We start from the raw sequence: 230686 nt of genomic DNA on the forward strand, positions 1-230686 counted from the left end.
TTTCGACCTTCAATCACGATTTTCGTCGTCACTATGGAATGACCCCATCCGCCCTGCGCGCGGCCGTCCTCGGCGCTGGCTAGGTAAAGTCCTGATTCAAGCCTGCCTCTGGAGGAGAGGGAGGTCCGGTTAGCTCCAAAATTGGCGTTCCGGGAGCCTGTCGAAGCTGTTCCTGCCGGCAAAACGACGCTAGACATGCGCCGCGGATCGGCGGAGTTCAGAGGCTTTCGGCACGTGGATATGGACCAATTAAAGCGGCAGGCGGCGGCACAGGCGCTGGAGCATGTTCAGGATGGCATGAAGCTCGGGCTGGGCACCGGCTCGACCGCCAAGCATTTCGTCGACCTGCTCGGCCAGAGAGTTGCCGGCGGGTTACGCGTGGTGGGCGTGCCGACGTCGGAAGCAACCCGCGCCCAGGCCGAAGCGTGCAATATTCCGCTGACCACGCTCGATGAAGTCGATCGGCTCGATCTCACCGTCGACGGCGCCGACGAGATCGATGGCGCGCTGAACCTGATCAAGGGCGGCGGCGGCGCGCTGTTGCGGGAGAAGATCGTGGCGGCGGCCTCCGATCGCATGATCGTGATTGCCGACGATACCAAATGGGTCGATGTTCTCGGCCGTTTCCCCCTACCTGTAGAGGTAATTCCGTTCGGGCTCGCCGCCACCCAGCGGGCCATCGCCACGGCATTTGCCCAAAGCGGCGTTTCCGGGCAAATGAGGCTCCGCAAGGGCAAGGACGGCCACGTTTTTGTCACCGATGGCGGCCACTGGATTGTCGATGCCCATCTCGGGCGCATCACGGATGCACCGCGTCTGGCGGGCCTCTTGAGCCTGATCCCGGGTGTCGTCGAACACGGGTTGTTCATTGGCCTGGCCAGCACCGCCTTCCTGGCAGGTGCGAAGGGAATTCGCGTAGTTGAGCGGCGGCAACGCCGGTAATCGAGGAGAATTGGAATGAAGAGCCTTTCACGGATTTTGTCGGCGGCCGGCCTTGCGGTGGGGCTGGCCCTGACCGCCGTTCCGGCCGACGCGCAGCAGAAAAATGCGCCCGCCGCGACGGCGCCACTCAAGCCCGGCTCGCCGGCTGCCATCGCCGCCGCCAAGGAAATCCTGGCGATGAAGAACGCGAGCGCGATGTATGCCAACGCCGTTCCCAATCTCGTCGAGCAGACCAAGAACGTGCTGATGCAGAGCAATCTGAACTATCAGAAAGATCTCAACGAAGTCGCCGTGATCGTTGCCAAGAATCTCGCCGGCCGCGAGAAGGAAATCGGCGAGGGCATGGCACAGGTCTACGCCAACGAGTTCACCGAGCAGGAGCTGAAGGACCTCGTCACCTTCTACAAGTCGCCGCTCGGCCAGAAATTGCTCTCGAGCGAGCCCCGCGCCATCCAGTTCAGCATGTCCTACATGAACCAGTGGGCGCAGACGTTTGCCGAAACCATCAACGGCCAGTTCCGCGCCGAGATGAAGAAGCGCGGCAAGGATATCTGATCCGGTTTGCGTGAAGAAAGCGCGTCAAGGCAACGACAGGAAGCGATCTGACTTCGGGCGGGGTTAATATGGCTGAGTTCGACGTCGATCTGTTCGTCATCGGCGGGGGGTCGGGTGGCGTTCGCGCCGCCCGCATCGCCGCCGGCTACGGCGCCAAGGTCATGGTCGCCGAAGAATACCGGATGGGCGGCACCTGCGTGATCCGCGGCTGCGTGCCAAAAAAGCTGTTCGTGCTCGGCTCGCACGTCCGCCACGAGATCGAGGACGCAGCAGGTTTCGGCTGGACCATTCCCGAAGTCTCCTTCGACTGGCCGACGCTGGTCGCCAACAAGGACAAGGAGATCGCGCGTCTCGAAGGCATCTATGCCGCCAATGTCGAGAAATCAGGCGCGCGCATCGCAAAGACCCGCGCGATGCTGGAGGACGCCCACACGCTGCGGCTGATGACCGGCGAAAAGGTCACCGCGAAATACATCCTGATCGCAACCGGCGGCGCGCCCAACCACGGGCGCGAGATCCCCGGCATCGAGCACGTGATTTCCTCCAACGAGGCGTTTCATCTGACCGAATTGCCGAAGCGCATCGTGATCCAGGGCGGCGGCTATATCGCGCTGGAGTTCGCCGGCATCTTCGCCGGCTTCGGTTCCGATGTGACAGTGATCTATCGCGGCGACAACATTTTGCGCGGTTTCGACGAGGACGTTCGCAAGCACGTACGCGCCGAGATGGAGAAGCAGGGGATTACGATCATCACCGGCTGCACCATCGATAAAGTGGACAGGCACGGCAACGAATTGACGACCCATTTATCGAACGGTTCGAGCATCGCGTCTGATAAGGTGATGTTCGCGATCGGGCGGCACCCGAACGTCGCCAATCTCGGCCTCGAAAAGGCCGGCGTCGCCATCAACCCGGCCAATGGCGGGATTGCGGTCGATGAGTGGTCCAAAACCTCGGTCGACAACATCTATGCGATCGGTGACGTCACCCACCGCCTCAATTTGACGCCGGTCGCGATCCGCGAGGGCCATGCCTTCGCCGACACCGTGTTCGGCAAGCGTCCCGTCGAGGTCGACCACGCCACCATCCCGACTGCAGTGTTCTCGCAGCCCGAAGTCGGCACCGTGGGCCTGACCGAAGCGCAGGCGCGCGCGCAGGTGAGCCACGTCGACATCTACAAGGCCGATTTCCGTCCGATCAAGGCGACGATGTCCGGCCGCGACACCCGCGTGCTGATGAAGCTCGTGGTCGACGGCACGACGGATCGCGTGCTCGGCTGCCACATCGTCGGCGACACCGCCGCCGAAATCGTCCAGGCGGTCGCCATTGCCGTGAAGATGAAGGCGACGAAAGCCGATTTCGACGCCACGATCGCGCTGCATCCGACGGCCGCTGAAGAGCTGGTGACGATGCGGACACCGACGGCGCGGTATGTGAGGCAGGCAGCGGAGTAGGGCGGTAGGATGGATGGAGCGAAAGCGATACCCATCAAATCTCGTCCCAATCCTTAGCCGAATGAGCGGAGCGACATCCGGTCCGTCTCCCCGCATATCGCTAACGCTCATGCGGGCTAGCTGTCCGGAATTCTCTCCGGGCTACCGGCGGCCACGGCACTCTGATAACGGTGCAGGCAAACATTCAATAACGGAGTTATCCCCATGATCGAAACAATCGGCATCGTAGGCGCAGGCACGATGGGCAACGGCATCGCCCAGGTTTGTGCGGCGGCCGGTCTCCCCGTCGTCATGACCGACATATCCGATGCCGCGCTGACGCGTGGCATGTCCGTCGTGTCGAACAGCCTGGAACGCCTGGTCAACAAGCAGAAGATGACCGATGCCGACCGGCAGGCTGCGCTGGCGCGGATCACGACGACCACGGACACTGCGAAATTCTCCACCTGCGATCTCGTGATCGAGGCGGCGACCGAGAACGAGGATTTAAAGGTCAAGATCCTGAAAGATCTCTGCACAAAGCTGCAGCCACGGGCGCTACTCGCGACCAATACCTCCTCGATCTCGATCACCAAGCTCGCCGCCGCGACCGACCGGCCGGACCGTTTCATCGGCCTGCACTTTTTCAATCCGGTGCCGCTGATGGCGCTGTTGGAATTGATCCGCGGTTTGCAGACTTCGGACAACACGCATGCCGAGGCGGAAGCCTTTGCAAAGCGGATCGGCAAGGTATCCATCACGGCGAAGAACAGCCCGGGCTTTGCGGTTAACCGCATCCTCTGCCCGATGATCAATGAGGCGATCTTTGCGCTTCAGGAAGGCATCGCCACGGCGGAAGACCTCGATGCCGGCATGAAGCTCGGCTGCAACCACCCGATCGGCCCGCTGGCGCTGGCCGACATGATTGGTCTGGACACCATGCTGTCGGTGATGGAGGTCTTCTACGAAGGCTTCAACGACCCGAAATACCGCCCCGCGCCGCTACTGAAGGAAATGGTCGCCGCCGGCCATCTCGGCCGCAAGACCGGGCAGGGGTTTTATAGCTACGGCAAGTGAGGGCGGCGGAGAGCAGGGTGGACAAAGCGAAGCGTGCCTACCAATTCAATTAACGATCGGAGGGTAGATGGTGGGCACGGCGCGTTGCGCCTTCGCCCACCCTACGCAGCTATTTCGGATTGGGATCGGCAAGACCCTGCGCCGGATTCTCGAATTTGCCCGCACGCGCGAGCTTCACCGCATTGCCGAGCGCCCGGGCCGCGTTGATCGTCTCCTCGTGAAACTCCCGATCCTCATCCAGCGCCTGGTGCGAGGTGGCGTAGGGCTCCATATAGCCGACATAGCCCTCAGCTTCGGCGGTGCGGCCCGCCGAGATCAGCGCCATGTCAGTCAGCCAGTCCGCAAGCGAGCGGCGCAGCGTCTCTGTGCCCGCGCTGTCGCCGTGCACGACGAGCCCGAAATGCCGGCCGGCCAGATGGCGCGGATAGGGCCAACCTTTCAGCTCGAGCGCCTTGGCCTGGTCGGCGTGCTTGCCGTGTGTCGACGTCGGGTCCGGATTGCCGCCATCGGCGCAGACCAGCCGGTCCATCATCGCCTTCAGCGCGGTCGGGGCATGGTACCAGTTCACCGGCGCCACGATCAGGATGCCGTGGGCCGCGACCCACAGCGGATAGATCTCGTTCATCCAGTCGTCGGTCTGGCCGAGCGAATAGTTCGGATAGCAACTGCACGGCCAGTGACAGAGCGGCATCGCGGTCGCGACGCAGGATTTGCAGGGATGAATCTGCCGGCCGAATTCCGACGCCAGCCGCGACAGGTCGAGGATGTCGACCGCAAATCCCATCTCGACGAACACCGGCTCGGCAAGTTTGACCAGCCGCCACGTCTTCGACATCTCGCCGGGGCAGGTATGCTCGCTGCGCGCCGAGCCGTTAATGACGAGGATGCGCGGCTGAGCTGCCACATCGTCGTGGCGCCGCTGCGCTTCAAGAATCGCCTCGTGGGCGGCCAGCCAGTCCACCGAGATTTCGTATTCCGGATCGGCAAAGCCCGGCCCCGCCTTGCGCGTATGTGGGGCTTTTCGCGAATGGCTGTAAGCGTCCCACGCGGCCGCGACGATAGCGTCGAGCTCGCGCTGCAGCGGCCGGAAGGCCGGATCGACGAAGCGGCTGCGGTAGCGCTTTTCGAATTCGCCGCGCGGCAATTTGACGGGCGGCATTCCCTTGCGAATGTCCGGCTCCGCCATGGATCGATCCTCTCGTGCGATGACTGCAATAAAGTCAACGTCGGATATGCAGCGGCAGTTCCTCACCGCTGTCGGCGCGGCTAATCCGGATGCCACATCTCGAGCAGCTGCTCGGCGCTAACGAGATCGATCTGTTCGTGAAACCTGGTGCGATACATGGTCATCAGCGCATCGTGACCGGTGTCCGAGGAGCTGCACAGGGCGTCTTGCACGATCACAACGCGAAAACCGAGATCGACCGCGCCGAGCACGGTGGACAGCACGCAGACGTCGGTTTCCGCGCCTGACACCACCACCGTCCCGACGTGCCGCTCGACCAGCAGATGACCGAGCCGCGAGCCGAAGAACGCCGAATAGGCGGGCTTGTCGACGACGAGCGCCGGCGGCGAATAGCGCGCAAGCTCAGGCACGATATCGAGCGCGCGGGGTGCGAGATTGCTGCGCGTCGCGCGCTGCCATCTCGTGAAATAGGCCTGCCATTGACCGCGCCGGTTTTCGGGTTTTTCCGGCGTGACAAAGCGCGTGAAAATGGTGCGCTCCTTGTAGCGCGCGCAGATGTCCGCGATGACCGGCAATACCCGCTCCATCCATGGCGTTTCCCACACGCCGCCTCTGGCGAAAATGTTCTGCATATCGATGCACAGATGCGCCGCGTCGCGAATGCCTTCCATGGACGCCCTCTCACCTTGCTGGAAGGGCTAATTCGGCAAGCAGGAACTGGTTTCAACGGCGTTCAAGGCCGTCGGCGGCGCTCAATCTGCGGCGGACGAATGGCAGTCATGCCGGAACCATCCCGGACCAATCGCGGTTGGCGGCGCGCTTGTCCTTCCAGCCATCAGCGCTTGTGGAGCACCCCCATGTTGAAGCCTCTCGCGGCCGCCTCTGTTCTGCTGTTCGTCTTTTCCGTCGAAGCGAATGCGCGTCCTCACCATCGGCATCACGGTCATCGGGCGCACGGCTGGTGCGGCAGTTACTTAAGCAAATATCTCGGCAAGCCGGATCGCCGTCTGGCGCTTGCACGCTCCTGGGCGAGCGAAGGCATGAATGCGGGCGGCCCTGGAATCGGCGTGGTGGTGGTTTGGTCGCATCACGTCGGCATCATTACCGGGCAAACACCCGACGGCCAGTGGATCGTTCATAGCGGCAATGATGGTGGCGCGGTCCGCACGCGAGCCCGATCGCTGGCCCGAGCGATTGCATTCAGGCGTGTGTAGCGGACAGTGGACCTAGCCATATCCACCGTCGTTGCGAGCGCAGCGAAACAATCCACGTCTCCACTTGTGGCGCTATGGATTGCTTCGCTACGCTCGCAATGACGGCGCGGTTGTCGGCATATCGACTCCGCCACAACAGTGCATCTACACCCGGCCTCGATCCATTCCGCTGCGCCGCGCCATAGCGTATCGCGATGTTCGGGCTTGAAAAATCCCATGTGCCCGATCTTGGCGGCGCCGGTATCGGCGGGCGTCACCGTGACGATGTCAGGCTTGATCGAGGTAAATCCCGAGCACAGCAATTCGACCGCGGGCCGCGTCGCCCAGGGATCGTCGGACATGCAGAGCGCGCGCAACGCGCCCTTGTAGTTTGGGAAATTCTGCAAGGCTTCGAGGCTGGCGTCGTCGAACAGATAGCGCGGGCTCATCACCCAGCCGACCCATTGCAGGAATGCGTCCTTCGGCAGGTCCATGCCGAGGCCGGCCTTGCCCGGCATGTAACCGAGCGTGCGGGTGAGGGGGAGGCCGACGAAATTCAACAGGGCGTAGACGCGGTAGCGCTCCGGCGCCGTCATCAGTTTCCAGTAGCCGGCCTGGGCTGCAACGAACAGCGCGCGCGAAATCTCGGAATTGTTCGGCAACAGCCCGAGCGCCTGGCCGCCGAACGAATGTCCGACATAGGCAAACGGCAGCGCCTTGTAGCGCGCGCGCATCCAGGCGACGGCCGCGGTGATATCGTGAGAAGCCCAGTCCGACATCGAGGCCTTGAAGCCGACCAGCGATTTCGGCTGGTTGGTGCCGGTCAGCGCCTGCTGCCGGCTGTCGCCGGTGCCGCGATAGTCGTAGGTCAACACCGCGCAGCCGCGCTTGGCGAGATAGCCGGCAAAGCCCCGGTAGAGCTTGCGGGGGACCGCGGTCGCCGAATTGATCAGGACCGCATGACGCTTGGCCCCGCGGGGCAGAAACAGCGTCGCGGCAAGGGGGTATCCATCCGTTGCGGGGACCGTGATGTCGTCGCAAAATACGTCGTCCAGTCCCGGCTCGGCCACCGCGATCGCTCCCTGAGGTTTTGCGAGCGGCCATAACAAATGCGAATTCAGCTTTTGCCGCAAGAGCTTGTCGGGACTAGTGGAAATCTAACTGGCGGTTGGCCGAAGGCCTGTGTATAACCCGGCCCTTAACAATCGCCATTAAGTTGCGGTTTTTGCTCAGGAGTTAACGTCATGTCCGAGCGGTGGACGCCCGATAGCTGGCGCACCAAGCCGGTGCTGCAAGTGCCCGACTACCCCGATGCCAAGGCATTGGCCGACGTCGAGGCGCAACTGGCCACGTTCCCGCCGCTGGTGTTTGCCGGCGAAGCCCGCAACCTGAAGAAAGCGCTGGCTCGGGTCGCCGCGGGCGAAGCGTTCCTGCTGCAGGGCGGCGATTGCGCCGAGAGCTTTGCCGAGCATGGTGCCAACAACATCCGCGACTTTTTCCGTGTGCTGCTGCAGATGGCCGTGGTCCTGACCTATGCGGGCGCGCTGCCGGTGGTGAAGGTCGGCCGCATCGCCGGTCAGTTCGCAAAACCGCGCTCGTCGAACACGGAAAAGGTTGGCGGCGTCGAGCTGCCGAGCTACCGCGGCGACATCATCAACGACATCGCCTTCACGCCGGAAGCGCGCATTCCCGATCCGCAGCGCCAGATGATGGCGTACCGGCAATCCGCGGCGACGCTCAATCTGCTCCGCGCGTTCGCGACCGGCGGCTTTGCCAACCTCGGCAGCGTCCATCAGTGGATGCTCGGCTTCCTCAAGGATTCCCCGCAGTCGCGCCGCTACAAGGAGTTGGCCGACCGGATCTCGGACGCGCTGAATTTCATGCGCGCCTGCGGCCTCGACCTCGAAAGCCATCCCGAACTGCGCGCCACCGATTTCTACACCAGCCACGAGGCGCTGCTGCTCGGTTACGAGCAGGCCTTCACGCGCGTCGATTCCACGACCGGCGACTGGTACGCGACCTCGGGCCACATGATCTGGATCGGCGACCGCACCCGCCAGCTCGACCACGGCCATGTCGAGTATTTCCGCGGCATCAAGAACCCGATCGGCCTGAAATGCGGTCCCTCGCTGAAGCCGGATGAGCTGTTGAAGCTGATCGACATCCTCAATCCCGACAACGAGCCCGGCCGCCTGACGCTGATCAACCGCTTCGGCTCCGACAAGGTCGGCGATCACCTCGCGCCGCTGATCCGCGCCGTGCAGCGGGAAGGGCGCATCGTCGTCTGGTCCTGCGATCCCATGCACGGCAACACCATCACCTCGACCTCGGGCTACAAGACCCGCCCGTTCGACCGGGTGCTGTCGGAGGTGAAGTCGTTCTTCGCCATCCACGCGGCGGAGGGCACGCATGCCGGCGGCGTGCACCTGGAAATGACCGGGCAGGACGTCACCGAATGCATCGGCGGCGCGCGTGCCATCACCGACGAGGACCTCAACGACCGCTATCACACGGTCTGCGATCCCCGTCTCAACGCCGAACAATCGATCGACATGGCCTTCCTGATCGCCGAACTGCTCAAGCAGGAACGTGCGGGCAAGGAAAAGCCGATGCCGGCCGCAGCGGGACTCTGATTTGCTGCGACTTTGGCGGGCCACCATCAACACGCGTAACGGCCTCGCTTTTGCGATCCGCTCGGAGCAGGCCGTTCGCGAGGAAATTTTCGCGCTGGCGCTGTCGGTGCCGCTGGCCTGGCTGGTCGGCGTCACCATCATGCGTTGCGTGGAACTTGTCGCGGCCGTCGCCTTTGTCCTGGTGGTCGAGCTGCTCAACACCGCGATCGAGAAGCTCGCCGACCGCCTGACCACCGATCACGACCCAAAGATCGGCCAGGTCAAGGACATGGGGTCGGCGGCCGTCGGTGTCGCGCTGCTGATGGCCGGCCTGTTCTGGCTGTTCGCCCTCGCCGAACGCATGGGCGCAATCTAGATATGCGGTTCTGATCAGGATCAGAACCGCATATCTAAGTTTTGTTTTGACGCGTTTCTTCACGCGAACCGGTACCCACTTCGCTTGAAAACGCTTTAAAGCGAGCATTTGCAGTTTGCTCTTGTGCAAGGCACCATCGCTCCCATGACCGAACCAACCTTCAAGATCACGCTGGCGCAGTTGAACCCGACGGTCGGCGACGTCACGGGAAACGCCGCCAAGGCGCGCGCCGCGCGCGACAAAGCCAAGGCCGACGGCGCCGATCTCCTAGTGCTGCCCGAATTGTTCATCACCGGCTACCCGCCGGAAGACCTGGTGCTGAAGCCCGCCTTCCAGGCGGCCTGCCGCGCGGCGATCGAAGAACTGGCGCGTGAGACCGCAGGCGGCGGTCCGGCTGTCCTGATAGGCACGCCCTGGGTCGAGGACGATAAGCTCTATAATGCCTGCGCGCTGCTCGATCAGGGCCGCATCGCCGCCCTTCGCTTCAAGGCCAATCTGCCCAATTACGGCGTGTTCGACGAGAAGCGGCTATTCGCGCGCGGTCCGGCTGCGGGTCCGGTAACCGTCAAGGGCATCCGGATCGGCGTTCCCATCTGCGAGGACATCTGGCTCGAAGAATCAGAAGAATACGAGAACGTCGTCGAATGCCTCGCCGAGACCGGTGCGGAAATTCTGGTGGTGCCGAACGGCTCGCCTTACGCGCGCGACAAGAACGACCTGCGGCTGTCGATTGCGGTCGCCCGCGTCACCGAGAGCGGGCTGCCGCTGGTCTATCTCAACCAGATCGGGGGGCAGGACGAACTGGTGTTCGACGGCGCGTCGTTCGTGCTCAACGCCGATCTCTCGGTGGCGGCGCAGTTGCCGGCATTCGAAGAGAGCATCGTCACGCTGAACTGGGCCAGGAGCGCCGATGGCTGGCGCTGCTCGGGGCCGGTGGCGCCGCTCATCGAGGGCGACAAGGCCGACTACGCGGCGTGCGTGCTCGGCCTGCGCGATTACGTCCGCAAGAACGGATTTCCTGGTGTGCTGCTCGGCGTCTCCGGCGGCATCGATTCCGCGCTGTGCGCGGCGATCGCGGTCGACGCGCTCGGCGCCGACCGGGTTCGCGGCGTGATGCTGCCGTTCCGGTTCACCGCGCAGGTGTCGCTGGATGATGCGGCCAGGCTCGCACAAGCGCTCGGCATCCGCTACGAGGTGCTGCCGATAGCGGATGCCGTGAACGGCTTTGAAAAAATCCTCTCCGGTCCGTTCGCCAGCCTGCCGCGCGACATCACCGAAGAGAATTTGCAGGCACGCACCCGCGGCACGCTCTTGATGGCGATTTCCAACAAGACCGGCGCGATGGTGGTTACGACCGGCAACAAGTCGGAAATGTCGGTCGGCTATGCCACGCTCTACGGCGACATGAACGGCGGCTTCAATCCGATCAAGGACATCTACAAGACCGAAGTGTTTCGGCTCTCGAGCCTGCGCAACGAATGGAAGCCCGACGGTGCGCTCGGGCCTTCAGGCGAGGTCATTCCGGTCAACATCATCACGCGGCCGCCGACGGCAGAGTTGCGCGAGGACCAGACCGACCAGGATTCGCTGCCGCCTTACGAGATGCTGGACGGTATTCTCGAACGGCTGGTCGAGCGCGAGGACCCGCTCGCCACGATCATCGCCGCCGGCTTCCCGGCCGACGTCGTGACACGGATCGACCGGCTGCTCAACATCGCCGAATACAAGCGCCGGCAGGCGGCACCGGGCGTCAAGGTGACGGAAAAGAACTTTGGCCGCGACCGCCGTTATCCCATCACCAATCGTTTCCGCGACAATGGCAAGGCGTTGCCCGCGCCCGACGAAAAGCTGGTCGCCCGCGCTGGCCGCGCCTCGGCAGACGCGTTCGAGGGGTAGAGCGTTTTCGACCGGCGAGGCCGCGTCTACTGCTTCGGCGGGATGAAGGTTGGGCCCACCGTGCGGACCGGCTTGTCCTTGTCGTTAGCCGTGGCGGTCGTATCGGGCGGCGGCGGTGCTGTCGCCGGTGCGGCGGCGGTGCCAGCAGGTGCCGTGCCCTTCTTGGCGGTGGGCGGCGGTGCGCCCTTCTGTGCGCGCTGCTGCATCCGCCTCGCGCTCTCCTCGGTGACGATGATGTCGCCTTGTTCGACCCCGGCCCTGTCGTCGACGGACTTCAGCGCTTCGGACCAGGTCTGGCCGGCGGCCTTGCAGGCGCAGGAGGGATTGAACTCGGTGCGGAATTTGAACGCGTTCGGCAGCGACGAATAAGGCTGGCCGCTGATCGAGACCGCCTGGTTGATGTCCTCGCCGGGGTTGCGGTAGGTGAACAGCGTCGCTTCCGTCGCCGGGCAAAGCGACTTGCAGGTCTTTTCGTCGTCCTGGAAACGCGCCTGATAGGTGGCGAACGACACCGGGAAGTAGCCGCCGTCGCAGGTGCGGACGCAGACGGTGCGGAAGGTGCCGGACGGCGGGCCGAGTTCGGCGCTAGGCGGCGGCAGCGTATTGTTGTTGCCGAACAGACTGTCGATGAAGTTGCCGGGACCGCGCGCGGCAGCGGCATATTGCGGGCCGCAATTGTTCTGCGCGAGCGCCGTCAGCACCGAGCGGCGCTGGTTTTCGCGGTCGGCGCCGCCGATGCCGCCGCTGCGCAGGCGCTCCAGGCTGGTGGTGATCTGGTCGAGATTGGCGCGCATCTGCTGGATCTGGTTGTTGACCGGACCGCACTGGGCGGACCGGCCGTTGAACAGCGAGAAGAAGCCCGAGCTTTCGCAGCCCATGCGCTTGGCCTGCTGCGTGACCCGATCGAGTTCGCCCTGCTGCTTGGCCTGGGCTTCCTGATAGCGGCGGATCTGTTCATCCTTGGCCGGGTCGCCGGTGCCGGCGCCGCGGTCGATGGTCGCCAATTGTCCTTCGAGCCGGATACAGATCGGATTGGCCTGCGCGCCCTGCTGTGGTGGGCCGTCCTGGTTCATCTGCGCCATGGCGTCGTCGTTCGTTTGCGCCAAAGCGGGCGCGCCCGGGGCGGCGATACCGAGCAGGACGGCGCAAGCCAAAATCCGAAGGGAGAGGGCAGCGTTGCGAATTTCCAGCATATCCGGCCAATGAGAGCTGATCCGCGCGACTTGAAAGCCTTTATCGCGCGGCCAAGGCGGCATGTTGCAACCAAGGCCGCATCCAATACCTGCTTCTCGGGGCAGCGTCACGTCGTTTCCGGGGCGCAGGTGTGGCAAACCGGCCTCCGATATTCCGGTCTCCAGCTAGCGCTGGCAGGTAATCGCGACGTATTCGCCGCAGCCGTGGCCGGAGCATTTATCGCCGCCGCTGCTCGATACCGCGCCGGTGACTTCGTCGGGATCGACGCGGCGATAGGCGGTGGCCTGTGCAAATTCCCGTGACTGACAGTAGGAGCGGGCGGCATGGGCGCCGCATTTTTCGCCCCTGGCAAGGCATTCATCCACGCCATAACCGTCGGCCTGATTGGCAATGATGAAAACGCGGCTGTCGGCGGCAGCGGCCGAGGCGGCAAGCAGGAAGGCGCAGGCGAGGAGTGCAGAGGATCGCATGGAGGACACCGGCAGGGGATGAGGAACCACCTTCAGGAATAGGCCCAAAGTGGTTAATAATGATTAACCATGAGCCCGTGGGGCGGCAGCGAATGGCGGGGGCGGCGGCCTGATCGGCCCCAAATCGGGCACAAGCAAGGCCTTGACGGCGTCCCTCCGATACCGCAATGGTGGAACCATGAACGGTCTCCTCGCCATCTGCAGCATTTGCCGCGAGATTATTAGCTAGCGATTCGCTGGCTGAGGCCGTCTTTTCTCAAAAACTGAGATCACTGGACGCCCGGCCGGCAGCGCACCGGCTCTCGCATTCGCATGTTCTTGCGGCGAATGGGGTTGCGAATGCGAGAGCCGGTGCCTGCAAGAAACTAAAAGTTTAGTGCCGCCTGCGATTTGAAGTTCCTGATCGATCTCGCTGCTACCACTGCAGGAACTTCAAAATCGCCCTCGGCGCTGGGATGGGTTTCCATGGAATTACGCCTCTACGATACGTTGACGAAGGAGAAGCGGTCGTTCGTGCCGCTCGATGCCGATAACGTCCGCATGTATGCCTGCGGACCGACGGTCTACGACTTCGCCCATATCGGCAACGGCCGCGCGGCGATCGTGTTCGACGTGCTGTTCCGCGTGCTGCGCCATCGCTATGGCGCTGACCACGTGAAGTACGTCCGCAACATCACCGACGTCGACGACAAGATCAACGTGCGCGCCGCGCGCGACTATCCCGGCGTGCCGTTGAATGAGGCGATCCGCAAGGTCACCGAAGAGACCTATCGGCAGTATCAGGACGACGTCACTGCGCTGGGCTGCTTGGCGCCTACGGTGCAGCCGCGCGCGACCGAGCATATTCCGGAGATGCGGGCAATCATCGAGAAGCTGGTGGCCGGCGGCTTTGCCTATGTCGCCGAAGACCACGTGCTGTTCTCGCCGCAGGCGATGAATGCGGCAAATTCCGCGATGCCGCGCTACGGCGCGCTGTCGAAACGCTCGCTCGACGAGATGATCGCGGGCGCCCGCGTCGACGTCGCGCCCTACAAGCGCGACAACACCGACTTCGTGCTGTGGAAGCCGTCGAAGCCGGGCGAGCCGTCATGGCCTTCGCCGTCGGGCATCAAGGCGGAAGGCCGCCCCGGCTGGCACATCGAGTGCTCGGCGATGGCATGGAAGCATCTCGGCGAGAAGTTCGACATTCATGGCGGCGGCATCGACCTGGTGTTTCCGCACCATGAGAACGAACTCGCGCAGACCTGCTGCGCGTTTCATTCCGACCGCATGGCGAATGTCTGGATGCACAACGGCTTCCTGCAGCTCGAAAGCGAGAAGATGTCGAAATCGCTCGGCAACTTCTTCACGATCCGCGAGATGCTGGCCGATTGGCCAGGCGAGGTGCTGCGCTTGAGCATGCTCAAGACGCATTATCGATCGCCGCTTGACTGGACCACGAAGGGTGCGGAAGAAAGCGCAAAGACGCTCGACGACTGGTACGCGGTCGCAGCCGACGCCGCGAACGGTCAACCGTCGCCGGCCTTGGTTGATGCGCTCTATGACGACCTCAACACGGCGCAGGCCATGGCGGTCCTGCACGGCCTGCGGAACGCTGCTGCTGCCGGCGGCGAGCGCGAGCGCGGCGAGTTTGCGGCCTCGCTCCGGCTGCTCGGTTTCCTCTCGATGAGCGCCGCCGCGTGGAAGGGACGCAAGCAACAGGCCAGCGGCGTCGATCCGCAACAGGTCGATCGGCTGATTGCGGAGCGCACGGCGGCGCGCGCGCGAAAGGATTTCAAGGAGTCCGATCGTATTCGCGACGAGCTCGCCGCCATGGGTGTTGCCATCAAGGACGGCAAGGATGCCGATGGAAAACCCGTAACCACCTGGGAGATCGCGTGATGGACAAGCCCGATACCCCGTTCCCAAAGCACTGGCGCTATTACATCTTCATCAAATGGGCGCTGATCGTTGCCGCGGTCGTGCTGGCCTTGAGACTGTTCGGAGTGTTTTGACGCGATGGGACAGGCATTGCCCAAACCTGGCTTGCGGCCATATCTGCCGGCGGATGTCCCGATGCTGGCGGCGATCTTCGTTGCCGCCATCGAGGGACTGACCGGCGACGACTACAGCGAAGCGCAGCAGGAAGCCTGGGCTCAGGCTGCCGAGGACGAAGAAGCGTTCGGCAAGAAGCTTGCCGGCCAGTTGACGCTGATCGCGACCATCCAGAATGCGCCGGTCGGCTTCGCCTCGCTGAGGGGGGCCGATCACATCGACATGCTGTTCGTCCATCCGAGCGTCGCGGGGCAGGGGGTCGGCTCGATGCTTGTTGATGCGCTGGAGAAACTGGCCGGCGCGCGCGGGGCGAAAGCCCTGACGGTCGACGCCAGCGACACCGCGGAGCCGTTTTTCAGGAAGCGCGGTTATACCTCCAAACAGCGCAACACCGTCTCGCTCAACGGCGAATGGCTCGCCAACACCACGATGCAGAAGACGCTGGCCGACAGATCAACGCCGGGAGTTCCGACATGAGCCGCGAACGCCTTTATCTGTTCGACACCACGCTACGCGACGGCGCGCAGACCAACGGTGTCGATTTCACGCTGCATGACAAGCAGATCATCGCGCAGATGCTGGATGAACTCGGCGTCGACTATGTCGAGGGCGGCTATCCCGGCGCCAATCCGGCCGACACCGAATTCTTTTCGGACAAGCCGAAGTTCGAGAGTGCCAAATTCACCGCGTTCGGCATGACGCGCCGTCCGGGCCGTTCGGCCTCGAACGATCCCGGGCTTGCGGCACTGATCGAGGCCAAGGCCGATGCGATCTGCTTTGTCGCCAAATCCAGTGCCTATCAGGTGCGGGTGGCGCTGGAGACCACCAACGAGGAAAACCTCGCCTCGATCCGCGACAGCGTCGTTGCTGCGAAGGCCGCCGGACGCGAGGTGATGGTCGATTGCGAGCACTTCTTCGACGGCTACAAGGAAGACGCCGAATTCGCGCTGGCCTGCGCCAAGGCGGCCTATGAGTCCGGCGCGCGCTGGGTAGTGCTGTGCGACACCAATGGCGGCACCATGCCGCATGAGATCGAAACCATTGTAGGCGCCGTGACAACGCATATCCCGGGTAGCCATGTCGGCATCCATGCCCATAACGACACCGAGCAGGCGGTCGCCAATTCGCTGGCCGCCGTACGCGCCGGGGCGCGGCAGATCCAGGGCACGTTGAACGGGCTCGGCGAGCGCTGCGGCAACGCCAATCTCTGTTCCCTGATCCCGACGCTGCGGCTGAAGAACGAATTTTCCGACGCGTTCGAGATCGGCGTCACCGCGGAAAAGCTTGCGACGCTGATGAAGGTATCACGGACGCTCGACGACATGCTCAACCGCGCGCCGAACCGCCATGCGGCTTACGTCGGCGAGAGCGCGTTCGTCACCAAGGCCGGCATTCACGCCTCGGCGATGATGAAGGACCCGCATAGCTACGAGCACGTGCTGCCGGAATCCGTCGGCAACCATCGCAAGGTGCTGGTGTCAGATCAGGCCGGCCGCTCCAACGTGATGGCCGAACTCGACCGCGCCGGCATCACCTACGAGAAGACCGATCCCAAATTGGCGCGCCTCGTCGAGGAGTTGAAGGAGCGCGAGGCGGCGGGCTACGCCTATGAGTCCGCCAACGCCTCGTTTGATCTACTGGCGCGGCGCACGCTTGGCCGGGTGCCTGAATATTTCAAGGTCGAGCAGTTCGACGTCAATGTCGAGCAGCGTTACAACGCCAACGGCCAGCGCGTCACGGTGGCGCTGGCGGTGGTCAAGGTCGATGTCGCCGGCGAGCGGCTGATCTCGGCTGCGGAAGGCAACGGCCCGGTCAATGCGCTCGACGTCGCGCTGCGCAAGGACCTCGGCAAGTACCAGAAATACATCGAGGGCCTGAAGCTGATCGACTATCGCGTGCGTATCCTCAATGGCGGCACGGAAGCGGTGACGCGGGTCTTGATCGAGAGCGAGGACGAGAACGGCGATAGCTGGATCACGGTCGGCGTGTCGCCGAATATCATCGACGCCTCGTTCCAGGCGCTGATGGATTCGGTGGTCTACAAGCTGGTGAAGTCGGGCGCACCGGCGTGAGTTTGAAGATGTGGCCCGGATGGAGCGCAGCGCAATCGGGGACTCTCGCGCGTGGCTTGAGTGACGCCGGATTTCGCTGCGCTCCATCCGGGCTACAAGTGACGCGCAATGACGGGGAGAGAGGAGGGGACATTCGATGATCGACCACATCTCCGTCGGCGTCAGCGATCTCGAACGCGCCGCACGTTTCTATGAAGCAACGCTTGCAGCCCTCGGCCTCTCACGCCTCGTCACCCGTCCCGCCACCATCGGCTTCGGCAAGACCTACCCCGAATTCTGGATCAACCTGCGCGCCGGCATGGCGCCCGTGCCGCCCGAGAGCGGCACCCACATCTGCCTTCGCGCCAAGACAACCGGCGATGTCGATGCGTTTCATGCCGCAGCACTCGGTGCCGGCGGCCGTTCCGACGGCGCGCCGGGAATTCGGCCGCACGATCGCGTGAAATATTACGCCGCCTTCGTCATCGATCCCGACGGCAACCGCATCGAGGCCGTTACGTTTCCAAGTGAGTGAAAGCGTGGGGCCGATCACAGCTTTCGCGCCAGTTCCGGCGCCATTTCCTTGGTGCCTTCGGGCGCGCGGGCGGCGGCGGCGCGCAGGCGCGGCACGATGTCCTCGACCCGTTCAGCCTTGAGGATGTCGATGTCCAGCGGCGGGCGGATGAATTCGGTTTCGCGCATGTGCGCCAAAAGCGCGATCAGCGGCTCCCAGAAGCCGTCGATGTTGGCGAGCAGCACCGGCTTGGAGTGACGGCCGAGTTGCTGCCAGGTCATCTGTTCGACCAGTTCCTCCAGCGTGCCGATGCCGCCGGGCAGCGCCACGAAGGCGTCGGAGCGTTCGAACATCAGCCGCTTGCGTTCGTGCATGTCGGGCGTGACGATCATTTCCTGAACGTGTTTCAGCGCGTGTTCGCGCGACCGCAGAAAATCCGGGATGATCCCGGTGACCAGGCCGCCATGGTCCAGCGTGGATTTGGCGACCGCGCCCATCAGGCCAACCGATCCGCCGCCATAGACAAGCCGGATATTGTTCTCGGCAAAAGCCTTTCCCAGAGCGTGGGCAGCTTCGACAAAGCGGGGGCTGGAGCCGGCGCCGGAGCCGCAATAGACACAAACGGTTTTGATTAGTTCGGTTTTGATTTGATCCATGCAGATCATGTGGCACCGCACCCAGGAAAGCTCAAGTCTAGCTCACTTCGCTGATGCAGCAGAAATAGGCCCGAAATCAAACCAAACGGGGGAAAGATTTATCTTTCAAGGCTGTACGGGAGAGGTAAACGCTCTATATGACGGACATATGCAGATCATCAGAAACCATCTGACGGCGGCCGGTGCGCCATCTTGCGTTGGGCGCGACAGCGATGGCTGATCCTGATTCGCCTGACCACGCCGCCCAGCCTCCGGCCAGCAATTCTCCCGAGAAAGCGACCCTCATCGGGACGCTGGTGCATCTGTGGCCCTATATCTGGCCCGGCGACCGCGCTGACCTGAAGATGCGCGTGGTCTGGTCGATGGTGCTGTTGCTGCTGGCCAAGCTCGCGACATTGACGGTACCGTTTACCTTCAAATGGGCGATCGATGCGCTGAACGGCATGGGCACGGCACCGGTCGAGCCCTCGAACTGGATGCTGTGGCTGATCGCCTCGCCCTTGCTGATGACCGCGAGTTACGGCGCGGTGCGCGTGCTGATGGCGGTGCTGACGCAGTGGCGCGACGGCATCTTCGCCCGCGTCGCGATGCATGCGGTGCGCAAGCTCGCCTATATCACCTTCGTCCATATGCACGAATTGTCGCTGCGCTTTCACCTCGAGCGCAAGACCGGCGGCCTGACGCGCGTGCTGGAGCGCGGCCGCACCGGCATCGAGGTGATCGTGCGGATGGTGATCCTGCAGTTGATCCCGACCATCGTCGAGGTGTCGCTCTTGATGGCGGTACTGCTGTGGCAATTCGACTGGCGCTACGTGCTGGTCACCGCCATCACCGTCGTGATCTACATGTACTACACCTATCTTGCGACCGAATGGCGGATCGAAATCCGCCGCAAGATGAACGATTCCGACACGGAAGCAAACACCAAGGCGATCGACTCGCTGCTCAACTACGAGACGGTGAAATATTTCAGCGCCGAGACCCGCGAGGCTGAACGCTACGACCGTTCGATGGAGCGCTACGAGCACAACAGCGTCAAGACCTATACCTCGCTGGCGGTGCTCAACACCGGGCAGGCCGTCGTCTTCACCTTCGGCCTCACCGCGACCATGCTGATGTGCGCGCTCGGCGTCCGCAACGGCACCAATACGGTCGGCGACTTCGTCATGGTCAATGCCATGATGATCCAGCTCTACCAGCCGCTGAATTTCATGGGCATGGTCTATCGCGAGATCAAGCAGGCGATCATCGACATCGAGAAGATGTTCAACGTGCTGCAGCGCAATCCCGAGATCAAGGATATTCCGGGCGCGGCGCCGCTGGTGGTCAGCTCCGGCCATGTGCGTTTCGACGACGTGCGCTTTGCCTATGATCCGGAGCGGCCGATCCTCAAGGGACTCAGCTTCGAAGTGCCTGCCGGCAAGACGGTGGCGATCGTCGGTCCTTCGGGCGCCGGCAAGTCGACGATTTCGCGATTGCTGTTTCGTCTTTATGACGTCTCTGCAGGCAAGATCCTGATCGACGGCCAGGACATCCGGAACGTCACGCAGGCGAGCCTGCGCGCCTCGATCGGCATGGTGCCGCAGGATACCGTGCTGTTCAACGACACCATCCGCTACAACATCCGCTACGGCCGCTGGGGCGCCGGCGATGCTGAGGTGGAAGAGGCGGCGCAACTGGCGCAGATCGACAGCTTCATCCGGAATTCCCCGAGGGGATACGAAACCCAGGTCGGCGAACGCGGCCTGAAACTGTCCGGCGGCGAGAAGCAGCGTGTAGCGATTGCGCGCACTGTGCTGAAGGCGCCGCCGATCCTGGTGCTCGACGAAGCGACCTCGGCGCTCGACAGCCATACCGAGCATGAAATCCAGGAAGCGCTGGAGCGCGTCTCGCGCGGCCGCACCTCGCTGGTGATCGCGCACCGGCTGTCGACCATCGTCGGCGCCGATGAAATTATCGTGCTGGATCAAGGGCGCATCGCCGAGCGCGGCACCCATGCCAGGCTTTTGGCGGCTGACGGTCTCTATGCCAGCATGTGGAACAGGCAGCGCGAAGCCGAGGCGGCTCGGGAGAAGCTCGCACAGATTGGCGAGGGCAATGAAGCGCCGAACCGGGCCCCGCCGCCGGTCGACGATCCGCTCAATGAGCAGCCAAAGGACCAGCCCGCATCCAAAGATCCCTTGGCAACCGCCGCGGAATAATCCAAATACGGCGCTACTTTCCGAAACGGGAAGCTGGCCAGACAACCCAGACAACAGTGAGCCTCGATGTCGATTGCGAACTCCATCCGCGCGCAGATCCCGCCGATCCATCCGGAGGGCTATCCCTTCATCGGCGGCTTTGCGCTGGTCAGCCTGATCCTGTTCTGGATCTGGACGCCGCTTGGCTGGATCGGCACGCTTTTGACAGTCTGGTGCGCGCTGTTCTTCCGCGATCCCGTTCGCGTCACACCGGTGCGCGACGGCATCGTGGTGTCGCCGGCCGATGGCCGCGTTTCGATGATCGCGCAGGTGCTGCCGCCGGCCGAACTCGGTCTCGGCGACCGGCCGCTGCCGCGCGTCTCGATCTTCATGAGCGTGTTCAACTGTCACGTGAACCGTAGCCCGGTGGCGGGTCGCATCGATCGCATCGCCTACCGGCCCGGCACCTTCATCAATGCCGAGCTCGACAAGGCCAGCGAAGACAATGAGCGCAATTCGCTGGTCATCTCGACCACCAACGGCCGGATCGGCGTGGTCCAGATCGCCGGCCTGGTGGCGCGGCGGATTGTCTCATTCGTGCGGGAAGGCCAGTCGATCGGCGCCGGCGAGCGGTTCGGTCTGATCCGTTTCGGCTCGCGCCTGGACGTTTATCTGCCCGAAGGCACGCGATCGCTGGTTTCCGAGGGCCAGACCGCCGTGGCCGGCGAGACGATTTTGGCTGATTTCGGCTCGAGCGAGCAGGGCCGGACGTTTCGAGCCGATTAACCACCTTTGGATGCCTAAGTCCTTGGTCGCTAAATCCTTGGCCGCCTAAAGGGGTAGGCCGCCGCCAATGGTGAACCGGGCCCGCGCTTGCTATATAATGCCAGGCATGCTGATCCCCGATCCCAAATACCCTGAACTGCGCCGTCGCCGGTTTCGCCCGATCCCGGTGCGGATGCTGGTGCCCAACGTCATCACCTTGCTGGCGATCTGCGCCGGGCTGACGGCGATCCGCCTGTCGATCGAAGGGCGGATGGAACTCGCGGTCGCCGCCATCGTATTCGCGGCGGTGCTGGACGGGGTCGACGGCCGTGTCGCGCGCATGATCAAGGGCCAGTCGAAATTCGGCGCCGAACTCGACAGCCTCGCCGATTTCGTCAATTTCGGCGTCGCGCCCGGCCTGATGCTGTACTTCTGGCAACTGCAAGAATTGAACAATGGCGGCTGGATCGCGGCGATGGTGTTTGCCATCGCTGGCGGCCTGCGGCTGGCGCGCTTCAACGCCAGTATCGACGATCCGAACAAGCCTGCCTTTGCGGCGAATTACTTTACCGGCGTGCCGGCGCCGGCCGGCGCCATCCTTGCGATGCTGCCGTTCTATCTGGCGTTTCTCGGCGTCTCGAAGCCGCCGGCCGCGCTGACCATGGCCTATACGCTTCTCATCGCGTTCCTGATGGTGTCGCGTCTGCCGGTCTTTTCAGGCAAGACGGTGCGGATGCGCGTGCCGCCGGAAATGGTGCTGCCGGTTTTCGTCTCGGTGGTGTTCTTCGTCGCACTGCTGATCGGCTATCCCTGGCACATCCTGTCGATCGGCTCGGTGCTGTACCTTCTGAGCTTGCCCTGGGGGTGGAAGACCTATCGCGACCACGAGCGCAAGGCGGTCGCCACAGTGCAACCGGACGTCACGGGCGAGGCTGCCGCGCCGTCGACTCCGGCGGCGGCGTTTTCGCCCGCCCCTGATGATGCCGAGGGCGAAAGACCCGCGCGCCTGAACTGAGCGCTCCGCGCCACTTCCGATATAGCTGCCATGAGCCGCTGCCGAGTTGGGTTCGCGCCCAATCTCGGCTATACGGCATGCTGACGCGCGGCTTTCAAAAACAGCCGGCCACAAGAACAATCAGGAGAGAACGCCGTGAACAAAGCCGTTACCGCCCCGCTGCCTGCTTCCGTCCTCGAAGCGCTGGCGCGCTATGACACGCCAACGATCTGCAATGCGATGGAAATCGTCGCGCCCGAACGCCGCCTGATCGGCTACACCACCAAGCCGCTGGTCTGCCCGTTCCCCGATCTGCCGCCGATGGTCGGTTATGCCCGCACGGTGACGATCCGCTCGGTGCTCAAATCGACGCTTCCGGCCGACGAGCAGGCGAAGCGCCGCATCGCCTATTACGAATATGTCGGCACCGGTTTCGGCCCGCGCATCACCGTGATCCAGGATATCGACGGTGCCGATGTCGGCTATGGTGCGTTCTGGGGTGAGGTGCAGAGCAATGTGCACAAGGCGCTTGGCTGCCTCGGCGTCATCACCGACGGCTCGATCCGCGACATCCCGCAATGGGCGCCGGGCTTCCAGGCGCTGGCCGGTTCGGTCGGACCGTCGCATGCCTGGGTCCATGCTGAACACTGGGGCGGCGAAGTGCGCGTCGCCGGCATGACCGTGCACTCCGACGACCTCATCCACGCCGACCAGCACGGCGCCATCGTGATCCCCATCGACATCGCAGCGAAGATTCCGGAAGCCGCCGAACTCTGCGGCCGGCGCGAGACGCCGATCCTGGAGATCGCGCGCAGCCCGGATTTCACGCTGGAAAAGCTGAAAGCGGCGCTGAAGCGCTCGGCGGAGATTCACTGACGAAAAGTCAGGGTCCAACAAGCAGGGGGAAGCGTCATGAAGGGGTTCTGGGCGGCGCTGTCATTCTTGATCCTCTTCGGTGTCGCAGGCGCGCAGGCACAGACCTATCCCTCTCGCCCGATCACGCTGGTCGTGCCGTTCCCGCCGGGCGGATCGACCGATGCCGCCGCCCGGATCATGGCCGAGCGGATGCGTAGCCCCCTTGGCCAATCCGTCGTGATCGAAAATGTCGGCGGTGCTGGCGGCAGCATTGGTGTCGGGCGCGTCGCCCGCGCCGCGCCCGATGGTTACACCTTCGACATCGGGCAGTGGGATACCCATGTCGGCAGCATCATCTACAAGCTCGACTATGACCTCGAAAAAGACTTCGAGCCGATCGCGCTGGTTTCCAACAATCCCCAGCTCATGGTCGCCAAGAAAGACCTGCCGGCGAACACGCTGGCCGAGCTGGTCGCGTGGATGAAGGAAAATCCCGGCAAGATCAACTTCGTCAACCAGAACGCGGCGGCGAACGTCACCGGCGTGTTGTTCGAGAACCTGACCAAGCAGAAGGTGCAGTTCATTCCCTATCGCGGCGCAGGTCCCGCGATGACCGATCTGATCTCCGGCACGGTCGATCTGCTGGTGGTGCAGGGCGCGGTGGCGCTGCCGCAAATCCGCGCCGGCAAGATCAAGGCGCTCGCCAATCTCTCGGCTACGCGCTCGGCCTCGATGCCTGACATTCCGACCGCGGACGAAACCGGCGTGCCCGGCCTCTATATGTCGGGCTGGTTCGGATTCTGGGCGCCAAAGGGCACGCCGAAGGATGTCATCGCAAAGCTCAACGCGGCGACGGTGGAGGCGCTGGCTGACCCTGCGATCCAGAAGCGGTTTACCGAACTGGGCCTCGACGTAGCACCCCGCGTGCAACAGACGCCGGAAGGATTGGCCGCCTTTCAGAAGGCTGAGATCGAAAAATGGTGGCCGATCATCAAGGCCGCCGGCATCGGTGCGCAGGCGCAGTGAGCGCCGACCGCCATGGTTAGCGAAACCTTGCGATGATGCGGCCCGCGGTCCCGCAATTATACGATCCCTCGTTGAGTTTAACCTTTACGCCTCTTTAATTGCGCGGTCGTAGGGTGCGGCTTGCGCAGCTCCGGATGAGCCGCGCGACCGTCCAGGACGGCCGGTAGTTCGCGTACGCGTCGGAGTTCAGAATGGATATCACCACGCTTCTTGGCCTGGTCGTCGGCGGCATCGTCCTGTCGACGCTGATCTTGATGGGCGGTGACTTTCGGATGTTTTACGACATCCACGCGGTCATAATCATCTTCGGCGGGTCGTTCGCCGCGACCCTGATCCGGTTTCCGCTCAGCGCGATCCTGCACGGCATGCCGCTGGGTGCAAAATTCGCCTTCACCATGAGCCGTCTTTCGGCGCGCGATCTGGTCGACGAGCTGGCGCGGATTGCCGAAATCGCCCGCAAGCAGGGCCCGGTCGGGCTGGAAAAGGTCGAGACCGACGAGCCGTTTCTCGCCAAGGGCATCCGCTACGTCGCCGACGGTTACGATCTCGAATTCATCCGCGACAACATGGAGCGCGATCGCGATAACTTTCTGATGCACCTGAACGAGGGTTCGAAGATCTATCGCGCGATCGGCGACTGCGCGCCTGCGTTCGGCATGATCGGCACGCTGCTTGGCATGGTGCAGATGTTCTCGAACATGTCGGACCCTTCGAAACTCGGCCCCTTCATGGCGGTTGCTTTGTTGGCGACGCTTTACGGTGCGCTGGTGGCGAACCTGATCTGTCTGCCGATCGCCGACAAGCTGCACGGCAAGCTGATCGACGAGGAGACCAATCGCACGCTGATTATCGACGGCATCCTAATGATACGCGATTCCAAGAGCCCGGCGCTGGTTCGCGAAATGCTGCTGGCCTACCTGCCCGAGAAGCATCGCCACGAGGAAGGTGAACTGGCTCCGGCTTGATCGGTACCGGCATCCAGTCGCGGAAACAGAGAACATGGCCAAGAAAAAGCGCGAAGAGGCACATGGCGGTCACGGCTGGTTCGTGACCTTCGCCGACCTGATGGCACTGCTGCTGGCATTTTTCGTGATGCTGGTCGCGTTCTCCAGCCAGGACCAGCAGAAGCTCAAGATCGTCGCCGGCTCGATGCGGGAAGCGTTCGGCGTGCAGACCGAGTCCCGGTATTCGGGGATCGTTGAATCCGACGGCCTGCCGACCCGGCCGAAGCTGAAAAATGTCGAGCATATCTCGCCCGAGGATTCCTCCAATACGCCGACACCCGACGATAGGGACCGGCAGCGTGAAGCCGGCGCCCGCCTGAAGGTCGATCGCGAGTTCGCGCTCGCCTCGGCCTCGTTGCGCCAGGCGCTGCAGGACATGCCGGAACTGACCGAAATGTCCAGGCACATCATCTTCGAGGAGACCAGCCAGGGCCTCAATCTCGAAATCGTCGACCAGGACGGCCGTTCGATGTTTGCCGACGGCTCCAAGGTGCCCTACGACCGCACCCGGCGCCTGATCCAGAAACTGGCGGTGCCGCTCAAGGCGACGCCGCTGCGCGTCTCCATCGTCGGCCACACCTCGGCAGGATTCTTGCCGGCGCGAAGCGATTACGGCGCGTTCGATCTGTCGGCCGATCGCGCCAACGTGGTGCGCCAGATCCTCGAGCGCGAGGGGTTGCCGCTCTCCCACATCTTTGCCGTTTCCGGCAAGGCCGACAGCCAGCCGCTGTTTCCCGACGATCCCACGCTGCCGGCCAACCGTCGCGTCACCATCACATTGATGCGCGAAAATCCGCCGCTTCCGCCCAACCTGAAGCCGTAAGCGGAACTACCATATTACCATCTTGCCATTTTCCATGGAGTCTGCTTTGCGTGAGCTCCGCATCGCACGTGGTGCTATGCTTGTCCGAGATTGACAGGCAGCGCGGAAGCGTCGATAGCCGCCCGGATCAATTCAACGCCGAGAACGTTCCTCCTCCATCATGGCTGTCAGCGTCACATCTACCGGGGCCCATGAGGGGCATGCCACCTCAGGTTTTTGGGCCCTGACGCTGGGAAGTATCGGCGTGGTGTTCGGCGATATCGGTACCTCGCCGCTGTATGCGTTCCGCGAGGCCGTTACGCACGCGGCGAACGGCGCGCCCGTATCGCGCACCATCGTCCTCGGCGTGCTGTCGCTGATCCTGTGGTCGTTGTTCATCGTCGTCACCGCCAAATATGTGCTGCTACTGTTGCGCGCCGACAACAACGGCGAGGGCGGTACGCTGTCGCTGATGGCACTGGGCCAGCGGGCGTTGGGCCGGCGGAGCTGGCCGTTGCTGGCGCTAGGCGTGGTCGGCGCCTCGATGTTCATCGGCGATTCCATGATCACGCCGGCGATTTCGGTGCTGTCGGCGGTCGAAGGTCTCAAGCTGGTCACGCCGGCGCTCGAACATTATGTGGTGCCGCTGACGATCTTCATTCTCGTCGTGCTGTTCTCGGTGCAGAGCAGCGGCACCGCGCGCGTCGCCTCCGCCTTCGGGCCGGTCATGGTGGTGTGGTTCGCGACATTGTCGGTGTTGGGCCTCATCCACATCAGCGATGATCCCACGGTGCTCTACGCGATCAATCCCTGGTACGCGATCCAGTTCATGCTTTCCCACGGCACCATCGGGCTGGTGACGATGGGCCTGGTGTTTCTGGCCGTGACCGGCGGCGAGGCGCTTTATGCCGACCTCGGCCATTTCGGACGCAAGCCGATCCAGACCGGCTGGCTCTATTTCGTGATGCCGGCGCTTCTGATCAATTATTTCGGGCAGGGCGCGCTGGTGTTGTCGGATCCATCGGCGATCACCAGCTCGTTCTACAAGATGGTCCCGGAAATTCTGGTGTTGCCGCTCGTGGTATTGGCGACCGCAGCAACCGTGATCGCGAGCCAGGCGGTGATCACCGGCGCCTTTTCCTTGATCCGCCAGGCGGTTCAACTCGGCCTCTTGCCGCGGTTCGAGGTGCGGTACACGTCAGAGACGCATGCCGGTCAGATTTATCTGCCGCGCGTCAACCGGCTGCTGCTGATCGGGGTCGTGCTGCTGGTGCTCCTGTTCCGCACCTCGAGCGGTCTGGCGTCGGCCTATGGCATCGCTGTCTCCACGACCATGGTCGTGGACGGCATTATGGGCTTTGTCGTGATCTGGAAACTGTGGAATTGGCGCGCAGCGACGGCCGCGACCGTGATCGTGCCCCTCGTCGTCGTCGATATGAGCTTCTTCGCCGCGAACTTGCTGAAGCTGTTCGAAGGCGCCTGGGTGCCGCTGCTGTTCGGCGTTGCCGTGGCGGTGATGATCTGGACCTGGCGGCGCGGTGCGGCGATCCTGACCGCCAAGACGCGCCGCATTGAGGTGCCGCTGGCGGACCTGATCAAGAGCCTGGAAAAGCGTCCGCCGCACATCGTCAAGGGCACGGCGGTGTTTCTGACTTCCGATCCAAGCTTCGTGCCGACCGCGATGATGCACAATCTCAAGCACAATAAGGTGCTGCACGAGCACAATGTGATCCTGACAATCGAAACCGCCGAGACGCCGCGCGTCGATCTGTCCGAGCGCGTCAAGATGGAATCCATCAGCGAGAAGTTCTCGACCGTGCGGCTGCGGTTCGGCTTCATGGAATCGCCGAACGTGCCCAAGGCGCTGGTGATCGCGCGCAAGCTCGGCTGGCAGTTCGACATCATGGCGACGTCGTTCTTCGTGTCGCGGCGCTCGCTTAAACCCTCGGCGCAGTCGGGCATGCCGCTATGGCAGGACCACCTGTTCATTGCGATGAGCCGGTCGGCCAACGATGCGACCGACTATTTCCAGATCCCGACAGGTCGGGTGGTGGAAGTCGGAACTCAGGTAACTATCTGATGTTTCTATAATATTGTTCGCGGGGGCCAGTTCCGCGATCCATGCGGATGGCGCATACCGGAGGCCTGAATTCCGGCTAACCCATGCAGGCACGCCGGGAGTATAGGGCTGCCCTTCTGCATTTGTGCAGTGCGGCAAACGACCGAGGCCCCGTCTCATGTCAGTCCAGTTTGCGATCCCCGCGGCGGAAACGCCCGCGGCGAACGGTCATGGCGAAACGCATTCCACGGCTACCTTCAAGGCCCTGATGCTCGGCAGCATCGGCGTCGTGTACGGCGACATCGGCACCAGCCCCTTGTATGCGCTGCGCGAAGCGGTGGTTGCCGCCAGCGGGACCTCGGGCGCTGCCGCGCCGCAGGCCGTGCTCGGCGTGCTTTCACTGATCCTGTGGGCGCTGATCGTCGTGGTGACGCTGAAATATGTCGTCATCCTGCTGCGTGCCGACAATAATGGCGAGGGCGGAACGCTGGCGCTGATGGCGCTGGCGCAACGGGCGGTCACAAAGGGCGGCGGCGCGATCGTGCTGCTCGGCATCATCTCCGGCGCGTTGTTTTACGGCGATGCGGTGTTGACGCCGGCGCTGTCGGTATTGTCGGCGATCGAGGGCATCAAGCTCGTCACGGTAACCTTCGAACACTACGTCGTGCCACTGACATTGGTCATCCTGGTGGCGCTGTTTGCCGTCCAGTCCCGCGGCACCGCCCGCGTCGCGGCGTTCTTCGGGCCGATCATGTGTGTGTGGTTCGCCGTCATCGCGATTGCAGCCGTGCCGCAGATCATGCGCCATCCCGAGGTGCTTCTGGCGCTCAACCCGCTCCATGCGGTTTCCTTCATGCTCCATCACGGCATGATCGGCTTCATTACGCTCGGTGCGGTGTTTCTCGCCGTCACCGGCGCGGAGGCGCTTTATGCCGACCTCGGCCATTTCGGCAAGCGGCCGATCCAGACGGCGTGGCTCTTCATCGTACTGCCGGCGCTGGCGATAAATTATCTGGGGCAGGGTGCGCTCCTGATCGCCGATCCGAAGGCGATCGAGAATCCCTTCTTCCTGATGTTCCCGGACTGGGCGCTGATCCCGATGGTGGCACTGGCGGCGATGGCGACCGTGATCGCGAGCCAGGCCGTCATCACCGGCGCCTATTCGCTCACGCGTACGGCGATCCAGCTCGGCCTGATGCCGCGGTTCGAAATTCGTCATACGTCGGAAGCCCATTCCGGCCAGATCTACATTCCGCGCATCAACATGCTGCTGTTCGTGGCGGTGATGCTGCTGGTGGTCCTGTTCCGCTCGTCGAGCGCGCTGGCCGCGGCCTACGGAATTTCCGTGACCGGGACCATGGTGGTCACGGCTATGATGGGCTTTGTCGTGATCTGGCGGGTCTGGAGATGGTCACCGATCGCGGCCGCGGCCCTGATCGCCCCGTTCCTGTTTCTCGACCTCACCTTCCTTGCGGCAAACCTGCTGAAGGTGTTTGAGGGCGGCTGGGTGCCGCTGGCGCTCGGTGGCATCGTGATGTTGTTGATGTACACGTGGCGCCGCGGCAGCAAGCTGTTGTTCGAGAAGTCGCGCAAGCTGGAATTCCCGCTCGCCGACCTGGTGGCGATGCTGGAGAAGCGTCCGCCGCAGCGCGTGCCCGGCACCGCCGTGTTTCTGACCTCCGACCCCGAATGCGCGCCGACGGCGCTGATGCACAGCCTGAAGCACTACAAGGTGCTGCACGAAAAGAACGTCATCCTCACCATCGAGACCGCGCCGACGCCGCGGATCGATCCGGCCGAGCGGGTGCGGATGGAGCAGCTCAGCGAGACCTTCTCCAGGGTCACGCTGAAGTTCGGCTTCATGGAATCGCCCAACGTGCCGAAGACGCTGGCGATTGCCCGCAAGCTCGGCTGGCAGTTCGACATCATGTCGACGTCGTTCTTCCTGTCCCGCCGCGCGCTGAAGCCGGCCGCGCATTCGGGCATGCCGCGCTGGCAGGATTTGCTGTTCATCCGCCTCAGCCAGTCTGCCAACGACGCGACAGACTATTTTCAAATTCCGACCGGGCGGGTGGTCGAGGTGGGAACGCAGGTCACGATCTAGGGCGCAGCCATGAATTCCGGCCGATGTCCGCCTTGAAGCGCACGGGATCTTTATGACGTTCCTATATCGCCGGCCGGTTTGACCTCTCGATTTTATATACCGGCAGAACGATCTCTCTCGTGCGGTCGAAAAGCGCGACCGAACCGCATGGAGAGTGGATCATGTGTGCGCAGGTCGTTGTTCAGGAACGGCGCGCCCTTTTGGCGGATTGGATGTCGGGAAAAGCCATGCGCTTGGCCGCGCTGCTCGGCGTCCTTCTGACCGTTAGCGTCGCAGTCAACGCGATGATAATCTTCGCTGATGGCGCCAAGCCATACCCGTGAGGGCATGCACGGCTGCTCCACGCCTGCTTCTCCCGCGTTCCAGACGGGCTCGCGCGCCAATGAAACTGGTGCATGCTCGGTTCGCTCGTGTCCGAGCCGTGATCTCGTGTGGCTGGTGCTCTTCCGCCAACGTGTTGTCGCCCGAGTGTTAGACAGGAGTTCAAGCGATGGTCGATGCTGACTCGAAGCTGCAGCGGGACATCACACCGGCATCCGATGCCGATCCCCTTTTTGGCCCGGCAACTTCGGAGTTGATGCGTTACCTCGCTTCAATTGCAATGACCGTCGCCGCGACGGTCGTGGCCGTCGGTGTCGACACCAAGCTGACCATCCCCAACCTGTCCCTGGTGTTTGTCATTCCAGTGATTGTCGCAGGCCTTAGCCTCGGCCTAGGTCCGTCACTCTGTTCGGCGATGCTTGGCGCTCTGGCCTTCAATTTTTTCCTGACTGAGCCCCGCTACTCGCTGGCCGTCGACGACGCGGCGAACATCTGGGCGATTGGACTGCTGTTTGTCGTCGGTCTCATCGTGAGTGGCGTTGCCTTCACCTCGCGCCAGAGGGCGACCGAGGCGGCACGGTTGAGAGGGCAGACAACTGTGCTGCAAGGCTATGGCCGCGACGTCGTCGCGGCCGAGAATACGAAGGCGATCGTCTCAATCACGTCCCAAGCTCTTGCAGCGCTCTTCCAGGTTCCTGTCGTCGTGATGCTCGTTTCGGAAGGCACGGTGGTTTCCCTCGAGAGAGTCGGCGACGTAGAACCCCAAGAGGCCGAGTTAGAGGCAGCGCGATCGTCCCTGGCGACTGGAACTGTCATGCGCGGCGACGTTTACCCGAACCTGGCCTCGCGCTTTGACTTTTGGCCCGTGGAGACGGCCGAAGGCCCGAATGCCGTCATCGGACTAGCATTCGATCCGGACGAACGTCCTGCGGCACCGGATACGCTGGTCAACATCGTCGTGCGGGTCTTGGCCCTGGTGCTTGACCGCCAACACGCACGGGTTAGACGCGATGCTCGGCCCGCAAGTTGAACTCGGGGGCGCAGATGCAGGCGCTGCAAGACTGCAGCAAAAGGCCGGCGATCTGATAGTGCTAAGATGGTGCGTCCCGCTCAATAAGTTCGGAGGAAGCTCATCGTGAGCGTCGTGGCAGCCTACCTGTATCGGAGTGGCAAAAAAGCAAAAGCCGTTTCATTGGATGAGCCCATCGATTGCAGGGGCAAATCCGAGTTTGTCTGGATCGGATTGTTCGAACCTTCGAAACGAGAGCTTGAGCAGCTTGAGAAGAATTACGGGCTTCATCCTCTTGCGATTGAGGACGCATTCAAAGCGAACCAAATACCGAAGGTTGATGTCTATGGCGACCAACTGTTTGTAATGACGCGCACCGCTCATCTCGAGCACGATCGTATAGCCTACGGCGAAACCGCAATTTTTGTCGGGAAGAATTTCATCATTTCGGTCCGGCATGGCTCGGCACGGGCGCATAGCGAGCTCCGCGCGCAACTCGAAGCGGCGCCTAGCCTGCTGGGCCAAGGCCCGGACTACGTTCTCCACGCCATCCTCGACTTTATCGTTGATGGCTATCTTCCGGTTGTCGAAACGATCGAGGAACGCGTTCTCGCCATGGAGCAAAGCGCTCTCGACAGCTTCCTCAGCCGCGCAGAGGTCAAGCGAATCTTCGGCCTGCGCCAAGAACTGATCCGATTTAAGCGGATCATCGGCCCCATGACGGAGGTCTGCGGCCGGCTCGTACACCTCGATACGCCGTGCCTCGACGCCAACGCCCGTCCTTATTTCCAGGACGTCCTGGACCACGTGCGACGGGTCGATGCGATGGTAAGTTCCTTGCGGGACGTCCTGACTTCGGTTTTTGAGGTAAGCAATCTACTGGAGCAGCAGCGTCAGGGCGTGATCACGCGGCAGTTGGCCGCCTGGGCTGCGATCCTGGCCGTACCCACCGCGATTGCCGGGATTTATGGCATGAATTTCGAAAATATGCCCGAGTTGAAGACTCAATACGGCTACTTCGTCGTCGTTGGCATTATCGCTCTGCTTTGCACTGTGCTTTACCTGCGTTTCAAACGCGCGCGATGGCTCTGATAGCAGGGGCTCGCCGCTTTGTCGGGCTGGCAGAGTTCGTGTTTAAATTGTCGCAGGACGGCAACAGGTTCATTGTTTCTTGCGCGGAACAGAACATCTGACTCCACACGCATCCCGGTTTGGATCAGTCTCTTGGAAGCTGGGGGTCGGCGGATCGAAGTTTTTGCCCGGCTGGCCGCAGGGCGCCAATGCCCGCGGCATTTCATGTGGGACTGTGCTCGGAAGTCCAGGCTGAAGCCTTGAGAGGCAAAGATATTCCGATGTGGTGATGTGGCATTGTGAGGAGTAGCGCAAATGAGTTTCATCCGCGCGAACGACCATCCCAACCCCGATAGTCCGGACGATCCGCTGTACTACGCACCGCGCTCGGCGCGCGGCTTGGCGAACCCACGATCCAGCGCGACACCGCAGACGAGATCGGATCATTTGCCTCCCGCTCCCCCTTTGTCGCGCTTTGATGAAATGCGCGAGGAAGCCTTCGCCAAATCCACCCGTCCGTTGGAATCCCAATTTGTCTACGAACGCCGTCCACGACGCGGACTGCTCGCCACTGCGGGCGCAATTGCCGGAGCGATCGGTATCACTGTAATCCTGGCGCTCGTTTTGTTTAACGTGGTTCCAAGGTCAAAGAGTGATCCCTCGGAACTCGCCGTTTCCATTTCGACTCCAGCATTGGCTACGCCGTCCCAGGTGACGTCTGAAGACTCTCAAGGGCTGCTTGAAGGATTCAAGCAGTTTCAAAAGGTACAAGGAAACGAAAACCCGGAGCATGCTGCTTCTGAACCGGCCTTCGCTGGAACGGTTAAGGAAGGGCCCGAAAAATCTGAGGCTCTGCTTGGAAAATTCATTCAGTGGCAGCAAAGGAAATAGCGTCAAGAACAGAACATGCGGACTGGCGCTTCCCGCGAGCCGTAAGATTGGCCGGAGCTTGACATCCTAACTTGCCCCAATACCAGCCCTGTGCTCAAGGACCGTCAACGCGGTCAACCCCTGCGCCGAACGACTACCACGCCAGACGACCGGCCATTAGAAGCGACATAGAGCAGAAACAGTCCCCCAGAGACGCGCATCGGGGCGCGTCTTACGAAGTCCGCTGATCTCGACGATGGTGCGCACGCTGAACGTGACGCAACAATCCGTCGACACCATGCCTCACTGCGGAGGCCGCAGTTCGATGCCGTAGCGCGCATAGATCCGCGCGATGGTGCCGTCCGCCAGCAGGGCCTCGATCGCCGCATCGACACGCGCGCGCAGCTTGTCGTCGGGGCGAAGCAGCCCGGCCGCAATATTCCAGTTCAAATCCTGATCGTTGTCGAACGCCGGAATCAGGCGCAACGGCTTGTCGGCATGCTGCAGGTTGAACCAGCCGACCGTCATCGGTGTGACGGCGGCTGCCTCGATCTCGCGATTGGCCAACGCTGCAACAATATCGTCCTCGAACACGAACGGAGACGTGGCGGTGCCGCCCTTGGCGAGCGTCATGGAGACCACCGAGCCGACCGGTACCCCGACCCGCTGATCGGAACCGAGACTTGCCAGCGACGACGCCGGCGAATCGCCCCGCACCGCGAGCACGACGCCGCTGCGATGGTAAGGACGCGAAACCCGCACACCGCCCGCGGGCTGTGTATCCTTGCGGGCGATGACGTCGAGCACGAGGTCGCAATCGGCGCGGCGATACTGGATCGCACTGACCACCCACTCCCGCGTCAGCTTGACGCCAAGCTGCTGGGCTATTTTTTCGCCGAGTTCGACCTGGAATCCCGGAACCGGCCCGGCCTTGCTTGCAAACGGCAGCGCGTTGGGGCTGGCGCACAGCGTCAACGCGCCGCGCTCGATGACAGTTTCCAGCGAGCGGGCATCCGCCGAAGCGTTCCAGAGTACCAGCAGCGAGAGGCTTGCCGCGTATCGGGCGAGGCGGTATCGCGGTCTCCCTACCGCGGAAAACGCTCTAATCATCGAGCCCTCGAATGTAGGCCAGAATCGCAATGATCTGGCCGTCAGTGAACACCGACCCATAGGCGGGCATCGCGCCGGCCTTGCCCTTCTTGATGCGCTCGATGATGTATTCGTCGCTGCGTTCGGACTTCGAAAGTTTTGGACCTCTGCCCGCATGGCGGCCGCCATCCTGGTGACAGAAGCCGCAGGTGGTTGCGAACATCTTCCCGCCTTCGATGTCGTCCGGCGAGGCTTCGGCTTGCGGCAGCGGATTTGCAGCGCCCGCTGGCGCGGATTGTTGGGCAAACGAGGCGCTCGACAGCCATGGCCAGATGACGGCAAGGGAAGCAACAATCACAAACGGTATTCGCATTCCAGCATCCGTATTGACCGCAAGGGGCGGCAACGTATTGACCGCAAGAGCGGCAACGTATTGACCGGCAAGGGCGGCAGGGACAGATCGATCCCTGCCGCCCGCGCCATCGTCACTGTCTGAGCGCGAAGACAACCAGCGCGCCGGTATTCTTCGGCATGCTTTTGAAGGGCTCGCCGTAGAGCGCGACAAACTCGTCGGCCACCAGGCTGCCCCAGCCCGCGGGCACGGCGACGTACTGCTTGCCACCGGCCATGTAGCTGATGATGCCGGCATTATGTCCCATGCCGTTATTGCGCGACCACAGCTCTTGGCCGGTTTCCGCATTGTAGGCGTGCACGATGCCTTCGGAATCCGGCACGAATACCAGATTGCCGGCGGTGGCGAGTACACTGGCGAGCGGCGGCTGCTTGTAGGTGACCTCCCACTTCTTCTCGCCGGTGACCGGATCACGGCCACTGAGATGACCACGGGCCGGTCCGTCCGGAGGCGCGATAGCCTTGAACGTGGCGCCGAGGTTGAGCTGGGCCATCGGCTCCAGGATCGGCGTGGTCTTCTCGACGGTCAGCTCCATGCACCATTCCTGCCCGATCCGGTAGAACAGCCCGGTCTTGGGGCTGTAGGCGCCGGAGTTCCAGCTGATGCCGCCCATGATCGCCGGGCACAGTGGCGGGTCCACCTTGCCTTCCGAGAGGTCACGGCGACCGATCAGTTCGCCGGTCTTCGGATCGATGCTCTTGACGAAGTTGATGTTCTTTACCAGCGGCCAGACGTTCTCGATCTTGGCGTTGGAACGGTCATAGACGAAGATATATCCGCTCTTGTTGGCGTGCACGACGAGCTTCTTGCCGCCGCGCTCGATCATGACGAATTCGCCGACGGAAGAGTCGAAGTCCCAGGCATCGTGCGGCAGCTCCTGATGGTAGAATTTGAGCTTGCCGCTATCGGGATCGAGCGCGATGACCGACGTGGTGTAGAGATTTTCGCCCGGCCGCGGTCCGCTCTTCTTCCAGTCCGCGCCCCCCCAGTCATAAAGCGGCGCCGGGTTGGCAGTGCCCCACCACACCGTATTGGTTTCCGGGTCATAGGTTCCAGGCATCCAGCCGCCACCGCCGCCGGTCCGCCAGGAGTCACCACCCCAGGTCTTCATGGCCTCTTCAGTACCGGCCACCGTCAAGAATTCCCATTTCTTCGCGCCGCTCTTGCCTTCGACGCCGAAGATCGGCCCGCGATGGGGCCATTCGCCGCCCTGCGCGCCGATGATCACCTTGTCCTTCACCACCAGCGGCGCGCCGGTGAAGCCGACCGTCATCTTCTTGGAATCCAGCAGCTTGGTGTCCCATACCGGCTTGCCGGTCTTCAGATCGAGCGCGATCAGCCGGCCGTCGACGGTGCCGACATAGAGATTGCCGTGTCCGATGGCGATGCCGCGGTTATACGGCGAGTGCGTCTGCTTGGAGACCAGATCCTCATCGAGCTCCGGCGCATAGCTCCAGATCGTTCTGCCGGTCGCGCCGTCCAGCGCGTAGACGCGGCTGTAGGAGCCCGAATAATACAGCACGCCGTCGAGGGCCAGCGGCGTCGACTGAATGCCGCGGGTGGCGCGCTCCGGAAAATGCATCCACGCGACTTCGAGATTCTTGACGTTGCCGGTATTGATCTGGTCGAGGCCGCTGTAATGGTAGGACTTATAGGTGCCGTGATGGGTCGGCCAGTCGTTCTGGGCCGCCTCGGCATTCAGCGCCGCGTCTTGAGGCTGCGTCGGCGCTTGAGCGTGCGTCGGCGAGACGGTGACCAGGGTGGCCACCGCCAGCACAGCGCAGCCGGCAAGATATCGTCCATGGAAAGTCATCTGTATCCCTCCCTTTGTCGTTTGTTTGTTGGGCCGAATTTTCGTCCGCGACCCTTGGCAGGATGTTTTGGCAGGATGTTGTGGCGTCAAAGTCTCCCAGGGCCGGAAGTTCGAAATAGATGGCATGAATCGGTGGGACCGCCGTCTGGAGGCGGCAGCACTTCGTGTCGCTTGAGTGAGAAGCTGTTTTCGAGGAGGGCGCCATTCAGTGCACGGCGACACATGCGGTCACTGCCGGGGCTTGTCTGCCCCGTGCTTGTCCGCCCCGTGCTGCCCCCGGCGATGTCGGTGCGGTGCACCATGACATGTCCCTCGATGCGCGCGCCCATTAGTTGACCGGATTGTTGTTTTTTTGTGGAGCGCCGGTCGGCGTGGCAACCTTGAACTGAAGTTCGGTCATTCCCAGCCATGGCGCAAGAGGCCAGCGAGGGCGCTGTGCAGGCCTGCGAGCACAGCATCACCCCCCAGGGCAATGAGGTCGCGCTCGCTCCGGTAAGCCGCCGCCCGTAATGAGGGCAGCGTTCGGACAGTGTGACTGCCGGATTACATCGCTTGCGCCAATGGAAGTTTGAGCATTGAATTCAGCGATGATACGCCACTACCGCAAGTGGCATTTCAAGTGTGCCTGCGCTCTCGCGGTATGAAGCGATCAAGAGAGTAGCTTGGGCATGAGGCGCGTGTGATGGCTTCATCCGTAGCTCAACAGAGAGGTCGGCCTCGTTATTCTCCTGACTGATCGGGAGTGGCCAAACTCGCACCCTCATGCGCGCACTGACCAGCACAGTCGACGCCAAAAAGGGAGAAGAACAATGAGCACCTGGCTTAGTGAACGAGAACAGCGCCTTGTCGCGGGCGCCGAGGCGGCATCAGCGGCAACACCAATTCCCACTCAGATTGTTTCCAACGGCGAATATTTGCCGCCGCCGCAGAGCGCCACACAGAAAAAGGTCGAGGCGCGGATCAACGAGCTCGCCGACCTGAACGGCAAGCAGCTCGGCTTGAGCCGCAGGCAGTTTCTGCACACGAGCTGCGGCATGGCGGCGGCATTCCTCGCCATGAACGACATCTACGGCAATGTTTTCCAGGTCGCGCCTGCAGAGGCCCGCGAGCCCGAGCTAATGCTGGCCCGGGCGCAAGGCCTCGCCGGCCAGTTCATCTTCGACGTCCAGACCCATTTCGTGCGCGACGATTTCGACCACAAGGAGCTATTGGACCTGGCCGGGTTCGCGAGCCAGCACTGGAATCCGAAGATGAAGGAGGAGGGCGTCTCCTCGCTCGCCCGCTACAAGTTCCAGAACTATGTGAAAGAGATCTATTATGACAGCGACACCAACCTGGCACTCTTGAGCGGCGCGCCCTTCGACGATCCGAGCTGGTGGCTTCTGTCCAACGAGCAGATCGTCAAGGCGCGCGAACTCATCAATGACTTCGCGGGCTCGCGCCGCCTGCTGGCGCACAGCGTCATCACCCCCAAGCAGCCCGGCTGGATGGAGGAGGTCGACAAGGCAATCGAGGTCTACAAGCCGGATTCCTGGAAGTCCTACACGATCGGCGATCCGCTGGCACCCTCCAAATTCCCATGGCGGCTCGACGACGAGAAGGTGATGTATCCGTTCTACGACAAAGCGGTGAAGGCCGGCATCAACACGCTGTGCATCCACAAGGGGCTGCTGCCGCCCGACTACGAGAAGTCGTTCGCCGGCGTGTGGGAATATGCAACCGCATGGGACATCGGAAAGGCCGCGAAGGATTGGCCGCAGATGAACTTCGTGATCTATCACTCGGCGTTGCGGCCGTTCCTCGAGCTGCCGGACCAGGCGTGGGCGGAATTTGCGTCGACCGGCCGCATCCACTGGGCCACCGATCTTGCGGAAATCCCGCAGAAGTTCGGCGTCACCAACGTCTATGCCGAGCTCGGCACCTCCTTTGCCAACTCGGCGGTGGCGCATCCGAAGTTCTGCGCCGCGCTGGTCGGCACGCTGATCAAGGGCATGGGGGTGGACCACGTGATGTGGGGTACCGACTCGGTCTGGTACGGCTCACCGCAGTGGCAGATCGAGGCGCTGCGCCGGCTCGAAATTCCGGAGGACATGCAGAAGAAATACGGGTTTGCGCCGCTCGGCGACGCCAATAGCGCCACCAAGCAGCTCATCTTCGGCGGCAACGCCACCAAGTTCTATAAGATCAGGCTGAAAGCGGCTGACAATACCAGGATGCCGGCCTTTTCCGAGGACCGTCTCGCTTTGCTCAAGAACGAGTATGCGCTGGCGGCCAAGGAGCCCTCGAACCTGCGCTACGGCTACGTTCGCGCCGCCTGAGCGCCAGCGGCTGCGGCGGCCGGGGAGGGATTGTGAGGCGACGTGATTTCATCGCGCTGCTCGGCGGCGCGGCGGCAATGCGGCCACTTGGCGCGCGTGCGGAGCGTGCGCCGGAGCGCGTGCTCTATTTCGCATACTCGGCCGGCTACCGGCACGATGTCATACCGCTTTCAAAGGAAATCCTGACCCAGCTTGGCAGCAATTCACGTGTCTTTGAAGTCACGGCAACGGAAGACACGTCTGAATTTTCCAGCGAAAACCTCGCGCGCTACGCCGCGGTGATGTTCTACACGTCAGGCGAACTTCCGATGAGCGACGCGCAAAAGGCAGCTCTTCTCAGCTTTGTACGCTCGGGCCGCGGGTTCCTCGGCGTTCATTCGGCGACGGACACATTCTACACCTGGCCGGATTATCTCGATCTGGTCGGTGGCTACTTCAATGGTCATCCCTGGCATCAGGCCGTGACAATCCAGGTTGATCTCGGCGATCCCCTGGTGGCTTTTCTCGGCAATTCGTTGCAAGTCGAGGACGAGATCTACCAGATCAGCGACTTCGACTATCGTGGATCGCGCGTGCTCCTGCGCCTCGATCCAGGCTCGGTGGACCTTGGCAAGACCGGCGTGCATCAACGATTCTATGGTTGGCCTCTCGCATGGACGCGATACTACGGCGAGGGACGCGTATTCTATACGGCGCTGGGCCATGAGCCGTCAGTCTGGCAGGACGCCCGCTACCAGAAAATCCTCACGAACGCTATCCTCTGGTCTATGCGAAGGTCGCCCTAGCAAACGCGGTGGCTCTTCGCATTTGCGCCAGAAGCTACCCCTCACTCGCAGTCAGCTCGTGGTGTTTCTCCGTGCTCTCCGGGCCATTTTGCAGTAGGCTCGAGTACCTGGTGCTCGCAGATGCGAGCCGGGAGGAGCCGATGGACGTCGCGGCCTGGCTGTGTGGTCTGGGGCTGGGACAGTACGAACAGGCGTTCCGGGAGAACGACATCGACGCCGACGTCCTCATGGACCTCACGGCCGAGGATCTGATCGGGCTCGGCGTCGCTTCGATCGGCCATCGCCGTAAGCTGCTCGCCGCCATTGCCAACCTGCGCGCCGGGTCGATTTCGGCGACCACCCCTGCCACTGTCTCCGGGAAGGCCTTGCTTGTACCCGAGGCCGAGCGCCGCCAGCTCACCGTAATGTTTGTCGACCTGGTCGACTCGACCGCGCTCGCGGCGCGGCTTGATCCGGAGGAGATGGCCGAAGTCCTGCGGACCTATCAGAGCGCAGTGGCGGGCGCGATCGCGCGGTTCGAAGGGCACGTGGCGAAGTACATGGGGGATGGTGTGCTGGCCTATTTCGGCTATCCGCGCGCCCACGAGAATGAGGCCGAACGCGCGGTGCGGGCCGGTCTTGCCGCGGTCGCAGCAGTGCACAGCCTGGTATCGGTGCATGGCAAGATGCTGGCGTCCCGTGTCGGCATCGCGACCGGCCCGGTGGTTGTCGGCGAGTTGATCGGCGAAGGTGCGGCCCGCGAGGAGACCGTGGTCGGCGACACGCCCAACCTCGCGGCACGCCTGCAAACCCTGGCCGAGCCGGACACGGTCGCGATCTCCGCCCGCACCCGGGAGCTCATTGGCGGGCTGTTCGAGCTCGCCGAGCTCGGCCCGCAAATCTTGAAGGGATTTCCTGTTCCGGTGCGGGCGTGGCGCGTGGTCGGGGAAGGCGCCGCCGAGAGCCGGTTCGAGGCGTTGCATGGGGCCGACCTGACGCCGCTGGTCGGTCGCGAGAATGAGATCGGCCTGCTGCTCGAGCACTGGGAGCGGGCCAAGGAGGGTGAGGGCCAGGTGGTGCTGCTCGGGGGCGAGCCTGGCATCGGCAAGTCGCGCCTCGTGCGGGCGCTGCGCGGGCGACTTGAAAATGAGCCGCATACGCCCCTGAGCCACTACTGCTCACCGCACCATCAGACCAGCCCGCTTTATCCGGTGATCGGGCATTTGGAGCGGGCGGCGGGCTTCGCCGCGGACGATCCCGCCGCAACGAGGCTCGACAAGCTCGAGGCGCTGCTTGCGCTCTCGACTGATCATGTCGCCGCGGTAGCCCCACTGCTCGCGGCATTGCTGTCGGTCGAGACGGCCGCGCGCTACCCACCGCTCGACATGAGCTCGCATCGGCAGAAGGAGCGAACGCTCGAGGAGCTGGTCAATCAGGTGCTGGGCCTCGCCACGCGCCGGCCGGTCCTCGCCCTGTATGAGGACGTGCACTGGGCCGATCCCACCTCGCTCGAGCTGCTCGATCTCATGGTCGACCGGGTGCAAGGTGCCCCCGTGCTCGTCCTCATCACCTTCCGGCCCGAGTTCGAGCCGCCCTGGATGCGCTATGCCCATGTCACCGCGCTGACCCTCAGCCGGTTAAGCCGCCGGCAGGGTGCGGCCATGGTCGCGCGGCTGAGCGGCGGCAAGGCGCTACCTCCTGCGGTGCTCGACCAGATCGTCGCCAAGACGGACGGCGTGCCGCTGTTCGTCGAGGAGCTGACGCGGACCGTGCTGGAGGCCAATCTGCTCCGGGATGAAGGGGACCATTATGCGCTCGCGGGGCCGCTGCCGCCGATGGCGATCCCGACCACGCTCCAGGAGTCGCTGCTGGCCCGGCTCGACCGGCTGGCCCCCGCCCGTGAGGTGGCCCAGGTCGCGGCCGCGATTGGCCGGGAATTCTCGCACGAACTGCTTGCGATCACGGCGGCGCTGCCGGAGAGCGAACTGCACATGGCGTTAGACGACCTCGTCGGCTCGGGCTTGGTGTTCCGGCGCGGGACGCCGCCTCAGGCGACCTACAGTTTCAAACACGCGCTGGTGCAGGACGCGGCCTATGCGACCCTGGTGCGCGCGAAGCGGCAGCGCTTGCAGGCCCGGATCGCCGCCGCGATCGAGCAGCATTTTCCGGAGACCGTGCAGGCGCAGCCCGAGCTCCTGGCCCACCATTTCACTGCGGCCGGGCTGGCCGAACCGGCGATCGACTATTGGCTGAGGGCAGGACAGCGAGCCATCGCCCGCTCGGCTATGACCGAAGCGCTTGCACAGTTGCGGAGCGGCTTGGACCTGCTGGCGGGCCTGCCGGAGGCGGATCGGAAGCGGCGAGAACTCGACCTGCAGGTGGCGTTGGGCGTGGCGCTGATGGCTACGCAAGGCTGGTCGGCGCCCGACGCCGGACGGGCCAACGCGCGTGCTCGCGAGCTCTGTGAGCAGATCGGAGCCACCGCCCAGCTGTGGCCCCTACTCTACGGTCAATGGGTGTTCCACGGCGTGCGCGCCGAGCACAAAGCGGCACGCGAAGTGGCAGACGAGTTTTTGCGTCGGGCGCAGGACCATCAGGAAACTTCCGCAACCGTGATGGCCCACCGCGTCAGTGGGACCGGTGCCTTTTGGCGCGGCGAGGTGACGGCTGCCCGTATCCATCTGGAGCGGACGCTCGCCCTCTATGACCCGGAGCAGCATCGCTCGCTCGCCTTCCTCTACGTGCAGGATCCGCGGGTGGCGGCGCTGTCGGCGCTATCATGGACGTTGTTTGCGCTAGGCTGTCCGGAGCAGGCACGCGCACACAGCCAAGAGGCGCTCGGTGCCGCCCGCGAACTCGCTCACCTCAATACACTCGCATACGCCCTCTTGTATGCGTGTTTCTTCGAGCAATATCGCGGAGCGTGGCGCGAGGCAAAGGACCGAGCGGAGGCATTAGTGGAACTTTCGACGGACCAGGGCTTCCCGCATTTCCTCGCGCCGGCGATAGTGATCCGGGGCTGGGCTCTGACTCAGTCAGGAGAGGTGCAGACAGGGCTCACGCAGATTCGGCAGGGCATTCCCGCCTGGCGTGCTACCGGGGCCGGGCTCTACGAGCCGTATTTCCTTGGCCTGCAGGCCGAGGCGCACGGCCGTTCCGGCGCAACGGAGGAAGGTTTGGATCTGGTCGCAAAGGCGCTGGAGCGCGCGGAAGAAACCGCCGAGGGGTGGTTCGAGGCCGAACTCCATCGGATCATGGGTGAGCTGATGCTGCGGTTGCCGAAGCCCGATCCTGCCGCCGCGGAAGCACGATTCCGGCAAGCGGCGTCAGTTGCGCGACAGCAGGGCGCCAGGCTGTGGGAGTTGCGCGCGGCGACACGCCTTGCACGATTGTGGAGAGAACAGGGGCGGCGCGACGAGGCTCACGACCTGCTCAGCCCGCTCTATAGCCAATTCACAGAGGGCTTTGGGACACTGGATCTACAGGATGCCAGCGCAATACTTCGAGAGACCACTGCCAGCCAACATCATCAGCGTGACCAAGCGTCATAAAATCGCGTCGTCGTCGCTTGGCGCCTCGGAAGGAAACGCGTCACAATGAGTCGTAAATTGGACGGCATGGTCCCGAAAAGTGCCAACACGAGATCGCCCGCCGACTGAGGCGGCCTTACTGCTCTGAGAGCGAATGCTCAAGGAAAAAACGAAGCATTTCCCTTGTTGCGTCCGGTCCTCGCGGATCAGTGTAGGAGCCCGCAGGGCTGCCTCCGGACCATGCGTGTCCGGCTCCGTGGATATTCCAGTGCTCCAACATTCCGCGCCCACTCGCGTCGCTCAGGATCGTTCGGGTATAGGCATGCCCTCCGGGTACTTGCCCGCGATGCACCTTCTTTTGTGTGCTCATCATTCCCAAAGACTGCTCAAGAATCTGACCGCCGTTGTTTGGATGAACGGTAGTGTCGCGATCGCCGTGAAAAACAATGGTCGGGACAGGCGGCCGGTCACCTAACATTATCTTGTGATCGGACCCTCCTTGTCGCATCGCGACAAGCGCAGAGGGAAGGTCGGTAGCAACCCCGCACGCGAGGCCGGAATGTATACCGATTGCCGCGTACAGATCGTTGTATGTTGCTCCCATGATGGCAGCAGCGGCCGCGCCGGCCGACAACCCACCCACGTAGACGCGCTTTCGATCGACCAAATAGTCATCCATGATTTGGCGAGTGATGCCTGCTATAAGCGAGGGTTCGCCGCTGCCTCGCTGCTGATCGGCTGTGCGAAACCAGTTCCAGCATTTCGCCTGGTTTGCCTGGCTGGGCTGGGCGGGATAGGCCACGAAGCAATTTTGTTCTTCCGCGAGAAAGTTCATCCTCGTGCCGGCGGCGAAATCATCCGGCGACTGGGTACAGCCGTGAAGCATGACGACCAAGGGAAGCGGTTGCTCCTGATAGCGGCTCGGAATAAAGAGCCTGTAGGCGCGGCTTCCCGCCGGACTGCTGTACGTGCTTTCGATGAACCGCGCGCCCTCCGGTACGATGTCCGGTGTGGACAGCGGGGCGCGCTTCATCACACCTCGCAGTCCGATCCCAGAGCGCCCCTCTTTGCGATCCAGTAACGCGCGGAGCAAGCGCGGTTGTGCGGAGGGGGCTGGCTCTAACTTCGAAGGACTATCCGTCTTCTCCTCAACAGGATTGGCCTTCGCGTCAATGATGAGCGGTTCGCGTCCTGCGAGAGCGATGCGACCGCCGGTACACGATGGCGTGTCTGCCGCACTCTCACTGCGAAGCATGCGCTGAAGGAGCGCGGTGGCTTCAACGAGTTGGCCCGCGCGCGTGAGGCGTGTCGCCTCCCGAATCATGTCCTGGTTCAGCATCGCCTTCACCGTGTCCTGTCGGCGAGGGCGGCCCTGACCGCCGGACTGGCATGCAATGCGCCCAGCACGGAGACTGAGGCAATGGTGGCGCGAGCAAGCTCTGGCGTGACGTCTTGGGAGATGCTGGCAAGGCCCAGAACGTTGATGTGCAGCATCTCACCGGCGCGCTGCACCGCTTCGAGATCCTCGCGGCTGTAGTTTCGCAGTCCGAGGTCGAGCCTTTTTCGGGCCATGGACTGCTTTACGACGTCGGCGTGACGTTCGAGCTGGTTCCGGATCGCCGTCCGGATGAAATCGGTGCGGTTCGAGTAAAACCCCTCCTGAACCATGAGATCGACGTGACCAAGGTCGACATAGCCAAGGTTGATCGTGATTTTTTCTGTTTCGGGCGGCTTGGGTCGAAGTTCCCGGACATTGCTCGCCATAGTTTTCATCATCCATATAACATCTAAATGGATGGTATATGGATGTTCCAAGCGTGCGTTCAAGGTGCGCGAGCCGTTGGGAGGTGGGTTTTATTTCTGGCACCGCGGGAGAGCGTTTTCCGGCGAAAGACTGATCTCCGCTGACCAGACATTCGTTGGGACGGCGGCTGCCTTGCTTCCATGGGAGGAGCACGTCATGGCAGCTGGTGCTGCAGCAGCCGCGACTCGTGCAGGGGTGGGAACGGCTCTGCTATCCGCGGATCACCGCATTGGCCTTCGCGGCGGCATCGGTCATCGCAGTCTTCGCCGGTTTCGCTCCAGAGACCACTTCATTCACGCCGATCATGAACGCGTCCAGGATCGGTCTCGAGTGCGGATGGAAAAGGATCGCCTTGGCGCGGTCGACATCGGCATTCTGCAGATTGGTCAGCGCCGCCTCCGCGGCTTGGGCGCCGAACGCCTTCTTGAAGTCCTCACTCGACCAGGCCGACACGCGTGTCGTCGCCAGCCCCGCGGCGGCGGTCCGCATCGAGGTCGGCTTGCTTGTCGCCCACAGCAGAAACAAAAAAGCCGCCCGCTTGTTTCGCGACCTGGAATTGATGCACGCCTGCCAGTGCGACATGAAGGGCACGGACATGCGTCCGGCGACGTGCGGAAATGCGGCAAACACGGCCTGCCTGGCAACGAGGCTTCTTGCCGGATTGGAGATGTCGGTAGCGAAATTGCTGCTGTCGATCGCCATCGCCGTTCTGCGCTGAAGAAAGTCGTCCAACACATGGTACCATTCGTACCCGCTCACACCGCCAGGGCCGGCTTGACTGAGCAACTGACCATACATGTCGATGGCTGCGATTGCTTCGGGACTCCCGAAAGCGGCCTTGTTGTCGCTGACCATGGCCCCGCCATAGGAGAACACGAAGCTCATGGCCGGCACGGATGAGTTGCCACTGGCCTGGGCCCGCATGGCTATCCCGGACATCTCGTCGGTCTTCACTGCGTTCGCGGTCACCAGCAGCTCTTCGAAAGTCCGGGGAACCGGCAGGTTCTTGGCTGCCAGCGCATCGTCGTTGATGAACAGGGTCACCGCCTCGGAAGTAATTGGCATGGCGTAGCGTTCACCGCCCCGCCACAACGGAAAGGCGCGGGCGGTCTTGAGAAGGTCGTTCTCATCATACCAGCCGAGATCGGTCAGCGACTTGTCGGAATAATAGGCGTTCAGCGGCTCGAGCCATCCTGCCGAGATGCCCTGGCCGTAGGCCGTGAACATGAAGACATCCGGTGTGCTGTCGCCACGGTTGAGCTGGATCGGCAGCGCGCCCAGGTAGGTGGTCTCCAGTCGGAAGTCGGGAACGACGTTGATACCGGTGAGCTTGGTGAAGTCGGGCAAGAGCGGAGTGATCGCGTTTGACCAGGGATGGATCGCACCCGCGAGCGTGATCGTTTGCCCCGCAAATTGTTTCCAGCCTATCGCAGCGTTGGCATAGAGCGCGGTGACGTCCTCTGCGAAACCCCACCGCGGCAGCATGAAGAGGCCCGGCAAGGCCGCCCCGGCCGCGCCCAATCCCTTGACGAAGCTGCGCCGGCTGGCCGATCTGGAACTGCCCGGCAACTCTTCAAGCAACTTTTCACTTGGAGCTGACTTTTTTGGAGCCGAATCTTTTGGAGCCAAGTCTATTGGAGCCAAGTCTATTGGAGCCATGTCTATTGGAGCCATGCCGTCGCTCCTGCGGTTGCTCCGGCCGAGGGATCGGACTTCACAGCACGCACGGGACCTTCCCGTGACGTTCTGGCCCCTTGCGAGGGGACCGACGGGCTTCTAAGCCGTTACTATCTGCGCGGTTGAGCGTGCCGGTTCCCGCTCAGCTACGCGGACCATGGCTGTATTTGCAATATACTAGCAATACTCTGCGTCGGCATCAGAAAACGGCCGCGCATGCAGCATCGAAGACCAAGGCCAATGTCAGTCCCTCTGAGCCAGTCCTTTCGGTGGTTTGCTCGTCCGCTGGCGCTGGTGGTCGCGGCGCTTCTGGCGGTGGTTGTCGCGACCGGGTTTCTCGGCTTTCGATATTGGCAGGAGCGACAAGCGGCAAATCTTGCGCAGGAGCGCAATCGCGAGGTGCTTGAGACGCTGGATCGGCTGAAAACGGTCATCGCCGACGTGGAGGCCCAAAGGCGGGGCTATCTGCTGACTCTCGACCCGCACTATCTCAAGGCCTATGGCGTCTCTGACGACAGCGTGCGCCGGGACGCGCAGGCGCTCCAGGCCCTGGTTGCGAGCGATCCGTTGCAGAGCCATCGTGCCGGACATCTGGCGGTGACCGTTGCAGCAAAGCTGCGCGAGATCGATGAAATCGTCAAAGCGGTCCGCACCTACTCCGGGCCGGCTGCGCTTGCGATGATCCGCAGCCTCGATGAGATAAGGTCGCAGATCGACCAGATGGTGGACCACGAGCGCTTCCTGCGCGTGGATCAGGAGAAGCGCGCCGAGGCACTCGAACGACGCAAGGCCTGGCTGATCGCGACCGCTGTCGTCATTGTCGCAGTCCTGGCTGGAGTGGCGCTGGCGCTGGCACGGCACGAAGCGATCCGGCGGCGTAAAGCGATGGCAGAGAACATCGCGCTCCACGTCGATCTCCTGGCGCGCGACAAGAAGATCCGGCGCCTGGTCGACGCCAACATCGTCGGCATCATCATCTGGGAGCTCGATGGTCGCATTCTCGAAGCCAATGATGCGTTTCTCAATATGTTGGGTTACGACCAGGAGGATCTTGCCTCGGGTCGGCTGAACCGGACGGACCTGACGCCGCCGGAATGGCGCGACCGCGATGTGCGCACGGTGGAAGAGCTGAAGCGGATGGGGACCGTCCAGCCATACGAGAAGGAGTACTTCCGGAAAGACGGCAGCCGTGTGCCCGTGCTGCTCGGCGGGGTGATGTTCGAACAAAGCCCAAATCAAGGTGTCAGTTTTGTCCTCGATCTGACCGAGCGCAAGCGGGCGGTAGAAGCGCTGCGGCGGAGCGAGGAGCGCTTTCGCACCCTCGTGCAGTTCTCCTTTGACGTGTACTGGGAGACCGATGCGCGACACCGCTTTACTCACCAGGAGTTTGCGGAGAGCCTTGCCGATGCGCCGGCATTGGACTCCGAGATCGGCAAGACACGTTGGGAAGTGCCTTACCTGGAGCCTGATGAAGAGGCCTGGCGAAAGCACCGGGAGACGCTCGATGCCCACCTGCCGTTCCGTGATTTCGAGCTCGCGCGGCCTGCGCCCGACGGCAGCAAGCGTTACATCTCCGTCTCCGGGCTGCCTAGGTTTGACGATACGGGGCGCTTCGTCGGCTACCGCGGTGTGGGACGGCACATCACCGAACGCAGGCTTGCCGAGGAAGCCTTGCGCGCCATGCAGGCAGAGCTCGCGCACGTCAATCGCGTCACCACGATGGGGCAATTGTCTGCCTCGATCGCCCATGAGGTCAACCAGCCGATCGCCGCGACGGTTACCAACGCTCAGGCCGCCCTGCGCTGGCTGCGCGCTCAACCGCCCGATCTCGACGAGGTTCGCGCCTCGCTCGGCCGTATCGTCGAGGACGGCAAGCGCGCCGGCAATGTCATCGGCGGCATCCGGGCGCTCATCCATAAGGTCCCGACGCGGAGGGATTGGTTCGACTTTAACGAAGCCATCCTCGAAATGCTCGTGTTGACCCGAAGCGAAGCGCTCAAGCATGGCATCTCGCTGCAAACTCGGCTCGCGCCTGGTTTGCCTATGGTGCAAGGCGATCGCACTCAACTGCAGCAGGTGATCCTGAACCTGATCCTCAATGCTATCGAAGCCATGGACGACCTCGACGACGGGACGCGCGAGCTATGGATCGGCACCGAGACGGAGGCCGCCGACGGGGTACGCGTCACGGTTCGCGATTCCGGCCCGGGCCTGGCCCCGGTGGATGTGGAGCGCGTTTTCCAGGCCTTCTACACGACGAAGCCCAAGGGCATGGGCATGGGCCTCGCTATCTGCCGGTCGATGGTCGAGGCGCACGGGGGAAAGATGTGGGCGTGCGCGAATGAATCCGGGGGCGCGGTCTTTCAATTCACCCTGCCGCTGGAACGAGACGAGAGCATTCCAGCCCAGCACGTCCGGCCCAATCCAGCCTCGTGATTGCGGCTTGGCGGAGCGTCACGCTGCGTAACTCGCTAGAGGGCTTGTAAGCATAAACGCAATATCCGCTTTCTGCTGTCAGACGCGGGAGCGGACCTTCGGGACCATCAAACGCTTTTAATGTGGTTCTGGAGGCCATCGGATTGTGCCGGGCGAGTTCATGACGACAGTAGGGATGGAGCCGAAGCGGGAAACCTGCTCCGGAGAGCCCTCGGAGAGCCGGCCGCACGGTAGGACTCGCTGATGGCGCGACCTCGTAAGCCGGGATGCACTCACTTTTTCATGTTGTCCTGTTTTACGGGGGCCGGCGCGCCGTCTTTGTCCCTCTTGATATTGCCCTTGGTACTGCTCATGCCGGTGGTGTCCATCGAACCATCTGGCTTGGCACCATCAGTCGTTCCAGGTCTATCCATTCCGGTCTGCGGAGCGGGGCCGGTGTTCTGTGCGAAGGCTGCCCCGCACATGAGGGCGAACGCGGTGACCGCGATAAGCTTCTTCATGGATTCCTCCGTGCAACCTACAATAAACTCGTCACGTAGAGCGGCGTTCCACAGGCGGACGCCTGGCCGGGGAGGGTTATGACGCGGATTCCGCCCTGTAGGCGGCTACGAGTCCTTGGGCGTTCGGGATCCATGAGTGCGCGCCCTAGGCACTGCGGCCCGGCGGGAGGACGACGACGATCGCGCCCGGCTTCACACGGTTCACGAGATCGATGATGTCTTCGTTGGTCAGGCGGATGCAGCCGGACGAGATGGCCTGACCGATATATTCCGGCTGGTTGGTGCCGTGTATGCGGTACAGGGTGTCCTTGTTGCCTTCGTAAAGATAGATCGCCCGCGCGCCGAGTGGATTGGCCGGGCCTCCGGCAATGCGCTTCGGGTAGGGGCCGAGCCGGGCCTGGATCTCCGCCGTCGGGATCCAATCCGGCCATTCGGCGGTGCGGCCGACCGTAGCGACGCCGGACCAGGCCAGCGCTTCCTCTCCCACCGTCACGCCGTAGCGGATCGCCTTGCCTCCCGGCAGGACGTAATAGAGATAACGCGCGTTGGTATCGACCAGGATCGTGCCCGGCTGCTCCTTGCGCGTGTAGTCGACAATGTGTCGGCGATAAGTCTCTGGAATGCTCGCCTGCGCATAGGGCGGGTGAGCGAGCAACTGCCGGTCCCTTGGGGTCAAACTGGCATTCGATGACGGCGCAAGCGTCGCTTGCATGCAGCCGCCGAGCAGTCCCACCAGTAACAACGCGAGCCCACGCCCCATCATCGCGTGTCCTCCAAAACTTACATGTCGCAATTTGTTGCTCAAAAAGTGCAGAAATCAAGGCGTCGTGCGATTATTGCGTGTCTCGCGACAAGAAAACATTAGGGGCAGGTGCCTCAACGACCGGATCAGCCGAGTGCCATTCAATCCTGGTGCGCCGCTTCCCAATCCTTTGCAGCCTTCACCGACTCTTCGAAAGCTGCGCCGCTTTCGAGCAGCGCACGTTTGAGCGCGGGCTCGAGCGGCTGTTCGGCGCCGGTATCGTCGAGCGGCATCCTGTCTTCACGCACCGCTTTCACGATCCGGGCAATCTCGCCTGCCGCGTGGGCAGGTGTGTGCATCAGCAGCAGCCGGCGCATCGGCACCGGGTTGTTCGGCACGTGACAGTTATCGCATTGCGCGTCGCGCATCCGCAGCGCCAGCGTTCGATAGGTGGAGTCGAGCTTTGGCAGATAAGGATTGTCTTGCCGGAACAAGCCGTCGAAGAGCGTTACGCGCGGCTGGATGCGTCCGTCCTTGTCCATCCACATCCATTTGCCGTCGAACCTGGGCCATATCGGTTGCGTTGAGGCAACAGGGCTGTCGCTGCCCCGCTCGGTAAATTGCCCAACGACGATCTTCGCGGTCTTTGGATTGACCCAGAGCAGAACCGAATTTGTGGCCTGATAAACAGCCCACTTCGCCTCTTCGTGCCAGAACGGATACGGAAACTGCCCGGGCGGCAGCAGGTTGCGGAACCCTGCCTGCAGACGGATCAGGTACAATCGCTCGCGCTCGACGTACTCGATACTGTACTCGCCGCTGTACATGAACAGCGAGAGGTAGAGGCCGGCAATCACATCGGGCGCAAACTGGGTGAGATTGGTGTTCTGGAGCGCTGCCCCGGCGTCCTGATTCCGGCGGCCCCACAGGAGCCTCGGCGCGAGGCTGCGCCGCAGCACGGAGTCGCCGAACAGGCTGCGCCGGCATCGGTCGAAGGCTGCCTGGTCCGAGGGTGAAGCAGGCGGACAGACTTGCTGCAACTCCAATGCGACCTCGGAGGCCATCCGCCCGATCTGGTCAGTAAGGTCGGGCAGATCGTCGTCGATGTCAGCGGCATCAGCGGCGAGGAAGGCGGCAAGCAGCAGCGCGCCGCCGGTTACCAAGCGCCTTGAGACGGCGCCGAACATGGGCCTACCGCGCCGGCTTCATGTAATTTGCCAACAGATGGTCGGCGACCTTGCGACCCATCGCATCTCCGACCTCCAGCGAATTGCGGAAATGAATGCCGCCCCAGACGCGCACCTCTTTTTGCTCCTGGGCCATCTGCGCAAAGCTGGTGAATTTGCGTGAAAGGCGCGCGTCGGAAGTATCGGTCGCGACCAAGTCTTCCGTCCCGTTGCCGAAAACAGCTTCCAGAATGCTTCGCGCCGCACCCACGTTGATCCCCGCCTGCGACGGGTATTCCGGATGCATCGGAGTGGTGTTCAGAGGCTGCCAGCCTGCGTCGCGTTCAGTCGCATCGTTGCCGTCCTGGTCGCCGTTGCGGATCGCGGTGATCGGCCGCCAAAAATTGTATTGGAATTTGGCGTCCCAATCGAGGATGAAGCAATTGGCGAAAGCCATCGACATCAGTGCGAACACGCGCGCGCTTTCCGCCACGGCGAGGTTGTGACGAGCGGAAGCCTGCCTGGCCGCGTGGAACCATGCCGGCCCAAGGTTGGCTTGTGTCCAGAAGCGCACCGCGTCGGACTGGGCGTCGGTCCGCTTCGTACTTTTCACTCCGCCCATTTCCTTGGTTTCGTTGTAATCGCGCGCGTAAAGCGTGCTGTTGAGGGCCGGGGGCGGAGCCGGACGGAACTGACTGGCGCTGTCCATACCCCACGGTTTGGCCGTCGCATATTGAGGGAAGAGCGGCGACGTGGTCGGCACCCACACGCCAGCCGTGGTGAGCGGGCGATATGTGTCGGGCATGTTTGTCGCGTCGCTCTGACGTTCGGCGAAAATCGCGCCCGCAACTTTTTCGCCTAACTCAATTCCCGCAGCCCGTGAGGGGTTGTCCGGAATGGTTTGCATCGTCTCTGCGAAGGCTACGTCAATCCGCGCCTTCTGGCCGGGATACTGGCGCATGAGAATTTCCCGGGCAGCCGCCGCTGCGGCGGCCTCGGCCGAGGCGTCCGGGTTAATTGGAGCCTCCGTCATGTAGCGCGAATATCGGTTCTGCACCGAGTTGATCGCGTCGGACATAGACACGTTGACCATGGCCATGCTGCGCGTCCACGGATTACCGCCCACGTTGACCGCCTTCATCACGTCCATTGCGGTGTTGTTCCAGTCGGTGATGACGTCTGCGCGGACCAGTGTATTGGCTGAAATTAGGGTCAGGCCGACGATTGCAGCTTTCAATACGTTCATCGTTGCCTCCATCGAAAAATTGGATTTTCGAACTGCCAATGTGGTGTGAATGTACCTCCTTAATCATCTTGTCGTGCGCGCAGCCGCATCCGCGCCTCGTCACGCGAAAGTGTCGCCCAACTGCCAAGGGTCCATTACAATTTTCGCCAAGTAGTCCGACTGCGGCGGTACTTGGCGAAGGTCCAGCCTATCGCTCAGGCGTGTCCGTTGTCGAAGAAGACATTGCGGACCAGCGGTCGTCAAAACTCGCAGTCGGGAGCTCGTTCGCGTCGACCGTGAGGCCCTTCGACACAGTCGTGCCGGTGGAGACGACAATACCGTCGGGGGAGTGCGACCTCATGGTGACGGCGGTTGCGGCAACTGCGAGCAGAGCGACAGCCACGAACCCGGTAATCGTTCGATGCTTCGTCATCAGGACCTCCTACTGTGGTCCCCGAAAAAAAGCCCCTTAGCGTAGGTCACGGGAACTTCGCGAAGGTTCAACAGCAAAACGAGAAGTATGGATTGCGCAAATCCAAACTACTGCAAGGGAATAAGTTCAGTTGGTAGCGGTCTCTTGCCCTGGGGGCAGCCCGTTCGGCCCCTGAGGGACTGAATCGGAGCTGGAGGCTCGTTGGAATGGTTCGGATCAGATGCCGATGCCTCGGTTGCGCTCATAAATTCGGCCACGTTCGATGACCATTCCACGTAACTAACAACGGCGAACGCAAGTACGAGCAAGGTGAGAAGCACGACCGCCACCGTGGTGCCTATTCCCTGCCAATGGATTTGGCTATTGAATAATGGCATCGCTCGTCTCCCGAAACGGGGCTTGCGACGGCCTTAAATCAACTCGCGATTTTCAAATGTGAACTGCCTCACGTCTCACGGTCACTTGAGACAGAACGACGACGTCTTTCTGCTTGGGGCCGTCGCACAATGAGCAATCATTCGGGCGGACAAGCTTAATGACAATGCGGATCGCTTGTGCGCAGCCGGCTGACCGGACAGAGCAGCGTGGAAGACGTTTTCCAAAGCAACCGACAAGCTCGCTTGCAGAACATCCGCTTTGCGCCACTACCGTTCGGCCGCGAACAATCTGACGCTCTCTGTGAGGCCCTTCAGGGAATGACTACCTTCGTCATGAAACCTGATGTTCGATCCTGCGACAAGATCACGGACTGTATTCGACACCAGAACCTGCCCGGGCTTTGCCATCGTTGCGACACGCGCTGCAATGTGGACCGCAATGCCGCTCAGATCATCATCGGTCATTTCGACCTCGCCGGTATGAAGGCCGGCCCTTACCTGCAGCCCAAGAGCTTCAACGCCTTCATTGATCGCCAGAGCGCACCGGATTGATCGAGCCGGCCCGTCAAAGGTTGCCAGGAAGCCGTCTCCCATTGTCCTCACCTCGTGGCCTCTATGTCGCGAAATCTCCCGCCGCACGAGCGCGTTGTGCCGATCAAGCACGTCGTGCCATGCGCGATCTCCGATCGTCTCGGCACGCTTGGTTGAGTTCACAATGTCGGTGAACAGAACGGTAGCAAGCACGCGATCAGATTCGCTTGCGGACCGCGAGCCTGTCAGGAATTCTTCAACCTCATCCAGCACCCGTTCTGTTTCGCCAGTCCACAACATGTGATCACTGCCGGGCAGTTCGAGATATTTCGCGTTTGGGATTTGCCGGGCCATGAACCGGCCGGCTTCAACGTTGACGCGAACGTCCCCTTGTCGATGAATAATGAACGTCGGCACCCGTATCGACGGAAGGATTGGACGAACATCGATTTCGCTGTTCATTCGCATAAGCGCGACGACTGCGGAAGGGCTTGCACCTAGACGTTCAAAACGGGCCCATGACAGCTTGAACGTCTCATCTGATGCCACGCTGGGAGCGAACAAACGGAGGCTCTCGCCGGTCCCCCAATTTTTTTCCATGCGATCCAGGGCGGCATCCAGCCTGTCCCGGGGCACAACCCACGAGCTGAAGTGGCCATAGGTACCGTACAGGACCAACGCTCGGGTACGTTCTGGGTAGGTGGCCGCGAACAAGATTGACATCGCGCCGCCTTCGGAGATGCCGAACAGGGCAGCCTGTTGCGAGCCAACGGCATCCATCACCGCGCGAACATCGTCCATGCGATCTTCCAGGGTTGGCACACCAACCGTTCTGTCGGAAAGCCCGGTGCCGCGCTTGTCGAACATGATCAGGCGGGCGAAGGACGCCAATCGGGTCCAAACCCGCGCACGATAGGGCTCCTCCCAAGCGGCGTCGAGGTTGGAAATGAAACCAGGCACGAAGACGAGGTCGAAGGGCCCTTCGCCGACGACCTGATAGGCGATGCGAACATCACCGCTCTTTGCGTATTGGGTTTTCGGAACCATTGCACATCACTTCACGTAAAGTGCGTGGCGTGATCGGTGTCCTGGTGAGCAGCTTCGATGTGATCTTACCAGTTTGCTGCAGTACGCGGAAGCCAAAACCGCGTAAGCCTGGCCTCAGCATGCGGTAATCGGCTGCTTGCTCAACCAGCTGCTACACAAGCCAAAACAGGCGACGTTTGCAAAAAAAGAAATCGGCCAGACTCGTGCGGTGCATGGCTCTTGATTCATGCCTTCCGCTAGTCGTGCAACTGATGTAGCCTAGTCATGAGCTGCCGAGCGGGACGTGCCGAAGTCCCCTTTTTTCTTAGCCGCAGCGTCCGTGCCGTCGGCAGGCGTGCATCGAAATTCAACCGACGTCTGCGTGTGCGGCCTCCCGTGTGGCTCCGCAGGGACTCCGTATACCAGCAGTTTCGGAGGCCGCGATGAACGTTCCGCGCCGTCAATTCCTGCATCTGGCAGCGGCTGCTGCCACGCTTCCGGCATTATCCCATTTCGCTAGCGCGCAGAGCTACCCGACACGACCGGTGCACCTGCTCGAAGGCTTTGGCGCCGGCGGTGCACCCGACATCGTCGCGCGATTGATCGGTCAATCGCTATCGGAGCGCCTTGGACAGTCATTTGTTATCGAGAACCGCAGTGGCGCTACCGGCAACATCGCCACTGAGGCAGTCGTGCGGGCATCCCCGGACGGCTACACGCTGCTGTTGGTTGCCACGCCAAATGCGATAAATGCGACCCTGCTCAACCTCAGCTTCGACTTCATCCGTGATATCGCGCCGATCGCAGGTATCGTTCGCGTGCCCTTGGTCATGGAGGTCCATCCGTCGGTTCCCGCCAAGACAGTCGCGGAGTTCATCGCCTATGCGAAAGCCAATCCCGGCAAGGTCAATATGGCGTCAGCCGGGACCGGATCTACGACCCATTTGGCCGGCGAAATGTTCAAAACGATGGCCGGCGTCGATCTCTTTCACGTGCCTTATCGGGGCGCGCAGGTATTTCCTGCCCTTCTCACCGGCGAAGCGCATGTCTACTTTGGCCCGCTACTCTCATCGATCGAATATGTCAGGGCCGGCAATTTCCGCGCCTTGGCGGTAACGACGGTGGCGCGCTCGCCAATATTGCCGGACGTTCCAGCTCTGGGCGAAACGTTGCCCGGTTACGAGGTAAGTGCATGGTTCGGCATCGGCGGTCCAAAGCGCACGCCGGAAGAAGTCATCGAAAAGCTGAACAAGGAAGTCAACGTAAGCATCGCCGATCCGAAACTCCAAGCGCGGCTTGCCAATCTGGGCGGCATGGCCCTTGGCGGATCGCCCGCCGACTTCGCCAAACTGATCTCCGACGAGGTCAAGAAATGGAGCAGGGTGGTTTTGGCGGCTAATATGAAACGGTGATGAGCAGGGGGGAGCTGCCGAACTACGGATTCGGCCGGCCGATGTCCGCTTCGGGGTTCTCTCAATAGCGGACATTGGCTCGGCAGGTCCATTTGACTAGCTAGGGGCGCAGGTGACGATGGGGGCCGTTTACCGTCGAGCGATGGGCAAGGACGCCGGCGGTCTCTACGACATTCGACGACGGTCTATCCTTGAACTCGCGCCTCCAACGATGGCTGCGGCCGAGGCGCAGGGGTGGGCGGCGCGGCTTACGCTCTCCGGAATGGCGCGAAAGCTGCGTGAACTGGAAATATGGGTTGCCGAGCTGGACGGCGAGATCGTCGGATGGGGGGCCATTCGCGGCGACAGGTTGGAGGGCTTGTATGCGGCGCCTGAATTCGCCGGGCAGGGCGTAGGCGTCGGATTGCTCGCCATGCTCGAAGGGCTGATGCGCGACCGCGGGTTCCCGTCGGTGCACGCAGAGGCAAGCACGAACGCCCGCGACTTCTACCTTCGTCGCGGCTACCGGGCGACCGGTCCTCAAACGCCGAAAGGCGCCTGGCCCATCGCGAAAGAACTTCTCGCCTGAAAACAGGGGTCGCAGGAGAATAAGTGCGTCAGGCGGTGGCCAGTTTCGCTGCCCTTTAAGCCGTTCACGGCGCTTGATTTTCGTCGCGCCAGAGGCGACTTTGGCGCCCGCGCGGCGGGGCTGATCGGAGCCCTGCGCGGAACGGTTTCGGGAGGATATGTTGGCGGACCATCAGGTGCACGATTTGATGCCGGAAGACGTCTCCAAGGGGATAGCGGAAGGACGCTATCTTCTGGTCGACGTCCGCGAGCCCAATGAGGTGGCGGTGGAAGCCTACCCGGATGGCGTGGTCGTGCCGCTCCAAAGCTTCGATCCGGCGCAGATTCCGGATCCGCAGGGCAAGCAGGTGGTTTTCGCCTGCCGTTCAGGCAAGCGCTCGGTGACGGCGTCGCTGGCGGCCCAGGCGGCGGGCCTTCCCTATGACAAGCATCTGGCCGGCGGCATCATCGGGTGGAAGGCCGCAGGCTTGCCGACCAGAACCGGCGGCTGATCTCCACCATGACATCCATGAATAAGGTCTTTGCCGACCTTCCGGTCACCGTGTTCGAGGCCATGTCGCAGGCCGCGCGCGACAACAACGCCATCAATCTCGGCCAGGGCTTTCCCGACGATCCCGGGCCGGAGGACATCCGCCGCGCCGCGGCTGATGCCACGGTGAACGGCTACAACCAATACCCGTCGATGATGGGCATTCCCGAACTGCGGCAGGCGATCGCCGCCCATTACGGACGCTGGCACAAGCTCAGCCTCGATCCGATGACCGAAGTGATGGTGACCTCGGGCGGTACCGAGGCGCTGACCGCGTCCATCCTCGCCGTCGTCGAACCGGGCGACGAGGTCGTGGTGTTCCAGCCGGTCTATGACAGCTATCTGCCGATCATCCGCCAGGCTGGCGGCATTCCGCGCCTGCTGCGGCTCGAGCCGCCGGGCTGGCGGCTGACGGAGGAGATGCTGGCAAGCGTCTTCAATCCCAAGACCAAAGCGGTGCTGTTCAACAATCCGCTCAATCCGGCCGCCGTCGTCTATTCCCGCGAGGACCTCGAACTGCTGGCGCGGTTCTGCCAGAAGTTCGATACGATCGCGATCTGTGACGAGGTCTGGGAGCACGTGGTCTTCGACGGCCGCGAGCATATCCCGCTGATCACGGTCCCGGGCATGCGCGACCGAACCATCAAGGTCGGCAGTGCCGGCAAGATCTTTTCGCTGACGGGATGGAAGGTCGGCTTCGTCTGCGCCGCGCCGCCGCTGTTGCGCGTGGCTGCAAAAGTGCATCAGTTCCTGACCTTCACGACCGCGCCGAACCTGCAGGCCGCGGTCGCCTATGGCCTCGGCAAGCCTGACGAATATTTTTACGACATGCGCAAGGAACTGGCGCGGAGCAGGGACCGTTTGACGAAGGGATTGGAGAGCATCGGCTTTCCCGTGCTGAAGTCGCAGGGCACGTATTTTCTCACCGTCGACCTGTCGCCGCTCGGTCTCAACGAAACCGACGTCGAGTTCTGCAAGCGCATCGTGACCGATTATAAAGTCGCCGCGATCCCGGTGTCGGCGTTCTACGAACAGGACGCGGTGACGTCGGTGGTGCGGTTCTGTTTTTCCAAGAAGGACGAAACGCTGGATACCGCGCTGGAGCGCCTGTCGGACGCGGTGCGCGGCCGCCGCAAGAGGTAGCAGATGCGCGACCTTCTCCGACGTTCGCTTGGCCTGATCGGTGCAGCCGCCGTGGCGCTGTCGCTCTCGCCCGCGTGGGCGCAGGAGCGCACGGTGAACTTCTACAACTGGTCGAACTATATGGCACCGGGGGTGCTGGAAGACTTCACCAAGGAAACCGGCATCAAGGTGGTCTACGACACGTTCGACGCCAACGAGACGCTGGAGACGCGCCTGTTGGCAGGAAAGTCGGGCTACGACGTCGTGGTGCCAACAGGCTATTTCCTGCAGCGCCAGATCACGGCGAAAGTCTTCCTCAAGCTCGACAAGTCGAAGCTGCCGAACCTCGCCAACGCCTGGCCGGTGGTGACCAGCCAGCTCGCCACCTATGATCCCGGCAACAATTACGCCGCCAATTACATGTGGGGCACCACGGGCATCGGCTACAACGTCAAAACCGCGCAAAAAATTCTCGGGCCGGATGCGAAGATCGATAGCTGGGATATCGTCTTCAAGCCGGAGAACCTCGCCAAGTTCAGGGATTGCGGCATCCATATGCTGGACTCCGCCGACGACATTCTGCCCGCAGCGCTCGGCTATCTCGGGATCGATCCGAACTCGACCAAACAGGCCGATCTGGAAAAGGCCGCCGAGCTCGTCAGCAAGATCAGGCCCAATGTCCGCAAGTTTCATTCCTCGGAATATCTGGGCGCGCTGGCGTCGGGCGAAATCTGCTTCGTGGTCGGATGGTCGGGCGACGTGATGCAGGCGCGCAGCCGCGCGGCGGAAGCGAAAAACGGCATCGAGATCGGCTACACCATCCCGAAGGAGGGCGCGCAGATGTTCTTCGACAATCTGGCGATCCCGGCGGATGCGAAGAATGTCGCGGAAGCCTATGAGCTGATCAACTATCTATACCGCCCGGACGTTGCGGCGAAGAATTCGGACTTTTTGTCCTACGCCAACGGTAATCTGGCAAGCCAGAAGCTGGTCGATCCGAAGATCCTCAACGACAGGAATATCTACCCGGACGAGGCGACGCAGAAAAAACTGTTCGTCATCCAGGCCCGCGACCCGGCGACGCAGCGCATCATTAACCGGCTCTGGACCAGAGTGAAGACCGGGAGGTGACGGCGGGGCGGCGTCGGGCTCGCTTGCCACGTCGCTCCCAACAAACTTCTGTTGCCGAAACCCGACACAGAATCTATAGCTCCCTCCGGGAGCATCACATGACAACCATCCTCACGTTCTTTTCAACGCGCACGCTGCTGCAGATCATCTTCGTCCTGGGATCGGCTGTCGCGATGAAGGCGTGGAGCCTCGGCTTGCTGTTCGGCGGATAAGCTTTCCGTAGCCCGGGCGGAGCGAAGCGCAACCCGGGAATGCGAGACAGCGCGAAAATAGTCCCGGATTGCTACTCGCTCCACCCAGGCTACGCCCGCTTAACTACCGCCACCTTCTGTGCAGCCACAGCCACTGGTCCGGATATTCCCGCACCCAGCCTTCGACCACTGACGTCACCGCCTGCATCGTGCCCTGGATGTCGATCTGGCCTGAGGCGTCGCGCACCGGCTTGACCTCTTCGGACAATTCCGCGCGAAAACGGTGGTTGGGCAGGCGGACGATGCGGACGCCGTGCACGGGGCATTCGACCTGCCGCAACAGCCGCGCCAATGTCGGATTGGCCTTGGTCTTGCGGCCGAAGAACGTCACCTCGACGCCGTTGCCCATGTACTGATCGACCAGCATCGCGACATGCTGGCCGCGCTGCAGCGCCTCGGCGAGCTTGAGCGGCGCGTCGCGGCCGGCCGGCACCAGCGTGCCCATCTTGACGGCGCGGATCCGCTCGATGGCGCGGTCGACGGCCTCGATGTTGGGCCGGCGGAACAGGATCGCGCAATCGAGGCCGTGCGCGACGGCGCCGAGCGCCGGGATTTCCCAATTGCCGAGATGGCTCGCGAAGATGATCGCCGGTTTGCCGTCGTCGCGCAAAGAATCGAAGATTTCCTTGGTCCGCGGGGGGAACTCGATGCGGCTCGGCTTCTCCGGATGATCGAGGTCGTAGTCCCAGATGTGATCGAGATGGGCGAACTCGGCGCCGATGCGGCCGAGATTGTCCCACACGCCGGACAGAATGGTCTCGATCTCTTCCGCCGATTTCTCGGGGAAGGCGGCCTTGAGATTCTCGCGCCCGATGCGGTCCTCGCGCAGCCGCCGGCCAATGAAGCGGGTGGCGCGGCCGAAGAAATTGGCGGTTTTGTCCGGATCGAAATAGCGCGTGGTGCGCAGCAAGGCGATCGTCAGCGCGCCGACGGCCAATTCCGCCACCGGCTTGGCGGCGTCGCGCAGGCGCGCCTTGGTACGTAGGAGCAGGCGGTTCATGTCAGCGAAGCAGCTACCTACTACACCGGTTCGCGCGTCAGGATTAGCGAAGCATTTTGCCCGCCGAAACCGAACGAATTCGACATCACGGCGGTGACCTTGGCATCGCGCGCGGTGTTGCCGACGACGTCGAACAGGATTGCCGGATCCGGAACCTCGTAGTTGATGGTCGGCGGAATCCGCTGATGCTCCAGCGTCAAGAGCGAGAACACCGCTTCGACCGCGCCGGCCGCCGAGATCGTATGCCCGACCATCGACTTGTTCGACGACACCGGGATCTTCGGCAGATGCTCGCCGAACACGACGGCTGTGGTGTTGTACTCCATCTTATCGTTTTCCGGCGTCGCGGTGCCGTGCGCGTTGATGTGGTCGATCTGCTCCGGCTCGAGGCCGGCATCCGCCAGCGTCTTGCGCATGCAGCCGATGATCGGCTTGCCGTCCGGGCTGGAGCGGGTGCGGTGGAACGAGTCCGTCAGCTCGCCGCAGCCGGCGACCACGCCGAGGATTTTCGCGCCACGGGCGATAGCTGACTCATAGCTTTCCAGCACCATCGCGCCGGCGCCTTCCGCCATCACGAAACCGTCACGGTTCTTCGAGAACGGCTTTGAGGCGGCCTGCGGCGGATCGTTCTGCGTCGACAGCGCCGACAAGAGCGAGAACCGCACCAGGGCTTCCGTGTTGACCGAGCCGTCGGTCGCCACGCACAGCGCAGCATCCGCATCGCCGCGGCGGATCGCCTCGACGCCGAGCTGGATCGCGGTCGCGCCGGAGGCGCAGGCGGTGGAGAGCGAGATCGGCGAGCCCTTGGTGCCGAAGGCTTCGGCCAGATGGCTCGCCACCGAACCGAACATGAAGCGATGATGATATTTTGCGTACCGGCCGCCACCGCTGATGCGCAGCATGTCGTCATAGCCGAATTCGGTCTTGCCGATCGCGCGCCCGAGTTCGAGCCGTTGCGGCCATTCGACCTCGACCGGCGCTACCGCAAGAAACAGCGGTCCGGGAAAATCGGCCTTGGCGCCGATCGCGGCCTGTTCGAGCGCTTCTTCGGTGGCCATTTCAGCGAGCCGCTCGGTCAGTCCCGTCGAGGTGACGGGATCGACGGTGACGAAATCGACCGTGCCCGCCATGGTCGACTTCAAGCCGTCGATCGGAAAGCGCGTCACCGTCTTGATGCCTGATACACCCGCAGTCAGCTTGCGCCAATTGTCCTGCTTGCCGGCGCCGAGCGACGTCACCACGCCCATGCCGGTGACGACGACGATCGGCCTGCCGAATTTATCGCGTGGTGCTGACATGGTTCCCCCGATGTTGCGCCGTGACTGAATGCGCTCTACTTGACGGCCTCGACCAGGGCCATGCCTTCGCCTTGCCAGTGACCGGCCCCCACCACCACAATCTGGTTCGGGGCATCAGTCTTTTCAACCTCGAGCCCGGTCGGATCGTTGGGCGGAAACAGCGCGCCGCGCGAGAGCGAGAGCGCGGCCAGCGCCAGCCCCAGCGGAAACTGGGTTTCCAGCGTGTGGCCGAACATCGTTCCGGTGGCGCGCACCGCAAATCCCGGATGCTGGCGCAAGAACGCCTTTTCTTCCGAGGTCACCGGCTCGGCGCCGGTTGCGCCCGTGATCAGATTACCGCTGTCGCCGGCGACGCCGAGCTTCGGCCACAGCGCTTCCAGCGATCTGGTCACCGCGCCCGGCTGCTTGCGCTGGGCGAGGTCGGCCACCACCTTGGTCAGTTTTGCATACGGCTTGGCGCCGCGCGCTTCGGCATGCTCGCGCGATTCCAGCACCAGGAAACAGCCGGCGGAGCCGAGAGCAAAGCCGCTTCCAGCTTCGCGCTGCCAGACGGGGGCATACTTCTCTTTCAGATTGAAATCGCCGAATTCATAGAGGACCAGGAGGTCGGAGCGCTCGCCATTGTGGGCGGCGCCGACCAGCGCGATGTCGCTCTGCCCGGACTCGATACGCGCGAGTGCGATCCGCGCCGCGTCGATGGAGGCGGCTTCCTCGCCCATGAAGGTGCGCGACGTTCCGCACACGCCGTGGACAATGGCAATGTTGCCGGCGAGCAGGTTGGAGAGCTGAGCCAGAAACAGCGTCGGCCGCAGATCGTTCATCAGCCGTTCGTTGAGAAAGGCGGGGCTCGAATTGCCCTTGGCGTCGGCGGTCATGATGGCGAGGTCGACCGCGAGGTCGCGCTCGCCGCCGCCGGCGGCGATAATCATGTCCGTCCGGCCGAGAATTTCCTTGTTGCCCTTGATGCCGGCCGAATCCAGCGCCAGCCCCGCGGCATAGGTGCCGATGCGCTGCCACGCCTCCATCTGGCGCTGATCGCCCTTTTTCGGGATCTGGGCGTCGAAGGTAACCGGCGCCAGCGGATGCACGATGTAGGGCGCAAAGCGTTTGTCGTCGACGTTGATCTTCTTCTCGTTCAGCGCATCCCAATGCGCGTCCAGCCCTTCGCCGAGCGAGGAGACGATGCCGATGCCGGTGATCCAGACTTCCTTGGCGGCCGGGGACTTCTGATCAGTCATGCGTTATCGCCTGCAGTGGGAAGCCGATCTTGTTGGCCAACGCGTCCATGTGCACGCGCAAGGCCGGATCGGGGAAGGGGGCCAGGCCGAAGGTGAGCTCGGCGCTGCACTTCAATTCCTTGCCAACGCGCGCCTTTACCTTGGTGACGGCAAAACCGGAACCTTCATGCTCGAGCTTCGCCTCGATCGTCAGCAACTGGCCGGGACTGACGAAACCCCGCATCTTGGCTTCCTTCACGATGGCCAGGAACGGCATGCGCTCGAACTTCAGGGCGCCGAGTATCAGCCAGCCGGAACTTTGCGCCATCGCTTCGGTCAGCAGTACGCCGGGCATGATCGGGAAACCGGGAAAATGCCCTTCGAAGATGGTATGCGACGCCGGAACCTGGGCCTCGACCGTGATCTTCCTTTCGTCGAGATTGAGGTCGACGATGCGGTCGATCAGTAGGAAGTAATCAAGCTGCATGGCCGGCGACTAGGCGCCCGGCGCTGCATTCTTGGCGGCGACCAGTTCGTCGATGCGATCGGCGAGATTCTGCAGCACGAAATACTGCTCTGTCGTGGCCTTGCCGTCGTTGACCTCCTGGGTCCATTTTTCGAGCGGCATCTTGATCCCGAACGCCTTGTCGATGGCAAAGGCGATGTCGAGGAAGTCCAGGCTGTCGATTCCCAGATCGTCGATGGCGTGGCTCTCCGGCTTGATCGTGTCGCGCGGAATGTCGCAGGTCTCCGCGATAATGTTGGCGATCTGATCGAATGTGGAAGACATCATTAAGCCTTTGATATATTGGAGATAATCCGGAACGGCTTGAGGAGGCGGGTGAACGGCCCCGGAAGGCCCTGTTCCCTCGGCCGGAGTCGAGTGCCCGTATATCGGAGCGGGGCCCTGAGTTCAATGGACGCGGCCGTTCCCCTCACATTGGATTTGAGGGCAAACATGGCAGTTTCGGGGAGCGGGACCACCCCAGCGTTTTACCCCGCCCGCAGCATGAACCCGTCGAAGTAGGCCGCAAGCTCCGCGTAACCATCGAGCGGCAGCACGTGCGCGACATATTGGTCCGGCCGCACCACGACCATGCAGCCCTTATTCCGATCGATGCCGCGCATTGCAAAGATGTCGTGGCCGCCCCTGAGATCCGGGCAGAACATTTTTTCGTAGTCGCGAAGTCCGTAGCGGCCCTTTGGCGGGAGCAGGAGCGGGGGCATTGCCTCGATCGCGAGCTCGGGATGAGCCTGCTGGAATACGGCGCGGACGTCGATCACTGAATCGATATCGGTGCCCGCGGGCGTGTGTCTCCTCACGGGAGATTTTGGATTCTCGCTCAGGAAATCGCACAGCGAGCGAACAGGGGAGGTGGCGGCCGCGGGATCTTCAGCGCCGGCAAAGATGAAGAGCCGGAAGCGTCCGTCCGCCTTCGTGACGTGGCCGAGGTGAACCGGCTTGGCGTCCGAGAGGCGAACGACCGGCGCAGAGTGAAAACGCGTGCCGATCACAAAACCGTTGGCGAGATGCTGATGGTTTGGTTCGGCGGTGATGATGGACGGACGGTAGTGGGTCGCCGTTCCCGCGGTGTAGCGGCCGTGCCGGACGAAATAGTCCTGGGTTTTTGCGGCATCCGCGCCCTTGTTGTCGCCCTTGGCAGACGCCAGGATCGCGGCCCATTCGCGGTCGAAGTCGATCAACTCCTTCGCAACTGCCTGCCGTTCCGCCGAATAGCTATGCAAAAGATCCGGCGCGCTGCGCTGGCGCAGCACGGAAGCAAGTTTCCATCCGAGATTGAAGGCGTCCTGCATCGAGACGTTCATGCCCTGGCCAGCCTTAGGGCTGTGGGTGTGGCAGGCATCGCCCGCGATGAACACGCGGGGCAGGCGCGAGCCGACCTCTTCCGCCGGCACGTCGTCGAATTTGTCACACAACCGCTGGCCGATCTCATAGACCGACCACCAGGCGATCTCCTTCACATCGAGCGTATGCGGATTGAGAATCCGCCGCGCCTTCGCGATCAGATCGTCCGGCGTGATGTTGCGGCTGGCGACCCGCTCGCCGGCGTCGAGATTGGCGAGCTCGACATAGAGCCGGACGAGATAGCCGCCTTCGCGCGGGATCACGATGATGCTGCCGTCGCTGGCCGATTGGATCAGCACCTTGAAGCGGATGTCGGGGAAGTCGGTGACGGCAAGGATGTCCATCACGCCCCAGGCATGGTTGGCGGAATCGCCACGCAGCTCGCGCCCGATCGATTTGCGCACCGTGCTGCGCGCGCCGTCACAGCCCACGACGTAGCGGGCCCTGACGGTCTCGACCTCGCCCTCGTGCCCGGCATCGAGCCGCTCGAGGCTGACCGTGACCGCGTGGTCTGCCGCAGGCGAGGTCCGGACATCGATCAGGCGCCGCGCATAATATGGCTCGAGCTTGGCCTCCGATTTGCGCATGACGTCGAGATAGCAATCATGCACGCGCGCCTGGTTCAGAATGACATGCGGAAATTCCGACAGCCCGTCCTCGACGTCCTGGACCCGGCCGCTGCGGACGATGTTTTCAGCGTTGCCCTCATCCGGTTTCCAGAACGTCGTTTCATTGACCCAATACGCCTCCTTCAGCACGCGCTCACTGAAACCGAAGGCATGGAACATCTCCATGGTGCGGCAGGCGACGCCGTCGGCCTGGCCGCGTAACAGCCGGCTGGGTTTCTGCTCGACAATGCAGGTCTTGATATCCGGAAAGGTCGAAAGCTGCGCCGCCAGCGTCAAGCCCGCCGGTCCGCAGCCTATGATCAGGACGTCGACTTCCGCCGGAACCGGTCCTGACGTGCCCGAGGGCAAAACCCGCTCGACGGGATCGGTGATTTCGGGGTCGCCCGGCTCGAATCCGTTCAAATGAAACTGCATGAGACCTGCTCCTCCCGCTCCTGGCCCCAACGTGATTTTGACCGATAGGTTGCCGTTCATCGATGGCGCCGGTCGCCGGACAGGCGGTGGACGCGGGTACCAAAAGGCCCATCGGCGATATTGCTCAGCATGCTGATTATCAGTACACTTGTCAATTCCAGATCTGACTTCCAACCTGCCTTGGAGCGTTCGGTGAGAGACAACAACGAGATGCCTGGCCATCTGGCACGCCGCTTCCAACAGATCGCGGTGGCGGTGTTCTTGGCCGAGGTCGAGGAAGCAGGCTTCGACCTCACACCGGTTCAGTACGCAGCGCTGGCGGCGATCAAGCTCAACCCGGGGATCGATCAGGTGACGCTGGCCGGCCTGATCGCCTATGACCGAACCACCATCACCGGCGTGGTCGACCGCCTCGTGCAAAAAGGCTTGCTGGTGCGCCACGCCAGCAGCCGCGACCGCCGCGCCCGCGAGTTGCAGATAACCGACGCGGGAAAGCGAACGCTGCGCGTCATCACGCCGGCCGTCGAAGCGGCCCAGCGGACCATGTTGCGCGGTCTCACCGAAAAGGAGGGCGCGGAGTTGATGCGGCTGCTACGCAAGGCCATCGCCGCCGGCAACGAACTCAGCCGCGCGCCACTGCGGGATGCGGAGTTGCGGTGAGGAAGGAAGGACGCGAATGAAGCAGCCCGTAGGTAGAGCGCACCGAAACCCATCGTCGAAACGGCGGATTACGCTGTCGGCTAACGCCCGGTTCGATGTGATACAATGCCGATTGAAGAAGGGGCGAGGCCCTACGGGCGGGTGATCGAGGCTATTCGGGCGTGCGCGATGGGACGATTTTTCGTAACAACTTCAAGCTGATTTGCCCCGTCCAGCCTCGGTTGCAAAAATAATCCGCTTCGCCGTCACCCCAAATCAGTCCTACAAACCCGCCATCCCGTCCTGAACAAGAGGGGCGTTGGCCATCGTCACGAACGTTGGGATGGGATGCGGTGGACGCGGCAGCGTCAGGCGCGCAGAGGAAGTCGCAGGGCAAGTTTATCTTGTGAGCGAAATCCGGCGCGCAGGACGTACGGCGCTGAAGCGTACGGCAAAACCGTGTGGTCCTGACGCCCGTGGCTGGTGCCAAGCTGCCGGTGGCGAATTTGATCCAACCGGATCGATTGAGCCATCAAGCCGGCAGCGATGGAGGCAAGACGAATTCGTCTCCAGGGAGAGCGCGGCATAAGCCGTCAACCCATTGCGCAGGGAATGCCGGAGTGCTCCGGCTGTACCTGTATGCTCGTGTGCGCACTTCTACCTATATTGCACACGAGACCGCGGGTGCAGCAAGCACCCGGCATTCCCTGCTCCCTCTTAGGGAGGGACAAGGTTCATGCAAACCTCGGGCACAGTGTGTCGCGAGAATGCGAAACTGCATCAACGTCATTGCGAGCCAACGGGTCGGCGCGAAGCGCCGGCCGATGACAGGCTCTGCGAAGCAATCCATCTCACCACACGAAGGAAGAATGGATTGCTTCGCTTCGCTCGCAATGACGCGGATAGGCCGCGGCGTACTCGAAGGCGAGACCCGGTGGCGGATATGACGAGGTAATTTAGTGCGACGATCGTGCGCCGACTACCCCGGCGGCGTCACCGAAATCCGGGCGCAGTCGCGGCGGCCCATCAGGACGCAATCCTGGGTCTTGCGGAGATCAGCGATGCTCACGGCGAGCCAGATGCCGATCGCGGTCAACGCCACCGTGAAGGCGAGCGCGGCGATATTGGCGAGCATCCGATGACGGAAATCATCGCCCTCGTCACGCGGCCGCTCGTAGCGGGACAGATCGTTCGCTGCAGGCGGCGTGTTAGTGTTGGGTGTGTTGGTGTTGGGCGTCTTGGCGTTGGGCGTCTTGGCCGGATCGGATTCGTCCCGCCGGGTCGGCGGGTGAGCGGAGGTGCGCGGCCGGAACTTGAGCACGATGTGCTCATCGTCCGAAATGATGGGCCGCTGGGTTTTCACTGCTGCCGGTCCGCGAGAATTCCTGCGCCTTTCTTAGCACGACGGCAGCACTTCCAACATGAAATCTTGCCGCGGGGCAGCCATCCATCCGCGCAACGTCTGATGGAACCTGCTGTGCTCGGCGGCTACGTCGGGAGTTTGTCCGACGAGGAGCCAGCAGGCGGTTCCTGCTCGGTCTCGTCCTTGCCGCCAAGCTTCTTGTGTAACCACGGTTCAATTCGGCCGCCAACCGTCAGGACCGCGAAGGTCATGACCAACGCGATAATGACCAATCGCCATTGTCCGAGGCCGCAGACAATTCCGATGCAGGCTGCCAGCCAGGTGCAGGCGGCACTGGTGAGCCCGCGGACCCTGAAATGCCGTCCCGCATGGACAATGACTCCGGCGCCAAGAAAACCGATCCCGGTCAGGATTCCCTGCATCACCCGGCTGCCCGCGTCCGAAACGGTTCTGCTCTCGTCGGAATGGACCGGCACCAGGAGCATGGCGGTCGCCAGGCTGACGAGCGCGAGCGTCTTCAGCCCGATCGGCTTTCCCTGCAGATCGCGGTTGAGACCGATCAGGCCACCCGCCAGTGTGGCGACGCCAAGACGTACTATGATGTCGGTCCAGTCCAGCAACGCGAAAACCTCCGGCGTCGGCCTATTTCGGCAACCGCCCCATCATGTAGAACTCGTCGTTCGGGCGCATCGCGGTGACGTTGGCCAGCCGGTTCGACAGCGCAAAGAAGGCCGCGATCGCCGTGATGTCCCAGATGTCGTCGTCGCTGAAGCCGTGGCCGGCCATTTCCGCAAAATCCGCCTCCGAAACCGTGTTGGCTTCCTGGCTCACCTTCATGGCGAAGTCGAGCATGGCGCGCTGCCGCGGCGTGATGTCGGCCTTGCGGTAGTTAACCGCGATCTGGTCGGCGATCTGCGGGTTCTTGGCCCGGATGCGCAGGATCGCGCCATGCGCGATCACGCAGTAATGGCACTGGTTGGCGGCGGAGGTCGCGACCACGATCATCTCGCGCTCGGCCTTGGTCAGCCCGCCATCCTTCTCCATCAACGCGTCGTGATAGGCAAAGAAGGCACGGAATTCGTCGGGACGATAGGCGAGCGTCAGGAAGACGTTCGGGACGAAGCCGGATTTCTCCTGCACCGCGAGGATCCGGGTGCGGATATCCTCCGGCAGCTTGTCGATGGCGGGCGGCTGAAATCGTTGGGTGGCGGGCTTGGTCATGAAAGGTTCCGGCTTAAGGCTGCGCAAAGCGGCGTTGGCCGGAACCATATAGCGTTTTGGGCTGAGGTGGATACCGGCCCGCGCGAAGAAATCACGCGAGCCTCGCGGCTGCTAGCGCAGCGGCTTTTTCAGGAGCGAGAACCGGTCGGGATCCAGTCCCATCGAGGGCTGCAGCATCGGCGCTTCCACCGGCGTCATGATGCGGGCGGCAGGCCGGTCGCTGATCGAGGGATCGTTCGGCACGTCGCGATGCGAGGTGGCGCCGCGCCAGCGGTCCAGCACGGCGGAGACGAAATGCATGTCGTGGCCGGCGGTAACCGAGGGCACGGTCGCAATGGTGGCTTCGCTGCGCGGCAACTGATGGACCGGAACTTCCTTGAAGCGCAGGCGGGTCGGCAGCGCCACGCCTTCGCCGAAGGCCAGCACCTCGCGGGTGCCGAGCGAGGGCACGAACGACAGCAGGTTTGCAGCGGCGTCAGAGACCGCCGAGCGCAACAGCGCCTGGTCGCGGTCGTTGGCAAGGCGCATCGCAAACAGCGTGTTGCACTGGGAGATGATGGTGGCGTCGAGTTCGGCCGGACGCTGGGTGACGAGGCCGAGATAGACGCCGTATTTGCGGCCTTCCTTGGCGATGCGCGAGACCGCCTTGCGGGTCGGGCCGAAGCCGATGTTGCGATCGGCCGAGGCATAACGGTGCGCTTCCTCGCAGACGAACAACAGCGGCGATACGCCGTCGCTCCACAGGCCGAAATCGAACGCCATGCGGCACAACACCGACACCACGGAATCAACGACTTCGGCGGGGAAGCCGGCGAGCTGCATGATGGTCATCGGCCGGCCGTTGGCAGGCAGGCGGAACAGATGGCTGATGACTTCCGCCATAGTGTCGCCGCCGACATTGGCGTTGTCGAACATGAAGGTGTAGCGCGGATCGTTGCGCACGGTTTCGATGCGCGAAATCAGCTTGTGATAAATGATGCGCGAGGAGCGGTTCTCCAGCTTGCCCATCCGTTCGTCGATCAACGAGATCAGATCGACCAGCCGGTACGGCACCGGCGTATCGACGGTATAGACGCCGGACTTCGGGTCGATGCGCTTGAGCCCGAGCCGGTCGGAGTTCTGATACTGGGTGTAGATGCCCTTCGCCATCGGAATGACTTCGGCGAGGATGTCGAGCTCTTCGGGCACGCCCGGGCGGCCGCCGAACAGTACGTCGACGATTTCTTCGAAATTGAACAGCCAGAACGGCAGTTTCAGGTTGCGCGGGTTGAGCACCAGCGCGCGGTCGCCGAAGCAGCGGCCATACTCGTTGTGGACGTCGAGCAGGAAAATCCGCAGGTTCGGCCGCGCTTTGAGAATCTCGTTGAGCAGCAGCGACACGCTGGTCGATTTGCCGACGCCGGTGGAGCCGAGGACGGCGAAATGCTTGGAGAGCATTTCCTCAACGTCGACATAGGCGATCACCGACCGGTCCTGCTGCAGGGTGCCGACATTGATCTGGTCCGAGCCGCTCGGCGCGTAGACCGTGCGAAGGTCCTGGGCGGTGACGAGGTCGACGGCGTCGCCGATGGTCGGATAGTTGGTGACGCCACGCTGGAATTTAGGGCGCTCGCCGCCGGAAATTTCGCCGAGCAGATCGACCGACGCGCTCGCGATATAGCTGTCCAGGTTCGGCAGATCCTCGCACGACACTTCGGTGATCATCGCGATGATGGTGGAACCGGCGCAACGGATGCTGATGAAGCGGCCGACGGTGGCGCGCACTTCGGTGACGGGCATCGGGCCCGCGGCCAGAAGTCCGACCCGGGCGAGGGAGCCGCGCACGGAAATCACACGTCCGAAGGATGTCACGGTGTTGAACCTGGATCTCATGAATTGGGGTCTGACCTGCATTATGGTCGGCCGCAAATAGCGAAACGGTTAAACAGGGGCGGTTTCGCATCGGCTAAATCTGCGGCATCTCGGTCAGGATTCGTTTTTGCGAAAGAGTCCCGTCAGCACCGTCGAGCCTCAGTTGCGCTGAAAAATAAGGGCTTTCTTGCATTCCCGGCCGCGCGCTGTGCCGGCTTCGAATTAATCATTCGTTTACCACTTCGGACGAGAGGAGCCGCCCTGGGGCCCCGGCTCGGTAACCTCCGATTCCGGATCGCGGATTGGCGCCAATGCGTGTGCAAGGTAACCGATTGCTAACCGCAAGTTGTAACGCGCCTTCCATCAGTGTTGCGTAATACTACCACGGGACGCGCGATCAGCAGTCTTACATTCGTACCGGACCGTTGTCGCATTCTAAAGGCACGTCGGGTGAGCAACGAGGGTGGTCATCAAATATCGGGCGGTTCGGTCGGTTCTGCGCAAGGGGGCGGAACGGTCAAACTGCTTGCGGTGTGCGGGGGGCTGCTCGCGGCGATCGTTGCGGCCGACTTGGCGACATCGGCATGGAGTCTTCGCGAACGCGTGTTGCTTGCGATTGTCGCCGTGCTTGCCGTTGCCGCCGGACTGCTGCTGCGACGTGATCGATTGACCGACCGGCGGCTGGCGGCGGAGCGGCGCCAGCTCTCGATTGCCGTGAACAACATCCCGCAAGGTCTTGTTCTCTATGATGCATCGGCGCGGATCATCATTTGCAACCAACCCTATCTCGACATGTTCGGACTGTCGCCCGATGTGGCCAAGCCCGGCTGCACCATGCAGCGGCTGATCGCTCACCGGAAGGAAACCGGATCGTTCGATGGCGACGTCGATGAATTCTGCAACGCGATCATCCAGACGGTGTCGCTCGGCGAGGCAACGCGCCAGTTGACGGAAGCGCCGGGTGGCCGGGCGATCGAAATCATCAACCGGCCGCTGAAGGGCGGCGGATGGGTCGCGACCATCGAGGACATCACCGAGCGCCGCCGCGCGGACGAGAAGATCGAGCATCTGGCGCACTACGACGGCTTGACCGACCTGCCGAACCGGATCCAGTTCAGCGAGCGGCTGGAACGCGCGCTCAGGGCGATACGGCCGGGCGAGCAACTGGCGGTGCTCTACATCGACGTCGACGAGTTCAAAAGCATCAACGACGCGCTCGGCCATCCGATTGGCGACGAGTTGCTCAAGGGCGTCGCCGAGCGGCTGCGCGGTTGCCTCAAGGAAACCGATGTTGCGGCCCGGCTCGGCGGCGATGAGTTCGCCGTCATTCAAACCGCTATCAAGGACCGGTCGGAAACTACTCGGCTCGTTGATGAAATCCATTCGGCGATCAGGCAGCCCCTGGCGTGCATGGGGCATCTGATCACCACCGATGCCAGCATCGGAATAGCGCTTGCGCCCGGTGACGGGGTGGACCTCGACCAGTTGTTGAGGAATGCGGACCTCGCGCTCTACGGCGCCAAGGCCGACGGACGGCGCACCTACCGCTTCTTCGAGGCCGGCATGGATCAGCGCGCCAAAGCGCGGCGCAGCCTGGAGTTCGAGCTGCGTCAGGCGATCAACAACGGCGGCCTCGAGACCTACTATCAGCCGGTGGTCAACATCGAGGACGGCAAGATCTCATCCTGCGAGGCGCTGTTGCGGTGGCGGCATGCCGAACGCGGCATGATCTCGCCGGCGGAATTCATTCCGGTTGCGGAAGACAGCGGCCTGATCAATCAGCTCGGCCTGTGGGTGCTCAATACCGCCTGCGCGGAGGCGGCCACCTGGCCGGACCATGTCCGCGTCGCGGTCAACGTCTCGCCGGTGCAGTTCAGGAGCCCGTCGCTGGCATTGAACGTGGCGGCGGTGCTCGCGGCGTGCGGCCTTCCGGCAAGCCGGCTGGAGCTCGAGATCACCGAGGCCGTGCTCATTCGCGACGACGAGGCGGCGCTCGACATGCTGCACCAGTTGCGCAAGCTCGGCGTCCGGATCGCGCTGGACGATTTCGGCACCGGCTATTCATCGCTCAGCTACCTGCAGCGTTTTCCATTCGACAAGATCAAGATCGATCGCTCCTTCATTCGGGATATCGCCGGTCCGGGCGCGTCCTCGACCATCGTCCAGGCGGTGGTGAACATCGCGGCGGCCAGCGACATGACGACGACGGCGGAGGGCGTCGAAACCGAGCAGCAGATGAACCTGCTGTACATTCTCGGCTGCACCGAGATGCAGGGCTATTTGTTCAGCCCCGCGATACCGGCCGCCGAGGTGAGGCGGCTGTTGCACTCGCACCGCGGCAAGGCGATGTCGGCGGCTTGAAACGCCGGGCGCGGCTTGCTATCGACGGTGAGGCAAAAATAAGAACAGGGCAGGGTGGACCGCGATGAATCGCGACAACGCATCTTGAGCGACCCGGCGCGACATTCCGCGCTCGCACCATTCCAGATCAGGAACTACCGCTTTCAATGGCCCGCCGATCTGCTCACCTCGTGGGCGTTCGAGATGGAGACGCTGATTCTCGGCTGGTACGTGCTGGTCGAGACCGGTTCGGTGCTGTTGCTCACTCTGTTCGCCTCGCTCGGCTATGTCGGTACGTTGGTCGCGCCGATGTTCGGCGTCGTCGGCGACCGGATCGGTCACCGCGATCTCTTAGGCATGATGCGCGCCACCTATGCGGTGCTGGCTACCGTGCTGATGACGCTGGTGCTGTCGGGCCAACTTGCACCGGTCTATGTCTTTATGGTCGCCGCCGTGATGGGGATCGTCCGGCCATCGGACCTCGGCGTGCGCGGCGCATTGGTCGCGACCATCATGCCGCATGGCCAGTTGGTCGGGGCGATCAGCATATCGCGCACGACGATGGATACCGCGCGCATCGCCGGCGCGCTGAGCGGCGCCGGCTTGTTTGCCGCACTCGGCATGGGCCCGGCCTATGTGGCGATCGTCTGCCTTTATATTACCGCTAGCGCGCTGACGCTGCGCATCGTGGCGCCGGTAAAGCCGAGTGCGGCGGGCGAGGCTGTCAGCGAGGCGTTGCAGCATTCGCCGCTGCGCGACCTCAAGGAGGGTGTTGCCTATTGCTGGACCACGCCGCGGATGCAGGCCGCGCTCTGGGTGGCGTTCCTGGCCAATTTGACGGCGTATCCGCTCTCCAACGGCTTGCTGCCGTACATCGCCAAGGCAATCTACGGCACCAACCAGACCGGGCTTGGATATCTGTCGGCGAGTTTCGCGATCGGTTCGCTGGCCGGCTCGATCGTGCTGAGCCTGATCCGCGATATCAGGGTGGCGCGGCTGATGATCGGCGCCACCGTCGTCTGGTACGCGACGCTACTGATCTTCGTGCAGATGCAGACGGTGCCGACGGCAATCCTGTGCCTGGTGGTGGCGGGTTTCTCGCAAAGCCTCGCCATGATCTCGATTGCCGTCATCCTGATGCGGACCGCGAGCGAGAATTTCCGCGGCCGGGTGATGGGCGTGCGCATGATGGTGATCTATGGCCTGCCGATCGGCCTGTTGGCCGCCGGCAGCCTGATCGACGAGATCGGATTTGCGGCGACCGGCACGCTCTACGCGGCGGCCGGCCTCGCCTTGATGCTGGCGGTCGCGCTGCACTGGCGCGCCGATCTATGGCACGTGCACGCGCCGGCGAATGCGCGGTGATCCGACTGGCGAAGTCCGCGTAATCGCTCACTGCACCTTGATATTCGCTTCTTTCAGTACCGGCTCCCACTTAGCGGCCTCGGCGCGCATGAAGGCGTCGAAATCCCCAGGCGCATTGCCGACCGACGTGGCGCCCATTTTTTCCAGCGCAGTCAGGACCACCGGATCTTTCAAGGCGGCGGCAAGGTCGGCGTGGATCTTGGCGACCAGCTCAGGCGCCATGCCGGCGGGGCCGAGAAAACCCCACCAGACCGAGGCGTCATAGCCGGGGATGCCGGCCTCCGCGACGGTTGGAACATCTGGCAATGCCTTCGAGCGCTGCGCCGTCGTCACCGCTAAGGCGCGGACCGCATTGCCTTCGAGCTGGCCGACCACCTCGGGCAGCGGATTGACGCTCATGGGAATCTCGCCGGCGATGACGGCGGTGAGCGCAGGGGCGCCGCCCTTGTAGGGGATCGACTGGATCTTGACCTTGGCCATGTAGTTCAGAAGCTCGCCGGCGAGATGGGCCGAGGTGCCGTTGCCGGACATGCCGTACGATAATGACTCCGGCTTTTCGCGCGCAGTCGCCAGCAACTCCTGCAAATTCTTCACCGGACTGTTTTTGGACACCACGATCGCGAGCGGCGAATAGGCGATCTCGCTGATGGCGGTAAAGTCCTTGAAGGTGTCGTAGGGCAGTTTTGGATAGAAGAACTGGTTCAGCGGATGGCCGCTTGCGACCAGGATCAGCGTGTAGCCATCCGGCGCCGATTGCGTGAGCGCCTGCGACGCGATGATGCCGCCGGCACCCGGCCGATTTTCGATGACCGGCTGCTGCCCCCAGGTTTTCGACAGCGATTGCCCGAGCGTGCGCGCCAGTACGTCGACGGCGCCGCCGGCGGCGTAGGGCACCAGGATGCGCACGGGCCTGGTCGGGAACGGCTCCGCATAGGCGTGCGTGGCCGCCAGCGAAAGCGTGGCGGCTGAGAATACGGTGCGCAGGATCTTGCTGAAAACGGACATGCGGGGCGCCTTCCTCTGGAATAGGATTTTTGTTGACTAGACCTTATCATTTGTACAAACGTACAAAACTCGAGAGCAGAAAGCAAATTGCCATGACGCGAAATCCCAACATGCGGGAAGCCATCCTGAGCGCGGCCGAGCTGTTGTTCTCGACGCGCGGCTTCAATGCCGTGTCGATCCGCGACATCGCGCTGGAAGCCGGCGCCAACCCGGGCAGCATCACCTATCATTTCAAAAGCAAGGACGGGCTGCTGCTTGAAATCTACAAGCGCCATTGCGGGCCGATGAACAAGCGCCGCATCGAGTTGCTGGTGGCGGCACGGCGCGTGCGCGACGTTCGCGACCGGCTGGAAGCGATCGTGCGGGCCTATGTGCAGCCGGCGTTTTCATCCAGCAGCGATCTCGCCGGCGGCGGCGCTCGGTTCACGCGGCTGCGTGCCGTGATGTCGGCCGAAGGCAACGCCGTGGTGGGCCGCATCATCGCCGAGATCTTTGACGACACCACCAACGCCTTCATCGAGGCCATCGAGGAAAGCCTGCCGCATCTGCCGCGGACGACGATCGTGTGGCGGTCGCAATTCCTGCTCGGCGCACTCTATTATACCCTCGTCAGCCCGGAGCGGGTCACGAGGCTCTCTCGCGGCGAGGCCGACGGCGCCGACATGGCGGAAGCGATCGAGCAACTGGTCACCGCAACGGTGGCCTCGTTGCAGGCGTCCGACGTCGATCACATCGACACTGCATCCCTTCGGACGAAACCAGCCCAGCCGCCGGCAAAAGGCGCCGCTGGCAAGCGGAAAGAAAATCCGGCTTCATGACTATCGAGTTGCCGTGAAGCGCGACCAAAACACTGCAGAAGGCACCATGCACAAGCCGACGATCCCCGGACCCGATCCCGATACGCGAACGCCGAAATTCAAGCTCCCGGCGCTGGCGTGCGACGCGCATACCCACATTTTCGGCCCCGGTGACAAATATCCGTATGCGCCGGGACGGCCCTATACACCGCCCGATGCGCCGCTCGAAGATTTCCGGGCGCTGCACAGGAAGATCGGGATCGGCCGCGCCGTCATCGTCAATGCCAGCGTGCACGGCACCGACAACCGGGTCGCACTCGACGCCATCGCCGTCAGCAACGGTACCTTTCGCGCCGTCGCCAATATCGACGATACCATCACCGAGCGCGGCCTTCGCGAACTGCATGAGGGAGGCTTTCGCGGCTGCCGCTTCAACTTCGTGCGGCATCTCGGCGGGGTGCCCGACATGGCGGCCTTCCACCGCATTGTCGCGATGGTCGCGCCGCTTGGCTGGCACATCGATCTGCATTTCGACGCGATCGACCTGCCTGAATATGCCGAGATGCTGGCAAGACTGCCGGTGCGCTACACCATCGATCACATGGGGCGCATCAAGGCCTCTGACGGCCTCGACCAGCTTCCGTTCAAGACGCTGATTGACCTGATGACGCGGGACGAGAAATGCTGGGTCAAGGTGTGCGGCTGCGAGCGGGTGTCATCCGGCGGTCCGCCATTCCACGACGCGGTGCCGTTTGCGCGGGGTATCATCGAGACGGCGCCGGACCGCGTGATCTGGGGGACCGACTGGCCGCACCCGAACGTCAAGGTGATGCCCAACGACGGCGATCTGGTCGACCTCATTCCCTTGTTTGCACCGGAGCCCGAGTTGCAGCAGAAGATCCTGGTCGACAATCCGGCGCGGCTGTTCGAGTTTTGATGGAGCGCGGGCGATGGCGAACAAGCGCGAGCGATATTCCCTGAGCCGGCGCGGCGTGTCGTTCGCCGGGGTGGCTGCGCTGGCGGCGGCATTGTTGCTGCCGCAAGCTGCCGACGCACAGAATTATCCGAACCGGCCGGTGCGGCTCATCCTGCCGTTTGGTGCCGGCGGCGTCGCCGACGTCACGGCGCGGCTTGTTACGGAAAAACTCGGCGAAAAGCTCGCCCAGCGCTTCGTCATCGAGAACATGGCGGGTGCCGGCGGCATCAACGCCGCGCGCGCCGTGCTGTCGGCACAAGCGGACGGCTACACGCTGGCGCTGCTGAGCAACGGCACCGCCATCTCGGTATCGTTGTTCAAGAGCCTTGGCTTCAATCCGGTGACTGACTTCGTTCCGGTGTCGAGCATGGGCTATTTCGACTTCATCTTCGTGACGCAAGCCGGCTCGCCATATCCGACGCTGGCTGAATTCATCAAGGCGGCCAAGGCAAAACCCGGCACGCTCAATGTCGGCACCATCAATGTCGGGTCGACGCAGAATCTTGCGGCGCAATTGTTCAAATCGACCGCCGGTGTCGATGTCACCATCGTGCCGTTCCGCAGTTCACCCGATGTGCTGATCGCGCTGTTGCGCGGCGATATCCAGATGGCGATCGAGAACTACAGCGCGGTGCAGTCGCACGTTGCCGACAAGGCGGCCATTGCGGTGTCGTCTTCGGGTACGATCCGCACCACATTCCTGCCTGACGTGCCGACGGTGAAGGAAGCGGGAGGCGGTGACTTCGAGGCGCGGTCCTGGAACGCGATCTTTGCGCCCAAGGGCACGCCGCCGGAGGTGATCAAGACGCTCAACGCTGCACTGCGTGAGGTGCTCGAGATGCCGGAGTTAAAGAAGCGCGCGCTTGATCTCGGCATTGAGGCCAAGGCCAGCTCGCCCGAAGAAATCCTCGATCGGCTCAAGGCCGATATCGACAAATGGGCCCAAGTGATCGAGCGGGCACGAATTGCCAAACAGTAGTCGCGCGGCCGGTGCGGCCGGCCACGTGCAACAAGCGAAGGAGGAAATCCCGATCATGAGCAATGCTGGCAAAACGGGCCTGGTGGTCACGGCGCATCCCGGCGATTTCGTCTGGCGCGCGGGCGGCGCGATCGCACTGCATGTGAAGAAAGGTTATCGCGTCAAGATCGCCTGTCTGTCGTTCGGCGAGCGTGGCGAGAGCCAGTTCGCCTGGAAGGAGGCCGGCGCGACGATGGAGAAGGTCAAGGCGGGCCGGCGCGACGAGGCGCAGCGCGCGGCGGAGATGCTGGGCGCGGAAATCGAATTCTTCGACGCCGGCGATTATCCGCTGCGGCTGACGGATAAGCATTTCGACCGCATGGTCGATATCTACCGCGAGCTTAACCCGTCCTTCGTGCTCACCCACGCGCTGGAGGACCCCTATAATTTCGATCATCCGAACGCCGCCCACTTTGCCCAGGAAACCCGCGTGGTCGCGCAGGCGATGGGCCACAAGCCCGGCGCCAAATATACCTACTCGGCGCCGCCGGTGTTCCTGTTCGAGCCACACCAGCCGGAGATGTGTAATTTCAAGCCGCAGGTGATCCTCAACATCGACGAGGTTTGGGAGATCAAGCGCAAGACGTTCGAAATTCTCGCCGCCCAAAAACATCTGTGGGCCTATTATGAGCGGGTCGCGCTGCAGCGGGGCGTGCAGGGCGGCCGCAATACCGGCAAGCCGATGACCTATGGCGAGGCCTATCAGCGATTGTTCCCGATGGCGATGGAGGAATTGGCATGAAGACGGTCGTCGTCCGTAACATCAAGCGAACCGATGCTGAACTGGTGAAGCGGCTGGGCGCGCTCGGCGTCGCGACCGCGCACGAGGCCTATGGCCGCTTCGGGCTGATGAAGCCCTATCTGCGTCCGGTCTGGAGCGGCGCCGAGACGTCGGGCACCGCCGTGACCGTGCTGGCGCAGCCCGGCGACAACTGGATGATCCATGTCGCGGTGGAACAGTGCCAGCCTGGCGACGTCCTCGTGGTCGGCTGCACCACCGACAACACTGACGGCATGTTCGGCGATCTGCTCGCGACCTCCCTGATGGCGCGCGGCGTCAGGGGGCTCGTCATCGACGCCGGCGTTCGCGACGCCAAATCGCTTCGCGAAATGGGCTTTCCAGTGTGGTCGAAGGCGATCTCGGCCAAGGGAACCGTCAAGGCGACGCTGGGTGCGGTCAACGTGCCCGTGGTCTGCGCCGGGATCAATGTGGTGCCCGGCGATGCGGTCGTTGCCGACGATGACGGCGTCGTGGTGATCGGGCGCAAGGACGCCGCTGATGTGGTGGCGAGGGGCGAGAAACGCGTTGCCGACGAAGACGGCAAGCGCAGGCAACTGGCTTCAGGCGTGCTGGGGCTCGACATGTACAAGATGCGCGAGCCGCTGGCGAAAGCCGGCCTCGTCTATGTCGATAGACTGGAGGAAGACTGAGGTGGCGATGCGCCTGCGCACCTTGCTCGGCGACCATCCCGGCACATCGGCGCTGAAGAATGGGTCGATCAGATCCAATCTGGTTCAGTTCGACTTTGCGCAGTATTCGCCGACCAACAAGGGTTTCAAGCCAATGGTCCGCGAAGGGGCGTTCGACGTCTCGGAGATGGCGATCGTCACCTATCTGATGGCGAAGTCGTTCGGCAAGCCGATGGTGCTGCTGCCGGATGTCGTGCTGGCGCGGTTCCAGCACGGGCATGCGCTGTACAATGCGAAGGCGGGCAAGCTCGCGCCGCGTGACCTCAACGGCAAGCGCGTCGGCATTCGTTCCTTCACGACCACGACCGGCGCATGGCTACGCGGTATCCTCGCCAATGACTATGGCGTCGATCTCGATTCGATCGACTGGGTGACGTTCGAGGATGCCCATGTCGCCGAATTCGTTGATACGACCAAGCGGGCAGGCGCCGGCAAGCAGATCGTGCAGATGCTGATCGACGACGAGCTCGATGCGGTGCTGGGCGAGAAATCGGACCATCCGGATTTGAAACCGCTATTCGCCGACGTCGCCGCGGAGGAAAAAACCTGGTTCGAAAAGCACAAGGTGGTGCCGATCAATCATATGGTGGTGGTGAGCCGGACCCTGTCCGACCAGCATCCGGACGTGGTGCGGGAGGTTCATCGACTGCTCGCCTCGGCCGCCACTGCCTCGCCGGCGGCGCCGCATTTTGACCGAGACGAGATGCAGCGCTCGCTGGAGCTGATCATCGATTACTCCGCGCAACAAAAGCTCATTCCGCGCGCATTTACCGTCGATGAGCTGTTCGACGACGTGACGCGAGCGCTGTAATTGTAGGGTGGGCAAAGGTGCATTGCGCCGTGCCCGCCATGTGGTTTGAACTGGTGGGCGCGTTGCGCTTTGCCCCATCTACGAGAGAGACCGCCAATGACATCAGAGCCGATTTTCGATCTCGCCCATCTCGGCCACATGGAACTGCTGACGCCGAGGCCCGACGAGAGCCTGAAATTTTTCGTCGACGTCATGGGCATGACGGTCAGCGGACAGAAGGGCGAGTCGGTCTATTTGCGTGGCTGGGACGACTACGAGCGCTATTCGCTCAAGCTGACGGGCTCGAAAACATCAGGCATGGAACATATGGCGTTGCGCGCCCGCAGCCCGCAGGCGCTGGAGCGCCGTGTCACCGCACTGAAGGGATCAGGCTTCGATATCGGCTGGGTCGACGGGGATATGGGGCAGGGGCCGGCGTTCCGCTGCCGCGACCCTGATGGCCATATCGTTGAACTCTATTACGAGACCGAATGGTATCAGCCGCCGCCCGAGCTCAAGCCGGCGCTGAAGAACCAGGCGCAGCGGTTTCCGGCGCGCGGCGTCAATGTCCGCCGGCTCGATCACCTCAATTGCCTCGCCGTCGACATCAAGGCGAACCGGCTGTTCTTCGAGAACTATCTGGGCCTGCGCACCACCGAGCAGATCGTGCTCAACGACGGCACGGAAGCCGCGATGTGGATGACGATGTCGAACAAGAGCTACGATTTCGCCTACACCCGCGATCATTACGGCAAGGCGGGACGCTTCCATCATGTCACCTACGCGCTCGACAGCCGCGAGGAGATTCTGCGCGCCGCCGATATCTTTCTCGAAAACGGAATCCATATCGAGACCGGCCCGCACAAGCACGCGATCCAGCAGACCTTCTTCCTCTATGTCTACGAGCCCGGCGGCAACCGTATCGAGGTCGCCAACGCCGGCGCCCGCCTGATCCTTGCGCCCGACTGGAAGCCTATCGTGTGGACCGAGGAAGAGCGCAAGAAGGGCCAGGCCTGGGGACTGAAAACGATCGAGTCGTTTCACACCCACGGCACGCCGCCGGTGTGAGGAAGATGGCGGCGGCTGTCATTTCATGGAAGCCCGGGACGGAACTGCGACCGGCCGGATCCATCTTGCACCGCTGGCGCCGCGCACCATCTTGATGCGACGGCCGTGAACGGCGTTGCGAGGTGGTCGATGGTGCAGCATGTGGATTTCACCAGCGAGGCGTTTTTTCGCAACCCGGAAGCAGGCGTCGCGACCTTGCGCGCTGCCGGTCCCGTCGTCTTTACGAGGTTTCCGATCATCGGCCGCGTCTGGGTCACCACGACCTACGAGGCGGCCGCGCGGGTGCTGAAGGACAGCGCGCTCTTCACGCTGCGCAAGGAGGGCGGGGTGCTGGGCGGGGTGCCCTGGTGGATGCCGAAATTGATCGGAACGGTTGCCAACAACATGCTGACGATGGATGAGCCGGACCATACGCGGCTGCGCAACATCGTCGATGAAGCGTTCCGCCGCCGCGCCGTGCTCGATATGGAGCCGCATATCCGCGCCATCGCCGATCGCCTCGCCGATGAATTGTTCAGGGACGGCAGCCCGGCCGATCTGGTGCAGCGTTACGCGCGGATGCTGCCGCTTGCGGTAATCTGCGAGTTGCTCGGCCTGCCGACGGCCGACCGGCCGAAATTCATCGCCTGGGCCAATTCGATGGCGCATCTCACCAATGCATTCGGCTTTCTGCGGTTGATCGGTGGCCTCATCAAGATGCGGCGCTATCTCCAGGAACGCCTGCAGCTCGCCCGCGAGAGGGGCGGCGAAGGATTAATCGCGGAACTCGTGCGCGTCGAGCAAGAGGGCGGGCGCATCACGCCGGACGAAATGGTCTCTATGGTGTTTCTGCTGCTCGGCGCCGGCTCCGAGACCACCACGCACCTGATCAGCGGATCGGTGTTCGAACTGCTGAAGGATCCGGCTCGGCGCGATTGGCTAACGGCGGACTGGAGCCGCGCCGGGCTCGCGGTCGAAGAATTCCTGCGCTTCGTCTCGCCGGTGCAATTCTCAAAGCCGCGCTACGTACGCCGGGACGTCGATCTCGAAGGCGTGAAGTTAAGGAAGGGCGACAGGGTGATGGCGATGATCGTCGCCGCCAATCTGGACCCCGACGCGAACGAGTGTCCCGAACGCCTCGATCTCGAGCGTCGGCCGAACCGGCATCTCGCGTTCGGCACCGGAATTCATTTCTGCCTCGGCCACCAGCTCGCGCGGATCGAAGGGATCTGCGCGCTGCAGCCGCTGTTCACGCGCTGGCCCGGATTAAGGCTAGCGGTCGAGCCGTCACAGATTCATTGGCGGAAACGGCCCGGCATTCGCATGATTGCGGAGCTGCCGGTTGTGGCCGGTGCGTGACGCGGGGCGTTAAGGGGACGGCCCCCGGAAGGCTGGCTGGGGAACTAGGATTCGAACCTAGACAAACAGAGTCAGAGTCTGTTGTGCTACCGTTACACCATTCCCCATAAGCGATTGATATTAAATCGCTTTTTTCCGAGAGCTTTAGCAAATCGCTTCGGAAAATCAGTGACGGTCATATAGCCGTACCGATTGTTTCGGTCTAGCCTTTGTTATCACCCGCGAACAGCCCTTCATCTAGTTGTTTTCTGAAGGGTTTCTGCTTTGCTCATCCGATTTGGTGCTGGTTTGCAAAAGCTACTCCTTTTTTCATTATCGGACTCTGAGCGAGTAGTGGCCCGTGCGGCCAAGCCGGTTCATGATTTGGCCGGCGGCACTCCGATGCTAGATGTTCGCTCAACCGCCGATAGCGGACTTCAATCGCCACCCTCGGCATGCCAAACTTGGGGGTCGCCACGACGCGACTTCCAGGTTCAAATTGGTCGAGCGGTCGATCTCACTTGTGTAATGGCGACGCCGGAGATCGCGAGCAGCCCACCGACAATCAACTTTGGGGTCATGCGGTCGCCAAGGAACAACACGCTCGAAATCAAGGCGAACACCGGAAGCAGCAGGCCGAATGGTGCGACGCGGCCCATGGAGCATCGGGCAATCAGCCAGAACCAAAGTCCGAATCCAATAATTCCTCCGATGAAAATTGTGTAGGCGAGTGCCAGCCAGCCACGTTCATCCGCCGTGACGAGACTTGCCAGTTGTCCATGTTCAATGAGTAACGACATCAACACGACCTGCGGCACCGTGAGTAGCGACGACCACCCCATCAACATCAAAGGATCAAAAGGGCCGTAGCGTTTCGTCAAGATGTTGGACACCGCGAAAGCGAAGGCTGCTCCGATCACAAGCAGCAGCGGAAGCGTGTTTGCCGACAGGCCAGGCTCGGCCGCCAACACGACCACGCCAACGAATGCAAGCAGCACTCCGGCGGACGTGGTGAGAGACGGTCTCTCCGCGAGCAGCGGCCAGGCTAACAGGACGGTGAAGGGCGTAGCGAGTTGATATGCGACGGCCGACATGCTCCCCGAGCCGAGCCCAAGGCCGATATAGAAGAGCCCGAAGTTCAGTCCACCAAGGAAAATCGAAATAGCTGCGACAGGGCCGACCTGTTGACGCGCGGGCCTTTTGACGAACGGAACAAGCAGCAGCGCGATGGCCAGGAAGCGCAGTGCGAGGAAGAAGAGAGGCGGAAACTCCGTTACGCCCACTTTGATGGCCACGAACTGATAACCCCAGAGCAAGGGAACGGCCACCGCGCAGACGACCTGGATGGCAGACATGGCATCCTTCCTTTCAAGACCGATCAGTCTATATATCAGCGCGCCAATGGCGGAGGTGTCCGTGGGTCGTTTTACCTAATGAAGCGGTCGAGAAGAGCGTCAACGGTGGCTTGCGATGTGATCCGTGGCGGCGCCGTTTTGCCGACCACTCGCAGCCCCTCAACGAAACAGACGAGAATTCGGGCGGCACTTGAAGGCTCAACGTCATCGGCCAACTTGCCCGCCGTCTTCGCACGGGAAAGCGCATGGGCCACCCTGGCTTCCATGGCTTTGAAAAAGCTCGCGATGCGACGACCAACTTCAGCATCTTGGCCAGCAAGTTCCATGGCTGTGGCCACCAGCAGGCATCCGCGCCGACCATTAGCACCGCTCGTGCGGTCAACGTAGCCGGCAAGGTAGGCCCGCAGGCCGTCGACCGGCGCTCTGCGGGGATCGAGTTCGATATCCATCCGTATCAGGGCATCGGCAATGTAGCGATCAAGCGCACGCAAGAAGAGCGAGTGCTTGTCACCGAAAGCGGCGTAAAGGCTGCCACGCGAGAGCTTCGTCGCACGAAGAAGGTCCGGAAGCGCCGTGGCGTGATAGCCGCGCGACCAAAACACACCCATCGCGCGTTCGACAGCGGCTTCCACGTCGAAACTTCGGGGGCGGCCACGGGGCAACTGCACTGGGGTTTGGTGGCTCATTGCTAATATATAGACCAATTGGTCTTTAAATCGCAAGTGACCACTTTGGTTCGTTTATTTGAAATTTTCACTGACCGTCTCTGAAGAAAACTACACTTCGGTAGTGTCGGTCCCGCGCAAATCATTCGGCCGCCTGCTTGACCGGGTCGTCAGTGTCCAGATGCGCATCACGGTTAGGATTGGACGAACGGCCCCACCGCGCAACCGCGTTCGAAAGCCGGTCGAGATAGAGATAGACCACCGGCGTCGTGAACAGTGTCAGCGCCTGGCTGACGACTAGGCCGCCGACCATGGCATAACCGAGCGGCTGGCGGATTTCCGATCCGGTGCCGGTGCCGAGCATCAGCGGCACGCCGCCGAGCAGCGCCGCCATCGTCGTCATCATGATCGGGCGGAAGCGCAACAGCGCCGCCTTGCGGATCGCGGCCTCGGGCTCGAGTTGCTCGTCGCGCTCGGCCGTGATCGCGAAATCGATCATCATGATGCCGTTCTTCTTGACGATGCCGATCAGAAGCACGATGCCGATCAATGCGATCAGGCTGAAATCGAACCCGAACACCATCAGGATGGCGAGCGCGCCGACCCCGGCCGACGGCAGCGTGGACAGGATCGTGATCGGGTGGATGTAGCTTTCGTAGAGGATGCCGAGGATCAGGTATACCACGACGAGGGCTGCAAAGATCAACAGCGGCACGGTGCCGAGCGACTGCTGAAATGCCTGCGCGGTGCCCTGGAAACTCGAATTGAGGGTTGCCGGCGCGCCGAGTTCGACCATCGCCTTCTGTACCGCGTCGGTTGCCTGTCCCAACGCCACGCCCTGCGCGAGGTTGAAGCTGATCGTGATCGCCGGAAACTGGCCCTGGTGGCTGATCGACAGCGGCCGTACCGGCACGCTGGTCCAGGTGGCAAAGGTCGACAGCGGGACCTGCTCGCCAGTGGCAGGCGATTTCACATAGATCTTGTTCAGCGTGTCGAGGCTGCCCTGCAGCTCCGGCAGCACCTCGAGCACCACCTTGTAGGTGTTGAGCTGGGTAAAATACTGCGTCACCTGGCGCTGGCCGAACGCGTCATAGAGCGTATCGTCGATCAATTGCGGCTGGATGCCATAGCGCGCGGCGGTGTCGCGGTTGATCTTGAGCTCCAGCGTGGTGCCGTTGGTCTGCTGGTCGGTGGCGACGTCGCGAAGCTCCGGCAGCGTCTGCATCTTCGCCAAAATCTTCGGCGCCCATTCGTTCAACTCGCCGAGGTCGGCGTCCTGCAGCGTGAATTCGAATTGGGTTCGCGTCGGCCGCCCGCCGAGCCGCACATCCTGTGCCGCTTGCATATAGAGGCGGGCGCCTTCGACCTTCTCCAACTGGGGACGGAGGCGGGCGATAATCTGTTGCGCGGTCGCCTTGCGTTCGTCGCGCGGCTTCAGCGTGATGAACAGATTGCCGTTGTTGCCGGCGCGTCCGCTGCCGCCGATCACCATCGCGACCGAGGCCACATCCGGGTCGGCCTGCACGATCTTGCCGAGTTCTTCCTGGTGCCGCTTCATGTCGGCAAAGGAAATGTCCTGGCTGGCCTCCGAGGTGGCCGTGATCAGGCCGTTATCCTGCTGCGGAAAGAAGCCCTTCGGGATAACGACGAAGAGGTAGACCGACAGCCCCAGCGTAGCGAAGAAGATCATCAAGGTGGTGAACTTCCAGCGCAGCGCGAGGTCGAGGCCGCGTTCGTAGAAGCGCAGCATCGCATCGAAACCGCGCTCGCTCCATTGGTAGAAACGGCCATGCCTGGTCTCGCCACGCGCGCGCAGGAAGCGCGAGGCCATCATCGGCGTCAGCGTCAGCGATACGACCATCGAGACGAAGATGGTCATCGCCAGCGTCACGGCGAATTCGCGGAACAGCCGCCCGATGATGCCGCCCATCAGCAATAGCGGGATCAGCACCGCGACCAGCGAGATACTGATCGACATGATGGTGAAGCCGATTTCGCTGGCGCCCTTGAACGCGGCGGCCATCGGCCTCTCGCCCTCCTCGATATAGCGGGTGATGTTCTCGAGCATCACGATCGCGTCGTCGACCACGAAGCCGACGGCGATGGTGAGCGCCATCAGCGAGAGATTGTCGAGCGTGTAGCCGAACACCCACATCAGCGCGCAGGCGCCGAGCAGCGCCAGCGGCACGGTCACCGCCGGGATCACGGTCGCCCAGAAACTGCGCAGGAAGATGAAGATCACCATAACGACCAGCGCAATGGTCAGCAGCAGGGTGAATTGCACGTCTTCCACCGCGGCGCGGATGGTCTGGGTGCGGTCGCTGATGACCTCGATCTTGATCGCCGGTGGAATGGCTCCGACCAGCCGCGGCAGCGTCGCCTTGATCTTGTCGACGGTCTCGATGACGTTGGCGCCGGGCTGCTTGAAGATCACCAGGAACACGCCGCGCTTGCCGTTGGCCCAGGCCGCCTGCTTGGCGTCTTCCGGGCCGGTGACGGCCTGGCCGATATCGCGGATCCGCAACGGGCCGCCGTTGCGGTAGGCAATGATGACGTCGTTCCAGTCCTTGGAATCCGGCAACTGGTCGTTGGCGTAAATGGTGTAGGAGCGGCGCTCGCCGTCGATATTGCCCTTCGGGCTGTCGACGGTCGTGATCGCGATCTGGCTGCGCACATCTTCGAGCGACAACCCCTTGGCGACGAGTTTCGCCGGGTCGATCTGGATGCGGATCGCCGGTTTCTGCTGACCGCCGATGATGACCTGGGCAACGCCCGAGATCTGGCTGATCTGCTGTGCGAGCTGGGCGTCGACGGCGTCGCTCACGGTCGTCAGCGGCAGCGTGTCCGAGGTCGCCGACAAAAGCACGATCGGCGAATCGGCCGGGTTGACCTTGCGATAGGTCGGCGGCGAAGGGAGGTTCTTCGGCAACTGGCCGCTGGCGGCGTTGATCGCGGCCTGTACGTCGTTGGCGGCGGCGTCGATCGGGCGGTTCAGATCGAACTGGATCGTGATCGCCGCGGTGCCAAGGTAGCTGGTCGAGGTCATCTGCGCGACGCCGGGAATCTGCGCGAACTGACGCTCCAGCGGCTGCGCCACCGACGAGGCCATGGTTTCCGGGCTGCCGCCGGGCAAGGAGGCCGAGACCTGAATGGTCGGAAAATCGACCTGCGGGAGGGGCGCGACCGGCAGCATCGGATAGGCAACGAGGCCGACGAACATGATCCCGGCCATCATCAGGGACGTGCCGATCGGATAGCGAATGAAGGGGGCGGAGATTCCCGCGCTCATTCGCTGCTCACCTTGGCCTGAGCCTGATCCGAGCTGGCGACCGCCGTCGTCACCAGCGTACCCGGCTGGACCTTGAACTGGCCCGCCGTAATCACCTGCTCGCCGGGCGAAAGGCCCTCATCGACCACGGAGCGACCGTCGATTGCGCGCGCCACCCTGATCTTGCGGAGTTCGGCCTTGTTCTCCTTGTTGACCACGTAGGCATACAGACCATTGGGGCCATGCTGAACGGCATCGTCGGGAATGACGGTGGCATCCTTCAGCGTCGCAATGAGCAGCCGGGTCGAAACCGACTGGCCCGGCCACAGCGCGTGATCCGCGTTGTCGAACACGGCCTTGAGCCTGACGGTGCCGCTCGACGTGTCGACCTGGTTGTTGATCAGCGAAAGCGTGCCGGTCGAAAGCACCCGCTTGCCGTCGGTGGAGAGCGCGATCGTTTTGGGAGAGCCAGCGGCGAGCGCGGCCTTGATAGAAGGCAACTGGTCTTCCGGCGCGGTAAAGATCACCGCGATCGGCTCGATCTGGGCGATGCTGACGATGCCGGTCTGGGTCGCGGCATTGACGATGTTGCCGACGTCGACCTGGCGCAGGCCGGCAATGCCGGAGAACGGCGCCTTGACGGTAGCGTAATCGAGTTGCGTCTGCGTGTTGGCGATTGCTGCATCGTCGCCGGCCACTTGCGCCGTCAGTTGTGCGACCAAAGCTCGCTGGGTATCCGTTTGCTGGCGGGTCGCGAACTCACCAAGCCGGGTGGAGCGCTGCAGGTCGAGGTTGGCATTGGCGAGATTGGCTTGGTCCTGCGCCTTCTTCGCCTTGGCCTGATCGAGGGCTGCCTGGAACGGCCGCGGATCGATCTCGACCAGCGTATCGCCTTCCTTGACGAACTGCCCTTCCTGAAACGCGATCCGGTTGATCTGACCGTCGACGCGGGTGCGGACCACGACGGTGTTGAAGCCTTGCACAGTGCCGAGGCCGGTCAGATAGACCGGAAAATCGGCCGTTTCGACCGCGGTAATCCGCACGGGGACGGCGGCGCGGGCAGGAGCGCGCTTCTGAGCTTCAGCCTGCGCCTGATGATTCTCGCCGTGGAATCGCTGCCAGCCAAAAAGCCCGAGCGCGGCGATCGCTGCGACCAGCAAGACCCAACTGACGGTGCGTGACCTCGACATGCCGACCTACGCGTTAGGAAAAACAGGCAATAGTGCCCGGAACGGTTCCCAGCACACACAGATATAGTCTGCGCGCCCTCGGGACGTACACGCACGAGCGCTTGAGGAATCCTAAACAATTGGAAAGGTTCAAGCCGCCGCCTCATGCGAGGATCGCCGGCAACCCCGATGCCGCCCGCGATTTCGTCCGCATCATCCGGCCGGTTGAAACCTGGATCGAAGTCGTCCATATCGCGCCCACCAAGGCTTGCGGAAACCGGGGGTGCAGGATGGACGAGCTGAACGGACGCATAATGGCGTGCCAAATTCTGATCACGGGACTGATTGCGCGTGTCGCGAACGATTCGCCCGACCCCTTGCGATTCCTCACCGACTTTCGCGACGAGATCAAAGCTGTCGTGAAGGGCGTCAACATCGCCGGCATGGACAACACCGATCGAGTCCGCCAAGTCGCGCAATCGACGGTCGACGAATTGTTTTCGCTGATGAAGCCGCCGAGCAGCGATGAATAGTGTGAAAATGAAAATGCAACTTGTGCCTGATTTTAGGGCATTTCTTGCATCTCTTTAGAACGCTTACAAAGTAAATTTTAGAACCATTTCAAACTATAGATTAGAATCGTTGTGATCTGCACGGATTCAACCGGAGTGTTGCCCCGATCGCGTTGACCCAAAAATTTTCGCTCGGTACTGACCGGGCGGGACCATTCGCCGCATGTCGATTTGCCGCGAATTGAAATGGATCAGGGGCACGTAATGAATTTTGCAAAAGCGCCGAGGTCGCTTCGTCTTGAGGCGGCGGCTAGCTCGCTCGGCCACACGGTTGAAAACAATTCCGGCAAGAAGGTTTCCGCCGTTGCGGGCCTCATTGCGGTCGCGTCGTTTTCCGGCGCTGAAGCGCAGCAATCCAACCTTCCGCCGGTGACGGTCGATGCCCCGGTCGCTCGCCCACGTCCTGCTGCGTCAAAACCTTCGCCGGACCAGCTCCGCGCCCGCAGCGCGCTGCGTCGCGCCGCCCGCCGCGCACAGCCGGCGCAGGTCGCCGCGGTGCCGTTTCCCAATGCGGGGAGCCTTGCCGCCGATCGCAACCCGTATGCGGACGCCGCGGCGCCCTACAAGGTCGACCGCGTGCAGGCGTCAGGCAAGTTTCCCGAGCCGCTATTGAACACGCCGAAGACGGTGACGGTGCTGAGCAAAGAGGTGCTTGCCGACCAGAACGCCACTACGCTGAAGCAGGCGGTGTTGAACACGGCCGGCGTCACGCTCGGTACAGGCGAGGGCGGCAATGCCTTTGGCGACCGCTTCTTCATACGCGGCTTCGACGCCCGCAACGACGTCTTCCTCGATGGCGTCCGCGATGCCGGCGTCAGCGTTCGCGAGAATTTCTTCACCGAGCAAGTCGAAATTCTGCGCGGACCGGCCTCGTCCTTCGCGGGGCGCGGCACGACCGGCGGCGCGATCAACATCGTAAGCAAGCAGGCGTCCACCGAGAAGAGCTTCTACAACATGGACACCACGTTCGGCACCGACCACACCAAGCGGGTCGTGCTCGACGTCAACCAGGTCATCAGCCCGACATTGGCGGTTCGCGCAGGCGGCCTATTCCAGGACGCGGGCGTCGCCGGTCGCAACTACATCAAGGACGATCGCGACGGCGGATTTATCGCGGCGAAGTGGACGCCGCTCGATACCGTCAAGCTGTACGCGAACTACATTCACACCAATCTGCATGGTTTGCCTGATTTCGGTGTGCCGTATTACCGGCCAGGATCGCCTGCGCCTGGCAACCGGTACAGCAGCACGGCGGGCGGCCCGTACACCGATTTCGGCGTCAACCGGAATACGTTTTATGGACTGGTGAACCGCGACTACTACAGCATCAAGCAGGATATCGGCACCGTCGGCGGCGAGCTCGCGATCACCCCTGATCTGACGGTGAGCAACAAGACCCGCTTCCAGCGTTCGGTGCTCGACTACATCGGCACGCTGCCCGAGGGGCCGAACGCTGCGGCGGGCACGGTGAGCCTCAATCCGCAGAGCCGCTATCAGGTGACCGAAAATATCGCCAACCAGACCGAGGCGACCTACAAGTTTGCTGTCGGTGGCTGGAAGAATACCGTGACAGGTGGTGTCGAGATTTCGCGCGAGATCGCCAGCATCGACAAGTATGCCGGGCTTAGTTCGGAACAGCTTACGGGCGGCATGGCCAGCGGCTCAATCACCGGCGCCAATGTATTCGCGCCGCAGTTTACGTTTGCCAATGTCGGCACAAATCCGACCTGGGCAGGGCTGCCGACCAAAATCGCCATCGACACCACGAGCGGCTATCTGATCGACACCGCCAACTACAATGATCTCGTCATCCTGAACGGCGGCATTCGCTACGACGATTACAACATCAAGGCCGCCGGGTTTGGCACGCAGAATGGGGTGCCGAACGTCTGGAACAACCAGGAACAGCATCACGGCCTGCCGAATTTCAACCTCGGTATTGTGCTCAAGCCGATGCCGATCGCGAGCGTCTATGCGGCGTACGCGACGTCTTCTAATCCGGTAGGCGCCGAATTCGACGGCACCAGCGTGCAGTATGGTGGACTGGCACCGTCGCTGAACGGCAATCCCAATCAGATCTTCGGACCGGAAAAGAACAAGGCAGCCGAAATCGGTACCAAATGGGAGCTGTTCGACCGGCACTTGTTGCTAACCGCGGCTCTGTTCCAGACTGAAAAGGATAACGCCCGGGAATCGCGGACGGTAAGTGGCGTATCCCAGATCACGGCCGGCGCAGCCTACCGCATCCAGGGCATCGATCTCGGTGTTGGCGGCAAGATCACGGACAAATGGAGCGTGTTCGGTGGTCTGGTGCTGATGAAGTCGGAAGTGACGAAATCCCTCATTCCGTCGCCGCAGCCGTTGCTGTTCCCGACCAACGTCGGACTGAAGCTGGCCAACGTCGCGCACCAGTCGTTCAGCCTGTTGAGCAAATATCAGCTCACTGATGTCTGGGAGATCGGCGCGCAGGCGGTGTATCGCTCCAAGATGTATGGCGGCACCTTCCTTGCCGCCAACCAGGGGACGGAACTGCCGAGCTACTGGCGGTTCGACGCCTTCGTGGAAGCGAAGGTCGACAAGAACTGGACCGCCAAACTGTTCGTCGCCAACATCACCAACAAGCTCTACTACGATGCGCTGTATCAGAGCGCGACCCCGTTCGTGTTCGTGGCGCCGGGGCGTAGCGTGAGCATGGTGCTCTCGGCCAGGTTCTGACCGAGCGAGCGAATGCGTATGACATGCTGATCTGCGTTCCCAACGTGCTGAGCAAAGATGATGTGGCGGATTTCCGCCACATCATGGATGCCTCCGCCTGGGAGGACGGCCGCTCCACCGCGGGGGCGCAGTCGGCAATGGTCAAGCGCAACGAGCAGCTTCCGCCGGACAGCGAGGTTGCGCGCACGCTCGGCAACCGCGTGCTTTCGGCGCTGACCGCCAGCCCGAGATTCATCTCGGCTGCGATCCCGCTGCAGATATTCCCGCCGCTATTTAATCGCTACGTGGCCTCCGGCGGGCACCATTTCGGCCTCCATGTCGACAACGCGGTGAGGGGAGATCGTCTCACCGGCAAGCGGATCCGGACCGACCTGTCGGTGACGCTGTTTCTGTCGGAGCCGGACGAGTATGACGGGGGCGAGCTGGTGGTCGAGGATCTCTACGGTTCCCACGAAATCAAGCTCGCGGCCGGGGACCTCGTGCTTTATCCTGCGTCTAGTTTGCATCTGGTCACGCCGGTCACACGAGGTATGCGTGTGGCATCTTTTTTCTGGCTGCAGAGCATGGTACGGGATGCGCACGCCCGCAGCCTGATCTTCGATCTCGATAGCTCGATTCAGGCCCTGGTGGAGCGGCTTGGGCGAGACGACCCTGAAACGGTCAAATTGACCGGTATCTATCACAACCTGATCCGCTACTGGGCCGAAGTATGAAGAACATGTCTCTCTCTCGCGTGACGACATTTGCTGTGATTGCGGCGCTGGCGATGCTGTCGCTGGCGGCGCCGTCGTCGGCCCAACAGGGCACGGCTCCCGCAGCCCCAACCGTGGTCCAGCAGGCGCCTGCCGTTTCGCAAGCCCCAGCCGCGCCTAACCAGGTAACGCAGCCGGCCCAGCCGACCGCGACCGCTGCACCGGCGGCACCTTCGGACGTGGCCGCCGCGCCGGCTGAGCGCGAGGGTAAATTGCTGAAAACGGCGGCCGCCGAACTCAAGGAATTGTCGCCGTGGACGATGTTCAAGTCGGCCGACGTGGTGGTCAAGGCAGTCATGATCGGCCTTGCCTTTGCGTCGCTGGTGACCTGGACCATCTTCATCGCCAAGATGATCGAGCTGACCGTCGTTCAGGGCAAGGTGCGCTCGGCGCTGGCCAAGATCGCCGACGCACGGTCACTGGCGGAAGCGCAGTTCGCGCTGGGCTCCAAGGGCAGTGTGCTGGCATCCTTCCTTGCGGCGGCGATGCGTGAGGCGCGGCTGTCGGCGGGCATATCGAGCGACGCCGGCATCAAGGAGCGCGCCGCGTCGAGCTTTAGCGAAATCGTGCGCGCCGAGGCGCGGCGGATCCGGCTCGGCATGGGCCTATTGGCAACCATCGGCGCGACGTCGCCCTTTGTCGGACTGTTCGGCACCGTCTGGGGCATCATGAATAGTTTTATCGGCATTTCGAAATCGCAGACCACCAACCTCGCCGTGGTGGCGCCCGGCATCGCCGAGGCGCTGCTCGCCACCGCGATCGGTCTGGTTGCGGCAATCCCCGCCGTCATCATCTACAATCACTTCGCGCGGGTTACCAAAGGCTACCTGGAACTGGTCAATCGTGCGTCGGGCGCCGCGGGGCGGCTATTGTCGCGCGATCTCGACCGCACCCATGTCAGCGGCGGGCAGCGCGCCCGCGGGGCAGCGGAGTAGGCGATGGGCGCATCGATCGCAGAAAATGATCTCGATGACGACGGCGATTTCGCAGAAGCGCACGAGATCAATGTCACGCCGTTCATCGACGTCATTCTCGTCCTGCTGATCATCTTCATGGTCGCGGCGCCGTTGTCGACTGTTGACCTGCCGATCGACCTGCCGACTTCGACCGCCACCCCGCAGAAGAAGCCGGACAAGCCGACCTATGTCAGCATCAAGCCGGATCTCTCGGTTGCGATCGGAGAGAACATGGTCAAGCGCGTCGACCTGGTGCGCTCGCTCGATGGGATGGCCGATGCCAGCAAGGAGCGCCACATTTTCCTGCGCGCCGACCGCGCGGTACCCTATGGCGAGTTGATGGACGTTCTCGAAATCCTCCGCGCCGGCGGCTATTCCAAGATCAAGCTGGTGGCGCTCGAAGGCGTTCCAGATGGAGCGGCGTCGCAAGCGGCGGCGCCGGCAAAGCCTTGACCGGTCTCGACGAGCAAAAGCCATCCCGGCGGCTCTGGATCTCCGCCGCGGTGATCGCGCTCGCGCTTCACGTCGGCGGCGCGGCGCTGGCGATTGCGCATTTGCAGACCGAGGAAGCCGATGACGCCCTCGGCGCCACGGCGATCGAGATCGGGCTCGAGATGGCCTCCGTCCGTCGGGAGGTGACCGACCTTCCGCCGGGTCCGGACACCGATGCTTCCGCCGCGTCGCCTCAGCTCTCCGAGCAGAAGGCCGAGGTCAAGGAAACCGAGCTGCCGCAGGACAGGCCGACCGAGCCTGAAGAGGCCGATCGGGTGGTGACCGAGAACGAGTCGAACAAGCCGAAAGAGGACGACCCGAAGATCGCGGCGGTACAGACCTCGGCTTCCACCGAGTCGGTTGCCGCCGAAGCCACCGCGACGCCGAGTTCGGAGGCCATTCCGGAAGGGCAGCGCTCCGTCGCGCCGGTGATCGGCACCGGCGAGAGCGCGCGGCGCATACGCGCGACCTGGCAGAAAGAGCTGGTCGCGCATCTCGACAAGCACAAGCGGTACCCGAAGGAACGGCAGCAAAAATCCGCCGAGATCCAGATTCGCTTCACGCTCGACCGCATGGGCCACGTGCTCTCGACCGATATCGAAAAGGGCTCGGGCGATACGGCCTTCGACGAAGCGGCGCTGGCGATGGTGCGGCGCTCCGATCCGGTGCCGATGCCGCCGCCTGTGATCGCCGACGAAGGGCTGACTTTCACCCTGCCGGTGATATTCCGCGTCAAGAGCAAGAGCTAAGGCTGCGCAAGGCGGCTCCGATGGAGCCGTATTGCCAGAAGGCGCGTGCCTCAGCGCCAGTAGTAGCGGATGCCGACATAGACCACGGCAAGGCACGCAAAGATCAGCGCCACCGGCAGCCGTGGTTTCGTTGCCGGGCCGGACGCGGCGACTTTGGGCCGCGGAGGCGGTCGTCGGAATGCGGTGACGTTGCCGGTATCGGTGACGGGCTCGCTCGCGCGCGAGGGAATCTCGGGTGGCGTTCCGGAGCCGCCCATCTCGGCATAATAGCTCTTGTACATGAGCTGGATGGTGGCCTCGGAGGCGTCCGCCTCGGTCATCCTCGCCAGCAACTGCCGGTAGCCTTCAAGAAAGCTCTGCGCCTCGGCGGGCAAGGCGGAAAATCCATTGAGCTTGGCCATCATTAGCCAGGTTGCAAAATCTGCCCTCGCGCGGGTATCGGCGCGTCGTGCAATCAACATATCGGCAGCTTTTGTCGCCATGGCCCGGGGTCGGTTCTTCCCTGCGCTGTTTCTTCTGAAGCTTAAGCGTTGCCGGTGATGAAGAGAAGCGCGCTGATCACATATCCGGTCAGTGTCCGAAGTATTGACGAAATAACATCAAGATTTAGGCCGAGCTGCGCGCCGACGACGGGAAGCAGGATCAGAAGTCCGAGCAGGATCAGCATTCCGTACGGTTCCAGCCGCGACAGCGGGTAAGCCAGCACCTGCGGCAAAAGCCCGACGGCGACCCGGCCGCCGTCCAGCGGCGGGATCGGCATCATGTTGAAGATCGCCAGCACGATATTGATCAGGAAAGCGTTTTTGAGGTTGTCCGCGGTCCATTTCGCGGCATCTGCCGGCACTAAGGGCAGGGCATGGAAGGCTAACGCCACGATCGTCGCCAGCGCGATGTTGGTGACGGGGCCGGCCAGCGCCACCCAAACCATGTCGAGGCGAGGGTGGTTCAGGTTTCGGAAGTTCACCGGGACCGGCTTGGCGTAGCCGAACAGGAACGGCGAGTGCGACAGCAAAAGCAGGCCTGGAAGAATGACCGTGCCGAACGGATCGATATGCTTGAGAGGGTTGAAGCTGACCCGGCCGAGCTGCCAGGCGGTGTTATCGCCGAGCTTGTATGCCACAAAGCCGTGCGCGGCCTCGTGGAAGGTGATGGCGATGAGGAGGGGAATCACCCAGACCGAAATGGCGTACAGTGAGATGTTCACGTGAACTCGCTCAGTTGAAGGCGATCGGGATAGCGTCGCGGGTTGCGCGCCTTACCGAGATTTCATCGAGATGGTTTGAGATGGTTGAGCGCAAGTGATCCGCGAGTAGCGCGCCCGCCCGTGACAGATTCGCGGTGCGATGCAGGCAAATGTCCGCAGCCGGTAGTCGCGGCATGCCGTCGCGCTCCGACAGGGGGCGCAGCTTCGGCGGAAATGTACCTGCCTTTACGACGGTCACCGCAAGCCCCTGCGCCGCGACCGACTCGACGGCTGCAAGGCTGTGGCTGACGAAAGCCAACCGCCACGGTCGCTTGACCGCATCGAGCGCCTCGATCGCCCATTTTCGGAACAGGCAGCCTTGCGGATAAAGCGCAAGCGGCAGCGGGTTCTGCTGCTCGACAGGGTGAAATGCGCCGGTTGCCCACGCAGCCTGTTCGCGCCGCAGGAATTCGCCCTCGCCACTTCCCTCTGGATGCATCGCAATGACGAGGTCATAGGCATTGCCGAGGCGCGAGGGCATGGAAGATGTGAGTCCTGTCTCCATCTCGACATGGACCAGCGGATAGCAGGCGACAAAGCTTGCCAGCAAGGGCGGAACGATCAAGGTGCCGTAGTCGTCCATCACGCCCAGGCGCACAACACCTTCAATCTTGCGCTCCCGCAGCTTGCCGACGGCCTCGTCGTTGAGCGTGAGGATGCGCCTTGCGTATCCGAGCAGCCCTTCGCCCGCGGAGCTCAAGTCGACATTGGCCTTGGTGCGGTTGAACAGCTCGACGCCAAGGCGTTCCTCTAGGCGCTTGATCTGCATGCTTACGGCCGACTGGGTCCGGTTAAGCTGGCTAGCGGCCCGGGTGAAGGAGCGGCTGTCAGCCACCGCCACGAAAGCCTTCAACAGGTCTGGATCGAGGAGGGCTGCGCTCATAACCAAACGTTATTTCCTATATCATGGAAATTCCATTTCTTGATTGATAGCCCCGCCTTACTTTGTCTGCAAGTCGGTAAGGGGAATTGCATGAACGAGGCGTGGGGCGTGCTTGCGGCGGTCCTGTCGAGCGGTGTGGGCGGAACTTCGGTTGCGGCAACCCGCTATCTGGTGAATGCGATTGATCCGTTGGCGATCGGTTCGTTCCGGTTTGGCATCGGGTTTCTGCTGTTGTTGCCGACGGCGCTTCTGCAAGGCGGCCGGTGGCCGCCGCGCCGCGAGTGGTCGGGCGTCGCCGGATTGGGCGTACTGTACTTCGCCCTGTTTCCGATCCTGTTCAATGCGTCTCTGATTTTCACGACGGCGGCGCGGGGCGCGCTCGCCTTGTCGACGCTTCCGCTGCTGACCATGGTCGTGGGAGCGCTGCTTGGCAGCGAAGCCCTTACGGTGCGCAAATCGATCGGTGTCGTAACCGCAACGCTCGGAGTTGCCCTGGCGCTGCTGTCGGGCCTTGCTTCCGCGCCGCCGGGAGCCTGGCGCGGCGATCTCCTGATGATCGCGGCAGCCCTGTGCATGGCGCTCTACAGCATCTGGTCCAAGCCATTCATCGCCCGCTCTGGGCCTATTGCCTTCACGACGGTGTCCATGGGAGTGGGGGCCTTATGCCTTGTCCTGATCTCGCTCTGGCGCGGCAGTTTTACGCCCGTCGCGGCTTTCGAGGTCCCGCATTGGCTGGCGGCGCTCTATCTCGGCGCCTTCGGCAGTGCGCTGACGTTTTATCTGTGGGCATTCGCGCTGGAGCGCACAACGCCGACCCGCGTCGCGATCTCGGTCACCGTCAATCCGATCACCGCATCGCTCGTTGGCGCGGCATTGCTGGACGAACCGCTGCGCTGGAATCTCGTTGGCGGCATCGTGACGGTCTTCGCCGGCATCTGGATCGCGACCACCGCAGGCCGGCGTCCTGCGCCGGCAACGTCATTGTCACGAGCGCCCCCGCGCCGCACAGGCATCCGCCTTCCTTGATCATTTGACCCTCGCGACTGGATTCGACATTTTGGGCCACCAATTGCCTGTCATGCTTCGGCGATCGCTTCGATTTCCAACAGCCAGGCTTCGTCGAAAATGCCTGCAATGATGACTGTGAGCGCGGGAGCATGGTCTCCCAAGGCATCCTGTCGCGCTTGACGGTTTTCGAGCGCGTATTTTCTGTCGGACAGGAAGATGGTGACCTTGACGAGGTTGACGATGGTCATGTCCGCGGCTTCGAGCTGCGCAAGGATATTAGTCCATGCAAGCTTCGCCTGTGCACTAAAGCTCTCCGGCACCGTGCCGTCGCGAGTCACGGGAATTTGGCCGCTGATGTAAAGCCGTCGGGTGCCGTTCGTTGTTTCCAAGGCTTGAGAATAACCACCAATGGCTTCAGGTGCAGATTTGGCGTCGATCGATCGAAGTTGAACGGGCATCAGAGGTCTCGTCTCGGCGCTGAGTTTTTACGGATTAGTACGTCGCCCGGCCGCCGGAAATGTCGAACACGGCGCCGGTCGAGAACGCGCAATCCTCCGATGCCAGCCACGCCACCATTGCCGCGAGTTCTTCGACGAGGACGAAGCGTCCTTTCGGAATCTTCGACAGCATGAAGTCGATGTGTTGCTGCGTGAGTTGGTCGAAGATCGCGGTTTTCGCCGCCGCTGGTGTCACCGCGTTGACAAGGATGTCATGCTGCGCGAGTTCCTTGCCGAGTGATTTGGTCAGCGCGATCAGGCCGGCCTTCGAGGCGGAATAGTGCGCGGCGTTGGGGTTGCCTTCCTTGCCGGCGATGGAAGCGATGTTGACGATGCGGCCATATTTCTGCGCCAGCATCGCCGGCACTACCGCCTTGCAGCAGATGAACGGGCCGTCGAGATTGATGCGCAGCACCTTGCGCCATTCGTCGAGGTCGGTTTCCCACACCGTCTTGTTGATGCCCGCAATGCCGGCATTGTTGACGAGGATGTCGATTTTGCCGAGCGCCTTCAACGTCTCGTCGCGAGTCTTCTCGACCGCGGCGAGATCGGAAACGTCGACCTTGACGGCCGACACCGCCGGGCCGATTTCCTTCGCAGTCTTTTCCGCATACGGCAGGTCATAATCCCAGATCGCGACCTTCGCGCCGGACGCAACGAAGCGCTCGGCGATGGCGCGCCCAAAACCCTGCGCCCCGCCGGTGACGACAGCGCAACGGCCATTCAGATCGATCTTGTTCATGGGATTTCTCCTGCGCTACAGCGTCCAGCCGCCGTCGATGACATGCGCGATACCGGTGGTGAACGCGCTTTCGTCGCTGGCGAGATAGACGGCAAGGGCTGCGATTTCCTCGGCGGTGCCGAGCCGGCCCATCGGTTGCCGCGAGACGAACATCTCGCGCCCGCCGGGGCCAGCAGCCTCCGCCCGTTGCAGCATCGAGGGCGTCTCGATGGTGCCGGGGCAGATGCAGTTGCAGCGGATGCCTTTGGCGACGAAGTCCACCGCCACCGACTTGGTCAGAGCCGCGACCGCGGCCTTGGTCGCGCCATAGACGTAGCGATTGGGCGCAGCCTTCACTACGCCGGCTGCCGAGGAGATGTTGACGATTGTACCTTTGCCATTTTCCAGCATGCCCGGCAGGAACGAACGGATCGTGCGGTGCATCGACTTGACGTTGAGGTCGAACGAAAAATCCCAGTCTTCGTCGGAGCAGTCCAGCACGGTGCCGTGATGCACGAAGCCCGCGGCATTGAGCAGGATGTCGGTCTTGCCGGCACGCTTGGCCATGGCGGCGACCGCTGCGCTGTCGCGCGCATCAAGCCTGGCCACTTCCGCGATCCCTTCGCTCTTGAGGGCTTCGAGCTTGGCCTCGTCGATGTCGGTGGCGAACACAGTTGCCCCCTCGCGCGCAAAGGCCACCGCGCAGGCGCGGCCGATTCCGACGGCGGCGGCGGTGACGAAGGCGCGCTTGCCCTTCAGGCGGTCTGACATTTTTTCTTCCTTGAGCGATTGAGCATTGTTTCTCGACGCCATACGCGGGCTTGACCCGCGTATCCATCTTCTTCGCAAAAGGATGGACTGCCGGGTCAAGCCCTGCAATGACGGTCTTGTTGCCTAGTGATTGTCCCGCGCCACGCCGACCGTGCCGGCAATGTTTTGATAGCGTGTTGCAAGTTCCATGCAGGCACCGGTGGCCTGCTGTCCGACGGTCGAGCGATAGAGCTCCTGCCACGGCGTCTGGTTGGCCGGGTAGGCGAAGCCGCCCTTGTCCTTCAGCTCGGCACGACGCTTCTTCAATTCGTCGCTGGTGATCAGGATGTTGGCGTCGCCTTTGTTGAGGTCGATGCGGACCTTGTCGCCGGTCCGCAAGATCGCAAGCCCGCCGTCGGCAGCGGCCTCCGGCGAGGCGTTGAGGATCGACGGCGAGCCTGAGGTACCTGACTGCCTTCCGTCGCCGATGCAGGGCAGCGAGAGGATACCGCGTTTGATCAACGCCGCCGGCGGCTGCATGTTCACCACCTCGGCGCCGCCGGGATAGCCGATCGGTCCGGCGCCGCGGATGAAGAGGACGCAGTGCTCGTCGATGTTAAGCGAGGGATCGTCGATCCGGTTGTGATAATCCTCAGGCCCCTCGAATACGATGGCACGGCCTTCGAACGCATTCGGGTCTTTCGGATTGACCAGGTAGCGGTCGCGGAATTCCTTCGAAATCACACTGGTCTTCATGATCGCGGAATCGAACAGGTTGCCGCGCAGCACCAGGAAGCCGGCGTCCTTCACCAGCGGCTTGTCGTAGCTCCAGATCACGTCGCCATCGGGCTTGGGCGCCTCGCGGCAGTTCTCGCCCATGGTGTGGCCGTTGACCGTCACCGCGTCCTCATGGATGCGCTTGTGCGCCATCAGTTCGCGCACCACCGCCGGCACGCCGCCGGCGCGATGATATTCCTCGCCGAGATAGAAGCCGGCCGGCTGCATGTTCACTAACAGCGGGATGTCGTGGCCATGTTTCTGCCAGTCGTCGATCGAGAGCTCGACACCGATATGCCGCGCCAGCGCGTTGATGTGGATCGGCGCGTTGGTCGAGCCGCCGATCGCCGAATTCACTGCGATGCAGTTCTCGAACGCCTTGCGGGTCAGAATGTCGGAGGGTTTGAGATCCTCCCAGACCATCTCGACGATGCGCTTTCCCGTTTCATAGGCGATCTGGCCGCGTTCGCGGTAGGGCGCGGGGATCGCCGCGCATCCCGGCAGCGACATGCCGAGCGCTTCCGCAAGCGAGTTCATGGTCGAGGCGGTGCCCATCGTGTTGCAGTGGCCGACCGAGGGGGCCGAGGACGCCACGATTTCGATGAACTCGTTGTAGCCGATCTCGCCGGCGGCAAGCCGTTCGCGTTGCTTCCAGACGATGGTGCCGGACCCGGTGCGCTCACCGTTGAACCAGCCGTTGAGCATCGGTCCACCGGAAAGCACGATCGCGGGCAGATTGACCGTCGCCGCCGCCATCATGCAGGCTGGCGTCGTCTTGTCGCAGCCGGTGGTCAGCACCACGCCGTCGAGCGGATAGCCGAACAGGATTTCGACGAGGCCGAGATAGGCGAGGTTGCGATCGAGCGCCGCGGTTGGACGCTTACCGGTTTCCTGGATCGGATGCGTCGGAAATTCCATCGCGATGCCGCCGGCCGCGCGGATGCCCTCGCGCACCCGGTGCGCCAGTTCGAGATGGTGGCGGTTGCACGGCGAGAGGTCGTTGCCGGTCTGGGCGATGCCGATGATCGGCTTGCCGGACTGCAATTCCTCGCGGGTCAGGCCGTAATTGAGATAGCGCTCGAGATAGAGCGCCGTCATTCCCGGATTATGCGGGTTATCGAACCATTCGAGGGAACGTAGCCTTCGGCCCTTGCCATTGGTGGGGGCCTTGTTGTCGGTTTTTTTCATTGATTCCTCCCGCACTGCAAACTGGTGGCGGCGCAAAGCATGGCAGCACTTGCACCATGCTGAAAATTTCATCCGCTGCAAACGCGGCTGCCGCGCCCAATTCAGATCTTCGCGAATTCGATCCTAATCCGGCCGAAAAGATAGCGCTACCATTTTCTGCCGCACCGGACACGCGCGCCGTAAGCGTGGCGCATCAGGTGCTCGACGGCATCGAGCTTTCGCGAACCATCAACTGAAAGCCAAGATCGATGACCGGCTCCTGCGGGCGACGGCCCTCGATCGCGTCGATCACCATGGTGACGGCGTGCCGGCCCATTTCATAGCGATTGGTGCGCACGCTGGTGAGCGCGGGGACCGCGGAGGCGGTGAATTCCAGGTCGTTGAAGCCGACAATAGCCAGATCGCGGGGAACCGATATCTGCCGGCGCTGGCATTCGAACAGGACGCCGAGTGCGAGGTCGTCGTTGACGCAGAAGACCGCATCGATATCGGGCGTCTGCGCAAGGAGGTCGGCGAACAGTGTGCCGCCGAGCGTGACGGTGGTCGGCACTGAAGTCGTGACGACGAGGGCGGGGTCGAACAGCGCGGCGGCCTTCACGGCATCTCGATACCCCTCGAACCGCCGCTGCACGCGAGGGTCCATTCGCGCGCCGAGAAATCCGATGCGGCGGCGTCCTTGCTCGAGGATGTGCGAAATCGCCGCAGAAGCAGCATCGTAATGCGAGAACCCGACCATCATGTCGACCGGACTGTCGCCGATTTCCATGATCTGCGTGACCGGACAATTCATGGATTCCAGGATCGTGCGCGATTCCGCGGTCTGGTTGATGCCGGTGACGATCAATCCCGCGGGCTTCTGCGCCCGGAACAGGCGCAGCACCTTTTCCTCTTGCAGGATGCTGTAGCGGGTATTAGCAAGCTGAATGGTGTAGCGGCTGCCTTCGGACGAATCGTAGATGCCGCGCAACACATCGGCGAACACGTTGTTGGTGAGGGAAGGGATCACGACACCGATGACTTCGGTGCGGTGCGAGGCGAGTGCACGCGCGGCGAGATTGGGGACGTAACCCAGTTCCTTCACGGCGCTATCGACGCGTTCCCGCTTGCTCAACGACAGCGCTTCGGGGTTCCTGAAAAAACGCGATGCCGTGATGGGGCTGACGCCGGCGAGCTTGGCGACCTCGGTGAGGCGGATTTTGCCAGACTTTGTCTGTTTTCGTCCCATCTTGCGCTCATATCACAACAGATTAGACGTTTGAACAATTATTGACAGCGCTACCATCGGATTGCTAAAAACCGACAAACTGCAGATGATAATGACCGTTGAATTCGGCTTCCGGCATTAGAGTCGAAAAGACAGCAGGGCGCCGCCGTCCGTTTGCGGCGCCAAAAACAGAAAATGAGGGGAGAGAGTTCGATGTCGTCGGTACAGATTCGCGACGTGCGCAAGTCGTTCGGTAATTTTGAAGTTTTGCACGGCGTGTCGATTCCGATCGAGGATGGCGAGTTCGTCGTGCTCGTCGGCCCCTCCGGCTGCGGCAAGTCGACCTTGCTGCGGATGCTCGCCGGCCTCGAAAACATCACCTCGGGCACGATTTCGATCGGCGATCGCGTGGTCAACAATGTCCAGCCCAAAGAGCGCGACATTGCCATGGTGTTCCAGAACTACGCGCTCTATCCGCACATGACGGTCGCCGACAATATGGGCTTCTCGCTCAAACTGCGCGGCGCCAAGCCTGAGGAAATCTCGAACGGGGTGAAGCGCGCCGCGGAAATCCTGGCGCTGACACCGCTGCTCGAACGCTACCCCCGGCAATTGTCGGGTGGCCAGCGCCAGCGCGTCGCCATGGGCCGCGCCATCGTGCGCGACCCGCAAGTGTTTCTGTTCGACGAGCCCCTGTCCAACCTCGACGCCAAGCTCCGCGTCGCGATGCGCACCGAGATCAAGGAACTGCACCAGCGCCTGCGCACTACGACGGTTTACGTCACCCACGACCAGATCGAGGCCATGACCATGGCCGACAAGATCGTGGTGATGCATGACGGCGTCGTCGAGCAGATGGGCACCCCGCTTGAACTCTACGACACCCCGGCCAACCAGTTCGTTGCCGGCTTTATCGGTTCGCCGGCGATGAATTTCCTCAAGGGCAAGGTGAAGTCGAACGGCAGCGCCGGGTTCGAGGGCCCGAACGGCGTCAAGCTGCCGCTGAAAACGGCGCCTGCCAACTCCGACGGCCAGCCAGCGGTCTACGGCGTGCGGCCCGAACATTTCACCATCGCCGATGACGGCGCCGAAGCCGAGATCGTCGTGGTCGAGCCGACCGGTTCGGAAACCCAGGTCTTCGCCAAGCTCGGCGGCGAGCAGGTGGTCGCCGTGTTCCGTGAGCGGCATCAATTCAATCCGGGCGAGAAGATCCGGTTGAAGCCGGATCCGTCGCTCGTGCATCTGTTCGACGAGACGACCGGCAAGCGACTGAATGGCTGAGCGATAACTAACTAAAACGGCTGAGCAATAACCAAAAAATATTCAAACGGGAGGATGGACCATGCATGACTTTACCCGCCGCTCTCTGCTTCAGGGTGGCACCGCGCTGGCGGCGGCCGGCGCGCTGACCGGATCGGCTCTGCTCGATTTCGCCAAGGCCTGGGCGCAAGCCTCGCCGTGGAAGGCTGAATCTGGCGCCAAGCTCACGGTGATGCGCTGGAAGCGCTTCGTGCCGGCGGAAGACGACGCCTTCAATGCCATGGTCGCCGCGTTCAAGGCCGCAACCGGCACCGAAATGAACGTCTTCTCGGAATCCTTCGAGGACGTGCAGCCAAAGGCCTCCGTTGCCGCCAACACCGGCTCGGGTCTCGACCTTGCCTGGGGCCTGCACACGCTGCCGCAACTATTCCCGGCGCAAGTGCTGCAACTGAACGACGTCGCCGACTATCTCGGCAAGAAATACGGCGGCTGGACCGAAGCAGCCGCGGTGACCTGCAAGCAGGGCAACAACTGGCTCGGCATCCCGGTCGCGACCATCGGCGGCTACATGACCTACCGCAAATCGTCGATGGAGAAGGCCGGTTTCAAGGATTTCCCGAAAGACTTCCCGGGCTTCCTCGAAATGTGCAAGGCGCTGAAGAAGAACAACACGCCAGCCGGTTTTCCGTTGGGCCATGCGTCGGGCGACGCCAACGCCTGGCTGCACTGGATCCTCTGGGGCCACGGGGCCTACACGGTCGACAAGGACAACAAGGTCATCATCAACTCGCCCGAGACCGTGAAGGCGCTCGAGTACTGCAAGGCGCTGTCCGACACCTTCATTCCCGGCGTCGCGTCGTGGAACGACTCGTCGAACAACAAGGCGTTTCTGTCGGGCGAACTGCATTGCACCGCCAACGGCATCTCGATCTATGTCGCGGCCAAGGATGATCCGACCAAGAAAGAACTCACCGAAGACACGTATCATGCGCTGTGGCCGGTCGGCCCGATCGGGAAGCCGACCGAACTGCAGCTCTGCGTGCCGATCCTGGCGTTCAAGTTCACCAAATATCCGAACGCCGCGAAGGCCTTCATCGCCTTCATGCTGGAGAAGGAAAACTACGACAAGTGGCTGTCGGGTGCGCGCGGCTATCTCACCCACACGCTCAATGCCTACGACAACTCGCCGGTCTGGACCGCGGATCCGAAGAACGCCGTATTCGCTCAGGCCAGCAAGCGCGCGCTGCCTGCGTCCGGCATCGGCACGCCGGGCGAGAAGGCGGCAACCGCGATCGCCGACTTCCTGGTGGTCGACATGTTCGCCAACTACTGCACCGGCGCTAAGGATGCCAAGACCGCGATCGCGGAAACCGAGCGGCAGTTGAAGCGCATCTATCGCTAACGAGACCGGAGCGGATGGCGGGTGACCGCCGTCCGCTCCATTCATTTTTAATCGGGACATCGCCCATGGCTGACATCGCAATCGCGCCACGACGCGCCAAGACGGAGATCCGCGAGGCCAACGCGTGGGACCAGCTCAAGCACAACCGTAACTGGCTGGGCTTCTGGTTCATGGTGCCTGCGCTGGCGTTCCTGATCTTCTTCCTGGCCTATCCGCTGGGCCTTGGCATCTGGCTGTCGTTCACCGACACCCGCATCGGTCGCGTCGGCGCCTATGTCGGGACCGAGAACTACGAGTGGCTGTGGGACGACGCGATCTTCTGGCTCTCGGTGTTCAACACGCTTTTGTACACGTTCGTCGCGAGCGCGATCAAATTCGGCATCGGGCTCTATCTCGCGCTGCTGCTGAACGAGAACATGCCGTTCAAGGCAATGCTGCGCGCGCTGGTGCTGATCCCCTTCATCGTGCCGACTGTGCTCTCGGCGCTGGCGTTCTGGTGGATCTTCGATTCCCAGTTCTCGATCATCTCGTGGTCCTTGAAGCAGATGGGCTTCATTACCCAGAACATCAATTTCCTCGGCGATACGACCTGGGCCCGTATCTGCGTGATCTTCGCCAATATCTGGCGCGGCGTTCCCTTTGTCGCGATCACGCTGCTGGCGGGCCTGCAGACGGTGTCGCCATCGCTTTACGAGGCGGCCATCCTCGATGGCGCGACCAGCTGGCAACGATTCCGCTTCATCACCTATCCGCTGCTGACGCCGATCATCGCCGTCGTGATGACGTTCTCGGTGCTGTTCACCTTCACCGACTTCCAGTTGATCTGGGCGATGACGCGGGGCGGTCCGGTCAACGCCACCCATCTGATGGCGACCCTGTCGTACCAGCGCGCGATCATCGCCGGTCAGTTGGGTGAGGGCGCGGCGATCTCGAGCGCGATGATCCCGTTCCTGCTCGCCGCCATCATGGTGTCCTGGTTCGGGCTACAACGCCGCAAGTGGCAGCAGGGTGAAAACAATGACTGATCTCCCCACCTCGCGGATCGATCTCAAGGCCGTCCTGCATGGCTCGGCGCCGACGGTTGCGAAGGACGACCACAGCGAGGGCATGAGCTATCTGCAGTCGGTGCCGCGCCGGCTGGTGACGCTCTATCTGCCGCTGTCGATCATCGTCATCGTTCTGCTGTTCCCGTTCTACTGGATGGGGCTGACGGCGATCAAACCGGACGAGCAACTGCTCGACCTCGACAAGTTCAACCCGTTCTGGACCTGGAATCCGACCTTCAAGCACTTTTACAAGCTCCTGTTCGAAAGCCACTATCCGATGTGGCTCTGGAACACGATGTATGTGGCGGTCTGCGCCACCGTCCTGTCGATCATTGCGAGCGTGCTCGCCGCCTATGCCATCGTTCGCCTCCGCTACAAGGGCGCCAACATGGTCGGCGGCCTGATCTTCCTCGCTTATCTGGTGCCGCCCTCGATCCTGTTCATTCCGCTTGCCACCGTCGTGTTCCAGTACGGCCTGTTCGACTCGCCGATGGCGCTGATCCTGACCTATCCGACCATCCTGATCCCGTTCTCGACCTGGCTGTTGATGGGTTACTTCAAGACCATTCCGTTCGAACTGGAGGAATGCGCGCTGATCGATGGCGCGAGCCGCTGGCAGATCCTGATCAAGATCGTGCTGCCGCTGGCGATCCCGGGCCTGATCTCGGCGTTCATCTTCTGCTTCACGTTGTGCTGGAATGAGTTCATCTACGCGTTGACGTTCCTGCAATCGACCCACAACAAGACGGTGCCGGTTGCGATCGTCAACGAATTCGTCGACGGCGACATCTATCGCTGGGGCTCGCTAATGGCGGGCGCGCTGGCCGGCTCGCTGCCGCTGGTCATCCTTTACGCCTTCTTCGTCGAGCATTATGTGTCGGCCATGACGGGAGCCGTGAAAGAGTGAGCGCTTAAGGCCCGCATCAAGAAATAGCAAAACTATCGCTGTCGTCCCTGCGAAAGCAGGGACCCATAACCACCGGCGGCAATTGTTGAGACGAAGCCGTCAACCATCCCATCTTGATTGCATCGGCCGCGGCGTATGGGTCCCGGCTCAAGGCCGGGACGACCAAGTATGAATAGGGAGTAGGGGTCTTGCACATTCTGATTCTCGGCGCCGCCGGCATGGTGGGCCGCAAGCTGACCGACCGGCTGTTGAGTGACGGCCGCCTTGGCAAGCACGAAATCACCCGCATGACGCTGCAGGACGTGGTGGCGCCCGCCAAGCCCGCCAATGCGCCGATCCCGATCCAGGTCGTGGCGTCCGATTTTGCCGATCCCGGCGCGGCGGAGCCGCTGATGGCGCATCGGCCGGACGTGATCTTTCATCTCGCCGCAATCGTCTCCGGCGAGGCCGAGGCCGAATTCGACAAGGGCTACCGGATCAATCTTGACGGCACGCGCTACCTGATCGACGCCATCCGACATGCTGACGGCGGCTACAAGCCGCGGCTGGTGTTTACGTCCTCGATAGCGGTGTTTGGCGCGCCGTTCCCGGAAAAGATCGGCGACGAGTTCTTCCATACGCCGCTGACGAGCTACGGCACGCAAAAGTCGATCTGCGAACTCCTGATCAACGACTACACCCGCAAGGGCCTGCTCGACGGCATCTCGATCCGCCTGCCGACGATCTGTGTGCGGCCTGGCAAACCGAACAAGGCGGCCTCCGGCTTCTTCTCCAACATCATCCGCGAGCCGCTGGCGGGCGAGGAGGCGGTGCTGCCGGTCTCCGAAGACGTACGGCACTGGCACGCCTCGCCGAAATCGGCGGTCGGCTTTCTGGTCCATGCCGGCACCATGGATCTCAACGCGATGGGGCCGCGGCGCAACCTCAGCATGCCCGGCATGTCGGTGACCGTCGGCGAACAGATCGCCGCGCTGGACCGTGTCGCCGGCAAGAACGTCACCGCGCGCATCAAGCGCGTGCCCGACCCGACCATCATCGGCATCGTCTCCGGCTGGCCGCGCGACTTCGTCGCCGACCGCGCGCTCAAGCTCGGCTTCACCACCGCCGAGAAGACGTTTGACGACATCATCCGGATCCACATCGAGGATGAGCTCGGCGGCAAGTTTGCGGCGTGAGGTGATCTCACGCAAATTCGCACGGATGCGGTCATGAGCAAGGTAGCCTGCATCGGCGAGTGCATGGTCGAGTTGAAGCAGGCTGACAGCGGCCTGTTTTCGCGCGGCTACGGCGGCGACACGCTCAATACCGCCGTCTATCTCGCCCGGCTCGGCGCCGGCGCCGACTATATCACCGCGCTTGGCGACGACCCCCTCAGCGACGAGATGATTGCCGGCTGGGCAGCGGAGGGAGTCGGGACCAGGCGGGTGGTGCGGCTGCCGGGCAAGCTTCCGGGTCTCTACATGATCCAGACCGACGCCAAGGGCGAGCGGCGGTTCTTCCATTGGCGCGACAGCGCAGCGGCGCGCAGCCTGATGGACTTGCCGGAGACGCCGGAGATACTGAATTCGCTGGCTGGCTATGACGTGATCTATCTCTCGGCGATCACGCTCTCGCTTTATGGCGCGGAGGGAGGGGCGCGGCTGTTCGCGGCGCTGAGGCGCGCTCGCGAAAATGGCGCACGTTTCGCTTTCGATACCAACTTCCGGGCCCGTGGCTGGCCCGATCTCGACGTTGCGCGCGCCGCTTTTCAGGAGGCCTTCGCCACGGCCGATATCGTGCTGGCTTCCACCGAGGATCTGCTGCCGCTCTATCCGGGCGCAACCAATGAAGCCTTGCTGGCGCGGGTTCCAGGCGCCGAGGTGGTGCTGAAGCTCTCGGAGCCGGCGAGCATCCTGCGTCTGGAAGGCGTTTCTTATCCAATCAAGGCCAAGCCGGTGGAGGCGCCGGTTGTCGATACCACGGCAGCCGGCGACAGTTTCGCGGCTGCCTACGTGGCCGCGCGCCTCGTGGGCGCGGATCCGCTGGAAGCCGCGCGGGCGGGGCATCGTCTGGCCGGCGTTGTGGTATGTCACCCCGGGGCGATCATCCCGCGCGCGGCGATGCCGTCCGGCCTCGTCCCGAACCACGTCAATTCTCGCAAGGCACCGCCATGACCGCAGCAGCCACCAGGCAGGAACAACTCGCAGCCATCTTCAAGTCCGCGACGGTGATTCCGGTCCTCACGATCGAACGACTGGAAGATGCCGTGCCGCTGGCCCGCGCGCTGGTTGCAGGCGGCGTACGTGTGCTGGAAGTTACCCTGCGGACGCCGGTGGCGGTCGAGGCCGCCAAGGCCATGATCGCGGCGGTGCCGGAAGCCATTGTCGGCATCGGCACAATCCTGAACGCCGACGATCTGGCACGGGCGAGGGGGCTCGGCGCCAAATTCGGCATCAGCCCCGGCGCGACGCCGGAGCTCTTGAAGGCTGCCGCCGCAGGCGACCTGCCGTTTGCGCCGGGGATCGCGACCGCCTCCGAGCTGATGCAGGCGTTGGCGGCCGGCTTCGATCTGGTGAAATTCTTTCCCGCCGAGCAGGTCGGCGGGATCAAGGCACTTCGGGCGCTGGCCGGGCCGTTTCCGAACATCAGGGTTTGCCCGACCGGCGGCATTGGCGAGGCCAATGCCGCGACCTGGCTGGCCGAGCCGAATGTCGTGGCAGTGGGCGGTTCCTGGCTCTGCCCAGCGGCCGATATCCGGTCCGGCAACTGGGCCGGCATAACCGCCATGTGCGCGCGGGCCCTGAAATCCCTGAAACCAGCGTGAAGTCTTTTTCCCGATAGGGTACAAGGGCTTCAGAACCGAAACAGGGAGAACGACCATGACTGCCAGCATCGTCGGATGGGCGCACACGCCATTCGGCAAGTTCGACGCGGAAACCGTCGAGAGCCTTGTGGTGAAGGTTGCGACCGATGCGCTGGCGGATGCCGGCATATCAGCCGAAGACGTCGACGAGATCGTGCTGGGGCATTTCAATGCCGGCTTCTCGCCGCAGGATTTTACGGCCTCGCTGGTGCTGCAGGCCGATCCCAAACTGCGCTTCAAGCCGGCCACACGGGTGGAAAACGCCTGCGCCACCGGTTCGGCGGCGGTACACCAGGGCATCCGCGCGATAGCCTCGGGCGCGGCCAAAATCGTGCTGGTGGTCGGCGTCGAGCAGATGACGCGGACGCCGTCGGCCGATATCGGGCGATACCTCCTGAAGGCCTCCTATCTGCCGGAGGACAGCGAAACCGTCGGCGGCTTTGCCGGCGTGTTCGGCAAGATCGCGCAGGGCTATTTCCAGAAATATGGCGATCAGTCGGATGCGCTGGCGCTGATCGCGGCCAAGAACCACAAGAACGGCGTCGCCAACCCCTATGCGCAGATGCGCAAGGATTTTGGCTTCGAGTTCTGCCGCTCCGAGAGCGAGAAGAACCCGTACGTCGCCGGCCCGCTGAAGCGCACGGACTGTTCGCTGGTGTCGGACGGCGCGGCGGCGCTGGTACTGACCGATAGCGAGACCGCGAAGACCATGGGCAAGGCGGTGAACTTCCGTGCCACCGCCCACGCGCAGGATTTCCTGCCGATGTCCAAGCGCGACATCCTGCAGTTCGAAGGCTGCACGGTTGCGTGGCAGCGCGCGCTGGCGCAGGCCGGCGTGCAGCTCTCCGATCTCTCCTTTGTCGAAACCCATGACTGCTTCACGGTCGCCGAGCTGATCGAATATGAAGCGATGGGCCTGACGCCGCGCGGGCAGGGCGCCCGCGCCATCAAGGAAGGCTGGACCCAGAAGGACGGCAAGCTGCCGGTCAATCCGTCCGGCGGGTTGAAGGCCAAGGGCCACCCGATCGGCGCCACCGGCGTCTCGATGCATGTAATGAGCGCGATGCAGCTCGTCGGCCAGGCGCCCGAGGGTATGCAGCTCAAGAACGCAAAACTCGCCGGCATCTTCAACATGGGCGGCGCGGCGGTGGCAAACTACGTCTCCGTGCTGGAAGCTGCGAAGTAACCGCAAAAGTGCTATCGTAGCTACCGTAGGGTGGGCACAGGCGCGCTGGCGCCGTGCCCACCCTGAGTGCCGCGCGATGAGGCTGGTGGGCACGCTTCGCTTTGCCCACCCTACAATTTTCCGGAGCGTGCATCATGGGTAACGAGAGTTCGTTGTCATCGACCGAACTGAACAACCGGATCAGGATTCTGGAAGACAATATCCGGCAGTTGATCGAACAGGCGGCTGCCGCCTCCGGCGAACAGAACGAAGCGCGTATCGCCGACCGCCTCAGCCAGCAGAATGAAGAGTTGGAGCGCCTGACCCGGGAACGCGACGCCAGGTCCAAAAAATAGCAGTCACAGGCATCGACCATCGTCGTCCCTGCGAAACGCAGGGACCCATAACCACAGGCATTAATTGTCTTGGTAGGTGACTACTCCATCGCTCAACGGACGGGCCGCGGCGTAGGGGTCCCTGCGTTTCGCAGGGACGACATCGGTTGTTGGTCTCCAGCGCATACGTCCATACGCTCGGCGCGCTTGATCTTCCGAACCCGCTGCCGTTACTTGGCCGGAACGACAATCCAGGAGCGAATTGACCCATGGGACCATTGCAGGGCATCAAGGTCATCGACATGACGACCGTGCTGATGGGGCCCTATGCCACCCAGATGCTCGGCGATTACGGCGCCGACGTCATCAAGGTTGAATCGCACGATGGCGACGTGACGCGGCAAATCGGTCCGACCCGTCATCCCGGCATGGGGCCGGTGTTCCTCAACACCAACCGCAACAAGCGCTCAATTTGTCTCGATTTGAAGAAGCCGGCCGGGCGCGAGGCCGTGTTGCGGCTGGTCAAATCCGCCGACGTGCTGGTCTATAATGTGCGCCCGCAGGCAATGGCGCGGCTGAACCTCGGCTACGACGCCGTGTCAAAAACCAACCCGCGCCTGATCTATGCCGGCGTGTTTGGTTTCGGGCAGGACGGGCCCTATGCGGCGAAGCCCGCCTATGACGATCTGATCCAGGGCGCCACCGCCTTGCCGGCGCTGATGGCGCAGACCGCCGACGGCGTGCCGCGCTATGTCCCCAATGCGCTGGTCGATCGTATCGTCGGGCTGACAGCGGTGGGCGCGATCTGCGCCAGCCTCGTCGATCGTAACCGCACCGGCCGCGGCCAGCGCGTCGATATCCCGATGTTCGAAACCATGGCTGGTTTCGTGATGGGCGATCACATGGGCGGTCTCACCTATGAGCCGCCACTCGACAAGGGCGGCTATGCGCGTCACCTGTCGCCGGACCGGCGGCCCTACAAGACCTCGGACGGCTATATCTGCGTGATCGTCTATAACGACAAGCAGTGGCAGAATTTCTTCGATGCGACCGGGCGTGACGATCTTCGCGTCCATACGAAGTTTGCGACCTTCGCCGGCCGCGCCGTCAATATCGACGCTGTTTATGCCGAACTGGCGCGCATTCTCGAGACCAAGACCACCGCCGAGTGGACCGCTATCCTCGAGAAGGCCGACGTGCCCGTCATGCCGATGCACGACCTCGAAAGCCTGCTCGGCGATCCCCACATCGTCGCGACCGATTTCTTTCCGGTCGTCGATCATCCAACCGAGGGCCGCATCCGCAACATGCGGCCTTCGGCGCGATTTTCAGAAACGCCGGTTGAAACGAAACGGCTGGCGCCGCGCCTGAGCGAGCACAGCGCGGAAATCCTCGAGGAAGCCGGCTTTTCGCCGGATGAGATCGCAGCGCTGGTCCGCGATGGCGTCACCAGGGTCGCGTCAAGCAAATAGGACGAGATAGATGGATTTTGCGCTGTCGGCCAACCAGGAATCGATCCGCGACGCGGTCGCAAAGATCTGCTCGCGCTTCGACGATGCCTATTGGCTGAAAAAGGACAAGGAGGGCGGCTACCCCGCCGACTTCCACCGCGCGCTGGCGGATGCCGGCTGGCTCGGCATCTGCATCCCCGAGGAATATGGCGGGTCGGGGCTCGGCATCACTGACGCCGCGATCATGATGCGGACAATTTCGGAATCCGGTGCCGGCATGTCCGGCGCGTCTGCCGTCCACATGAACGTGTTCGGTCTCAACCCCGTCGTCGTGTTCGGCACCAAGCAGCAATGCACGCGCATGCTGCCGCCGATCATCGACGGCCGCGACAAGTCCTGCTTCGCGGTGACCGAGCCCAATACCGGGCTCAATACCACGCAGTTGAAGACCCGCGCGGTGCGCACGGGCGACAAATATGTCGTCAATGGCCAGAAGGTCTGGATCTCCACCGCCCAGGTCGCCAACAAGATCCTGCTGCTGGCGCGCACCACGCCGCTGGAAGAGGTGAAGAACCCGACCCACGGCTTGAGCCTGTTCTACACGGATTTCGACAAGCAGCGCGTCACCGTGCATGAGATCGAAAAGATGGGCCGCAAGCCCGTCGACTCCAACGAATTGTTCTTCGAGAACTTTGAGATCCCGGTCGAGGACCGCCTCGGCGAGGAAGGCCGCGGCTTCGAATATATTCTGCACGGGATGAATCCCGAGCGCATCCTGATCGCAGCGGAAGCGGTCGGCCTCGGCCAGATCGCGCTGTCGCGCGCTGCGGCCTACGCCAAGAACCGCATCGTGTTCAACCGCCCGATCGGCATGAACCAAGGCATCCAGCATCCGCTGGCGAAGAACTGGATGGAGCTGGAAGCCGCGTGGATGATGGTGCTGCGCGCAGGCTGGCAATACGATCAGGGCATGCAATGCGGACCGGCCGCCAATGCCGCTAAATATCTCGCCGCCGAAGCCGGCTTCCACGCCTGCGAGCAGGCGGTCATGACGCATGGCGGCTTCGGATACGCCAAGGAATATCACGTTGAGCGCTATTTGCGGGAATCCCTGATCCCCCGCATCGCGCCGATCAGCCCGCAGCTCATTCTCAGTTTCATCGCCGAGAAGGTGCTGGGACTGCCGAAGTCGTACTGAGAAATAGACGGTCATGAGCTTCATCACCGGCGTCGGGCTGACGTCCTACGGCAAGCATGAAGGCTCGTCCTCGCTCGATCTCATGAGCAAGGCGGCCGAGCTTGCCATTGCCGATGCCGGGCTGAAGCGCTCCGAGATCGACGGCATTCTCTGCGGCTATTCGACGGTCTCGCCGCACATCATGCTGGCGACGGTGTTCGCCGAGCATTTCGGCATCCAGCCATCCTACGCGCATGCCGTGCAGGTCGGCGGGGCCACGGGCCTCGCCATGACCATGCTGGCGCATCATCTGGTCGACGCCGGCGTCGCCAAGCATATGCTGGTGGTCGGCGGCGAAAATCGTCTCACTGGGCAGAGCCGCGACGCCTCGATCCAGGCGCTGGCGCAGGTCGGTCACGCCGATTACGAGGTTACACTTGGACCGACCATCCCCGCTTATTACGGCCTGGTCGCATCGCGCTACATGCACGAATATGGTGTCACCCAGGAAGACCTTGCCGAATTCGCGGTGCTGATGCGCGCCCACGCTTTGACCCATCCCGGCGCCCAGTTCCACGAGCCCATCACTGTCGCCGACGTGATGGCCTCAAAACCGGTGGCGATGCCGCTGAAATTGCTGGATTGCTGCCCGGTGTCGGACGGCGGCGCGGCGTTCGTGGTCAGCCGCGAGCCGACCTCCGCGACCGGCATTCGCGTCCGCGGCGCAGCGCAGGCGCATACCCATCAGCACGTGACGGCCGCGCCTGCTTTCAGCGAACTCGGTGCCGAGATCGCGATTGCCAAGGCCAAGGCCGCGTCCGGCGTCGCGATATCGGATGTGCGTTACGCCGCCGTCTACGACAGCTTTACCATTACGCTGGCGATGCTTTTGGAAGACCTCGGCCTTGCCGGGCGCGGCGAGGCGGCCGCGCGGGTACGGGCAGGGCATTTCGGCCGCGACGGCGCCATGCCGCTCAACACCCATGGCGGCCTTTTGAGTTACGGTCATTGCGGCGTCGGTGGTGCGATGGCGCATCTGGTCGAGACCCATCTGCAGATGACCGAGCGCGCCGGCGCCCGGCAGGTCCGCGATGCCTCGGTCGCGCTGCTGCATGGCGACGGCGGCGTGCTGTCGTCGCATGTCAGCATGTTCCTGGAGCGGGTGCGATGACCGAGAGAATCGCCGACTGGATCAAGGGCGCGGAGGTCATCGTCTATCAGTCCTGCGGTCCTTGCGGGGCCGTGCAGTATTTCCACCGCAGTTTCTGCGCCGCCTGCGGTGCGCCGGATCCGACTGAGAAACGCGCCAGTGGGGCAGCGACGGTCTATGCGAGGTCGCTGGTATGCCGCGCCGCAACGCCGGAGACGCGCGCGCATGTTCCCTACAGTATCGTGCTGGTCGATGCGGCCGAGGGCTTTCGCATGATGGCCCATGGTGCCAACGACCTGGCGATCGGCGACTCTGTGACCGTGAGCTATCGGCCGTTCGCGGGAAGGCTGGTCCCGTATTTTGAGAAGACGAGATGAATGTCAGCCATCAATGCTCACGCTACGAAGCAACCCAGAATTACGCGGAACAGGTGAAAATCTGAGTGCTTCGACGCGTCAACATTCAGTGCCAGTAGAACACAACGCTAGCGATCACGAGCATCGCTGTTACCGCCAGCGTCTGCGCAAGCGCTTCCGAGGCCGCCTTCCTGGTGGCTTCCTTCATGCCTAACTCCCTAGACTTGGGCATGAGTCATCGTTGCCCGTGAAGGCCTGATGAGCTCAGTTTGGTTTTACTCGGAACACCCCGCGACGAGTATTCGCTCCTTTGAGTCCCCACTCAGCGAATATCGACAGTCTCAGAATCGACCAGCATTGAGGCGGCAATTTGGCTCCCTCGCAGCCGGTTTGTGCACGAGAGAGGGAGTTTTTTGGAGCGTGTCCAGCGCCCAAGGCTCGGGCCTGGACGTCGTACCGGCCGTCTTTCGGCGGTTGATCCAATGACTGCTGCAGTGCATGATCTACCTGTCAGCAAATCAGAAAATACATAAAACCCCAAGGTGATGAATGGCCCGCGTCGACTATAGCGATCCCGCCAAACACAACGAGCGCACCCGCGAATTGCTGGGCAAAAACCGCAATGCCAACATCTTCCGGATGATGGCGCACTCGCCGAGCTATCTCGAACAATACTGCCGGCTGGGCGGCGCCATCAGGCACAAGGGCGAACTGGACCCGATCCTGCGCGAACTCGCCATCACCCGCACCGGCATCCTGTGCGAGGCACCCTATGAAATCGTCGCCCACAAGCGGATCGGCAAGAACGTTGGCGTCACCGACGATCAGAACGAGGCATTGGAGAACTGGGAATCGGCGACTTGCTTTAACGAAGTGCAGCGCGCGGCGCTTGCCTTCACCGATGAGATCATCAGGCGTCACAAACCGACAGATGCGACGTTCAACGCGATTGCCTCGAAATTGACGCCGGGCGCGCTGGTCGAGCTGCAGCTCTCGGTCGGCTTCTACATCATGACGTCGAAGTTCCTGGAAACCTTTGCCATCGACATGCAGCCGGTGACGGAAGTGGTGGGCTGACGGGCGGCCGTTATCAGTTCGCAGGCCCGTACCGTCGCAGCGCCTCCAGCGTCAGTCCCTTGCCGACGGCGCCGAAGATGTCACCTTCGACGATGCGGGCCGTCGGCACGGCCTTGGTGATCGCCTTGTGCACGTGAGCGAGTTTCACCGAACCGCCGGTCAGGAACACGGAGTCGATATCGCCGGCAGCCAATCCCGCCTGAACGAGACAATTCTTGATGCGGACTGCGATGCGATCGGCCAACTGTTTCGTATGGCTGACGAGATCGGGGCGGCCGATGTCCGCGCTGAGGCCCGGGGCAACCCACGCGAGCGGGATTGCCGAGCGGCGCTGCTCGGACAGTGCGATCTTGGCGTCTTCGACTTCCATGGCCAGTGTATGGCCACGCTGTTCGTGAACCACGCGGATCAACCGGTCGAGAAGTTCCGGCTCGGCGGCCTGCTGCCGCACCTGGCGGATATCGGCGAGCACGCGCGGTTCATACATGCGGTTGATGTTCGACCAGGTCGCGAGGTCGTGGAAATAGCTCGACGGCACGTCGAGCCCAGGACGCTTCATGGCGCTGCCGAAGCCGAACAGGGGCATGACCACGCCGAGGCTGAGCTGACGGTCGAAATCGGTGCCGCCGACGCGCACGCCGTCATTGGCGAGAATATCGGCGGCGCGATCGGCCTTGCCGTGGCGCTCCGGCCCCAGACGCACGATCGAAAAGTCGGACGTGCCGCCACCGATATCGGCGATCAATGCGACCTCTTCGGACGTGATCTGTCGCTCATAGTCGAGGGCGGCTGCGATCGGCTCGAACTGGAACGTGACGTCTTCGAATCCAATCCCCTGCGCGATCGTTCGCAGGGTCTGCTCGGCCTTGCGGTCGGCGTCCGGCGCGTTGTCGACGAAGTGTACAGGACGGCCGTGGACGACGTTGCGCAGTTGGCGGCCGGTGGCCTGTTCCGCGCGGCGTTTGACCGCGCCGAGGTAGTAGGCAATCACGTCGCGAAAACTGACCCGGGCGCGTCCGAGCCGCGTGGTTTCGTCGATCAGCGAGGTTCCGAGCACCGATTTGAGGCTCCGCAACAGGCGGCCGGGAGCACCTTCGACATAGGCTTCCACGGCCCTGCGGCCGATCAGAACGCCGCTATCCGCCTCATAGAAGATCGCGCTGGGAATCGCGGTCTGCGCCGCCTCCAGCGCCGCCAGAACGGGCGCCGCGCGCTCGATGGTGCCGAGCGTCGTGTTCGACGTTCCGAAATCAAGGCCGCAGATCGACATGGGTACTCCGTGGAGGGAGCGTCCGTTTACACACTGCAGCGCCATCGATCCACCCTTATCTGGTCGTATCGCCGGCCGGTCTTTGATACGAATTAAGTTGCCGGGTGGGACCATCCACAGATCAATTTGTTTCGTGCGGCGGGTTGGCAAATCAATCCGAGATGGTCCATAAGCTGCGTCCCGCGGCCGGTCCTGCCGCCGCAAACGGCTTTGGAAAAGAGGTCGCGTGGCAAATATCAATCGACAGATTGCAGAAGAGCTTGGTGTTCGCGAACAGCAGATCGCGGCGACGGTCGAGCTGCTGGACGGTGGCGCTACCGTCCCGTTCGTGGCGCGCTACCGCAAGGAAATCACGGGCGGGCTCGACGACGCCCAATTGCGCAATCTGGAGGAGCGCCTCACCTATCTGCGCGAGCTCGAAGAACGCCGCACGGCCATCCTCAATTCGGTCCGCGAGCAGGGCAAGCTCGATGCCGCACTGGAAGCGGCGATCATGGCAGCCGACAGCAAGGGGCGTCTGGAAGACATCTATTTGCCGTTCAAACCGAAGCGCCGCACCAAGGCCGAGATTGCCAAGGAAGCCGGCCTCGAACCGCTGTCGGAGCTGTTGCTGACGCAGCCGCAGAACGATCCGCAAGTCGTCGCTGCCGGTTTCGTCGATGCCGAGAAGCAGGTCGCGGACGTCGCCGCCGCGCTCGAGGGCGCCCGGGCGATTCTGGTGGAGCGATTCGCCGAGGACGCCGACCTGATCGGGAAGCTGCGCGAAGAAATGTGGTCGAAGGGGGTAATGGTTTCGACCGTGCGCAAGGGCAAGAAGATCGAGGGCGAGAAGTTCAAGGACTATTTCGACTACAACGGAGCCCTCCACAAGCTGCCGTCGCACCGCATTCTCGCGCTGTTTCGGGGCGAGAAGGAAGAAATCCTCGAGCTACAGATATTGCCCGATGCGCAAGTGCCGGTCGCCAACGTGCCGAGCGCGTATGAATTGAAGATCATGCAGCGCTTTCTCATTTCCGATCAGGGCCGCCCGGGCGACCGCTGGCTGGTCGAGACCGCGCGCTGGGCCTGGCGCACCAAGATCCAGGTCCATCTCAACATCGATCTGCGGATGCGGCTGTGGACGGCGGCGGAAACCGAGGGCGTGCGAGTGTTCGCCTCGAATCTGCGCGATCTGCTGCTGGCGGCGCCGGCTGGCGCGCGCGTCACCATGGGGCTCGATCCCGGCTATCGCTCCGGCGTCAAGGTCGCCGTCGTCGACGCCACCGGCAAGGTGGTGGCGACGACCACGGTCTATCCGCACGAACCGCAGCGGCAATGGGACGCGACATTGGCGGCGCTGGGCAAGCTCGCGGTCGCGCACCGCGTCGACCTGATCGCGATCGGCAACGGCACCGCCTCGCGCGAGACCGACAAGCTGGCGACCGAACTGGTCAAGCTGCTGCCGGACCTGAAGATGTCGAAGATCGTGGTGTCAGAGGCCGGCGCATCGGTTTACTCCGCCTCGGCCTTTGCATCCGAGGAATTGCCGGAACTCGACGTCACCTTGCGCGGCGCGGTGTCGATCGCACGCCGCCTGCAGGATCCGCTGGCGGAACTGGTCAAGATCGATCCGAAGGCAATCGGCGTCGGGCAGTACCAGCACGATCTCGGCGAAACAAAATTGGCGCGCTCGCTCGATGCCGTGGTCGAGGATTGCGTCAACGCCGTCGGTGTCGATGCCAACACGGCTTCCGCGCCGCTATTGGCGCGGGTATCGGGCATCGGCGCAGGACTGGCGCAAAGCATCGTGCAGCATCGCGACGCCAATGGGCCGTTCAAATCAAGAAAAGACCTGAAGGAAGTGCCGCGGCTCGGACCAAAAGCATTCGAGCAATGCGCAGGCTTCCTGCGCATCAACGGCGGTGAAGACCCGCTCGATTCGTCCGGCGTGCATCCGGAAGCCTATCCGGTGGTGCGGCGGATCCTCGCGGCGTCCAAGAGCGACATCAAGGCGCTGATCGGCAATGCCGAGATCGTGCGCCAGTTGACGCCGCAGGCCTTTGTCGACGAAACGTTTGGTCTGCCCACGGTCACCGACATCCTGCGCGAACTGGAAAAGCCCGGCCGCGACCCGCGCCCGGCCTTCAAGGCCGCCGTGTTCAAGGAAGGCGTCGAGGAGATCAAGGACCTCAAGCGCGGCATGATCCTGGAAGGCACCGTGACCAACGTCGCAGCGTTCGGCGCCTTCGTCGATATCGGCGTGCACCAGGACGGGCTGGTTCATATCTCGGCGATGTCGAAAACCTTCATCAAGGACCCGCGCGAGGTGGTGAAGCCGGGCGACATCGTCAAGGTCAAGGTGCTGGAGGTCGAGGTCGCCCGCAAGCGCATCGCGCTGACGCTGCGGCTCGACGACGAAGTCGGCACCAAGGGCCCCAAGCTGTCGGAAAGCAAGATGCGCGAGTATTCCAAGGCGTCGATGACGTCATCCGCGCCGAGCAAAGCGCAGGAGCAGGGCGGCGCACTTGCTGAAGCCCTGCGCCGCGCCGCCGAGAAGAACGGGCGGGGTAAAGCGGGGGCGTAGAGCAGCGAGCCAGCCAGCTACGTCCTAGCTCGGCGTCAACAGATTCACCTTGGCATTGGCCAGGATCAGGCGATCGGCCAGCAATTGCGCGAGATTGCGCATGATGCGCTCGCCGGCGCGCGGATGCTGCTTTCGGAAACGTTCGAAATCGCGGAGCGGGATTTCGTAAGCGGTCGCGGCCATGTCGGCGAAGACGTCGGCGGAGCGTCGCGGGTCCAACAGCGCCATCTCGCCGAACGGCATGCCCGCCGTCAGCGTCGCCAAGCGGATGCCGTCGGGCAGAGTGACATGCACGACGCCGCTCCTGAGAAAGAACAGGGAAGTTGCGGGTTCACCCGCGGCGACAATCTTTTCGTTCGCCTGATAGGTCCTGATGGTGGCGAGTGAGGCCAGATCGGTCAGTTCTTCGTCCGTCAGCCCCGCCAGCAGCGCCTGTTCGGACAGTTCGGTCGCCTCGAAGAAGTCGATCGCGCCGCCGTAACGATAGACCACCTGATCTTCCGCCCATTCGATGGCGGCGTCGAGCAAATAGTAGTTGCGGATGTTGGTGAGACCTTCCGTCCATTCCCCGATCATCTTCCATTCCGGCGATGATCGCCTGATGCCGGACAGAATCACGGTGACATGGTGCGCCGCCAGTTCGCGGAACTCCTCGGCGAGCAGGCGGGTGCCGGCGCGGGTCATGGCCGTGACGCGGCGCAGGTCGAAGATAACGAGTTGCGGCCGCGGCTTGGCCGCAAGCTGGCGCGAGACGTAATCGACATTGGAGAACGACAGCGTGCCCACGAGTTCGATGACACGAACGTCCCGGTGATGCGCGGCGAGGATGTTCTGTTCCTGCGCACGCCGCACGCGCCGCGACGGGCTGTTGCCGATGTCGTAATCGGCGATGATGCTGTTGCGCGCGTCGTCGCTGCGGTTGAGCATGTGGAGGTCGTAATGCGATGACAGCGCCTCGCAGACCCTGATGCCGCGCACGCTGTTGCCGTGCTTGTCGAGTTTCGGCGAATAGCTGCCGAGCCCGAGCCGCGCCGGCAGCGCCGCAAGGATGCCGCCGCCAACGCCGCTCTTGGCGGGGACGCCGATGCGGTAGATCCATTCCCCGGCGTAATCGTACATACCGGAACTCGTCATCACGGAGAGCGTCCGCGAGATGGCATACGGCGTCAGCACCTGTTCGCCGGTCACGGGATTGATGCCGCGGTTGGCCAGCGTCGCCGCCATCACCGCAATATCGCGCGCCGTCACCAGGATGGCGCATTGCCGGAAATACACCTCCAGTACGGCAGCCACGTTGTCTTTGATCACGGCATTGGTGCGCAGCAAATAGGCGATCGCGCGGTTGCGGTCGCCGGTGGTGCTTTCGGAGGCATAGACGGCGTCGTCGACGTCGAGATCGCGCCCGGCAAACCGGCCCAGTGCATGCCTGATGTACTCGAACGTGGCGTCGCCCTTGGCCTCGTGGATCAGGCCGGAGCAGGCAATCGCACCGGCATTGACCATCGGGTTGAAGGGATGGTTTTCGGTGTTGAGGCGGATCGAGTTGAAGGGATCGCCCGACGGTTCGACGCCGATGACGCTTTCGACCCGCGCCGCACCCAGCGTGTCGAGCGCCAGCGCGAACACGAACGGTTTCGACATCGACTGGATGGTGAAGGGGATCTCGGTGTCGCCGACCTCATAGACATGGCCGTCGAGGGTGGCGAGGCTGATGCCGAAATGGGCAGGATCGGCCTTGCCGAGCTCGGGGATGTAGTCGGCGACCGTGCCGCTGGTCTCAGTCGCGAACTCGGCGTGGCACGCATTCAGGAACCGCAGCAAGGGCGGTTTCGAACTGGTCCAGGCCGCGGGGCTGGCGCTAAGCGGAGGTGGCGATTGTTTCATCGCCTCCTCTTGTGCAACGCAATCAGGGGGCGCGCAACTGGTTCGGCGCCAGCGTCTGGCGCCGTATCAGCACGAGCGCGATCAGAACGGTCGGGATCAGGATCGCCAATCCAACAGAGGTGACCTGCCATTGCGACAGCGGCATGATGCCTCCGCCGGGCGTCGCGACCACAAAGCCGCCGATCACGAGCAATATCCGCAGCGGCCATTCCAGCGCGCCGGCACCTCTGAGGTCGCCGACAAACGCCTGGTAGCCCTGGATGCCGCCGCAGATGAACAGCGTGCCGAAGCCCGCCAGCGCCATCAAGCCGAGCCCTTCCAGATACGGGCTTGGTCCCTGCAGCACCAGCGCCGGGTTCAGCACGAAGAAGAACGGGATGAAGTAGATGATGCTGCCGACCCACATCGATTCCCATCCCGTCTTCATCGCCGGCGAGCCGGCGATGCCGGCCGCGGCAAAGGAGGCGATGGCGACCGGCGGCGTGATCGAGGACAGCATGCCCCAATAGAAGATGAACATGTGCACGGCCATGCGGTTGAGGCCGAGCTTTTCCAGCGCAGGCGCCACTAGGATGGCGAGGAAGATGTAGCAGGCCGTCGTCGTCAGTCCGAGCCCGAGAACGAGGCTGGTAAAGGCGCACATCACGAGCAGCAGCAACGCATTGTCGCCGGCGATCCGCAACAGGTCGTTGGCGAGGCTGGAGACCACGCCGGTCATCGAGAACGCGCCGATCAAGAGGCCGCAACCGGCCAGGATGCCGACCAGTTCGACGAAGGTGCGGCCGTTGACCTCGAGGAACTTGTTGATGGTCGCGAGTGTCCAGCGCGTATCCTTCGAGAAAAACTGGTTCAAAACCAGCAGCAGCGCCGTCGCGTAGAACGGCGCATGGCTCTCGCGCTTGAAATACAGCAGCATCACGATCAGGAGCGCGATGACGAAGATGTAGTACCATCCTTCCTTGATGGTGTCCCAGACCTTCGGCAGCTCGGAGCGCGGAATGCCCTTTAGCCCGTGGCGCGCGGCATAGGAATCCACCTGCATGAACAGGCCGATGTAATACAGCGTCGCCGGAATGATCGCGGCGAGGGCGACGTCGGCATAGCTGACGTTGAGGAACTGTGCGATCACGAATGCGGTCGCGCCCATCACCGGCGGCGCCAGCACCGCACCGGTCGACGCGCAGGCCTCGATCGCGGCGGCATAGGAGGCTCGGAAGCCGCTCTTCTTCATGACCGGAATCGTCATGGTGCCGGCGGTCAGCACGTTGGAGATGATCGAGCCCGACATCATGCCGAGCAGGCCGGAGGCGAAGATGCAGACTTTCGCCGCGCCGCCCCGGAAAGTGCCGCACAGCGCAAAGGCGATGTTGATGAAGAATTTTCCGGCGCCCGTCATCATCAGCGCGGTGCCGAATACCAAAAAGCCGATCACGGTGTCGGCAAAGGCCTGGATCGGGATGCCGAGCAGACTTTCGCCCGACAGCACGTGATAGGATGTTGCCTGTTCGAGCGTCGATTCGGTGCCGCGGAACGGTCCCAGCCATTTCGCGTCGGCGAACAGGGGATAGACCGTAAACGGCAGCACGCTCAACAGCAGGCTCCAGCCGCCGGTGCGTCGCAATGCCTCCATCAGCACCGCCCACATGATGACGCCGGCGACAATGACGGTCGTCGGCGCGCCGCCGAATTCCCAGCCGGCTTCAGCCGCCTTGCGGACGCTGCGCATCAGGAGGATGGCGCAGGCGAAGGTGACGAGGAAAAGCAGGATGTCATACCAGGGAATTCGATCGAGCGGCGCGCGCTCGGTTCCCGGGAAGATCAGGAACGTGAACGGCAGCATCAGCGCGATCAGCAGATAGAAATACTCGGTGTTGAGCTGTGTGTAGCCGAGGAAGAAGCGCAGCGAGAATTGCTGGTTGATGCACAAAAGGATGGTGACCGCGGTCGCGACCACGAGCGCCCAGCGCCACGCCCCGCGCAACGTTCGCACGCGCGTGACTTCGGCTTCCTGCATGTTGGCATGCGGGTCGTCGAACACAATTTGCTGTGCCGGCGCGACTACGCTATCGCTCGCAGAAGGTGACATTGTTTCCCCCGAAACGGTGTTGGCCTTCGACTTGAGCGAATAGCGTCGGTGCTATTCGAAGCCGTTCGGCATATTCGCCTTTGCCAGCGCCGCAGCGCGCGCCTTCATCCAGCCGTCGAGAAACGCCTTGTCATCTGCAGGTGGGCTGGACTTGCCATAGTCCGTCCATGCGGCGGCCAGCACCTGCTGACGCTTCAGCAATTCCTTGTTGTGGGCTTCCTGTGCGTCGGTCCACTGACCGGCTTCCTTCAGGGCCCTGGCTGCGCCCGGATGCACCGGCACCACCCAGTTTTTGGTCTGGCGGTCGGCCGCAAGGCCGCCCGCGCCCGGCGCGGCATCCTTGTAAGCGTCGTAGCCCGTGATCATCGCCTTGGTGATGGCATAGACCTCGTCGGCGGCCAGCGATCCGTAAGACACGAAGATCGGGTAGGGGTAGTTGCCGAGCTCGATCGGCTTGTCCTTGGTGATGCCGGCACCGCAGGTCGCGACGTGCGGGAAGAAAAACGAGCCAACCTTTTTCACGCGCTCCCAGCCGGCCTTGTCGCCGGGGGGCAAAGGCGGCCAGACGATGCCGCGCGGCGACGTCTCGAGTTCCTTGGCAGGGCCGGTGATGGTGGTGGCGAAGGCGGCGTCGATGTCGTTGTTGATCATGCCCTTCCACATCGCGCCGTAGCTCGAGAACTCGACGACCTTGACGTCGCTTTGCTTGAGGTCGCCGAACGCCAGGATCGCGAGCGCGTTCTGGTTCAGCGCCGGCGAACCGACCACGAAGCCGACGCGCTTGCCCTTGAGCTGCTTGATCTCGGTCACGCCAGTATCCTTGGCGACCCCGAGTGAAGCCGCGTTGCAGTCGACGGTTGACAGCACCAGTTGCAAGGCTTGCGGACCCCATTCCTTGGTGCCGAATTCGAACACGCCTTCCTGGGCGAAATAGCTGCCGGAGCCCATCGCGGACATGGCCGCGCGCTTGGCGCGCAGCGGCGCCAGTCGCGCCACGTCGTTGCCGGCGGGCAGCACGCGGACGTCGGTGCCGTATTTGTCCTTCATCATCTTGCCGACGCCGACGGCGATGTTGAAGCCCGCGGTGCCGGTGTCATAGGCGGTGACCACCATGGTCGGCGGCAGTTTGACGTCTTCGGACCGGGCCGGCGCGGCCAGCAGCGAGATGCCTGCAAGGGCAATTGGCGCGAGCGCCTTCAACGGATGAATCATAGTTTTCCCTCAGATAGTTTTCGCTATGCGAAAGTCTCTCGTTAGCGTTGATCATGTCATCGGCTGCTGGCGATGGCAACGTTAGGTGCGCAGACTTCGACACCCGAGCTGGACAGATTGTCGCGGAATCGTCGCAAGCACGTCTATGCCGTGAACCGGTTAAGCTTCGATGATTGCGACGACCTGTCCTTCAGCGATGACGTCGTCGAGCTTGACCAGGATAGCCTTGATTCTTCCTGCCGTCGTCGACGTCACCGGAATTTCCATCTTCATGGCTTCGACGAAAGCGATCTCGTCGCCGTCGCCGACATTGCCCCCGGTTGTGACAGGAAGTGCGCACACGCGGCCGGCGACTTCGGTGATAATCTTGATCTCTGGCATTGCCGTTCTCCCGGGGACCGTCTGACGGACAGGTGTCCTCGCGAACGGCTTTTTGTTGTGGCCGCAGATTGCCTGAGGTAGTTTGTTCTGCAAGTGGAATTTTATTCCGCAGGGCGGAATGGAGCCATAAAACATGGGAAGACGCTCGGAACGGCTTAGCAAGCAGGGAATGCTCGCCAGTGATCTCGCAGGCGAGGGTGATGTGATCCAGGTGGTGTCGCGGGCGTTCGACGTCCTGCGCTGCTTCGAGGGTCATGAAGCGAGACTGGGCAATCTGGAAATTTCCAGCCGCTGTGGGCTGCCGCGCTCGACGGTATCGCGGCTCACCCACACGCTGACGCGGATGGGCCAGCTCGTCTATCTGCCGCGCGACCAGAAATACCGGATCGGTCCGAGCGCGGTGGCGATGAGCACCTCGATGATGAAGGGGTTGCAGCTTCGCAACCTGATCCGGCTGCGGCTGCAGGACGTCGCCGATCAATTGCCGGGGACGGTCGGCTTCGTGATTCCCGATCGCTACCATCTGGTCTATCTCGAATTCGCGCGTGCCGCGAACGCCCTCGGCCTGCATGAAGGCACCGGCAGCCGCATCTCGATGACGAGCACCGCGGCCGGCTTTGCCTACACCGCAGCGCTCGATACCGATGTCGGCGATGCCTTGATCGCCGAAATGGAGCGTGAGATCCCGGGAAATGCCGGGCCCTTGAAGTCGCGCATGGAAGCCAACCGCCGCCATCTGCGCGAACACGGCTATGTCGTCGGCTGCGGCACCTGGAGCCCGCATATCAACGGTTGCGCGGTGCCGGTGTGGTCGCCGCAATATCAAACCTTCGTCGTCGTGACGATCGGGCTTCTCGCCGCGATGTTTGATGAGAAGCGGCTGCACAGGGAAGTAGCGCCGCAGATGCTCGAACTCGGCGTTGCGATCGGCGGCCTGCTCGAAGGCGCCGAAGGCGATATCTTCGCAAACCGCATGGAACGAAAGCCGCTTCCGGTGCCGAGCCATAATAACAAGATCATCAAGACGGAGGATACGAATGAACTGGAAGCCGGAGCTCGACGAGCTCGCTCGGCGCGAAGCGTTCGCGCGCGAGATGGGAGGCGTTGACAAGGTCAAGCGTCAGCATGACCAGGGCCGGCTCACGGTTCGTGAGCGTATCGACAGACTGATCGACAAGAATTCCTTCCACGAGATCGGCGCGATTTCCGGCATCGCCGAATACGACGACAACAGCGAACTCAAGCATTTGACGCCGGCCAACTGCGTGTTCGGCCGCGGCAAGGTCGACGGTCGCACGGTCGTCGTGGTCGGCGACGATTTCACCGTGCGCGGCGGTTCGGCCGATGCCTCGATTTCCGCCAAGCCGCTGATGGCCGAGGAGATGGCGCACGATTTTCGCCTGCCGATCATTCGCGTGATTGAAGGCTCGGGCGGCGGCGGCTCGGTGAAGACGATCGAAACCCGCGGCGCTGCCAATCTGCCCGGTGGCGTCGGCGGTACGCGCTGGTACTGGTTCACGACCGCGAACATGGCGCGCGTGCCGGTGGTTGCGCTCGGGCTCGGTTCGGTCGCAGGCCTTGGTGCGGCGCGGCTGGCCGCCAGTCATTATTCGGTCATGACTAGGAATTCCGCGATGTTCGTCGCAGGACCGCCGGTCGTAAAACGCCTTGGCCAGGACCTGACGAAAACGGAACTTGGCGGCGCCGAGATCCAGACTCGCGCCGGCGGCGTCGATGATGCCGTCGACACCGAAGAAGAGGCGTTCGAACGCGCCCGGCGCTTTCTGTCCTATCTGCCGTCATCGGTATACGACCTGCCGCCGACCGCGCCCTGCACCGACGATCCGGATCGCGCGGAAGAATCGCTGTTGAAGGCGGTGCCGCGCAATCGTCGCAAGGTCTACAAGATGCGTCCGATCATCGACGCCGTCGTCGACAAGGGCTCCTTCTTCGAAGTCAACGCCAATTTCGGCCGCCCGATCATCACCGGGCTTGCCCGGCTCGAAGGCCGCGCGGTGCTGCTGCTGGCCAGCGATCCTTTCCACTATGGCGGATCGTGGACGGCAGAGGCGTGCCAGAAGGTGGTGCGCTGGGTCGATTTCGCCGAGACGTTCCATTTGCCGGTGGTCTATCTGATGGATTGCCCCGGCTTCATGATCGGGCTCGAGGCCGAGAAGTCGGCGACCATTCGCCACGGTGTGCGCGCAATGGCGGCGGTCAACCAGTCGACCGTTCCATGGTGTACCATCATCGTGCGCAATGCGTTCGGCGTGGCTGGTGTCGTGCACCAGCCGGCCAACCGCTATTCGATGCGCTATGCCTGGCCATCGGCCTATTGGGGCTCGCTGCCGCTGGAAGGCGGCATCGAGGCCGCGTATCGCGCCGACATTGATGCTTCAGATGATCCGGCTATGAAGCTGAAAGAGATCGAGGAGCGCCTCAATAAGCTGCGCTCGCCGTTCCGCTCGGCCGAGAAGTTCTGGGTGGAAGAGGTGATCGATCCCCGCAAGACGCGCTCGCTGTTGTGCGAATTCGCGCGATTGGCGGAGCCGATCCGCAACGTGGGTCCGCCAACCGGCATGTCGACGCGGCCGTAAGGATCGTAGGGTGGGCAAAGGCGCGCTTGCGCCGTGCCCACCATCTTTTCTCATTGCTGCAAAATGGTGGGCACGCTTCGCTTTGCCCACCCTACAGTCCCGTCACGCCACCACCGGCTTCGGCCGCGCAATCGCCAGCACGATCAGCGCCGCGACCACACAGAGCGCACCGGCGACGAAGAACGCCGGCAGGTAGGTCTGCAACACCGTCCGCGACAGGCCGGCGCCGAAGGCTGCGACGCCCGCGCCCAATTGATGGCCGGCAAAAATCCAGCCGAACACCAGGTTGGCTCGCTCGGGACCGAAGCGCCGGGCGGTAAGCCGCACCGTCGGCGGCACGGTCGCGATCCAGTCGAGCCCGTAGAATACCGCGAACAGCGACAGGCCGTAGAACGAGAAATCGGTGAACGGCAGGAACAACAGCGAGAGGCCGCGCAGGCCGTAGTACCAGAACAACAGCCAGCGATTGTCGTAGCGGTCCGACAGCCAGCCCGAGACGATGGTGCCGAAGAAATCGAAAATGCCCATCGCGGCGAGCAGGCCCGCGGCCTGGACTTGCGGAATGCCGAAATCGAGGCACATTGGGATCAAATGCACCTGGACCAGACCGTTGGTTGAAGCGCCGCAGATGAAGAAGGTTAAGAACAGTATCCAGAACACACCCGACTTCGAGGCGTCGCGCAGGGTGCCGAGCGCTGCCGCCATGATCGGCGTGTTATTGGGCGGCGGCACCGGCAGTGGCTCGGTGCCTTCGTCGCCGAACGGCCGCAGGCCGACATCGCTCGGCCGGTCGCGCATGATCATCAGCACGGCGAAGGCCGCCACTCCCAGCATGACGCACACCAATGCCAGCGCGAGCCGCCAGCCATAACGATCAGTCAGGCTCGCCAACAGCGGCAGGAAGGCGAGCTGTCCGGTCGCAACGCTCGCGGTGAGTATGCCGACGACCAGGCCGCGCCGCGCCACGAACCAGCGTGCGGCGATCGTAGCCCCCAGCACCAGCGCCGTCATGCCGGTGCCGATCCCGATCACCACGCCCCACAGCAACATCAACTGCCAGACCTGTGTCATCGCCAGCGATGCGACGAGGCCGGATACGACGATGAGCAGCGCCAACAGCGTCACATTGCGCAGGCCGTAGCGGTTCATCAGCGCGGCGGCGAACGGCGCCATCAGCCCGAACAGGATGAAGCGGATCGACAGCGCCGAGGAAATCTCCGCCGTGGTCCAGCCGAATTCCTTCTGCAGGGGCACGATGAACACGCCGGGCGCGCCGACCGTGCCGGCGGAAATCAAGGCGGTGAGGAAGGTCACGGCGACCATCGCCCAGCCGTAATGGATGTTGCGGCGGGCGAGGGTGGCTGACAACCAGTTCGAGATCATTGAGCCTCGGAGGATTCCGGGTGGGAAGCTTGGTCTGTTTTGGCTTCGCATTCTGACGTGGCGGTCGTCCGACTTGAATGTCGTACTTCCCTCATTTCAGGACATGACCGGGAGCGCTGGTGCCGGAATCGATCCGCACGCGGGGTCCACTCCGGCATTGGATTATATCTATAATATTATGCGCTGCAAAAAATCGCAACGGATCATCCCATGAAAAATCTCGCCGTTCGCATGAGAGAAATTGATCGATGGGGGCCTTGAGGCGGGATTGTCGTGAACTGTCGCTATTCCAGCCCGTCGAGCGCGGTCTCAACAGCCTTCCTGAAGGCTGCGACGTCGCCGAGTTCGTGGCCGAGCACGAGCGCAAGCCGGGTCAGAAACAGTGCTTCGCGCGCAGGTCCCGCCTGATCGATCGCCGTCGCCAGCGTCTCATAGGCGGCCTCAAAATCCTCGAACGGCATGGAGCTCATGGCGTGTTGCTTCCCAGGCAAAGGCTTGCGGCTTTCAGGATCTCGCCGGGAACGATGGCCTTCCATCGCCCGGCGATGTGCAGGTCGGGCCGCAGCAGATAGAGCGTGCCGGGCGTGGCGGCAAACAGGCGGGCGATTTCGCCGTCGCTATCCGCAATGGTATTCGCTGCGGAGGCCGAGCCGTGTGAGGTGACCAGAACCGCAACGAAACGCTTGTCGATCCGGTCGAGTTGCCCAAGCAGCGCCGCCTGTTCGGCGCTTGGTTGGCCCTCGCAGAACAGGATCGCCGTCATGCCGTTGCCGGCGCGATCCAGCAGATGGCTTTCGCCGGCGATACGGGCATTCGGTGCGGCGCTGCCGCAAGGCGGGCCGCCGGCAAATTCGGCGTCGCGTCCGGCAGAGGGCGTCAGCGGGCTTTCCGAGTAGGTGTAGGGCTGCATCTGGCGCGGATTGGCGAGCCCGCGCGGAAATTCGTGCCTCAAACTGAGGGACAAGGCCGCCTCGCGCGCCAATCGCCAGCCGCGCGTCGGCGGCGTCATGAAACGCGTGCTCTTGGTGGCATTGGCGAAGACGTCGAGGGTGGCGCCGCGCCGCTCCGGCGAATAGCTTTCGAGCAGCCGCTCATTCGCCTCGCCGTGGAGCACGAGCGCCAGCTTCCAGCCGATATTTTCGGCATCCGCCAGGCCATTGTTCAGCCCGCGGACGCCGAAGATCGGCACGATATGCGCGGCATCGCCGATGAAGAAGACGCGGCCGTGGCGGTAGTCATCGAGGCACAGCGTGTTGGCGGAATAGACGCTCCACCATTCCAACTCCCAGGGTTTGCTGTGGCCGACATCGGCGAGGATGGCGCCGACGCGGGCGCGGATGTTTTCCTCCTTCAGGGCGTCTGCCTCGCTCTCGCCTTCGCGAAGCTGGTAGTCGACACGCCAGATGTCATCCGGCTGCTTGTGAATCAGCACCGTGCCGCCGGGATTGCCGCTCGGTTCGAAAAAGGCGCGTCGCTCGGTCGGAAAATCGTGATCCATCCGGATATCCGCGATCACATAGCGACCTTCGTAATTGTCGCCCTTCAGCCGTAAGCCGAGCATCGATCTGACAGGCGAGCGCGCCCCGTCGGCGGCCAGCACATAGTCGGCATCGAGCCGATAATCACCCTCCGGCGATGAAATCCGGGCCGATACGCCATCGTTGTGACGCTCGATGGCCGATAATTCGCTCTGCCAGCGCATGTCGATGAGATCGCTCGTCGCGACCGCATCGTGCAGGAATTTTTCGATGTACTGCTGCTGCAGATTGTACATCGGCAGATATTTTTCGCCCGGCGGTTGCGGCATTTCGAGCCGGAAGATCTGTTCGCCGCGATAGTAGCTGCGGCCGAACCGCCAGCCGAGCGCCTTTTCGAGAAACGGCGTGACCGCCCCGATCCGCTCCAGGATATGCATGCTCGGCCGCGCGATGCAGATCGCGCGGCTACCGTCATTAAATGTGTCCTTGCGATCGATCAGCACGCTCTTGATGCCGTAGCGCGCAAGCACCAGCGCCGCCGTCATGCCGATCGGGCCGGCGCCGACGATCAGTACGCGGCGCCGTGTCGCGACGCCGTCAAGTTCGGGGACACGCCGGGCCGCAAAACGCGGATAGTCGAAGTAAAGCGAATCCAGCGTTCCCCTGCCGGCAGGTCTCATGCCTCCTCCATCTATCTCTTGCGGTCGAGAAATACCTGCATCAGCCGCTGCGGCTCGCCGGTCAGGAAGGACTGCCCGAACACGCCGACGCTGAGATTCACCGATTCCGTCAGCGGCCGTTCTTCCCATTGCCGCAGCAGTGCCTTCTGGGACCGCAGCGCTGCGGGACCGCATTCGAGCAGGGCATTGACCGTATGCTCGACGGCGGCATCGAGCCCGCCTTCCTTCGCGACCACGTCGACCAGGCCCCAGGCGAGCGCCGTGGGCGCGTCGATATTCTCGGCGGTCATCATCAGCCAGCGCGCACGGCCCCAGCCGATCAACCGCGGCAGCAATGCGGCGTGGATCACCGAGGGGATGCCGACACGGACCTCCGGCATGCCGAATTTGGCGTCGTGAGCTGCAATGCGGAAATCACAGGCGGCGGCGACTTCGAGGCCACCGCCGAGGCACCAGCCGGGCAGCCGCGCGATCACAGGCGCCGGAAAGCTGCGCACGGCCTCGCAGAGGTCGCGTAAGCGCGTGATGAAGGCTTCCGCGGACTTCTGGTCGAGCTTGGCCATCTCCTTGATGTCGGCGCCGCCGATCATGCTCTTCTCGCTCTGGCCGGCCAGGATCACCGCGCGAATAGTCTCGTCGGCGGCGAGCTTCTCGAACCCTTCGCACACGCCATCAGTGACAGTGGAGGAAAGGATGTTGAGGGTGCCCGCATTGCAGATCGAGAGACGCACGACGCCCCGGTCGTCGCGGTCGATGCCGCAGTGGGGATTAAGCATTTCCATTGTGTTTTCCGGACTTGTTCGGGACGGTTGACGCCACTTCCAGGGACATTGCGCCAGCTTGTCAAGGGGAGGCGGGGAGGGTGTTGCGCGGCGGCATCTTGCAGTGCACGCGACCGGAACGTTCACGATGATCGGCGCTGAAAAAGCGAAATAGATGCAGCTTTTCCCGCGCACAACTGCTATTATATGACTTCAGACATTTAATGGGATGCGTTGATGCGTTATTCGAAAGAGCACAAGCAGGAGACCCACGCGCGGATCGTGAAGAAGGCCTCGGTGCGGCTTCGCGAAAAGGGCGCGCATGGCATCGGCGTCGCCGACCTGATGAAGGAGGCCGGCCTCACCCATGGCGGCTTCTACGCGCATTTCGACTCGCGCGAGGCGCTGGTGATCGAGGCCTTTGCCTATGCGATGGACCGCTCGGTCGAGCACTGGCGCAAGATCGCCGCTGAGACGCTGCCGGAGAAGCGGCTGTCGACGATCATCGATTCCTACGTCTCGACGGTGCATCGCGACGATCCCGGCCGCGGCTGCGCGGTTCCCACGCTCGGCGCCGAGATCGCCCGCGAAAGCGCCAAGACCCGCAAGGCCTTTGCCGCCAAGCTGGAGCAGTTGATCGAGGTGATGGCCGATCAGATTACGGATGTGCCGCGAAAGACGGCGCGCAAGCAGGCGATGGGCACGCTGGCGACGATGATGGGCACGCTGGTGATGTCCCGCGTCGCGGGCAGCGGTGAACTCTCCGACGAGATTCTCGCCTCCGGCCGCGAGGCGGCGCTGGCCCGTGCCGAAGCGATTAAACCGGCTGCGAAGAAGGCACGGGCGAAGGTGAACTGATTGCGGCTTCCGTTCTTGTCGTCCCGGCCTTGAGCCGGGACCCATACGCCGCGGCCGGCGGAAGAGGCACGAGGCGAGACGGCCTCTCTCACAATTCATATCGGTGGTTTTGGGTCCCGGCTCGCGCTTCGCTTGGCCGGGACGACGATGGATTTGTGCCAGATCTTCACCTTCCGCAAAACAGCGCGCGCTCGCTGTCCACGGTCTCGCAGATGTAGTCGGCCACCGCTCTGATCCGCGCCAGATCCTTGCTGTCGGCGTGCATCAGCATCCAGAAAGTGCGCGAAATCCTGATCTCGTCCGGCAATACCGGGCGCAGCTCGGGGTGCGCCGTCGCCATGAAGTGCGGCAGCACCGCGATCCCAAATCCTGCGATGGTGGCGTTGAGCTGCGCGATCAGGTTGGCGCTGCGGAATTTGGCGGAGATTTTTGGCGAAACCTGCGGCAGGTAGTCCAGTTCCGGCGTAAACAGCAATTCCTCGATGTAGCCGACGAAGCGATGCCGGGGCAGGTCGCCGCGCGATACGATCTTCGGCATGCGGTCGAGATAGGCTGGCGCAGCATAAAGCCCGAGGCTGTAGTCGAGCAGCTTGCGCCCGACGATCCGGCCTTCCTTGGGCATGGTCAGGCTGATCGCAATGTCCGCCTCGCGCTTCGACAGGCTGAACAGCCGCGCGGTAGCGACGAGCTGCAAGTCGAGATCAGGATACCGCTCGGTAAATCTCACCAATCGCGAGGCCAGAAAATGGCTGCCGAAACCGTCGGGGGCGCCGATCCGGACCGTGCCGGTGAGCTGGGCGCGCGAGCCGCCGACCGCCTCCTGGTTGGCGACGATGGTGGATTCCATCGCTTCCGCGCTGTCGGCCACACGTTGGCCGGCTTCGGTCAGCAGGTAGCCGGTCTTGCGGCGATCGAACAGTTTTGCAGAGAGATGCCGTTCCAGGCGGTCGACACGCCGGATCACTGTGGCATGATCGACGGCAAGCTGCTTGGCGGCGGCGGAAACCGATCCGCCGCGGACGATCGCCAGCACGAAACGGAAGTCATCCCAATCGATCGTCTTGGTGCCTTGATCCAGCATTTCCGCACATCTATGGTGCAATATATCGGACTTGTATCCTAAGAAATGCGGGTCAAAAAGGTCTGTAAAGCGATCCAGCCGGGTTCTTAGGGAGGTTATTCATGCGCGCAATCGGACATTTCATCGGCGGCAAAGAGGTCAAGGGCACGTCCGGGCGAACTTCAGACGTTTTCGAGCCGATGACCGGCGACGTTCAGGCCAAGGTCTCGCTGGCGTCCAAGGCCGAGGTTCGGGCCGCCGTGGAGAACGCCAAGGTTGCCCAGGTCGAGTGGGCGAATACCAATCCGCAGCGCCGCGCGCGCGTGATGATGAAGTTCCTCGAGCTCGCCCAGCGCGATTACGACAAGCTCGCAGAGCTTTTGGCGCGCGAGCATGGCAAGACGGTTCCCGACGCCAAGGGCGACATCCAGCGCGGCCTCGAAGTCGTCGAATTCGCCTGCGGCATCCCGCATCTGATGAAGGGTGAATACACCGAGGGCGCCGGCCCAGGCATCGACATCTATTCGATGCGGCAGCCGCTGGGCGTCGTCGCCGGCATCACGCCGTTCAATTTTCCGGCGATGATCCCGATGTGGAAATTCGCGCCCGCGATCGCCTGCGGCAACGCCTTCATCCTGAAGCCGTCCGAGCGCGATCCGGGCGTGCCGATGATGCTGGCCGCCTTGATGATCGAGGCCGGCCTGCCGCCCGGCGTGCTCAACGTCGTCAACGGCGACAAGGAAGCGGTCGACGCCATCCTCGACGATCCGGATATCAAGGCGGTCGGCTTCGTGGGCTCTTCGCCGATCGCGCAATATATCTATGAGCGTGCGGCCGCTACCGGCAAGCGCGCGCAGTGCTTCGGCGGCGCCAAGAACCACGCCATCGTCATGCCGGACGCCGACATGGATCAGACCGTCGATGCGCTGATCGGCGCGGGCTACGGCTCGGCCGGCGAACGTTGCATGGCGATTTCGGTCGCAGTGCCCGTCGGCAAGCCCACCGCCGACCGGTTGATGGAAAAGCTGATCCCGCGCGTGGAATCCCTGAAGATCGGCACCTCGATCGATCCCTCCGCCGATTACGGCCCGCTGGTGACGAAGGAAGCGCTCAACCGCGTCAGGAACTACGTCGACATCGGCATCAAGGAGGGCGCGACGCTCGCTGTCGACGGCCGCAGCTTCAAGATGCAGGGCTATGAAAACGGCTTCTACATGGGCGGCTGTCTGTTCGACAACGTCACCAAGGATATGCGGATTTACAAGGAAGAAATCTTCGGCCCGGTACTCTCGGTGGTGCGCGCCCACGACTACAAGGAAGCGCTGGCCCTGCCGTCGGACCACGATTACGGCAACGGCGTTGCGATCTTCACCCGCGACGGCGACGCCGCGCGCGATTTCGCCGCCAAGGTCAATGTCGGCATGGTCGGCATCAACGTGCCGATCCCGGTGCCGATCGCCTACTACACCTTCGGCGGCTGGAAGAAGTCCGGCTTCGGCGATCTCAATCAGCACGGGCCGGATTCGATCCGCTTCTACACCAAGACCAAGACGATTACCTCGCGCTGGCCGTCCGGCGTCAAGGAGGGCGCGGAGTTCTCGATTCCGACGATGAATTGACGCGCGCGTCATAACCGGGGCGCGGAATGCAGTTCGCTCTCAACGAAGATCAAGTGGCGGTTCGCGACATGGCGCGCGAATTCGCCGCGGAAAAGATCGCGCCGCATGCGCTCCGCTGGGACGAGGAAAAGCATTTCCCCGTCGACGTGATGCGCGAGGCCGCAAGCCTCGGCATCGGCGGCATCTATATCAAAGACGACGTCGGCGGCTCTGCCATGACCCGCTTTGACGCCGCACTGATCTTCGAGGCGCTGGCAACGGGTTGCCCGACCGTGTCGGCCTTCATCTCGATCCACAACATGGCGTCGTGGATGATCGATGCCTATGGCAACGACATCCAGCGGCAGAAATGGCTGCCAAAGCTCTGCACCATGGAACTGCTGGCGAGCTACTGCCTGACCGAACCGGGCTCCGGCTCGGATGCCGCGGCGCTTCGCACCCGCGCGGTGCGCGACGGCGAGCACTACGTTCTGAACGGCCAGAAGCAGTTCATCTCCGGCGCGGGTGGCGGCGATCTCTATGTCGTGATGGTGCGGACCGGCACTGACGGCCCCAGTGGCATCTCCACGCTGGTGATTCCGGCCGACACGCCGGGTGTCTCGTTCGGCGCCAACGAGCGCAAGATGGGCTGGAACGCGCAGCCAACCCGCGCGGTGATTTTCGAGAATGCCCGTGTGCCGGTTGAAAATCGCCTGGGTGACGAGGGTATCGGCTTCAAGATCGCGATGGCCGGGCTCGACGGCGGCCGCATCAATATCGCGGCGTGCTCGCTTGGCGGCGCGCAAAGCGCGCTGGACAAGTCGCTGGCCTACATGAAAGAGCGAAAAGCTTTCGGAAAACGCCTCGACGAATTCCAGGCGCTGCAGTTCCGTCTCGCCGACATGGCGACCGAGCTTGAGGCAGCGCGGACGTTTGTCTGGCGCGCAGCCGCCGCCCTCGACCGCAAGGATGCCGACGCGACCGTGCTGTGTGCGATGGCAAAACGTTTTGGTACCGACGTCGGCTTCGAGGTCGCCAACCAGGCGCTGCAACTGCATGGCGGCTACGGCTACCTCAGCGAATACGGCATCGAGAAGATCGTGCGCGATCTGCGGGTGCACCAGATTTTGGAGGGGACCAACGAAATCATGCGGCTGATCGTGTCGCGCAAGCTGATCGAGGGCGCGCGATGACGGATGCGGCCGTTGCAGAGGGCGACCTGATCGCGCGCAAGGAAGGCTCAGTCGGCATTCTCCGCCTGAACCGGCCGAAGGCCATCAATGCGGTGACGCTGGAGATGTTCCACGACATTGACAGGGCGCTCGATGCCTTCGAGGCCGATCCTGCCGTCGCCGTGATCCTGCTGGAAGGCGCGGGCGAGCGTGGCCTTTGCGCCGGCGGCGACATCCGCGCGCTCTGGGAAAGCTCCAAGGTCAAGGGCGATCTCGGCAAGATCTTGTGGCGCGACGAGTACATCCTCAACGCCCGCATCAAGAAATTCGCGAAACCGTACGTCGCCTTCATGGACGGCATCGTAATGGGCGGCGGCGTCGGCCTGTCGGCGCATTCCAGCCACCGTGTCGTGACCGAGAAGACAAAACTTGCGATGCCCGAAGTCGGGCTCGGTTTTTTCCCCGATGTCGGCGGCACCTGGCTGTTGTCGCATTCGCCCGGAGAGATCGGCACCTATTTTGGATTGACCGGGCAGACCATGAATGGCCCCGACGCGATGCATGCAAAGTTTGCCGATGCGGTGGTGCCGTCGTCAAAACTGCCGGCCTTGCGTGATGCGTTGACGAAGATAGGGTCCGGCACAACATCGGCGGACATCAGGAAACTGATCGACGGCTTCTCGACCGGAGAGACGGCCGGGCCGGTCGCCGCGATGCAGACGAAGATAGACGCGTTGTTCTCCCACGATCGCATGGAAGACATTGTCGCGACGCTGCAGCGCGATGGTTCAGACTTCGCGCAGGCGACATTGAAAACGCTGAGCGAGAAGTCGCCGCGCGGCATGGTGGTGACGCTGAAGCTGCTGCGGTTGGCGCGTACGGCCCGCTCGCTGGAAGAGTGCTTGGTACGGGAATATCGCGCCGCGCTGGAAGTCTTCGCCAGCGATGATTTCCGCGAGGGCGTGCGCGCCGCCGTGATCGACAAGGACCGCAATCCAAAATGGTCGCCCGCTAGAATCGAAGACGTGACGCCGGCAATGCTCGCGCCGTATTTCGCCGAGATCGGCGCCCACGAACTGAAATTTCCCTGATCAGAACAGAAAAAGCTTAGCGGAGGATTCGAGATGGCAAATATCGCATTCATTGGCCTCGGCAATATGGGCGGCCCGATGGCGGCCAATCTGGTCAAGGCCGGCCACAAGGTCACCGCGTTCGATCTGGTGGCGGCTTCGCGCGATCAGGCAAAGGCGGACGGGGCCGCCATCGCCGAGAGTTCGGTAGCCTCCGTCAAGGGCGCCGACGTGGTCATCACCATGCTGCCGGCGGGCAAGCATGTGCTGTCGGTCTGGAATGAGGTGGTCCCGGCGATGGCCAAGGGCACGCTGATCATCGACTGCTCGACCATCGATGTCGAAAGCGCCAAGCAGGCGCATGCGCTGGCCGCCAAAAGCGGCATGCTCTCGGTCGATGCGCCGGTTTCCGGTGGAACCGGCGGCGCCAAGGGCGCGACACTAACCTTCATGTGCGGCGGCGACGACAAGGCGTTCGCTGCGGCAAAGCCTGCGCTGGAGAACATGGGCAAGAAGATCGTGCATTGCGGCGGCGCCGGCGCGGGGCAGGCGGCCAAGATCTGCAACAACATGATCCTGGGCATTTCCATGATCGGGGTTGGGGAAGCTTTTGCGCTCGCCGAAAAACTCGGCCTGTCGCACCAGGCGCTGTTCGACGTCGCCTCGACCTCCTCAGGCCAATGCTGGGCGCTGACGTCCTATTGCCCGGTGCCCGGCCCGGTGCCGACTTCGCCGGCGAACAACGGCTACAAGCCCGGATTTGCCTCGGCGCTGATGGTGAAGGACCTCACCCTGGCGCAGGATGCGGCCAACGCCGCTGGAGCCGCGACGCCGCTCGGCAAGCACGCGCAGGAGATCTACAAGGCCTTCGACGCCGCCGGCCACGGCGGGGTGGATTTTTCCGGTATTATCCAGCACGTTAGGAGCCTCGCCGGGAAATAACGGAGACCTGATGACCACCTTCCAGGAAGCGCGCGCCTTTCTGCTCAAGCATCGCACCGATTACGATGCGGCAGTAAAAGGATTTCGCTGGCCCGATCCGGTTCCGTTCAACTGGGCGCTCGACTGGTTCGATGCGGAACTTGCTGCGAATGCCGACAGTCGCGACCGTCCGGCACTCTGGATCGTCGATCCCGGCGACAAGGAGACAAAACTCTCCTTCGCGACGCTGTCGCGCCGATCCAACCAGGTCGCGAACTTCCTGCGCGCGCAGGGGCTGAAGCGCGGCGATCATTTGTTGCTGCTGCTCGGCAACGTCGTGCCGCTGTGGGAGACCATGCTGGCGGCGATGAAGCTCGGCGTCGTCGTGATTCCCGCGACCACGCTGCTCACCCCTGACGAATTGCGCGACCGGCTCGATCGGGGCAGGGCGCGGGCGGTGGTCGCCTCGCAGGATCAGGTCGCAAAATTTGCAGGCCTTGGCGGCGGACTGGCGCGTATCGTGGTCGGCGCGACGTCCCAGCATGATGGCTGGCGCGCGTTCGAGGAGTCCGCCAACGCCTCCCACGACTTTACGGCTGATGGACCGACCAATGCCGACGACCCGATGCTGCTCTATTTTACCTCGGGCACCACGGCAAAACCAAAACTCGTGCGGCACAGCCAGCGCAGCTATCCGGTAGGCCATCTGTCGACGATGTTCTGGCTCGGCCTGCAGCCGGGCGACGTGCACCTCAACATTTCATCGCCGGGCTGGGCCAAGCATGCCTGGAGCTGCTTCTTCGCGCCGTGGAATGCGGGGGCGACCGTGTTCGTGGTCAACCAGCCGCGCTTCGACGCCAAGGCGCTGCTCGCGACCGTCGGCCGCTGCGGCGTCACCACGCTATGCGCGCCGCCGACGGTGTGGCGGCTGTTCATTCAGGAGAAACTCGCGGATTTCAAGGTCAGCCTGCGCGAGGTCTGCGGCGCCGGCGAGCCGCTCAACCCCGAAGTGATCGATCAGGTGAAGACGGCGTGGGGCCTCACCATCCGCGACGGCTATGGCCAGACCGAGACCGCGGCGCTGGCCGGCAACTCGCCGGGACAGAAGGTCAAGGTCGGCTCGATGGGTCGCCCGTTGCCGGGCTACCGGGTGCGGATCACCGACAATGACGGCCACGTCACCAAGGAGGGCGAGGTGACGCTGGTGCTCGGCGTTGACCGGCCCGCAGGCCTGATGCAGGGCTATCAGGGCGACGACGGCAAATTGAGCGGCGCGGACGGCGACCTCTACCGCTCGGGCGATGTGGTGTTTGCCGACGACGAGGGCTACCTGACGTTCGTCGGCCGCTCCGACGACGTCTTCAAATCATCCGACTACCGCATCAGCCCGTTCGAACTTGAGAGCGTGCTGCTGGAACATGAGCAGGTCGCGGAAGCCGCTGTCGTCCCGAGCCCCGATCCTATCCGGCTCGCGATTCCCAAGGCCTATGTGCTGCTGGTGTCGGGCGTCGAACGCACGCCGGAGACCGCCTTATCGATCTTCAAGCATCTGCACACCCGGCTTGCCCCCTTCAAGCGCATTCGCAAGATCGAATTGGTGACGGAACTGCCCAAGACAATTTCCGGAAAGATCCGCCGCGTGCAGTTGCGTCGGCTCGAACATGATAATGACCGCAGTGACGCGCTGCGCGGCGCGGAGTTCCGCGAAGAAGAATTCCCGGAGCTGCAGAAAGTGCGGACTGCCGGGTTGGAGAGCTGATCAATGAATGAAGTCTGGAAGAAGCCGCCGGTCTCCTTTGAGGCCTATCAGGCCATGGTCGGCAAGGAGATCGGCGTGTCGTCGTGGCACCTGATCGACCAGAGGCGGATCAACGTCTATGCCGACGTGATCGAGGACCATCAGTTCATCCATGTCGATCCTGAAAGGGCAAAGAAGGAAACCGCGTTCGGCAACACCATCGCGCACGGCTTCCTCACGATGTCGCTGATGAGCATCATGTCCTACGAGGTGATGCCGGTCATCGAGGGCACCGCGATGGGTGTGAACTACGGGTTCGACAAATTGCGCTTCCTCTCGCCGGTGCGGGCGGGCTCGCGGGTGCGCGGCCGGTTTACGCTCGCCGAAGCCAAGCTGCGCAAGCCGAAAGAGCTGCAGTCGCGCACCAATGTCACCGTCGAGATCGAGGGCGAGGATAGGCCCGCGCTGGTCGCCGACTGGATCGGGCTGATCTATTTCAGTTGACCTCTCATTCGTCGCTGCCGGGCTTGACCCGGCCATCCATCGCTGCTCAAAAAAGCTCTTCAATTTGATGGATGCCCGGGGCAAGCCCGGGCATGACGAGAATCCGGGAATTCCACTCATGGCAATCAGGTTTGACGGACGCGTCGCTATCGTCACCGGCGCGGGCAATGGTCTGGGACGGGCGCATGCGCTGGGGCTGGCGAGCCGCGGCGCCAAGGTGGTGGTGAATGATTTTGGCGGTGCGCGCGACGGCACCGGCGGCTCGTTGTCGCCGGCCGAAGCCGTGGTCGAGGAAATCCGCAAAGCCGGCGGCACCGCGATGGCCGATGGCGCCGACGTCTCGAAGTTCGGACAAGTCACGGCGATGGTCGAGCGGGCTACGAAGGAGTGGGGCAGCGTCGATCTGCTGTGCGCCAATGCCGGCATTCTGCGCGACAAGTCATTCGCAAAAATGGACATAGCCGACTTTGCCAAGGTGCTCGACGTGCATCTTGTCGGCACTTTTTACTGCTGCAAGGCGGTATGGGAGGGCATGCGCGAGCGGAATTATGGCCGCATCGTGCTGACGACCTCGTCGTCGGGTCTGTTCGGTAATTTCGGCCAGGCCAATTACGGCGCGGCCAAAGCCGGCATGGTCGGCCTGATGAACGTACTGGCCGAGGAGGGCCGCAAGAACAACGTCCGCGTCAACACGATCTCGCCGACCGCGGCGACCCGGATGACGGAAGAACTGCTGCCGCCGCAGGCGCTCGCCCTGATGCGCCCCGAGGCGATCACGCCGGCTGTGGAATTCTTGCTCAGCGAGGACGCGCCGACCCGCACCATCATGGGCGCGGGGGCCGGCTCTTTCGCGGTGATCAAGATCATCGAGACCGAGGGCATCAACTTAGCCCAGTCCGACTGGACGCCGGATGCGATTGCCGCGCGTTTCGCCGAGATCGACGATGTGTCGAAAGCCAGGGCGCTGCAGGGCGCGTTCGAGCAGACGCAGAAGTATGTCGCCCAGGCTGCGGCGCGGGCGGGGATCAAGCTGTAAGCGCGCTTCGCACTCTCCGCCGTCATGGCCGGGTCAAGCCCGGGCATGACGACTGTTATTGTGGCAGCCAATCTGGCCTACACTCCCGCCATGTCTACAACGTCACAACACGTCGCCATCATCGGCGCCGGCCCCGCCGGCCTGATGGCGGCCGAAGTGCTCGCGCAGGGCGGTGCTTATGTCACCGTCTACGACGCGATGGCCGCCGCCGGCCGCAAGTTCCTGATGGCGGGAAGAGGCGGGCTGAACCTCACGCACAGCGAGCCATTGCCGCAATTCCTCGCGCGGTACCGCGAGGCGGTGCCGCATCTGAAAGCTGCGATCGAAGCGTTCCCGCCGAGCGCCTTGCGTGACTGGAGCGAAGCGCTGGGGCAGGAAACATTTGTCGGCTCCAGCGGTCGCGTCTTCCCGAAAGCCTTCAAGGCCTCACCATTGCTGCGCGCATGGCTGCGGCGGCTGGACTCGAGGGGCGCAAGACTGGCGCTGCATCACCGCTGGACCGGCTGGGATGAGCAGGGCCGTCTGCATTTTCAAGCGCCGGATGGACCGCAAGTCTTCGCGACGGGCGCGACCGTACTAGCCCTTGGCGGTGCAAGCTGGCCGCGGTTGGGTTCGGATGGCGCGTGGGCGGAGACACTCGCCGCCAAAGGGGTGAAGATATCGCCGCTGCAACCGGCCAATTGCGGCTTTACGATTGCCTGGTCGGATATCTTTCGCGATCGATTCGAAGGTCAGCCGCTCAAGGGCGTGACGCTCATCTTTGGTGAGCATAGCGTGCGCGGTGAAGCCGTCGTGACGCGCTCCGGCATCGAAGGCGGCGCGATCTATGCGCTGTCGGCCGAGTTGCGCGAGGCGATCGATCGGTCGGGACAAGCAACACTGCGCATTGCGCTGCGACCCGATCTCGATATGAACGAGTTGATCGCGAGGGTTTCTGCGCCGAGGGGTAAGCAATCCCAGTCCAACTTCCTGCGCAAAGCCGCAAATCTTTCCCCGGTCGCAATCGGCTTGTTGCACGAGGCAGCCAAGGCATCCGGCGCTTCCCTTGCGTCGCTGTCGCCGACGGGCCTCGCTAGCCTGATCAATGCCGCCCCGATCAAACTCACTGGCGTTGCACCGATCGCACGGGCGATCTCGACCGCGGGCGGAATTGCGTTCAGTGAAATCGACGGTGACTTCATGCTCCGCCGTTTATCCGGCGTGTTCGCGGCGGGCGAGATGCTGGACTGGGAAGCGCCGACCGGCGGCTATCTGTTGCAGGCGTCGTTTGCGACGGGAGCGGCGGCCGGGCACGGCGCGTTGAAGTGGCTAAACCGAAAAATCTAACCCCGTCATTGCGAGCGAAGCGAAGCAATCCATTGTCGCCGCGACGAAGCATCGATTGCTTCGTCGCTTCGCTCCTCGCAATGACGGCGGGATGTCGGCGCTACCGCAACTTCCCCCGCGCCGCGACCGGCAGCGTGCCGATGATCTGCTCGCCGCGCACCATCACCACTTCGTCCATCATGTTGACGACGACGCAGACGTGGTTGGGCACGATCCGCACGACGTCGCCGACGACTGGCCGCGTGTTGCTGCGGGCCAGATCGAGGAAGCCGTGCTCTTCCGCAAAGCGCGCGATCTTGGCTTCGGGGTGTTCCAGAATCAGCCCGTAACCGTCGAGCCCGCCGCCGGGATCCGAGGTTAGCGTTTTCGAGCCGGCGTCAAGGATGCCGCGGTCCGGGCCGGCGCGGCTGACCACGGTGGAATAGATGTTGAGCGCGCAATCGTCCCAACTGGCGACGCCGGCGGCGACCTGCATGCGGTCGTTGTAGATGTAGGTGCCGGGACGATGCTCGGTCGCGCCCTTGAGCTTGCCGAGGTTTTTTAGGTTCGGCGAGCCGCCGGTCGAGACCATCGCCGCATCGAGCCCGTGCGTGCGAATGCCGGCCAGCGCCTCGTCGTAAAACTTCTGCGCCTCGGCCCAGCCGGTCTCGGTTGGGTACAGCATGAAGCCCGCAAACTGCAGCCCCTGGGAGGCTGCGATCTCACGGGCCAGCGCAATCGCTTCGCCCGGTGTTTCGACGCCGGCGCGCTTGCGCCCGGTGTCGCACTCGACCACAACCGACAGCGGGCGTCCCGACGCGGCGGCGGCCTGCGGCAGGCCCGCGATCACGGTCGAATTGTCGGCGGCGACCGTCATGTTGGCCTTGGCCTGCAGCGCGGCGAGGCGGGCCATTTTCTCCTCGCCGATCAGATTGTAGCTGATCAGGATGTCGTCGATGCCGGCTTCCGCCATCACTTCGGCCTCGCCGAGCTTCTGGCAGGTGATGCCCTTGGCGCCGGCTGCGACCTGCATCTGCGCCAGCAAGGGACTCTTGTGGGTCTTGATGTGCGGTCGGTTGGCGACGCCGGCCGTGTCGCAGGCCATCTGGATCCGCGCGATATTGCGCTCGACACGGTCCAGGTCGATCACGGCGCAGGGCGTGCCGTATTCACGGGCGATCTTGGCGGCGAGGGGGGTGGTCATGGATCAAGCCTGCTCTATCTCTTCTCGCAAAACTTCCAGCTCCAGCCACCGGTCTTCGGCGGCCGCCAGCTCTTCCTGCGCCTTCGCCATCGCCGCGGAGGCCGCATCGAACTTCTTGCGATCCTTGGCGTAGAGGTCGGGATCGTCAAGCATCTTCTGCTGTTTCGCGATCTCGGCGTGTAACTTTGCGATCGTCTTTGGAAGGGTTTCCAGCGCGTGTTTCTCGTTGAAGTTCAGCCGACGCTTCGGCGCCGCGGAGGGCGTGGCAGCCTTGGCCTCTTTCTTTTCTTCCGCAGGCGGTGTCGGCTTCGGCGCTTCCCGCGACAAATCCTCGCCGCGCTGCGCGAGCATGTCGGTGTAGCCGCCGGCATATTCGATCCAGCGGCCGTTGCCCTCGGGCACGATCACCGACGTCACCACCCGATCCAGGAAGTCGCGGTCGTGGCTGATCAGGATCACCGTGCCCTCATAGTCGCCGAGCATTTCCTCGAGCACGTCAAGCGTCTCGAGGTCGAGGTCATTGGTCGGTTCGTCGAGCACCAGCAGGTTCGACGGTTTCGCCAGCGCACGGGCCAGCATCAGCCGGCCGCGCTCGCCGCCGGAGAGCGCTTCCAGCGGTGTGCCGCGTTGCTCCTGCGCGAACAGAAAGTCCTTCATGTAGCCGATGACGTGCCTGGGCTTGCCGCCGACCATGACGTGGTCACCGCGGCCGCCGGTCATGGCTTCGGCCAGCGTCGATTTCGGATCGAGGCTTTCGCGGTGCTGGTCGAGCGTCGCCATTTCGATATTGGCGCCAAGCCGGATTGTGCCGCTATCCGGCGGATCGTTGCCGATCAGGAGGTGGACCAGCGTGGTCTTGCCGGCCCCGTTGGGCCCGACGATGCCGATCCGGTCGCCGCGCTGCACACGGGTCGAGAAGCCTTCGACGATCTTTCGCTCGCCATAGGCCTTGGCGACGTTCTTGGCTTCGATCACCAGCCGGCCGGATTTGTCGGCTTCCGCAGCGGCGAGATTGGCGTTGCCGGTCGCACCACGATAATCGCGCCGCTGGTCGCGCAGCGCGTGCAGATTGCCGAGCCGCTTGACGTTGCGCTTGCGCCGGCCGGAGACGCCGTAGCGCAGCCAGTGCTCCTCGTTGACGATCTTGCGGTCGAGCTTGTGCTGGTCGCGCTCTTCTTCCGCCAGCACCTCGTCGCGCCAGGCTTCGAACGCCGAGAAGCCGCGGTCGATCTGCCGGATCTGGCCGCGGTCGAGCCAGGCGGTCGAGCGCGACAGGTTGGACAGGAAACGACGGTCGTGGCTGATAATGACGAGCGCACAGCGGCGGCTTTGCAGTTCGCCTTCCAGCCATTCGATGGTGGGAAGGTCCAGATGGTTGGTCGGCTCGTCCAGCAGCAGGATATCGGGCGAGGGAGCCAGCACGCGTGCCAGCGCCGCGCGGCGGGCCTCGCCACCCGAGACGTGCGCGGGATCTTCATCGCCGGAAAGCCCAAGCTGTTCGACGAGATAGCGCGCCTGGTAATGATCGTCGCCCGGGCCGAGGCCCGCCTCGACATAGGCCAGCGTCGTCTTGTGGTCGCCGAAATCAGGCTCCTGCGGCAGATAGCGGATGGTGGCGCCCGGCTGCACGAAGCGGTTGCCGCCATCGGGCTCGACGAGGCCGGCGGCGATCTTGAGCAGCGTCGATTTGCCGGAGCCGTTGCGCCCGATCAGGCAGACGCGCTCACCCGATGACACCGACAACTCGACGCCCGACAGCAGCGGCGTGCCGCCAAACGTCAGCCTTATATCCTTCAACTGGATCAGCGGTGGCGCCATCGTTCAATCCTGGTTCGGCGCAGGCTGCTGCGCGCGCTGGCGCTGGATGCGGCGGATGGCCTGGTCGAGCGCCGACAGGAACGCCGAGCGGTCGCGCGGGGCAAACGACCTTGGACCGCCGGTCACTTCGCCGGATGAGCGCAGATCGGTCATGAGATTGCGAACCGCCAGCGTCATGCCGATGGACGCTTCCGTGAACGGCTTGCCGTTCGGCGCAATCACTTCGGCTCCTGTTTTCACGCAGCGGCTGGCGAGCGGGATATCCGACGTGATGACGATGTCACCTTTGCCGGCGCGCTCGGCGATCCAGTCGTCGGCGGCATCCATGCCGGACCCAGCGGCAATGCGCTCGATCAGCGGATCCTGCGGCACGCGGATGAAATTGCCTGCGACCACGCTGACCGGCAGGCCGTGCCGGCCCGCGACGCGATAGATCTCGTCCTTCACCGGGCAGGCGTCGGCATCGACATAAATGCGGGTTGGGTTCAATTCAGGCATATCTCGGCGGCGTGTTCTTGCCCGCGCGTGGTAACCTATTCGATGTTCGAATGCGAGGAAAACAGGGGGCGGGAACACGCTTGCCACGGTACATTCTTTGCGTACGATAAACGGCTGAAAACAACCAAGAATAAGGGGAAACCGGCATGCCCATCGAGCCGTATCGCGTCCAGGCCTACAACACCGCCAAACAATCCGAAAACAAGATGCATGACGACACCGTGGCAAAGCGGTTCGGATTCTCGGGCGGGCTGGTTCCGGGCGTCGACGTGATGGCCTACATGGTGCACCAGCCGGTCGCAAAATGGGGCCGCGCCTTCCTGGAACGCGGCCTGATCGACGCCCGCTTCGTCAAGCCGGTCTATGACGGCGAGGTGACCGAGCTTACGGCAGACGAAGGCAACGGCGTGCTCTCGATCCAGGTGCAAAGCCGCGGCCAGCTCTGCGCCACCGGCACCGCATCATTGCCGGCATCCGCGCCGGCTGTTTCGATGGCCGACTACAAGGAAGTCGCGGCAGTCGCGGAGCGCAAGCCGGTCAATGCCGCTTCCTATGAGCTCGGCAAATGGCTCGGCACCATGCCGCGCGACTGGCCGGGCGATGCGGCCGCAGGCTATCTCGCCGACATCAGGGAAGCCGATCCGATCTACACGAAGGAGGGCCTCGGCCATCCCGGCCTGCTGCAACGGGTGATGAACCGGGTGCTGGTCGACAACGCAATCCTGGGCCCGTGGATTCACGTCGGCAGCCGCATGCAGCTTTTGTCGGCCACGAAGGCTGGCGACGTCATCACCGCCCGTGCCAAGGTGATCGGCAATTACGACAAGAAGGGTCATCGCTTCGTCGAGCTCGACGCACTGGTCGTCGCCAACGGCAAGACGCCGCTGGCACATTGCCGCCATGTCGCGATCTACCAGCCGCGCGAGCAGGCGGCGGCGTAGGCACAGTGCCCGCCCGTTCTCAGTCGTCATGCCCAGGTCTTGTGCCGGGCATCCACGTTCTTCGTGCAGCAAGACGTGGATGGCCGGGACAAGCCCGGCCATGACGGGGTCTCAAGCCGCCTTCGCCTTCGCATCCTGGATCGCGCGCCAAACCCGCTCCGGCGTCAAGGGCATGTCGATATGGGTGATGCCATACTCCGACAGCGCATCCACCACCGCATTGACGACGCAGACCAGGCTGCCGGCGCAGCCGGCTTCGCCGCAGCCTTTGGTGCCCAGCGGATTGGATTTTGCGGGCGAGGGATGGTCGCCGACTTCCATCGGCGGGATGTCTTCGGCCCGCGGCAGCGCGTAATCCATGAACGAGCCGGTGATCGGCTGGCCGCTGGAATCGTAGCTGACCTGCTCCATCAGCGCCTGGCCGATGCCCTGCGCCACGCCGCCGTGCAACTGGCCGGCGACGATCATCGGATTGACCACGGTGCCGAAATCGTTGACGGCGAAATAGCGCACGATTTGCACGACGCCGGTCTCGGGATCGATTTCCACTTCCGCGACATGGCAGCCATTGGGGAAGGTCGACGGCGTGTCCTTGGTGGCATGGTCGACGTCGAGCGACAACGGCACGCCCTCGGGCATCCTGCCCTCGCGCACCCGCTGCGCCAGCTCCATGATGCCGATCGAGCGGTCGGTGCCGGCGATGGTGAAGCGGCCACTGGCAAACTCGATATCGCCCTCGGACGCTTCCATCAGATGCGCGGCGGCCTGCTTGCCTTTGGCGATCACGAGTGCGCTAGCCTCCACGATCGCCTGGCCCGTCGCCGTGATCGAGCGCGAGCCGCCGGTGCCGTTGCCGAAGCGGACGAGATCGCTGTCGTTCTGCTCGATGGTGATTTTCTCGAAGGGAACGCCGAGTTGCGCCGACAGCACCTGCGCGAACGGCGTGGCGTGGCCCTGGCCGTAATCGAGCGTACCGGTGGTCAGCTTCACCGAACCATCGGGCTCGAAGGTGATCTTGCCGAGTTCGCCGCTCGGCGGCGCGGTGACTTCGAGATACGAGCCGACGGCAATGCCGCGCAGCTTGCCATTCTTCTTGCTCTCCTTCTTCCGCTTCGCAAAATTGGCGTGATCGGAGATCTCCAGCGCCTTGTTGAAGACGCCTGCGAAATCGCCGCTGTCATAGGTGACGCCCGAGGCCGCCGCGAACGGCAGTTGCGCCGGCTTGATGAAGTTGCGCTTGCGCAAGATCAGACGATTGATGCCCATCTCGTCGGCGGCGCGGTCGATCAGCCGCTCCATGTAGTAGTTGGCCTCGGGCCGGCCGGCGCCGCGATAGGCCCCCATCAGCGTGGTGTTGGTCAACACCGTCTTGATGTCAACGCCGAGCAGCGGCGTGCGGTAGACGCTGGCGAGGTTCTTGCCGGTGTTGAGCGACAGCGGCCCCGGCGCAACGCCGGTGATGTAGGCGCCGAGATTGCCGTAGCCCTGCAGGCGCACCGCGAGAAACCTGCCTTCGGCATCGAGCGCCAGCTCGGCGTGAATGAGCTGCGCACGGCCATGGCTGTCGGAGAGGAAGCTGGTCGAGCGCTCATCGGTCCACTTCACCGGGCGGCCCAGCGCCTTCGCCGCGTGCAGGATGCAGGTATACTCGGGATAGCTGACGTTCTTCATGCCGAAGGAGCCGCCGACATTGGCGGTCAGGACGCGAACCTTGTCGTTCGGCACGTTGAGGATTTTCGCCAGCGTCACCTTGTTGCCGGAGACGCCCTGCGTCGGCACCTGCAGCGTGAACCGTTCGGCCGCCTTGTCAAACGCCGCCAGCGCCACGCGCGGCTCCATCGACACTACGGCGACGCGGGTGTTGACGATGTCGAGTTTTGTCACATGCGCAGCCGCGGCAAACGCAGCGTCGATCTTGGCCGTATCGCCGTAGTGATAATCGAGCGCGACGTTGTTGGGGATGTGATCGTAAAGCTGAGGCGCGCCGGGCTTGGCGGCTTCCGCCGCATCGGTCACGGCAGGCAGCGGCGCGATGTCGAGTTCGACGGCCTCCGCCGCGTCACGCGCCTGCGCCAGCGTTTCCGCGACCACAAAGGCTACGGGATCGCCGACAAAGCGCACCTTGTCGGTCGCCAGCGCCGGACGGTTGGTCTGCAATAGCGGCGAGCCGTCGCGGCTCTTCAAGGGCAGGCCGCAGGTGAAGGGGCTGTAGCCGGCCGCTTCGAGATCCTTGCCGGTCCAGATGCCAAGCACGCCCGGCATCGCCTTGGCGGCGGCCGCGTCGATGCCCTTGATGATTCCGTGGGCATGGCTGGAGCGCACCATCCAGCAATAGGCTTGGCCGGGCAGGGTGAAATCGTCGGTATATTTGCCCTTGCCGCGAACCAGCGTGTCGTCTTCCTTGCGGCGCACAGGCTGCCCCACCCCGTATTTTTGCAGTGCGATAGCGTTGTCCAGGGAGGCGGCCGACGTGTGATCTTGCATCGAAAAATACCTGAAATGCTTGGGATTCTCTCGGATTTTCCCGGTTCCGCGGGGTCCTGCTGAGATAACGCACCGCGTCATGGCCGACAACGCCTGATTGGGCATAGTCCTATGTGATGGGTTGTTGCGTAGCCCCTTGGCGCTGCTAAAGTTTCCGTGAACGGTAATTTTCTTCGGCGGCCGGGAAGCGGACGCGGAAAGACAGTTTTGATGAAGGACGATACGCGGCTGCGCGAAGGTCTTGAGGCCTGCGCTAGCCCGTCAGGGTCGATTGCGGCGGCCACGGCAAACGGTGTCTATGCCGCGCTCGATCTTGGCACCAATAATTGCCGGCTTTTGATCGCCAGTCCGGCCGGCGATGGTTTTCGCGTGGTGGATTCGTTTTCGCGGATCATCCGGCTCGGCGAGGGCATTTCCGCGACCGGTTCCATCAGCGAGGCGGCGATCGACCGCGCCATCGCGGCGCTCAGCATCTGCAGCGACAAGATCCGCTATCGCAAGGCCCACCGCCTGCGGCTGATCGCAACCGAAGCCTGCCGTGCCGCCGCCAATGTCGACAGCTTTCGGGCGCGGGTTGCGGCGGAGACTGGCATCCGGCTCGAGGTGATCGATCGCGAAACCGAAGCGACGCTGGCCGTGATCGGCTGCTCGCCACTGCTCGACACAAGAGGCCGTGGCGCGATCCTGTTCGACATCGGCGGCGGCTCGACCGAATTGGTCCGGATCGAGCGCGATCCCACCGAGCAGAATGCGCCGCCGCGGATCAAGGCGTGGATGTCGATCCCGCTCGGCGTCGTCACTTTGGCCGAGCATTTCGGCGGACGTGACGTTACCGCCAAATGCTATGCGCAGATGGTGGGCGAAGTCGCGCAATATGTGGCGCCGTTCGCGGCCGAGCATGGCACCGATTTGCGCGACATGCATATGCTGGGGACATCCGGTACCGTGACGACGCTCGCCGGCATCCATCTCAACCTGGTGCGCTACGATCGCCGGCGCATCGACGGCATCTGGATGAACGGTTCCGACGTCACGACGGTGATCGAGCGGCTGCTTGGCATGAGCTATCAGGAGCGCGCCAACAATAATTGCATCAGCGTCGAGCGCGCCGATCTGGTGCTGGCCGGCTGCGCCATTCTGGATGCGATCCGCGATGCCTTCCCGCTGCCGCGGCTGCGCGTCGCCGACCGGGGCCTGCGCGAGGGCATGCTGGTCGAGATGATGCGCGAGGACGGCGCTCTTCGCGCGTGCTAGCACGCGGGCGTCCTCATCTGTCAGATTTGGTCAGCCTTGCGCTATGCGCAAAAACGGGAAAAGCGAAAAACGGGAAAAGCGGCTGAGATGCAGCCACTCTTCCTCCAAGTTCACCTTCCAAGTCCATCGGGAACCGGACTAGGCAGCACGCCGAATCTCTTCCATGTTTTGATTGATCTGCTTTCCGGCATCGTCGGCCAATTTGAGCGACAGGTCGGCTATCCGACGGCTGCTCTCCAGAACAGTTCCCACGGTTTCGCGCACCAAGTCAGTTTGTACGGCCGCAACCTCCTGAGGAGTTCGGCAGGCCCATAATTCGTTCATACGGTCCATGTTCTTCTCGACTTGATGTCGAACCAACTGCAAGTATTCCCGAGACATCCCGCCCATCACATTGGCAGCAGCGGTGCTTGCGTAAAGTATGGTTTGGGCGTTGCGGGCCGATCGTTCAGTTGCCTGTTGCACCCCGTCTCCTGACAAGCCCAGCGTGCGACCCAACTGCTCGGTAGACCGGCCCATGACCGTGTTTGCCATATCCAGACCGAACCGCCAGACGTTCTGTACCGTCTCGGCGTTTTGCTTGAGCAGATTGGCACTTGCCCGAGCCACTTCTTCCCCGGTCTCAGCCGCAGCTTGTCCGATGCGGCTGGTCTGTTCGGCAGTCCTCTCGCTGGCGCGGCGGGCTGCGTCTTCCATGCCTTGTGTTGACTTTTCCTCCTGGCGTGGGTTTGCCATCTTTTTTCTCCGCTGATTGCAGGTTGATGACTTGCCCCAGCCCCTTCCCGAGCAACGCAATCATTGTGCGACCGTTCCAGGTCTCCCGATATTTCGGTGATCCTCGATGCTGCCCAGGAATGCCCACATGTCCCGGTTGTGTCGCGGACTGGGCGGCGCGGCAGGTGCGCTGTTTCGCCGACCTTGTTATATTTCTGTGTGCCCGCTATGGGGCTGATGACCACAGGCGACATCATACTCGTTTCAACGCGAATCCGGTTTCGTGCTATTGATTCCAGGCTCCGGATCCGGGCGACATTCAAGACAAGCACCAATATGGCAAAAGACACCACCGGACGGCTGCACGTCACGGTCAAGACCGGTGGCAAGCGCAAGCTGTCATCAAAGCTCTGGCTCGAGCGTCAGCTCAACGATCCCTACGTAGCGAAGGCCAAGCGCGAGGGCTATCGCTCGCGCGCGGCCTACAAGCTGATCGAGATCGACGACAAATATCGCTTTCTCAAGCCCGGCATGGCGGTGGTCGATCTCGGCGCGGCCCCCGGCGGCTGGAGCCAGATCGCGGCGAAACGCGTCGGCGCGATCAACGGCAAGGGCAAGGTGATCGCGATCGACCTGCTGGAGATGCCGGAAATTCCCGGCGTCAATTTTGCGCAGCTCGATTTTCTGGCCGAGGACGCGCCCGAAAAACTGATTGCGATGATGGGCGGGCGCGCCGACGTGGTGATGTCCGACATGGCGCCCAATACCACCGGCCACCGCAAGACGGATCAATTGCGCATCGTCGGCCTTATCGAAACGGCGGCCGCCTTCGCCGCCGACGTGCTCAATCCCGGCGGAACGTTTCTGGCCAAGGCCTTTCAGAGCGGCGCAGACGCCGAACTGGTCGCGCAATTGAAGCGCGATTTCGCCAGCGTGCGCCACGTCAAGCCGGCTTCGAGCCGGCAGGATTCGTCCGAGCGCTACGTGCTGGCGATGGGATTTCGCCGCCAGCCCGCCCGGCTTTAGCGCAACCTTTACGCGGCCGCGGTCGATGAATGTCTGCCTGGTTGCGGCGTGAGCGGCGCTAACGCCCAGCCTGAGCAATGCCATTGGAACTTTTTCCCGGATGGCGCATATTACTGGCTCGGCGCGGTCTGTTCATTCGCATGCAGCCTGACGCCAGCAGCAGTTCTGCAGCGTGCGGCGCATCCGTCTGGGAAGGAGCTTTCCCGTGATGGAGCACAAGGCCAGAGTTGGTAATCGACTGTTAGCTGCGCTGCCGCCAGCAGAACTCAAACTCCTCGTGCCTCATTTCCGGATGGTCCCGCTTGAACGTGACGCCGTGCTGATGCGGTCGGGTGACGTGGTAGAAAAGATCTATTTCCCTCTTAGTGGATTGATCGCCTTCATCATGGATATGCCGAGCGGGCAAACGGTCGCGACCGCTCTCGTCGGCAACGAGGGAGCTGTGGGCATCCTGTCGACGCTGGGGCCTTCCCGCTCTCCGATGACCGCGGTGGTGCGGGTGGCGGGGACCACGTTGCAGATTTCGCCAGCACGGTTTCAAGCGGCGCTCGACCGCAGCAGCGCCTTGAATGGCGCGGTTCAGATCCTCTCCAGGGCACTGATGGCGCAATTCCAGCACGTCGCTGCCTGCAATGCGCTACACTCGGTCGAAGCCCGTCTGGCGAGATGGTTGCTGCACGTCCACGATCGGCTTGACGGGGACACCCTGCCGCTGACGCAGGAGACGCTTGCGGAATTTCTCGGCGTGCGGCGAACGACGGTGACGCATACCGTTTGCAAGCTCCGTGACTCGGGTGCGGTCCGATCCAATCGGCGGTCCTTCATTGAGATCGACAGGCCGCGGCTCGAAGCAGCAGCATGCGAGTGCTACCAGCTCATGCGCCGCAGGATCGGTCGGATCGTCTTGCCGGAGGAGATGACGCCGCCGGGGCCTGTCCGGAATCCCCGCGATCGAGCTGCCTTGTTTGCCGAGACAGAGGAGGTCCATCGCCACACGCCAAGCCAGGGAGTGACCGGCCCCCGCTCGAGGGGCCATTGACGGAGTTGCAGCAACGGCTTCAGCGGCTCTACGCTGATTGCAGGCTGAGTGTGGCCTTTTGCTTTAGCCGCTTCTCGTCTGGCTCGTGAACCCAGGCCTCCCTGGCAAACCATTCGTGGCTGGCTTTGCAGATCAAACAGAAGGTGCGCGCGAAAAACACCGGACTGCAGCGAAACCGTTCGCGATCCGCTTCCATGCCCGTCGGAATGGCGCGCCCCGTCTCGGGGCATTTGATCATGACGACGCCCATCTGCTGTTCCGTCCCTGGATTTTTGTATTGCGGCATGTCAGGTCGACATCGGCTGGAATGCGCCCTTCTCGTGGAGCGCTCGTTCCAGCCGATCCTGTCGGGCTGCGAAAGTGACTTAGAACCAGGACGCTTTCTGCAGCATGCCGGCAAAGCTCTTCTTGATTGGATCGGCACTCTCGGTCGCGATCTTGCGGGTGAGCTCCCAGATCTCCCGGTTTTGTGCGGCCGTGGCTCCGAAGTTCTTGCAGCCCTGGGCGGCGGAGAGCTGCAAGATTTCCGAGGGCGACTTCGTGCCCATGAGATGGGTGAGAAAATCGAAGGTGGAGCTGGTGTTGGCGGCCGAGAACTCGATCAATTTGGCGGCGTAGTCCGCGGCGCCTCTTGCGTTGGTTGAACAGGATTCCAGGAGAACGTCGGTGACTGCTCCGGAGGCCATCTTCATGTTTTCGATGCCTTCCTTCGCCCGCGTCATGTTCTGTTCGGCGATCCCATTAAAGATCCCCGGCACCGCGAAGAACGGCACGTCAAGTCCGCGCTTTTCATGTGGTCCGGCCGCTTTCGGGTTCGGCGGATTGTTATTCACGTCAACGTTCATATTGGCATCACTCACGGGTTTTCATCCTTTCAAGCGAACTGAAATCAACAACGATCGGATTTTTGTTCCCGGATCCTTCCGAGGCGCGTGCAGTGCCGCAGAGACGGAACCGAGAACCATTCCCCCAACTTCCACAAAGGCTAGGTGCTGCCGCGGATGACCGCCTCGCGCCCGCCTATACCAAAGTATATGGCGGACTGGCGCCGGGGCTTCCGTTCGCTTTCTGACTCTCACGGCGAAATTTTTTGAATGTCGGGTGTCCGACATGCCTCGGGAAGGCTCAGGCCCTGGCCTGCCGGTACTGCCATCAAGCGGGGCGATGCTGCGCCCGGTCAGCCCAGCCGCTGATCCCGCGCGTCTTCGGTGCCTTCGCCGACGGCCTTGGTCGCCGCTTTCTCCGCGCCCTTGCGGCTGGAAATCTCCACCGCCTTGCGCCCAGAAATTTCGTGGCCGGCATCGTCGGGCATCTGCCAGAAGAAATAAGCGGACGCCGCCGAGATGATCGCGACCACGATGAATGCCGGCGGAAATACGCCGGCCGTCAGTTCGGTGACGTGTCGATAAAGCATAGTCGATTCCACCGAGAACGCCCCGACCGCGACACCGGCAGAAATCGCCAGTTGCTGATTGACGCTGACCAGCGTGGTGGCGCGGCTCATCTGCGCCGGTTCGACTTCGGCATAGGCGACCGTATTGATCGCGGTGAATTGCAGCGAGCGGAAGAAGCCGCCGACGACCAGGATGATGAAGATCAGGAGCAGCGGCGTCGTCACCGTGAACAGCGCGCAGACGGCGAGGAAGACCGCGCTGATAATGGCGTTGACCGTCATCATGTAGCGGAAGCCGAACGCGCGGATGATGCGTGCGGCCAGCGTCTTCATGCCCATCGCGCCAACCGCAGAGGCAAACGTGACGAGGCCGGACTGGAACGGCGTCAGACCAAAACCTTCCTGCATCAACAGCGGCAGCAGGAACGGCAGCGCACCGATGCCGAGCCGGAACAGGAAGCCGCCGATAACGGCGGCACGCATGGTCGACAACCGCAGCAGCGAGAAATCCAGCACCGGCGAGCCGGTCCGCTTCGCGTGCATGACGTAGAGCGTCATCGAGATCGTGCCGACCGCGACGAGGCCGGCAACAACAGGCCAGGGCAGGAGGTTGAGTCCGGCGACCGAGAGGCCGAAAGCGATGCCGGCCAGTCCGATGCCGGCCAGCACCAGTCCGTAGAGATCGAAGCGCTCTGGATCCTCGCTCTTGATCGGGTCGATGTACTTCATCGCCATGAAGATGCCGAGCAGCCCGATCGGGAGGTTGATCAGGAAGATCCAGTGCCAGGAGAAATAGGTGGTGATGAAGCCGCCGAGCGGCGGCCCGATCACCGGCCCGATCAGCGCCGGCACCGTCACCCATGTCATCGCGTTGACCAGCGCGCTCTTGTTGATCGAGCGCAACAGCACCAGCCGCCCGACCGGCGTCATCATCGCCCCGCCCATGCCCTGCAGGATACGGGCGATGACAAAATGCGTCACGTTCTGCGACAGCGCACACCCGATCGACCCGATCATGAACACGCCGATGGCGATCGAGAACACCATGCGCGCGCCGAAGCGATCCGCGGTCCAGCCGCTGGCCGGAATGAACACCGCGAGCGACAGCAGATAGGACGTGATCGCAAGCTTCAGCGTCAGCGGGCTGGTGCCGATGTCGGCCGCGATCGCCGGCAGCGAGGTCGCAATCACCGTCGAGTCCATGTTCTCCATGAACAGCGCGGTGGCCACGATGAGCGGGATCAGGCGTTCTTTGGTCATCGGGATGCGGGGGACCGGAAAGAGAGGCAGGCAAGGGGCCTGTATCATCCCGCCGTCACGCAGGCCATTGCGGAAGGGGGCAAACCACCTAAATCCTCGGTGACGCTGGTATGCACCGCCAGCCGCTGGAGGTCCGCATGATCTACGTGCTCGCTGCCTTGTTGCCGCCGCTTGGGCTGCTGCTGAACGGGCAGCCGTTTTCGGCGATTTTCAACCTGGTCCTGATCGTGTTTTGCCTGGTTTTCGGGCTGGTTTTCCACGTCCTGCTGCTGGTGCCCTCGGCGCATGCGCTGATCGCGGTTTACATGAAGCGGGAAGACCGGCGGCACCGCGAGGTGGTGGAGGCGATCCGCCAGCATGGCCCGCCGCCGGGATACCGGTCCTGAGGCCCCACTAACCCCTTGGGATTGCGGCTTTTCCCGAAAAGCCTGTGCATAGCTGGCAAACGCTTTGATTCGGCGTCCCGCCATGCTATCGACCACCGTCAACCCCACCGATGGGCTTCGATTCGACGGCGATGCCGACAGCATCGCCGGAGGCGGCGTTCATCCATAAGAACTGATCGCGGCGGTGAGCCGCCGAAAGGAGTTGGCAATGGCGCAGGGACTTCAGGGTATCCGTGAAGCCTTCACGTTCGACGATGTGCTTCTGAAACCCGGTCTCTCGGATATCCTGCCCTCTGAGGCGGATATCCGTTCCCACGTGACCCGCGCAATCCCGCTCAACATCCCGATCATCGCATCCGCGATGGACACCGTCACCGAAGCGCGCATGGCGATCGCGATGGCGCAGGCCGGCGGCGTCGGCGTCATCCACCGCAATTTCGACGCCGAAGGGCAGGCCGCCCAGGTGCGGCAGGTCAAGAAGTATGAATCCGGCATGGTGGTCAATCCGCTGACCATCGGCCCCGACGCGATGCTGTCGGACGCGCTGGCGCTGATGAAGGATCACGGCTTTTCCGGCATTCCCGTCGTCACCGGCGCCAGCAAGAACTCGCCCGGCAAGCTGATCGGCATTCTCACCAACCGCGACGTCCGCTTTGCGACCGACCCGAAGCAAAAAGTGTCGGAGCTGATGACGCATGAAAACCTCGTCACGGTGCGCGAGGGCGTCAGCCAGGACGAGGCCAAGCGGATGCTGCACAAGCACCGCATCGAAAAGCTGCTCGTCGTCGACGACCAGTATCGCTGCGTCGGCCTGATCACCGTCAAGGACATGGAAAAAGCGGTCGCGCATCCGCTGGCCTGCAAGGACGAGCATGGTCGCTTGCGAGTGGCCGCCGCAACAACCGTGGGCGAGGGCGGCTTTGAGCGCACCGAGCGGCTGATCGACGCCGGCGTCGATTTGATCGTCGTCGATACTGCGCACGGCCATTCCTCGCGCGTGCTGGAGGCGGTCAACCGCATCAAGCGGCTCTCCAATGCCGTGCAGGTGATCGCCGGCAATATCGCGACGAAAGAGGGCGCGCAGGCGCTGATCGATGCGGGCGCGGACTCGATCAAGGTCGGCATCGGCCCGGGCTCGATCTGCACCACGCGCATCGTCGCCGGCGTCGGTGTGCCGCAGCTCACCGCGATCATCGATGCGGTGGAAGCGGCGAAGAAGGCCAACGTGCCCGTGATCGCCGACGGCGGCATCAAATATTCCGGCGATCTGGCGAAAGCGCTCGCTGCCGGCGCCGACATCGCCATGGTCGGCTCGCTGCTCGCCGGCACCGACGAGACGCCCGGCGAAGTGTTTCTGTGGCAGGGCCGTTCCTACAAGGCCTATCGCGGCATGGGCTCGGTCGGCGCGATGGCGCGCGGCTCGGCCGACCGCTACTTCCAGCAGGACATCAAGGACACGCTCAAGCTGGTGCCGGAGGGCATCGAGGGCCAGGTGCCTTATAAAGGCCCGGTCGGCAACGTCATGCACCAGCTCGCCGGCGGCTTGCGCGCGGCGATGGGCTATGTCGGCGCGCGCAACCTCGCCGAATTCCACGAGAAGGCGCAGTTCGTCCGCATCACCGGCGCGGGCCTGCGCGAAAGCCACGTCCACGACGTGACGATTACCCGCGAAAGCCCGAACTATCCGGGCGGGGCGTAATTCCCTCGCATGCCGTCATTCCGGGGCGCGAAGCGAACCCGGAATCTCGAGATTCCGGGTTCGATGCTTCGCATCGCCCCGGAATGACGGAGGAGCGCAAGCGACGATCAATCCATTCTATTGTTGACGAGAATGGATTGCTTCGCTTCGCTCGCAATGACGAAAAACAAAAACGGAGGAAGCCACCATGTCCGCATCAGCGAAGCGCATCGTTCTCGCCGCTCGTCCCGTCGGCGAACCGAAACCCACCGATTTCCGTATCGAGGATTGCCCGGTGCCGACACCAGGCGCCGGCGAAGTGCTCCTGCGCACCATCTGGCTATCGCTCGATCCCTATATGCGCGGGCGCATGAGCGACGGACCGTCCTATGCGCAGCCGGTGCCGATCGATGGCGTGATGGAAGGCGGCACGGTGAGCGAGGTGATCGCCTCGAACAATCCAGCCTTCGCCAACGGCGACATCGTGCTGTCCCGCGCCGGCTGGCAGACGCACGCGATCTCAGACGGCAAGGGTTTGGCAAAAATCGATCCGAAGATCGCGCCGATCTCGACCGCAGTCGGCGTGCTCGGCATGCCCGGCATGACCGCCTATACGGGCCTGCTCGATATCGGCAAGCCGCAGGCGGGCGAGACCGTGGTCGTTGCCGCCGCCTCCGGCGCGGTCGGCTCGGCCGTCGGCCAGATCGCGAAGATCAAGGGCGCACGCGCGGTCGGTATCGCCGGCGGCAAGGACAAGTGCGCCTATGTCAAGAATGAGCTCGGCTTTGACGACTGCCTCGATCACCGCGATCCCGATCTGGCGGCGAAGCTGAAGGACGCCTGCCCGAAGGGCATCGACGTCTACTTCGAAAATGTCGGCGGTGCCGTGTTCGAAGCGGTGTTCCCACTGCTCAACGCGTTCGCGCGGATTCCCGTGTGCGGCCTGATCGCGCATTACAACGATACACAGGCGGTGGCGCCGAAATGGGCGCCGTCTTTGATGCGCGCCGTGCTGACCAAGCGGCTGACGATCCGCGGTTTCATCGTCAGCGATTTCGCCGCGCGGCACGGCGACTTCTTGCGCGACATGTCGGGCTGGGTGCGCGAAGGCAAGGTCAAGCATAAGGAGTTCGTCACCGAAGGCCTGGAGAGCGCGCCGGCCGCATTCATGGGTCTTCTCAAAGGTGCCAATTTCGGCAAGCAACTCGTGCGCGTCGGACCCGACAAGGTTTGAGACCGTAGCGTTTTCGAGCGAAGTGGGCACCGGTTCGCGTCAAGAAAACGTGTCTAAAAAAGAATCTAAAGCCCGGTTCTGATTCAATCAGAACCGGCTCTAGCCGCCGGGTTGCGGGGAACACACCTCACGCTCACTTGAGGCTGATGGGGGAACGTCCGTTCGTAACTGTCGTTTGGCTTTGACATCCAATGGAGAAGCCAAATGACGAACCTCAAGAAACTATCGCTCGGCCTGGTTGCCGCCACGATGCTGGCCACTCCGGTGATGGCTCAAACGGTCTATCAGGAACCCGGCGTGATGGGCTACTATCCGAACTCCGGTTACATCACCGGAGGCTACGGTGTCAGGACCACGCCCGGACCGGGCTATTACTACGGTAACCGGTTTCATCCGGTCCCCCGGGTGGGCGCATTTGCCAGCCAGCCTTGGACCGACGGTTCCTACTATGGCTATGTTGAGCGGGAATACTGATGTGAGCGGGAATTCCTGGACGTTCTGAAGTCTAGGATTTCTTGTCAATCAGCGAATCCAGGCCAACATCGGTCTGTCCCGGCGCTTTGACGTAGCGGACTTCAAAACTGTCGGGCTGGAAGCGATACTCCACCAGCCCGACTTCCTTGACGCCGATCACTTCCTGCATCCGGTCCGGAATGATGAAGCCGGCAGATGGCGCCCAGACGTGGCGGGTGTGGTGATAGGTGAAGTCGCGGCGCTGGTGAACGTGACCGCTTGCCACCAGCCGCAGATCGACGTTGTCGAACATCTCGATCAAGCCTCTGCGCCGCGGCTGCGGCACGTAGCGGATCGCCGTTCCCTCCGTCTCGGGATCATCAGGCGTGTTCAGATAAAACGGCTTGTGCAGGAACAGCGCGACCGGCCTGCCGTTGGTGCGTCCGAGTTCTGACGCCAGCCAGCCGAACTGCTCGGCCTCGCTCTCGATCCCGGTGTTCATGATAAGCGAGTTCAGCCCGACAAAGCTCCAGCCCGCCGCATCGAAGCGCCAGCGGTCTTCGCCGATCACGGACAGATAATTCTGCCGCTCTTGCTCGGTCGCCGGCTGCTTCGGCACGGGACCGACCGCGGTCGGGTTGTCGCCGATGTCGTGATTGCCGGGCAGATGACGGCACGGCACCGGCAGCGCGTCATGCAGCTCCTTGGCGAATACGAGATCGCTGCGGCTGGTGGGCGCATCGAAGGCGAGATCGCCGCTGTTGATCACAATATCCGGGCGCGTTGCATCGATGTGCTCGCTGACGCGGTGAAAATTGTCGGTCAGTGGCTGGAGACGGCGGGCGAGGTGGGTGTCGGAAATTTGCGTCAGGCGAAATTCGTGCATGCACTGTTCCTTTCGGTAACAGCATAGCCGCCCCCGAAGTCGGAACGATGACGGGGATGCACTGGCGTCTCACCCCAACGTCCTTCGCCAGAACGCCAGCATGTCCGCCTTGAACAGCTCGGCATCGCCGTCGCGGCTTCCAATTCTCGCGCCCTTGCAGCCATAGCCGGCCTTCAGCGCATAGATCATCAGGTCGCGATCAACGAGCTTGCTCTCCGCGACGCCGTGAAGCGGATGGATGAAGGCGCCGTCATTGGCGATATAGGCCGTCGGCGCGGCGGGGGAGACGGAGGCATCAGTGACGTTCTCGATGCCGGTGCCGCGGTCGAAACTGTGCTGCGCACCGCCGATCAGCCGCATCGTCGCTCTTCCGCCGGAGAGGCGGATGGCCTGGCAATGGCCCTGCACCTGCATCGGCGAGCACCATTCATCCGCATCGCCCATCAGGACGCGGATTTCGGTTTCATCGACGGACGGATCGAGGAACTGGTGACCGCTCCAGGGATAGGCGGCGAGCACGCTGCGAAAGCCGGCGCCGGCGCCGACCACCGCATCGGCAAAGCGGCGCGTCGCCGCCGTCAGCACCGCCGAGCCGCCGCGGCTGTGGCCTTGCGCGCCGATCCGCGAAGCATCGATTTCGGGATGCGCCGCCAGCACCTGCCAGGCCGCGAGCACATCATAGGCGCTCGCGGCAAAGGAGAACTGGGTCTGGTTGGCAACGGTCGAGGTGACATCGCGCGCGCCAAAGCTGTCGAGCACAAAAGCCGCAAAGCCGTCGCTGACCACCGCTTCGGCATGTTTGAGGTGCGAGGGCGCGACGCCGAGGCTGCCCGGCACCACCATCACCAGCGGCAACTTTCCATTGCGCTTGCGATCATCCGAAGCCGGCAGGAACAGCTTGCCGTCGATCACAAGCCTGGGCAGCTCGACGGCATTGCTGATGACGTGGAAGTAGTTGACCGGATTGGCGGTGAGAACATCGAAATTCTGCCCTTTGGCGCCGTCGGCGAAAACAATGTCCTGGTCGCGAAATCGCAAAGTTGCACTCCTCCCGCGGCCGCTCTTTTTTGGCAGCCGTCGGCGATATAGTAGACCAAGTTCCCGATATGTATCGGCTCTCGCCGGATTTATTTTCTCGTTGGGAACGAGCATCTCTGGACTAAACCGAAAAAAAATGAGGCGTCTTGAGTCACTTCTGCAATCGGTCAAAGGATGTAGGCTGCGGCTGCCCACCACCGAGAAGCTCACGGGAGAGACTCAGAGAGATTGTCGTAAAACCTGATCAGTCGAAGAAATCTATTTACAACGTTGGGAAGTGCTAGATGCAACGGAACGTTGCTGGCGGGCTTGTCCGGGCTGGTTTTTCCGTCAAAGCAATGCGTCCGTGGTCTCACAGAGCGAAACGATCAGAGCACGCGGTAGCGGATCGCGAAGGTGTCGTGGATCTCTGATGTCACCGTGCCGCCATTGGCGGGGACGATGCCATCGGCCAGGTGCCATGGTCCGAACTGCTCCGAATGCGACGGGCTTGCCGGCAGCCGCAGCCGGAACGTGCTTTGCGCCCGGCCGGGCAGGTTCAGCACGATCGCGCGCTCGGTGGTGCGGTAATCAAGCGTCACCGTCCCCCGCAAGATGCTGCGGCCATCGTCGGTTGAGGCCAGCGCCTCCTGAACTTTGGCCAGTTTCTGGTTCCGGTCGGTCAGCAGTTCGACCTGGGTCTCGGCGGCGGTCGTCAGCGCAGCCTTCGGCAGGCGGATTTCAAATTCCACCGCGGGCTTTGCTGGATTGAGGCCGAGATAGGCCAGCGCCGCGTTCCGCATGTCCGAGACGGCGAAGGCGAGCAGAACCAGGACGGCGGAGGCGGCAAGCCCGTGCCTGAAGACGTCGCGCCGGCTGCGGTAGCCGCTGCGGAAATAGACCGACAGCACGATCGCCACCGCCAGCGCCGCAGCGATCCCGGCCAATGCCGACATGATGATGCCGAGGCCGCCATCGGGGCTGTCGCTGAATCCAAAGGTCCGGAGCAGGGAGCTCACGGAATCGCCGGGCAGTTCGGCGGCGCGGCCGGCGCCGGTCAGGATCGGGGAGGTGATGTTCATCGCCTGCTCGCGGGTTGCTTGACGGCCGGTCCGGAACCAGAACCATCGGAATTCTCGATAGTTGGTCGCCAAATCCTGGTTTGTGGTTCAAGGCTCTCCCCCGTGGTTCCAGCGAGACCCGGCAAGTGGATTTGTCAGGCGAAGGGCGCCTCGTTATTGCTGTAAGGTCTGTTGGAGGCTTCGGGGGAGATTCTCATGTCGGTTCAAATGGTTTTGCTGCCGGTCTTTGTTCTGGTCGGGCTCACTTTCTTTCTGATGCTGTGGATGGTGACGGCCCGCACAAAGGCGGTGAAGGCCCGGGAAACCAGCCTGAGGGACATTGCGCTGGGGCAGCCGAAATATCCGCCCCGCGTGGCCCAGATCGGCAATTGCTTCAGCAATCAGTTCGAAGTACCCCTCCTGTTCTACTGCCTGATCGCGCTGGCGCTGCCGCTGCGCCGGGCCGATCTCTTCATCGTGCTGATGTCCTGGGTGTTCGTGGTGACGCGATTTGCCCATGCCGGCATTTTCGTCACGTCGAACAACATTCAACAGCGCAGCCTGGCCTGGTTCGCCGGCGCGCTGGTGCTGCTGGCGATGTGGATCTACTTCGCGCTGAAGCTTTTGCTTCTGATCTAGAAAGCTCTTGATGACTCCCGCCGCCCGGCTGTCCGCCGCCATCGAACTGATCGAAACCATCGACGCGCAACGCGTTCCCGCGGCAAAGGCGCTGAAGGAGTGGGGCACCGCGCATCGCTATGCCGGCTCGGGTGATCGCGCCGCGATTTCCGGCCTGATCTGGGACGTGCTGCGGCGGCGGGCGTCGAGCGCCTGGCTGATGGATGCCGACACGCCGCGCGCGCGCGTGCTCGGCATGCTCCGGCTCGAGCGCGGCATGAGCACGGAAGCGATATCGGCGCTGTGCGACGGCGGACGTTTCGCGCCGGAGCCGCTGAGCGAGGCCGAACGATCAGCGCTGACTTCGGGCACGCTCGACGGCGCGCCGCCGCACATTGCCGGCGATTACCCGGAATGGCTGGATGCGCCGCTGGCAGCCGTGTTCGGCGACGACCGCGTGGCGGAGGCGACCGCAATGGCGAGCCGCGCGCCGCTTGATCTGCGCGTCAACACGCTGAAGGCCAAGCGCGAGAAGGTTCTCGCATCGCTAAAACATCTCGGCGCCCAGGAAACGTCGTGGTCGCCGATTGGGCTGCGCATCGAGCTCGGCGCCGACGCGCGCAACCCGGGCATTCACGCCGAGGAGGATTTCATCAAGGGCGCGATCGAGGTGCAGGACGAGGGCTCGCAACTGGCGACGCTGTTCTCCGCCGCAAAACCCGGCGAGCAGGTGATCGATCTCTGCGCCGGCGCCGGCGGCAAGACGCTGGCGCTCGCGGCGATGATGGGAGGCAAGGGCCGGCTGATCGCGACCGATCATGACAAGCGCCAGCTCGCGCCGATCTACGAGCGGCTTTCGCGGGCGGGCGTCCACAACGCCGATGTGCGCGCGCCGAAAGGCGACACTGATCCATTGGCCGACATCAGGGCGTCAGCCGATCTCGTGCTGATCGACGCGCCCTGCACCGGCACCGGCACATGGCGCCGCAACCCCGACGCCAAATGGCGCATGCGCCCCGGCGCGCTGGAAGTCCGCTTGAAGGACCAGGCCGAAGTGCTTGATCGCGCGAGCGCCCTGGTCAAGCCCGGCGGCCGTATCGCTTACGTCACATGCTCGGTGCTACGAAGCGAAAACGGCGATCAGGTGCGCAGCTTTCTCGCGCGCCATCCGGAATTCTCGATTCAGCCGTTGAACGAGACGGCAAGCGTGCTGTGGGACAAGGCCGAGGGTTTTGAAGCGGCTGCGCTCAAGTCCGCCGAAGGCTGGCTGATGACGCCCCGCCGCACCGGCACGGACGGCTTTTTCGTCTCGGTGCTGAAGAAGGCGTGATCGCGTAGGATGACCCTACGATGCTAGATATCGAGATCGGCCCAGATCGCCGCATGATCCGATGCCGCTTCGGCCTCTCTGGTGATTTCAGGGAAATGCGGGAACAGCGTGCCGTTGGTGCCGCCCCAAACGCCCATGCGGAAGATTCCTCCGGCCGTCGCCTTCTCGAACAAATCCGGCGACAGCAGGATGTAGTCGATCTTGTTTGAGGCCGTGCCGTTCTTGAACGTTCCGGGCCGTCCGCCATCGTCGAATCCTGCGAGATCGCTGATGTCCTTCAGGCCCGTTTGGCTGAACAACGGGCCAATCGGGTCGCTGTCCGGGGTGTCGTTGAAGTCGCCGACCACAGCGATGAACTTATGGTTTTGGCGGAGCTGCCGATAGATCGTGGCCACGCGCGCCGCCTGCCGCTTGCGCTTCGCACTCGAGGACGCCTGCGAGCCAAAACCCTTGCTCTTGAAGTGATTGGCGAGAACTACGAGCGTATTCCCCTCCGCGGTCTCGATTTCGAATTGCGCGCAATCGCGACTGAAGATGAGACCGTCGTCATCCTCGTCGTCGACATGACTGGCGATCGAAACGATATTGAATTTCTTCTTGGTCATGAGCCCGACATCGATGCCCCGATCGTCATTGCCGTCGATCAGCATGATGTGATCGTAGGGGGCGCCGTCGACGGCGGGCATCACGTCCTTGCAGAACCGCACCAGCGCGGGACGGCTCTCCGCTTCCACGACCCCGAGCACGTCAGCGTCGATCTCCTTGATGACCCGTGCGGTGTTGCGGGTGGCCTCTTCATTGACCTGCTCCAGCGTGAGGTCGACCCATCCGATCCAGTCGTCGCGGCCGTCAGCCACGACCTCGATCGGTTTGCCGCTCGGCCGCTTGACGAGATGCCCGCGGTTCTGGCGCAGGATCGCGAATTTGTTCTCGTCGGATTTCTTCAACCCGAGCGTATCGAGAAGTTCGACGATCCTTTTCTTGTCGGTTGGCGTGTATTTATCCTTGCCGAGAATGGCATTGATGTCCGCCTGCGCCTTCAGGATTTCTCTGCCTTCGGCGGAAAATCCGGGACCGCTGAGGGCGCGCGCCCGCATGAAAAGATTTTCCACGTTATAGGATGCAAGCTTCATGGCGCTCCCCCCAGGTGCTGAAATGACTACTGCAATTATGGGTAGAGAGTAGCCGAGCGTATCGGCGAAGGCAACTTCTACGGGAGGTGCCGGGCAGGAGGTTCTGGGCGAACCGGCCGCTGACGCGGCGCTCAGTCGACGATAAAAAGCTTCGCGCCGGTCTTCGTCGACGAGCGGTGCGCGGCGTCGCCGAAATCCGAGACCTGGTAGCTCATGCCCGGCTTGAGCTTGAACGTCCGCCCGTCGCGCAATTCGGTGTCGAGTTCGCCTTCCAGCACGTAGAGCACATGGCCGCGGTCGCACCAGTGATCGGCGAAATAGCCGGGCGAGTACTCGACCATCCGCAGGCGCAGATCGCCGATATTGAGCGTGCGCCACAGCGCTTCGCCGGTGACGCCGGGATGCGTCGTCGCGGCGACGCCGCTCCAGTCGGTGACGGTGAAGGGCAGGGCGGGGATTTTCATGTAGGATGATCCTGCGGTAAGCGAGAGACACCTCGTCATTCCGGGATGGTGCGTTAGCACCAGACCTCAGATGCGCAATTGCGCATCGGGGAATCTCGAGATTCCGGGCTCGATGCTTCGCATCGCCCCGGAATGACAGCTAATTCTAATGCGCCAGATGTTTACCGAACCCTGCCTGATTTTTCCCCAGCATCGAGCCGCAGATATTCGCAGATCTACGCGCCGCGCTCGTTCTGGTAGAACGCGACGACGCTGTCCCGGGCTCACATAGCGAACCGCTTGAGCAAACTAGGTCAATAATACTGTCATATATGGATTTGTCCATGCCCCAAGAAGAATGTGGGCCAGCCGTTTCTCGCGGTTGCGAGGCCGCCCCCCGTCGCGTATCTGCTTGCCATGACAGCAGCACAAAAAGCCCGCGAGTCGTCGGCGCCCTCGGTGGCCTCGGCGCATGACAAGATTCTGATTGTCGACTTCGGCAGTCAGGTGACGCAACTGATCGCGCGCCGGGTACGCGAGGAGGGCGTCTATTCCGAGATCGTGCCGTTCCAGAAGGCCGAAGCCGCCTTCAAGGAGATGAAGCCCAAGGCGGTGATCCTCTCCGGCGGCCCTGAGTCAGTGCACGAAAAAGGCTCGCCGCGCGCCCCGCAACTGATCTTCGATTCCGGCGTTCCCGTGCTCGGCATCTGCTACGGCCAGATGACCATGGCCGCCCAGCTCGGCGGCGAGGTCGAGGGCGGCCACCACCGCGAATTCGGCCGTGCCGATGTCGAGGTGAAGACGGCGAGCAGATTGTTCGACGACACCTGGTCGATGGGCGAGATGCATCCGGTGTGGATGAGCCATGGCGACCGCATCACCAGGATGCCGCCGGGCTTCACGGTGGCCGGCGTCTCCGCCAACGCGCCGTTCGCCGTGATCCAGGACGAGAAGCGCAAATATTACGGCCTGATGTTCCACCCCGAAGTGGTGCACACGCCCGACGGCGCCAAGCTGCTCCGCAATTTCGTCCGCAAGGTCGCAGGTTTCACCGGCGACTGGACCATGCGCGCGTTTCGTGAAGAGGCGATCGAAAAAATCCGCGCCCAGGTCGGCAAGGGCAGGGTGATCTGCGGCCTTTCCGGCGGCGTCGATTCCGCCGTCGCCGCGGTCTTGATCCATGAAGCAATCGGCGACCAGCTCACCTGCGTGTTCGTCGATCACGGCATGCTGCGGCTCGATGAAGCCAAAACCGTCGTCGACCTGTTCCGGCATCACTACAACATTCCGCTGGTGCACGTTGATGCGTCGAAACAATTCCTCGGCGAACTCGCCGGCGTCAGCGATCCCGAAGCGAAGCGCAAGACCATCGGCCGCCTGTTCATCGACGTGTTCGATGCGGAGGCCAAGAAGCTCGGCGGCGCGGATTTCCTGGCGCAAGGCACGCTCTATCCTGATGTGATCGAGAGCGTCTCCTTCACCGGCGGCCCCTCGGTGACGATCAAGTCGCACCACAATGTCGGCGGTCTCCCCGAGCGCATGAACATGAAGCTGGTCGAGCCCTTGCGCGAGCTGTTCAAGGACGAAGTCCGCGTGTTGGGCCGCGAACTCGGCCTGCCCGAAATCTTCGTCGGCCGTCACCCGTTCCCGGGCCCCGGCCTCGCCATCCGCTGCCCCGGCGACATCACGAAACAGAAGCTCGACATCCTGCGCCAGGCCGACGCCGTCTATATCGACCAGATCCGCAAAGCCGGCCTCTACGACACCATCTGGCAAGCCTTCGCCGTGCTGCTGCCGGTGAAAACCGTCGGCGTCATGGGCGATGGCCGCACCTACGAATACGTCGTCGGCCTGCGCGCGGTGACGTCGACCGACGGCATGACCGCGGACTTCTATCCCTTCGACATGAGCTTCCTCGGCCAGACCGCGACGCGGATCATCAACGAGGTGAAGGGTGTGAATAGGGTGGTGTATGACGTGACGAGCAAGCCGCCGGGGACGATTGAGTGGGAGTGAGGGGGCAAATTTCCCTTCGCGCCGGAGGCTGAGGCGGGAAAACCGTGATCTCCCACTAGCATAGACGACGGCTAACACCCTCCGCCCGGATCGGCTGCAATTTATCGACATTGCCCATCGCGGCTGCACTCATAAATGGCAGCGCTGCGGAATTGACGGCTGGAACCATCCGGGTAACCTACCGGAGTTCCATGGCCGTCAACCTTGGTGTCCCACGAAATGATGGCAGATCCGGGCAACGCTCCTGCCTTACAACATCGGCTTCTATCAGTGCTGATGGTAGACGTCGTCGGTTATACGCGGCTGATGGAACTGGATGAGCGCGGCACCCATGGTCGGCTCATGAATTTCAGGTTTTCGATTTTGCATCCCATAGTCGAGGAGCGGCGCGGGAGAATTGTCAAGAACACCGGTGACGGCTTCCTTGCAATGTTCGAAAGCGCCCGGGACGCCTTGGAAGCGGCGATCATGATGCAAAACGAGGTGACGAAGCGGGAGGCAGATCAGTCACCGGACCGCCGCATCGCTTTTCGCATGGGCTTGAATATCGCTGACGTCATTGTCGAGGATCACGACATCTATGGCGATGGCGTTAACATTGCCGCTCGCCTTCAAAGCTACGCGGAGCCAGGGGGGATCGTCGTTTCGGGAGCGTTCCGCGATGCGGTTGGCGGAATGCTCGATTTGGATGCCGTCGACCTCGGGTTATTGCATTTGCGCAACCTCTCGCATCCGGTTCAGGTGATCAGTCTTAGACTTCCTGGAGCGGGGACGACTTCGTTCGGCGAGATGACCGGGGGCTACGAAGGACGTGCGTCGATCGCAGTACTTCCATTTCGCAATCTCTCGGGCCCAAATGAAACGTACTTTGCACACGGAATGGTCGATCACATTATCTATGCTTTGGGATCCCTGAAGGAACTTTTCGTTATATCGCGCGGCTCCACGGCTGGTTTCAGTGAAGCAATCGATTTGCGAGCTATCGGCATGGATCTTGGGGTTCGCTATGTGCTCTCTGGCAGCGTGCTGCGGTCGGGACAGCGTCTGAGAATTGGCACCGAACTTGGCGATGCGAGCACGGGCGAAGTCATTCGCGCCGATCAGCACGAAGGCGATCTCGATGATCTATTCCACGTCCAGGACCGCATCGCCCGGGAGGTCGTCAAGACGATTGCGCCCAACGTGCGCGATCGCGAATTGAAGAAATCGCTGCGCAAGCATCCCCAGAACATGACGGCCTACGATCTCGTCCTGCAAGCGATGGAGCCGCTTTACGAACTCGATTATGCGACCTTTTCGCGCGCCAGGGGATTGCTTCAGCGCGCGATCGCACTAGATCCCGGCTATGCGCCGGCGTTCTCCTATGCCGCCTATTGGCACATGTTTCGCCAAGGCCAAGGATGGTCGCCGGATGTTTCTGCCGATATCAATACGGCAGCGCGGCTGGCACGTGCGGCTATCGCCAATGACAGCCACGACGCAATGGCCTTGGCAATCTTTGGCCACGCGCAATCTCACTTGACGAAGGATTTTGAGCAGTCGGTCAGCATTTTCGATAGCGCAATTGCGGTATGTCCGAACTCGGCAATTGCCTGGATACTCAAGAGTGCAACTCTGTGCTTTATCGGCGACGGTCCAAATGCCGTGCGCTGCGCTGAAACTGGCGTGCGCCTGTCGCCGTTCGATAGGCATGTCTTTTTTGCCGAGCATATTTTGGCGCAAGCTCACTACGTCAATCGCAATTTCGATCAGGCCATCTCTTGGGGGCGGCGCGCCGACATGCACAATGCGCGAAATACGTCCAATCTTCGCACCCTTATTTCGAGCTTGATCGCAATCAACAGATCCGAGGAAGCCCGCGAAATCGCAAAGCGGCACGCCGCAATCGTTCCGGATTTTCGAGTATCAGCTTGGGCCGCCCGCACCCCGATGCAGGGCGACATCAAGAAACAACGCGTCGACAGGCTGCTGGCTGCGGGGATGCCTGAATAATCCGTACAAATATGGGCTATTTCACACTACGTTATCACTACTGGTCATATTCATAAGCTGCGTTCACTCAGGCTAGGGGAGGGCAACATGACTGGCGATACCGGTGACACGGGTGATACTGGCGACGTCGGCGACGTTGGACTTGGCGGAAGCGATGCGGTGCGTTTCCCTGATCGCGTCGATCTCCCGTTTATGACCGAGCCAGGCGTAGCAAGCGTGTCGATCGAACGCACACGCTTTGGTGCCAACAACTGGTCCTCAATTTCGCAAGCGTGGCGCATATTGGCCGACTTCGGCTCTACCGGGTGGCAGGCAAGCATCACTGTGGAGCCGCCGCAACCGCCAACCGCTTTGGAAATTGAAGCACTGAGAACCATGGTCCTCGACGAGCGACCTGCCGCGCTTGGCGAGATTCTGGGACAGGACGGGGAATTCATGCGCTATTTCTTGGCAGTGATGGGAGCCAGCCCGATCACGCGTCCCGCGACGTTCCTTGTTCTGAACGCGGCAAATCTGGTCGCCACAATGGCCGTGATGTACTTCAAGAGCAAATTTGACCGCCCGCGACCCTCTCAGCTCGTTCCGGCGCTGCTGCCCCCGATTCCGGTCCCAGGCCATGCGTCCTATCCCAGCGGTCATTCCACGCAGGCACACCTATTTGCACAATGCGCGATCGCGATCCTGCAGGCGACGCCGGGGCAGGGGATCAGCCTCGTTCTAGCCAGGCTTGCCGATCGCATTGCACGCAATCGAGAGATTGCCGGTCTTCACTTTCCATCCGACAGCGCCGCCGGTGCCATTCTGGCCTCCAGTCTATTTTCGATTTTGACGGACGAGAGTGTTATGCCGCATCCCGCCGGCAAGCCCTCGGCATTTGCCGCCGCTATGACGGCCGCTCGGTCCGAGTGGGCTTGAGGGCGGCGCCGATGGGCGAAATGGCGAAGCGGTTTGAGTTGTCTCTCGACTTTTTCAAGGAGATCGAGCAGCGCGCACATGCCTATCCAACGCCGCCAAAGGAGTTGGATCCGCTGCTGGCGACAGAAGCGCAGCTTGAGCGATATGGCCTGCCACCTCGCCCCAATGAAGACAACGAGCCCGATCTTTTTCGACTCTGGACTCGACTGTTAGGCAAACCGCTCCACGTTGTTGCGACGGAGTTCCCCAAGGTCGAGAACGGGCAGCCGCCTCTTATCCCGGTCAATCGTGTCGGGCGCATCGCAAGACCCGGTTTTCGTCGATTCCAGAGCAGCCGGAATTGGTCCGGCGGCTATCTCACTCCGGAGCGCTCGGATAAATTAGTATACGTCAGCGGAGCGTGGCAGGTGCCGGACCTATCGCTGCCGCCCGTTCTGCCACATGGCGTAGCGCAGGGCGACGAATTTCAATCGTCGGTGTGGATCGGCATCGATGGTCGCCGACGCTATCCGATGTCGTCGATGCCACAGATTGGCACCAGCCAGTGCTTACAAATTGTCGACGGCGTCAAAAAGAAAAAGACATATGCTTGGTGGCAATGGTGGTCATTGGACGCGAACTATCCGCCGGATAATCGAAACAATCCGCCCGTACCGATCCCGAACTTCAGCGTTTCCGTAAACGACGAGATCATTGCTGGATTGACGTTGCGCTCTGCCGATGAGGTGCAGTTCTTCATCAAGAACCAGACGACGGGCCTATTCACTACTTTTCTAGTCGTCGCGCCCGGCCCAATTCTGCCGCTTGGCTCGACAGCCGAGTGGATTGTGGAGCGGCCGACCGTTATCGGCGATCATCGTCTGTACCCTTTGCCGAGCTACACGGACGTTGTCTTTCGCGATTGCCTTGCGCAGTCGGCTGCATCAATCGGGGCGCCAACGACGGTCCAACAACTTGATCGACTTCGGCTCATCAGGATGGTCGAGGTTTTTCCAACCCCCCACCGCACGTCCTTCGTGTCGGTTCCGCAAAAGTCGGGCGACCGCTGTATTCGCGTCTGCTATCGCGACGCCTCGGCACCCGGCAGCGGCGGCCTCTTGAGTTGATATCCTTGGTAAAATTACCGCCAGTGAAGGGCGACGGCCGCACGTGCGATTTCGTCGCGCCCTACGCGCCGTGACCTCCATCGACGGCATGACCGCGGACTTCTGCCAGTTCGAAATGAAATTCTTAGGGAAGACTGCCACGCGCATCATCAGCGAGGTGAAGGGCGTGTCCGGGCGCAGCCCTTGGATCGCTCGGCCCGCTGCGGTTCGCGCCGGGCGCGAACGCCGACATCTACAAGCTGATCGCGATCAGCGGCACCGATCCCGGCGGCATAGGGCGGCAAGGCCTGATCTTTTTCGAAGGCCTGATCTCTTTCATTCCTTCTGCTTTTTCATGTGAGCTTAAAAGAGTCTGGCTTCGACTGGAGCGTCCGCCCGGGTGAACGCAGCGATACCTGGGGCCACTATTCCGGCGGTATCATGCGGGCTGCAAATCCGCAGCGTCGTGCGAGCTGATTTGCTTTCGCGCGCAAGCGATGCGTAAACCCTCGTCGAGCTTCATGTTGTGCTGCATATCCTCCGACCAGAGCGTGTCGCAACCGGCGCCAAGTGCCGAGGCGGCAATCATCGCGTCATAGATTGAAAGGCCGTATCGCTCCGCCAGTCGAAGTCCCGTTTCGTGGGTCTCGACGGTGAGGGGATGAACTGTCAGCAGGCCGCGCAACGTGTTGAGGAATGCATGCGTCTCGTCCCAGGACATCTGCATTTTCCGGCGCGCGACGTTGGCACGTTCGTTCAGAACTTGCACGCTGATTGAACCGCCGCCGGCGATGGCCGCCTCCGCCCGATCGGCCTTCGCGGGCATCGCCGGATGCGAGGTAGACGAGGATGTTGGTATCGAAAAAACTAACGGACATTCGCCTCGTCGCTGTCGAATCTGAAATCGGCAGGGAGACGGCCGCGAAATGCGCGAAGGCGTTTCAATAGCTCGTCGCGGCCGGGCTTGCGTGCGACGGCAAACTGTCGCGCGTCAGCGACGTGGATTTCGATCTCGTCGCCCTCCTTGAGGCCGAGCGCCTCGACCACGATGGCGGGAAGCCGAACCGCAAGGCTGTTCCCCCATTTTGCGACCTGCATTGCCAGTTCCTCCGTTCCATCAGGATATACATATTTTTGAATGTCTATCTAATGATGCTGACGGTCAAGGAAGCACCGGAGATCGAAGCCATCAGGGGAGCGTCTCGCAATCAGCGCCCGGCTGGCTGCCGCGGAGCAGGGCGACGAGACTTGGCGCTCCATCGTCAGCGACAAGACAATCTCGGTTCCCGCGCGCCTCCATGCGTAGCGCCAGCATGTTCAAGCTTCCATCAGCCTGGAGGACAGGAATTCGATGAAGCGCTGGGTCTTGGCTGGAATAAGGCGAGTTTCGGTGACGGCGTGAATGCTGACCGACGATCCCTGCCATTCGGGCAGGATGCGTCGGAGCCGGCCAGAGGCCAAGTCTTCGGCGACGATCTTCTCGGCAAGCAGGGCGATGCCCTGGTGGTTGACCGCCAGGGCGCGGGTCATCCCCACACTGTTGAGCGTGAAGCGGCCGCCAACGCTGACATCGACCTTGTTCATCCCCTGGTGCAGAGTCCAGGTCGCGACCTTCGACATACAGACGCATTCATGCTCCGCGAGGTCCGCCGGTGTCGCGGGCTCGCCTGACGCTTCGATATAGCCAGGAGATGCATAGAGGTGGCGCGAATGCCGCCCGATCAGGCGAACGATCAGATTGGAATCTTCCAGCTTGCCTATGCGGATCGCCACATCGAACGGCTCGGCCACCAGATCGACGCGGCGTGGAGTCAGATCGAATTCGAATGTGATGCCGGGATAGTGCCGCGCGAAGTCGGCGATGATCGGCGAGAGGTAAAGCGTGGCGAAGTCGACCGGGAGCGAAACCCGCAGGACACCGCTCGGCTGCTCAACCATCGCGCCGAGCTGCTCGTGCGCCAGCCGTGCCTCGTCGACGATTCGCTTGCTTCGCTCATAATAGAGCTGACCGGCCTCGGTGAGTTCGATCTTGCGCGTCGTGCGGTGCAGGAGCCTCAGGCCGATCGCCTTCTCCAGCTCGCTGATACGTCGCGACAGAGTGGAGTTTGGCATGCCGAGAGCCTCCGCGGCCTTCCGAAAGCTCCTGGCTCTGGCCACCTCCACGAACAGTGCCATGTCGTTCAAATGACTCATGATTGCTCCACAGATGGAATTCTGATTCCAATTCTGCCGGATTTATCCCGAGATCGGAATAGTGGACAAGGGCTCCAACGAATGGAGAACCCAAATGAATCCACTGTTCACCCCGGTCCGCATTGGCCGCTACATGCTTCCCAACCGACTTGTCATGGCGCCGATGACCCGCAGCCGCGCCGCCTTCGATGGTACGCCGGGAGAGCTGGCGGACGAATATTATGCCCAGCGTGCGGGTGTCGGCCTGATCGTCACCGAAGGCACCCAGCCCTCGGATGACGGGCAGGGCTATCTCACCACCCCGGGCATCTACACTCCCGCACATGTCGCCGGCTGGCGGAAGATCACCTCCGCCGTGCACGACGGGGGCGGTCACATTTTCATCCAGCTCATGCACGCCGGACGTATGTCGCATCCCGACAACACGCCGCATCATCGCCAGGGCGTCGCACCGTCCGCGATCGCGCCGGGGACAGGCATGTTCACGGCGACGGGGATGCAGGACATTCCCACGCCGCGCGCGCTGACGACCGAAGAAGTGCGCCAGACCGTCGCCGATTTCCGCCACGCGGCCCGCTCAGCGATCGAGGCCGGCGCCGACGGCGTCGAGATTCACGGCGCGAACGCCTACCTCGTCCAGCAGTTCTTCGCGCCGAGCGCCAACGCGCGCGCGGACGAATATGGCGGCTCCATCGAGAACCGCGCCCGCTTCGCCATCGAGGTCACCACCGCGATCGCGGAGGAGATCGGCGCGGACCGCACCGCGATCCGCCTGTCCCCCGGCACGACGATATGGGGGATCGACGAAGGCGCCGAAGGGCCGGACCTCTACCGCTATCTCGTCGTCAAACTCGACAAGCTCGGGCTCGCCTATGTGCACATCATGCACCAGGGCAACGAGCCATTGCTGGCCGACATTCGCAAGCTCTGGCACCAATCGCTGATCCTCAACCGGCCGGGTCGTCCGCGCGACCAGATCGGCGCCGACGTGGCTTCGGGGCCGGCCGATCTGGAAGCCTATGGGCAGATGGTCCTGGCCAATCCGGACTTCGTCGTGCGGCTGAAGGCCAATGCAGCGATGAACGAGGCAGACCACAACACCTTCTTCGGCGGCACCGCGCGAGGCTACATCGATTACCCCGCGCTGAGCGCCTAGGGTAGGGCTGGGAGCTACGGACCGATACCAGTTCGTGATGGGAGATTAGATTGAATCAGTCACCGCACCCTTCGATGGCCTCGGATGAGAGGGCACTTGTCGAGACCGCAAGTTCAAACGCGACGGCAAAGAAAAAGGTCCTGCTCGTTGGAGCCACAGGATTCTTGGGAGCCAAGATTCTCCGCAACTTGGCGCTCGATTCGAGGGTCTCCGTCGTTGCGATGTCGCGAAAGGGGGTGCCCTCAGCCGAGGGCGCCGACGTGGAATGGGTGCGCGGTGATATGATGGATCCAGCGTCATTGGATCGTGCATTGCAGGGCGTGGATGTCGTTGTCAGCTCGGCAAACGGTTACATGAAGGGAAGCATCGACACGGATTTTCAGGGCAACAAGAACCTTGTAGAGGCCGCAGCAAGAGCCGGCGTTGGCCGATTTGTTTTTCTCAGCATCGTTAGCTGCGAGGCTGCGTCAGCAGTTCCACATTTCCACGCCAAGAAAGTGGCCGAGGATCTGATTACGGCCTCGGGTGTGTCATATGTGTTTGTCCGCGCGCCCTCATTTCTCGATCAGAGTTCGGACTATATCGCGAAGGGTGTGAAAGCTGGCCGGTTCCTGGCGGTCGGCGACAAAACCACGAAGTGGTCTCATGTGCTGACCGATGATCTTGCCTCATATCTTGCCAAAGCCGCGACCTATCCCGGCAATGAAATCAACAACCAAACAATCGATGTCGGCTGGCGCGATGGCCCCAAGAGCCAGCAAGAGCTCGCCGACATCATCTCCGAAATCATGAAGAGACCTCTTAAGGTCCGGGTTGTGCCGTGGTTCGTTTTCCGCTTGCTGGCGCGCCCGATAAGGCTGTTTTCCGAGCTCGGGTATGACATTATGCAGATGTTCTTGTTCTTCAAGAAGGGCGTCTATGTTTCGAATATCTCGAAACAAGAGCACTTTTTTGGACCCGCCCCTACATCCCGAGATGCGATCACGCGATGGGCGAAAAGTCATCAGTTAATTTCCTGATTCAGGCAGGCATGTAACAGCAGAGATCCTGGAGGACGTTGCGACAAGCTGGCACGCCGGGGCAAATCACTTCTGATTTTCCGAAATCGTGTCAAGCTCGAGAATCAAAAATATTCCGCTTTCGTTCTCACCCAAATCAGCTCCATAACTCCGCCCGTCTCACGGCAGATGAGGGGCGTTGGCCATCGTCACGAACGCGCGGTGAGATGCGATGGACGCTGATGGCGCGCTAGACGTACGCGCCGGACGCGTACGGCGAAGTCGTGTGGTTCGGGCGCCGCGGTGCTGGCGTTAAGTTGGCGGGAAGTATCTCGCTGGCGACGGAGGCAACAGAGCCGTTCTCCGGGAAGAGCACGAAGTAAGCCGTAAAGCCATTGCGCAGGGAAGGCCGGAATGCTCCCGCTGCCCTGTATGCTCGTGTGCAGTTTTGTTTGCGCAAATCGCACGCGAGACCGCGGGTGCAGCAAGCACCCGGTCTTCCCTGCGCCCTCTGACAACGAGGGCCGGAAGTTTTCAGGCAAACCTCGGACGCAACGCGCCGCGAGAATGCAGGCCTACATCTTCATGCTCTTTGAAAAGTAGATCATCCATAGCTGGCATGCCTTCGCCGTGCTGCTGCCCGTGAAGACGGTGGGCGTGATGGGCGACGGCCGGACTTACGAATAGTCGTGGGCCTCCGCGCGATTTTTATCAATTTCACTTCGGGTAGCTCGACTTGAATCGACGGGGGAAGAGCCGGGCGGCCGGCCGCGAGATCGACTTCATGACCGCACCGCGCTCCCGCCCAGGGTGACGAGAAGCTCGTCCAGTTGCTCGAGCTGCTCGGGCAGCCCATCCGCCGCCCCGGAAGCGAGTTCACCGTCGAGAGCTTCCTTCGAGGGATAGAGGTCGTGCTTGACCAGCAAGGTCTGGCCGCCCTTTTCCTCGAACGTCAGCGTGGTGATGGCTCCCCCCTCATCACCCTCCTCATTGGTCCAGACGAGGCGCGAGTGGGGGGTCACTTCGATGTACTTGCCGAAGACCTCCATCACCTTCGAGCCACCGACGCCGAACACGAGGCGGTACTTGCCCCCGACACGAACATCCATCTCGCAGGTGAGCAGGGACATGCCCATCGACTTCGGCACCCACCATCGCTTGAACAGCTCGGGCTTGGTCCACGCCTCGAACACGATGCGCGCCGGAGCGTTGAAGGTACGCGTGACGACCAGCTCGCGGTCGGACTTCCGTTCCGTTGTCGTGCGGTTCTTCATGGGGGCGGGTTCACTCTCTCTTCTTGCGTCCATCGACCTTTTCCTTCTGTTTCTGTTCTTCGATGACCTTGTCCAGCTCGTCGAAGCGCGAGGCCCAGAGCTGGCGGTACTTCTCGATCCATGCCGTCTCTTCCGCCAGTCGGCGCGGGCCGAGCTTGCAGGTCCGCACGCGCCCGACCTTCTCCGTGGTGACGAGCCCGGCCTGCTCCAGGACGCCGACGTGCTTCTTCATGCCCGTGAGGGTCATGTCGAACCTCTCGGCAAGGTCCGTGATCGAGGCGTCTGCACGTCCGAGCTGCTCCAGAACGCCGCGTCGGGTGGCGTCCGAGAGCGCGGCGAACGAGGCATCGAGGCGGGTTGCTGTATACTGAACCATGTGGTTCAGTATCTAACACACGGGTAGGCGGCATGCAAGGGGAGGCCGAGCGCGCGCTGAGTTGAACGGAGTAGGCTTCAGCCGATCCGCATCGAAAGCTCGACGTCTTCGGCAGACGGTATGGACATGTAGCCCTTTGCGGGCGAGCGCACATGCGCCAGGTATTCGGGACTGTAATCGGCGTTGTCGGCGACGATGAGCGCGCCCGGCCTGAGGTGGTCTTCCACCAGGCTCAGGACTTCGGGATATAGCGCCTTGGCGCCATCAAGGAGGAGCAGGTCGATCGTCTCGGGGAGATCGATGCTCAGCGTCTCAAGGGCGTCTCCCTCGCGGATTTCCACCAGATCGATGAGACCGCCGGCGGTGAGATTGTCCCGCGCTCGCGCCACCTTGGACGGCTCGAACTCGCTGGTGATCAGACGGCCGCCGCCATTGTCCCGCAAGGCTGCGGCGAGATGCAAAGTCGAGATGCCGAACGAGGTCCCGAACTCGACGATCGTGCGTGCGCGGGAGCTCCGCGCCAGCATGTAGAGCAGCACGCCGGTCTCGCGCGAGACGGCGAGCGGCATATCCTTCAGGCTCCCGTAGAAATCGAGGTAATCGGTCTTGCTCCGCATCAGGCGCGCATGCTGCTCGCTGGAGAGTTCGGCCATGGCGGGGACCGCCAATGGCGATGTCGCAGCAGCCTGTTCGAACAAGCGATCCAGCAGGGGCGCAAGCGGGGTGGTGGTCAAGGTGGTCATTCAGGTCTCCTGTCAGATATGGGCGCGTCCTTGCGCTGAGCCAGAAATACGACTAATTCGTCAGGTTTCCTATTCGCATTGCCCGCACCGCCCATGGCCGATCGTCCAAGAGCCCAGATTTCCTCACGAAAACAGCCCAAGCAGGCCCGAGCTACCGGGCTTGTCGCCGCGATTTTGGACGCTGCTGTTCAGGTTTTGGCGAAAGAAGGCGCGCAGCGTTTCACCACGGCGCGGGTGGCCGAGAAGGCCGGGGTCAGTGTCGGGTCGCTGTATCAGTATTTTCCAAACAAGGCGGCGATCCTGTTTCGGCTTCAGAGCGACGAATGGCGGCAGACGACTGAATTGCTGCGCGGCATCCTCGAGGATGTCCGGAGATCGCCTCTCGAACGGCTGCGCATGCTGGTTCACGCCTTCATCCGCTCGGAATGTGAGGAAGCCGCCATACGCGTCGCGCTCAATGATGCCGCCCCTCTTTATCGCGACGCGCCCGAAGCGCACGAGGCGAGAGCCTCGGGAGACCGCATTGTCCAGGCCTTCATGCAGGAGGCGCTGCCCAGGGGTTCAGAAGAAACGCGTGCATTGGCCGGGGACCTGATCACAACGACGCTCAGCGCGGTCGGGAAGCATTTTTCGGAAAGCCCTCGGACCGCCGCAGAGATCGAAGCCTATGGCGACGCCATGGCCGATATGTTTTGCGCCTATCTCCGAGGTCTCAAGCATGCCTGAGAAAGGCGCCAGAGCCGTCAGCAAACGTCCAGTTTCTGGAGTGCAGTTCACGAGCGCTCTGGGGCTGGCATTGATCTGAGTAGCCCGGCGCCCGCGCTATGGCCCGATCGAGGCATCATCGCCATCGAGCCTGGTTTTTCCGGCGACGATCTGAGCCACTTCGTCATCCGAAAGCGGTGGTCCTATCGGGTCTACGCCCGCCTCTCGGGCGGCTGCGCCGAGGCCGTCGTGATCAGTGGTGGTGACCCCGCGTTGCTCGGTCAAGGAGAAGAACCGTTCGAAGCCACCCGGAACGACGGTCACGGTGAAATGAACGCCTTCATTCCCGAAAGCACGCCAAGTGTGCGGCATCCTTTTTGGCAGCAGCGTCATGTCGCCATCGGTCATGGTGAAGCAGCGTTCTGGCGTCCAGACCACGATCCGGCCTTCGAGCAAATGGATGATCTCGTCGTCAAAACGATGCGTGTGGCGTGCCGGGCCGAAGCCGGCGGGCGCACGATAATCGAAGATGGAGTACGCGCTGTCCGTGCCGCTGACGCGCAGATGGCATTTCTCGGCAAACGGGCTGCGGGACACATCGGCACAATCACCCGCGGCATCGAGGCTGAGCTCTCCCGGGGCCGTTGATTGTCGCTGCATGACGTTCTCCAAAGCAATCTCACGGTTTGATCGTGGAGGAAGGACCTGTTTTCTTCGGGCACCAGCGCATTCCAGGTGAGTATGCCGAAACCGATCTAAACGTTCCCGACAGGCGTGGCGTTCCAATGTCCGCGTTGAAACGTCACCGGGAACATGGGCGAGGGCGAGGCCGTGTCACCGGCCGAGGAAGTTGGAAGTGCCGCTGCGGCCGACGAAGTCGCGTCCGCGGAACTCGTGAATGCGGATGCCGACACTGGCGTAGGCGAGACGGCGGTCGTGCGCTCGAATGGAGCGACGGAAACGACGCGCCCTGCGCCAAGAGACGCATCTTCAGGTGCGCAATTGCTCGCCGGGGAATGACGAGATGAGGTGGATTGCTTCGCTTCGCTCGCAATGACACCCTCAAGCAAATCGAACCCATCAAGCGGAAACCAGAGGAAGCCCCATGCTCACGCTGCATCATCTCAACGACTCCCGTTCGCAACGGATTTTATGGCTGCTGGAGGAGCTCGGCACGCCCTATGAGATGAAGCGCTATCAGCGCAACGCCGAGACGCGGCTGGCGCCGCCGGAGTTGAAAGAGGTTCATCCGCTCGGCAAGTCACCCGTTATCACCGACGGCGACACGACGATCGCGGAATCCGCCGCCATCGTCGACTACATCATCCGTCGGTACGGTAAGGGCGCGATGATGCCGGCGCCGGGAAGCGCGGATTACGAGGCCTATAACGAGTGGCTACATTGTTCGGAGGGCTCGGCGATGCTGCCGCTGATGCTCAACCTCTACGTGTCCCGGCTGAAGGAGGCGGGCGCGCCGCTGCATCCCCGCATCGACAGCGAGCTCGCCAACCATCTCGGCTATGTCGACGCCGCGCTGAAGGGGCGGGACTTCTTCGTGGGCCCGTCGTTGACCGGCGCCGATATCCAGATGAGCTTTGTCGGCGAGATGGCAAAAGTGTTCGGGAAGCTGGCTCCGTATCCGAACCTGGCGGCCTGGCTGGAGCGCATGCATGCCCGCCCGGGGTTCCAGCGGAGCATCGAAAAGGGCGGGCCATACCGGTTTGCGTGAGGGGGCGGCAGTCATTCCGGGGCGATGCGAAGCATCGAACCCGGAATCTCGAGATTCCGGGTCTGGTCCTTCGGACCATCCCGGAATGACTGCGGAATGGGTGGCACCTCTGGGAACCCGCATCATCCCCACCATATCTTGCATAAATATCAGCCCTGTACCGCAAGTGCTTGGCCAATTCCGGCCGATGTGGTATCTCGCAGGCGCTTCTTTCGACCGCCACACCAAACCCGCCCGCTTCGCCCCTAAAGGCCTGCGGCGGTGGAGATATTTCGCCCAATGACCTCCTCGTCATCCAGCCCCAAGACCGCCTCCGCGCCCGACTCGTTCTTCACGGCCACGCTCGCCGAGGCCGACCCGGAAATCGCCGCCGCGATCAAGGGCGAACTCGGCCGCCAGCGGCATGAGATCGAGCTGATTGCCTCGGAAAACATCGTCAGCCGGGCCGTGCTGGAAGCGCAGGGTTCGGTCATGACCAACAAATACGCCGAGGGTTATCCGGGCGCGCGTTACTATGGCGGCTGCGAATGGGTCGACGTCGCCGAGACGCTGGCGATCGAGCGCGCGAAAAAGCTGTTCGGCGCGCAGTTTGCCAATGTGCAGCCGAACTCCGGCAGCCAGATGAATCAGGCGGCATTTCTGGCGCTGCTGCAGCCCGGCGACACCTTCATGGGCCTCGACCTCGCCGCCGGCGGCCATCTCACCCATGGCTCACCCGTCAACATGTCCGGCAAGTGGTTCAAGGCCGCGCACTACACCGTGCGGCGCGAGGACCAGATCATCGACATGGACGAGGTGGCAAAGCAGGCCGAGCAGGTGAAGCCGAAGCTGATCATCGCCGGCGGATCGGCCTATTCGCGTTCCTGGGACTTCAAGCGCTTCCGCGAGATCGCCGACAGTGTCGGCGCCCATCTGCTGGTCGACATGGCGCATTTCGCCGGTCTCGTCGCGGGCGGCGTCCATGCCTCGCCGGTGCCGCATGCGCACGTCACCACCACCACCACGCACAAGTCGCTGCGCGGCCCGCGCGGGGGCCTGATCCTGTGCAACGACGAGGCGCTCGCCAAGAAACTGAATTCGGCGATCTTCCCGGGCCTGCAGGGCGGTCCGCTGATGCATGTCATAGCGGCCAAGGCGGTGGCCTTCGCCGAGGCGCTCCGCCCGGACTTCAAGGTCTACGCCAAGAACGTCGTCGAAAACGCCAAGGCGCTGGCGGAAACGCTGCGCCGCCACGGCCTCGACATCGTCTCCGGCGGCACCGACAACCATCTGATGCTGGTCGATCTTCGGCCCAAGGGGTTGAAGGGCAACGTGTCGGAGAAGGCGCTGGTGCGCTCCGCCATCACCTGCAACAAGAACGGCATTCCGTTCGATCCCGAAAAGCCGTTCGTCACATCAGGCCTGCGTCTCGGCACGCCGGCGGCGACCACGCGCGGCTTCGGCGTTGCCGAATTCAAGCAGGTCGGCGGCATGATCGCGGAAGTGCTCAATGCGCTGGCGCAATCGCCCGACGGCACCGCGCCGCTGGTCGAAGCCGCGATCAAGGAACGCGTCAAGGCACTGACCGACCGCTTCCCGATCTATCAGTAAAGGCTGCATTGGATGCGCTGTCCGAGCTGCAACAGTCTCGATACGCAGGTGAAGGACTCCCGTCCGACCGAGGATTCGGCCGTGATCCGGCGGCGGCGGGTGTGCATCGCCTGCAATTTCCGTTTCACGACCTTCGAGCGGGTGCAGTTGCGCGAACTGACCGTGATCAAGCGCAACGGCCGCCGGGTGCCGTTCGACCGCGACAAGCTGGTGCGCTCGCTGCAGATCTCCTTGCGCAAGCGGCCGGTCGATCCTGAAAGGGTCGAGAAGATGGTTTCCGCGATCGTGCGCGAACTCGAAAGCGGTGGCGAGGCGGAAGTATCCTCGGAGGCGATCGGCGAGATCGTGATGGAGCATCTGCGCCAGCTCGATGACGTCGCCTATGTGCGCTTCGCCTCCGTCTATCGTAATTTCCGCGAGGCCAAGGATTTTGAGGCCGTGCTCGGCGAACTCTCCGCGGAAGACGCCGCACGGGTCGCCACGTTACGCAAATGATCTTCCGCATTCTGGAAGACCAATACGGGCAGAAACTCAAAGAGGCCAAAGCGGCCGACCTGCGCTTCATGCAGCTTGCGCTCGCACTCGGCCGCCGCGGGCTGGGTCGCACCTGGCCGAACCCGGCCGTCGGCGCGGTCGTGGTCAAGGACGGCGTCATCGTTGGCCGTGGCTGGACGCAAGCGGGCGGGCGGCCGCATGCCGAGCCCGAGGCGTTGAGACGTGCCGGCGAGGCCGCGCGGGGCGCCACGCTCTATGTGACGCTGGAGCCCTGTTCGCATTTCGGCAGGTCGCCGCCCTGCGTCGATGCGGTGATCGCGGCGGGCATCGCGCGCGTGGTTTCGGCGATCGAGGACCCCAATCCTGAAGTGGCCGGGCAGGGGCACGCCAAACTTCGCGCCGCCGGCATCGCGGTTGATGTCGGCCTCGGCGCTGCGGAAGCCGCGCACGATCACGCCGGGCATTTCCGCCGTATCCGCGACAAGCGCCCCCATGTGATCCTGAAACTCGCCGTCTCCGCCGATGACAAGATCGGCGCTGCCGGCCGCAAGCCGGTCGCGATCACCGGCGAGGCGGCGAAGGCTCGCGTGCATCTGTTGCGTGCGCAATGTGATGCCGTCCTGGTCGGCATCGGCACCGTGCTGGCGGATGATCCGGTTCTGACCTGCCGCCTGCCGGGCATGGACGCCCGGTCACCGGTGCGGGTGGTGCTGGATCGCGCGCTGCGGCTGCCGGGTACGAGCAAGCTGGTCCATTCCGCGCGCCAGACGCCGCTCTGGGTCATGACGTCGGACTTCGCCGAGGCCCCCGCTGCCATGAAACTCGGCGCGGCCGGCGCGCAGGTGATGCGCGTTGCGGCGACCGCGCAGCCGCCCGGGCTGGATCTGCCGGCGGCGCTGCGCGCGCTGTCCGAAAAGGGCATCACGAGGCTGATGGTGGAGGGCGGTTCGCGGGTCGCCGCGTCATTCGTAGCTAGCGGCCTGGTCGATGAAATCTGGCTGCTGCGTGGGCCTGATAAGATTGGGACGGACGGCATTCCCGCGCTGGACGCATTGCCGCTGTCGGCTCTCACCGGGTCGCCTGCCTTCAAGACTCGTGCTAGCGAAAGCCTCGGCAAAGAGACTCTTACGATTTACGAGCGCGCCTAATGTTTACCGGAATTGTCAGCGACATCGGCGAGATCGTTAGCCTCACGCCAACGGCGCAGGGCCAGTTGCACCGCATGCGCATCGCCTGCCGTTACGACCAGACGACGATCGCCGACGGCGCCTCGATCGCCTGCAATGGTGTCTGTCTGACGGTGGTCGCTTCGGGCGTCGAAGGCGGCAGGACCTGGTTCGACGTCGACGCGGCCGCCGAGACGCTCGGCATGACCACGGCCAAGCATTGGCTCAAGGGCACCAAACTCAATCTCGAGCGGGCGCTGAAGATCGGCGACGAACTCGGCGGCCATATTGTCGCGGGGCATGCCGACGGCATTGCGACCATCGTCAAGCGCGACGATCTGCCTGATATGGCGCGGTTCGAACTGCGTACCGCGCGGGAGCTGGCGCGTTTCATCGCCGCCAAGGGCTCGGTGACGCTGGATGGCGTATCGCTGACCGTGAATACGGTCGAGGATGTCACGTTTTCGGTGCTGATCATCCCGCACACGCTCAGCGTCACCACGCTCAGCGGCTGGCGCGCGGGCAGCGAGGTCAATATCGAGGTCGATCTGATGGCCCGCTATGCGGCGCGGCTGTCGGAAATGACGTAACGGCAACAACAAAAGTGTCATACGCGGGCTTGACCGGCGTATCCATCCTCTTAACAAGATGGCTTCACAAGATGGCTTCCCTGGCAGGATGGATTGCCGGTAGCCAAATGGGGTAGACGCGCTTCGCGCTTTAGCCCGGCAATGACGACGAAGGCAGATAATGGCAGACGCACGGCGCGCCCCTCTAAAAGACCAGACCGACATTTCAGGCGCGCGCGCGCTGATCGTCGAGGCGCGGTTCTATGACGACATCCAGGATGCGCTGCTGGAGGGCGCCATCGCCGAGCTGAAGGCGGCCGGAGTGACACATGACGTCCTCACGGTGCCCGGCGCGCTCGAGATTCCGGCCGCGATCGCGATCGCGCTCGATGCTGCTGAAAACAACGGCAAGCCTTATGATGCGGCAATTGCGCTCGGCTGCGTGGTGCGCGGCGACACCATCCATTTCGAGATCGTCTCGATCGAATCTTCGCGCGCGCTGATGGATCTGGCCGTTGCGCGAAAAGTTCCGCTTGGCAACGGCATCATCACGGTCAATACCGACGCGCAGGCCTGGGCGCGGGCGCGCGCCAGCGAATTGAACAAGGGCGGCGACGCCGCGCGCGCGGCGCTGGCGATGCTGCGGATCAAGCGCCGGCTGACAAAGGCCTGACGATGGCAGATCAGAAGAGGCCAGCGAAAAGTCCGGACAAGAAAGCCAACCGCCGCGGTGCGGCGCGGCTCGCCGCCGTGCAGGCGCTCTACCAGATGGATATCGCGGGCGCCGGGATCAATGACATTTTCGCCGAGTTCGAAAGCCACTGGCTCGGCAACGAGGTCGAGGGCGACAAATACCTGCCGGCGGAGGCCGCGTTCTTCAAGGATGTGGTGGCCGGCGTGGTGCGCGACCAGGCCAGGCTCGATCCCTTGATCGACGATGCGCTCCAGAAGGGCTGGCCGTTGAAGCGGATTGATGCGATTTTGCGCGCGGTCCTGCGGGCCGGTTCGTACGAACTGGAGCACCGCAAGGACGTGCCGGGCCGCGTGGTCGTGTCCGAATATGTCGACGTCGCGCATGCCTTCGTCGAAAAGGACGAGACCGGCATGGTCAACGCCGTGCTCGACCAGATCGCGCGCCAGTTCCGCGCCGACGAGTTCGCGCGTGGCTAGCGGAAAACCCGCGTCCGGCGAGGACTCGCTGATCGCGCGCTATTTCCGGCCGCTTGCGACCGATCCCGGCGCCTTCGGTCTCGACGACGACGCCGCGGCGCTGAAGCCTGATGGCAACGACATCGTGGTGACGGTGGATGCCATCGTCGAGGGCGTGCATTTCCTGCCCGACGATCCGCCCGACACGGTCGCGCGCAAGGCGCTGCGGGTGAATCTTTCCGATCTCGCGGCGAAGGGTGCTGTGCCGGCCGGCTTCTTGCTGACGCTGGCGCTGCGCAACGTTGACGAGGCCTGGCTGAAACCGTTTGCGGCAGCGGTTGGCGAGGACGCCGCGCAATTCGCCTGTCCGCTGCTGGGCGGCGACACCGTGCAGACGCCTGGCCCGCTGACGGTCTCGGTCACGGCGTTCGGCCGGGTGCCGCCGGGCAAGATGGTTCATCGCAGCGGCGCCAGACCCGGCGAGCGCGTAATGGTGACCGGCACTGTCGGCGACGCCGCGCTGGGGCTTGCCATCCTGCGCGGCGGGAAGGTGCATGCCGCCGCATCCGACAAGGCTGCGCGCGAGGCGCTGATCGGGCGCTATCGCGTTCCGCAGCCGCGCGTGGCAATGGCGGAAATCGTTCGCAACCATGCCAGCGCGGCGATGGATGTGTCTGACGGCCTTGCCGGCGATCTCGCCAAGCTGTGCGGCGTGTCCGGCGTATCCGCGGTGATCGATCTGGCGTCGATTCCGCTGTCTGACGCGGCGCGCGATCTTGTGTCGCGCGGCGTTGTCGGGCTGGAGACATTGATTGCCGGCGGCGACGATTACGAAATCCTGTGCACGATGCCGGAGGATCGCGTTGAGGCGTTCGCACACGCTGCGCGAGAGGCCGGCGTCGCCGTGAGTTCCATCGGTACGGTGGTCGCAGGAAGCGCGGTTCCGAAGTTCATCGACGCAGACGGCAGGGAAATCGCGCTGGAACGGCTCTCTTACAGCCATTTCTGAAGGTGGGACCGTTAACGCCTCGGCCTTTATTTCCGGCCGGCCATTGCTATTTCGCCGAAAAACCTATAGGTGTATTGCTATTCGATTACCGTCGTGCCTTTTCGAACGCGCCCTAAGGGGCTTCTTCCAGAGACATCGTCGATATTGGATTTGAATCCGTGCGATCGCCGTGCGGAATTAAAAGCCTATGTGCTTTGGAGAAGAGAAAATGGCTACAGGAACAGTGAAGTGGTTCAACGGTCAAAAGGGTTTCGGTTTCATTGAGCCGAGCGATGGCAGCAAGGATGTGTTCGTTCACATCTCGGCCGTCGAGCGCGCCGGCCTCGGTGGACTGGCCGAAGGTCAGAAGGTTCAGTTCGAACTCAAGACCGACAAGATGCGGGGCAAGGTGAGCGCGGAAAACCTGTCGCTCGTCTAAGGCCTCGAAACGGTCGTTTCACGGATGTACTGGAATGGCTCGTGAGCCCGCTCGATCCTGATGGGATTGGGCGGGCTCTTGTATTTTAGGCCCAGCCCCAATCTCAAGGCACGCGCCCGCCGCCGCGCTTGCAATAACTTGGCAAGGCCGGTTAGCGGTGAATCCTTTCAAAAATCGACGGATTCTGGCCTCCGCGGCGTTGCGCCGGGGAGACGATTTTGGCATGGTCCCGCCGATTTGAGGTCACCCTTTTGGGCAGGGAAGGCCTCCATAATATGCGCCGGCCGCGCTCGCGGGATGGCGTGGGGCGGAAAACCAGCATCTGAGGCAACTTCTATGACAGCATTATGGGTGATTGTGCTCTGCGGAGCGCTTTCGATCGTTTACGCCATCTGGGCGACGTCTTCCGTTCTGAAATCGGATGCCGGCAACGCGCGCATGCAGGAAATCGCGGCGGCGGTGGCCGAGGGTGCACAGGCTTATCTGCGCCGCCAGTACATGACGATCGGCATGGTCGGCATCGTGATTTTCGCCCTGCTGGCCTACTTCCTCGGCATGCTGGTTGCCATCGGCTTCCTGATCGGCGCGGTGCTGTCGGGTGCGGCCGGCTTCATCGGCATGAACGTCTCGGTTCGCGCCAACGTGCGTACCGCCCAGGCCGCGACGACTTCGCTGGCCGGCGGCCTCGAACTCGCCTTCAAGGCCGGTGCGATCACCGGGCTTCTGGTGGCCGGTCTCGCGCTGCTCGGCGTTACCATCTATTTCGCCTATCTCACGCAGATGATGGGCCTGAAGGCCAACGACCGCGTCGTCGTCGACGCGCTGGTCGCGCTCGGCTTCGGCGCCTCGCTGATCTCGATCTTCGCCCGTCTCGGCGGCGGCATCTTCACCAAGGGCGCTGACGTCGGCGGCGACCTCGTCGGCAAGGTCGAAGCCGGCATTCCCGAGGACGATCCGCGCAACCCGGCGACCATCGCCGACAACGTCGGCGACAACGTTGGTGACTGCGCCGGCATGGCGGCCGACCTGTTCGAGACCTATGCGGTGACCGCGGTCGCCACCATGGTGCTCGCCGCGATCTTCTTCGCGACCTCGCCGCTGCTGGTGAACATGATGACCCTGCCGCTCGCCATCGGCGGCGTCTGCATCATCACCTCGATCATCGGCACCTTCTTCGTCAAGCTCGGCGCCAGCCAGTCTATCATGGGCGCGCTGTACAAGGGCCTGATTGCGACCGGTGTCCTGTCGCTGCTCGGCGTTGCCGCGGTAATCAATTGGCTGATCGGTTTCGGCCCGCTGACGGGCGTCAAGTACACCGGCCTGGCGCTGTTCGAGTGCGGCGTCGTCGGCCTCGCCGTTACCGGCCTGATCATCTGGATCACCGAATACTACACCGGCACAGATTATCGTCCGGTGAAGTCGATCGCATCGTCCTCGGTTACCGGTCACGGCACCAACGTGATCCAGGGTCTGGCGATCTCAATGGAATCGACCGCGATGCCCGCGATCGTCATCATCGCCGGCATCCTCATCACCTACAGCTTTGCCGGCCTGTTCGGCATCGCGATTGCGACCACGACGATGCTGGCGCTGGCCGGCATGATCGTGGCCCTCGACGCCTTCGGTCCGGTCACCGACAACGCCGGCGGCATTGCCGAAATGGCCGGCCTGCCAAAGGAAGTCCGCAAGTCGACTGACGCGCTCGACGCGGTCGGCAACACCACCAAGGCGGTCACCAAGGGCTACGCGATCGGCTCCGCCGGTCTCGGCGCGCTGGTGCTGTTCGCGGCCTACAATGAAGACCTCAAGTTCTTCATCGCCAACTCGGCGAAGCATCCGTACTTCCAGGGTGTGCTGCCCGACTTCTCGCTCAACAATCCCTACGTCGTGGTCGGCCTGCTGTTCGGCGGCCTGCTGCCGTACCTGTTCGGCGCGATGGGCATGACGGCGGTCGGCCGCGCGGCCGGCGCGATCGTCGAGGAAGTGCGGCGTCAGTTCCGCGAAAAGCCCGGCATCATGCAGGGCACCGACAAGCCGGACTACGGCAAGGCCGTCGACCTGCTGACCAAGGCGGCGATCAAGGAAATGATCATTCCGTCGCTGTTGCCGGTGCTGTCGCCGATCTTCGTCTATTTCGTGATCTACGCGATCGCGGGTGGCGGTGCGGCCGGCAAGTCGGCGGCGTTCTCCGCCGTCGGCGCCATGCTGCTCGGCGTGATCGTGACCGGTCTGTTCGTCGCGATCTCGATGACCTCGGGCGGCGGCGCCTGGGACAACGCCAAGAAGTACATCGAGGACGGCCACTTCGGCGGCAAGGGTTCCGACGCCCACAAGGCGGCCGTGACAGGTGACACCGTCGGCGATCCCTACAAGGATACGGCGGGTCCCGCCGTCAACCCGATGATCAAGATCACCAACATCGTGGCGCTCTTGCTGCTGGCGATCCTGGCGCACTGAGCGGCGTAAGGTCGATCAATACGAAAACCCCGCGATGCAAGCCGCGGGGTTTTTGCTTGGGGCTGTATCGCCGTCATTGCGAGCCAACGGGTCGCGCGAATGCGCGCCCGATGACAGGCTCCGCGAAGCAATCGGGCCATTTAGAAAGAATGGATTGCTTCGCCGCTTATGCTCCTCGCAATGACGTGATCCTCAATTCACATCCATCTGCAAACCTTCGCGCTTGATGATCTCGGCGAATTTCGCCGTCTCGGCCTGCACGAAATCGGAGAATTGCTGCGGCGTGCCCCAGTCGGCGGTGGCGCCCATGTTGCCGATGGTCTTCTTGACATCATCGCGCGCCAGCATCGCCTTGATCTCCTTGTTGAGGGCGTCAACGGCGGGAGCGGGCGTGGCCTTGGGCAGGAAGATGCCGAACCAGGAGGAGACGTCGAACTTCGAAAGCTCGGGCGCGCTCTCGCGCATGGTCGGAATGTTCGGCGCCAGCGCGCTGCGCTCGGTAGTGGTGACGCAGAGCGCATTCAGCTTGCCGTCCTGGGTCTGCGGCAGCGTCGGATAGAGGTTGTCGAACAGGATCTGGATATCGCCGGCCAGCGCCGCCTGCAGCGCCGGGCCGGCGCCACGGAACGGCACATGCACCATCTTCAGGCCGGTGAGCTGCAGGAACCAGGCGCCGGTGAGGTGAGGGCTCTGGCCGACGCCGGAGGAAGCGTAGGTCAGCTTGTCCGGATTGGCCTTGATGTAGGCGATCAGCTCCGGGATCGATTTGATTCCGGTCGATGGATGGGCCGACACGATGTTTGGGATCCGGATCATGTTGCTGACCGGCTGCAACTGCTCGGCCTTGTAAGTCATGTTGCGGAAGATGCTGTAGGCAATCGCGTTCGGGCCGGGATTGCCGACCAGGATGACGTGGCCGTCCGCCTTGCCGCGCACGACTTCGGCGGTGCCGATGGTGCCGCCGCCACCGGAACGGTTTTCCACAACCGCCGACTGGCCCCAGGCGGTCTGCAGATGCGCGGCCAGCAGCCGTCCCATCACGTCGGTGCTGCCACCAGCCGCCGCCGGCACGATGAGACGGACGGTCTCGGTCGGCCGCCAGTCGGAGCCGTAGCTCGCGCGCGGCAAGATTGCCGCCGCTGAAACGGCCGCAGCTCCGGTCAAAACACGGCGTCGAGAAAAAGCTCTAATCGTCACAAGTTCACTCCCTGCTGAATCATTATTGGCAGAGAGCGTAGGCAGCGCGCGCGTACAGGGCAAGCGTGCGACTTGCACAGGTTTCCTGGCACAGGATTTCCGCGTGGCGGAACGCGCTCTAGTTAAAGCTGAGCAGCTTGAACAGTGGCGTCAGGTAGCTGAGTTCCTGGCCGGACGTCGGCGTGGTGCGGCTGATGAAGTCGAAGATCTTGCCGTCCTGCAATCCGTAATTGGCGAGCCGCTGCACCTGGCGGTTTTTGTCGAAATAGATCGCGATCACGCGCTGGTCGACGACCTGCTGATTCATGAACGCGACTTTGCGCTCGGAGCGCTGTGAGATGTAATAGAACACCTCGCCGTTCAGCGTCGCCACCGTGGAGGGCGTTCCCATCACGATCAGCACCTGATCCTGGCTCGCGCCGATTGGAATCTGCTCCAGCGCGTTGGGCGGCAGGATATAGCCCTTCTGGAACTGCTCGCCGGTGCATCCGCCCAGCATCGCACAAATCAGTGCGACGGCCGCGGCCGCACGAAAGCCGCGCCGGCCGGCGGTCAGGCGGCGCGGCGAGGGCGCGCAGGTGCTCAGGTGGCTCATCTCGGTCATCTCAGGAATTAGCCCGTCCTCTTGCATCGCGCGGTGCGTTGACGTACCGGGCAGCAAGTTGGAATGCAACATGCGCGGGCTCCGGGCAAAGAATCTGGAGGGCTCGCGTGCGGAACCCACAATGCTTTGGCCGTTCAATCACTTCAGGAAACCCCGGACGCCGTTGCGCGGCACCATCGAGGCCATCTATGGCATGATCGTGACGCAGGCGCGAGAACCGTCGTTTTATCGGGACTTGGCGGTTCCGGACACGGTTAACGGCCGCTTTGACCTGCTTCTGCTGCATTTGTGGCTGGTCTTGCGGCGTCTGAAGTCGGTGGAGGGCGGCACGGCCCTGTCACAGGGGCTGTTCGACCATTTTTGCAACGATATGGACGATAATCTGCGCGAGATGGCGGTTAGCGACCTCAAAGTGCCGAAGCGCATGCAGGCCTTCGGCGAGGCCTTCTATGGTCGGACGGCGGCCTATGATTTTGCGCTGACGGAGGGCCGCGAGGCACTGGCACAGGCGCTGTGCAAGAATATCCTGAACGGCGAGAACATCGAGAAGGCCCGGCTGCTTGCCGCCTACGCCGAAGCGGCGATGGCCGCCCTCGACAGAACCGACGAGGCGGCGCTGGTGAGCGGTTCGGCCAAATTTCCCTTGCCGGAGAATGGCGCGCAGCAATGAGCAAGACTGGTACGATAGAGAAGCCCGATCCGTGGCGCGTCCCCGTTGCGGTGGCGCAAATCCCTGAGATCGGCCTGCATCGCGACATCGAGGCCGATCAGGCTATCCGCCATGCGGTGGCCGATGTCGGGGGCTTGCGCGAGGTGCTTTCGGTGCAGGCCTCGTTCGACGTCACGCCAACAAGCGGCGGCCGTTTCCGTGTCGCCGGCCAGGTGCGGGCGCGGATCGGACAGACCTGCGTGGTGACGCTGGAGGAGATCGAGAACGATATCGACGAGCCGATCGATCTGACCTTCGCGCCGCCGGAGCAGATCCCGCAGATGGCCGCGCTGATCGAAGAGGCCGAGCAAAGCGACGAAGAGACGCCCGATCCGCCCGAGCCGATCGAGAACGGCACGATCGATCTCGGCCGGGTCGCCACCGACGCATTGCTTCTCGCGGTCGATCCCTATCCGCGCAAACCCGGCGCCGTATTTGAGCCGATGGTTGAAGCCGCCGATCCCGAGGATCACCCGTTCGCAGCGCTGAGGGCGTTGAAGGCAGAACCGAAAAAGTCGGGCACCAGGAAGCCCAAGGGCAAGTAGCCGGCAGTTAAAGTGGCCGGCGAAGCTGCCATCGGTTAGAGGTGGTTGTGATATCCCGCCAAGAATGTCCCGTAAGATATTGAATTATATTGGGATATTTTGTATTCTGGATTTCGGGTCACAGCGCTTGCCTTTCACCAAAAGAGCGTGGTCAAGAGGTTGTGTCGGGACAGGGACACGCTATTGTCGCGGCCCGGCGGGGGCGCGGGGATGCGCTTTGCCGAGCATCGCTTTGGCGGTGCCTTTCCAGTGCGCGGCCGTGCTCTATGAGGGCCGCAAGAGATCAGGTTTCCGGGACGTTCATGCCGCAAAAGGTTCGAATCGCGCTTGACGCCATGGGTGGCGATGTCGGCGCATCGGTCGTCATTCCCGGCGCCGCCATCTCCTTGGAACGGCATCCCGACAGCGAATTTCTGCTCTATGGCGACAGCAGACTGATCGACGAACAGCTCGCCAAATATCCGGCCCTGAGAAAGGCCTCGCGTGTGGTCCACACCGACGTCACCGTCGCCATGCACGACAAGCCGAGCCAGGCGTTGCGGCGCGGCCGCAAGAACTCGTCGATGTGGCTGGCGATCGACGCGGTGAAGAAGGGCGAGGCCCACGTCGCGGTTTCCGCCGGCAATACCGGCGCGCTGATGGCCATGGCACGGTTCAACCTGCGGACCATGCCGGGCATCGATCGCCCCGCGCTCGCGGGGATGTGGCCGACCGCCCGTGGCCACTCCGTCGTGCTCGACCTCGGCGCCACGATCGGCGGCGACGCGCACCATCTCATGACGCTGGCCGTGATGGGCAGCGCGATGGCGAGCGTGCTGTTCAACCGGGAACGTCCGACGGTCGGCCTCCTCAACATCGGGGTCGAGGAGATCAAGGGCCATGAGGAGATCCGCAAGGCCGCCGAGCTGCTGCGCGCGACGCAGCTCAATTATATCGGCTTCGTCGAGGGCGACGGTATCGCGCAGGGCGCGGCCGACGTGATCGTGTCGGAAGGTTTTTGCGGCAACATCGCATTGAAGGCTGCCGAAGGCACCGCGCGTCAGATGGCGGATTTTCTGCGCAACGCCATGGCCAGTAGTTGGCAATCCAAGATCGGTTATCTGTTCGCCCGCAGCGCCTTCAAGGCGCTCCGGGACAAGCTCGACCCGAACAAATCCAATGGTGGCGTTTTGCTCGGCCTGAAAGGTGTGGTTGTAAAAAGCCATGGCGGAATCAACGCCGAAGGCTTTGCCTACGCAGTCGATGTTGGCTATGAGACGGTGCGCTGCGATCTCCTCACCAAGATCAATCAGATGCTTAATCGCGACGGAAGTGCGCTGGCTCAAGCGCAAACCGCGCAGGAGGTTGTCACGTGACTGCGAAACGTTCGGTCGTGCTGGGCTGCGGCTCTTATCTGCCGCAGAAGGTGCTGACCAATGCGGAACTCGCCGCCCGGATCGACACGTCGGACGAGTGGATCGTGCAGCGCACCGGCATCCGGCAGCGCCACATCGCAGCCGAAGGCGAGTTCACTTCGCATCTGGCGATCAACGCGGCGCGTGCGGCGCTGGAACATGCCGGCATCGATGCACAGGCGATCGACCTGATCGTGCTGGCGACCTCGACGCCGGACAACACTTTTCCGGCGACCGCGGTCGCCGTCCAGAACGGGCTCGGCATCCATCATGGCGCCGCCTTCGATCTGCAGGCGGTGTGCTCCGGCTTCGTCTTCGCGCTCGCAACCGCCGATAATTTCCTGCGCTCCGGCGCCTACAAGCGCGCGCTGGTGATCGGCGCAGAGACATTCTCGCGCATTCTCGACTGGAACGATCGCGGCACCTGCGTGCTGTTCGGCGACGGCGCCGGCGCGGTCGTGCTCGAGGCGCAGGATCAGCCGGGCAAGCCTTCCGATCGCGGCGTGCTGACGACGCATCTGCGCTCGGATGGCCGCCACAAGGCAAAACTCTACGTCGACGGTGGCCCGTCGACGACCCAGACCGTCGGCCATCTCCGGATGGAAGGCCGCGAGGTGTTCAAGCATGCGGTCGGCATGATCACCGACGTGATCGTGGATGCCTTCAATGCGACCGGCGCTACGGCCGAAGACATCGACTGGTTCGTTCCGCATCAGGCCAACAAGCGAATCATCGATGCTTCAGCGCACAAGCTTCATATTGCACCGCAAAAGGTGGTGCTGACCGTCGATCAGCACGGCAACACCTCAGCAGCGTCGATCCCGCTGGCGCTTTCGGTCGCCGTCAACGACGGGCGCGTGAAGAAAGGCGACTTGGTGCTGTTCGAAGCCATGGGCGGCGGGTTCACCTGGGGTTCCGCGCTGGTGCGCTGGTAAGCGCCGCGTAAAAGTACCAATTAAAGTTGTACCCTTGTTCCATGCTTCTGCATGATGGTCGCTGTTGACCATTGCGTGCTAACCTCATAATTTCAGGGAATAAATTGTTCGCCGAGAGTGCGGGGCAGGCGATGACCGGGACCGGAAAAACAGTCACACGTGTCGATTTGTGCGAGGCGGTTTACCAGAAGGTAGGCCTGTCGCGAACGGAATCGTCGGCATTTGTCGAACTCGTTCTGAAAGAGATCACCGATTGCCTGGAGAAGGGCGAGACGGTGAAGCTGTCGTCGTTCGGCTCCTTCATGGTGCGCAAGAAGGGTCAGCGGATCGGACGTAATCCGAAGACTGGTACCGAAGTGCCGATCTCGCCACGTCGCGTGATGGTGTTCAAACCGTCGGCCATTCTGAAGCAGCGGATCAACGGCCATGCGGCCGGAAACGGCGAAAGCAAAGCTGAATAGCGAGATCGAGTAGCAGGACCGCGTACAAAGGCCGCGTAGCAAGACCGCGTAATCTCTTCACAAACAACATGAGTTGAGAGGAGCGAGCATTTGGACAAAGCGCCGGATGCGTTCCGTACCATCAGCGAAGTCGCTGAAGAGCTCGACATTCCCCAGCACGTGCTGCGGTTTTGGGAGACGCGGTTCGCCCAAATCAAGCCGATGAAGCGAAGCGGCGGGCGGCGTTACTACCGCCCCGACGATGTCGACCTGCTCAAGGGCATCCGCCGCCTGCTGTACGGCGAAGGCTACACCATCCGCGGCGTGCAGCGGATCCTCAAAGAGCACGGTATCAAATCGGTGCAGGGCCTCGCCGACCAGACTTCCGCCGTCACGTTCGGCGCTGTCGAGGAGGCGATCGGTCTCAGCCTGCAGGAGCCCGAGGAGGGCGAGACACCGGCCGCCGGTGTCGACGACGAGGATTACGAGACCGAAGAGAAGGAAATCGACTATCGCTTTGTCGATACCGACGATGACGGCATCTTGCTGCCGTTCGCCAAGGGCAAGCCCGGGCCCTCGGACGCTGACCGCGAGCGTCTGGAGCGGGTGCTGCAGGATCTCGTCGCCTGCCGGCAGTTGCTGGATAGCGCCCTGAAGGACGGCTGATTGCGGCGGGCGGGAACTGGCCTGCCTGAAAGAGGCCGCTCGCGCGTCTTGCGCCGAGCCCTGATCGAAGCTAATGGAACGGCATCGGAGCGTGGCGCAGCCCGGTTAGCGCACTAGTCTGGGAGACTAGGGGTCGGAGGTTCAAATCCTCTCGCTCCGACCATTTAACTCATTGAATCCCCTAAACTTGCTTTCCGCGATTCTACCGTGATTCTGACGGGCGATTCTTACGCTGTTCCGCCGTCATTTCCGCGGCGCGCTTGCTATTGCGCGCCACCGTCACCGGCGCGCAGCATTTTGGCCCACCCAGCAGCGCGTGGTGCAGGGGAGACTAACGGAAGCACAATTCGAACGGGCTAGGCTTGCTCCGGACCAATATCGATCCACCGCAAGGAGGCGTTATGGAGATGCTCCTCGGCCTCGTGGTCATGGCCGGCGTTCCGGCCTATTTTGTCGTCCAGCCGGCCACGCTGTGGCAATGGCCCGGCGCCTGGCGCATTGCTGCGTTGGCGCCTCTGCTGCTGACCGCGCCCGCGCTCGCTTTCAGCTTGTTCTCCCTGTACCACGGCTCGAACCTGTGGCCGCTCACGCTGATTTTCGCCGCGGCCGTCGGCACACTCTATCTGGGCGCGTTGTGGCTCGCGCGCCGGTGGTTCTACGCGTAACCTGCCTGTTCGATTGCATCGGCTATTTCAGCCGTTGTGGTCTTGACCGCCGCTAGATGCCGAGCGCCCAGATGGCTACGATGGTCCCAAGTACAGCTAGTCCGCTGATGGTCCAGCCGGTCAGGTAAGCCGCACCATCCGTTTCCGGTCGATCGACCATGCTATCGCGCCACTGGCTCACGGCGGCCTCCACTGGATTGATCTTGCCTCTGGTCAGTAGGTCGTTGGCTGAGGCCAAAGGTTCAACGAGCGCGGGGGCGCGCAACGGCGCAACCGTTGTCCACTGTAGCAGCTCCCACGATGCCGCCACCGCGCCGATCATCAGCGCCGCTGCGATCGCTGATGGGATGACGATGGCGACCGAATAGAATTCGGGATTGGTGCCGGCGATCTATAGCGCCGTCGATGCGCTGATGCGCTGGAAGGATTGGGCGCGTCGGACCGTCAAACCGAAGCGGCGGAGTAATTCCGCCAGACGAAACGTCGCTGCGCTTTACCCGCGATCCCCACCTGCTACTGTCCTGTTGCGCGCGAGCTCCGTTGGCATGAGCTCCAATTCAAAAAGCGAAAACCGAGGTTACGATCTCAATGAAGGACTTTGCCGGAAAGTTTGCCGTGATCACCGGGGGCGGCACGGGCATGGGCCGCGAACTCGCGCGCCAGCTCGTGGCCGAAGGCTGCAATGTCGCGATGTGCGACGTTTCCCTGGAGGCGATGGCCGAGACCAAGCGGCTGTGCGAGGCGGAAAATCTGCCGCAGGGCCTTCGCGTCACCACCCACGTCGCCGACGTCTCGATCGAGGACCATCTCCAGCGTTTTCGCGATGAGCTGATCGAGCAGCAGGCGACCGACAAGATCCATCTGCTGTTCAACAATGCCGGGATCGGCGGCGGCGGTAGCCTGTTCACCAACACGCGCGAGCAGTGGGAGCGCACCTTCAACATCTGCTGGGGCGGCGTCTATCTCGGCGTCCGCACCTTCCTGCCGCTGATGCTTAAGGCGGACGAGGCTCACATCGTCAACACGTCGAGCGTCAACGGCTTCTGGGCTTCGGTCGGCATGGGCGCCTCGCACACCGCCTACAGCGCCGCCAAGTTCGCGGTGAAAGGGTTTACCGAAGCGCTGATGACGGACCTGCGGCTCAACGCCCCGCACATCAAATGCTCCGTCGTGATGCCCGGCCATATCGGCACTTCGATCGTGTCCAATTCGCGCAAGATCCAGAGCGGATCGGAATCCGAAGAGCTCAGTCCGAATGAAATCCTGGCGACGCGGCAGCGCCTGAAGGGCATGGGCATCGACACCGGACCGATGTCGGACGCCGATATCCAGAAGATCGCGCTCGACCGCGCACGCTCCTTCCGCGACGAGGCGCCGACCACGGCCGCTGCCGCGGCAAAGATCATCCTCGACGGCGTCAAGACCGAGCGCTGGCGCATTCTCGTCGGCGATGACGCCCACAAGCTCGACGAGCGGGTGCGGCAGGCCCCGGAAAAGGCCTACACGCCGGAGTTCTACAAGAGCTTTACGGAAGAGGTCGGCTGGCGGCTTGGATAGAGTAATGTCGGTTCTGATCCAATCAGAACCGACGCCGGCTTTGTTTTGGCGTTATCACGGAAGCCGGATGTTGCGCGTCGTCATGCCCGCACAACGCGCTGGCGCGAGCCCGGGCGATAGGCGAGGCGGTGGTGGCCTGAGCAATAGGGCATGCCTTCCACCGGCGTATTGCCGCAAAAGCAGAAATCCTCGGCGCCAGGTGTGCTGATCGGCCAGCGGCACCGCTCGTTGCTGAGTTCGAACAGCGAGCAGCGGCGTTCGCTGGCAATCGGCTCTTCCTGGAGCGGCTGCGCGTTTTCGTAGACGGCTTGCAGGATTTGATACTGCAGCCTGGGAATGGATTTCCTGGAGCGCTCCCGGGCGGCCTTGGTCGGGCGCGGTTCGGCGCGGGCCGGGCCGCGCGTCAACTGGAGGCGGGCAAGTTTGCCGATCACCGCGTTGCGGCTGACGCCGATGCTGGCTGCGATCTCGCGGCAGGTGAGGCCGGCTTCAAAATGACTCTTCAGCAATTCGACGCGATCGGTAGTCCAGGTCGGTAAATTCGTAAGCATGTTTTTCGGTTCCACGTTCTGTGTGAACCGCCGCGTTCCGAAAATTCCCGTCAGGACGCCTTGCCGTTGTCGCGGATTGCAAGCAGCCCGTCCTTGATGGCGAGCCGAATGCCTTCCTCGATCAAAGTCCTTGCGACGCCGGGAACGCTGGTGCCGTGGGTGCCCTGTCTCACCAGTCTTTCGAGATAATTGATGGTCGAGAGCGCCAACGTAACGGGAACGCGGTCGGTTTCGGCTTTTTCTGTAGCCATGGGGAACGCTAACTTTTAAACGATGTACTGAAAAGTTACTATTTCGACTCTATTTAGTTTTGCACATATGAGTCAAACGGCTTGTGGATAGCTTCCTATCCGTTTGAAAAAACGGCTAAAAATCCGGAGCTGGGTCTGTGGACTGGCTGCTCGCCGATTGCACGCAGCTCCCGACGGCGCCTGGCAGCGGCCGCGGGCGCGGCGAAACGATCCAGCCGCGCGTCCATTTTCTTGATTGCCTAGCGTCACCGGGAATGCCGATGATGTCCGGGGACGACGGCAAGGGCGCAATGGCGGTAACGAACGGTCTCTACACCATCCAGATCGAGATGACGGACGGCGGGCACGGCCGCGCCAACGGCGTGATCGTGCTGCACGACGGCAGGATCGCCGGCGGCGACTCATATTTCTACTACACGGGCTCCTATCGCGCCGATCATGGCAAATGGCGCGGCGAATTGATCACCAACGAGCACACGAAATCTGTCGGCAGCCTGCCGCTGTTCGGCGGGCGCGAAGTGACCTGCGGCTTTACCGGGGCCTATTCCGCCGACGCGGCGGAAGTGAATGGAACGGCGCTGGTCGGAAAAACCAGCGTGGTGTTTCACGCCAGGCTGCAACTGCGTTCGGAGTTTTGAGGGCGGCGTCAGCCGTGCACAATCGTCTTTGCAATCATACAGTGAATGCCCTTGGAGCCGTTGACGGTTTGCGTCACGCGCAGATCTGCGGCGAGGCTGCAGAGCGTGTAGGCGTCCTCGCGCGACAGATTGCGCTTCTCGCCGAGCAACACGATCATGTCGCGCAATGCGCGCACCACGCATTGATCGAGGTCGGGGTCCATCGCCATCGTCATGTAGTGATCGGGCGTTTCCGCGCGGGGATAAGCGAGCTGCAGATCCTTGCGCAGCGTCAGGCGAAAGCGGCCCTGTAGCGCGGTCTCGATCGCGGTGACGCAGACCTCGCCATCGCCCTGCACGCCGTGGCCGTCGCCGCAGGAGAACAGCGCGCCCGGCACGAATACCGGCAGATACAGCTTGGCGCCGGCGCCCAATTCCTTGTTGTCGAGGTTGCCGCCCATCGCCCGCGGGATCAACGAGGTGATGCGGCCCCAAGCGGGTGGCGGCGCCACGCCCATCACGCCGAAGAATGGCTTGAGTGGCAGGTCGAGGCCCCATGGCATCCGGCCCACCATGCGTTCGCGATCGAGCGGAATGTTCAGAATTCTGGTTTCGTGGAAATCGTCGGGCAGGGTGCCCGATAGCGGCTTGATCAGATTATAGCCCCAGTCCTGCCGGAGCTGGACGTCGAGAATGTCGACCTCCAGCACGTCGCCGGGCTCCGCGCCTGCAACCGCAACCGGGCCGGTGAGAATGTGGCCCGGCACCATGCGCTCGTTCCGCGCGTGAATGTCGGCAAGCTCGGGAGGGACGTGAAACTTGGCTCGGTCAGGCACGACATCCGGCCCGCCGCTCACGGTGTCGATGGTGACTTCATCGCCGCTGGCGATGGTCATGACGGGCTTCAATTTGGCTTCAAAGAAACCCCAGTGGCAGGTTTCGGGGCTGGAATGCAGGTGATGATGGGGCATGGGGAGGCTTTCTTGCCGGGGGGTATTGCTCAACTTGTCATTGCCGGACTCGATCCGGCAATCCATCTTTTTCGAATAGGTCCTTTTATCGAAGAAGGATGGATACGCCGGTCAAGCCCGCGTATGACGAGTTTGCTTATCCGTGAGGCTTCCCTTGTTTTTTGTCCTGTCCAAAACGATCGGCTACCTGCTGTTGCCGACGAATTTCCTGATCGCCGTCGGGTTCGTCGGCGCCATTCTGATGGTGACGCGCTTTGCATCACTCGGCCGCAAGCTCGTGATAGCGACCGTGCTGCTTCTGGTGATCTGCGGGCTGTCGCCGCTCGGAAAAGCTTTGCTCTATCCCCTGGAGCAGCGATTTCCGTCATGGGACGCCGCGCGCGGCGCGCCTGATGGCATCATCGTGCTGGGGGCATCGATCGAAGCCGATCTCTCCGTGGCGCACGAAACGCCGGTGGTTCGAGGCGCGCCGGACCGGATCATTGCTGCCGCCGCGCTGGCGAGGCGATATCCGAACGCGCGCGTGGTGTTTTCCGGCGGCAGCGCCAACCTGATCTCGAACGATGCCAGGGAAGCCGATTTCGCCGGCGCTATCTTTGAAAGCCTCGGCGTCGACAAATCGCGGCTGATCATGGAACGGGCATCGCGCAACACCCTGGAGAACGCCGAATTCTCCAAGGCGCTGGTCAAGCCGAAGGAGGGCGAACGATGGGTGCTGGTGACCTCGGCCTTTCATATGCCGCGATCGGTCGGCTTGTTCCGCAAAGCAGGATTTGCGGTAGAGCCTTATCCCGTCGATTGGCGGGTCGGCGGACGCGATGATCTGATGGCGCTTTCAAACGTTGCGGTTGAGGGGCTCGGACGGACCGATCTTGCGGTGCGCGAATGGATCGGCCTGATCGCATATCGGCTCAGCGGCAAGATCGACGAGTTGGTGCCGGGGCCGGCGCCGAAGTAAGCGGTCGCACCCCCCATCCAGTCGCGCTACAATCGGGCAGGGCGCTGTTCAGCGCGCCGATCACGGGAGTTGACGCCATGCAACAACAAACGCCGGAAGCGCTCGATTTGGCCGGCATGGTGGCCGATCTGAACAATCTGCTTCGCCTGAAGACGACCGTGATCGGCATCAAGATGTTCGCCCGCGTCGAGGAGATGGCCGCGATCCCGAAAATCCGCCGTCCCTCGGCCGTGCATACCACCGACCAGATCGTCAGCATGGCCTCGCGGCTCGGCTGGACCGTCGGCATCACCGGCGACGATCTCGTCGGCGCGCAATGCCGCGCCGTGATCGGACTGGCGCCGCAGGACGAAAAATTTCTCGCCGGCGAAAATTATGTCGGTGTTTGGCACGGCACGGCCGAGGACGCGCGCAAGCGCCAGGAGGCGCTCGACGTCGTGCCTTTTGGACAGTACCAGGCTATGGCGGTGAGCCCGCTCACCAGCGGTCGACTCAACCCGCCGGATATTTGTCTGGTCTACGCCACGCCCGGCCAGATGATTATTCTCATCAATGGCCTGCAATATACCGGCTACAAGAAGTTCGAATGGGGCGTGGTCGGCGAGACCGCGTGTGCCGATTCCTGGGGCAGGGCGCTCAAGACCGGTGAGCCGTCGCTCTCGCTACCGTGTTTTGCCGAGCGGCGCTATGGCGGCGTGCCCGACGAGGAAATGCTGATGGCGCTGAAGCCCGAGCATCTCGCCAAGGCCATTGTCGGCATGAAGCAATTGGCCAAGAACGGGCTACGCTATCCGATCGCGCCCTATGGCATCCAGGCCGACGTACGCGCCGGTATGGGCGTTTCGTACGCGAAGAAATAACCACCGTCATTGCGAGCGAAGCGAAGCAATCCACATACACCGCAAAGAGATTTTGGATTGCTTCGCTTCGCTCGCAATGACAAGAAGGCCCAAGCGTCAATTCCAGGAACCAAAATATGTCTTCGTCGAAGTTCGACATCGTCGTCTATGGCGCTACCGGCTTCACCGGTCAGCTCGTCGCCGAATATCTCGCGACGCATTACAAGGGTCATGCCAATCTGAAATGGGCGATGGCCGGCCGCAGCAAGGACAAGCTTGCTTCAGTCCGTGACGCGATCGGCGCGCCGCCCGATACACCGCTGATCGTGGCCGATTCAAGTGACGTTGCGTCGCTGAAGGCGATGGTGGAGCAGACGAAGTCGGTGATTGCGGGTGTTGGCCCATATCAGTTGTATGGAAGCGATCTAGTCGCCATCTGCGCTGCGACCGGCACCGATTATCTCGACTATTGCGGCGAGCCGATCTGGATGCGGCAAATGATCGACGCGCACGAGGCGCAGGCAAAAGCGAGCGGCGCGCGAATCATGTTCTCATGCGGATTCGACTCACTGCCGTTTGAACTTGGCGCGTTCTTCGTCCAGACGGAGGCCAAGCGCGCGTTAGGTGTGCCCGCCTCTCGCGTCAAGGGTCGGGTCCGCGATATGCGCGGCACGCTCTCCGGCGGTACTGCCGCAAGCGCAAAGGCGACGTTCGATGCTGTCGCCAAGGATCTCAGCCTCATCTCCATCCTGAACGATCCCTTTGCGCTCACACCGGGATTTAGCGGCGCGCGACAGCCACGCGGTAACAAGCCGGTTTACGAAGAAGATCTCCAATCCTGGGCCGCGCCTTTCATGATGGCCCTGATCAACACGCGGAACGTTCATCGCTCTAACATGCTTATGGGATTCCCATACGGCCGCGAATTCATCTACGACGAGATGGTATTGACCGGTCCCGGCGAGCAGGGAGAAGCGAACGCGAAGCTTGTGATGGCGGCGAACAACGAAAAGACCGGCCCCAATGCCCCCAAGCCAGGCGAGGGGCCGTCGAGGGTGGAGCGTGAAAACGGCCTTTACGATTTGCTTTATGTCGCGATTGCGCCTGATGGACGCCAGGTGCGCGCGTCCGTGAAAGGCGACTGCGATCCCTACGGCTCGACGGCGAAGATGATTGCGGAATGCGCGATCTGCCTGCTGCGCGATACGCCTGATGTTGCTGCCGGGATCTGGACACCTGGCGCAGCGATGCAGCACAAGCTGATCAAGCGATTGGTTGATCGCGCGGGGCTGACGTTCACGGTGGAGAAGTAGCCGGCCGAATCGTGGGCAAAGCGCGGCGTGCCCACCATTTGGCAGCTCGTAGATAGATGGTTGGCACGGCGCTCGCGCGCCTTTGCCCGCCCTACGGATCTTCGCTAATCGTTACGCCGCCCGCGGATCATACGCGTACATCCAGTCCATTCCCTTGGCCGACAGTGGCAGCAACAACTTCAGCATGCGGTCGCGGATCCAGGCGCCGGTGGCGCTGAATTCGCGTTTGCTGTTGCCGTTGCGGCGGGCCAGCGCGACGATCTTCTCGACACGGGGACGGCGCTCGGCCTCGAAATTCTGGAAGATCTGAGCAAGCTCCTGGCGGTTTTGCATCAGCCGGCCGAGACGCATGGCGTCTTCGAGTGCCAGCGAGGCGCCTTGGCCGGCATGCGGGCTGGTGGCGTGCGCGGCATCGCCGATCAGAAGCGTGCGCTGTCGCGACCAGGTCGGCAGCGTCGCGACATCGAGCGTCGCCGTCACCACGATATTCTCGGCCGCCTCCAGTATCCGCGGGATCGGGTCGTGCCAGCCGGCATGGAAATCCAGAAGATGCCGCCTGATCGCATCCTGGCTCATGGCGCGGAAAGTCGCGGCGTCCGCACCATGCGACGGCTGCGTGCTCCACCACATTACGCCATCGTTCTCGTCGGAGCTGCAGAAGCCGTAGCCGAAGAAACCGCTTTGACCGAACGTCGTCGCCACCCGCCGGCCGATCGGCGCATCCGCGATCACCGATCGCGCTACGAAACCGCCGAAGCCGATCAGGCCGGTATCGAGCGGCTTAGGGCCATCCGGAATCACATGGCTACGCACCGCGGAATGCACGCCATCGGCACCGATGACGAAATCGCCCTCGGCAAAGGAGCCGTCGGCAAATTGCGCGACGATGGGCTTGTCGGCGCGGTCCTCGATGGCGACCAGCCGTTTCTCGAACCGCAGCTCGACGCTCTCGCACCAGGCCCTGTCGATAAGCGCCTCGTTCAGGGTCGCGCGGCACATGTTCACCGCGGGCTGGCCGAAACGCTGCCGCATATTCTGGTTCACGGAGCCGAGGCATGCGCCGGATTGCGAATGGAAATCGAAGGATTCTGCGATCGATCCGCGCCGGATCATCTCGTCGGCCAGGCCGAGCTCGGCGAGCACGTGCATGCCGTTAGGGGCGATCTGCAGGCCGCCGCCGATTCCGGCCGAGTAGGGCCAGGCCTCGAACAGTTCGGCGTCGATGCCTGCCTTCTTCAGGAAGATTGCCGTCACGGGACCAGCGATGCCGCCGCCGATGACCAGCGCTTTCGGTCGTCCGCTCATGTCTTGCTCCATGCGTCCGCGAGGTGGTACGAATGTATAGTTGCTAATTATCTTAGCAACTAAGATGTATACCGACTAAGGTTTGGAGCTGACTTTGTCAAGAGCGAAGGTGCGGGCTGCGCTGATGCAGGAACTCGAATACGCGCTGAGGCGCGGGTCGGCGCAGGGTACGATCTTTGGGCAGACGGTGGCCAATACCGTCGGGATTTCCGGCTCCGACCTCGAATGTCTCGACTTCCTCAATCTGGAAGGCCGCGTGACCGCAGGGCGGCTGGCGGAGGTCACGGGGCTGACCACGGGGGCCATCACCGGCGTCGTCGATCGCCTGGAGAAGGCGGGCCTGGTCCGCCGCGAGCGCGATCCCGACGATCGCCGCAAGGTGTTCATCGCAACCGTCCCGGAGAACGTCGTCAGGGTCGGGCGCTTCTACGAAAACATGCAGCGGGGCATGGTCAAACTCTGGGAGAGCTATTCGGACACCGAACTGCGGCTGCTGGTGGGATTTGCGACGAAGGGCTACGAGACGTTGCTGGCGGCGACCGAGGAACTCAAGTCGATGGTCGAAGCGCCCGAGAAAACGCAAACGGGAAAGCCGGTGAAGAAGGCCAAGCCGGGCGGACCTAGGAAGCCTTCGCGGGCGACATAATCGCGGAGTTGCTGTTCGCCTTCCAGCGTTCGGCGGCGACAAACATGCCCCACATCGTGCCCAGCATCATCCAGAAGTGCCGCCAATGGTCGGTGTCGATGATAAAACTCTCGCCGACCGTGCCGAGAAAAGCTGCGAAGATCGCCAGATAGGTCGGCTGCCAGGGCACGCGGACGAAGACATAGCGGAAGCTCGTCAGCACCGTGACGAAGACCAGCGCGGGATAACAGACGCCGGAGAGCCAGCCGCCCGACATGAACGCGTTCAGGTAGGAGTTGTGGGTGTCTTCGGGAAAGAAGCGGTTGAACTGCAGCGGCCCGATGCCGAACGGTAGCCCGAGCGCCATTTCGGCGCCGAGGATATGGCGGCCGAAGCGGCCGAAACGGCCCTCATCATAGCTCTGGTCGAAACTGGCGCGCTGCTTGAAGAGCTGCGAGATCGAATCGAACGATAGCAGTACGGCGACCAGCGCGGCAGCAAGCACCATCACGACCAGCGCCATGACGATGATGCGCGACCGCTGCGACTGCGAGCGGCTGGTCAGCACCATCAGCGCCAGCATGACGGCGGAGGTGATGACGAGCATGCCCCACGCGGCCCGTGAGAATGCCAGCAGGATCGCCAGCGACATGATGCCGAATGCAATCGCGCTGCGGAGCGATTTGCCGAACTTGTCCGACACGACGCTTTGCAGCGCGAGCAGCGCCGGCAGGATCAGGAACGCACCGTATACGTTCGGGTCCTTGAAGGTGCCGCGCGCGCGGTCGTATAGCGTCAGCAGGTCGCGCCCGCCTGGAACGAGATTGAAGTAACCCGCGATGCCGGCGAGCGCCGCAATCAGGGCGCCGACGACGAGGCCACGCCGGAGCATGTCGAGCCGCGCGGTGGTGTCCTCGGAAATGACCATTGCGAAGAAGATGACCGTGACCGCCATGTACCAGGAGGTCGCGATCCAGTTCGGCACATTGGGCCGGTCCATCACGGCGACCGCACTGATGCTGTAGCCGATATTGATCAGGAACAGCAGCAATAGCAGCGGCACAAACACCAGCCGCATTCGCAAGCCCGTTGCGAAGAAGATCAGCGAGGCGGCAATCGTGGCCAATTCGTAAGGGCTGGGTTCGATGAAGACGATGGCGCCGGACGCGCCGACCAGCCACACCATCGCACGCTGCAAGGCAAGCACGCCGGGCGCGGCCGTCATCGATGGGAGCGATCCCCCGGCTGTCGCCGCATACGCCATCACACACTCACGCAACGCAACAAACTATGACACTACCATCCGCGTCATTGCGAGCAAGCGAAGCAATCCATGCAACCGCGCAGAGATAGAATGGATTGCTTCGTCGCTCCTCGCAATGACGGCTGACGTCCAACTCAATACGCGTTCTCGCTCTTGGTCATCAGCGCCAGCGGCGTCTTGAGCAGAATGTAGAGGTCGAACAGCACCGACCAGTTCTCGATGTAATAGAGATCGAACTCGACGCGCTTCTGGATCTTCTCGTCGGTGTCGACCTCGCCGCGCCAGCCGTTGATCTGGGCCCAGCCGGTGATCCCCGGCTTGACGCGATGGCGCGCGAAATAGCCGTCGACGGCCTCATCGAACAGCCGGCTCTGCAGCTTGCCCTGCACGGCATGCGGGCGGGGGCCGACCAGCGAAAGGTTGCTTTTGAGCACGACGTTGAAGAGCTGTGGCAGTTCGTCGAGGCTGGTCTTGCGGATGAAGCGCCCGACGCGGGTGACGCGGGGATCATTTTTGGTCACGACCTTGGAGGCGGTCGGATCGGCCTGATGGTGGTACATCGAGCGAAACTTGTAGACGTCGATGCGCTCGTTGTTGAAGCCGAATCTTTTCTGGCGGAACAGCACGGGCCCGGGACTGTCGAGCTTGACCGCAAGCGCGACCAATCCCATCACCGGCAGCGCCAGCACCAGGATCACGAAGCCGACGACGTGGTCGAACAGCCACTTCATCACCAGGTCCCAGTCGGTGATCGGTGCTTCGAACACGTCGAGGGTGGGCACCTCGCCGAGATAGGAATAGGATCGGGGGCGGAAGCGCAGCTTGTTGGTATGCGCCGAGAGCCGGATATCGACCGGCAGCACCCATAATTTCTTCAGCATCTCGAGAATGCGGGTCTCGGCCGAGATCGGCAGCGCGAACAGCACGAGGTCGATGCGGGTGCGGCGCGCGAATTCGACGATGTCGTCGACTTTGCCGAGCTTGGGGCTGCCGGCGCAGGTATCCATCGCGCGGTCGTCGTTGCGGTCGTCGAACACGCCGAGCACCTGGATATCGGAATCATCCTGGGTCTTGAGCGCCTGGACGAGCTGCTCGCCGTTCTGGTCGGCGCCGACGATGATGGTGCGGCGATCGAGCCGGCCCTGACGGGCCCAGCCGCGTACCAGCGAGCGCAGGAACACCCGCCCGGTCACCAGCGCCGCAATGCCGCTGAGGAAAAACGCCGTAAGCCAGAGCCGCGAAATTTCGCTGCCGAGCTTGACGATGAAGGATGCGCCGATGAACAGCAGGAACGCGAACGCCCAGGATGAAATCATCCGGGTCATCTGGCGAAGATGGCCGCGGAAGATCTGCACCTGGTAGATATCGGCGGCCTGGAAGCAGATCACGGCCGTTGCGGCCACGCCGAAGATCGCCGCGAGAAATTCCCAGGAAAAGCCGCTGAGCGGGACGACATAGCTGAAATAGAGCGCGACGCCGATCGCGCTCAGCATCGCAAAATCGATGACGCGAACCACGCCCGCGATCACGATCGGCGAATAGGCGCGGCCGACCTTCTGGTTGCTGACGGCAATAGCGGCTGGTGTAAGCCTGCGGCGCCGTTCGACCTGCGGCCGATCGGCTGTGGCGGTCATCGCGGCCGTTGCCGCGGAGTCGAACATCGAGCGTGCATTAATCGGTTCCACTGGTCCACGTCCGTTCTGGAGCATGCACATAAGACCGTGCCTGCCGGTGCGGAATTCCCCACACCCACGGCTTACGGGACAAATCGGAAGAAACGGTTACGTTGGTAAAGAACGGTTAACGATTGGCAAACGCGTCGCGGTAGCCGGCAAAGACGCCCTCGACCATCGCCTTCTGCGAAAAATGCTGGAAGATTCGTTCGCGCAGCGATTTGGCTCGCTCGCGCGCCGCGGCCGGATCCTTCAGCGCGGTTTCGATGGCATCGGCCATCGCGGCGGCCTTGCCGGGAGCGAACAAGGCATCGCCATGCGGGCCGAAAATCTCGGGGATGCCGCCGATATTGGCGGCGACCATCGGAATGCCGGCGGCGGCCGCCTCGATCACGACATAGGGCATTGAATCCCCGCGCGAGGGAACCACCAGCAGCGAGCCCTTCGAGAAGCCGAAGCGCGCCTTGACGTGGCCGATGAACCGCACGGCCTCGCCGAGACCGAGTTGTTGCACCTGGGCCTTGAGGCTTGCGCTTTCCTCGCCGTCGCCGGCGAGCGTGAGTGTCACCGGACGGCCGGCGGCGCGCAGCCGTGCCACCGCGTCGATCAGGAGGTCGGCGCCCTTGATGTGCCGGAACTCGCCGACATAGATCAGGTCGGTGGCGTCTTCGGCCTTCACGACCGCATCGAATTCACCGGCGGTGACGCCGTTGAACACGCATCGCACCAGTCCCTTCGGCGTGCCGATGGTGCGCTGATAGGTGTCGCGGGCAAACGCGCTTTCGAACAGGAACAGGTCGGTATCGTTCATCAGCGCGCGTTCGACACGGGCATAGATGTTGCCCTTCAGCGTCGACAGCGGATAGTGCAGCGAGCCGCCATGCGGGGTGTAGACCCGGATCCTGTCGCGGGACGCGGTCCGCAAACGCATGTAGGCGCCGGCTTTGGCGCCGTGACCGTGCAGCACATCCGGCTTCAGTTGGCGGATCATCCGCCGGAAACGGGCCCACACCAAAAAATCGCTCGGCAGCGGCTCACGGCGAATGGCCGTGCGGTGAACGCCGAGCTTGAGGCGCGGGGCGATTTCCGCCAGCGCCTGCTCGGCGCGTTCGCCGCCGGTGAGGCTGTCGGCGATGATGCCGACGTGATGGCCGCGGTCGGCCTGGCCGTTGGCGAGATCGAGGATATGGCGGAAAATGCCGCCGACAGGCGCGCGCGTGGCGTGCAGGATACGAAGCGGCTGACCGTCAACAAGAGGCATGATCAGAACCAGCGCTCGTCGACGAGCACGGTGTCGCCGGGGCCCGACGTGTCGGTGTGGGTCCGCGTGACCCGGCCGCGCCGCGCGCGTCGTGAGAGCCGCCTGCAATGGCTCCGGCACTTTCAGCTGTCATGTTGGGTACATAGCGATATTGGCCCGGGCGCGCATCACGGGATTCCTGGAAACGTGTCGGCCGATTAAGGGGTGTTCATGGTTAACAAAAAATGACCGGACGCGTTCGGGGCGCCGTTTCGCGGTGCACACGGGCAAATTAACCCGGCGGCAACCCTAATGAAGTGTAATCGGCAGGGTTCGGGTGGACCAGCAGTTGCGTCCGCGGGAGTGTGCGATGCGTTTGGCGTTCTGGCGTGCAGGCAAGGACAAGCCGGTGGTGCAGCGGACGATGGCGAGGCCTGCGCCTTCGGCCCCGAAGCCCGTCGCAGCATCCGAATCCGGCGATCTCGATCTGCATGCGCTCGGCGGGGCGCTGATGCGCAAGCGTGGCTGGATCATCGTCCCGACGGTGCTGGCGCTGGTGGCATCGCTGGCCGCGGTCAATATGATCACCCCTCGGTTCAAGTCGGAAGCGCGCATCCTGGTGGATGGCCGCGAGAACGTGTTCCTGCGTCCGACCGGCGAGCGCAACGAGGAGCGCAGTGCGCTCGATGCGGAAGCCGTGACCAGTCAGGTGCAATTGGTGCAGTCGCGTGACCTGGCCCGTGAGATCATCAAGAAGAACAAGCTCGCCGAGCGTCCCGAATTCGATCCGGTGCTGCAGGGACTTTCGCCGCTGAAGTCATTGCTGGCCCTGATCGGCATCGGCCGCGACCCGTTCTCGCTGACGCCGGAAGAGCGCGTGCTGGATGCCTATTACGAGCGCTTCACGGCCTACGCGGTCGACAAATCCCGAGTTATCGTCATTGAATTTCAGTCGCGCGATCCCGAACTTGCCGCGCGGGTCGCCAACTCGATCGCAGAAGGTTATCTGGTGCTGCAGCAGGATGCGCGGCAGCAGCAGGCAAAGTCGGCAGGCCAGTGGCTGTCGGGTGAAATCGAGAACCTGCGCGGGAAGGTCGCTGAATCCGAATCGCGCGTCGAGGACTTCCGCTCCAAGTCGAGCCTGTTTATCGGCACCAACAACACCACGCTTTCCAACCAGCAGATGGGTGAGCTCAACACGCAGTTGAACAACGCCCGCGCGCTGAAGTCGGATGCCGAATCAAAGGCGCGGCTCATCAAGGAAATGCTTCAGAGCGGCAAGCCGATCGAGGCTTCCGAGGTGCTCAATTCCGAACTGGTGCGCCGGCTGTCCGAGCAGCGCGTGACGCTGCGCGCGCAACTCGCCGAGCAATCCTCGACGCTGCTCGGCGGCCATCCTCGCATCAAGGAATTGAAGGCGCAACTCGCCGATCTCGATCGTCAGTTGCGCGAGGAGGCTGGCAAGGTGTCGCGCTCGCTGGACAATGATGCGCGCATCGCCGGCGGCCGGGTCGATGGTCTGATGAACAGTCTCGACCAATTGAAGAGGCAGGCGTCATCGAGCAACGGTCAGGATGTGCAGCTTCGCGCGCTCGAGCGCGAGGCCAAGGCCCAGCGTGATCTGCTGGAGTCCTACCTCGCCAAATACCGCGAGGCCAGCGCCCGCGAGAGCATCGAGGCGGCGCCGGCCGATGGCCGCATCATCTCGCGCGCCACCGTTTCGAACACCCCGGCCTATCCGAAGAAGCTACCGATCGTGCTGATCGCGACGCTGGCGACCTTGCTGCTCACTTCGGGCGCGATTGCGACCGGCGAGCTGCTGCGCATGACTGCTCCGCGGGCCCCTAGTGCGGTTTCGCCGGAAGTTACGTGGGAAATTGCACCCGAAATCGCGCCCCAAATCATCTTGGCTGCTCCACCGGAACCGGTGCGCGCGCCGGCGATCGCGCCCGAGCTTCCGGTAGCGGACCTCGTCGAGGCGGACCACGCTTCCGAGCCGGCGTTGAATGAACCGCACGCGGACAGCCCGCGCATGGATACCGTGGCGGAAATCGGTGAAGTCGAGCAAATGGCGGATGTCCTGGTTGGCGCGGGCGCCGCGGCGCGCAAGGTGACCGTGCTCGGTACGGCGTCGAGCGAGAGCATCACGCTGACCGCGTTGACATTGGCGCGGCTGATGTCGCAGCAGGCGAAAGTCGTGGTCGTCGATCTCGTGGCATCCTCGCCGGCGATTGCCGCGGCGTCGACCGATCCGGTCGCGCCCGGGCTTGCCGAACTCATGCAGGGCGAAGCATCGTTCGCGCAGATCATCAGCAGGAGACCGGCTGTCGCGCGTTCATCTCGTCAGCGCCGGACGCCCGGGCTTCGACCGCGCGCAGCTCCAATCGCCGCGGTTGATACTTGCAATCGACGCGCTGCTGCGAGTCTACGACCACGTATTGCTGGATGCCGGGTCGGCCTCCGATCTGCCGGCCGAATTGCTCACCTCACAGGCGCGGGCGGTCGTGGTGCCTGAGCCGTCGATGGCATCGGACGCGCGCAGCTTGATGTGCGAGCAGCTCAAGGCGGTGGGTTTTTCCGAGGTGACGATGCTGAGCAAGCCGTGCGAGCCGTCGGACGCAGTCGAACCCGGCCCGCGCGTGGTGGCGGCGTGAGGAATATGTAGGGTGAAGCCAACGGGTCGCGCGAACGCGCGCCCGATGACAGGCTCCGCGTGCCCACCACTGCTTGCGTCGCTCTTGATGGTGGGCACGGCGCATGCGCGCCTTTGTCCACCCTGCAATGGCGGCATTTTGTTTAGCTGAACGCGCTGCGCAGCTTTTGCGCCATTTCGAACAGCGCCGGATTGTGCTTCACCAGGCGCTTGGTGCGGTTGAGGCCCGACATGACGCTGGCGGCAAGCATGCCGCGCTGGCTGAGCGGAATGAAGCTGTCGAAGATCGGCTCGTCGTCCTTGCAGAACAGCCGCTTGTAATCGTCCGAACCGATCCCGAGGTCGAGGGCGCGATAGCCCTGTCCGGCGTAGTGATCGATGATGTCGCGCATCAGGATCAGGCCGGGGCTGTATTTCGAGTTCGCCGACATCGTGTAGGTATTGAACATCATCGAGAACCGGTGACCGTCGGCGACGCCGGCGAAGATCGCGATCACTTCCTCGTCGCATTCCAGCGCGTGGATATCAATGGCGTGCTTGCCGCCGGCGAGCGGCGCGGTGCAGGCGCTGCGGACAAAATCCTCGATGCCGGGATCGGCGAACACATTCGGCAGCTTCTGTTCGGCCATCCGCTGCGGCTTGACGCGGAAGAACCAGTCGAGCAGCCGCGTGATGTCGGCCTCCGACGACGCAATGTGACTGCGATAGCCGGGCAGGGACTGCAGCTTGCGTTCCTTGCCCTTGAGGCGGCGCCGGAACGAGTTGCTGACCAGCGCCGCGGGCGCGGCACCAGGCTCCATCACCAGCAACGGGCAATCATTGGCCGAGGGCTGATGCGGCAGCAAGGCGAGCGGATTGGGCAGGTCGCGCCAGCGAACCGGTTGCTGATGCAGCGCGAGGACGTCGGCTTCGGATCGCTGCGATATCGCCGACATCAGGCCGTCGAGATCGGCTTGCGTTGCGCTTGCGGCGAAATCGCGATCGAACAGCGCCATGTTGAAGGTGGAATGCTTGCCGCCCATGAAACTGGCGCAACGCGCGCCGTAGACGTGCCTGAGCGCGAGCGGCAGCAGCACCAGCGGGCGGCGTTCCGCATCGTAGGCGATCACGATGAAAGGAGCGAAGCCTTCGCGCTCGCCGACCTGTCGCTGCCAGGAACTGAGGAAGTCGAACCGCTGATACGGTGTGAAGAAGGTTGGCGCGCCTTCCAGGCTGCGCCAGATGCCTTCCGCGGCAGTGAGGTCGTGAACGATGTCGATGCCGGCGATGCGGCTCGCCTTCGACCACGTTCCTGCATCCGCCGTCCGGTCTTCAATCGCGGCAGCCATGGTCATTGCAGAGCCCGTGCTATATGAAATTGTTTACAATTTTCGGCTTTGGCCGACCTTCGCAGGGAAATGTCAACAAAGGGTAATACAATCGGTGCGCGGCGGGGGCAGTGCGACCGTATGTTGGGGTGGGACGTTTGGCGTCGGATATCGGAATTTTGCGGCGGGCCAGGATGGAGCTCGGCTATTTCAGCGGCTATTTCAGGCTGAAGCAGCGACAGACCGGCGGTGCCGGCGTCATTTTGCGGTTCGAGCGTGTGCGTCCGCGCGATTCCCGGCGATTTCAGCCCAACCGGTGGCGCGAAATCACGCCGCAATTTCTCGACCGGACGCTTCGCGCGCTGAAGCGCTGGAACTTCGATCTGGTCACGATGGACGAAGTGTGCCGGCGGGCGGTCACGCTGCCGAGGGCCAACCGATTTGCCTGCCTGACCTTCGACGGCGGTTGCAAGGATGTCATCACGCAGGCCTATCCCGTGCTGTCGAAGCACAGTGTGCCCTTCACCGTGTACCTGCCGACCGCGTTTCCGGACGGGCTCGGCGAAGCCTGGTGGCTCGCGCTGGAAGACATGATCGCGCGCGAGGACCGCATCAGCCTGGTGATCGACCGCAAGGAGCGCCGTTTCGCAACGGGCAGCACGCCGGAGAAGTATGACACGTTCGAGTTTCTGGCGAGCTGGATGCGTACATTGCCGCCGCCGGATCTCTCGTTCGCGATCCACGACCTCTGCACGCGCTACTCCGTCGATCTCGCGGGGCTGTCGCGGACTGCGTCGATGGATTGGGCCGATCTAACGAAGCTTGCCGCGGATCCGCTGGTGACGATCGGCGGCGCCACGGTGAATTATCTCGCGCTGTCCACCCTGAAAGCGGCCGACGCGCAACGCGAAATGACGATGGGCAAGGCGGTCGCGGAGACTGCCTTGCGCCGTGCCGTCAGCCATTTCGCCTATCCGTTCGGCGATCGGCAATCCTGGCGCCGGGAGCACGTCGTGATGGCGCAGGAGGCAGGTTTCGCCAGCGCGGTATCGACGATCCCGGGCGTCGTTGAGGCGAAGGGATATACCAATCTGCATGCCCTGCCGCGGATCGCCTGGGACGGACGGCAGCGCTCGCTGCGCATGATGCGCGTGATGCTGTCGGGGATGATGTTTCCTGCAGTCAGGCCGACCCGGGACAATTGGGTCTAATCTAGGCGGCGCGATCGGGCCGCGACATCCAGCTCACGATCGGCATCGCCGGCAGCACCCATCCAAGCCCCGCCACGACATAGAAGATCGCCTGCAGCAGGCCGGAATTGGCCAGCCACGGCGTCTGGGCGATCGTCATTCCGAGTAGCGACCACACCACGACCAGCACTAGAAGTGCGATGGTTCCAAAGAATTTGCGGGTGCGTATCGTCATGGCGGATATGTCAGGCTCGTGGCGGGTTGCGCGCGGGAAGGGGCGGACTATAAGGGGCGCGCCAATTCAATCAAGCGCGCCTTCCGGGCGAGCCAAGGCGTGTTTCAAGATGGGTTTTATGACCGCTAGTTCCGCACTGCAGGCCCCGCATCTCGGCACCGTCAGATGGTGGCTGATCGCGGTCGCCGCGTTGATCGCGGTCATGGTGTTGGTCGGCGGCGCCACGCGGCTGACGGAATCCGGATTGTCGATCGTGGAGTGGAAGCCGGTTACCGGCACACTGCCGCCGCTCAACGAGGCGCAGTGGGCGCAGGCGTTCGAGGGCTACAAGGCCATCCCGCAATACCGCGAACTCAACGCCGGCATGAGTCTTGCGGAGTTCAAGACCATCTTCTGGTGGGAATGGAGCCACCGCCTGCTCGGGCGCGCGATCGGCGCGGTCTATCTTTTGCCGTTCCTGTACTTCCTGTGGCGCGGTGCGTTGGCCGCTGAGCTGAAACGCCGGCTGTGGCTGATCTTCGCCCTCGGCGCGCTGCAGGGCGCGGTCGGCTGGTGGATGGTCGCGTCGGGCCTGTCACAACGGACCGAGGTCTCCCAGTATCGGCTGGCGACGCATCTGATGCTGGCCCTGATCATTTTTGCGTCGATTGTCTGGACGCTGCGGCGGATGACCACGCGTCCGCAGCCCGTTGTTCCGGTGCGGCTGAAGGTCTCCGGGGTGGCCTTGCTCGCCCTGACGTTCGTCCAGCTTTATTTCGGCGCGCTGGTCGCGGGCCTGCGGGCGGGCAAGTTGTACAATACCTGGCCCGAGATCGACGGTGCCTTGATTCCGTCGGCGGCGCGGCTGTGGTTCGAGGAGCCGTGGTGGCGCAATTTGTTCGACAACACGCTCACCGTGCAGTTCGAGCACCGCATGACCGCCTATGCGCTGCTCGCACTGGCGCTCCTGCATGCGATCGACACGGTGCGGTCGCGCGCCGGGGCGGCCGTGATCGCCGGCGCGTGGTGGCTGGTAGCGGCGATTATTCTGCAGGCAGCGCTCGGCATCCTCACGCTGCTGCATCAGGTGCCGATCGATCTCGCACTGGCGCATCAGGCCACCGCCATCGTCGTGCTGACACTGGCCGTCTTGCAGACCGAGCGGCTGGTTGGACGGCGCGTCGCGCACGACCGGCCCAAACTGGTTCTGCCGCTCGGCCAACCCGGCTGAAAATTGAGTAATTCTAATCTGCCGGAATTCCGGGAAGTGCCCGATTTGCACGGGTTTCCTGTTGCACGACGCCCTTGACGCGTTTGTGTGGAGCCGCACCGCTTTACTTGAATGGCCTGCGCGATAAAACGAGCCAAAACAGGTTCCCTCCATGTCCTCAGCATTCATCCAGGCCGCCGTCATTCTGCTCCGCGAGGGGCTCGAAGCCATGCTGGTGATCGCAGCGCTGGCAGGCTATCTGACCAAGGCAGGCGCAGCTCATCGCATTCAGGCGCTATATGGCGGCGCGCTCGCAGCCGTCGCCGCCAGCATCATTGCGGCCTGGCTGTTTGCGGTGCTCAATTCCGGCGAGCACAGCGATATCCTCGAAGGCATCATCATCCTCGTCGCCGCCGCCCTGATGCTCTATGTCAGCGGCTGGCTGATGGTGAAGCAGGATCCGCGCGGCTGGCAGGATTATCTCGCGCACAAGGCCGATTCCGCGCTGTCGCAGGACACGGTGTGGGCGGTCGGTGCGCTGGCCTTCCTCGCAGTGTTCCGGGAGGGCGCCGAAACCGTTCTGTTCATCAATGCGCTGGCCACCACCGAAGGCGGCTGGAGCGCCGGCCTGTTCGCCGGCCTTGCCGCCGCGACGGCGGGCCTTGCCGTGTTGTTCTATTTCATCAACCTGATTGCGCGAAAACTTCCGCTGCGGCCGCTGTTCATCATCACCTCGGCGTTCCTGTTCGTGATGGCGATCAAATTCATCGGCGAGGCCGTGCAGGAATTCCAGGAACAGGCGATCATCACGGTTACCGAAGTGAAGGGCTCGGCGTTTCTAAGCGCGATTGGTCTCAATCCGTCGATGGAAGCGCTGTCGATCCAGGGTCTGGTGGTCCTGTTTGCACTGGCGACCTATTCGGTGGTCCAGCGCAACAACCGCCTGATGCGCCAGGACAGGGCCGCCATGCGCGCGGCCGAGTGATCGCGGCCGCTACGCTGCCTGCCGATTGAGCCCCAGATAGTCCAGACCGATATCGAGCGCGGCGGAGCTGTGCGTCAGCCAGCCGGCCGAAATCAGGTCGACGCCGGTGGCGGCGATCGCCTTGGCGGTCTCGGCGGTGATGCGGCCGGAAGCTTCCGTGATTGCCCGGCCGCCGGTCATGGTGACTGCCTGCCGCAGTTGCTCGAGCGTCATGTTGTCGAGCAGCACGGCATCCACGCCGATCGCAAGGGCCTGTTCGAGCTGCGAGAGGGTGTCGACCTCGACCTCGATCTTGACGAGGTGGCCGGCATGCGCCCTTGCGCGCTCGATCGCGGTTCTGACATCGCCGGCCAGCGCAATGTGATTGTCCTTGATCAGGATGGCGTCGTCGAGGCCGAAGCGGTGATTGCTGCCGCCACCGGCGCGGACCGCGTATTTTTCCAGCGTGCGCAACCCGGGCGTGGTCTTGCGGGTGCAGACGATGCGCGCCTTGGTGCCTTGCGCGGCTGACACCAGCGAGGCCGTCGCGGTGGCGACGCCGCTGAGATGGCAGAGAAAATTCAGCGCCGTCCGTTCACCGGTCAACAGCCCGCGCGCCGGCCCCTCGATCGCGGCGATCACATCTCCCGGCACAACGGCGCTTCCGTCAGGCCGCTCGGCAGTGAGCCGGATGGCAGGATCCATGAGCTGAAACGCACAGCGCGCGATGTCGAGCCCGGCCACGACGCCGGGCTGGCGCGCGCGCAACACCAGCGAGGCCTGCCGGTCGGCTGGGACGATCGCATCCGCCGTGATGTCGCCCGCGCGGCCTAGGTCTTCGAGCAGGGCGGTTCGAACCAGCGGCTCGTACATGATGGGCAGAAGTGGGGCTAGTGTCACGGCTGGGCACTCCCAACAGACAGAGATCCGGTTTCAACAATGTCGCTGGCGGTGTCGAGCGTTTCCGCAAGCGAGATGGAAGACGGCACGGCCGAGGGCATGGCGTCGGCGAAGTCGCTGCGGTAATGCCCGCCGCGGCTTTCCTCCCGCCGCCAGGCGGCGACCGCGATCATCAATCCAACCAGCGCGGGATTGGAGGCCGCGGTGCTACCGCTGGCGATCGGATAGAGGCCGCGGATCGCGCGTTCGATACCGTGCCGGTCGCGGAGCACGCCGAGGCCCTGGGACAGGATCGGCCGCACGGCCGAAGGATCGGACGTGGGCGGAAGCGTGTTGGCCGCACGCGCCGTCAACGGAGCTCGGCTCGCACTCTGGACGCTCTCGGCTACCCATTGCGCACAGACGATCGCTTCCATCAGCGAATTGCTGGCGAGGCGGTTGGCGCCGTGCAGCCCGGTACGGCTGACCTCGCCGCAGGCCCACAGGCCGTTCACGGTACTGCGTCCCTCGATATCCACCGATATCCCGCCCATGTGGTAGTGCACCGCCGGCCGCACCGGAATCGGATCGGTCGCGGGATCGATCCCGGCCATCTTGCAGAAGGCGGAAATGACGGGATAGCGTTTTGCAAATTCCGCTCCCGGATGTTTCCGCGCATCGAGGAAGACGCGATGGCCTTCGGCGCGGCGGCGCCAGACCGCGCGCGCGACGATATCGCGGGGCGCGAGTTCGGCCCCTGGCTGGTCCGCCATGAAGCGCTGCCCGGCGTCGTCGATCAGAATCGCGCCGTCGCCGCGCACGGCCTCGGTGACCAGCGGCATCGGGCGTGACGGCCCGTCGAAGGCGGTCGGGTGAAACTGGATGAATTCGAGATCGGAGAGCAGCGCGCCCGCGCGTGCCGCCAGCGCCAGCCCCTGGCCGAAGCAGCCGGCCGGGTTGGTGCTGTCCAAAAACAGCCCGCCAATGCCGCCCGTCGCGAGCACCACGCGGCCGGTGTCGATTACGAGCGGACCCTGCGCGTTCATCGCGAGCACGCCCTTGACGGCGTTATCCTCGACAATCAGGCTCCGCGCCTCGACGCCCTCGAGCAACGTGACCGATGGGCAGCGGCGCACCGCTGCGATCAGCGCGCGCATGATCTCGCGCCCGGTGCCGTCGCCGGTGGCGTGCACAATCCGGTTGCGGCTATGCGCGGCTTCGAGGCCAAGCCGCCAGCCGCCATCGGGTCGACGGTCGAAGGCGACACCAAGTCTTGCGAGATGTTCGACGGCCGCAGGCGCCGCATGAACGATCCGGTGCGCGACGGGCTCGTCGCACAGGCCGGCACCGGCGGCCAGCGTATCGGCCAGATGCAGGGCAGGGTCATCATCCCCGCCCATCGCCGCGGCAAGGCCGCCTTGTGCCCACAGGCTCGACGCCTCCGCACCGAGCGGCGCCTTCGACAGCAGCAACACCGGCTCCGGCGCCATCTGCAGCGCCGTCATCAACCCGGCGGCGCCGCCGCCGATGATGACGGGACGGTTGTTGAGCGCTGAAATCTGCGTGCTCATATCGCCAGCATCCTTTCGACGGCGCGCCGGGCGGGTGCCGCGATCGCCGGATCGATCGCCACCTCGTGCCGGCCGGTTTCCAGCGCACGGCGGATGTTCTTCAGCGTGATCCGCTTCATGTGCGGGCACAGATTGCAGGGCCGGATGAACTCCACGTCGGGATGGAGCACGGCGACGTTGTCGCTCATCGAGCATTCCGTCAGCAGCACGACCCGGGGCGGGCGTTTTTGACCAACGAAGTCCGACATCGCCGCCGTGGAGCCGGAGAAATCGGCTTCCGCGACCACTTCGGGCGGACACTCCGGATGCGCCAGGATGGTCACGTCAGGATGATTTTCGCGCAGTTGCCGGACGTCGGAGGCCGTAAACAGCTCATGCACCTCGCAATGGCCCTTCCATGCGATGATCTTCACGTTTGTCTGCGCGGCAATGTTCTGCGCGAGATATTCATCCGGCAGCATGATCACGCGTTCGGCGCCGAGCGATTCCACGACCTTGAGCGCGTTGCCGGAAGTGCAGCAGATGTCGGATTCCGCCTTGACCGCTACCGACGTGTTGACGTAGGTGACGACGGGAACACCAGGATAGCGCTGGCGCATCAGCCGCACGTCCGGCGCGGTGATGGAATCCGCGAGCGAGCAGCCTGCCGCGAGGTCAGGGATCAGCACCGTCTTTTCCGGGTTCAGCAGCTTGGCCGTCTCGGCCATGAAGTGCACGCCGGCCAGCACGATGATATCGGCATCGACCTTGGTGGCTTCGCGCGCCAGCAGCAGGCTGTCGCCCACGATGTCGGCAACGCCGTGGAAGATTTCAGGTGTCTGATAGTTATGCGCGAGGACGACGGCGTTGCGCCTTCGTTTTAGTTCGAGGATGGCGTCGACGTCCTCGGCGAACGTGGCCCATTCCGGCGGTGGGATGACCCGCCTGACCCGGTCGTAAAGCTCTGCGGAACGCGCGCGTGCGGTGGAGCTGAGGTTCGCCATTTATACTCTCCTTGAGTATATCTTGGCTTATACTTATCCTGAGCATAATCGATGTCAAGTGCGCGAAAGCGGAAGCTTGGTTCCGGCAATCGCCCGTTCGGCCAGCACGCCGTGGCGGAACCTGAACAATTTGGCGGGACGGCCGACGGTGTCGGCGGCGATTGCGCCAGTTTCCTCAACGAGTTGCTGCTGCTCGATCAGGCGGCGAAAATTCTGCTTGTGCACCAGCCGGCCTGCAAGCGCTTCAACGCTGCGTTGCAGTTGCAGCAGGGTGAATTCCGCCGGCATCAGTTCGAACACCACGGGGCGGTATTTGATCTTGGCGCGCAGCCGCGCGATCCCAGTGGCGAGAATGCGGCGGTGATCTCCGGTCATTGGTTTGCCCGGAATGACGCTCGTCGCCGGTGCCCCGTCACGCACGGCTTCCGGGATCAGGCCGGCCTCATAGAGCAGCTCGTAGCGCTGCAGCACCAGCTCCTCGTTCCATTCGCGATCGTCGAGGCCAAACGTGATGGTGGCGCGCTGCCAGCGTTCGCGCTGCAGGCCGGTGGTATCTGCAGATTTCGACCACGCCCGCAGCCGCGACGCCAATGTCTTCGAAAGCGAAGCAGGGAGACCAGACCGTTGATCCTCCCAGGGGAAATATTCGTACCAGCCGGACCAATGTGCCTCAAAACCCGCGCCGACCTTGTCTTCGCGGGTCAGGCCCAGATAGCTGATCGAGATCGAATGCGGCGACTTGGCATGTCCGGCCCGCCCGCGATCGGCGAAAGTGTAGAGCTGCTCGACATAGCCGAGGGGATGGCCGGTCTGCGCCTCGACCCATGCCCGCAATCCCGTCTGCAGCGAACGGTGCGAAAATTCGAACGGGCCGCTCGGCAGCGCGCCGTCGTTGGCGATGGTCATGATCTTGGGTTCGCCGTCGGTGACGGCGACGAGGACGGCGACCAGGTCCGCCGTGATCGCATTGGCAGCGCCCGTTCTGCTTTCTTTTCGCGGTGCCCCTGCCACGTCGGTCGTCCGTCTCCGTTATCGGCTAGTGCGCGTTTAGCAATATCCGTACACGCCGCAAGCATATGGCAGACGATTCCAAAAGGGGCCATAGGACGGGCCGCCGTAATAGGGGCCGTCATAGCTGTAGGAGTGGCTGGTTCCGTAATAGCCGGGCAGCGTCGATGATCCCGGCAGCAACGGCGTGCCGTAGACGCGCGGCGCGTAGGGCACGACGTCCACCGGCGTGAACAGCACGTCGGGATCCTCTTCCTCGACCACCAGCGTGCGGCCGCGGCGCACATAGCGCGGCGCTGCAGCAGGCGCAACCGTGGTCCGGTAGTTGTAATGGGTGCGGGGCAGGCCGGGCGGCAATTTGCTCGCCGCGCGAACCGCGGCGCGCTTGGCGGCGGCGGGGCCGCCTTTGGCAGCGGCGGGGCCGTTCGTGGTGGTGGCAGGGCCTTCGGCGGCAGCAGTTCCGATCGCGAAAATCGCGACGAGAAATGGCGTCATCCAGCGCAGCATCGTTTGCTCCGAATCATCGAGGGCGGCTCAGCACCACTTTATGCCGGAATGAGCGTTAACGAGAGGCTTGTGATTTCGGAGATCAGGTCGTCGGGGGAGCAAGCCGCGGTTGCGAACTCCGTCGTCATGGCCGGGCTTGTCCCGGCCATCCACGTCTTGGCACCGGGCTCGAAGGGCGTGGATGCCGGGGTCAAGCCCGGGCATGACGGAGTTCTGTTCGCCAACGCTCGCAATGACAGCCGAAGGCCGTTTTACGCGCTGAGCGCCTGCTCCAGATCCGCGATCAGATCTTCCTTGTCCTCGATACCGATCGATAGGCGCACCACATCGGGCCCCGCGCCAGATCTCACCTTCGCTTCGTCGTCGAGCTGGCTGTGGGTGGTCGATGCCGGGTGAATCACCAGCGAACGGGTGTCGCCGACATTGGCCAGATGCGAGAACAGTTTCAGGTTCGACACCAGGTTGACACCGGCGTCGTAGCCGCCCCGCAGGCTGAAGGTGAATACCGCGCCGGCGCCCTTCGGCGCGTATTTGCGCGCGAGCTTGTTGTACTTGTCGCTGGCAAGGCCGGCATAGTTCACCGATGCCACAGCGGAGTGGCCCGCAAGAAATTCCGCGACCGCCTTGGCGTTTTCGCAATGCTTCTGCATGCGCAGCGGCAGCGTCTCGATGCCGGTCAGGATCATGAAGGCGTTGAACGGCGACAGCGCCGGGCCGAGGTCGCGCAGGCCAAGCACCCGGCAGGCGATCGCGAAGGCGAAATTGCCAAAGGTCTCCTGGATCCGGATGCCGTGATACTCCGGCCGCGGCTCGTTGAGCATCGGATATTTGTTGTCCTTCGACCAGTCGAAGGTGCCGGCGTCCACGATGATGCCGCCGAGCGAATTGCCGTGGCCACCGAGAAATTTCGTCAGCGAGTGCACGACGATGTCGGCGCCGTGATCGATCGGGCGGATCAAATATGGCGTCGCCAGCGTGTTGTCGACGATCAGCGGCACGCCGGCCTTGCGGGCCACTTCCGCGATCGCCTCGATGTCGGTGATGCTGCCGGCGGGATTGGCGATCGATTCGATGAAAATCGCCTTGGTGCGCGGCGTCACCGCGCGCTCGAAACTGCCGATATCGTCGGGGTCGGCCCACGCCACGTTCCAGCCAAAACTCTTGAATGCATGCGTGAACTGGTTGATCGAGCCGCCGTAGAGTTTTCGCGCGGCGATGAACTCGTCGCCCGGCATCAGCAATTGTTGCAGCACGACGACCTGCGCCGCGTGCCCCGAGGCAACCGCCAGCGCCGCGGTGCCGCCTTCCAGCGCCGCTATGCGCTCTTCCAGCACGGCGGTGGTCGGATTGCCGATGCGGGTATAGATGTTGCCGAACGCCTGCAGCCCGAACAGCGACGCAGCATGGTCGGCATCGTTGAACACGAAGGACGTGGTTTGATAGATTGGCGTCACCCGTGCGCCGGTGGTGGGGTCGGGCTGCGCGCCCGCATGCACGGCAAGTGTCGAAAATCCCGGGAGACGGTCGGTCATTCTTTGTCCTGTTCTTTGGCTTGCGCGAAATGCGCCGGCGATGCTGATCGCAGCCGCGTCCGCCGTCAAGGCGAGGCGTTCACATGTGGCGGATTGAAAACGGGTCTGCCTCGTCAGGTCGCGTCTTCGAAATAATCGTTTCTCATTGCGTCACGTTGGCTCGCTTTTGTTCTTTGCAGCGCGATCCGATGCGGCCGTTGCGCCGCCGCCGACGCTCATCCGGTTGAGCGACAGCCGCATGCCCTGGGTCGGGATCGGCGCGCGCTTCGAGCTCAGCGTGCGCGAATTGACTCCCATCCACGAAATTTCCGATGACAGCCGTCCATACTCGATCTTCGGACAGCGGTTCATCACCACCTTGAGACCGGCGGCTTCGGCCTTCTCGGCAGCCACGTCGTCGCGCGCGCCGAGCTGCATCCAGATCACTTTCGGCGGCGGCGACAAGGTCAGGGCCTCTTCGACAACTGGCATGATGTGGCTGGAATTGCGGAAGATGTCGATCATGTCGACGGGGCGGCCGATATCCGACAGCGAGGCGACGAAGGGTTTGTCGAGCAAGCTCTTGCCGACGTGACCCGGATTGACCGGGATCATGTCGTAGCCGCGCTGCGCCAGATATTTGAACGCAAAATAGCTCGGCCGCACATTGACCGCCGAGGCGCCGACCATCGCGATCGACTTCACGCCGTTGAGGATGCTGCGGATGTAATTGTCGTCGTAATTGTCGTGGTTCATAGCTGTTCCTTAGACCCTCATGGTGAGGAGCGCGGAACGCGCGTCTCGAACCATGAGGCCGCAGTCGGGCCTTCATCCTTCGAGACGCCGCTTGCGCGGCTCCTCAGGATGAGGAGCAGTCACTTATCCTGCCACTTCGGCTCGCGCTTCTCGATGAAGGCGCCGATGCCTTCCTCGGCGTCGCGCGCCATCATGTTCTCGGTCATCACTTCCGCCGTGTAGCGATAGGCGTCGGCAAGGGTCATTTCGGCCTGGCGATAGAATGCCTCCTTGCCTAGCTTGACGGTATAAGCCGATTTGAGCGCGACCTTCTGCGCCAGCGCGATCGCCGCATCGCGCTCGGTGCCTGCGGCCACGACGCGGTTGACGAGGCCGATATTCTTCGCCGTGGCCGCCGAAATCGGCTCGCCCGTAAGCAGCATCTCCATCGCCTGCTTGCGGGGAATGTTGCGCGACAGCGCCACCATGGGCGTCGAACAGAACAGGCCGATATCGACGCCGGGGGTGGCGAAGCCCGCGGCCTCGGAGGCGACCGCGAGATCACAACTCGCCACGAGCTGGCAGCCGGCGGCCGTTGCGATGCCCTGCACGGCGGCGACCACGGGTTTCGGCAGATGCACGACCGCCTGCATCATTGCGCTGCAGGCGTTCATGATCTGCCCGAAATAGGCGCGGCCGCGATCGGCATCGCTCCGGCGCGCGGTCAGTTCCTTCATGTCGTGCCCCGCGGAGAAGGCCGGGCCATTGGCCGCGATGACGACGGCGCGGACGCTGTTGTCGTCGTGGATTTGCTTCAGCGCGCCATGCAGCTCGGCGATCAGGCTCTCCGACAGGCTGTTGCGCGCCGCCGGCCGGTTGAGCGTGAGCAGGCGGATGCTGCCGATGTTTTCCTGCAGCAGGATCGGAGGTTGTGGCGTGGGTGCGCGAGCAGTCTGGGCGGGCATTTCCGAGGTTTCCACTCCGAGATTTTCATTTGGGCTTTGATGATAACCTAATGTAACAGGCACCCTGAATCGAGGGCAGGGGTGGCATGGCGGCAGCGAAAATGAGCGTGGCTGAGCTGGAGAAGTTCCTCCGCGAGGAATTTCCCCAAGCCTTCAGCGATGGCGACATCACCATCGAGAGCGCCGACGGCGAGACATGCCTGCTGCGGCGGCGCTATGACGAGCGCATGCTGCGTCCGGGCGGCACGGTGTCGGGGCCGACGCTGATGGCGATGGCCGATTTCGCGATGTATGTGGTGCTGCTCTCGGCGATCGGCCCGGTGGGAC

214 protein-coding genes, 2 tRNA genes and 4 pseudogenes (2 of these 220 only partly in view) are annotated in these 230686 nt (G+C 62.9%); 127 read left to right on the top strand and 93 right to left on the bottom strand.

Translation table 11 applies throughout. The features are described 5' to 3' along the window. The 5 genes from V1288_RS24930 to V1288_RS24950 all read left to right on the top strand — a co-directional run. On the top strand, positions 1-83 hold the final stretch of the coding sequence (locus tag V1288_RS24930; RefSeq protein WP_334361397.1) for a helix-turn-helix domain-containing protein. The gene continues 115 nt to the left of window position 1, outside the view; 83 of the gene's 198 nt are visible here — the last part of the coding sequence; its start codon lies off the left edge, out of view; the stop codon is at positions 81-83. Between the two features lie 151 nt (positions 84-234). Next, entirely contained in the window at positions 235-942 is a 708-nt protein-coding gene (gene rpiA, locus V1288_RS24935; RefSeq protein WP_334359557.1) for a ribose-5-phosphate isomerase RpiA, read from the top strand. Between the two features lie 15 nt (positions 943-957). Then, positions 958-1497, top strand: a complete 540-nt coding sequence (locus V1288_RS24940; RefSeq protein ID WP_334359558.1) for a DUF2059 domain-containing protein — start codon at positions 958-960, stop codon at positions 1495-1497. Between the two features lie 68 nt (positions 1498-1565). Continuing rightward, positions 1566-2951 carry a glutathione-disulfide reductase gene (gene gor, locus V1288_RS24945; protein WP_334359559.1) on the top strand — a complete coding sequence of 462 codons (1386 nt, stop codon included), beginning with the start codon at positions 1566-1568 and terminating at the stop codon, positions 2949-2951. 204 nt (positions 2952-3155) lie between these two features. Beyond that, positions 3156-4007, top strand: a complete 852-nt coding sequence (locus V1288_RS24950; RefSeq protein WP_334359560.1) for a 3-hydroxybutyryl-CoA dehydrogenase — start codon at positions 3156-3158, stop codon at positions 4005-4007. Positions 4008-4116: 109 nt separating this feature from the next. Here the strand turns inward: V1288_RS24950 and V1288_RS24955 are convergent, their stop codons facing one another. From V1288_RS24955 to V1288_RS24965, 3 genes and pseudogenes are all read right to left on the bottom strand, one after another. Next, complete coding sequence (locus tag V1288_RS24955; RefSeq protein ID WP_334359561.1) at positions 4117-5193, bottom strand: flavodoxin family protein; 1077 nt, start codon at positions 5191-5193, stop codon at positions 4117-4119. Positions 5194-5273: 80 nt separating this feature from the next. Continuing rightward, positions 5274-5864 carry a cysteine hydrolase family protein gene (locus tag V1288_RS24960; protein ID WP_334359562.1) on the bottom strand — a complete coding sequence of 197 codons (591 nt, stop codon included), beginning with the start codon at positions 5862-5864 and terminating at the stop codon, positions 5274-5276. 698 nt (positions 5865-6562) lie between these two features. Continuing rightward, positions 6563-7456 (bottom strand): annotated as a pseudogene (locus V1288_RS24965) (alpha/beta hydrolase family protein); the annotation flags it as partial. 174 nt (positions 7457-7630) lie between these two features. Here V1288_RS24965 and V1288_RS24970 point away from each other — a divergent pair. From V1288_RS24970 to V1288_RS24980, 3 genes are all read left to right on the top strand, one after another. Then, positions 7631-9019 carry a class II 3-deoxy-7-phosphoheptulonate synthase gene (locus tag V1288_RS24970; protein WP_334359563.1) on the top strand — a complete coding sequence of 463 codons (1389 nt, stop codon included), beginning with the start codon at positions 7631-7633 and terminating at the stop codon, positions 9017-9019. Position 9020: 1 nt separating this feature from the next. Beyond that, positions 9021-9374, top strand: a complete 354-nt coding sequence (locus tag V1288_RS24975) for a diacylglycerol kinase (RefSeq protein WP_334359564.1) — start codon at positions 9021-9023, stop codon at positions 9372-9374. 144 nt (positions 9375-9518) lie between these two features. Beyond that, positions 9519-11270 carry an NAD+ synthase gene (locus V1288_RS24980; RefSeq protein WP_334359565.1) on the top strand — a complete coding sequence of 584 codons (1752 nt, stop codon included), beginning with the start codon at positions 9519-9521 and terminating at the stop codon, positions 11268-11270. A 26-nt stretch (positions 11271-11296) separates the two neighbouring features. On the opposite strand, the gene V1288_RS24985 is transcribed toward V1288_RS24980, so the two are convergent. Both V1288_RS24985 and V1288_RS24990 read right to left on the bottom strand, forming a co-directional pair. Further along, positions 11297-12463: a DUF2865 domain-containing protein gene (locus V1288_RS24985; protein ID WP_334359566.1), complete on the bottom strand. Its 1167-nt coding sequence runs from the start codon at positions 12461-12463 to the stop codon at positions 11297-11299. A gap of 165 nt (positions 12464-12628) precedes the next feature. After that, the gene (locus V1288_RS24990) at positions 12629-12934 is read right to left on the bottom strand and encodes a hypothetical protein (RefSeq protein ID WP_334359567.1); all 306 of its coding nucleotides are present in this window, start codon (positions 12932-12934) and stop codon (positions 12629-12631) included. Positions 12935-13399: 465 nt separating this feature from the next. On the opposite strand from V1288_RS24990, the gene cysS reads away from it, so the two are divergent. From cysS to V1288_RS25010, 4 genes are all read left to right on the top strand, one after another. Then, on the top strand, positions 13400-14815 hold the full coding sequence (gene cysS / locus V1288_RS24995) for a cysteine--tRNA ligase (RefSeq protein WP_334359568.1): 1416 nt from the start codon (positions 13400-13402) through the stop codon (positions 14813-14815). Between the two features lie 117 nt (positions 14816-14932). After that, positions 14933-15445, top strand: a complete 513-nt coding sequence (locus V1288_RS25000; protein ID WP_334359569.1) for a GNAT family N-acetyltransferase — start codon at positions 14933-14935, stop codon at positions 15443-15445. After that, positions 15442-17040 carry a citramalate synthase gene (gene cimA / locus V1288_RS25005; protein WP_334359570.1) on the top strand — a complete coding sequence of 533 codons (1599 nt, stop codon included), beginning with the start codon at positions 15442-15444 and terminating at the stop codon, positions 17038-17040. Before V1288_RS25000 ends, cimA begins: the two co-directional genes overlap by 4 nt. A 136-nt stretch (positions 17041-17176) precedes the next feature. Then, positions 17177-17554: a VOC family protein gene (locus V1288_RS25010; protein ID WP_334359571.1), complete on the top strand. Its 378-nt coding sequence runs from the start codon at positions 17177-17179 to the stop codon at positions 17552-17554. A gap of 14 nt (positions 17555-17568) precedes the next feature. On the opposite strand, the gene V1288_RS25015 is transcribed toward V1288_RS25010, so the two are convergent. Then, the gene (locus tag V1288_RS25015) at positions 17569-18189 is read right to left on the bottom strand and encodes a TIGR00730 family Rossman fold protein (RefSeq protein ID WP_334359572.1); all 621 of its coding nucleotides are present in this window, start codon (positions 18187-18189) and stop codon (positions 17569-17571) included. 212 nt (positions 18190-18401) lie between these two features. On the opposite strand from V1288_RS25015, the gene V1288_RS25020 reads away from it, so the two are divergent. From V1288_RS25020 to V1288_RS25080, 13 genes are all read left to right on the top strand, one after another. Beyond that, complete coding sequence (locus V1288_RS25020; RefSeq protein WP_334359573.1) at positions 18402-20390, top strand: ABCB family ABC transporter ATP-binding protein/permease; 1989 nt, start codon at positions 18402-18404, stop codon at positions 20388-20390. 66 nt (positions 20391-20456) lie between these two features. Further along, positions 20457-21155, top strand: a complete 699-nt coding sequence (locus tag V1288_RS25025; protein ID WP_334359574.1) for a phosphatidylserine decarboxylase — start codon at positions 20457-20459, stop codon at positions 21153-21155. A 106-nt stretch (positions 21156-21261) separates the two neighbouring features. Beyond that, the gene (locus V1288_RS25030; RefSeq protein ID WP_334359575.1) at positions 21262-22149 is read left to right on the top strand and encodes a CDP-alcohol phosphatidyltransferase family protein; all 888 of its coding nucleotides are present in this window, start codon (positions 21262-21264) and stop codon (positions 22147-22149) included. 135 nt (positions 22150-22284) lie between these two features. Then, a complete protein-coding gene (locus V1288_RS25035; RefSeq protein WP_334359576.1) occupies positions 22285-23004 on the top strand; it encodes an RraA family protein in 720 nt (239 codons plus the stop codon). Between the two features lie 36 nt (positions 23005-23040). Beyond that, a complete protein-coding gene (locus tag V1288_RS25040) occupies positions 23041-24009 on the top strand; it encodes a Bug family tripartite tricarboxylate transporter substrate binding protein (RefSeq protein ID WP_334359577.1) in 969 nt (322 codons plus the stop codon). A 191-nt stretch (positions 24010-24200) separates the two neighbouring features. Continuing rightward, positions 24201-24974: a motility protein A gene (locus V1288_RS25045; RefSeq protein WP_334359578.1), complete on the top strand. Its 774-nt coding sequence runs from the start codon at positions 24201-24203 to the stop codon at positions 24972-24974. 34 nt (positions 24975-25008) lie between these two features. Continuing rightward, complete coding sequence (locus V1288_RS25050; protein ID WP_334359579.1) at positions 25009-25836, top strand: OmpA/MotB family protein; 828 nt, start codon at positions 25009-25011, stop codon at positions 25834-25836. A 160-nt stretch (positions 25837-25996) separates the two neighbouring features. Then, positions 25997-27895 (top strand): potassium transporter Kup, encoded by a 1899-nt coding sequence (locus V1288_RS25055; RefSeq protein ID WP_334359580.1) that lies wholly within the window; start codon positions 25997-25999, stop codon positions 27893-27895. Between the two features lie 157 nt (positions 27896-28052). After that, on the top strand, positions 28053-29978 hold the full coding sequence (locus V1288_RS25060) for a potassium transporter Kup (protein WP_334359581.1): 1926 nt from the start codon (positions 28053-28055) through the stop codon (positions 29976-29978). A gap of 161 nt (positions 29979-30139) precedes the next feature. Next, on the top strand, positions 30140-30301 hold the full coding sequence (locus tag V1288_RS25065) for a hypothetical protein (protein WP_334359582.1): 162 nt from the start codon (positions 30140-30142) through the stop codon (positions 30299-30301). 167 nt (positions 30302-30468) lie between these two features. After that, entirely contained in the window at positions 30469-31329 is an 861-nt protein-coding gene (locus tag V1288_RS25070) for a DUF4118 domain-containing protein (RefSeq protein WP_334359583.1), read from the top strand. Positions 31330-31434: 105 nt separating this feature from the next. Beyond that, on the top strand, positions 31435-32400 hold the full coding sequence (corA, locus tag V1288_RS25075) for a magnesium/cobalt transporter CorA (protein WP_334359584.1): 966 nt from the start codon (positions 31435-31437) through the stop codon (positions 32398-32400). Positions 32401-32694: 294 nt separating this feature from the next. Then, positions 32695-33270 (top strand): hypothetical protein, encoded by a 576-nt coding sequence (locus V1288_RS25080; protein ID WP_334359585.1) that lies wholly within the window; start codon positions 32695-32697, stop codon positions 33268-33270. 282 nt (positions 33271-33552) lie between these two features. Here V1288_RS25080 and V1288_RS25085 read toward each other — a convergent pair whose 3' ends face one another. From V1288_RS25085 to V1288_RS25095, 3 genes are all read right to left on the bottom strand, one after another. Then, complete coding sequence (locus V1288_RS25085) at positions 33553-34359, bottom strand: transporter substrate-binding domain-containing protein (protein WP_334359586.1); 807 nt, start codon at positions 34357-34359, stop codon at positions 33553-33555. Beyond that, the gene (locus tag V1288_RS25090; protein ID WP_334359587.1) at positions 34352-34711 is read right to left on the bottom strand and encodes a c-type cytochrome; all 360 of its coding nucleotides are present in this window, start codon (positions 34709-34711) and stop codon (positions 34352-34354) included. The genes V1288_RS25085 and V1288_RS25090 overlap by 8 nt, the downstream gene beginning before the upstream one ends. A gap of 112 nt (positions 34712-34823) precedes the next feature. Continuing rightward, positions 34824-36563 (bottom strand): pyrroloquinoline quinone-dependent dehydrogenase, encoded by a 1740-nt coding sequence (locus V1288_RS25095; protein WP_334359588.1) that lies wholly within the window; start codon positions 36561-36563, stop codon positions 34824-34826. 809 nt (positions 36564-37372) lie between these two features. Between V1288_RS25095 and V1288_RS25100 the strand changes: the two genes are divergently transcribed. The 3 genes from V1288_RS25100 (at position 37373) to V1288_RS25110 (ending at position 43196) form a co-directional block, all read left to right on the top strand. Further along, positions 37373-38881, top strand: a complete 1509-nt coding sequence (locus V1288_RS25100) for an amidohydrolase family protein (RefSeq protein WP_334359589.1) — start codon at positions 37373-37375, stop codon at positions 38879-38881. Between the two features lie 32 nt (positions 38882-38913). Then, positions 38914-39666, top strand: coding sequence for a ThuA domain-containing protein (locus V1288_RS25105; protein WP_334359590.1), 753 nt, complete (start codon positions 38914-38916; stop codon positions 39664-39666). 140 nt (positions 39667-39806) lie between these two features. Beyond that, positions 39807-43196 (top strand): adenylate/guanylate cyclase domain-containing protein, encoded by a 3390-nt coding sequence (locus tag V1288_RS25110; protein WP_334359591.1) that lies wholly within the window; start codon positions 39807-39809, stop codon positions 43194-43196. Between the two features lie 115 nt (positions 43197-43311). Here the strand turns inward: V1288_RS25110 and V1288_RS25115 are convergent, their stop codons facing one another. The 3 genes from V1288_RS25115 to V1288_RS25125 form a co-directional block, all read right to left on the bottom strand. After that, positions 43312-44514, bottom strand: coding sequence for an extracellular catalytic domain type 1 short-chain-length polyhydroxyalkanoate depolymerase (locus V1288_RS25115; RefSeq protein ID WP_334359592.1), 1203 nt, complete (start codon positions 44512-44514; stop codon positions 43312-43314). Between the two features lie 5 nt (positions 44515-44519). Then, positions 44520-44939 (bottom strand): CopG family transcriptional regulator, encoded by a 420-nt coding sequence (locus tag V1288_RS25120; RefSeq protein WP_334359593.1) that lies wholly within the window; start codon positions 44937-44939, stop codon positions 44520-44522. 250 nt (positions 44940-45189) lie between these two features. Then, a complete protein-coding gene (locus V1288_RS25125) occupies positions 45190-46560 on the bottom strand; it encodes an ABC transporter substrate-binding protein (RefSeq protein WP_334359594.1) in 1371 nt (456 codons plus the stop codon). A 336-nt stretch (positions 46561-46896) separates the two neighbouring features. Between V1288_RS25125 and V1288_RS25130 the strand changes: the two genes are divergently transcribed. Next, positions 46897-49092, top strand: coding sequence for an ATP-binding protein (locus tag V1288_RS25130; protein ID WP_334359595.1), 2196 nt, complete (start codon positions 46897-46899; stop codon positions 49090-49092). Between the two features lie 272 nt (positions 49093-49364). On the opposite strand, the gene V1288_RS25135 is transcribed toward V1288_RS25130, so the two are convergent. The 6 genes from V1288_RS25135 to V1288_RS25160 all read right to left on the bottom strand — a co-directional run bounded on the left by V1288_RS25135 (position 49365) and on the right by V1288_RS25160 (position 55113). Further along, on the bottom strand, positions 49365-49592 hold the full coding sequence (locus V1288_RS25135) for a hypothetical protein (RefSeq protein WP_334359596.1): 228 nt from the start codon (positions 49590-49592) through the stop codon (positions 49365-49367). A 145-nt stretch (positions 49593-49737) separates the two neighbouring features. Further along, positions 49738-50355: a L,D-transpeptidase gene (locus V1288_RS25140; protein WP_334359597.1), complete on the bottom strand. Its 618-nt coding sequence runs from the start codon at positions 50353-50355 to the stop codon at positions 49738-49740. A 140-nt stretch (positions 50356-50495) separates the two neighbouring features. Then, the gene (locus tag V1288_RS25145) at positions 50496-51521 is read right to left on the bottom strand and encodes a hypothetical protein (protein WP_334359598.1); all 1026 of its coding nucleotides are present in this window, start codon (positions 51519-51521) and stop codon (positions 50496-50498) included. Between the two features lie 4 nt (positions 51522-51525). After that, positions 51526-52746: a vanadium-dependent haloperoxidase gene (locus tag V1288_RS25150; RefSeq protein WP_334359599.1), complete on the bottom strand. Its 1221-nt coding sequence runs from the start codon at positions 52744-52746 to the stop codon at positions 51526-51528. Between the two features lie 187 nt (positions 52747-52933). Next, the gene (locus tag V1288_RS25155) at positions 52934-53158 is read right to left on the bottom strand and encodes a hypothetical protein (protein WP_334359600.1); all 225 of its coding nucleotides are present in this window, start codon (positions 53156-53158) and stop codon (positions 52934-52936) included. Between the two features lie 644 nt (positions 53159-53802). Further along, the gene (locus tag V1288_RS25160; RefSeq protein WP_334359601.1) at positions 53803-55113 is read right to left on the bottom strand and encodes an adenylate/guanylate cyclase domain-containing protein; all 1311 of its coding nucleotides are present in this window, start codon (positions 55111-55113) and stop codon (positions 53803-53805) included. Positions 55114-55535: 422 nt separating this feature from the next. On the opposite strand from V1288_RS25160, the gene V1288_RS25165 reads away from it, so the two are divergent. From V1288_RS25165 to V1288_RS25185, 5 genes are all read left to right on the top strand, one after another. Beyond that, positions 55536-56504, top strand: coding sequence for a Bug family tripartite tricarboxylate transporter substrate binding protein (locus V1288_RS25165; RefSeq protein ID WP_334359602.1), 969 nt, complete (start codon positions 55536-55538; stop codon positions 56502-56504). A 142-nt stretch (positions 56505-56646) separates the two neighbouring features. Then, on the top strand, positions 56647-57072 hold the full coding sequence (locus tag V1288_RS25170) for a GNAT family N-acetyltransferase (protein WP_334359603.1): 426 nt from the start codon (positions 56647-56649) through the stop codon (positions 57070-57072). 157 nt (positions 57073-57229) lie between these two features. Next, the gene (locus V1288_RS25175; protein WP_334359604.1) at positions 57230-57562 is read left to right on the top strand and encodes a rhodanese-like domain-containing protein; all 333 of its coding nucleotides are present in this window, start codon (positions 57230-57232) and stop codon (positions 57560-57562) included. Between the two features lie 8 nt (positions 57563-57570). Beyond that, the gene (locus V1288_RS25180) at positions 57571-58743 is read left to right on the top strand and encodes an aminotransferase (protein WP_334359605.1); all 1173 of its coding nucleotides are present in this window, start codon (positions 57571-57573) and stop codon (positions 58741-58743) included. A 3-nt stretch (positions 58744-58746) separates the two neighbouring features. Beyond that, positions 58747-59853, top strand: coding sequence for a polyamine ABC transporter substrate-binding protein (locus V1288_RS25185; protein WP_334359606.1), 1107 nt, complete (start codon positions 58747-58749; stop codon positions 59851-59853). 315 nt (positions 59854-60168) lie between these two features. On the opposite strand, the gene V1288_RS25190 is transcribed toward V1288_RS25185, so the two are convergent. The 6 genes from V1288_RS25190 to V1288_RS25215 form a co-directional block, all read right to left on the bottom strand. Continuing rightward, positions 60169-61104, bottom strand: coding sequence for a lipid A biosynthesis lauroyl acyltransferase (locus V1288_RS25190; RefSeq protein WP_334359607.1), 936 nt, complete (start codon positions 61102-61104; stop codon positions 60169-60171). 20 nt (positions 61105-61124) lie between these two features. Further along, a complete protein-coding gene (locus V1288_RS25195) occupies positions 61125-62402 on the bottom strand; it encodes a beta-ketoacyl-ACP synthase (RefSeq protein ID WP_334359608.1) in 1278 nt (425 codons plus the stop codon). Positions 62403-62437: 35 nt separating this feature from the next. Further along, positions 62438-63640, bottom strand: coding sequence for a beta-ketoacyl-ACP synthase (locus V1288_RS25200; protein ID WP_334359609.1), 1203 nt, complete (start codon positions 63638-63640; stop codon positions 62438-62440). Further along, a complete protein-coding gene (locus V1288_RS25205; RefSeq protein WP_334359610.1) occupies positions 63633-64106 on the bottom strand; it encodes a 3-hydroxyacyl-ACP dehydratase FabZ family protein in 474 nt (157 codons plus the stop codon). The genes V1288_RS25200 and V1288_RS25205 overlap by 8 nt, the downstream gene beginning before the upstream one ends. A gap of 9 nt (positions 64107-64115) precedes the next feature. Then, a complete protein-coding gene (locus V1288_RS25210; RefSeq protein ID WP_028346689.1) occupies positions 64116-64409 on the bottom strand; it encodes an acyl carrier protein in 294 nt (97 codons plus the stop codon). Positions 64410-64612: 203 nt separating this feature from the next. After that, complete coding sequence (locus V1288_RS25215) at positions 64613-66529, bottom strand: FAD-binding monooxygenase (protein WP_334359611.1); 1917 nt, start codon at positions 66527-66529, stop codon at positions 64613-64615. A 192-nt stretch (positions 66530-66721) separates the two neighbouring features. Here V1288_RS25215 and V1288_RS25220 point away from each other — a divergent pair, with 192 nt between their 5' ends. Next, entirely contained in the window at positions 66722-67189 is a 468-nt protein-coding gene (locus tag V1288_RS25220; RefSeq protein WP_334359612.1) for a MarR family winged helix-turn-helix transcriptional regulator, read from the top strand. A 958-nt stretch (positions 67190-68147) separates the two neighbouring features. Here the strand turns inward: V1288_RS25220 and V1288_RS25225 are convergent. From V1288_RS25225 to V1288_RS25240, 4 genes are all read right to left on the bottom strand, one after another. Further along, positions 68148-68531 carry a hypothetical protein gene (locus tag V1288_RS25225; protein ID WP_334359613.1) on the bottom strand — a complete coding sequence of 128 codons (384 nt, stop codon included), beginning with the start codon at positions 68529-68531 and terminating at the stop codon, positions 68148-68150. Positions 68532-68656: 125 nt separating this feature from the next. Beyond that, positions 68657-69151, bottom strand: a complete 495-nt coding sequence (locus tag V1288_RS25230; RefSeq protein ID WP_334359614.1) for an MgtC/SapB family protein — start codon at positions 69149-69151, stop codon at positions 68657-68659. A 22-nt stretch (positions 69152-69173) separates the two neighbouring features. After that, positions 69174-69752: a peroxidase-related enzyme gene (locus V1288_RS25235; protein ID WP_334359615.1), complete on the bottom strand. Its 579-nt coding sequence runs from the start codon at positions 69750-69752 to the stop codon at positions 69174-69176. Between the two features lie 111 nt (positions 69753-69863). Continuing rightward, complete coding sequence (locus V1288_RS25240) at positions 69864-71624, bottom strand: ATP-binding protein (protein ID WP_334359616.1); 1761 nt, start codon at positions 71622-71624, stop codon at positions 69864-69866. 588 nt (positions 71625-72212) lie between these two features. On the opposite strand from V1288_RS25240, the pseudogene V1288_RS25245 reads away from it, so the two are divergent. Then, positions 72213-73964: pseudogene (locus tag V1288_RS25245) on the top strand (EAL domain-containing protein); the annotation flags it as partial. Between the two features lie 84 nt (positions 73965-74048). Further along, positions 74049-75308: an MFS transporter gene (locus tag V1288_RS25250; RefSeq protein ID WP_334359617.1), complete on the top strand. Its 1260-nt coding sequence runs from the start codon at positions 74049-74051 to the stop codon at positions 75306-75308. 27 nt (positions 75309-75335) lie between these two features. On the opposite strand, the gene V1288_RS25255 is transcribed toward V1288_RS25250, so the two are convergent. After that, positions 75336-76313: a tripartite tricarboxylate transporter substrate binding protein gene (locus V1288_RS25255; RefSeq protein WP_334359618.1), complete on the bottom strand. Its 978-nt coding sequence runs from the start codon at positions 76311-76313 to the stop codon at positions 75336-75338. 92 nt (positions 76314-76405) lie between these two features. On the opposite strand from V1288_RS25255, the gene V1288_RS25260 reads away from it, so the two are divergent. From V1288_RS25260 to V1288_RS25295, 8 genes are all read left to right on the top strand, one after another. Next, positions 76406-77131, top strand: coding sequence for a TetR/AcrR family transcriptional regulator (locus tag V1288_RS25260; RefSeq protein ID WP_334359619.1), 726 nt, complete (start codon positions 76406-76408; stop codon positions 77129-77131). Between the two features lie 46 nt (positions 77132-77177). Next, the gene (locus tag V1288_RS25265) at positions 77178-78047 is read left to right on the top strand and encodes an amidohydrolase family protein (protein ID WP_334361398.1); all 870 of its coding nucleotides are present in this window, start codon (positions 77178-77180) and stop codon (positions 78045-78047) included. Positions 78048-78060: 13 nt separating this feature from the next. Beyond that, positions 78061-79065 carry a Bug family tripartite tricarboxylate transporter substrate binding protein gene (locus V1288_RS25270; RefSeq protein WP_334359620.1) on the top strand — a complete coding sequence of 335 codons (1005 nt, stop codon included), beginning with the start codon at positions 78061-78063 and terminating at the stop codon, positions 79063-79065. Positions 79066-79120: 55 nt separating this feature from the next. After that, positions 79121-79846: a PIG-L deacetylase family protein gene (locus V1288_RS25275; protein ID WP_161853967.1), complete on the top strand. Its 726-nt coding sequence runs from the start codon at positions 79121-79123 to the stop codon at positions 79844-79846. Further along, positions 79843-80535, top strand: coding sequence for a 4-carboxy-4-hydroxy-2-oxoadipate aldolase/oxaloacetate decarboxylase (locus V1288_RS25280; RefSeq protein WP_334359621.1), 693 nt, complete (start codon positions 79843-79845; stop codon positions 80533-80535). The genes V1288_RS25275 and V1288_RS25280 overlap by 4 nt, the downstream gene beginning before the upstream one ends. Before the next feature lie 7 nt (positions 80536-80542). Continuing rightward, a complete protein-coding gene (locus tag V1288_RS25285; RefSeq protein WP_334361399.1) occupies positions 80543-81385 on the top strand; it encodes a hypothetical protein in 843 nt (280 codons plus the stop codon). A 96-nt stretch (positions 81386-81481) separates the two neighbouring features. Further along, the gene (locus V1288_RS25290; RefSeq protein WP_334359622.1) at positions 81482-82432 is read left to right on the top strand and encodes a catechol 2,3-dioxygenase; all 951 of its coding nucleotides are present in this window, start codon (positions 81482-81484) and stop codon (positions 82430-82432) included. A 129-nt stretch (positions 82433-82561) separates the two neighbouring features. Then, positions 82562-83770 carry a cytochrome P450 gene (locus V1288_RS25295; RefSeq protein ID WP_334359623.1) on the top strand — a complete coding sequence of 403 codons (1209 nt, stop codon included), beginning with the start codon at positions 82562-82564 and terminating at the stop codon, positions 83768-83770. Between the two features lie 33 nt (positions 83771-83803). On the opposite strand, the gene V1288_RS25300 is transcribed toward V1288_RS25295, so the two are convergent. The 5 genes from V1288_RS25300 to V1288_RS25320 all read right to left on the bottom strand — a co-directional run bounded on the left by V1288_RS25300 (position 83804) and on the right by V1288_RS25320 (position 90227). Then, positions 83804-83877 (bottom strand) — tRNA-Gln (locus V1288_RS25300). Between the two features lie 366 nt (positions 83878-84243). Further along, positions 84244-85104 carry a DMT family transporter gene (locus V1288_RS25305; protein WP_334359624.1) on the bottom strand — a complete coding sequence of 287 codons (861 nt, stop codon included), beginning with the start codon at positions 85102-85104 and terminating at the stop codon, positions 84244-84246. Positions 85105-85175: 71 nt separating this feature from the next. Beyond that, positions 85176-85790 (bottom strand): TetR/AcrR family transcriptional regulator, encoded by a 615-nt coding sequence (locus tag V1288_RS25310; RefSeq protein WP_334359625.1) that lies wholly within the window; start codon positions 85788-85790, stop codon positions 85176-85178. Positions 85791-85911: 121 nt separating this feature from the next. Next, on the bottom strand, positions 85912-89058 hold the full coding sequence (locus tag V1288_RS25315) for a multidrug efflux RND transporter permease subunit (protein WP_334359626.1): 3147 nt from the start codon (positions 89056-89058) through the stop codon (positions 85912-85914). Beyond that, a complete protein-coding gene (locus V1288_RS25320; protein WP_334359627.1) occupies positions 89055-90227 on the bottom strand; it encodes an efflux RND transporter periplasmic adaptor subunit in 1173 nt (390 codons plus the stop codon). The genes V1288_RS25315 and V1288_RS25320 overlap by 4 nt, the downstream gene beginning before the upstream one ends. A gap of 269 nt (positions 90228-90496) precedes the next feature. On the opposite strand from V1288_RS25320, the gene V1288_RS25325 reads away from it, so the two are divergent. The 6 genes from V1288_RS25325 to V1288_RS25350 all read left to right on the top strand — a co-directional run bounded on the left by V1288_RS25325 (position 90497) and on the right by V1288_RS25350 (position 96442). Next, entirely contained in the window at positions 90497-90739 is a 243-nt protein-coding gene (locus V1288_RS25325) for a hypothetical protein (protein ID WP_334361400.1), read from the top strand. 243 nt (positions 90740-90982) lie between these two features. Beyond that, complete coding sequence (locus V1288_RS25330; protein ID WP_334359628.1) at positions 90983-93493, top strand: TonB-dependent receptor; 2511 nt, start codon at positions 90983-90985, stop codon at positions 93491-93493. Positions 93494-93516: 23 nt separating this feature from the next. Next, complete coding sequence (locus tag V1288_RS25335; RefSeq protein ID WP_334359629.1) at positions 93517-94206, top strand: Fe2+-dependent dioxygenase; 690 nt, start codon at positions 93517-93519, stop codon at positions 94204-94206. Further along, complete coding sequence (gene exbB, locus V1288_RS25340; protein WP_442893984.1) at positions 94203-95180, top strand: tonB-system energizer ExbB; 978 nt, start codon at positions 94203-94205, stop codon at positions 95178-95180. Before V1288_RS25335 ends, exbB begins: the two co-directional genes overlap by 4 nt. A 3-nt stretch (positions 95181-95183) precedes the next feature. Beyond that, on the top strand, positions 95184-95654 hold the full coding sequence (gene exbD, locus V1288_RS25345; RefSeq protein WP_334359631.1) for a TonB system transport protein ExbD: 471 nt from the start codon (positions 95184-95186) through the stop codon (positions 95652-95654). After that, the gene (locus V1288_RS25350; protein WP_334359632.1) at positions 95651-96442 is read left to right on the top strand and encodes an energy transducer TonB; all 792 of its coding nucleotides are present in this window, start codon (positions 95651-95653) and stop codon (positions 96440-96442) included. Before exbD ends, V1288_RS25350 begins: the two co-directional genes overlap by 4 nt. Positions 96443-96492: 50 nt before the next feature. Here the strand turns inward: V1288_RS25350 and V1288_RS25355 are convergent, their stop codons facing one another. From V1288_RS25355 to V1288_RS25365, 3 genes are read right to left on the bottom strand one after another with little or no spacing between them, the layout of a single operon-like run. After that, positions 96493-96924, bottom strand: a complete 432-nt coding sequence (locus V1288_RS25355) for a hypothetical protein (RefSeq protein ID WP_334359633.1) — start codon at positions 96922-96924, stop codon at positions 96493-96495. A 41-nt stretch (positions 96925-96965) separates the two neighbouring features. After that, complete coding sequence (locus V1288_RS25360) at positions 96966-97646, bottom strand: site-2 protease family protein (protein ID WP_334359634.1); 681 nt, start codon at positions 97644-97646, stop codon at positions 96966-96968. A gap of 10 nt (positions 97647-97656) precedes the next feature. After that, entirely contained in the window at positions 97657-98568 is a 912-nt protein-coding gene (locus V1288_RS25365; protein WP_334359635.1) for a LysR family transcriptional regulator, read from the bottom strand. Positions 98569-98658: 90 nt separating this feature from the next. Between V1288_RS25365 and V1288_RS25370 the strand changes: the two genes are divergently transcribed. Next, a complete protein-coding gene (locus V1288_RS25370; RefSeq protein ID WP_334359636.1) occupies positions 98659-99594 on the top strand; it encodes a DMT family transporter in 936 nt (311 codons plus the stop codon). 50 nt (positions 99595-99644) lie between these two features. Here the strand turns inward: V1288_RS25370 and V1288_RS25375 are convergent, their stop codons facing one another. The 5 genes from V1288_RS25375 to V1288_RS25395 all read right to left on the bottom strand — a co-directional run bounded on the left by V1288_RS25375 (position 99645) and on the right by V1288_RS25395 (position 104734). Next, the gene (locus V1288_RS25375; protein WP_334359637.1) at positions 99645-100034 is read right to left on the bottom strand and encodes a RidA family protein; all 390 of its coding nucleotides are present in this window, start codon (positions 100032-100034) and stop codon (positions 99645-99647) included. A gap of 34 nt (positions 100035-100068) precedes the next feature. After that, positions 100069-100815 carry an SDR family NAD(P)-dependent oxidoreductase gene (locus tag V1288_RS25380; protein WP_334359638.1) on the bottom strand — a complete coding sequence of 249 codons (747 nt, stop codon included), beginning with the start codon at positions 100813-100815 and terminating at the stop codon, positions 100069-100071. Positions 100816-100830: 15 nt separating this feature from the next. Continuing rightward, positions 100831-101565: an SDR family oxidoreductase gene (locus V1288_RS25385; protein ID WP_334359639.1), complete on the bottom strand. Its 735-nt coding sequence runs from the start codon at positions 101563-101565 to the stop codon at positions 100831-100833. Positions 101566-101688: 123 nt separating this feature from the next. Next, the gene (locus V1288_RS25390; protein WP_334359640.1) at positions 101689-103509 is read right to left on the bottom strand and encodes an IlvD/Edd family dehydratase; all 1821 of its coding nucleotides are present in this window, start codon (positions 103507-103509) and stop codon (positions 101689-101691) included. A gap of 193 nt (positions 103510-103702) precedes the next feature. Next, positions 103703-104734: a LacI family DNA-binding transcriptional regulator gene (locus tag V1288_RS25395; RefSeq protein WP_334359641.1), complete on the bottom strand. Its 1032-nt coding sequence runs from the start codon at positions 104732-104734 to the stop codon at positions 103703-103705. 192 nt (positions 104735-104926) lie between these two features. On the opposite strand from V1288_RS25395, the gene V1288_RS25400 reads away from it, so the two are divergent. From V1288_RS25400 to V1288_RS25465, 14 genes are all read left to right on the top strand, one after another. Further along, positions 104927-105994 carry an ABC transporter ATP-binding protein gene (locus V1288_RS25400; RefSeq protein WP_334359642.1) on the top strand — a complete coding sequence of 356 codons (1068 nt, stop codon included), beginning with the start codon at positions 104927-104929 and terminating at the stop codon, positions 105992-105994. Between the two features lie 61 nt (positions 105995-106055). Beyond that, a complete protein-coding gene (locus tag V1288_RS25405; protein WP_334359643.1) occupies positions 106056-107375 on the top strand; it encodes an ABC transporter substrate-binding protein in 1320 nt (439 codons plus the stop codon). A gap of 65 nt (positions 107376-107440) precedes the next feature. Then, a complete protein-coding gene (locus V1288_RS25410) occupies positions 107441-108400 on the top strand; it encodes a carbohydrate ABC transporter permease (protein WP_334359644.1) in 960 nt (319 codons plus the stop codon). After that, complete coding sequence (locus V1288_RS25415; protein ID WP_334359645.1) at positions 108393-109328, top strand: carbohydrate ABC transporter permease; 936 nt, start codon at positions 108393-108395, stop codon at positions 109326-109328. The genes V1288_RS25410 and V1288_RS25415 overlap by 8 nt, the downstream gene beginning before the upstream one ends. Positions 109329-109516: 188 nt before the next feature. Next, positions 109517-110503 carry a D-erythronate dehydrogenase gene (gene denD / locus V1288_RS25420; protein ID WP_334359646.1) on the top strand — a complete coding sequence of 329 codons (987 nt, stop codon included), beginning with the start codon at positions 109517-109519 and terminating at the stop codon, positions 110501-110503. A 33-nt stretch (positions 110504-110536) separates the two neighbouring features. Beyond that, entirely contained in the window at positions 110537-111481 is a 945-nt protein-coding gene (locus V1288_RS25425; RefSeq protein ID WP_334359647.1) for a sugar kinase, read from the top strand. After that, entirely contained in the window at positions 111478-112131 is a 654-nt protein-coding gene (eda, locus tag V1288_RS25430) for a bifunctional 4-hydroxy-2-oxoglutarate aldolase/2-dehydro-3-deoxy-phosphogluconate aldolase (RefSeq protein ID WP_334359648.1), read from the top strand. Before V1288_RS25425 ends, eda begins: the two co-directional genes overlap by 4 nt. Before the next feature lie 55 nt (positions 112132-112186). Further along, complete coding sequence (locus tag V1288_RS25435) at positions 112187-113356, top strand: acetyl-CoA acetyltransferase (RefSeq protein ID WP_334359649.1); 1170 nt, start codon at positions 112187-112189, stop codon at positions 113354-113356. Between the two features lie 134 nt (positions 113357-113490). Continuing rightward, complete coding sequence (locus V1288_RS25440) at positions 113491-113691, top strand: hypothetical protein (protein WP_334359650.1); 201 nt, start codon at positions 113491-113493, stop codon at positions 113689-113691. A 248-nt stretch (positions 113692-113939) separates the two neighbouring features. Next, positions 113940-115142, top strand: coding sequence for a CaiB/BaiF CoA transferase family protein (locus V1288_RS25445; RefSeq protein ID WP_334359651.1), 1203 nt, complete (start codon positions 113940-113942; stop codon positions 115140-115142). Positions 115143-115152: 10 nt separating this feature from the next. Continuing rightward, positions 115153-116319, top strand: coding sequence for an acyl-CoA dehydrogenase family protein (locus V1288_RS25450; RefSeq protein WP_334359652.1), 1167 nt, complete (start codon positions 115153-115155; stop codon positions 116317-116319). Positions 116320-116332: 13 nt separating this feature from the next. Continuing rightward, positions 116333-117469, top strand: a complete 1137-nt coding sequence (locus V1288_RS25455; protein ID WP_334359653.1) for a thiolase family protein — start codon at positions 116333-116335, stop codon at positions 117467-117469. Continuing rightward, positions 117466-117825, top strand: a complete 360-nt coding sequence (locus tag V1288_RS25460) for a Zn-ribbon domain-containing OB-fold protein (RefSeq protein ID WP_334359654.1) — start codon at positions 117466-117468, stop codon at positions 117823-117825. Before V1288_RS25455 ends, V1288_RS25460 begins: the two co-directional genes overlap by 4 nt. Before the next feature lie 528 nt (positions 117826-118353). Continuing rightward, entirely contained in the window at positions 118354-118881 is a 528-nt protein-coding gene (locus V1288_RS25465; RefSeq protein ID WP_334359655.1) for a carboxymuconolactone decarboxylase family protein, read from the top strand. 13 nt (positions 118882-118894) lie between these two features. Here V1288_RS25465 and V1288_RS25470 read toward each other — a convergent pair whose 3' ends face one another. Further along, positions 118895-120151: an Hsp70 family protein gene (locus V1288_RS25470; RefSeq protein WP_334359656.1), complete on the bottom strand. Its 1257-nt coding sequence runs from the start codon at positions 120149-120151 to the stop codon at positions 118895-118897. Between the two features lie 226 nt (positions 120152-120377). On the opposite strand from V1288_RS25470, the gene V1288_RS25475 reads away from it, so the two are divergent. Further along, a complete protein-coding gene (locus V1288_RS25475) occupies positions 120378-122714 on the top strand; it encodes a Tex family protein (RefSeq protein WP_334359657.1) in 2337 nt (778 codons plus the stop codon). 24 nt (positions 122715-122738) lie between these two features. Here the strand turns inward: V1288_RS25475 and glsA are convergent, their stop codons facing one another. The 4 genes from glsA to V1288_RS25495 form a co-directional block, all read right to left on the bottom strand. After that, positions 122739-124598: a glutaminase A gene (gene glsA, locus V1288_RS25480; protein WP_334359658.1), complete on the bottom strand. Its 1860-nt coding sequence runs from the start codon at positions 124596-124598 to the stop codon at positions 122739-122741. 22 nt (positions 124599-124620) lie between these two features. Then, positions 124621-126684 carry a TRAP transporter permease gene (locus V1288_RS25485; protein ID WP_334359659.1) on the bottom strand — a complete coding sequence of 688 codons (2064 nt, stop codon included), beginning with the start codon at positions 126682-126684 and terminating at the stop codon, positions 124621-124623. 51 nt (positions 126685-126735) lie between these two features. Continuing rightward, the gene (locus tag V1288_RS25490) at positions 126736-127896 is read right to left on the bottom strand and encodes a TAXI family TRAP transporter solute-binding subunit (RefSeq protein WP_334359660.1); all 1161 of its coding nucleotides are present in this window, start codon (positions 127894-127896) and stop codon (positions 126736-126738) included. Positions 127897-128055: 159 nt separating this feature from the next. Beyond that, positions 128056-128277, bottom strand: coding sequence for an acetyl-CoA carboxylase biotin carboxyl carrier protein subunit (locus tag V1288_RS25495; RefSeq protein ID WP_334359661.1), 222 nt, complete (start codon positions 128275-128277; stop codon positions 128056-128058). Positions 128278-128410: 133 nt separating this feature from the next. On the opposite strand from V1288_RS25495, the gene V1288_RS25500 reads away from it, so the two are divergent. Both V1288_RS25500 and V1288_RS25505 read left to right on the top strand, forming a co-directional pair. Next, entirely contained in the window at positions 128411-129385 is a 975-nt protein-coding gene (locus V1288_RS25500) for an IclR family transcriptional regulator (protein WP_334359662.1), read from the top strand. After that, positions 129315-130874: an acyl-CoA carboxylase subunit beta gene (locus V1288_RS25505; RefSeq protein WP_334359663.1), complete on the top strand. Its 1560-nt coding sequence runs from the start codon at positions 129315-129317 to the stop codon at positions 130872-130874. The genes V1288_RS25500 and V1288_RS25505 overlap by 71 nt, the downstream gene beginning before the upstream one ends. A gap of 102 nt (positions 130875-130976) precedes the next feature. On the opposite strand, the gene V1288_RS25510 is transcribed toward V1288_RS25505, so the two are convergent. From V1288_RS25510 to V1288_RS25525, 4 genes are all read right to left on the bottom strand, one after another. Continuing rightward, entirely contained in the window at positions 130977-132257 is a 1281-nt protein-coding gene (locus V1288_RS25510; RefSeq protein ID WP_334359664.1) for an MFS transporter, read from the bottom strand. A gap of 284 nt (positions 132258-132541) precedes the next feature. After that, positions 132542-132727 (bottom strand): hypothetical protein, encoded by a 186-nt coding sequence (locus tag V1288_RS25515; RefSeq protein ID WP_334359665.1) that lies wholly within the window; start codon positions 132725-132727, stop codon positions 132542-132544. Then, entirely contained in the window at positions 132724-134415 is a 1692-nt protein-coding gene (locus V1288_RS25520) for an FAD-dependent monooxygenase (protein ID WP_334359666.1), read from the bottom strand. Before V1288_RS25520 ends, V1288_RS25515 begins: the two co-directional genes overlap by 4 nt. A gap of 11 nt (positions 134416-134426) precedes the next feature. Then, positions 134427-135197, bottom strand: coding sequence for an enoyl-CoA hydratase (locus V1288_RS25525; RefSeq protein ID WP_334359667.1), 771 nt, complete (start codon positions 135195-135197; stop codon positions 134427-134429). 216 nt (positions 135198-135413) lie between these two features. On the opposite strand from V1288_RS25525, the gene V1288_RS25530 reads away from it, so the two are divergent. Then, on the top strand, positions 135414-136034 hold the full coding sequence (locus V1288_RS25530; protein WP_334359668.1) for a TetR/AcrR family transcriptional regulator: 621 nt from the start codon (positions 135414-135416) through the stop codon (positions 136032-136034). 166 nt (positions 136035-136200) lie between these two features. Here V1288_RS25530 and V1288_RS25535 read toward each other — a convergent pair whose 3' ends face one another. After that, the gene (locus V1288_RS25535) at positions 136201-137115 is read right to left on the bottom strand and encodes a LysR family transcriptional regulator (protein WP_334359669.1); all 915 of its coding nucleotides are present in this window, start codon (positions 137113-137115) and stop codon (positions 136201-136203) included. 101 nt (positions 137116-137216) lie between these two features. Between V1288_RS25535 and V1288_RS25540 the strand changes: the two genes are divergently transcribed. The 8 genes from V1288_RS25540 (at position 137217) to V1288_RS25575 (ending at position 146459) form a co-directional block, all read left to right on the top strand. Then, positions 137217-138713, top strand: coding sequence for a CoA-acylating methylmalonate-semialdehyde dehydrogenase (locus V1288_RS25540; RefSeq protein WP_334359670.1), 1497 nt, complete (start codon positions 137217-137219; stop codon positions 138711-138713). 26 nt (positions 138714-138739) lie between these two features. Further along, positions 138740-139885, top strand: coding sequence for an isobutyryl-CoA dehydrogenase (locus tag V1288_RS25545; protein WP_334359671.1), 1146 nt, complete (start codon positions 138740-138742; stop codon positions 139883-139885). Continuing rightward, positions 139882-140955, top strand: coding sequence for an enoyl-CoA hydratase/isomerase family protein (locus tag V1288_RS25550; RefSeq protein ID WP_334359672.1), 1074 nt, complete (start codon positions 139882-139884; stop codon positions 140953-140955). The genes V1288_RS25545 and V1288_RS25550 overlap by 4 nt, the downstream gene beginning before the upstream one ends. Positions 140956-140988: 33 nt before the next feature. Beyond that, the gene (gene mmsB, locus V1288_RS25555) at positions 140989-141876 is read left to right on the top strand and encodes a 3-hydroxyisobutyrate dehydrogenase (protein WP_334359673.1); all 888 of its coding nucleotides are present in this window, start codon (positions 140989-140991) and stop codon (positions 141874-141876) included. 10 nt (positions 141877-141886) lie between these two features. Then, positions 141887-143614: an AMP-binding protein gene (locus V1288_RS25560; RefSeq protein ID WP_334359674.1), complete on the top strand. Its 1728-nt coding sequence runs from the start codon at positions 141887-141889 to the stop codon at positions 143612-143614. Between the two features lie 3 nt (positions 143615-143617). Continuing rightward, a complete protein-coding gene (locus V1288_RS25565) occupies positions 143618-144097 on the top strand; it encodes a MaoC family dehydratase (protein ID WP_334359675.1) in 480 nt (159 codons plus the stop codon). A 118-nt stretch (positions 144098-144215) separates the two neighbouring features. After that, positions 144216-145133, top strand: coding sequence for an SDR family NAD(P)-dependent oxidoreductase (locus tag V1288_RS25570; protein ID WP_334359676.1), 918 nt, complete (start codon positions 144216-144218; stop codon positions 145131-145133). Positions 145134-145223: 90 nt separating this feature from the next. Beyond that, the gene (locus V1288_RS25575) at positions 145224-146459 is read left to right on the top strand and encodes an NAD(P)/FAD-dependent oxidoreductase (protein ID WP_334361401.1); all 1236 of its coding nucleotides are present in this window, start codon (positions 145224-145226) and stop codon (positions 146457-146459) included. Between the two features lie 100 nt (positions 146460-146559). Here V1288_RS25575 and V1288_RS25580 read toward each other — a convergent pair whose 3' ends face one another. Genes V1288_RS25580 through V1288_RS25590 form a run of 3 tightly spaced genes read right to left on the bottom strand, consistent with a single transcriptional unit; the run spans position 146560 to position 149958 of the window. Beyond that, positions 146560-147642 carry a D-TA family PLP-dependent enzyme gene (locus tag V1288_RS25580; protein ID WP_334359677.1) on the bottom strand — a complete coding sequence of 361 codons (1083 nt, stop codon included), beginning with the start codon at positions 147640-147642 and terminating at the stop codon, positions 146560-146562. A gap of 3 nt (positions 147643-147645) precedes the next feature. Continuing rightward, positions 147646-149460, bottom strand: coding sequence for an ABC-F family ATP-binding cassette domain-containing protein (locus V1288_RS25585; RefSeq protein WP_334359678.1), 1815 nt, complete (start codon positions 149458-149460; stop codon positions 147646-147648). Between the two features lie 3 nt (positions 149461-149463). After that, positions 149464-149958 (bottom strand): YaiI/YqxD family protein, encoded by a 495-nt coding sequence (locus V1288_RS25590; protein WP_334359679.1) that lies wholly within the window; start codon positions 149956-149958, stop codon positions 149464-149466. Positions 149959-150104: 146 nt separating this feature from the next. On the opposite strand from V1288_RS25590, the gene V1288_RS25595 reads away from it, so the two are divergent. After that, a complete protein-coding gene (locus tag V1288_RS25595) occupies positions 150105-150899 on the top strand; it encodes a hypothetical protein (RefSeq protein ID WP_334359680.1) in 795 nt (264 codons plus the stop codon). 111 nt (positions 150900-151010) lie between these two features. Here V1288_RS25595 and V1288_RS25600 read toward each other — a convergent pair whose 3' ends face one another. Further along, complete coding sequence (locus V1288_RS25600; RefSeq protein WP_334359681.1) at positions 151011-153383, bottom strand: xanthine dehydrogenase family protein molybdopterin-binding subunit; 2373 nt, start codon at positions 153381-153383, stop codon at positions 151011-151013. Between the two features lie 210 nt (positions 153384-153593). On the opposite strand from V1288_RS25600, the gene V1288_RS25605 reads away from it, so the two are divergent. Further along, entirely contained in the window at positions 153594-154637 is a 1044-nt protein-coding gene (locus tag V1288_RS25605; RefSeq protein ID WP_334359682.1) for a Ppx/GppA phosphatase family protein, read from the top strand. 138 nt (positions 154638-154775) lie between these two features. On the opposite strand, the gene V1288_RS25610 is transcribed toward V1288_RS25605, so the two are convergent. Beyond that, positions 154776-155372: a phasin family protein gene (locus V1288_RS25610; protein ID WP_334359683.1), complete on the bottom strand. Its 597-nt coding sequence runs from the start codon at positions 155370-155372 to the stop codon at positions 154776-154778. A 315-nt stretch (positions 155373-155687) separates the two neighbouring features. Between V1288_RS25610 and V1288_RS25615 the strand changes: the two genes are divergently transcribed. Then, complete coding sequence (locus V1288_RS25615; protein ID WP_334359684.1) at positions 155688-156377, top strand: RlmE family RNA methyltransferase; 690 nt, start codon at positions 155688-155690, stop codon at positions 156375-156377. A 205-nt stretch (positions 156378-156582) separates the two neighbouring features. Beyond that, entirely contained in the window at positions 156583-157416 is an 834-nt protein-coding gene (locus V1288_RS25620; RefSeq protein WP_334359685.1) for a Crp/Fnr family transcriptional regulator, read from the top strand. A gap of 28 nt (positions 157417-157444) precedes the next feature. On the opposite strand, the gene V1288_RS25625 is transcribed toward V1288_RS25620, so the two are convergent. The 3 genes from V1288_RS25625 to V1288_RS25635 form a co-directional block, all read right to left on the bottom strand. Next, positions 157445-157666: a hypothetical protein gene (locus V1288_RS25625; RefSeq protein WP_334359686.1), complete on the bottom strand. Its 222-nt coding sequence runs from the start codon at positions 157664-157666 to the stop codon at positions 157445-157447. 115 nt (positions 157667-157781) lie between these two features. Beyond that, complete coding sequence (locus tag V1288_RS25630) at positions 157782-158276, bottom strand: phasin family protein (protein ID WP_334359687.1); 495 nt, start codon at positions 158274-158276, stop codon at positions 157782-157784. Positions 158277-158593: 317 nt separating this feature from the next. Beyond that, entirely contained in the window at positions 158594-160069 is a 1476-nt protein-coding gene (locus V1288_RS25635; protein WP_334359688.1) for a DHA2 family efflux MFS transporter permease subunit, read from the bottom strand. Positions 160070-160206: 137 nt separating this feature from the next. Between V1288_RS25635 and V1288_RS25640 the strand changes: the two genes are divergently transcribed. The 4 genes from V1288_RS25640 to V1288_RS25655 all read left to right on the top strand — a co-directional run bounded on the left by V1288_RS25640 (position 160207) and on the right by V1288_RS25655 (position 163841). Then, complete coding sequence (locus V1288_RS25640) at positions 160207-160455, top strand: hypothetical protein (RefSeq protein ID WP_334359689.1); 249 nt, start codon at positions 160207-160209, stop codon at positions 160453-160455. A 208-nt stretch (positions 160456-160663) separates the two neighbouring features. Further along, positions 160664-162154, top strand: coding sequence for an IMP dehydrogenase (gene guaB / locus V1288_RS25645; RefSeq protein WP_334359690.1), 1491 nt, complete (start codon positions 160664-160666; stop codon positions 162152-162154). Positions 162155-162341: 187 nt separating this feature from the next. Next, on the top strand, positions 162342-163367 hold the full coding sequence (locus V1288_RS25650; protein WP_334359691.1) for an NADP-dependent oxidoreductase: 1026 nt from the start codon (positions 162342-162344) through the stop codon (positions 163365-163367). A 204-nt stretch (positions 163368-163571) separates the two neighbouring features. After that, positions 163572-163841, top strand: a complete 270-nt coding sequence (locus V1288_RS25655; RefSeq protein WP_334359692.1) for a hypothetical protein — start codon at positions 163572-163574, stop codon at positions 163839-163841. A 31-nt stretch (positions 163842-163872) separates the two neighbouring features. On the opposite strand, the gene V1288_RS25660 is transcribed toward V1288_RS25655, so the two are convergent. From V1288_RS25660 to V1288_RS25670, 3 genes are all read right to left on the bottom strand, one after another. Beyond that, positions 163873-164706 (bottom strand): metallophosphoesterase family protein, encoded by an 834-nt coding sequence (locus tag V1288_RS25660; RefSeq protein ID WP_334359693.1) that lies wholly within the window; start codon positions 164704-164706, stop codon positions 163873-163875. A gap of 69 nt (positions 164707-164775) precedes the next feature. Next, complete coding sequence (locus tag V1288_RS25665) at positions 164776-165744, bottom strand: dienelactone hydrolase family protein (RefSeq protein ID WP_334359694.1); 969 nt, start codon at positions 165742-165744, stop codon at positions 164776-164778. Positions 165745-166112: 368 nt separating this feature from the next. Then, positions 166113-166805 (bottom strand): acriflavin resistance protein, encoded by a 693-nt coding sequence (locus V1288_RS25670; protein WP_334359695.1) that lies wholly within the window; start codon positions 166803-166805, stop codon positions 166113-166115. Between the two features lie 195 nt (positions 166806-167000). Between V1288_RS25670 and V1288_RS25675 the strand changes: the two genes are divergently transcribed. Further along, a complete protein-coding gene (locus tag V1288_RS25675) occupies positions 167001-167423 on the top strand; it encodes an MAPEG family protein (RefSeq protein WP_334359696.1) in 423 nt (140 codons plus the stop codon). Between the two features lie 10 nt (positions 167424-167433). Continuing rightward, on the top strand, positions 167434-168732 hold the full coding sequence (locus V1288_RS25680) for an RsmB/NOP family class I SAM-dependent RNA methyltransferase (RefSeq protein ID WP_334359697.1): 1299 nt from the start codon (positions 167434-167436) through the stop codon (positions 168730-168732). A 23-nt stretch (positions 168733-168755) separates the two neighbouring features. On the opposite strand, the gene V1288_RS25685 is transcribed toward V1288_RS25680, so the two are convergent. Beyond that, entirely contained in the window at positions 168756-169865 is a 1110-nt protein-coding gene (locus tag V1288_RS25685; RefSeq protein WP_334359698.1) for an endonuclease/exonuclease/phosphatase family protein, read from the bottom strand. A gap of 131 nt (positions 169866-169996) precedes the next feature. Then, on the bottom strand, positions 169997-170329 hold the full coding sequence (locus tag V1288_RS25690; protein WP_334359699.1) for a DHCW motif cupin fold protein: 333 nt from the start codon (positions 170327-170329) through the stop codon (positions 169997-169999). Between the two features lie 396 nt (positions 170330-170725). On the opposite strand from V1288_RS25690, the gene guaA reads away from it, so the two are divergent. The 5 genes from guaA (at position 170726) to V1288_RS25715 (ending at position 176677) form a co-directional block, all read left to right on the top strand. Then, entirely contained in the window at positions 170726-172324 is a 1599-nt protein-coding gene (gene guaA / locus V1288_RS25695; RefSeq protein WP_334359700.1) for a glutamine-hydrolyzing GMP synthase, read from the top strand. 219 nt (positions 172325-172543) lie between these two features. Then, positions 172544-174316, top strand: a complete 1773-nt coding sequence (locus V1288_RS25700) for an adenylate/guanylate cyclase domain-containing protein (RefSeq protein WP_334359701.1) — start codon at positions 172544-172546, stop codon at positions 174314-174316. Positions 174317-174403: 87 nt separating this feature from the next. After that, positions 174404-175231: a phosphatase PAP2 family protein gene (locus V1288_RS25705; RefSeq protein ID WP_334359702.1), complete on the top strand. Its 828-nt coding sequence runs from the start codon at positions 174404-174406 to the stop codon at positions 175229-175231. Positions 175232-175242: 11 nt separating this feature from the next. After that, entirely contained in the window at positions 175243-176337 is a 1095-nt protein-coding gene (locus tag V1288_RS25710; protein ID WP_334359703.1) for a G1 family glutamic endopeptidase, read from the top strand. An 88-nt stretch (positions 176338-176425) separates the two neighbouring features. Further along, the gene (locus V1288_RS25715; protein WP_334361402.1) at positions 176426-176677 is read left to right on the top strand and encodes a hypothetical protein; all 252 of its coding nucleotides are present in this window, start codon (positions 176426-176428) and stop codon (positions 176675-176677) included. 78 nt (positions 176678-176755) lie between these two features. Here the strand turns inward: V1288_RS25715 and V1288_RS25720 are convergent, their stop codons facing one another. The 3 genes from V1288_RS25720 to V1288_RS25730 all read right to left on the bottom strand — a co-directional run bounded on the left by V1288_RS25720 (position 176756) and on the right by V1288_RS25730 (position 178509). Continuing rightward, positions 176756-177142 (bottom strand): PIN domain-containing protein, encoded by a 387-nt coding sequence (locus V1288_RS25720; protein ID WP_442893985.1) that lies wholly within the window; start codon positions 177140-177142, stop codon positions 176756-176758. A gap of 41 nt (positions 177143-177183) precedes the next feature. After that, complete coding sequence (locus V1288_RS25725; RefSeq protein WP_334359704.1) at positions 177184-177414, bottom strand: AbrB/MazE/SpoVT family DNA-binding domain-containing protein; 231 nt, start codon at positions 177412-177414, stop codon at positions 177184-177186. Between the two features lie 219 nt (positions 177415-177633). Next, positions 177634-178509: a LysR family transcriptional regulator gene (locus tag V1288_RS25730; protein WP_334359705.1), complete on the bottom strand. Its 876-nt coding sequence runs from the start codon at positions 178507-178509 to the stop codon at positions 177634-177636. 94 nt (positions 178510-178603) lie between these two features. Here V1288_RS25730 and V1288_RS25735 point away from each other — a divergent pair, with 94 nt between their 5' ends. The 3 genes and pseudogenes from V1288_RS25735 to V1288_RS34135 form a co-directional block, all read left to right on the top strand. Further along, positions 178604-179665, top strand: a complete 1062-nt coding sequence (locus V1288_RS25735) for an alkene reductase (RefSeq protein WP_334359706.1) — start codon at positions 178604-178606, stop codon at positions 179663-179665. 50 nt (positions 179666-179715) lie between these two features. Further along, positions 179716-180684, top strand: a complete 969-nt coding sequence (locus V1288_RS25740) for an SDR family oxidoreductase (protein WP_334359707.1) — start codon at positions 179716-179718, stop codon at positions 180682-180684. Between the two features lie 594 nt (positions 180685-181278). Beyond that, positions 181279-181370: pseudogene (locus V1288_RS34135) on the top strand (GMP synthase (glutamine-hydrolyzing)); the annotation flags it as partial. Between the two features lie 75 nt (positions 181371-181445). On the opposite strand, the gene V1288_RS25745 reads toward V1288_RS34135, so the two are convergent. The 3 genes from V1288_RS25745 to V1288_RS25755 all read right to left on the bottom strand — a co-directional run bounded on the left by V1288_RS25745 (position 181446) and on the right by V1288_RS25755 (position 183056). After that, positions 181446-181937: an SRPBCC family protein gene (locus tag V1288_RS25745; RefSeq protein ID WP_334359708.1), complete on the bottom strand. Its 492-nt coding sequence runs from the start codon at positions 181935-181937 to the stop codon at positions 181446-181448. A gap of 10 nt (positions 181938-181947) precedes the next feature. Beyond that, positions 181948-182313 (bottom strand): ArsR/SmtB family transcription factor, encoded by a 366-nt coding sequence (locus V1288_RS25750; protein WP_334359709.1) that lies wholly within the window; start codon positions 182311-182313, stop codon positions 181948-181950. Between the two features lie 77 nt (positions 182314-182390). After that, positions 182391-183056: an O-methyltransferase gene (locus tag V1288_RS25755; RefSeq protein WP_334359710.1), complete on the bottom strand. Its 666-nt coding sequence runs from the start codon at positions 183054-183056 to the stop codon at positions 182391-182393. A 93-nt stretch (positions 183057-183149) separates the two neighbouring features. Here V1288_RS25755 and V1288_RS25760 point away from each other — a divergent pair, with 93 nt between their 5' ends. After that, positions 183150-183782, top strand: coding sequence for a TetR family transcriptional regulator (locus tag V1288_RS25760; RefSeq protein ID WP_334359711.1), 633 nt, complete (start codon positions 183150-183152; stop codon positions 183780-183782). Between the two features lie 96 nt (positions 183783-183878). Here V1288_RS25760 and V1288_RS25765 read toward each other — a convergent pair whose 3' ends face one another. Further along, a complete protein-coding gene (locus tag V1288_RS25765) occupies positions 183879-184421 on the bottom strand; it encodes a cupin domain-containing protein (protein WP_334359712.1) in 543 nt (180 codons plus the stop codon). 445 nt (positions 184422-184866) lie between these two features. Between V1288_RS25765 and V1288_RS25770 the strand changes: the two genes are divergently transcribed. The 10 genes from V1288_RS25770 (at position 184867) to V1288_RS25815 (ending at position 194343) form a co-directional block, all read left to right on the top strand. Then, positions 184867-185490: a glutathione S-transferase family protein gene (locus tag V1288_RS25770; RefSeq protein WP_334359713.1), complete on the top strand. Its 624-nt coding sequence runs from the start codon at positions 184867-184869 to the stop codon at positions 185488-185490. 279 nt (positions 185491-185769) lie between these two features. After that, positions 185770-187080 carry a serine hydroxymethyltransferase gene (gene glyA / locus V1288_RS25775; RefSeq protein ID WP_334359714.1) on the top strand — a complete coding sequence of 437 codons (1311 nt, stop codon included), beginning with the start codon at positions 185770-185772 and terminating at the stop codon, positions 187078-187080. 12 nt (positions 187081-187092) lie between these two features. Then, a complete protein-coding gene (gene nrdR, locus V1288_RS25780; protein WP_057849401.1) occupies positions 187093-187575 on the top strand; it encodes a transcriptional regulator NrdR in 483 nt (160 codons plus the stop codon). Continuing rightward, complete coding sequence (gene ribD / locus V1288_RS25785) at positions 187572-188723, top strand: bifunctional diaminohydroxyphosphoribosylaminopyrimidine deaminase/5-amino-6-(5-phosphoribosylamino)uracil reductase RibD (protein WP_334359715.1); 1152 nt, start codon at positions 187572-187574, stop codon at positions 188721-188723. The genes nrdR and ribD overlap by 4 nt, the downstream gene beginning before the upstream one ends. Further along, positions 188723-189331: a riboflavin synthase gene (locus V1288_RS25790; protein ID WP_334359716.1), complete on the top strand. Its 609-nt coding sequence runs from the start codon at positions 188723-188725 to the stop codon at positions 189329-189331. Before ribD ends, V1288_RS25790 begins: the two co-directional genes overlap by 1 nt. Positions 189332-189491: 160 nt before the next feature. Further along, positions 189492-189983, top strand: a complete 492-nt coding sequence (gene ribH / locus V1288_RS25795; protein WP_334359717.1) for a 6,7-dimethyl-8-ribityllumazine synthase — start codon at positions 189492-189494, stop codon at positions 189981-189983. 2 nt (positions 189984-189985) lie between these two features. Beyond that, the gene (nusB, locus tag V1288_RS25800) at positions 189986-190480 is read left to right on the top strand and encodes a transcription antitermination factor NusB (protein ID WP_334359718.1); all 495 of its coding nucleotides are present in this window, start codon (positions 189986-189988) and stop codon (positions 190478-190480) included. Next, positions 190473-191468 carry a thiamine-phosphate kinase gene (gene thiL, locus V1288_RS25805; protein WP_334359719.1) on the top strand — a complete coding sequence of 332 codons (996 nt, stop codon included), beginning with the start codon at positions 190473-190475 and terminating at the stop codon, positions 191466-191468. Before nusB ends, thiL begins: the two co-directional genes overlap by 8 nt. 208 nt (positions 191469-191676) lie before the next feature. Further along, positions 191677-191886, top strand: a complete 210-nt coding sequence (locus V1288_RS25810) for a cold-shock protein (protein WP_028345703.1) — start codon at positions 191677-191679, stop codon at positions 191884-191886. 336 nt (positions 191887-192222) lie between these two features. Next, positions 192223-194343 carry a sodium-translocating pyrophosphatase gene (locus V1288_RS25815; protein ID WP_334359720.1) on the top strand — a complete coding sequence of 707 codons (2121 nt, stop codon included), beginning with the start codon at positions 192223-192225 and terminating at the stop codon, positions 194341-194343. A gap of 192 nt (positions 194344-194535) precedes the next feature. Here the strand turns inward: V1288_RS25815 and V1288_RS25820 are convergent, their stop codons facing one another. Beyond that, positions 194536-195540: a Bug family tripartite tricarboxylate transporter substrate binding protein gene (locus V1288_RS25820; protein ID WP_334359721.1), complete on the bottom strand. Its 1005-nt coding sequence runs from the start codon at positions 195538-195540 to the stop codon at positions 194536-194538. 118 nt (positions 195541-195658) lie between these two features. Then, positions 195659-196135: an outer membrane protein assembly factor BamE gene (locus tag V1288_RS25825; protein ID WP_442893986.1), complete on the bottom strand. Its 477-nt coding sequence runs from the start codon at positions 196133-196135 to the stop codon at positions 195659-195661. Between the two features lie 130 nt (positions 196136-196265). Between V1288_RS25825 and V1288_RS25830 the strand changes: the two genes are divergently transcribed. The 8 genes from V1288_RS25830 to V1288_RS25865 all read left to right on the top strand — a co-directional run bounded on the left by V1288_RS25830 (position 196266) and on the right by V1288_RS25865 (position 201498). After that, a complete protein-coding gene (locus tag V1288_RS25830) occupies positions 196266-196814 on the top strand; it encodes a ubiquinol-cytochrome C chaperone family protein (RefSeq protein WP_334359722.1) in 549 nt (182 codons plus the stop codon). Continuing rightward, positions 196811-197398, top strand: a complete 588-nt coding sequence (locus V1288_RS25835) for a YceD family protein (protein WP_334359723.1) — start codon at positions 196811-196813, stop codon at positions 197396-197398. The genes V1288_RS25830 and V1288_RS25835 overlap by 4 nt, the downstream gene beginning before the upstream one ends. Before the next feature lie 302 nt (positions 197399-197700). After that, positions 197701-198753: a phosphate acyltransferase PlsX gene (plsX, locus tag V1288_RS25840; RefSeq protein ID WP_334359724.1), complete on the top strand. Its 1053-nt coding sequence runs from the start codon at positions 197701-197703 to the stop codon at positions 198751-198753. Beyond that, the gene (locus tag V1288_RS25845; RefSeq protein ID WP_334359725.1) at positions 198750-199727 is read left to right on the top strand and encodes a beta-ketoacyl-ACP synthase III; all 978 of its coding nucleotides are present in this window, start codon (positions 198750-198752) and stop codon (positions 199725-199727) included. The genes plsX and V1288_RS25845 overlap by 4 nt, the downstream gene beginning before the upstream one ends. A 131-nt stretch (positions 199728-199858) precedes the next feature. Continuing rightward, positions 199859-200188, top strand: a complete 330-nt coding sequence (locus tag V1288_RS25850; protein ID WP_334359726.1) for an integration host factor subunit alpha — start codon at positions 199859-199861, stop codon at positions 200186-200188. Between the two features lie 90 nt (positions 200189-200278). After that, positions 200279-200833, top strand: a complete 555-nt coding sequence (locus tag V1288_RS25855; RefSeq protein ID WP_334359727.1) for a MerR family transcriptional regulator — start codon at positions 200279-200281, stop codon at positions 200831-200833. 85 nt (positions 200834-200918) lie between these two features. After that, positions 200919-200996: transfer RNA gene (locus V1288_RS25860), tRNA-Pro, on the top strand. 238 nt (positions 200997-201234) lie between these two features. Further along, the gene (locus V1288_RS25865) at positions 201235-201498 is read left to right on the top strand and encodes a hypothetical protein (protein ID WP_334359728.1); all 264 of its coding nucleotides are present in this window, start codon (positions 201235-201237) and stop codon (positions 201496-201498) included. Between the two features lie 52 nt (positions 201499-201550). On the opposite strand, the gene V1288_RS25870 is transcribed toward V1288_RS25865, so the two are convergent. Further along, a complete protein-coding gene (locus V1288_RS25870; RefSeq protein WP_334359729.1) occupies positions 201551-201820 on the bottom strand; it encodes a hypothetical protein in 270 nt (89 codons plus the stop codon). Between the two features lie 266 nt (positions 201821-202086). Between V1288_RS25870 and V1288_RS25875 the strand changes: the two genes are divergently transcribed. Then, complete coding sequence (locus tag V1288_RS25875) at positions 202087-203055, top strand: SDR family NAD(P)-dependent oxidoreductase (protein WP_334359730.1); 969 nt, start codon at positions 202087-202089, stop codon at positions 203053-203055. A gap of 80 nt (positions 203056-203135) precedes the next feature. Here the strand turns inward: V1288_RS25875 and V1288_RS25880 are convergent, their stop codons facing one another. Then, positions 203136-203606, bottom strand: a complete 471-nt coding sequence (locus V1288_RS25880) for a GcrA family cell cycle regulator (protein WP_334359731.1) — start codon at positions 203604-203606, stop codon at positions 203136-203138. 50 nt (positions 203607-203656) lie between these two features. Beyond that, the gene (locus V1288_RS25885; protein ID WP_057839093.1) at positions 203657-203857 is read right to left on the bottom strand and encodes a hypothetical protein; all 201 of its coding nucleotides are present in this window, start codon (positions 203855-203857) and stop codon (positions 203657-203659) included. A 263-nt stretch (positions 203858-204120) separates the two neighbouring features. On the opposite strand from V1288_RS25885, the gene V1288_RS25890 reads away from it, so the two are divergent. Then, positions 204121-204495, top strand: a complete 375-nt coding sequence (locus V1288_RS25890) for a GrlR family regulatory protein (protein ID WP_334359732.1) — start codon at positions 204121-204123, stop codon at positions 204493-204495. 8 nt (positions 204496-204503) lie between these two features. Here the strand turns inward: V1288_RS25890 and V1288_RS25895 are convergent, their stop codons facing one another. After that, on the bottom strand, positions 204504-205445 hold the full coding sequence (locus V1288_RS25895) for an acetamidase/formamidase family protein (protein WP_334359733.1): 942 nt from the start codon (positions 205443-205445) through the stop codon (positions 204504-204506). 154 nt (positions 205446-205599) lie between these two features. On the opposite strand from V1288_RS25895, the gene V1288_RS25900 reads away from it, so the two are divergent. The 3 genes from V1288_RS25900 (at position 205600) to V1288_RS25910 (ending at position 208555) form a co-directional block, all read left to right on the top strand. Continuing rightward, entirely contained in the window at positions 205600-206403 is an 804-nt protein-coding gene (locus tag V1288_RS25900; RefSeq protein ID WP_334359734.1) for a YdcF family protein, read from the top strand. 77 nt (positions 206404-206480) lie between these two features. After that, positions 206481-207263: a DUF169 domain-containing protein gene (locus V1288_RS25905; protein ID WP_334359735.1), complete on the top strand. Its 783-nt coding sequence runs from the start codon at positions 206481-206483 to the stop codon at positions 207261-207263. A gap of 116 nt (positions 207264-207379) precedes the next feature. Then, a complete protein-coding gene (locus tag V1288_RS25910; RefSeq protein WP_334359736.1) occupies positions 207380-208555 on the top strand; it encodes a saccharopine dehydrogenase family protein in 1176 nt (391 codons plus the stop codon). A gap of 111 nt (positions 208556-208666) precedes the next feature. Here V1288_RS25910 and V1288_RS25915 read toward each other — a convergent pair whose 3' ends face one another. Beyond that, positions 208667-209860: an FAD-dependent oxidoreductase gene (locus V1288_RS25915; RefSeq protein WP_334359737.1), complete on the bottom strand. Its 1194-nt coding sequence runs from the start codon at positions 209858-209860 to the stop codon at positions 208667-208669. 124 nt (positions 209861-209984) lie between these two features. On the opposite strand from V1288_RS25915, the gene V1288_RS25920 reads away from it, so the two are divergent. Further along, positions 209985-210506 (top strand): MarR family winged helix-turn-helix transcriptional regulator, encoded by a 522-nt coding sequence (locus V1288_RS25920; RefSeq protein WP_334361404.1) that lies wholly within the window; start codon positions 209985-209987, stop codon positions 210504-210506. Here V1288_RS25920 and V1288_RS25925 read toward each other — a convergent pair. The 4 genes and pseudogenes from V1288_RS25925 to V1288_RS25940 all read right to left on the bottom strand — a co-directional run. Further along, entirely contained in the window at positions 210481-211749 is a 1269-nt protein-coding gene (locus tag V1288_RS25925) for an O-antigen ligase family protein (RefSeq protein WP_334359738.1), read from the bottom strand. The two genes, V1288_RS25920 and V1288_RS25925, sit on opposite strands and share 26 nt — an antisense overlap. Before the next feature lie 134 nt (positions 211750-211883). Continuing rightward, the gene (locus V1288_RS25930) at positions 211884-213434 is read right to left on the bottom strand and encodes an undecaprenyl-phosphate glucose phosphotransferase (RefSeq protein ID WP_334359739.1); all 1551 of its coding nucleotides are present in this window, start codon (positions 213432-213434) and stop codon (positions 211884-211886) included. A gap of 115 nt (positions 213435-213549) precedes the next feature. Continuing rightward, positions 213550-214683, bottom strand: a complete 1134-nt coding sequence (locus V1288_RS25935; RefSeq protein ID WP_334359740.1) for a glycosyltransferase family 4 protein — start codon at positions 214681-214683, stop codon at positions 213550-213552. A 2-nt stretch (positions 214684-214685) separates the two neighbouring features. Then, positions 214686-214843: pseudogene (locus V1288_RS25940) on the bottom strand (polysaccharide biosynthesis/export family protein); the annotation flags it as partial. Between the two features lie 189 nt (positions 214844-215032). Between V1288_RS25940 and V1288_RS25945 the strand changes: the two are divergent. Further along, positions 215033-217177 carry a GumC family protein gene (locus tag V1288_RS25945; RefSeq protein ID WP_442894186.1) on the top strand — a complete coding sequence of 715 codons (2145 nt, stop codon included), beginning with the start codon at positions 215033-215035 and terminating at the stop codon, positions 217175-217177. 7 nt (positions 217178-217184) lie between these two features. Next, positions 217185-217316, top strand: a complete 132-nt coding sequence (locus V1288_RS34140) for a hypothetical protein (protein ID WP_442894187.1) — start codon at positions 217185-217187, stop codon at positions 217314-217316. Positions 217317-217458: 142 nt separating this feature from the next. Here the strand turns inward: V1288_RS34140 and V1288_RS25950 are convergent, their stop codons facing one another. Continuing rightward, positions 217459-218649 (bottom strand): GNAT family N-acetyltransferase, encoded by a 1191-nt coding sequence (locus tag V1288_RS25950; RefSeq protein ID WP_334359741.1) that lies wholly within the window; start codon positions 218647-218649, stop codon positions 217459-217461. 131 nt (positions 218650-218780) lie between these two features. On the opposite strand from V1288_RS25950, the gene V1288_RS25955 reads away from it, so the two are divergent. Beyond that, positions 218781-219833 (top strand): polysaccharide deacetylase family protein, encoded by a 1053-nt coding sequence (locus V1288_RS25955; protein WP_334359742.1) that lies wholly within the window; start codon positions 218781-218783, stop codon positions 219831-219833. Position 219834: 1 nt separating this feature from the next. Here the strand turns inward: V1288_RS25955 and V1288_RS25960 are convergent, their stop codons facing one another. Then, complete coding sequence (locus tag V1288_RS25960; RefSeq protein WP_212423118.1) at positions 219835-220047, bottom strand: DUF2842 domain-containing protein; 213 nt, start codon at positions 220045-220047, stop codon at positions 219835-219837. Between the two features lie 118 nt (positions 220048-220165). On the opposite strand from V1288_RS25960, the gene V1288_RS25965 reads away from it, so the two are divergent. Further along, positions 220166-221257 carry a COX15/CtaA family protein gene (locus V1288_RS25965; protein ID WP_334359743.1) on the top strand — a complete coding sequence of 364 codons (1092 nt, stop codon included), beginning with the start codon at positions 220166-220168 and terminating at the stop codon, positions 221255-221257. A gap of 151 nt (positions 221258-221408) precedes the next feature. Then, positions 221409-222221, top strand: a complete 813-nt coding sequence (locus V1288_RS25970) for an FTR1 family iron permease (RefSeq protein WP_334359744.1) — start codon at positions 221409-221411, stop codon at positions 222219-222221. A 9-nt stretch (positions 222222-222230) separates the two neighbouring features. On the opposite strand, the gene nadC is transcribed toward V1288_RS25970, so the two are convergent. The 8 genes from nadC to V1288_RS26010 form a co-directional block, all read right to left on the bottom strand. Further along, positions 222231-223100, bottom strand: a complete 870-nt coding sequence (gene nadC, locus V1288_RS25975; protein ID WP_334359745.1) for a carboxylating nicotinate-nucleotide diphosphorylase — start codon at positions 223098-223100, stop codon at positions 222231-222233. Continuing rightward, entirely contained in the window at positions 223097-224650 is a 1554-nt protein-coding gene (locus V1288_RS25980; RefSeq protein WP_334359746.1) for an L-aspartate oxidase, read from the bottom strand. Before V1288_RS25980 ends, nadC begins: the two co-directional genes overlap by 4 nt. Next, positions 224647-225633 carry a quinolinate synthase NadA gene (nadA, locus tag V1288_RS25985; protein ID WP_334359747.1) on the bottom strand — a complete coding sequence of 329 codons (987 nt, stop codon included), beginning with the start codon at positions 225631-225633 and terminating at the stop codon, positions 224647-224649. The genes V1288_RS25980 and nadA overlap by 4 nt, the downstream gene beginning before the upstream one ends. Before the next feature lie 54 nt (positions 225634-225687). Next, entirely contained in the window at positions 225688-226644 is a 957-nt protein-coding gene (locus tag V1288_RS25990) for an NUDIX hydrolase (protein WP_334359748.1), read from the bottom strand. 36 nt (positions 226645-226680) lie between these two features. Beyond that, positions 226681-227148 (bottom strand): hypothetical protein, encoded by a 468-nt coding sequence (locus tag V1288_RS25995; protein WP_334359749.1) that lies wholly within the window; start codon positions 227146-227148, stop codon positions 226681-226683. Between the two features lie 251 nt (positions 227149-227399). Continuing rightward, positions 227400-228680 carry an O-acetylhomoserine aminocarboxypropyltransferase gene (locus V1288_RS26000; RefSeq protein WP_334359750.1) on the bottom strand — a complete coding sequence of 427 codons (1281 nt, stop codon included), beginning with the start codon at positions 228678-228680 and terminating at the stop codon, positions 227400-227402. A gap of 150 nt (positions 228681-228830) precedes the next feature. Further along, entirely contained in the window at positions 228831-229415 is a 585-nt protein-coding gene (locus V1288_RS26005) for a CoA-binding protein (protein ID WP_334359751.1), read from the bottom strand. Positions 229416-229534: 119 nt separating this feature from the next. Then, positions 229535-230359, bottom strand: a complete 825-nt coding sequence (locus V1288_RS26010) for an enoyl-CoA hydratase (RefSeq protein WP_334359752.1) — start codon at positions 230357-230359, stop codon at positions 229535-229537. An 86-nt stretch (positions 230360-230445) separates the two neighbouring features. Here V1288_RS26010 and V1288_RS26015 point away from each other — a divergent pair, with 86 nt between their 5' ends. Continuing rightward, positions 230446-230686 carry the 5' portion of a PaaI family thioesterase gene (locus V1288_RS26015; RefSeq protein WP_057849436.1) on the top strand. The gene runs 188 nt beyond the window's last position, so 241 of the gene's 429 nt are visible here — the first part of the coding sequence; its start codon is at positions 230446-230448; its stop codon lies beyond the right edge, outside the window.

It is taken from the genome of Bradyrhizobium sp. AZCC 2176, from assembly GCF_036924645.1.
In the GTDB taxonomy this organism is placed as follows: domain Bacteria; phylum Pseudomonadota; class Alphaproteobacteria; order Rhizobiales; family Xanthobacteraceae; genus Bradyrhizobium.

Coding starts and splice junctions, on each gene's coding strand:
- V1288_RS24940 (WP_334359558.1), top strand. CDS start 958: ATGAAGAGCCTTTCACGGATTTTGTCGGCGGCCGGCCTTGCGGTGGGG.
- gor (WP_334359559.1), top strand. CDS start 1,566: ATGGCTGAGTTCGACGTCGATCTGTTCGTCATCGGCGGGGGGTCGGGT.
- V1288_RS24950 (WP_334359560.1), top strand. CDS start 3,156: ATGATCGAAACAATCGGCATCGTAGGCGCAGGCACGATGGGCAACGGC.
- V1288_RS24955 (WP_334359561.1), bottom strand. CDS start 5,193: ATGGCGGAGCCGGACATTCGCAAGGGAATGCCGCCCGTCAAATTGCCG.
- V1288_RS24960 (WP_334359562.1), bottom strand. CDS start 5,864: ATGGAAGGCATTCGCGACGCGGCGCATCTGTGCATCGATATGCAGAAC.
- V1288_RS24970 (WP_334359563.1), top strand. CDS start 7,631: ATGTCCGAGCGGTGGACGCCCGATAGCTGGCGCACCAAGCCGGTGCTG.
- V1288_RS24980 (WP_334359565.1), top strand. CDS start 9,519: ATGACCGAACCAACCTTCAAGATCACGCTGGCGCAGTTGAACCCGACG.
- V1288_RS24985 (WP_334359566.1), bottom strand. CDS start 12,463: ATGCTGGAAATTCGCAACGCTGCCCTCTCCCTTCGGATTTTGGCTTGC.
- V1288_RS24990 (WP_334359567.1), bottom strand. CDS start 12,934: ATGCGATCCTCTGCACTCCTCGCCTGCGCCTTCCTGCTTGCCGCCTCG.
- cysS (WP_334359568.1), top strand. CDS start 13,400: ATGGAATTACGCCTCTACGATACGTTGACGAAGGAGAAGCGGTCGTTC.
- V1288_RS25000 (WP_334359569.1), top strand. CDS start 14,933: ATGGGACAGGCATTGCCCAAACCTGGCTTGCGGCCATATCTGCCGGCG.
- cimA (WP_334359570.1), top strand. CDS start 15,442: ATGAGCCGCGAACGCCTTTATCTGTTCGACACCACGCTACGCGACGGC.
- V1288_RS25010 (WP_334359571.1), top strand. CDS start 17,177: ATGATCGACCACATCTCCGTCGGCGTCAGCGATCTCGAACGCGCCGCA.
- V1288_RS25015 (WP_334359572.1), bottom strand. CDS start 18,189: ATGGATCAAATCAAAACCGAACTAATCAAAACCGTTTGTGTCTATTGC.
- V1288_RS25020 (WP_334359573.1), top strand. CDS start 18,402: ATGGCTGATCCTGATTCGCCTGACCACGCCGCCCAGCCTCCGGCCAGC.
- V1288_RS25025 (WP_334359574.1), top strand. CDS start 20,457: ATGTCGATTGCGAACTCCATCCGCGCGCAGATCCCGCCGATCCATCCG.
- V1288_RS25030 (WP_334359575.1), top strand. CDS start 21,262: ATGCTGATCCCCGATCCCAAATACCCTGAACTGCGCCGTCGCCGGTTT.
- V1288_RS25040 (WP_334359577.1), top strand. CDS start 23,041: ATGAAGGGGTTCTGGGCGGCGCTGTCATTCTTGATCCTCTTCGGTGTC.
- V1288_RS25045 (WP_334359578.1), top strand. CDS start 24,201: ATGGATATCACCACGCTTCTTGGCCTGGTCGTCGGCGGCATCGTCCTG.
- V1288_RS25050 (WP_334359579.1), top strand. CDS start 25,009: ATGGCCAAGAAAAAGCGCGAAGAGGCACATGGCGGTCACGGCTGGTTC.
- V1288_RS25055 (WP_334359580.1), top strand. CDS start 25,997: ATGGCTGTCAGCGTCACATCTACCGGGGCCCATGAGGGGCATGCCACC.
- V1288_RS25060 (WP_334359581.1), top strand. CDS start 28,053: ATGTCAGTCCAGTTTGCGATCCCCGCGGCGGAAACGCCCGCGGCGAAC.
- V1288_RS25065 (WP_334359582.1), top strand. CDS start 30,140: ATGTGTGCGCAGGTCGTTGTTCAGGAACGGCGCGCCCTTTTGGCGGAT.
- V1288_RS25070 (WP_334359583.1), top strand. CDS start 30,469: ATGGTCGATGCTGACTCGAAGCTGCAGCGGGACATCACACCGGCATCC.
- V1288_RS25080 (WP_334359585.1), top strand. CDS start 32,695: ATGAGTTTCATCCGCGCGAACGACCATCCCAACCCCGATAGTCCGGAC.
- V1288_RS25085 (WP_334359586.1), bottom strand. CDS start 34,359: ATGATTAGAGCGTTTTCCGCGGTAGGGAGACCGCGATACCGCCTCGCC.
- V1288_RS25090 (WP_334359587.1), bottom strand. CDS start 34,711: ATGCGAATACCGTTTGTGATTGTTGCTTCCCTTGCCGTCATCTGGCCA.
- V1288_RS25095 (WP_334359588.1), bottom strand. CDS start 36,563: ATGACTTTCCATGGACGATATCTTGCCGGCTGCGCTGTGCTGGCGGTG.
- V1288_RS25100 (WP_334359589.1), top strand. CDS start 37,373: ATGAGCACCTGGCTTAGTGAACGAGAACAGCGCCTTGTCGCGGGCGCC.
- V1288_RS25110 (WP_334359591.1), top strand. CDS start 39,807: ATGGACGTCGCGGCCTGGCTGTGTGGTCTGGGGCTGGGACAGTACGAA.
- V1288_RS25115 (WP_334359592.1), bottom strand. CDS start 44,514: ATGCTGAACCAGGACATGATTCGGGAGGCGACACGCCTCACGCGCGCG.
- V1288_RS25120 (WP_334359593.1), bottom strand. CDS start 44,939: ATGGCGAGCAATGTCCGGGAACTTCGACCCAAGCCGCCCGAAACAGAA.
- V1288_RS25130 (WP_334359595.1), top strand. CDS start 46,897: ATGTCAGTCCCTCTGAGCCAGTCCTTTCGGTGGTTTGCTCGTCCGCTG.
- V1288_RS25135 (WP_334359596.1), bottom strand. CDS start 49,592: ATGAAGAAGCTTATCGCGGTCACCGCGTTCGCCCTCATGTGCGGGGCA.
- V1288_RS25140 (WP_334359597.1), bottom strand. CDS start 50,355: ATGATGGGGCGTGGGCTCGCGTTGTTACTGGTGGGACTGCTCGGCGGC.
- V1288_RS25145 (WP_334359598.1), bottom strand. CDS start 51,521: ATGTTCGGCGCCGTCTCAAGGCGCTTGGTAACCGGCGGCGCGCTGCTG.
- V1288_RS25150 (WP_334359599.1), bottom strand. CDS start 52,746: ATGAACGTATTGAAAGCTGCAATCGTCGGCCTGACCCTAATTTCAGCC.
- V1288_RS25155 (WP_334359600.1), bottom strand. CDS start 53,158: ATGACGAAGCATCGAACGATTACCGGGTTCGTGGCTGTCGCTCTGCTC.
- V1288_RS25160 (WP_334359601.1), bottom strand. CDS start 55,113: ATGGTTCCGAAAACCCAATACGCAAAGAGCGGTGATGTTCGCATCGCC.
- V1288_RS25165 (WP_334359602.1), top strand. CDS start 55,536: ATGAACGTTCCGCGCCGTCAATTCCTGCATCTGGCAGCGGCTGCTGCC.
- V1288_RS25170 (WP_334359603.1), top strand. CDS start 56,647: ATGGGCAAGGACGCCGGCGGTCTCTACGACATTCGACGACGGTCTATC.
- V1288_RS25175 (WP_334359604.1), top strand. CDS start 57,230: ATGTTGGCGGACCATCAGGTGCACGATTTGATGCCGGAAGACGTCTCC.
- V1288_RS25180 (WP_334359605.1), top strand. CDS start 57,571: ATGACATCCATGAATAAGGTCTTTGCCGACCTTCCGGTCACCGTGTTC.
- V1288_RS25185 (WP_334359606.1), top strand. CDS start 58,747: ATGCGCGACCTTCTCCGACGTTCGCTTGGCCTGATCGGTGCAGCCGCC.
- V1288_RS25190 (WP_334359607.1), bottom strand. CDS start 61,104: ATGAACCGCCTGCTCCTACGTACCAAGGCGCGCCTGCGCGACGCCGCC.
- V1288_RS25195 (WP_334359608.1), bottom strand. CDS start 62,402: ATGTCAGCACCACGCGATAAATTCGGCAGGCCGATCGTCGTCGTCACC.
- V1288_RS25200 (WP_334359609.1), bottom strand. CDS start 63,640: ATGACTGATCAGAAGTCCCCGGCCGCCAAGGAAGTCTGGATCACCGGC.
- V1288_RS25205 (WP_334359610.1), bottom strand. CDS start 64,106: ATGCAGCTTGATTACTTCCTACTGATCGACCGCATCGTCGACCTCAAT.
- V1288_RS25210 (WP_028346689.1), bottom strand. CDS start 64,409: ATGTCTTCCACATTCGATCAGATCGCCAACATTATCGCGGAGACCTGC.
- V1288_RS25215 (WP_334359611.1), bottom strand. CDS start 66,529: ATGCAGTTTCATTTGAACGGATTCGAGCCGGGCGACCCCGAAATCACC.
- V1288_RS25235 (WP_334359615.1), bottom strand. CDS start 69,752: ATGACCAAGCCCGCCACCCAACGATTTCAGCCGCCCGCCATCGACAAG.
- V1288_RS25240 (WP_334359616.1), bottom strand. CDS start 71,624: ATGAGATCCAGGTTCAACACCGTGACATCCTTCGGACGTGTGATTTCC.
- V1288_RS25255 (WP_334359618.1), bottom strand. CDS start 76,313: ATGTCCGTTTTCAGCAAGATCCTGCGCACCGTATTCTCAGCCGCCACG.
- V1288_RS25260 (WP_334359619.1), top strand. CDS start 76,406: ATGACGCGAAATCCCAACATGCGGGAAGCCATCCTGAGCGCGGCCGAG.
- V1288_RS25265 (WP_334361398.1), top strand. CDS start 77,178: ATGCACAAGCCGACGATCCCCGGACCCGATCCCGATACGCGAACGCCG.
- V1288_RS25270 (WP_334359620.1), top strand. CDS start 78,061: ATGGCGAACAAGCGCGAGCGATATTCCCTGAGCCGGCGCGGCGTGTCG.
- V1288_RS25275 (WP_161853967.1), top strand. CDS start 79,121: ATGAGCAATGCTGGCAAAACGGGCCTGGTGGTCACGGCGCATCCCGGC.
- V1288_RS25280 (WP_334359621.1), top strand. CDS start 79,843: ATGAAGACGGTCGTCGTCCGTAACATCAAGCGAACCGATGCTGAACTG.
- V1288_RS25285 (WP_334361399.1), top strand. CDS start 80,543: ATGCGCCTGCGCACCTTGCTCGGCGACCATCCCGGCACATCGGCGCTG.
- V1288_RS25290 (WP_334359622.1), top strand. CDS start 81,482: ATGACATCAGAGCCGATTTTCGATCTCGCCCATCTCGGCCACATGGAA.
- V1288_RS25295 (WP_334359623.1), top strand. CDS start 82,562: ATGGTGCAGCATGTGGATTTCACCAGCGAGGCGTTTTTTCGCAACCCG.
- V1288_RS25305 (WP_334359624.1), bottom strand. CDS start 85,104: ATGTCTGCCATCCAGGTCGTCTGCGCGGTGGCCGTTCCCTTGCTCTGG.
- V1288_RS25310 (WP_334359625.1), bottom strand. CDS start 85,790: ATGAGCCACCAAACCCCAGTGCAGTTGCCCCGTGGCCGCCCCCGAAGT.
- V1288_RS25315 (WP_334359626.1), bottom strand. CDS start 89,058: ATGAGCGCGGGAATCTCCGCCCCCTTCATTCGCTATCCGATCGGCACG.
- V1288_RS25320 (WP_334359627.1), bottom strand. CDS start 90,227: ATGTCGAGGTCACGCACCGTCAGTTGGGTCTTGCTGGTCGCAGCGATC.
- V1288_RS25325 (WP_334361400.1), top strand. CDS start 90,497: ATGGACGAGCTGAACGGACGCATAATGGCGTGCCAAATTCTGATCACG.
- V1288_RS25330 (WP_334359628.1), top strand. CDS start 90,983: ATGAATTTTGCAAAAGCGCCGAGGTCGCTTCGTCTTGAGGCGGCGGCT.
- V1288_RS25335 (WP_334359629.1), top strand. CDS start 93,517: ATGCTGATCTGCGTTCCCAACGTGCTGAGCAAAGATGATGTGGCGGAT.
- exbB (WP_442893984.1), top strand. CDS start 94,203: ATGAAGAACATGTCTCTCTCTCGCGTGACGACATTTGCTGTGATTGCG.
- exbD (WP_334359631.1), top strand. CDS start 95,184: ATGGGCGCATCGATCGCAGAAAATGATCTCGATGACGACGGCGATTTC.
- V1288_RS25355 (WP_334359633.1), bottom strand. CDS start 96,924: ATGGCGACAAAAGCTGCCGATATGTTGATTGCACGACGCGCCGATACC.
- V1288_RS25365 (WP_334359635.1), bottom strand. CDS start 98,568: ATGAGCGCAGCCCTCCTCGATCCAGACCTGTTGAAGGCTTTCGTGGCG.
- V1288_RS25370 (WP_334359636.1), top strand. CDS start 98,659: ATGAACGAGGCGTGGGGCGTGCTTGCGGCGGTCCTGTCGAGCGGTGTG.
- V1288_RS25375 (WP_334359637.1), bottom strand. CDS start 100,034: ATGCCCGTTCAACTTCGATCGATCGACGCCAAATCTGCACCTGAAGCC.
- V1288_RS25380 (WP_334359638.1), bottom strand. CDS start 100,815: ATGAACAAGATCGATCTGAATGGCCGTTGCGCTGTCGTCACCGGCGGG.
- V1288_RS25385 (WP_334359639.1), bottom strand. CDS start 101,565: ATGTCAGACCGCCTGAAGGGCAAGCGCGCCTTCGTCACCGCCGCCGCC.
- V1288_RS25390 (WP_334359640.1), bottom strand. CDS start 103,509: ATGAAAAAAACCGACAACAAGGCCCCCACCAATGGCAAGGGCCGAAGG.
- V1288_RS25395 (WP_334359641.1), bottom strand. CDS start 104,734: ATGGGACGAAAACAGACAAAGTCTGGCAAAATCCGCCTCACCGAGGTC.
- V1288_RS25400 (WP_334359642.1), top strand. CDS start 104,927: ATGTCGTCGGTACAGATTCGCGACGTGCGCAAGTCGTTCGGTAATTTT.
- V1288_RS25405 (WP_334359643.1), top strand. CDS start 106,056: ATGCATGACTTTACCCGCCGCTCTCTGCTTCAGGGTGGCACCGCGCTG.
- V1288_RS25410 (WP_334359644.1), top strand. CDS start 107,441: ATGGCTGACATCGCAATCGCGCCACGACGCGCCAAGACGGAGATCCGC.
- V1288_RS25415 (WP_334359645.1), top strand. CDS start 108,393: ATGACTGATCTCCCCACCTCGCGGATCGATCTCAAGGCCGTCCTGCAT.
- V1288_RS25425 (WP_334359647.1), top strand. CDS start 110,537: ATGAGCAAGGTAGCCTGCATCGGCGAGTGCATGGTCGAGTTGAAGCAG.
- eda (WP_334359648.1), top strand. CDS start 111,478: ATGACCGCAGCAGCCACCAGGCAGGAACAACTCGCAGCCATCTTCAAG.
- V1288_RS25435 (WP_334359649.1), top strand. CDS start 112,187: ATGACTGCCAGCATCGTCGGATGGGCGCACACGCCATTCGGCAAGTTC.
- V1288_RS25440 (WP_334359650.1), top strand. CDS start 113,491: ATGGGTAACGAGAGTTCGTTGTCATCGACCGAACTGAACAACCGGATC.
- V1288_RS25445 (WP_334359651.1), top strand. CDS start 113,940: ATGGGACCATTGCAGGGCATCAAGGTCATCGACATGACGACCGTGCTG.
- V1288_RS25450 (WP_334359652.1), top strand. CDS start 115,153: ATGGATTTTGCGCTGTCGGCCAACCAGGAATCGATCCGCGACGCGGTC.
- V1288_RS25455 (WP_334359653.1), top strand. CDS start 116,333: ATGAGCTTCATCACCGGCGTCGGGCTGACGTCCTACGGCAAGCATGAA.
- V1288_RS25460 (WP_334359654.1), top strand. CDS start 117,466: ATGACCGAGAGAATCGCCGACTGGATCAAGGGCGCGGAGGTCATCGTC.
- V1288_RS25465 (WP_334359655.1), top strand. CDS start 118,354: ATGGCCCGCGTCGACTATAGCGATCCCGCCAAACACAACGAGCGCACC.
- V1288_RS25470 (WP_334359656.1), bottom strand. CDS start 120,151: ATGTCGATCTGCGGCCTTGATTTCGGAACGTCGAACACGACGCTCGGC.
- glsA (WP_334359658.1), bottom strand. CDS start 124,598: ATGAAACAATCGCCACCTCCGCTTAGCGCCAGCCCCGCGGCCTGGACC.
- V1288_RS25485 (WP_334359659.1), bottom strand. CDS start 126,684: ATGTCACCTTCTGCGAGCGATAGCGTAGTCGCGCCGGCACAGCAAATT.
- V1288_RS25490 (WP_334359660.1), bottom strand. CDS start 127,896: ATGATTCATCCGTTGAAGGCGCTCGCGCCAATTGCCCTTGCAGGCATC.
- V1288_RS25495 (WP_334359661.1), bottom strand. CDS start 128,277: ATGCCAGAGATCAAGATTATCACCGAAGTCGCCGGCCGCGTGTGCGCA.
- V1288_RS25500 (WP_334359662.1), top strand. CDS start 128,411: ATGGGAAGACGCTCGGAACGGCTTAGCAAGCAGGGAATGCTCGCCAGT.
- V1288_RS25505 (WP_334359663.1), top strand. CDS start 129,315: ATGAACTGGAAGCCGGAGCTCGACGAGCTCGCTCGGCGCGAAGCGTTC.
- V1288_RS25510 (WP_334359664.1), bottom strand. CDS start 132,257: ATGATCTCGAACTGGTTGTCAGCCACCCTCGCCCGCCGCAACATCCAT.
- V1288_RS25515 (WP_334359665.1), bottom strand. CDS start 132,727: ATGAGCTCCATGCCGTTCGAGGATTTTGAGGCCGCCTATGAGACGCTG.
- V1288_RS25520 (WP_334359666.1), bottom strand. CDS start 134,415: ATGAGACCTGCCGGCAGGGGAACGCTGGATTCGCTTTACTTCGACTAT.
- V1288_RS25525 (WP_334359667.1), bottom strand. CDS start 135,197: ATGGAAATGCTTAATCCCCACTGCGGCATCGACCGCGACGACCGGGGC.
- V1288_RS25530 (WP_334359668.1), top strand. CDS start 135,414: ATGCGTTATTCGAAAGAGCACAAGCAGGAGACCCACGCGCGGATCGTG.
- V1288_RS25535 (WP_334359669.1), bottom strand. CDS start 137,115: ATGCTGGATCAAGGCACCAAGACGATCGATTGGGATGACTTCCGTTTC.
- V1288_RS25540 (WP_334359670.1), top strand. CDS start 137,217: ATGCGCGCAATCGGACATTTCATCGGCGGCAAAGAGGTCAAGGGCACG.
- V1288_RS25545 (WP_334359671.1), top strand. CDS start 138,740: ATGCAGTTCGCTCTCAACGAAGATCAAGTGGCGGTTCGCGACATGGCG.
- V1288_RS25550 (WP_334359672.1), top strand. CDS start 139,882: ATGACGGATGCGGCCGTTGCAGAGGGCGACCTGATCGCGCGCAAGGAA.
- mmsB (WP_334359673.1), top strand. CDS start 140,989: ATGGCAAATATCGCATTCATTGGCCTCGGCAATATGGGCGGCCCGATG.
- V1288_RS25560 (WP_334359674.1), top strand. CDS start 141,887: ATGACCACCTTCCAGGAAGCGCGCGCCTTTCTGCTCAAGCATCGCACC.
- V1288_RS25565 (WP_334359675.1), top strand. CDS start 143,618: ATGAATGAAGTCTGGAAGAAGCCGCCGGTCTCCTTTGAGGCCTATCAG.
- V1288_RS25570 (WP_334359676.1), top strand. CDS start 144,216: ATGGCAATCAGGTTTGACGGACGCGTCGCTATCGTCACCGGCGCGGGC.
- V1288_RS25575 (WP_334361401.1), top strand. CDS start 145,224: ATGTCTACAACGTCACAACACGTCGCCATCATCGGCGCCGGCCCCGCC.
- V1288_RS25580 (WP_334359677.1), bottom strand. CDS start 147,642: ATGACCACCCCCCTCGCCGCCAAGATCGCCCGTGAATACGGCACGCCC.
- V1288_RS25585 (WP_334359678.1), bottom strand. CDS start 149,460: ATGGCGCCACCGCTGATCCAGTTGAAGGATATAAGGCTGACGTTTGGC.
- V1288_RS25590 (WP_334359679.1), bottom strand. CDS start 149,958: ATGCCTGAATTGAACCCAACCCGCATTTATGTCGATGCCGACGCCTGC.
- V1288_RS25595 (WP_334359680.1), top strand. CDS start 150,105: ATGCCCATCGAGCCGTATCGCGTCCAGGCCTACAACACCGCCAAACAA.
- V1288_RS25600 (WP_334359681.1), bottom strand. CDS start 153,383: ATGCAAGATCACACGTCGGCCGCCTCCCTGGACAACGCTATCGCACTG.
- V1288_RS25605 (WP_334359682.1), top strand. CDS start 153,594: ATGAAGGACGATACGCGGCTGCGCGAAGGTCTTGAGGCCTGCGCTAGC.
- V1288_RS25610 (WP_334359683.1), bottom strand. CDS start 155,372: ATGGCAAACCCACGCCAGGAGGAAAAGTCAACACAAGGCATGGAAGAC.
- V1288_RS25615 (WP_334359684.1), top strand. CDS start 155,688: ATGGCAAAAGACACCACCGGACGGCTGCACGTCACGGTCAAGACCGGT.
- V1288_RS25625 (WP_334359686.1), bottom strand. CDS start 157,666: ATGGGCGTCGTCATGATCAAATGCCCCGAGACGGGGCGCGCCATTCCG.
- V1288_RS25635 (WP_334359688.1), bottom strand. CDS start 160,069: ATGACCAAAGAACGCCTGATCCCGCTCATCGTGGCCACCGCGCTGTTC.
- V1288_RS25640 (WP_334359689.1), top strand. CDS start 160,207: ATGATCTACGTGCTCGCTGCCTTGTTGCCGCCGCTTGGGCTGCTGCTG.
- guaB (WP_334359690.1), top strand. CDS start 160,664: ATGGCGCAGGGACTTCAGGGTATCCGTGAAGCCTTCACGTTCGACGAT.
- V1288_RS25650 (WP_334359691.1), top strand. CDS start 162,342: ATGTCCGCATCAGCGAAGCGCATCGTTCTCGCCGCTCGTCCCGTCGGC.
- V1288_RS25655 (WP_334359692.1), top strand. CDS start 163,572: ATGACGAACCTCAAGAAACTATCGCTCGGCCTGGTTGCCGCCACGATG.
- V1288_RS25660 (WP_334359693.1), bottom strand. CDS start 164,706: ATGCACGAATTTCGCCTGACGCAAATTTCCGACACCCACCTCGCCCGC.
- V1288_RS25670 (WP_334359695.1), bottom strand. CDS start 166,805: ATGAACATCACCTCCCCGATCCTGACCGGCGCCGGCCGCGCCGCCGAA.
- V1288_RS25675 (WP_334359696.1), top strand. CDS start 167,001: ATGTCGGTTCAAATGGTTTTGCTGCCGGTCTTTGTTCTGGTCGGGCTC.
- V1288_RS25680 (WP_334359697.1), top strand. CDS start 167,434: ATGACTCCCGCCGCCCGGCTGTCCGCCGCCATCGAACTGATCGAAACC.
- V1288_RS25685 (WP_334359698.1), bottom strand. CDS start 169,865: ATGAAGCTTGCATCCTATAACGTGGAAAATCTTTTCATGCGGGCGCGC.
- V1288_RS25690 (WP_334359699.1), bottom strand. CDS start 170,329: ATGAAAATCCCCGCCCTGCCCTTCACCGTCACCGACTGGAGCGGCGTC.
- guaA (WP_334359700.1), top strand. CDS start 170,726: ATGACAGCAGCACAAAAAGCCCGCGAGTCGTCGGCGCCCTCGGTGGCC.
- V1288_RS25700 (WP_334359701.1), top strand. CDS start 172,544: ATGATGGCAGATCCGGGCAACGCTCCTGCCTTACAACATCGGCTTCTA.
- V1288_RS25705 (WP_334359702.1), top strand. CDS start 174,404: ATGACTGGCGATACCGGTGACACGGGTGATACTGGCGACGTCGGCGAC.
- V1288_RS25710 (WP_334359703.1), top strand. CDS start 175,243: ATGGGCGAAATGGCGAAGCGGTTTGAGTTGTCTCTCGACTTTTTCAAG.
- V1288_RS25715 (WP_334361402.1), top strand. CDS start 176,426: ATGACCGCGGACTTCTGCCAGTTCGAAATGAAATTCTTAGGGAAGACT.
- V1288_RS25720 (WP_442893985.1), bottom strand. CDS start 177,142: ATGCCCGCGAAGGCCGATCGGGCGGAGGCGGCCATCGCCGGCGGCGGT.
- V1288_RS25725 (WP_334359704.1), bottom strand. CDS start 177,414: ATGCAGGTCGCAAAATGGGGGAACAGCCTTGCGGTTCGGCTTCCCGCC.
- V1288_RS25730 (WP_334359705.1), bottom strand. CDS start 178,509: ATGAGTCATTTGAACGACATGGCACTGTTCGTGGAGGTGGCCAGAGCC.
- V1288_RS25735 (WP_334359706.1), top strand. CDS start 178,604: ATGAATCCACTGTTCACCCCGGTCCGCATTGGCCGCTACATGCTTCCC.
- V1288_RS25745 (WP_334359708.1), bottom strand. CDS start 181,937: ATGAAGAACCGCACGACAACGGAACGGAAGTCCGACCGCGAGCTGGTC.
- V1288_RS25750 (WP_334359709.1), bottom strand. CDS start 182,313: ATGGTTCAGTATACAGCAACCCGCCTCGATGCCTCGTTCGCCGCGCTC.
- V1288_RS25755 (WP_334359710.1), bottom strand. CDS start 183,056: ATGACCACCTTGACCACCACCCCGCTTGCGCCCCTGCTGGATCGCTTG.
- V1288_RS25760 (WP_334359711.1), top strand. CDS start 183,150: ATGGCCGATCGTCCAAGAGCCCAGATTTCCTCACGAAAACAGCCCAAG.
- V1288_RS25765 (WP_334359712.1), bottom strand. CDS start 184,421: ATGCAGCGACAATCAACGGCCCCGGGAGAGCTCAGCCTCGATGCCGCG.
- V1288_RS25770 (WP_334359713.1), top strand. CDS start 184,867: ATGCTCACGCTGCATCATCTCAACGACTCCCGTTCGCAACGGATTTTA.
- glyA (WP_334359714.1), top strand. CDS start 185,770: ATGACCTCCTCGTCATCCAGCCCCAAGACCGCCTCCGCGCCCGACTCG.
- nrdR (WP_057849401.1), top strand. CDS start 187,093: ATGCGCTGTCCGAGCTGCAACAGTCTCGATACGCAGGTGAAGGACTCC.
- ribD (WP_334359715.1), top strand. CDS start 187,572: ATGATCTTCCGCATTCTGGAAGACCAATACGGGCAGAAACTCAAAGAG.
- V1288_RS25790 (WP_334359716.1), top strand. CDS start 188,723: ATGTTTACCGGAATTGTCAGCGACATCGGCGAGATCGTTAGCCTCACG.
- ribH (WP_334359717.1), top strand. CDS start 189,492: ATGGCAGACGCACGGCGCGCCCCTCTAAAAGACCAGACCGACATTTCA.
- nusB (WP_334359718.1), top strand. CDS start 189,986: ATGGCAGATCAGAAGAGGCCAGCGAAAAGTCCGGACAAGAAAGCCAAC.
- V1288_RS25810 (WP_028345703.1), top strand. CDS start 191,677: ATGGCTACAGGAACAGTGAAGTGGTTCAACGGTCAAAAGGGTTTCGGT.
- V1288_RS25815 (WP_334359720.1), top strand. CDS start 192,223: ATGACAGCATTATGGGTGATTGTGCTCTGCGGAGCGCTTTCGATCGTT.
- V1288_RS25825 (WP_442893986.1), bottom strand. CDS start 196,135: ATGAGCCACCTGAGCACCTGCGCGCCCTCGCCGCGCCGCCTGACCGCC.
- V1288_RS25830 (WP_334359722.1), top strand. CDS start 196,266: ATGCTTTGGCCGTTCAATCACTTCAGGAAACCCCGGACGCCGTTGCGC.
- V1288_RS25835 (WP_334359723.1), top strand. CDS start 196,811: ATGAGCAAGACTGGTACGATAGAGAAGCCCGATCCGTGGCGCGTCCCC.
- plsX (WP_334359724.1), top strand. CDS start 197,701: ATGCCGCAAAAGGTTCGAATCGCGCTTGACGCCATGGGTGGCGATGTC.
- V1288_RS25850 (WP_334359726.1), top strand. CDS start 199,859: ATGACCGGGACCGGAAAAACAGTCACACGTGTCGATTTGTGCGAGGCG.
- V1288_RS25865 (WP_334359728.1), top strand. CDS start 201,235: ATGGAGATGCTCCTCGGCCTCGTGGTCATGGCCGGCGTTCCGGCCTAT.
- V1288_RS25870 (WP_334359729.1), bottom strand. CDS start 201,820: ATGATCGGCGCGGTGGCGGCATCGTGGGAGCTGCTACAGTGGACAACG.
- V1288_RS25875 (WP_334359730.1), top strand. CDS start 202,087: ATGAAGGACTTTGCCGGAAAGTTTGCCGTGATCACCGGGGGCGGCACG.
- V1288_RS25880 (WP_334359731.1), bottom strand. CDS start 203,606: ATGCTTACGAATTTACCGACCTGGACTACCGATCGCGTCGAATTGCTG.
- V1288_RS25885 (WP_057839093.1), bottom strand. CDS start 203,857: ATGGCTACAGAAAAAGCCGAAACCGACCGCGTTCCCGTTACGTTGGCG.
- V1288_RS25890 (WP_334359732.1), top strand. CDS start 204,121: ATGTCCGGGGACGACGGCAAGGGCGCAATGGCGGTAACGAACGGTCTC.
- V1288_RS25895 (WP_334359733.1), bottom strand. CDS start 205,445: ATGCCCCATCATCACCTGCATTCCAGCCCCGAAACCTGCCACTGGGGT.
- V1288_RS25905 (WP_334359735.1), top strand. CDS start 206,481: ATGCAACAACAAACGCCGGAAGCGCTCGATTTGGCCGGCATGGTGGCC.
- V1288_RS25910 (WP_334359736.1), top strand. CDS start 207,380: ATGTCTTCGTCGAAGTTCGACATCGTCGTCTATGGCGCTACCGGCTTC.
- V1288_RS25915 (WP_334359737.1), bottom strand. CDS start 209,860: ATGAGCGGACGACCGAAAGCGCTGGTCATCGGCGGCGGCATCGCTGGT.
- V1288_RS25920 (WP_334361404.1), top strand. CDS start 209,985: ATGCAGGAACTCGAATACGCGCTGAGGCGCGGGTCGGCGCAGGGTACG.
- V1288_RS25925 (WP_334359738.1), bottom strand. CDS start 211,749: ATGGCGTATGCGGCGACAGCCGGGGGATCGCTCCCATCGATGACGGCC.
- V1288_RS25935 (WP_334359740.1), bottom strand. CDS start 214,683: ATGCCTCTTGTTGACGGTCAGCCGCTTCGTATCCTGCACGCCACGCGC.
- V1288_RS25945 (WP_442894186.1), top strand. CDS start 215,033: ATGCGTTTGGCGTTCTGGCGTGCAGGCAAGGACAAGCCGGTGGTGCAG.
- V1288_RS34140 (WP_442894187.1), top strand. CDS start 217,185: ATGGCATCGGACGCGCGCAGCTTGATGTGCGAGCAGCTCAAGGCGGTG.
- V1288_RS25950 (WP_334359741.1), bottom strand. CDS start 218,649: ATGACCATGGCTGCCGCGATTGAAGACCGGACGGCGGATGCAGGAACG.
- V1288_RS25960 (WP_212423118.1), bottom strand. CDS start 220,047: ATGACGATACGCACCCGCAAATTCTTTGGAACCATCGCACTTCTAGTG.
- V1288_RS25965 (WP_334359743.1), top strand. CDS start 220,166: ATGACCGCTAGTTCCGCACTGCAGGCCCCGCATCTCGGCACCGTCAGA.
- V1288_RS25970 (WP_334359744.1), top strand. CDS start 221,409: ATGTCCTCAGCATTCATCCAGGCCGCCGTCATTCTGCTCCGCGAGGGG.
- V1288_RS25980 (WP_334359746.1), bottom strand. CDS start 224,650: ATGAGCACGCAGATTTCAGCGCTCAACAACCGTCCCGTCATCATCGGC.
- nadA (WP_334359747.1), bottom strand. CDS start 225,633: ATGGCGAACCTCAGCTCCACCGCACGCGCGCGTTCCGCAGAGCTTTAC.
- V1288_RS25995 (WP_334359749.1), bottom strand. CDS start 227,148: ATGCTGCGCTGGATGACGCCATTTCTCGTCGCGATTTTCGCGATCGGA.
- V1288_RS26000 (WP_334359750.1), bottom strand. CDS start 228,680: ATGACCGACCGTCTCCCGGGATTTTCGACACTTGCCGTGCATGCGGGC.
- V1288_RS26005 (WP_334359751.1), bottom strand. CDS start 229,415: ATGAACCACGACAATTACGACGACAATTACATCCGCAGCATCCTCAAC.
- V1288_RS26010 (WP_334359752.1), bottom strand. CDS start 230,359: ATGCCCGCCCAGACTGCTCGCGCACCCACGCCACAACCTCCGATCCTG.